The 230,686-nt window shown below is 43.5% G+C and carries 215 protein-coding genes, 1 tRNA gene, 2 pseudogenes and 3 other annotated features (2 of these 221 only partly in view); of the genes and pseudogenes, 161 read left to right on the top strand and 57 right to left on the bottom strand.

All coding sequences use genetic code 11. The annotated features are described in order from the left end of the window. The 23 genes from IGI69_RS14930 to IGI69_RS14820 all read left to right on the top strand — a co-directional run. A protein-coding gene (locus IGI69_RS14930; RefSeq protein WP_010749041.1) for an ABC transporter ATP-binding protein crosses the window boundary here: on the top strand, nt 1–432 show its 3' portion. Its footprint begins 243 nt before the window's first position; the window shows 432 of its 675 coding nt (coding positions 244–675); its start codon lies beyond the left edge, outside the window; its stop codon occupies nt 430–432. Next, nucleotides 425–1,975, top strand: a complete 1,551-nt coding sequence (locus IGI69_RS14925; RefSeq protein WP_270266760.1) for a PASTA domain-containing protein — start codon at nt 425–427, stop codon at nt 1,973–1,975. Before IGI69_RS14930 ends, IGI69_RS14925 begins: the two co-directional genes overlap by 8 nt. Before the next feature lie 190 nt (nt 1,976–2,165). Next, complete coding sequence (locus IGI69_RS14920; RefSeq protein ID WP_008382065.1) at nt 2,166–3,905, top strand: ABC transporter ATP-binding protein; 1,740 nt, start codon at nt 2,166–2,168, stop codon at nt 3,903–3,905. Further along, entirely contained in the window at nt 3,844–5,766 is a 1,923-nt protein-coding gene (locus tag IGI69_RS14915; protein ID WP_228085046.1) for an ABC transporter ATP-binding protein, read from the top strand. Before IGI69_RS14920 ends, IGI69_RS14915 begins: the two co-directional genes overlap by 62 nt. A 201-nt stretch (nt 5,767–5,967) precedes the next feature. Then, the gene (locus IGI69_RS14910; protein ID WP_005233483.1) at nt 5,968–6,462 is read left to right on the top strand and encodes a methylated-DNA--[protein]-cysteine S-methyltransferase; all 495 of its coding nucleotides are present in this window, start codon (nt 5,968–5,970) and stop codon (nt 6,460–6,462) included. A 103-nt stretch (nt 6,463–6,565) separates the two neighbouring features. Next, nucleotides 6,566–8,071, top strand: a complete 1,506-nt coding sequence (locus tag IGI69_RS14905; protein ID WP_005233485.1) for a phosphoglucomutase — start codon at nt 6,566–6,568, stop codon at nt 8,069–8,071. A 19-nt stretch (nt 8,072–8,090) separates the two neighbouring features. Further along, nucleotides 8,091–8,294, top strand: coding sequence for a hypothetical protein (locus IGI69_RS14900; protein ID WP_005227790.1), 204 nt, complete (start codon nt 8,091–8,093; stop codon nt 8,292–8,294). Between the two features lie 159 nt (nt 8,295–8,453). After that, nucleotides 8,454–9,128 carry a two-component system response regulator SapR gene (sapR, locus tag IGI69_RS14895; RefSeq protein ID WP_005227794.1) on the top strand — a complete coding sequence of 225 codons (675 nt, stop codon included), beginning with the start codon at nt 8,454–8,456 and terminating at the stop codon, nt 9,126–9,128. Continuing rightward, on the top strand, nt 9,125–10,162 hold the full coding sequence (gene sapS / locus IGI69_RS14890) for a two-component system sensor histidine kinase SapS (RefSeq protein ID WP_016621950.1): 1,038 nt from the start codon (nt 9,125–9,127) through the stop codon (nt 10,160–10,162). Before sapR ends, sapS begins: the two co-directional genes overlap by 4 nt. 115 nt (nt 10,163–10,277) lie before the next feature. Continuing rightward, entirely contained in the window at nt 10,278–11,144 is an 867-nt protein-coding gene (locus IGI69_RS14885) for a GRP family sugar transporter (protein WP_008379298.1), read from the top strand. A gap of 23 nt (nt 11,145–11,167) precedes the next feature. Next, nucleotides 11,168–12,553, top strand: a complete 1,386-nt coding sequence (locus tag IGI69_RS14880; protein WP_438741327.1) for an APC family permease — start codon at nt 11,168–11,170, stop codon at nt 12,551–12,553. Nucleotides 12,554–12,826: 273 nt separating this feature from the next. Beyond that, nucleotides 12,827–14,278, top strand: coding sequence for an ABC transporter permease (locus IGI69_RS14875; RefSeq protein ID WP_142967565.1), 1,452 nt, complete (start codon nt 12,827–12,829; stop codon nt 14,276–14,278). A gap of 12 nt (nt 14,279–14,290) precedes the next feature. Then, nucleotides 14,291–14,965: an ABC transporter ATP-binding protein gene (locus IGI69_RS14870; RefSeq protein ID WP_016609985.1), complete on the top strand. Its 675-nt coding sequence runs from the start codon at nt 14,291–14,293 to the stop codon at nt 14,963–14,965. Next, on the top strand, nt 14,958–16,271 hold the full coding sequence (locus IGI69_RS14865) for a PASTA domain-containing protein (protein ID WP_194193493.1): 1,314 nt from the start codon (nt 14,958–14,960) through the stop codon (nt 16,269–16,271). The genes IGI69_RS14870 and IGI69_RS14865 overlap by 8 nt, the downstream gene beginning before the upstream one ends. 41 nt (nt 16,272–16,312) lie before the next feature. Then, nucleotides 16,313–16,471, top strand: a complete 159-nt coding sequence (locus IGI69_RS14860) for a hypothetical protein (protein ID WP_005233508.1) — start codon at nt 16,313–16,315, stop codon at nt 16,469–16,471. Between the two features lie 74 nt (nt 16,472–16,545). Further along, entirely contained in the window at nt 16,546–17,232 is a 687-nt protein-coding gene (locus IGI69_RS14855; protein ID WP_074934044.1) for a response regulator transcription factor, read from the top strand. After that, nucleotides 17,226–18,557 (top strand): sensor histidine kinase, encoded by a 1,332-nt coding sequence (locus tag IGI69_RS14850; protein ID WP_167827319.1) that lies wholly within the window; start codon nt 17,226–17,228, stop codon nt 18,555–18,557. The genes IGI69_RS14855 and IGI69_RS14850 overlap by 7 nt, the downstream gene beginning before the upstream one ends. Before the next feature lie 227 nt (nt 18,558–18,784). Beyond that, nucleotides 18,785–19,771, top strand: a complete 987-nt coding sequence (locus IGI69_RS14845; protein ID WP_167827318.1) for a LacI family DNA-binding transcriptional regulator — start codon at nt 18,785–18,787, stop codon at nt 19,769–19,771. Beyond that, on the top strand, nt 19,764–20,669 hold the full coding sequence (gene rbsK, locus IGI69_RS14840) for a ribokinase (protein ID WP_270266762.1): 906 nt from the start codon (nt 19,764–19,766) through the stop codon (nt 20,667–20,669). Before IGI69_RS14845 ends, rbsK begins: the two co-directional genes overlap by 8 nt. Further along, nucleotides 20,644–21,039 carry a D-ribose pyranase gene (rbsD, locus tag IGI69_RS14835; protein ID WP_167827316.1) on the top strand — a complete coding sequence of 132 codons (396 nt, stop codon included), beginning with the start codon at nt 20,644–20,646 and terminating at the stop codon, nt 21,037–21,039. The genes rbsK and rbsD overlap by 26 nt, the downstream gene beginning before the upstream one ends. Nucleotides 21,040–21,058: 19 nt before the next feature. Further along, on the top strand, nt 21,059–22,543 hold the full coding sequence (locus tag IGI69_RS14830; protein ID WP_060792555.1) for a sugar ABC transporter ATP-binding protein: 1,485 nt from the start codon (nt 21,059–21,061) through the stop codon (nt 22,541–22,543). A 1-nt stretch (nt 22,544) separates the two neighbouring features. Then, nucleotides 22,545–23,498 carry an ABC transporter permease gene (locus IGI69_RS14825; RefSeq protein ID WP_086337773.1) on the top strand — a complete coding sequence of 318 codons (954 nt, stop codon included), beginning with the start codon at nt 22,545–22,547 and terminating at the stop codon, nt 23,496–23,498. Between the two features lie 18 nt (nt 23,499–23,516). After that, nucleotides 23,517–24,434 carry a D-ribose ABC transporter substrate-binding protein gene (locus tag IGI69_RS14820; RefSeq protein ID WP_016609995.1) on the top strand — a complete coding sequence of 306 codons (918 nt, stop codon included), beginning with the start codon at nt 23,517–23,519 and terminating at the stop codon, nt 24,432–24,434. A 102-nt stretch (nt 24,435–24,536) separates the two neighbouring features. Here the strand turns inward: IGI69_RS14820 and IGI69_RS14815 are convergent, their stop codons facing one another. Further along, a complete protein-coding gene (locus tag IGI69_RS14815) occupies nt 24,537–25,730 on the bottom strand; it encodes a toxic anion resistance protein (protein WP_060792554.1) in 1,194 nt (397 codons plus the stop codon). A gap of 97 nt (nt 25,731–25,827) precedes the next feature. Beyond that, nucleotides 25,828–26,469, bottom strand: a complete 642-nt coding sequence (locus IGI69_RS14810; protein WP_010749055.1) for a 5-bromo-4-chloroindolyl phosphate hydrolysis family protein — start codon at nt 26,467–26,469, stop codon at nt 25,828–25,830. Nucleotides 26,470–26,687: 218 nt separating this feature from the next. On the opposite strand from IGI69_RS14810, the gene IGI69_RS14805 reads away from it, so the two are divergent. Continuing rightward, on the top strand, nt 26,688–27,266 hold the full coding sequence (locus tag IGI69_RS14805; protein ID WP_005227818.1) for an NUDIX hydrolase: 579 nt from the start codon (nt 26,688–26,690) through the stop codon (nt 27,264–27,266). Further along, nucleotides 27,259–27,555: a cell wall synthase accessory phosphoprotein MacP gene (gene macP, locus IGI69_RS14800; RefSeq protein ID WP_005227820.1), complete on the top strand. Its 297-nt coding sequence runs from the start codon at nt 27,259–27,261 to the stop codon at nt 27,553–27,555. Before IGI69_RS14805 ends, macP begins: the two co-directional genes overlap by 8 nt. Nucleotides 27,556–27,613: 58 nt before the next feature. Here the strand turns inward: macP and IGI69_RS14795 are convergent, their stop codons facing one another. Continuing rightward, nucleotides 27,614–28,216, bottom strand: coding sequence for a class I SAM-dependent methyltransferase (locus tag IGI69_RS14795; protein WP_123834447.1), 603 nt, complete (start codon nt 28,214–28,216; stop codon nt 27,614–27,616). 151 nt (nt 28,217–28,367) lie between these two features. On the opposite strand from IGI69_RS14795, the gene IGI69_RS14790 reads away from it, so the two are divergent. From IGI69_RS14790 to IGI69_RS14780, 3 genes are read left to right on the top strand one after another with little or no spacing between them, the layout of a single operon-like run. Continuing rightward, nucleotides 28,368–29,063, top strand: a complete 696-nt coding sequence (locus IGI69_RS14790; RefSeq protein WP_081117805.1) for a 5'-methylthioadenosine/adenosylhomocysteine nucleosidase — start codon at nt 28,368–28,370, stop codon at nt 29,061–29,063. Nucleotides 29,064–29,106: 43 nt separating this feature from the next. Beyond that, a complete protein-coding gene (locus IGI69_RS14785; protein ID WP_123834449.1) occupies nt 29,107–29,670 on the top strand; it encodes a cysteine hydrolase family protein in 564 nt (187 codons plus the stop codon). Continuing rightward, complete coding sequence (locus tag IGI69_RS14780) at nt 29,671–29,970, top strand: hypothetical protein (protein ID WP_005227832.1); 300 nt, start codon at nt 29,671–29,673, stop codon at nt 29,968–29,970. It begins immediately after the preceding gene. Between the two features lie 100 nt (nt 29,971–30,070). On the opposite strand, the gene IGI69_RS14775 is transcribed toward IGI69_RS14780, so the two are convergent. Beyond that, nucleotides 30,071–31,102, bottom strand: a complete 1,032-nt coding sequence (locus IGI69_RS14775) for a hypothetical protein (RefSeq protein ID WP_240934943.1) — start codon at nt 31,100–31,102, stop codon at nt 30,071–30,073. Between the two features lie 870 nt (nt 31,103–31,972). Between IGI69_RS14775 and IGI69_RS14770 the strand changes: the two genes are divergently transcribed. The 5 genes from IGI69_RS14770 to IGI69_RS14750 all read left to right on the top strand — a co-directional run bounded on the left by IGI69_RS14770 (nt 31,973) and on the right by IGI69_RS14750 (nt 35,648). Further along, nucleotides 31,973–32,527 (top strand): hypothetical protein, encoded by a 555-nt coding sequence (locus IGI69_RS14770; protein ID WP_228077330.1) that lies wholly within the window; start codon nt 31,973–31,975, stop codon nt 32,525–32,527. A 137-nt stretch (nt 32,528–32,664) separates the two neighbouring features. Further along, nucleotides 32,665–33,273, top strand: coding sequence for a hypothetical protein (locus tag IGI69_RS14765; RefSeq protein ID WP_270266768.1), 609 nt, complete (start codon nt 32,665–32,667; stop codon nt 33,271–33,273). A gap of 109 nt (nt 33,274–33,382) precedes the next feature. Then, nucleotides 33,383–33,970, top strand: coding sequence for a hypothetical protein (locus IGI69_RS14760; RefSeq protein ID WP_167827314.1), 588 nt, complete (start codon nt 33,383–33,385; stop codon nt 33,968–33,970). 92 nt (nt 33,971–34,062) lie between these two features. Further along, nucleotides 34,063–34,755 carry a transposase gene (locus tag IGI69_RS14755; RefSeq protein WP_438739694.1) on the top strand — a complete coding sequence of 231 codons (693 nt, stop codon included), beginning with the start codon at nt 34,063–34,065 and terminating at the stop codon, nt 34,753–34,755. Nucleotides 34,756–34,781: 26 nt separating this feature from the next. Next, nucleotides 34,782–35,648, top strand: coding sequence for an IS3 family transposase (locus IGI69_RS14750; protein ID WP_311776546.1), 867 nt, complete (start codon nt 34,782–34,784; stop codon nt 35,646–35,648). Nucleotides 35,649–35,861: 213 nt separating this feature from the next. Here IGI69_RS14750 and IGI69_RS14745 read toward each other — a convergent pair whose 3' ends face one another. Beyond that, complete coding sequence (locus IGI69_RS14745; RefSeq protein WP_438741317.1) at nt 35,862–37,754, bottom strand: M13 family metallopeptidase; 1,893 nt, start codon at nt 37,752–37,754, stop codon at nt 35,862–35,864. 140 nt (nt 37,755–37,894) lie between these two features. On the opposite strand from IGI69_RS14745, the gene IGI69_RS14740 reads away from it, so the two are divergent. Together IGI69_RS14740 and IGI69_RS14735 are read left to right on the top strand one after the other, a co-directional pair. Then, entirely contained in the window at nt 37,895–38,434 is a 540-nt protein-coding gene (locus IGI69_RS14740) for a C39 family peptidase (RefSeq protein WP_005233534.1), read from the top strand. Nucleotides 38,435–38,505: 71 nt separating this feature from the next. Further along, nucleotides 38,506–39,471: a ribose-phosphate diphosphokinase gene (locus tag IGI69_RS14735; RefSeq protein WP_153883724.1), complete on the top strand. Its 966-nt coding sequence runs from the start codon at nt 38,506–38,508 to the stop codon at nt 39,469–39,471. Nucleotides 39,472–39,549: 78 nt separating this feature from the next. Here the strand turns inward: IGI69_RS14735 and IGI69_RS14730 are convergent, their stop codons facing one another. Both IGI69_RS14730 and IGI69_RS14725 read right to left on the bottom strand, forming a co-directional pair. Further along, a complete protein-coding gene (locus IGI69_RS14730) occupies nt 39,550–40,569 on the bottom strand; it encodes a LacI family DNA-binding transcriptional regulator (RefSeq protein ID WP_005227844.1) in 1,020 nt (339 codons plus the stop codon). A 107-nt stretch (nt 40,570–40,676) separates the two neighbouring features. Then, complete coding sequence (locus IGI69_RS14725; protein ID WP_194193488.1) at nt 40,677–42,941, bottom strand: glycoside hydrolase family 65 protein; 2,265 nt, start codon at nt 42,939–42,941, stop codon at nt 40,677–40,679. 250 nt (nt 42,942–43,191) lie between these two features. Here IGI69_RS14725 and IGI69_RS14720 point away from each other — a divergent pair, with 250 nt between their 5' ends. Together IGI69_RS14720 and IGI69_RS14715 are read left to right on the top strand one after the other, a co-directional pair. Further along, entirely contained in the window at nt 43,192–45,366 is a 2,175-nt protein-coding gene (locus tag IGI69_RS14720; protein WP_010749062.1) for a PTS transporter subunit IIBC, read from the top strand. 93 nt (nt 45,367–45,459) lie between these two features. Continuing rightward, nucleotides 45,460–46,290: an endonuclease/exonuclease/phosphatase family protein gene (locus tag IGI69_RS14715; protein WP_201690354.1), complete on the top strand. Its 831-nt coding sequence runs from the start codon at nt 45,460–45,462 to the stop codon at nt 46,288–46,290. A 56-nt stretch (nt 46,291–46,346) separates the two neighbouring features. On the opposite strand, the gene IGI69_RS14710 is transcribed toward IGI69_RS14715, so the two are convergent. The 7 genes from IGI69_RS14710 to IGI69_RS14680 form a co-directional block, all read right to left on the bottom strand. Further along, entirely contained in the window at nt 46,347–46,787 is a 441-nt protein-coding gene (locus IGI69_RS14710; protein WP_005227852.1) for a hypothetical protein, read from the bottom strand. After that, complete coding sequence (locus IGI69_RS14705; RefSeq protein ID WP_270266773.1) at nt 46,780–47,553, bottom strand: MurR/RpiR family transcriptional regulator; 774 nt, start codon at nt 47,551–47,553, stop codon at nt 46,780–46,782. The genes IGI69_RS14710 and IGI69_RS14705 overlap by 8 nt, the downstream gene beginning before the upstream one ends. Before the next feature lie 63 nt (nt 47,554–47,616). Further along, nucleotides 47,617–48,948, bottom strand: a complete 1,332-nt coding sequence (locus tag IGI69_RS14700; RefSeq protein ID WP_270266775.1) for a 6-phospho-alpha-glucosidase — start codon at nt 48,946–48,948, stop codon at nt 47,617–47,619. Nucleotides 48,949–48,961: 13 nt separating this feature from the next. Beyond that, nucleotides 48,962–50,554 (bottom strand): alpha-glucoside-specific PTS transporter subunit IIBC, encoded by a 1,593-nt coding sequence (locus tag IGI69_RS14695; protein ID WP_115232852.1) that lies wholly within the window; start codon nt 50,552–50,554, stop codon nt 48,962–48,964. A 187-nt stretch (nt 50,555–50,741) separates the two neighbouring features. After that, nucleotides 50,742–51,413: a type 1 glutamine amidotransferase gene (locus IGI69_RS14690; RefSeq protein ID WP_005233555.1), complete on the bottom strand. Its 672-nt coding sequence runs from the start codon at nt 51,411–51,413 to the stop codon at nt 50,742–50,744. Beyond that, complete coding sequence (locus IGI69_RS14685) at nt 51,406–52,755, bottom strand: Mur ligase family protein (RefSeq protein ID WP_005227862.1); 1,350 nt, start codon at nt 52,753–52,755, stop codon at nt 51,406–51,408. Before IGI69_RS14685 ends, IGI69_RS14690 begins: the two co-directional genes overlap by 8 nt. Before the next feature lie 198 nt (nt 52,756–52,953). After that, nucleotides 52,954–54,411 carry a TrkH family potassium uptake protein gene (locus IGI69_RS14680; protein WP_223597487.1) on the bottom strand — a complete coding sequence of 486 codons (1,458 nt, stop codon included), beginning with the start codon at nt 54,409–54,411 and terminating at the stop codon, nt 52,954–52,956. Nucleotides 54,412–54,723: 312 nt separating this feature from the next. Between IGI69_RS14680 and IGI69_RS14675 the strand changes: the two genes are divergently transcribed. Beyond that, a complete protein-coding gene (locus tag IGI69_RS14675; protein ID WP_333493954.1) occupies nt 54,724–55,518 on the top strand; it encodes an HAD family hydrolase in 795 nt (264 codons plus the stop codon). Between the two features lie 150 nt (nt 55,519–55,668). Here the strand turns inward: IGI69_RS14675 and IGI69_RS14670 are convergent, their stop codons facing one another. Next, on the bottom strand, nt 55,669–56,733 hold the full coding sequence (locus tag IGI69_RS14670) for an iron-containing alcohol dehydrogenase family protein (protein ID WP_438741309.1): 1,065 nt from the start codon (nt 56,731–56,733) through the stop codon (nt 55,669–55,671). Nucleotides 56,734–56,895: 162 nt separating this feature from the next. Then, nucleotides 56,896–57,414 carry a peptide-methionine (S)-S-oxide reductase MsrA gene (msrA, locus tag IGI69_RS14665; RefSeq protein ID WP_413129417.1) on the bottom strand — a complete coding sequence of 173 codons (519 nt, stop codon included), beginning with the start codon at nt 57,412–57,414 and terminating at the stop codon, nt 56,896–56,898. 92 nt (nt 57,415–57,506) lie between these two features. Here msrA and IGI69_RS14660 point away from each other — a divergent pair, with 92 nt between their 5' ends. The 9 genes from IGI69_RS14660 (at nt 57,507) to upp (ending at nt 65,159) form a co-directional block, all read left to right on the top strand. Further along, nucleotides 57,507–58,028, top strand: coding sequence for an AAA family ATPase (locus IGI69_RS14660; protein WP_284590727.1), 522 nt, complete (start codon nt 57,507–57,509; stop codon nt 58,026–58,028). Nucleotides 58,029–58,030: 2 nt separating this feature from the next. Beyond that, on the top strand, nt 58,031–58,420 hold the full coding sequence (locus tag IGI69_RS14655; RefSeq protein WP_438741306.1) for a GNAT family N-acetyltransferase: 390 nt from the start codon (nt 58,031–58,033) through the stop codon (nt 58,418–58,420). A gap of 100 nt (nt 58,421–58,520) precedes the next feature. After that, on the top strand, nt 58,521–59,102 hold the full coding sequence (locus IGI69_RS14650) for a GNAT family N-acetyltransferase (protein WP_438741304.1): 582 nt from the start codon (nt 58,521–58,523) through the stop codon (nt 59,100–59,102). Nucleotides 59,103–59,238: 136 nt separating this feature from the next. Continuing rightward, a complete protein-coding gene (locus IGI69_RS14645; protein WP_005227882.1) occupies nt 59,239–59,823 on the top strand; it encodes a thymidine kinase in 585 nt (194 codons plus the stop codon). Nucleotides 59,824–59,826: 3 nt separating this feature from the next. After that, nucleotides 59,827–60,900: a peptide chain release factor 1 gene (gene prfA, locus IGI69_RS14640; RefSeq protein ID WP_005227884.1), complete on the top strand. Its 1,074-nt coding sequence runs from the start codon at nt 59,827–59,829 to the stop codon at nt 60,898–60,900. Continuing rightward, complete coding sequence (gene prmC / locus IGI69_RS14635; RefSeq protein ID WP_270266779.1) at nt 60,893–61,750, top strand: peptide chain release factor N(5)-glutamine methyltransferase; 858 nt, start codon at nt 60,893–60,895, stop codon at nt 61,748–61,750. Before prfA ends, prmC begins: the two co-directional genes overlap by 8 nt. 176 nt (nt 61,751–61,926) lie before the next feature. Continuing rightward, entirely contained in the window at nt 61,927–62,955 is a 1,029-nt protein-coding gene (locus tag IGI69_RS14630) for an L-threonylcarbamoyladenylate synthase (RefSeq protein WP_438741301.1), read from the top strand. 81 nt (nt 62,956–63,036) lie between these two features. After that, nucleotides 63,037–64,281: a serine hydroxymethyltransferase gene (glyA, locus tag IGI69_RS14625; RefSeq protein ID WP_005227890.1), complete on the top strand. Its 1,245-nt coding sequence runs from the start codon at nt 63,037–63,039 to the stop codon at nt 64,279–64,281. Nucleotides 64,282–64,529: 248 nt separating this feature from the next. Then, a complete protein-coding gene (gene upp, locus IGI69_RS14620) occupies nt 64,530–65,159 on the top strand; it encodes a uracil phosphoribosyltransferase (RefSeq protein WP_005227894.1) in 630 nt (209 codons plus the stop codon). 174 nt (nt 65,160–65,333) lie between these two features. On the opposite strand, the gene IGI69_RS14615 is transcribed toward upp, so the two are convergent. Then, nucleotides 65,334–65,570, bottom strand: coding sequence for a hypothetical protein (locus IGI69_RS14615; protein ID WP_005227896.1), 237 nt, complete (start codon nt 65,568–65,570; stop codon nt 65,334–65,336). A 126-nt stretch (nt 65,571–65,696) separates the two neighbouring features. Between IGI69_RS14615 and IGI69_RS14610 the strand changes: the two genes are divergently transcribed. The 7 genes from IGI69_RS14610 (at nt 65,697) to IGI69_RS14580 (ending at nt 70,997) form a co-directional block, all read left to right on the top strand. Continuing rightward, a tRNA-Thr gene (locus tag IGI69_RS14610) sits at nt 65,697–65,769 on the top strand. 325 nt (nt 65,770–66,094) lie between these two features. After that, nucleotides 66,095–67,279 carry an FtsW/RodA/SpoVE family cell cycle protein gene (locus IGI69_RS14605; RefSeq protein ID WP_010749084.1) on the top strand — a complete coding sequence of 395 codons (1,185 nt, stop codon included), beginning with the start codon at nt 66,095–66,097 and terminating at the stop codon, nt 67,277–67,279. A 9-nt stretch (nt 67,280–67,288) separates the two neighbouring features. Beyond that, the gene (locus tag IGI69_RS14600; RefSeq protein ID WP_010749085.1) at nt 67,289–67,666 is read left to right on the top strand and encodes an arsenate reductase family protein; all 378 of its coding nucleotides are present in this window, start codon (nt 67,289–67,291) and stop codon (nt 67,664–67,666) included. Next, on the top strand, nt 67,648–67,986 hold the full coding sequence (locus tag IGI69_RS14595) for a glycine cleavage system protein H (protein WP_010749086.1): 339 nt from the start codon (nt 67,648–67,650) through the stop codon (nt 67,984–67,986). The genes IGI69_RS14600 and IGI69_RS14595 overlap by 19 nt, the downstream gene beginning before the upstream one ends. Before the next feature lie 77 nt (nt 67,987–68,063). After that, nucleotides 68,064–68,313, top strand: a binding site (T-box leader). A 71-nt stretch (nt 68,314–68,384) separates the two neighbouring features. Next, a complete protein-coding gene (locus IGI69_RS14590; RefSeq protein WP_005227918.1) occupies nt 68,385–69,419 on the top strand; it encodes a methionine ABC transporter ATP-binding protein in 1,035 nt (344 codons plus the stop codon). Next, nucleotides 69,412–70,098, top strand: a complete 687-nt coding sequence (locus IGI69_RS14585; RefSeq protein WP_005227919.1) for a methionine ABC transporter permease — start codon at nt 69,412–69,414, stop codon at nt 70,096–70,098. Before IGI69_RS14590 ends, IGI69_RS14585 begins: the two co-directional genes overlap by 8 nt. 44 nt (nt 70,099–70,142) lie before the next feature. Continuing rightward, nucleotides 70,143–70,997: a MetQ/NlpA family ABC transporter substrate-binding protein gene (locus IGI69_RS14580; RefSeq protein ID WP_010749087.1), complete on the top strand. Its 855-nt coding sequence runs from the start codon at nt 70,143–70,145 to the stop codon at nt 70,995–70,997. A gap of 38 nt (nt 70,998–71,035) precedes the next feature. On the opposite strand, the gene IGI69_RS14575 is transcribed toward IGI69_RS14580, so the two are convergent. The 3 genes from IGI69_RS14575 to IGI69_RS14565 all read right to left on the bottom strand — a co-directional run bounded on the left by IGI69_RS14575 (nt 71,036) and on the right by IGI69_RS14565 (nt 73,579). After that, nucleotides 71,036–72,082 carry a helix-turn-helix domain-containing protein gene (locus tag IGI69_RS14575; protein ID WP_438741298.1) on the bottom strand — a complete coding sequence of 349 codons (1,047 nt, stop codon included), beginning with the start codon at nt 72,080–72,082 and terminating at the stop codon, nt 71,036–71,038. 248 nt (nt 72,083–72,330) lie between these two features. Beyond that, nucleotides 72,331–72,648 (bottom strand): DUF960 domain-containing protein, encoded by a 318-nt coding sequence (locus tag IGI69_RS14570; RefSeq protein ID WP_005227922.1) that lies wholly within the window; start codon nt 72,646–72,648, stop codon nt 72,331–72,333. Between the two features lie 316 nt (nt 72,649–72,964). Further along, nucleotides 72,965–73,579, bottom strand: coding sequence for a 50S ribosomal protein L25/general stress protein Ctc (locus tag IGI69_RS14565; protein WP_005227923.1), 615 nt, complete (start codon nt 73,577–73,579; stop codon nt 72,965–72,967). Nucleotides 73,580–73,879: 300 nt separating this feature from the next. On the opposite strand from IGI69_RS14565, the gene IGI69_RS14560 reads away from it, so the two are divergent. The 3 genes from IGI69_RS14560 (at nt 73,880) to udk (ending at nt 76,001) form a co-directional block, all read left to right on the top strand. Beyond that, nucleotides 73,880–74,596, top strand: a complete 717-nt coding sequence (locus IGI69_RS14560) for a 16S rRNA pseudouridine(516) synthase (RefSeq protein ID WP_438741296.1) — start codon at nt 73,880–73,882, stop codon at nt 74,594–74,596. 14 nt (nt 74,597–74,610) lie between these two features. Further along, nucleotides 74,611–75,294 carry a YjjG family noncanonical pyrimidine nucleotidase gene (locus IGI69_RS14555; protein WP_128431719.1) on the top strand — a complete coding sequence of 228 codons (684 nt, stop codon included), beginning with the start codon at nt 74,611–74,613 and terminating at the stop codon, nt 75,292–75,294. A gap of 83 nt (nt 75,295–75,377) precedes the next feature. Next, a complete protein-coding gene (udk, locus tag IGI69_RS14550; protein ID WP_005227927.1) occupies nt 75,378–76,001 on the top strand; it encodes a uridine kinase in 624 nt (207 codons plus the stop codon). Between the two features lie 347 nt (nt 76,002–76,348). Here udk and IGI69_RS14545 read toward each other — a convergent pair whose 3' ends face one another. From IGI69_RS14545 to IGI69_RS14535, 3 genes are read right to left on the bottom strand one after another with little or no spacing between them, the layout of a single operon-like run. Further along, nucleotides 76,349–76,822: a GNAT family N-acetyltransferase gene (locus IGI69_RS14545; protein WP_005227930.1), complete on the bottom strand. Its 474-nt coding sequence runs from the start codon at nt 76,820–76,822 to the stop codon at nt 76,349–76,351. A 13-nt stretch (nt 76,823–76,835) separates the two neighbouring features. Then, nucleotides 76,836–78,152 (bottom strand): sensor histidine kinase, encoded by a 1,317-nt coding sequence (locus IGI69_RS14540; protein ID WP_438741294.1) that lies wholly within the window; start codon nt 78,150–78,152, stop codon nt 76,836–76,838. A gap of 3 nt (nt 78,153–78,155) precedes the next feature. Further along, nucleotides 78,156–78,830 carry a response regulator transcription factor gene (locus IGI69_RS14535; RefSeq protein ID WP_005227933.1) on the bottom strand — a complete coding sequence of 225 codons (675 nt, stop codon included), beginning with the start codon at nt 78,828–78,830 and terminating at the stop codon, nt 78,156–78,158. 132 nt (nt 78,831–78,962) lie between these two features. Here IGI69_RS14535 and IGI69_RS14530 point away from each other — a divergent pair, with 132 nt between their 5' ends. The 6 genes from IGI69_RS14530 to IGI69_RS14505 all read left to right on the top strand — a co-directional run bounded on the left by IGI69_RS14530 (nt 78,963) and on the right by IGI69_RS14505 (nt 85,175). After that, nucleotides 78,963–79,685 carry a polyphosphate polymerase domain-containing protein gene (locus IGI69_RS14530; RefSeq protein WP_438741292.1) on the top strand — a complete coding sequence of 241 codons (723 nt, stop codon included), beginning with the start codon at nt 78,963–78,965 and terminating at the stop codon, nt 79,683–79,685. Beyond that, complete coding sequence (locus IGI69_RS14525) at nt 79,675–80,352, top strand: DUF4956 domain-containing protein (RefSeq protein ID WP_005227945.1); 678 nt, start codon at nt 79,675–79,677, stop codon at nt 80,350–80,352. Before IGI69_RS14530 ends, IGI69_RS14525 begins: the two co-directional genes overlap by 11 nt. Nucleotides 80,353–80,367: 15 nt before the next feature. After that, on the top strand, nt 80,368–82,224 hold the full coding sequence (locus tag IGI69_RS14520) for a carbohydrate-binding domain-containing protein (protein ID WP_438741290.1): 1,857 nt from the start codon (nt 80,368–80,370) through the stop codon (nt 82,222–82,224). Nucleotides 82,225–82,394: 170 nt separating this feature from the next. Beyond that, the gene (locus IGI69_RS14515; protein ID WP_201691558.1) at nt 82,395–83,879 is read left to right on the top strand and encodes an ABC transporter permease; all 1,485 of its coding nucleotides are present in this window, start codon (nt 82,395–82,397) and stop codon (nt 83,877–83,879) included. 10 nt (nt 83,880–83,889) lie between these two features. Continuing rightward, the gene (locus IGI69_RS14510; protein WP_438741286.1) at nt 83,890–84,555 is read left to right on the top strand and encodes an ABC transporter ATP-binding protein; all 666 of its coding nucleotides are present in this window, start codon (nt 83,890–83,892) and stop codon (nt 84,553–84,555) included. A 167-nt stretch (nt 84,556–84,722) separates the two neighbouring features. Continuing rightward, on the top strand, nt 84,723–85,175 hold the full coding sequence (locus tag IGI69_RS14505) for a YaiI/YqxD family protein (RefSeq protein ID WP_015510428.1): 453 nt from the start codon (nt 84,723–84,725) through the stop codon (nt 85,173–85,175). A gap of 52 nt (nt 85,176–85,227) precedes the next feature. Here IGI69_RS14505 and IGI69_RS14500 read toward each other — a convergent pair whose 3' ends face one another. Beyond that, nucleotides 85,228–86,970, bottom strand: a complete 1,743-nt coding sequence (locus tag IGI69_RS14500) for an ABC1 kinase family protein (protein WP_016609896.1) — start codon at nt 86,968–86,970, stop codon at nt 85,228–85,230. 182 nt (nt 86,971–87,152) lie between these two features. Between IGI69_RS14500 and IGI69_RS14495 the strand changes: the two genes are divergently transcribed. From IGI69_RS14495 to IGI69_RS14440, 12 genes are all read left to right on the top strand, one after another. Further along, nucleotides 87,153–88,241 carry a D-alanine--D-alanine ligase gene (locus IGI69_RS14495; RefSeq protein ID WP_015510426.1) on the top strand — a complete coding sequence of 363 codons (1,089 nt, stop codon included), beginning with the start codon at nt 87,153–87,155 and terminating at the stop codon, nt 88,239–88,241. An 86-nt stretch (nt 88,242–88,327) separates the two neighbouring features. Beyond that, nucleotides 88,328–89,677: a UDP-N-acetylmuramoyl-tripeptide--D-alanyl-D-alanine ligase gene (locus IGI69_RS14490; protein ID WP_438741283.1), complete on the top strand. Its 1,350-nt coding sequence runs from the start codon at nt 88,328–88,330 to the stop codon at nt 89,675–89,677. 290 nt (nt 89,678–89,967) lie between these two features. Then, nucleotides 89,968–91,494, top strand: a complete 1,527-nt coding sequence (cshA, locus tag IGI69_RS14485) for a degradosome RNA helicase CshA (RefSeq protein ID WP_121260677.1) — start codon at nt 89,968–89,970, stop codon at nt 91,492–91,494. A gap of 202 nt (nt 91,495–91,696) precedes the next feature. Continuing rightward, a complete protein-coding gene (gene acpS / locus IGI69_RS14480; RefSeq protein WP_015510424.1) occupies nt 91,697–92,062 on the top strand; it encodes a holo-ACP synthase in 366 nt (121 codons plus the stop codon). Nucleotides 92,063–92,184: 122 nt separating this feature from the next. Then, nucleotides 92,185–93,306, top strand: a complete 1,122-nt coding sequence (gene alr / locus IGI69_RS14475; RefSeq protein WP_121260679.1) for an alanine racemase — start codon at nt 92,185–92,187, stop codon at nt 93,304–93,306. Nucleotides 93,307–93,315: 9 nt separating this feature from the next. Further along, on the top strand, nt 93,316–93,687 hold the full coding sequence (locus IGI69_RS14470) for a type II toxin-antitoxin system PemK/MazF family toxin (RefSeq protein WP_005227961.1): 372 nt from the start codon (nt 93,316–93,318) through the stop codon (nt 93,685–93,687). 8 nt (nt 93,688–93,695) lie between these two features. After that, nucleotides 93,696–93,992, top strand: coding sequence for a hypothetical protein (locus IGI69_RS14465; protein WP_121260681.1), 297 nt, complete (start codon nt 93,696–93,698; stop codon nt 93,990–93,992). A 300-nt stretch (nt 93,993–94,292) separates the two neighbouring features. Beyond that, nucleotides 94,293–95,360 (top strand): 23S rRNA (adenine(2503)-C(2))-methyltransferase RlmN, encoded by a 1,068-nt coding sequence (gene rlmN, locus IGI69_RS14460; protein WP_275853967.1) that lies wholly within the window; start codon nt 94,293–94,295, stop codon nt 95,358–95,360. A 195-nt stretch (nt 95,361–95,555) separates the two neighbouring features. Then, the gene (locus IGI69_RS14455) at nt 95,556–96,239 is read left to right on the top strand and encodes a DUF969 domain-containing protein (RefSeq protein ID WP_010749105.1); all 684 of its coding nucleotides are present in this window, start codon (nt 95,556–95,558) and stop codon (nt 96,237–96,239) included. Next, nucleotides 96,240–97,160, top strand: coding sequence for a DUF979 domain-containing protein (locus IGI69_RS14450; RefSeq protein ID WP_005227977.1), 921 nt, complete (start codon nt 96,240–96,242; stop codon nt 97,158–97,160). Between the two features lie 30 nt (nt 97,161–97,190). After that, nucleotides 97,191–97,838, top strand: a complete 648-nt coding sequence (gene pcp / locus IGI69_RS14445; RefSeq protein WP_005227979.1) for a pyroglutamyl-peptidase I — start codon at nt 97,191–97,193, stop codon at nt 97,836–97,838. 441 nt (nt 97,839–98,279) lie between these two features. Then, nucleotides 98,280–99,941, top strand: coding sequence for a peptide ABC transporter substrate-binding protein (locus tag IGI69_RS14440; RefSeq protein WP_005227982.1), 1,662 nt, complete (start codon nt 98,280–98,282; stop codon nt 99,939–99,941). A gap of 100 nt (nt 99,942–100,041) precedes the next feature. Here IGI69_RS14440 and IGI69_RS14435 read toward each other — a convergent pair whose 3' ends face one another. Next, nucleotides 100,042–100,377, bottom strand: a complete 336-nt coding sequence (locus IGI69_RS14435; protein ID WP_005227990.1) for a DUF3899 domain-containing protein — start codon at nt 100,375–100,377, stop codon at nt 100,042–100,044. Between the two features lie 84 nt (nt 100,378–100,461). On the opposite strand from IGI69_RS14435, the gene opp3b reads away from it, so the two are divergent. The 5 genes from opp3b to IGI69_RS14410 are packed head-to-tail and all read left to right on the top strand — an operon-like array spanning nt 100,462 to nt 105,480. Beyond that, the gene (gene opp3b, locus IGI69_RS14430; RefSeq protein WP_005227991.1) at nt 100,462–101,403 is read left to right on the top strand and encodes an oligopeptide ABC transporter permease; all 942 of its coding nucleotides are present in this window, start codon (nt 100,462–100,464) and stop codon (nt 101,401–101,403) included. Further along, nucleotides 101,403–102,446: an ABC transporter permease gene (locus IGI69_RS14425; protein WP_005227994.1), complete on the top strand. Its 1,044-nt coding sequence runs from the start codon at nt 101,403–101,405 to the stop codon at nt 102,444–102,446. The genes opp3b and IGI69_RS14425 overlap by 1 nt, the downstream gene beginning before the upstream one ends. Next, nucleotides 102,446–103,498 (top strand): ABC transporter ATP-binding protein, encoded by a 1,053-nt coding sequence (locus tag IGI69_RS14420; RefSeq protein WP_216593164.1) that lies wholly within the window; start codon nt 102,446–102,448, stop codon nt 103,496–103,498. The genes IGI69_RS14425 and IGI69_RS14420 overlap by 1 nt, the downstream gene beginning before the upstream one ends. Before the next feature lie 14 nt (nt 103,499–103,512). Then, nucleotides 103,513–104,451, top strand: coding sequence for an ABC transporter ATP-binding protein (locus tag IGI69_RS14415; protein WP_005227998.1), 939 nt, complete (start codon nt 103,513–103,515; stop codon nt 104,449–104,451). Between the two features lie 30 nt (nt 104,452–104,481). Continuing rightward, nucleotides 104,482–105,480, top strand: coding sequence for an RNA-guided endonuclease TnpB family protein (locus IGI69_RS14410; RefSeq protein WP_194193473.1), 999 nt, complete (start codon nt 104,482–104,484; stop codon nt 105,478–105,480). A 145-nt stretch (nt 105,481–105,625) separates the two neighbouring features. Here IGI69_RS14410 and IGI69_RS14405 read toward each other — a convergent pair whose 3' ends face one another. After that, nucleotides 105,626–106,456: an NUDIX domain-containing protein gene (locus IGI69_RS14405; protein WP_005228002.1), complete on the bottom strand. Its 831-nt coding sequence runs from the start codon at nt 106,454–106,456 to the stop codon at nt 105,626–105,628. A 50-nt stretch (nt 106,457–106,506) separates the two neighbouring features. Then, on the bottom strand, nt 106,507–106,782 hold the full coding sequence (locus IGI69_RS14400; protein ID WP_194193472.1) for a hypothetical protein: 276 nt from the start codon (nt 106,780–106,782) through the stop codon (nt 106,507–106,509). Nucleotides 106,783–107,138: 356 nt separating this feature from the next. Here IGI69_RS14400 and metG point away from each other — a divergent pair, with 356 nt between their 5' ends. From metG to IGI69_RS14350, 10 genes are all read left to right on the top strand, one after another. Next, the gene (gene metG, locus IGI69_RS14395; protein ID WP_086295761.1) at nt 107,139–109,145 is read left to right on the top strand and encodes a methionine--tRNA ligase; all 2,007 of its coding nucleotides are present in this window, start codon (nt 107,139–107,141) and stop codon (nt 109,143–109,145) included. A gap of 262 nt (nt 109,146–109,407) precedes the next feature. Next, nucleotides 109,408–112,086 carry a cation-translocating P-type ATPase gene (locus tag IGI69_RS14390; protein WP_438741277.1) on the top strand — a complete coding sequence of 893 codons (2,679 nt, stop codon included), beginning with the start codon at nt 109,408–109,410 and terminating at the stop codon, nt 112,084–112,086. Nucleotides 112,087–112,257: 171 nt separating this feature from the next. Further along, nucleotides 112,258–112,686: a hypothetical protein gene (locus tag IGI69_RS14385; protein WP_005228008.1), complete on the top strand. Its 429-nt coding sequence runs from the start codon at nt 112,258–112,260 to the stop codon at nt 112,684–112,686. 494 nt (nt 112,687–113,180) lie between these two features. Beyond that, entirely contained in the window at nt 113,181–114,683 is a 1,503-nt protein-coding gene (gene abc-f / locus IGI69_RS14380) for a ribosomal protection-like ABC-F family protein (protein WP_438741275.1), read from the top strand. Between the two features lie 470 nt (nt 114,684–115,153). After that, nucleotides 115,154–116,227, top strand: coding sequence for an ABC transporter ATP-binding protein (locus IGI69_RS14375; RefSeq protein WP_060791542.1), 1,074 nt, complete (start codon nt 115,154–115,156; stop codon nt 116,225–116,227). Continuing rightward, the gene (locus IGI69_RS14370) at nt 116,227–117,108 is read left to right on the top strand and encodes a carbohydrate ABC transporter permease (protein ID WP_438741273.1); all 882 of its coding nucleotides are present in this window, start codon (nt 116,227–116,229) and stop codon (nt 117,106–117,108) included. The genes IGI69_RS14375 and IGI69_RS14370 overlap by 1 nt, the downstream gene beginning before the upstream one ends. A 4-nt stretch (nt 117,109–117,112) precedes the next feature. After that, the gene (locus IGI69_RS14365; protein ID WP_005228015.1) at nt 117,113–117,931 is read left to right on the top strand and encodes a carbohydrate ABC transporter permease; all 819 of its coding nucleotides are present in this window, start codon (nt 117,113–117,115) and stop codon (nt 117,929–117,931) included. Continuing rightward, nucleotides 117,915–119,207, top strand: a complete 1,293-nt coding sequence (locus IGI69_RS14360; RefSeq protein ID WP_438741271.1) for an MBL fold metallo-hydrolase — start codon at nt 117,915–117,917, stop codon at nt 119,205–119,207. The genes IGI69_RS14365 and IGI69_RS14360 overlap by 17 nt, the downstream gene beginning before the upstream one ends. A 16-nt stretch (nt 119,208–119,223) precedes the next feature. Beyond that, nucleotides 119,224–120,507 carry an ABC transporter substrate-binding protein gene (locus IGI69_RS14355; RefSeq protein ID WP_438741269.1) on the top strand — a complete coding sequence of 428 codons (1,284 nt, stop codon included), beginning with the start codon at nt 119,224–119,226 and terminating at the stop codon, nt 120,505–120,507. 176 nt (nt 120,508–120,683) lie between these two features. Beyond that, nucleotides 120,684–122,231, top strand: coding sequence for a bifunctional metallophosphatase/5'-nucleotidase (locus IGI69_RS14350; RefSeq protein ID WP_074934084.1), 1,548 nt, complete (start codon nt 120,684–120,686; stop codon nt 122,229–122,231). 43 nt (nt 122,232–122,274) lie between these two features. Here IGI69_RS14350 and IGI69_RS14345 read toward each other — a convergent pair whose 3' ends face one another. From IGI69_RS14345 to IGI69_RS14335, 3 genes are read right to left on the bottom strand one after another with little or no spacing between them, the layout of a single operon-like run. Further along, the gene (locus IGI69_RS14345; protein ID WP_005228019.1) at nt 122,275–122,436 is read right to left on the bottom strand and encodes a hypothetical protein; all 162 of its coding nucleotides are present in this window, start codon (nt 122,434–122,436) and stop codon (nt 122,275–122,277) included. A 33-nt stretch (nt 122,437–122,469) separates the two neighbouring features. Beyond that, a complete protein-coding gene (locus IGI69_RS14340; RefSeq protein ID WP_005233740.1) occupies nt 122,470–122,820 on the bottom strand; it encodes a hypothetical protein in 351 nt (116 codons plus the stop codon). A 19-nt stretch (nt 122,821–122,839) separates the two neighbouring features. Continuing rightward, the gene (locus IGI69_RS14335; RefSeq protein ID WP_438741264.1) at nt 122,840–123,862 is read right to left on the bottom strand and encodes a lactonase family protein; all 1,023 of its coding nucleotides are present in this window, start codon (nt 123,860–123,862) and stop codon (nt 122,840–122,842) included. Nucleotides 123,863–123,980: 118 nt separating this feature from the next. Here IGI69_RS14335 and IGI69_RS14330 point away from each other — a divergent pair, with 118 nt between their 5' ends. From IGI69_RS14330 to IGI69_RS14295, 8 genes are all read left to right on the top strand, one after another. After that, nucleotides 123,981–124,334 carry a PTS glucitol/sorbitol transporter subunit IIA gene (locus IGI69_RS14330; protein WP_005228025.1) on the top strand — a complete coding sequence of 118 codons (354 nt, stop codon included), beginning with the start codon at nt 123,981–123,983 and terminating at the stop codon, nt 124,332–124,334. Between the two features lie 15 nt (nt 124,335–124,349). Next, nucleotides 124,350–125,531 (top strand): AI-2E family transporter, encoded by a 1,182-nt coding sequence (locus IGI69_RS14325; protein ID WP_005228027.1) that lies wholly within the window; start codon nt 124,350–124,352, stop codon nt 125,529–125,531. Nucleotides 125,532–125,812: 281 nt separating this feature from the next. Beyond that, nucleotides 125,813–126,382 carry a TetR/AcrR family transcriptional regulator gene (locus IGI69_RS14320; protein ID WP_015510412.1) on the top strand — a complete coding sequence of 190 codons (570 nt, stop codon included), beginning with the start codon at nt 125,813–125,815 and terminating at the stop codon, nt 126,380–126,382. Nucleotides 126,383–126,415: 33 nt separating this feature from the next. After that, nucleotides 126,416–126,952: a flavodoxin domain-containing protein gene (locus IGI69_RS14315; protein ID WP_438741262.1), complete on the top strand. Its 537-nt coding sequence runs from the start codon at nt 126,416–126,418 to the stop codon at nt 126,950–126,952. Between the two features lie 522 nt (nt 126,953–127,474). Then, the gene (locus IGI69_RS14310; RefSeq protein WP_395997527.1) at nt 127,475–128,401 is read left to right on the top strand and encodes an ROK family protein; all 927 of its coding nucleotides are present in this window, start codon (nt 127,475–127,477) and stop codon (nt 128,399–128,401) included. A 129-nt stretch (nt 128,402–128,530) separates the two neighbouring features. Beyond that, nucleotides 128,531–130,798, top strand: a complete 2,268-nt coding sequence (locus IGI69_RS14305) for a helix-turn-helix domain-containing protein (RefSeq protein WP_438741259.1) — start codon at nt 128,531–128,533, stop codon at nt 130,796–130,798. Nucleotides 130,799–130,817: 19 nt separating this feature from the next. After that, complete coding sequence (locus IGI69_RS14300) at nt 130,818–132,119, top strand: family 20 glycosylhydrolase (RefSeq protein ID WP_438741257.1); 1,302 nt, start codon at nt 130,818–130,820, stop codon at nt 132,117–132,119. A 151-nt stretch (nt 132,120–132,270) separates the two neighbouring features. After that, entirely contained in the window at nt 132,271–132,771 is a 501-nt protein-coding gene (locus IGI69_RS14295; RefSeq protein WP_438741254.1) for a GNAT family N-acetyltransferase, read from the top strand. Nucleotides 132,772–133,010: 239 nt separating this feature from the next. Here the strand turns inward: IGI69_RS14295 and IGI69_RS14290 are convergent, their stop codons facing one another. The 4 genes from IGI69_RS14290 to IGI69_RS14275 are packed head-to-tail and all read right to left on the bottom strand — an operon-like array spanning nt 133,011 to nt 137,360. Then, entirely contained in the window at nt 133,011–134,315 is a 1,305-nt protein-coding gene (locus IGI69_RS14290) for an alpha-L-fucosidase (protein ID WP_086295751.1), read from the bottom strand. 25 nt (nt 134,316–134,340) lie between these two features. Continuing rightward, nucleotides 134,341–134,838 (bottom strand): hypothetical protein, encoded by a 498-nt coding sequence (locus IGI69_RS14285; protein ID WP_005228047.1) that lies wholly within the window; start codon nt 134,836–134,838, stop codon nt 134,341–134,343. Between the two features lie 18 nt (nt 134,839–134,856). Next, the gene (locus IGI69_RS14280) at nt 134,857–136,728 is read right to left on the bottom strand and encodes a beta-N-acetylhexosaminidase (RefSeq protein WP_438741250.1); all 1,872 of its coding nucleotides are present in this window, start codon (nt 136,726–136,728) and stop codon (nt 134,857–134,859) included. After that, nucleotides 136,728–137,360: a DUF624 domain-containing protein gene (locus IGI69_RS14275; RefSeq protein WP_015510403.1), complete on the bottom strand. Its 633-nt coding sequence runs from the start codon at nt 137,358–137,360 to the stop codon at nt 136,728–136,730. The genes IGI69_RS14280 and IGI69_RS14275 overlap by 1 nt, the downstream gene beginning before the upstream one ends. 300 nt (nt 137,361–137,660) lie before the next feature. On the opposite strand from IGI69_RS14275, the gene IGI69_RS14270 reads away from it, so the two are divergent. The 7 genes from IGI69_RS14270 (at nt 137,661) to IGI69_RS14240 (ending at nt 149,408) form a co-directional block, all read left to right on the top strand. Further along, entirely contained in the window at nt 137,661–139,019 is a 1,359-nt protein-coding gene (locus tag IGI69_RS14270) for an alpha-L-fucosidase (protein ID WP_074536704.1), read from the top strand. A gap of 55 nt (nt 139,020–139,074) precedes the next feature. After that, nucleotides 139,075–140,028, top strand: a complete 954-nt coding sequence (locus IGI69_RS14265; protein WP_005228058.1) for an ABC transporter permease — start codon at nt 139,075–139,077, stop codon at nt 140,026–140,028. 15 nt (nt 140,029–140,043) lie between these two features. Next, a complete protein-coding gene (locus tag IGI69_RS14260; RefSeq protein WP_438741247.1) occupies nt 140,044–140,958 on the top strand; it encodes a carbohydrate ABC transporter permease in 915 nt (304 codons plus the stop codon). Between the two features lie 21 nt (nt 140,959–140,979). Beyond that, the gene (locus IGI69_RS14255) at nt 140,980–142,632 is read left to right on the top strand and encodes an extracellular solute-binding protein (RefSeq protein ID WP_015510400.1); all 1,653 of its coding nucleotides are present in this window, start codon (nt 140,980–140,982) and stop codon (nt 142,630–142,632) included. Nucleotides 142,633–142,716: 84 nt separating this feature from the next. After that, nucleotides 142,717–145,764, top strand: a complete 3,048-nt coding sequence (locus IGI69_RS14250; RefSeq protein ID WP_438741245.1) for an alpha-mannosidase — start codon at nt 142,717–142,719, stop codon at nt 145,762–145,764. An 18-nt stretch (nt 145,765–145,782) separates the two neighbouring features. Next, complete coding sequence (locus IGI69_RS14245; protein ID WP_438741244.1) at nt 145,783–148,026, top strand: glycoside hydrolase family 3 N-terminal domain-containing protein; 2,244 nt, start codon at nt 145,783–145,785, stop codon at nt 148,024–148,026. Continuing rightward, nucleotides 148,023–149,408 (top strand): glycoside hydrolase family 1 protein, encoded by a 1,386-nt coding sequence (locus IGI69_RS14240; protein WP_438741242.1) that lies wholly within the window; start codon nt 148,023–148,025, stop codon nt 149,406–149,408. Before IGI69_RS14245 ends, IGI69_RS14240 begins: the two co-directional genes overlap by 4 nt. 72 nt (nt 149,409–149,480) lie before the next feature. Here IGI69_RS14240 and IGI69_RS14235 read toward each other — a convergent pair whose 3' ends face one another. Beyond that, the gene (locus IGI69_RS14235; RefSeq protein ID WP_005228070.1) at nt 149,481–150,341 is read right to left on the bottom strand and encodes a MurR/RpiR family transcriptional regulator; all 861 of its coding nucleotides are present in this window, start codon (nt 150,339–150,341) and stop codon (nt 149,481–149,483) included. Nucleotides 150,342–150,557: 216 nt separating this feature from the next. On the opposite strand from IGI69_RS14235, the gene rpsO reads away from it, so the two are divergent. The 4 genes from rpsO to celB all read left to right on the top strand — a co-directional run bounded on the left by rpsO (nt 150,558) and on the right by celB (nt 156,281). Continuing rightward, the gene (gene rpsO, locus IGI69_RS14230) at nt 150,558–150,827 is read left to right on the top strand and encodes a 30S ribosomal protein S15 (protein WP_005228072.1); all 270 of its coding nucleotides are present in this window, start codon (nt 150,558–150,560) and stop codon (nt 150,825–150,827) included. A gap of 382 nt (nt 150,828–151,209) precedes the next feature. Then, nucleotides 151,210–153,327 (top strand): polyribonucleotide nucleotidyltransferase, encoded by a 2,118-nt coding sequence (gene pnp / locus IGI69_RS14225; RefSeq protein ID WP_438741240.1) that lies wholly within the window; start codon nt 151,210–151,212, stop codon nt 153,325–153,327. A gap of 210 nt (nt 153,328–153,537) precedes the next feature. Further along, nucleotides 153,538–154,938: a glycoside hydrolase family 1 protein gene (locus IGI69_RS14220; protein ID WP_438741238.1), complete on the top strand. Its 1,401-nt coding sequence runs from the start codon at nt 153,538–153,540 to the stop codon at nt 154,936–154,938. Nucleotides 154,939–154,940: 2 nt separating this feature from the next. Next, nucleotides 154,941–156,281, top strand: a complete 1,341-nt coding sequence (celB, locus tag IGI69_RS14215) for a PTS cellobiose transporter subunit IIC (protein ID WP_223597508.1) — start codon at nt 154,941–154,943, stop codon at nt 156,279–156,281. 82 nt (nt 156,282–156,363) lie between these two features. Here celB and IGI69_RS14210 read toward each other — a convergent pair whose 3' ends face one another. The 5 genes from IGI69_RS14210 to mvk all read right to left on the bottom strand — a co-directional run bounded on the left by IGI69_RS14210 (nt 156,364) and on the right by mvk (nt 162,660). Beyond that, nucleotides 156,364–158,286, bottom strand: coding sequence for a heavy metal translocating P-type ATPase (locus IGI69_RS14210; protein WP_270266808.1), 1,923 nt, complete (start codon nt 158,284–158,286; stop codon nt 156,364–156,366). Between the two features lie 294 nt (nt 158,287–158,580). Then, nucleotides 158,581–159,621, bottom strand: a complete 1,041-nt coding sequence (gene fni / locus IGI69_RS14205) for a type 2 isopentenyl-diphosphate Delta-isomerase (protein WP_270266809.1) — start codon at nt 159,619–159,621, stop codon at nt 158,581–158,583. Next, on the bottom strand, nt 159,618–160,700 hold the full coding sequence (locus IGI69_RS14200; protein WP_438741234.1) for a phosphomevalonate kinase: 1,083 nt from the start codon (nt 160,698–160,700) through the stop codon (nt 159,618–159,620). Before IGI69_RS14200 ends, fni begins: the two co-directional genes overlap by 4 nt. Before the next feature lie 36 nt (nt 160,701–160,736). Next, on the bottom strand, nt 160,737–161,735 hold the full coding sequence (mvaD, locus tag IGI69_RS14195) for a diphosphomevalonate decarboxylase (protein ID WP_270266810.1): 999 nt from the start codon (nt 161,733–161,735) through the stop codon (nt 160,737–160,739). Then, nucleotides 161,728–162,660, bottom strand: a complete 933-nt coding sequence (gene mvk / locus IGI69_RS14190) for a mevalonate kinase (protein WP_015510390.1) — start codon at nt 162,658–162,660, stop codon at nt 161,728–161,730. Before mvk ends, mvaD begins: the two co-directional genes overlap by 8 nt. Before the next feature lie 305 nt (nt 162,661–162,965). On the opposite strand from mvk, the gene IGI69_RS14185 reads away from it, so the two are divergent. Beyond that, on the top strand, nt 162,966–163,610 hold the full coding sequence (locus IGI69_RS14185) for a deoxynucleoside kinase (protein ID WP_010749130.1): 645 nt from the start codon (nt 162,966–162,968) through the stop codon (nt 163,608–163,610). Nucleotides 163,611–163,699: 89 nt separating this feature from the next. After that, nucleotides 163,700–164,605, top strand: a complete 906-nt coding sequence (locus tag IGI69_RS14180; protein ID WP_060791518.1) for a magnesium transporter CorA family protein — start codon at nt 163,700–163,702, stop codon at nt 164,603–164,605. On the opposite strand, the gene IGI69_RS14175 is transcribed toward IGI69_RS14180, so the two are convergent. Continuing rightward, nucleotides 164,602–165,237 carry a pentapeptide repeat-containing protein gene (locus tag IGI69_RS14175; protein WP_270266812.1) on the bottom strand — a complete coding sequence of 212 codons (636 nt, stop codon included), beginning with the start codon at nt 165,235–165,237 and terminating at the stop codon, nt 164,602–164,604. The two genes, IGI69_RS14180 and IGI69_RS14175, sit on opposite strands and share 4 nt — an antisense overlap. A gap of 333 nt (nt 165,238–165,570) precedes the next feature. Here IGI69_RS14175 and nox point away from each other — a divergent pair, with 333 nt between their 5' ends. From nox to IGI69_RS14150, 5 genes and pseudogenes are all read left to right on the top strand, one after another. Continuing rightward, nucleotides 165,571–166,905 carry a H2O-forming NADH oxidase gene (nox, locus tag IGI69_RS14170; protein ID WP_005228102.1) on the top strand — a complete coding sequence of 445 codons (1,335 nt, stop codon included), beginning with the start codon at nt 165,571–165,573 and terminating at the stop codon, nt 166,903–166,905. A gap of 99 nt (nt 166,906–167,004) precedes the next feature. After that, nucleotides 167,005–167,128, top strand: a sequence feature (ribosomal protein L20 leader region). A gap of 47 nt (nt 167,129–167,175) precedes the next feature. Further along, the gene (gene infC / locus IGI69_RS14165; protein ID WP_005228103.1) at nt 167,176–167,697 is read left to right on the top strand and encodes a translation initiation factor IF-3; all 522 of its coding nucleotides are present in this window, start codon (nt 167,176–167,178) and stop codon (nt 167,695–167,697) included. Nucleotides 167,698–167,757: 60 nt separating this feature from the next. Next, nucleotides 167,758–167,958, top strand: coding sequence for a 50S ribosomal protein L35 (rpmI, locus tag IGI69_RS14160; RefSeq protein ID WP_003128650.1), 201 nt, complete (start codon nt 167,758–167,760; stop codon nt 167,956–167,958). 63 nt (nt 167,959–168,021) lie between these two features. Continuing rightward, nucleotides 168,022–168,381: a 50S ribosomal protein L20 gene (gene rplT, locus IGI69_RS14155; protein ID WP_003128653.1), complete on the top strand. Its 360-nt coding sequence runs from the start codon at nt 168,022–168,024 to the stop codon at nt 168,379–168,381. A 194-nt stretch (nt 168,382–168,575) separates the two neighbouring features. Next, nucleotides 168,576–170,195, top strand: a pseudogene (locus IGI69_RS14150) (ABC transporter ATP-binding protein). Nucleotides 170,196–170,219: 24 nt separating this feature from the next. On the opposite strand, the gene IGI69_RS14145 reads toward IGI69_RS14150, so the two are convergent. The 4 genes from IGI69_RS14145 to IGI69_RS14130 all read right to left on the bottom strand — a co-directional run bounded on the left by IGI69_RS14145 (nt 170,220) and on the right by IGI69_RS14130 (nt 173,185). Beyond that, nucleotides 170,220–170,795, bottom strand: coding sequence for a helix-turn-helix transcriptional regulator (locus tag IGI69_RS14145; RefSeq protein WP_005228105.1), 576 nt, complete (start codon nt 170,793–170,795; stop codon nt 170,220–170,222). Nucleotides 170,796–171,238: 443 nt separating this feature from the next. Beyond that, complete coding sequence (srlE, locus tag IGI69_RS14140) at nt 171,239–172,243, bottom strand: PTS glucitol/sorbitol transporter subunit IIB (protein ID WP_270266819.1); 1,005 nt, start codon at nt 172,241–172,243, stop codon at nt 171,239–171,241. A 27-nt stretch (nt 172,244–172,270) separates the two neighbouring features. Further along, nucleotides 172,271–172,792, bottom strand: a complete 522-nt coding sequence (gene srlA, locus IGI69_RS14135; protein ID WP_270266820.1) for a PTS glucitol/sorbitol transporter subunit IIC — start codon at nt 172,790–172,792, stop codon at nt 172,271–172,273. Then, nucleotides 172,793–173,185, bottom strand: coding sequence for a transcriptional regulator GutM (locus IGI69_RS14130; protein WP_005228112.1), 393 nt, complete (start codon nt 173,183–173,185; stop codon nt 172,793–172,795). It abuts the gene before it with no gap. Nucleotides 173,186–173,448: 263 nt separating this feature from the next. Here IGI69_RS14130 and IGI69_RS14125 point away from each other — a divergent pair, with 263 nt between their 5' ends. From IGI69_RS14125 to IGI69_RS14065, 13 genes and pseudogenes are all read left to right on the top strand, one after another. Continuing rightward, entirely contained in the window at nt 173,449–174,693 is a 1,245-nt protein-coding gene (locus tag IGI69_RS14125) for an NAD(P)H-dependent oxidoreductase (RefSeq protein WP_270266821.1), read from the top strand. Between the two features lie 79 nt (nt 174,694–174,772). After that, entirely contained in the window at nt 174,773–175,720 is a 948-nt protein-coding gene (locus IGI69_RS14120) for a sugar-binding transcriptional regulator (protein WP_096741715.1), read from the top strand. A gap of 56 nt (nt 175,721–175,776) precedes the next feature. Then, the gene (locus IGI69_RS14115) at nt 175,777–176,778 is read left to right on the top strand and encodes a thiamine pyrophosphate-dependent dehydrogenase E1 component subunit alpha (RefSeq protein ID WP_438741227.1); all 1,002 of its coding nucleotides are present in this window, start codon (nt 175,777–175,779) and stop codon (nt 176,776–176,778) included. A gap of 9 nt (nt 176,779–176,787) precedes the next feature. Next, nucleotides 176,788–177,771 carry an alpha-ketoacid dehydrogenase subunit beta gene (locus tag IGI69_RS14110; protein ID WP_015510372.1) on the top strand — a complete coding sequence of 328 codons (984 nt, stop codon included), beginning with the start codon at nt 176,788–176,790 and terminating at the stop codon, nt 177,769–177,771. 10 nt (nt 177,772–177,781) lie between these two features. Continuing rightward, nucleotides 177,782–178,999 (top strand): dihydrolipoamide acetyltransferase family protein, encoded by a 1,218-nt coding sequence (locus IGI69_RS14105; protein WP_270266822.1) that lies wholly within the window; start codon nt 177,782–177,784, stop codon nt 178,997–178,999. Between the two features lie 15 nt (nt 179,000–179,014). Beyond that, nucleotides 179,015–180,403, top strand: a pseudogene (gene lpdA / locus IGI69_RS14100) (dihydrolipoyl dehydrogenase). Between the two features lie 36 nt (nt 180,404–180,439). Then, nucleotides 180,440–180,796: a PTS glucitol/sorbitol transporter subunit IIA gene (locus IGI69_RS14095; RefSeq protein WP_422704753.1), complete on the top strand. Its 357-nt coding sequence runs from the start codon at nt 180,440–180,442 to the stop codon at nt 180,794–180,796. Nucleotides 180,797–181,014: 218 nt separating this feature from the next. Further along, nucleotides 181,015–181,614, top strand: coding sequence for an MptD family putative ECF transporter S component (locus IGI69_RS14090; protein WP_010750012.1), 600 nt, complete (start codon nt 181,015–181,017; stop codon nt 181,612–181,614). After that, complete coding sequence (locus IGI69_RS14085) at nt 181,611–182,312, top strand: energy-coupling factor transporter transmembrane component T (RefSeq protein ID WP_016609842.1); 702 nt, start codon at nt 181,611–181,613, stop codon at nt 182,310–182,312. Before IGI69_RS14090 ends, IGI69_RS14085 begins: the two co-directional genes overlap by 4 nt. Beyond that, nucleotides 182,309–183,745, top strand: coding sequence for an ABC transporter ATP-binding protein (locus IGI69_RS14080; protein ID WP_270266826.1), 1,437 nt, complete (start codon nt 182,309–182,311; stop codon nt 183,743–183,745). Before IGI69_RS14085 ends, IGI69_RS14080 begins: the two co-directional genes overlap by 4 nt. Before the next feature lie 141 nt (nt 183,746–183,886). Beyond that, nucleotides 183,887–184,594 carry a response regulator transcription factor gene (locus IGI69_RS14075; RefSeq protein WP_270266827.1) on the top strand — a complete coding sequence of 236 codons (708 nt, stop codon included), beginning with the start codon at nt 183,887–183,889 and terminating at the stop codon, nt 184,592–184,594. Beyond that, nucleotides 184,584–185,942: a sensor histidine kinase gene (locus IGI69_RS14070; protein WP_087628018.1), complete on the top strand. Its 1,359-nt coding sequence runs from the start codon at nt 184,584–184,586 to the stop codon at nt 185,940–185,942. The genes IGI69_RS14075 and IGI69_RS14070 overlap by 11 nt, the downstream gene beginning before the upstream one ends. Nucleotides 185,943–186,049: 107 nt before the next feature. Then, nucleotides 186,050–186,688 (top strand): PepSY domain-containing protein, encoded by a 639-nt coding sequence (locus tag IGI69_RS14065; RefSeq protein WP_270266828.1) that lies wholly within the window; start codon nt 186,050–186,052, stop codon nt 186,686–186,688. A gap of 68 nt (nt 186,689–186,756) precedes the next feature. Here IGI69_RS14065 and IGI69_RS14060 read toward each other — a convergent pair whose 3' ends face one another. Continuing rightward, the gene (locus IGI69_RS14060) at nt 186,757–186,927 is read right to left on the bottom strand and encodes a hypothetical protein (RefSeq protein ID WP_008379536.1); all 171 of its coding nucleotides are present in this window, start codon (nt 186,925–186,927) and stop codon (nt 186,757–186,759) included. Nucleotides 186,928–187,017: 90 nt separating this feature from the next. After that, a complete protein-coding gene (locus tag IGI69_RS14055; RefSeq protein ID WP_008379539.1) occupies nt 187,018–187,452 on the bottom strand; it encodes an acyl-CoA thioesterase in 435 nt (144 codons plus the stop codon). Nucleotides 187,453–187,641: 189 nt separating this feature from the next. Continuing rightward, nucleotides 187,642–187,846, top strand: a binding site (T-box leader). Nucleotides 187,847–188,335: 489 nt separating this feature from the next. Here IGI69_RS14055 and hisS point away from each other — a divergent pair. From hisS to IGI69_RS14035, 4 genes are all read left to right on the top strand, one after another. Beyond that, entirely contained in the window at nt 188,336–189,634 is a 1,299-nt protein-coding gene (hisS, locus tag IGI69_RS14050) for a histidine--tRNA ligase (protein WP_008379541.1), read from the top strand. A gap of 11 nt (nt 189,635–189,645) precedes the next feature. Further along, complete coding sequence (aspS, locus tag IGI69_RS14045; RefSeq protein ID WP_015510364.1) at nt 189,646–191,421, top strand: aspartate--tRNA ligase; 1,776 nt, start codon at nt 189,646–189,648, stop codon at nt 191,419–191,421. 155 nt (nt 191,422–191,576) lie between these two features. Beyond that, nucleotides 191,577–192,452 carry a YitT family protein gene (locus IGI69_RS14040; protein ID WP_010750004.1) on the top strand — a complete coding sequence of 292 codons (876 nt, stop codon included), beginning with the start codon at nt 191,577–191,579 and terminating at the stop codon, nt 192,450–192,452. Between the two features lie 198 nt (nt 192,453–192,650). Further along, complete coding sequence (locus tag IGI69_RS14035; RefSeq protein WP_061053302.1) at nt 192,651–194,519, top strand: acyltransferase family protein; 1,869 nt, start codon at nt 192,651–192,653, stop codon at nt 194,517–194,519. 204 nt (nt 194,520–194,723) lie between these two features. Here IGI69_RS14035 and IGI69_RS14030 read toward each other — a convergent pair whose 3' ends face one another. The 6 genes from IGI69_RS14030 to IGI69_RS14005 all read right to left on the bottom strand — a co-directional run bounded on the left by IGI69_RS14030 (nt 194,724) and on the right by IGI69_RS14005 (nt 200,959). Further along, nucleotides 194,724–195,581, bottom strand: coding sequence for an IS3 family transposase (locus tag IGI69_RS14030; protein WP_240457400.1), 858 nt, complete (start codon nt 195,579–195,581; stop codon nt 194,724–194,726). Nucleotides 195,582–195,616: 35 nt separating this feature from the next. Further along, nucleotides 195,617–196,309, bottom strand: coding sequence for a transposase (locus IGI69_RS14025; protein WP_438739694.1), 693 nt, complete (start codon nt 196,307–196,309; stop codon nt 195,617–195,619). A gap of 116 nt (nt 196,310–196,425) precedes the next feature. Further along, the gene (gene dhaL, locus IGI69_RS14020) at nt 196,426–197,031 is read right to left on the bottom strand and encodes a dihydroxyacetone kinase subunit DhaL (protein WP_005233893.1); all 606 of its coding nucleotides are present in this window, start codon (nt 197,029–197,031) and stop codon (nt 196,426–196,428) included. A 14-nt stretch (nt 197,032–197,045) separates the two neighbouring features. Continuing rightward, nucleotides 197,046–198,029, bottom strand: a complete 984-nt coding sequence (dhaK, locus tag IGI69_RS14015) for a dihydroxyacetone kinase subunit DhaK (protein ID WP_061053301.1) — start codon at nt 198,027–198,029, stop codon at nt 197,046–197,048. Next, entirely contained in the window at nt 198,026–198,430 is a 405-nt protein-coding gene (gene dhaM, locus IGI69_RS14010; RefSeq protein ID WP_005228160.1) for a dihydroxyacetone kinase phosphoryl donor subunit DhaM, read from the bottom strand. Before dhaM ends, dhaK begins: the two co-directional genes overlap by 4 nt. A 204-nt stretch (nt 198,431–198,634) precedes the next feature. After that, nucleotides 198,635–200,959, bottom strand: a complete 2,325-nt coding sequence (locus IGI69_RS14005; protein WP_034872141.1) for an HAD-IC family P-type ATPase — start codon at nt 200,957–200,959, stop codon at nt 198,635–198,637. 259 nt (nt 200,960–201,218) lie between these two features. On the opposite strand from IGI69_RS14005, the gene queG reads away from it, so the two are divergent. Further along, a complete protein-coding gene (gene queG / locus IGI69_RS14000; RefSeq protein WP_270266840.1) occupies nt 201,219–202,394 on the top strand; it encodes a tRNA epoxyqueuosine(34) reductase QueG in 1,176 nt (391 codons plus the stop codon). A 38-nt stretch (nt 202,395–202,432) separates the two neighbouring features. Here queG and IGI69_RS13995 read toward each other — a convergent pair whose 3' ends face one another. Then, nucleotides 202,433–202,789, bottom strand: a complete 357-nt coding sequence (locus tag IGI69_RS13995; protein WP_087664602.1) for a hypothetical protein — start codon at nt 202,787–202,789, stop codon at nt 202,433–202,435. Nucleotides 202,790–202,953: 164 nt separating this feature from the next. Here IGI69_RS13995 and IGI69_RS13990 point away from each other — a divergent pair, with 164 nt between their 5' ends. From IGI69_RS13990 to IGI69_RS13965, 6 genes are all read left to right on the top strand, one after another. After that, nucleotides 202,954–203,829, top strand: a complete 876-nt coding sequence (locus tag IGI69_RS13990) for an SPFH domain-containing protein (protein ID WP_008379560.1) — start codon at nt 202,954–202,956, stop codon at nt 203,827–203,829. 3 nt (nt 203,830–203,832) lie between these two features. Then, complete coding sequence (locus IGI69_RS13985; protein ID WP_005233908.1) at nt 203,833–204,330, top strand: LURP-one-related/scramblase family protein; 498 nt, start codon at nt 203,833–203,835, stop codon at nt 204,328–204,330. 19 nt (nt 204,331–204,349) lie between these two features. Next, nucleotides 204,350–205,222, top strand: coding sequence for a fructokinase ScrK (gene scrK, locus IGI69_RS13980; protein WP_196043767.1), 873 nt, complete (start codon nt 204,350–204,352; stop codon nt 205,220–205,222). Nucleotides 205,223–205,322: 100 nt separating this feature from the next. Next, on the top strand, nt 205,323–206,072 hold the full coding sequence (locus IGI69_RS13975) for an alpha/beta fold hydrolase (protein WP_176257009.1): 750 nt from the start codon (nt 205,323–205,325) through the stop codon (nt 206,070–206,072). Between the two features lie 107 nt (nt 206,073–206,179). After that, nucleotides 206,180–207,142: an oxygen-dependent tRNA uridine(34) hydroxylase TrhO gene (gene trhO / locus IGI69_RS13970; RefSeq protein WP_087664604.1), complete on the top strand. Its 963-nt coding sequence runs from the start codon at nt 206,180–206,182 to the stop codon at nt 207,140–207,142. 265 nt (nt 207,143–207,407) lie between these two features. Then, on the top strand, nt 207,408–208,346 hold the full coding sequence (locus tag IGI69_RS13965) for a 2-dehydropantoate 2-reductase (RefSeq protein ID WP_086316570.1): 939 nt from the start codon (nt 207,408–207,410) through the stop codon (nt 208,344–208,346). Between the two features lie 159 nt (nt 208,347–208,505). Here IGI69_RS13965 and IGI69_RS13960 read toward each other — a convergent pair whose 3' ends face one another. After that, the gene (locus tag IGI69_RS13960) at nt 208,506–209,255 is read right to left on the bottom strand and encodes a MurR/RpiR family transcriptional regulator (RefSeq protein ID WP_008380325.1); all 750 of its coding nucleotides are present in this window, start codon (nt 209,253–209,255) and stop codon (nt 208,506–208,508) included. Between the two features lie 154 nt (nt 209,256–209,409). On the opposite strand from IGI69_RS13960, the gene pfkB reads away from it, so the two are divergent. The 12 genes from pfkB (at nt 209,410) to IGI69_RS13900 (ending at nt 220,212) form a co-directional block, all read left to right on the top strand. Next, nucleotides 209,410–210,348, top strand: coding sequence for a 1-phosphofructokinase (pfkB, locus tag IGI69_RS13955; protein WP_270266842.1), 939 nt, complete (start codon nt 209,410–209,412; stop codon nt 210,346–210,348). Next, nucleotides 210,345–211,751 (top strand): PTS fructose transporter subunit IIC, encoded by a 1,407-nt coding sequence (locus IGI69_RS13950; protein ID WP_016621854.1) that lies wholly within the window; start codon nt 210,345–210,347, stop codon nt 211,749–211,751. Before pfkB ends, IGI69_RS13950 begins: the two co-directional genes overlap by 4 nt. Then, nucleotides 211,748–212,197 (top strand): PTS sugar transporter subunit IIA, encoded by a 450-nt coding sequence (locus tag IGI69_RS13945; protein ID WP_008380329.1) that lies wholly within the window; start codon nt 211,748–211,750, stop codon nt 212,195–212,197. Before IGI69_RS13950 ends, IGI69_RS13945 begins: the two co-directional genes overlap by 4 nt. A gap of 4 nt (nt 212,198–212,201) precedes the next feature. Beyond that, nucleotides 212,202–213,179 (top strand): tagatose-bisphosphate aldolase, encoded by a 978-nt coding sequence (gene lacD / locus IGI69_RS13940; protein WP_008380331.1) that lies wholly within the window; start codon nt 212,202–212,204, stop codon nt 213,177–213,179. Nucleotides 213,180–213,737: 558 nt separating this feature from the next. Further along, a complete protein-coding gene (locus tag IGI69_RS13935; protein ID WP_008380333.1) occupies nt 213,738–214,538 on the top strand; it encodes an SDR family oxidoreductase in 801 nt (266 codons plus the stop codon). Nucleotides 214,539–214,553: 15 nt separating this feature from the next. Continuing rightward, entirely contained in the window at nt 214,554–216,416 is a 1,863-nt protein-coding gene (locus IGI69_RS13930; RefSeq protein ID WP_008380335.1) for a BglG family transcription antiterminator, read from the top strand. Further along, nucleotides 216,413–216,898, top strand: coding sequence for a transcriptional regulator GutM (locus IGI69_RS13925; protein WP_008380338.1), 486 nt, complete (start codon nt 216,413–216,415; stop codon nt 216,896–216,898). Before IGI69_RS13930 ends, IGI69_RS13925 begins: the two co-directional genes overlap by 4 nt. Then, nucleotides 216,898–217,452, top strand: coding sequence for a PTS glucitol/sorbitol transporter subunit IIC (srlA, locus tag IGI69_RS13920; protein ID WP_008380340.1), 555 nt, complete (start codon nt 216,898–216,900; stop codon nt 217,450–217,452). Before IGI69_RS13925 ends, srlA (IGI69_RS13920) begins: the two co-directional genes overlap by 1 nt. 12 nt (nt 217,453–217,464) lie before the next feature. Beyond that, nucleotides 217,465–218,463: a PTS glucitol/sorbitol transporter subunit IIB gene (gene srlE, locus IGI69_RS13915; protein WP_016621851.1), complete on the top strand. Its 999-nt coding sequence runs from the start codon at nt 217,465–217,467 to the stop codon at nt 218,461–218,463. Nucleotides 218,464–218,485: 22 nt separating this feature from the next. Beyond that, nucleotides 218,486–218,842 (top strand): PTS glucitol/sorbitol transporter subunit IIA, encoded by a 357-nt coding sequence (locus IGI69_RS13910; protein WP_016621850.1) that lies wholly within the window; start codon nt 218,486–218,488, stop codon nt 218,840–218,842. Nucleotides 218,843–218,884: 42 nt separating this feature from the next. Next, complete coding sequence (locus IGI69_RS13905) at nt 218,885–219,565, top strand: fructose-6-phosphate aldolase (RefSeq protein ID WP_008380347.1); 681 nt, start codon at nt 218,885–218,887, stop codon at nt 219,563–219,565. Further along, nucleotides 219,562–220,212 (top strand): HAD family hydrolase, encoded by a 651-nt coding sequence (locus tag IGI69_RS13900; protein ID WP_144330891.1) that lies wholly within the window; start codon nt 219,562–219,564, stop codon nt 220,210–220,212. Before IGI69_RS13905 ends, IGI69_RS13900 begins: the two co-directional genes overlap by 4 nt. A gap of 111 nt (nt 220,213–220,323) precedes the next feature. On the opposite strand, the gene IGI69_RS13895 is transcribed toward IGI69_RS13900, so the two are convergent. Further along, nucleotides 220,324–221,112 carry a PHP domain-containing protein gene (locus IGI69_RS13895; protein ID WP_086332691.1) on the bottom strand — a complete coding sequence of 263 codons (789 nt, stop codon included), beginning with the start codon at nt 221,110–221,112 and terminating at the stop codon, nt 220,324–220,326. A 132-nt stretch (nt 221,113–221,244) separates the two neighbouring features. Here IGI69_RS13895 and IGI69_RS13890 point away from each other — a divergent pair, with 132 nt between their 5' ends. The 6 genes from IGI69_RS13890 to IGI69_RS13865 all read left to right on the top strand — a co-directional run bounded on the left by IGI69_RS13890 (nt 221,245) and on the right by IGI69_RS13865 (nt 226,936). Continuing rightward, the gene (locus IGI69_RS13890; protein WP_005233920.1) at nt 221,245–222,111 is read left to right on the top strand and encodes an AraC family transcriptional regulator; all 867 of its coding nucleotides are present in this window, start codon (nt 221,245–221,247) and stop codon (nt 222,109–222,111) included. 234 nt (nt 222,112–222,345) lie between these two features. After that, nucleotides 222,346–223,419 (top strand): Gfo/Idh/MocA family protein, encoded by a 1,074-nt coding sequence (locus IGI69_RS13885; RefSeq protein ID WP_005228203.1) that lies wholly within the window; start codon nt 222,346–222,348, stop codon nt 223,417–223,419. A 30-nt stretch (nt 223,420–223,449) separates the two neighbouring features. Further along, nucleotides 223,450–224,202 carry a sugar phosphate isomerase/epimerase family protein gene (locus IGI69_RS13880; RefSeq protein ID WP_196043764.1) on the top strand — a complete coding sequence of 251 codons (753 nt, stop codon included), beginning with the start codon at nt 223,450–223,452 and terminating at the stop codon, nt 224,200–224,202. Beyond that, entirely contained in the window at nt 224,199–224,918 is a 720-nt protein-coding gene (locus IGI69_RS13875; RefSeq protein WP_196043763.1) for a ThuA domain-containing protein, read from the top strand. Before IGI69_RS13880 ends, IGI69_RS13875 begins: the two co-directional genes overlap by 4 nt. Next, nucleotides 224,915–225,883 (top strand): sugar phosphate isomerase/epimerase family protein, encoded by a 969-nt coding sequence (locus tag IGI69_RS13870; RefSeq protein WP_005228209.1) that lies wholly within the window; start codon nt 224,915–224,917, stop codon nt 225,881–225,883. Before IGI69_RS13875 ends, IGI69_RS13870 begins: the two co-directional genes overlap by 4 nt. Nucleotides 225,884–225,907: 24 nt before the next feature. After that, entirely contained in the window at nt 225,908–226,936 is a 1,029-nt protein-coding gene (locus tag IGI69_RS13865) for a Gfo/Idh/MocA family protein (RefSeq protein WP_270266847.1), read from the top strand. A 78-nt stretch (nt 226,937–227,014) separates the two neighbouring features. Here IGI69_RS13865 and IGI69_RS13860 read toward each other — a convergent pair whose 3' ends face one another. Then, nucleotides 227,015–227,923, bottom strand: coding sequence for an ArsR/SmtB family transcription factor (locus IGI69_RS13860; protein ID WP_008380365.1), 909 nt, complete (start codon nt 227,921–227,923; stop codon nt 227,015–227,017). Between the two features lie 246 nt (nt 227,924–228,169). On the opposite strand from IGI69_RS13860, the gene IGI69_RS13855 reads away from it, so the two are divergent. From IGI69_RS13855 to IGI69_RS13845, 3 genes are all read left to right on the top strand, one after another. Continuing rightward, the gene (locus IGI69_RS13855) at nt 228,170–229,411 is read left to right on the top strand and encodes an extracellular solute-binding protein (RefSeq protein WP_270266848.1); all 1,242 of its coding nucleotides are present in this window, start codon (nt 228,170–228,172) and stop codon (nt 229,409–229,411) included. Between the two features lie 158 nt (nt 229,412–229,569). Continuing rightward, nucleotides 229,570–230,445 carry a carbohydrate ABC transporter permease gene (locus IGI69_RS13850; RefSeq protein WP_016609464.1) on the top strand — a complete coding sequence of 292 codons (876 nt, stop codon included), beginning with the start codon at nt 229,570–229,572 and terminating at the stop codon, nt 230,443–230,445. 11 nt (nt 230,446–230,456) lie between these two features. Further along, a protein-coding gene (locus IGI69_RS13845; RefSeq protein WP_142965549.1) for a carbohydrate ABC transporter permease crosses the window boundary here: on the top strand, nt 230,457–230,686 show its 5' end (the start). The gene runs 604 nt beyond the window's last position; the window shows 230 of its 834 coding nt (coding positions 1–230); it begins with the start codon at nt 230,457–230,459; its stop codon lies off the right edge, out of view.

Raw genomic sequence — 230,686 nt, 5'->3', positions numbered from 1 at the left:
GACGACATCAGTATCATTTTCCAAAGCTATAATCTGATTCCCTATTTGAGTGCAGTCGAAAATGTCTTAGTGCCGATGGCGATCACGAAAAATCAGCTGCCAGACAATCAACGAGAAGTGGCGTACAATTTGCTGGATTATATAGGCATCACTAAAGAAAAAGCCGATCGTCTCGTCAATCAATTATCTGGTGGGGAACAACAACGGGTAGCGATCGCCCGGGCGTTAGCCACCAATGTCGATATCATTTTAGCGGACGAACCAACCGGGAATTTGGATGAAGAAATGGAACAAGAAATCATCGATATCTTTAAAGAGCTGGCTCACGTCCACAATAAGTGTGTGATCGTCGTGACCCACGCCAATGAGATCGCTCAACAAGCAGATGAAGTCTTGTATTTACGTAAAGGTGTGTTGAGTAAGCATGAGTGATTTTTTATCAAATTTCAGCCCGGACAACTATGATGGCAAAAAGAAGCCTGCTGGCAATAGCGAGAAAAAAACCAGCGAACCTGTCGCAGATCAAAACGCAAGTGGCGCGGAGCAAGCGGGCAAACCAGTGGAGCCGACGACGGTTCACCAATCAGAAGAGTCGACCGCTAGTGAGCCACTAAGTCGTTCGGCAGTCCGTCAACAAACACAGACGACTGAAGCAAAAGCAGTGAGTTCTGCGACTGAGAAGGTAGCATCAAAGGAACCAGTCAGCCGGTTTGGGAAAGAAGAAACGGAATTTGATCCGACTTACAAAAAGCGTCAGCAGAAAAAAATCTTGCTGATTGCCCTACTGACCGCCTTGGCGGTTGCCGTGATCGGGATCGTCTACTATCAAATGACCCATGTGAAGGTGCCAGATTTCACTGCCCAAGATCTGTCAGAAGCGCGGACGTGGGGCATGGAAGAAGGCGTCGCTATCAAAGTAGAGCAAGAATATGACTTTGACAAAGACGTCAACCAAGTAATCGACCAAAGTGTTGATCCTGACAAAAAGATCAAGAAAGGTGCCACATTGACACTGACGGCGAGTCTCGGGCCTGATCCTGAAGAACGCTTAGAGCTGCCAGATTTTTCAGCGATGCAAGTGACCGAAGCAAAAGAATGGATCGCCAGCAATAAAGCCGAGAACCTCTCTTTGATCGAACAATTTGACGACAACGTAGCAGCAGAAGCCTTTATTAAACAAGAGGCGGCCAACAAAGAGCTTGATTTGGCGGAATACAAACGCAAAGACCGTTTGAGTGTCTATTATTCAAAAGGGAAAGAGGTCTTTGAAAAGAATATTGAAGTACCTGATTTTACGGGCAAAGCCAAGAGTGAAGCTTCTGAATGGGCGAAAAAGAATGACTTGAAATACAAAGAAGAAACCGTCTTTTCTGACAGTGTCGCCCTGGATCTGGTGGTTTCACAAGAACCAGTCAAAGGCAGCAAACTCGCGAAAAAAGATGAATTTGTGGTGAAGGTCTCAAAAGGCCAAGCATTGACCGTTCCAGATTTTTCACAATACACGATCGAAGAAGCCCAAGGACTAGAATCGAAAATCCCGCTGCAAGTCAGCACAGTCTATTCCGATCAAGTGGCGTATGGTAGTTTCTTGAGCCAGTCGGAAGAATCAGGCAAAGAATACAGCGAAAGCGATACTTTGCCAACCGTCAAAGTCGTCTACTCATTAGGCCGACCATATTTAAAAGACATCCGTTTCCAAGCAACGGAAGGCGACTTGCCAAAACTATTCTTTGATGAATACAAATCAAAAGGCGCCAACGTCTATTACGAAATCTACTATGTCGATTCGGCGGAACCAAAAGGAACCGTTGTTGAAATGAGCCGCTACGGCGAGTTTATTCCCCTAGAAACGTGGATCACCATCGGGATCAGCCGCGGCAATCTGCAAGGCAGTACCCAAACACCGCCGGCAGATGATGGCGGTGATGATACCGATGAACCGGTCAGTACCGCTGGTTCAAACGCTACCGAATAATCCTTACTAAGTGCTTTTTCAAACCGCATCAAAAAAGCAAGCACCCTTCTTTTTGGAAGGGTGCTTTTTACTTACTAATTGTAAAAAAAACACAAGCGAGCCGCTTGAAATCGCTGGGTCGATAAAGTAAACTTGATGGTAACGATAAAAAATGGCTCCGCAGTGCCATCTAATAGAAGGGACGAAACAAATGATAAAAAAATTACTCGCGAATGTTGGCAGCTATAAGAAGGACAGCTTGCTGACCCCTGTGTATGTAGCAGGAGAGGTTGCCTTAGATGTCATTATGCCCCTGATCATGGCCATGATGATCGACCAAGGGATCGAAAAAGGAGACGCCGGTGTGATTCTAAGAGATGGCGGCTTGCTTTTTTTATGTTCCTTGATCGCATTACTTTTAGGAACGCTTGGCGGACGAACGGCAGCGATCGCTTCGGCTGGTTTTGCCCGCAACCTGCGGCACAATCTGTTTCGCCGAATCCAAGATTTTTCCTTTTCAAACATTGACCGCTTTTCTTCCTCCAGTTTGATCACCCGCTTGACCACTGACGTGACCAACGTCCAAAATGCGTATCAAATGATTATTCGTATTCTGGTCCGCAGTCCGTTAGTTCTGATTTTCTCACTTGCAATGGTTAGCACCATCAGCCCAGAACTTATGACGATCTACTTAGTTGTTTTACCGATCTTAGCGATTGGCCTTGCCTTAGTGATTCGTTTTGCCCACCCGCTATTTCTAAAAGTATTCCGCATTTATGACCGCTTGAATAATGTGGTGCAAGAGAATCTACAAGGGGTTCGCGTCGTGAAATCGTATGTCCGGGAAGAACAACAAGAAGAACTGTTTGGCGAAGTGTCCACCGATGTTTATCGGAATTTCACTCTTGCGCAACGAATCGTCTCTTTTAACATGCCATTGATGCAATTTGCAGTCTATACATGTATGTTGCTCTTGTCATGGTTTGGTGCCCAGTTGATCGTGGAACAAAGTAGCCTGACGACTGGTGAATTAGTCAGCATGTTCAACTACACGATGCAGATTTTGATGAGCTTGATGATGATGTCGATGGCTTTCGTGCAGATTTTGATCGCACGAACGTCGGCAGAACGGGTCGTGGAAGTATTAGATGAAGAAAGTGACTTGAAAAATCCCGACGAGCCAGTCAAAGAAATCAAAGACGGCTCCATCATTTTTGAAAATGTCGGCTTTAGTTACGCCAATGACAAAAACAAGTTGGCGCTGACCGATGCGAATCTACGCATCGAATCCGGTGAAGTCATTGGGATCATTGGTGGAACCGGGAGCGGGAAATCCACCCTCGTCCAGCTGATCCCGCGCTTATATGATGTGATTGAAGGGCGTGTCATCGTCGGCGGTCATGATGTTCGCGACTATGATTTAGAAGCATTGCGGGACCAAGTAAGTATGGTCTTGCAAAACAATGTACTCTTTAGCGGCACCATCAACGACAATTTACGTTGGGGCAATGAAGAGGCGTCGGATGAAGAGATCCAGCGCGTGGCGACGATCGCACAAGCCGATCCCTTCATTCAAGAGTTTCCTGATAAATATGAAACGCAGATCTCACAAGGAGGGAACAATGTTTCCGGTGGGCAAAAACAACGGTTGACGATTGCCCGTGCCTTATTAAAGAAACCGAAAATCTTGATTCTCGATGATTCTACTAGTGCCGTCGACACCAAAACCGATCGCAGTATCCGCGAAGGCTTGAAACGAGAAATTCCGGGAACGACGACGATCATTATTTCCCAACGGATCAATTCGATCGAAGACGCCGACCGGATCATCGTAATGGATGATGGCAAAATCAATGGCATCGGTACCCACGAAGAATTGTTGGCAAACAATGCCATCTATCAAGAAGTGTACCATTCGCAGCAGAAAGGATTTGGTGAAGGTGAAGAATAGACAAGCAGCAAATCCCAAGCGTACATTAAAACGTTTATTGCGAACGATGTTTGGCGACTACAAAGGACAACTCCTATTCGTCGTTGTTATGATCTTGTTAAGTGCTTTTGCCAACGTTCGTGGTTCGTTGTTTTTACAAGTCGTGATCGACGATCATATCACACCGCTTTTAGGGCAAGCCAATCCTGATTTTGGCGGCTTGTTTCGGGCGATCGTCCAAATGGCGATCATCTACCTGATTGGGATCTTGGCCGCACTGATCTATAACTTTATGATGGTCAAGATCAGTGAGGGCACGCAGAAAAAAATCCGTGACCAAATGTTTACACATATGCAGTCTCTACCAGTCGGCTACTTTGATGCCCGCTCAGATGGCGACATCATGAGTCACTTTACCAACGATACGGACACGTTGCGTCAAATGATCTCCCAAAGTATTCCAAACTTGATGATGGCGGCGGTAACCTTTTGTTCTGTCTTTATCGCCATGTTCTCCATCAGTGTTCCATTGACTCTGTTCGTGATGCTGTCGGTTATTTTGATGCTGAATGTGATCCGCATCATTTCTCGCCGCAGCGGCCGCTTCTTTGGCGCACAGCAACGAGATTTAGGCGCTGTCAACGGGTATATCGAAGAAATGATGCACGGACAAAAAGTCGTCAAAATCTTCAATCATGAAAAAATCGTCATGGAAGAATTTGATGCCTTAAATGATCAACTGCAAGAAAGTGCCACTAAAGCCAATGTCAATGCCAATACCTTGATGCCGATCATGATGAACTTACTAAATGTCCAATATGTCTTGATCGCCATCATTGGTGGCCTGTTTGCCATCAATGGTGTTTCTGGACTGACGGTCGGGATGATCGCTTCTTTCTTGCAACTGAGCCGTTCATTGAATGGCCCTATCAGCCAAGTATCACAACAAATCAACTTTGTAATCATGGCATTAGCCGGTGCTGAGCGAATTTTCAACCTATTAGATGAAACGCCAGAAATCGATCATGGCTACGTCACACTGGTCAATGCCAAATGGTCGCAAGGTCAACTAGTTGAAACCAAAGAACGAACAGGCACGTGGGCGTGGAAACATCCCCACGAGGATGGAACCATTACCTATACGGAAGTGACGGGAGACGTGCGGTTTGAAGATGTTGATTTCGGCTATGTCGACAATCAACTGGTCTTACATGAGATCAATCTGTATGCAGAGCCTGGGCAAAAAGTTGCCTTTGTTGGTGCAACAGGTGCTGGTAAGACAACGATTACCAATCTGATCAATCGGTTCTACAACATCCAAGACGGGAAGATTCGCTATGATGGTATCAATATTGAAAAAATCCATCTGGAATCCCTCCGTCGCTCATTAGGAATCGTTTTGCAAGACACCCATTTGTTTACAGGAACGATTCGCGAGAATATTCGCTTCGGAAAACTGGATGCCAGTGATGAAGAAGTGCTTGCAGCAGCGAAACTAGCCAATGCCGACATGTTTATCAACCATTTGCCAGAAAAATACGACACCGTGATCACGGGCGATGGCGAAGGGCTTTCCCAAGGTCAACGGCAGCTGTTGGCAATTGCTCGCGCAGCGATCGCTGATCCGCCAGTGATGATCTTAGACGAAGCCACCTCAAGCATCGATACCCGTACAGAGCGGATCGTCCAATCAGGGATGGATCGTTTGATGTCTGGACGGACCGTGTTTGTGATCGCCCATCGATTGTCTACAATCCAAAACTCCGATGCCATCATGGTGATGGATCATGGCCGTATCATTGAGCGGGGGACCCATGAAACGCTGTTGGCAGAAAAAGGCACCTATTATCAGCTATATACTGGGAAAATCGAATTGGATTGATTCTGCCATTGCTACGGCTTGAAGCTGCAGCGACTGGCGATCTGCCTATTTTCCCCTTGTTTGCAACGACCGATTGGCAGTAAGCCAGTCGGTTTTTTTGCGCAGCTCGAAAAAATGGTATACTGTCACTGAGACAGCCGTAGAACGGCGGCAGCACGTAAGCAGTTGTGCTGCGGAAAATGGATTCCATGAGGTGAAAATATGAAACTAGCATTGGCAAAGATCGTTTTAGACGAAGAATGGTATGAGGTGGTCCAATCGGAAAAAGGGCTAGTGTATTTTGGTCGGCAGCAGGATCATCATGAATTACTCAAATTCTTTCCATTGGCTGAAATCAGTAGTATAGCTGACCTTGATCCAGTAATTGAAACGCAGCTGCAAGCTTATTTTGCAGGGGAACCAGTGACGTTTACTTTTGCGTTTGATTTTGTAGGGACACCGTTTCAACAAACCGTTTGGCAAGCACTGACCCAAATTCCTTATGGTGAAACCACTACGTACAGTGACTTGGCGCTGCGCATTCAACGTCCGACCGCTGTCCGAGCTGTCGCCAACGCAGTGGGGCGTAACCCAATGATGATCGTGGTTCCTTGTCATCGGGTGTTAGGAAAAAACGGCCGCTTGACGGGGTATCGGGGCGGGTTAGCAACCAAACGCCGACTACTGCAACTGGAAGGGATTCCGTTTAAAGAATAAGGAAAGTAAACTATTTATAGTAAAAAATACTAAAAAGCAATTTCATTTCCTTTTTTCTCTGGTATAATAAAATTGATTCCGGTTACAAGAAGGGGTGGAGGAAATGAACATCGTTGATTTGCAAAATGGTTCTGATATTCGAGGGATTGCGATCGCAACAGAAAAAGAACAGGTGACGCTGACGGAGCAAGCGGTTCGGCAAGTTGCTTCGGGCTTGCGCAACTGGTTGGAAACAAAGGGCAGCGGACCTTTTCGCGTGGCAGTCGGTCGTGACAGTCGCTTGAGTGGCGAAGCACTGCAAGAAGTGTTGATGGCACAGCTGCAGCAAGAAGGCGTGGCAGTGATCGATTGTGGCTTGGCAACGACACCAGCCATGTTTATGAGCACACAGTTTGCGGATTTCGACTGTGATGCTGGTGTGATGCTGACAGCGAGTCATTTGCCTTATTACTTTAATGGAATAAAAATTTTCAGCCGCCAAGGCGGTGCCGAAAAAATGGATATCCACTATATTTTGACCCACACTACCGTTCATGAGGCAGCGGAAAAAGGAAGCTATCAGCAAAAAGACCTGCTGACGCCTTATGCCCAAGATTTACTGCAAAAAATTCGCCAAGGGATGGGAACCAATGAGGAAAAACCTTTGGCTGGATTAAAGATCATTGTTGATGCAGGCAATGGTGCCGGCGGCTTTTTTGCTGAAAAAGTGTTGCTGCCGCTAGGGGCAGATACGAATGGCTCGCAATTTTTAGAACCGGATGGGCATTTTCCCAATCATATCCCGAATCCAGACAATAAAGAGGCGATGGCAAGTATTCGTGAAGCCGTCTTACGAGAACAAGCCGATCTAGGCATTATTTTCGATACCGATGTCGACCGCTCGGCTGTCGTGACCAAAAGCGGTGAGCCCTTGAACCGCAACAATATGATTGCTGTATTAAGCAAGATCATCTTAGCGGAACACCCTGGCACGCGTATCGTCACTAATTCACCAACCTCTAATCATTTAAAAACCTTTATCGAAGCACTGGGAGGGCAGCAAGTACGCTATATTTCTGGCTACCGCAATGTGATCAACAAAGCGATTGAATTGAATGAAGCAGGACTGGACACACAGTTAGCCATCGAAACCAGCGGGCATGCCGCGTTTAAAGAAAATTTCTTTTTAGATGACGGGGCGTACGTGATCGCCAAGCTCTTGATGATGCTGCCACAATTGCAACAGCAAGGCACGACACTGGATGAGCTGATCGCGGCGTTGCAACAACCCGCCGAGACCCAAGAATTGCGCTTTGCGATCCAAAAAGCCGACTATCAAGACTATGGTCGCCAAGTGATCGCGGATTTAGCCGATCATTTGCTGCCAGGCTGGCAGATCGATCCAGAAAATGAGGAAGGCATTCGCATCAACTTGACAGCGCCCTATGGCCAAGGCTGGTTCTTGCTGCGAATGAGCTTGCACGAACCACTGCTGGTGCTGCAGATCGAAAATGATGAAGCGGGTCATCTACCGGCAGTCGTTCAAGCAATCGGTCGCTTCCTATCGCAGTATGAAGCCATCGATCAAAGTAAACTGACACAGTTTTTAGCACAGCAACCAAAAATTTGAAGAAAAGCAGGGAACTAAAATGGTGATCTTGATGCTGCTGATCATGGCAGTGACGTATGGTGTGAATTTTTTCTTGTTTCGTTATTTGAACAAACGACCAAAAATCGATGTCGTTGAACGGTTATCAATGCTATTAGGTGTCAACATGAGTGTGCTTTTTTTCGATGGGATTTTATTGTTTATCGGAAAACTACTAATTGAGACTGTTGAGATCATCGAGTAACCTAGTCGTCCGTTTTTTGTTTGCCTCTTCACTGATTCCTCAGGACAGTGAAGAGGTTTTTTAGGGTTTGCTAAAAACGGCGATTAATGTTCGCATTCGTTTTTGATATTTGATAAAGTAAAGAGGAGAAAATTACGCAAAGTGAGGGAATTCACGGATATGGCAAAAATAATGGTAGTAGAAGATGAAGCGGTGATTCGCCAACTGATTATCGAAGAACTAGAAAAATGGCAGTTTGAGACCTTTGGCACGACGGATTTCCATCAAGTGTTGACTGACTTTGAAGAACAAGAGCCCCAACTGATTTTACTGGATATTAATTTGCCGGTTTTTGATGGCTACTATTGGTGTCAAAAAATCCGCGAAGCTTCCAAAGTACCAATCATTTTTATTTCCAGTCGCAATACCAATATGGATATGATCATGGCCATGAATATGGGGGCGGACGATTTTGTGACAAAACCTTTTGAGATCGACGTTCTGATTGCAAAAATCAATGCCTTATTGCGCCGTTCCTACAACTATGTAGAAAGCAGCAGCGAGACGTTAGTGCATAACGGTTTGACCCTCAATATCGACAACAGCAGCATGTATATCAATGGCGAAAGCATCGATCTTAGCAAAAACGAATACCGCCTGCTGTATATTTTGATGAAAAATCACGGCAAGATTTTAAGTCGTGAAAAACTCTTGCGGGCCTTATGGGATGACGAGCGTTTTGTAGATGACAATACCTTGACGGTCAATATCAATCGTTTGCGACGAAAAATCGAACAAGCGGGGATGAATGGCTACATTGAAACCAAGGTTGGTCAAGGGTATATCGTACCATGACAAAGTGGCGGGTTTTGCGCAGTTTTTTGAAAGATCGTTGGCTGCTGTTTATTGGCTGGCTGGTCTTTTTCGTGTTGACGGTCTTAGTTTTTTGGCTGACTCCTCATTCCCCGATGGATTGGGGTACAGTCGGCTATCTCTTTTTGATGCAAAGTGTCTTGATGGTGTTCTTTTTGGCAATCAGCTACTTATCTAAGCGGCGTTTTTGGCAAAAAATCACCCCCAAGCCCGGAGACAGCTTGCTGCAAAACTACTTGCAAGGAGCACGCTCGGCGGAAGAAGAACGGATCGAATCTTACATCAATCAGTTGATCCGAGAGCACCAAGAATTGATGCAGCAAGTCGTCAGCAATCAAGAAGAACAAAAGGAATACATCGATTCGTGGGTCCATGAAATCAAAGTACCTTTAGCCGCATCACGATTGCTTTTGCATTCGATCGAATTTGATATTCCAGATGAAAAATTCATCTTACTAGAAAATGAATTGAACCGCATGAACGAATACGTCGAGCAAGTCTTGTACGTCGCCCGTTTGGACAGCTTTTCAAAAGATTATCTGGTCCAAGAAATTTCATTGAAAGCCGTCATCCAGCCGGTTTTACGCAGTCAGGCCAATTATTTTATCCAAAAGAACCTGCACTATGCCGTTGAAGGTGAGGATCAGCAAGTGTTGACCGATGAAAAATGGCTCGGCTTTATCTTTCGACAATTGGTCAGCAATGCCGTTAAGTACACACCACAAAATGGGCAGCTGACAATTCGGATCGAAAAAGATGCCCAAGGAACCTATCTCCACTTGCAAGATAGTGGGATCGGCATTCCTAAAGAAGACATGCGTCGCATCTTTGATAAAGGCTTTACGGGCGAAAATGGGCGCCAAACGGACACCCACTCGACGGGATTAGGGCTCTTTTTAGCGAAAAGTTTAGCGAAGGAATTAGGCATCGAGCTAACGGCTTCGTCGACAGTTGGAAAAGGAACCACCATGACGCTGTTCTTTCCCTTGTTGAGTTATTATGAGGAAAAACGCTAATCTGCTTTTTTTCGAGTATCTTTTTGTGTTTTTTGACAAAAATCACTTGTCCCTAGAACGTTTTCACTGATACACTAAAGCCTGTGTTTAAAATTGAATGGTAAGGATGAATGAAATGGAGATACTCGTTGCATTAGTACCAATGTTTGCGTGGGGCAGCATTGGTTTAGTAAGTGCCAAACTTGGCGGGGATGCGAACCAGCAAACGCTAGGAATGACGATTGGTGCCTTTTTCTTTTCTCTGGTCGTATATTTTGTGACGATGCCAGTGATTGATGGAAAGGTGATTTTGATCGGTCTTTTGTCTGGTCTCTTTTGGTCCGTCGGTCAAAACGGTCAATTCCATGGCATGAAATATTTAGGTGTGTCTGTTGGACTGCCGCTTTCAACCGGCATGCAGCTGATTTTAAATACGGTCGCCGGTGCATTGTTTTTTGCGGAATGGACCCAGACCCGCGATTATGCATTAGGTGTTAGCGCATTGATCTTATTGGTGATCGGGGCTTATCTGACCGCTCGCCAAGATGGTGAAAGTCCGGTAGAAGCCGGCAGCAAGATGCTTGATTTTCCTAAAGGATTTCGGGCATTGATCTCATCCACGATTGGGTACGGCGCCTATACGATTTTGATTACTTGGGCAGGATTGGACCCATTGGCGATCATTTTGCCACAAAGTGTCGGGATGCTGATCGGTGCCAGCCTATTTGCTTTAAGAAAGACGAAGGTCGACCGTTTTGTAGGGAAAAATACCTTGTCAGGATTGTTATGGGGCATCGGCAATGTCTGCATGCTGATCACGGTTCAGCAAGTCGGACTAGCGGTGGGCTTCTCATTGTCGCAGATGGGAATCATCATTTCAACGCTAGGCGGGATTTTTATTCTCGGCGAAAAGAAAACCAAAAAAGAACTGCGGTATGTGGTGATTGGTTGTCTGCTGGTGATTATCGGCGGTGTTTTGCTGGGGTATATGAAAGCAACATAAACTTATGTTTTTGAGGAGGAGTTATGGATTTATTTCGAAAAAAAGTCATACAACGGGAAAGTGTGACGAATTTAAAAAAAGAGTTGAAGTTAAAAGATTTGATTATGTTGGGGATCGGCGCCATTATCGGCACAGGTATCTTTGTTGTTACAGGGACTGCTTCTGCTGAGTATGCCGGACCGGCATTGATTCTTTCCTTTGTTGTAGCTGGTATCGTTGTTGTGTTATCAGGGCTTTCTTTTGCGGAATTTGCTTCTCGGATCCCCGTTTTGGGGGGCGCCTATTCGTATCTGTATGTCGTTTTTGGTGAATTTACCGCGTGGCTGGCAGGCTGGTTTTTGATTTGCGAGTTCTTATTGGCCGTTTCTTCGGTGGCATCTGGCTGGTCAGGCTATGTGCAAGGCTTTTTGGCCAGTGCGGATATCCATTTACCAACCGCGTTGACGGGCGGTTATGACCCAAGCAAGGGGACCTACATTGATTTGATCGCTGGTTTAGTCATTATTTTTGTAACCTTGTGGGTCAGCCAAGAAGCGAAAAAAGCGTTACGTTTGAACAATGCCATGGTATGGGTCAAATTCGGTGTGATCCTCTTGTTTATCGTCTTTGGTGCCTTTTTCGTGGAACCAGACAACTGGCAGCCCTTTATGCCCTTTGGTTTTTCAGGCGTTTTTAATGGTGCAGCGTTAGTTTTCTTTGCTTTTCTTGGCTTTGATGCCGTCGCAATGGCAGCGGAAGAAGTCGAAGATGCCAAGAAAAATGTCCCTCGAGGAATCATTGGTTCCATTGCGATCGCAACAGTCCTCTATATCATTGTCACACTGATCATGACGGGAATCGTGCCGTTTACTGAATTAGGAGTCAATGATCCGGTGGCTTTTGCGATGCGTTATGTCGGTCATGGAGTGGTCGGATCAATCATTTCTGTGGGTGCGATCTTGACCTTATTAACAGTGACGATCGCTATGATGTACTCCTTGGCGCGTCTGTTATATGCCATCAGTAAAGATGGGTTATTGCCAAAAGCGATGCAAGCCATTGATCCAAAGCATCAAACACCAAAGAAAGCGACCTACATCGCGGGTGTTTTTGCTTTCTTCTTTGCGGCAGCTTTCCCATTGAATATCTTGGCAGAATTGACCAACATTGCGGCATTGTCGTATATGATCTTAATGTCCTTAGGAATCATCAAGCTGCGGAAGATGATGGGCCCACCTGCTAAAGGCGAATTCAAAGTACCACTGGTACCGTTATTGCCTTTGTTGTCCGTTGCCAGCTGTCTCTTCTTGATGACCCGTCTACAAACGGCGACCTGGATCGTTTTTGGGATCTCCTTAGTGATCGGAATCGCGATCTATTTTGTATATGGCTATCGTAACAGCGAATTAAATGAGAAAATTGACGAATAGGATTGTGAAAAGGCAAAGACCCAGATGTGGTCTTTGTCTTTTTTTGTTAACTATAGCAAAGCCTCCCAAAGAAATCTTTTGGGAGGTATGTTCTTTTGTCATTCACATTCTGATGATTGCTGGAGTCGATCATTGAAACAACAGTCTTTTTTATCAAACGTTCCCTAGGATTCTGCTTTTTTTGAAAAAATTTGCAAATGACAGACTCACTAAAGGTTCATCCAGTATGCTTTTGTTAGAGAAAAAAAGAGAGGATGTTGGCAAGTGAATTATATGAAACGAGCATGGCTGAGTGTGACGAGAAAGCGAGGGAAATCTGCGATATTGTTTGCTGTTATTCTGATATTAGGAAATGTGATCGCTGGCGCAATTGCGGTCAATCAATCGACTCAAAATGTCGAAAAGCAGATCAAAAATCAATTAGGCTCACTGGCCACGATTGAGATCGATTATGAAAAGTTGGCAAATAGTGATGGTGGTGCGAGTATGGAGGAGATTCAGCCGCTGTCAGAGGACCTGATCAAGCAGATCGGTCAACGGTCCGAAGTCAAACAGTATGACTATTTACGAGAAACAGCGATTGCTGTTGAAAACTTCAAACCTTATCGTTTCAGTCCTGAAGAGGACGACGACAATGTCATGATTGTCGGAGGAATATCTCCTTGGGTTTATTTAACAGGAACAAATCTCTTAAAGCCGTTGGATTTTGAAGAAGATACGGTGGATTTAACACAGGGACGCTTTTTTACTGAAGAGGAACAGCGTACCGGAAAACGTGTGGGCTTGATATCGGAAGAGATGGCTCAGGAAAACGGCTTGACCGTGGGAGACACTATGGTCTTAGATGGTCAGTTTGTCGATTATTCGTCAGGGATGGACCCTGAAAAGCAAAAAGGCAATGATTACTCCATCGAAATCGTCGGGATCTTTAAAAATACCAGCTTAGAAAAAGCAAATAATCAAGGACAAGATGGCATGGCCAGCTCGTTTGCATTTGATGATCGGCCCTTCAATCGTATCTATATGCCGAATGATGCCGTGAAAACGATTGTTGAAGAGGAACGTGCGGGACAGCAAGCGGCGTTTCCAGCGACAGATTTCGGTTCTGATGAGGAGTTCTTCACTCCACAATTCATTTTGAACCAACCAGAAGATGCAGAGCAATTCAAACAAGAGGTGACACCGCTCTTGCCAAATGGCTATAAGGTCAATGCCTCTACGGATGAGTATGACCGTGTGGGGACCAGCATGAATCGCTTATCACAGATTTCCTCATATGTCGTAGTGATTGCGGTGATTGCTTCCTTGATTATTATCTCCTTGATCATTGTGCTGTTTACCCGCGATCGTAAATATGAGTTAGGTATCTACCTTTCGTTAGGAGAACGACGGAAATACGTGTTTGCACAGATCGTGCTCGAACTCCTGTTGATTGGTGTCAGTGCAATGTTGATCTCCTTGGTCACAGGGAATATGCTGGGCAAGATGGTTTCTGAATCTTTGTTATCCAGTAGTATGCTAGAGGCAAATCAAGCAGGGGTGGAGCAATTCTTTGTGGGTGTACCGAAAATCGATCAAGCAACGATCAACGAAGCGTTTCGCGTTCAATACACCCTGTCTTATATCATTGCCTTTTTAGCGACCGGGATCTTGACGATCTTGCTTTCGGCAGTGGTGCCGCTGTTGTATATTTTACGTTTGAATCCGAAAAAAATCATGCTGTAAGGAGCGAAGAACATGGCAATTTTAGAAACCAAAGAGATGACGTATTACTACCAAGATGGTGAGAATCGTCGGAAGATTTTAGATAAAACCAATATCTCCTTTGAAAAAGGTAAATTTTACACGATTTTAGGGAAATCAGGCTCTGGAAAGACCACCTTTCTTTCCTTGATCAGTGCATTGGATCAACCAACCGATGGGGAAGTATTTTTTGAAGGAAAAAATATCAAAACGATCGGCTATGAAGAGTATCGCCGCAACAAGATCAGTTTGATTTTTCAAAGTTACAACTTGATCCCTTATTTGACGGCATTAGAAAATGTCCTTGTTTCGATGGCGATCTCAGACAACAAGCTCCCCGATCAACACGATCAAATTGCGTATCGCTTGCTGGATTATATCGGAATCACCTCCACGAAAGCCGATCGTTTCGTCAATCAGCTCTCCGGTGGGGAACAACAGCGGGTCGCCATCGCTCGTGCCTTGGCGACCAATGTTGATATCATTTTAGCTGATGAGCCGACGGGAAATTTGGATGAAGGCATGGAGCAAGAAATCGTGGATATTTTTAAAGATTTAGCTACTTTACACAACAAGTGCATCATCGTAGTGACCCATTCGACTGAAATTGCCAAGCAGTCGGATCAGACATTTTATTTGAAAAAAGGTGAGTTGACGGCCTATGAGTGATTTTTTATCGAAGTTTGAAGAAGAACCGAAAGAGCCAGACAAGGAATCAGCTACAGCTAAAGCACCTTCTTCCCGGGCTTCCCGCAAAGAAAAAGGTTCAGCTTCTTTAGAAGAGGGGATCGAATACGATCCCTCCTTCAAAAAGAAACGGCGGAAAAAACGACTGCTGGGGATGGGTGCGTTACTCGGGTTACTTATACTCAGCGGCTTTTTATTTTTCCAATTGGCGTACGTCCGACTGGATAACTTTGTGGACAAAGAGATCTCAGAAGTCAGGGAATGGGCGGCGGAACATGATCTTGCGATCGATGTGACGCCTGCCTATGATGAAGCCCCAGCCAATCAAGTGATCGCCCAAGAAGAAGCCGCCAGAAGTCGAGTCAGAAAAAGAAGCACCCTGCATCTAACGGTGAGCCAAGGCCCAGATCCAGAAGAGAAATTGGCATTGCCAGACTTTATGGAAATGACGAGGGACGAGGCAGCAGAGTGGATCGAAAAAAATCAAGCCAGCAATTTGACGATCGTCGATGAATACCACGATGAGATCGAGGAAAAAGCACCGATTCGAGTAGAATTTACTAATAAAGAAGTCTCGCAAGAAAACTATCATCGTCGAGATGTCGGACGAGTCTTTTATTCCAAAGGCGAAGAAACCTTTGAAAAAGATATTGAAGTACCAGACTTTCGTGATAAAACCCGTGCAGAGGTAGAAACATGGGGGAAAGCCCATGAGCTGGAGCTTGAAATCAAAGAACAGGCTTCGGATACTGTGGAAGAAGGCAAAGTCATTGAACAAAGCGTGGCACCAAAAGAAAAAATCGCGAAACGGGATGCGTTTCAAGTAACGATTTCTCTAGGGAAAGGGGTCACCGTACCAGACTTTTCAACGATTTTACCAGATGATGCCCAGGCCGCTGTTGAGGGGGTCACTGTGCGGATGCGGATGCAGTTTACTCAGAGTCTGCCTTACGGACAATTGATCTCGCAAAGTGAGACCGCCGGGACCGTTTTAACCAGCAAAGATGACCAAGGCATTGAAGTCGTCTATTCAGCAGGTCAACCGTATATCAAAGATTACCGTCGAAGCGAGCTCCTTGAAGGGGATCTGCAAAAACTCTTCTTTGATGAATTCCGTTCAAAAGGGGCGAACATCAGCTATCAAGTCCGTTATGTCAATTCAGCAGAACCCTACGGGACAATCGTGGGGATGAGCAAGTTCAATCAGTTTTTACCGTTAGAAGATACGATCACTTTCGATATCAGCTTAGGCAATCAGACAGCCCCAGCGGCTACTGATCCAGAATAGCCGAGCGGATTTATCGATGACCTGCAAAAAGGAGGAAACCCATGCGTCATCAAGAGAATTTTCAAGACCTTAGGAAAAAGCTGTTTGTCTTTTTGTTAAGCGGTATGGTAGCATTGTTGCTACACATGTGGATTCATCAATCCAGCGAACACGTGCGGATCGTTTCAACAGAACGGTTTATTGGAGAACAATTGGAATGATCCTACAGGAATGATTGTGCTGACCGAAAAGTGATTGAAAAAAGAAATGATGAGTGTAAAAGGGGGACTGACCGATGCGGATCTTATTCGTAGAAGATGAGCCATCGATCGCAGAAGCGGTTGCCAGCTTATTGAAAAAACAGCATTATTCCGTTGATTTGGCGTATGATGGCGAGACTGGGTTGGACTACGCAGCAAGTGGGGTGTATGACCTTCTCGTTTTGGATATCATGCTGCCAAAAATCGATGGGATCACATTACTAAAGACGTTACGCAAGCAAAATATTCGCACGCCGATCATTATGTTGACGGCCAAAAGCGAAGTTGATGACAAAGTGCTCGGCTTGGATGCAGGGGCAGATGATTACTTGACGAAACCCTTTCAAATGAAAGAGCTGCTGGCACGGATTCGTTCGCTAGGCAGAAGAAAAGACTTGGATTATCAAGAAGACCAGTTAGCATTTGGCAATGTGGTCTTGGCGCGTAATGAGCTGCAGTTGGCTACGACGACCAATCAAGTGGTGCTGTCACCCAAAGAAATGAAACTGATGGAGCTATTTTTATCCAGACCTAAAGTGATTTTATCAAAAGAAACCATCATCAATAAGATTTGGGGCTTTGATCCCGATGTGGAAGAAAACCGCGTTGAGATCTATGTGTCTTTGCTGCGGAAAAAACTGACGCTGCTTGAAGCGGATATCGGCATTCGCACGATCCGCAATGCGGGGTATATTTTGCAGAGCAAGGAGCCGCCATGTTAAAAAAATTACGGAATAAAATGCTGTGGTTCAATATGGCGTTGATTTCAATCATTGTCTTAGGTGCCTTTACCTTTATCTATATTTTGAATGCCACGCAAATTGAAAACGAGATCCAATCATTGATCTCGCAAGAAGCCAACACCTTAGCTGCGGTACCTATGGATGAGGAGGAAGTACGGCAATCACTGACAGAACCTGAGTATCCAATGATGTTGACCATCACGAATAGTACCAGTGAGTTCAGAGAAATCGCTCTAGTCGACGTGGATCAAATGGATGTCGTGATTCAAAGTATTGATGAGAGCGTCGATCAAAACGAGCTTTATGAAGCATTGGTCGATGCAGCGGCGAAACAAGGGGAGATCCCTAACGAAGTGAAGGTGAATGGCCGAAATTGGCGGTATGCGCTCTTTTTGGTGACTTCCTTTAGTCATTATTCGATCAATCATGATTCGACGGGGGAATATTCCACTAGTATCAATAATTACGAGCCATTTTATCAAGTGCTGTTCTTTGACGTCACCGACTACAAAACTAGTCTAAGCAACTTAAGAACCACGCTTTTGCTCATCGGGGTCTTAGCCTTAGTCAGTATTTATATCGCTAGCTTTTATGTCGCCAATCGAGCCTTACGACCAGTTGAGCTGGCTTGGCGCAAACAAAAAGAGTTTGTTTCTAACGCTTCCCATGAGTTGAAAACACCATTGGCGATCATTCAAGTCAATGCTGAGGTATTAGCTGGCAGTCCAGAAGAAACCTTGGAAAGCCAAATGAAATGGCTGGAAAACATCCAGTTAGGTTCCGAACGGATGGATGAGCTAGTGAATAGCTTATTGATGTTGACCAAATTCGAAAGTGCCGAGCAAGAAGTCGTGCGTTCGGTAATCGATGCCAGCCAAGTCGTGCAAAGTGTTTATCAAAGCATGGAGGCCATTGCGCTGGAAAAAGGGATCCACTATCAGGAACAGATCGCTAAACAGGTGCGCCTTGAAAGCAATGAGCAAGCCTTACGGCAATTGACCATGATTTTGGTAGACAATGCCTTGAAATATACACCTACTGGAGAAACCGTCACAGTGGCTCTCGTTGAACGCCAACGAAAAACGGTGCTGCAAGTGTCCAACCGTGGTTGCCCGATCCCAGAAGAAAAAATTCCCTATGTCTTTGATCGCTTCTACCGCGGGGATCCTTCTCGCAACCATCAAGACGGTGGCTATGGGTTAGGTTTAGCCATCGCCAAAGCCATCACAGAAATGCTGCAGGCACAAATCAGTTTGACGGTGGATCAAGACGGCGTCAATCACTTTGAAGTTTCATTTCATTGAAAAATGAGCTTTACCGTTAGGAAATAAAAGATATGTCGCTGCGCTCATCAAATCTTTTGCCGCATTTCGAGAAAGTCTCGCTTTCTCGAAATGCGGCTATTTATGCAGCAAAACGCATTTTTAGGAGAAGGGGACACCAAGGGAAAAAGTTTTTTTATTTCTCCTTGCAATTTTCGCAAAGTTCGGCTATGATAGGTGTGTAATCGGTTACACAGGAGGGGAGCAACATGACAACAATTAAAGATGTCGCCAATTTAGCTGGACTTTCCGTGGCGACAGTTTCAAGAGCCATGAATGGGACTGGCTATGTGAGCGAAAAAGCCCGTGAGAAAATCCATCAGGCGATCAATGAATTGAATTATTCCCCCAATGAAGTCGCACGTTCACTGTATCAGAAAAAGTCAAAATTGATTGGTTTGCTACTTCCTGATATATCCAACCCGTTTTTTCCGCTAGTAGCCAAAGGCGTCGAAGACTTTCTACAAAAAAAAGGCTATCAAGTCATCCTTGGCAACATTCAAGAAGACAATGAGAAAGCCAATGAATATTTACGTGCGTTTGAGCAAAACAATGTGGCGGGGATTCTTTCCGCTGTCGAAAATAAAAATCGTACCCAAAGCAATATTCCGACGGTCGTCTTGGATCGGATCGATCAAGATGTCGAATATGGGGTTTATTCGGATGACCTTCAAGGCGGCGAACTTGCTGCTGAAGCGATCTTAAAAGGTGACCCCAAAAAGGTAGTCGTGATTGCTGGGCCTGAATCTGTCACCCGTGCTCGGGATCGTTTATTGAGTGTTGAATACACATTGAAAAAAGCACAAGTTCCTTATGCACTAGTGAAATCCACATCCTTTCTCTTAGAGGATGCGACCTTGACAGCGAAACAAGTTTTTTTAGAACATCCCACTGTCGATAGTGTGATTGCCCCAAGCGATACCCATGCGATTGCCATCATGCAAGAGGCTTATCATCATGGCGTAAAGATCCCAGAACAACTTCAAGTGATCGGCTATGACGATATTCCCATCAGTAAATTGGTGGTGCCACGCTTGACGACGATCCATCAGCCTGCTTATCAAGTAGGTTACAAAGGAGCAGAAATGCTCTTTGCATTGATCAACGATCAATTTATTGAACAGAAAAAAATCATCCTTCCTGTTCATTTAGAAGAAAGAGAGACAGTAAGAAATGGAGGAACGCCAATTGAATAAGATCATCGTCATTGGTAGTATGGCAACAGATTTTGTAGTCACTACGAAGGTGAAACCCAATCAAGGAGAAACGGTTTTTGGGGAAAAATTTGACACGAATTTTGGCGGCAAAGGAGCAAACCAAGCCATCGCCGCTAGCCGTTTAGGCGCAGAAGTAGCAATGCTAGGCCATGTAGGAACCGATCGTTTCGGAAATGAAATCGTCGAAAACTTAAACGTGAATGGCGTTTCTACGGAGAATGTGGAACCCGTTACACATTTTCCATCTGGTGCCGCGCATATCATTTTGCATGAAAATGACAATAGCATCATTGTCATACCCGGTGCCAATAATGCGCTTGATTTAGCTCGCTTTTCCGAAATAAAAGGAAACATCACAGAGGCTGATTTAGTGATTTTGCAAAACGAGATTCCCCAAGAAGCCAATGAAGCCATCATCGACTGGTGTTGGGAAGCAAAAATCCCTGTTTTATATAATCCAGCACCTGCGAGAAAGCTCAATCCGCGTATGTTATCTAAGGTGGGGTATCTGACCCCTAATGAACATGAGTTTAAGTTGCTTTTCCCCAACCAAAAGCTTACTGACGTTTTAGCAGTCTACCCTAATCGATTGATCGTTACCCTAGGTGCCAAAGGAGCGATTTTCCATAATGGGAAGTCGGAGGTCTTAGTTCCTGCCTTTCCAGTTGCTGCGGTCGATACTACGGGAGCTGGTGATACCTTCAATGGTGCATTAGCAGTAGGGATTTTAGCAAGTGTTCCCTTAGAAAACGCCATTGCCTTTGCCAACTTAGCAGCAGCAATCTCCGTCAAAGGATATGGTGCTCAAGGCGGAATGCCTACATTAAAGGAAATGAAGGAGAGTCCATTGTATGAAGAAGCATGGGGCATTAAATAGTGAGATCGACAAAGTATTGGCGGATTTAGGCCACACCGATCAGCTTACGATCGGGGACTTGGGGTTGCCAGTACCCACAGGGGTGAAAAAAATCGATCTGGCATTAAAACTAGGTAGTCCGAGTTTTGAAGAGGTGTTATTAGTAATGCAACAAGAGATGGCAGTCGAGGCGATCGTTTTAGCAGAGGAAATAAAAACGGAGAATGCGGAGCAGTGGCAATTGATTCAAAAAACGTTCCCGAATGTTCCGATTCGTTTTGTTCCACATGAGGCATTCAAAGAAGAAACAAAGGAAAGCAAAGCCATTATTCGAACAGGGGAAGCGACACCCTATTCAAACATTATTTTACAAGCAGCCGTTATCTTCTAAAGAGACAGGAGGAAATCATGTGCAAGTCGAGATGAGCAATATTGAGAAATCCTTTGGGAAGAATCAAGTGTTAAGAGATGTCTCACTAACATTGTACCCTGGAGAAATCCATGCCCTAATGGGAGAAAATGGGGCAGGCAAGTCAACGTTGATGAACATTTTAACTGGGTTACATGCCAAAGATGCAGGGACGATTTTGATCGATGGCAAAGAAACGAACTACGCCGATCCGAAGGAAGCCGAACAAGCCGGTGTGAGCTTTATCCATCAAGAAATGAATAACTGGGAACAGATGACTGTATTGGATAACTTATTCTTGAATCGGGAATTGAAAACCACCTTTGGGCTACTAGATACGAAGAAAATGGCAAGCAAAGCGCAGGCAGTCTTTGAACAATTAGGGATTCAGATCCCCCTTCAAAAAGAAGTGGATGAACTTTCAGTCGGGCAACAGCAAATGATCGAGATCACGAAAGCGCTGATGACTGATGCCAAGGTGTTGATCATGGATGAACCGACTGCTGCCTTGTCGGATAAGGAAATTAATAATTTGTTTCAAATCATTCGTCGCTTGAAAGAAAACGGCGTAGCGATCGTTTATATCTCTCACCGAATGGAGGAGATTTTCAAAATAAGTGACAAGATCACTGTGATGCGGGATGGTCTATCGATCGATACGAAAAAGACGCAGGATACAACGATGGATGAGGTCGTGAAGAAAATGGTCGGTAGAGAGTTAGCTGATTATTATCCAGAAAAACAAGCGCAGATCGGTGAAGTCGTTTTTGAAGTAAAAAATTTAACAGCAGCTTCTAAAGTTTACCAAGGCATCAATTTTCAAGTCAGAGCAGGTGAGATCCTTGGGTTCTCAGGTTTAATGGGTGCTGGACGCACAGAAGTCATGCGAGGAATATTTGGTTTAGATGAAATTGAAAGCGGTACCTTAATCGTCGAAGGGCAAGAAGTGAAAAACTCTTCGCCTTCAAAGGCAATCGCCAATGGCTTTGGCTTTCTAACAGAAAATCGGAAAACGGAAGGCTTGGTCTTAGACTTTTCCCTGACCGATAATATCAGTTTGCCCAGCATTGATAATTTTGTCAAAACAGGCATGGTCGATAGCAAGACTGAAGCCAGTTTCGTTGCGTTAATGATCGAGCGCTTACGCATCAAAACGATGAGTGCCCAGAATTTAGCCAGCGAGCTTTCTGGTGGAAATCAGCAAAAAGTGGTTTTGGCGAAGTGGATCGGTGTCGGACCAAAAGTATTGATTTTAGATGAACCGACACGCGGAGTAGACGTAGGTGCCAAACGAGAGATTTATCAGCTGATGAATGAGTTAGCGGAACGTGGTATTGCGATTTTGATGGTTTCTAGTGATCTACCAGAAGTGCTAGGTGTCAGCGATCGCATCATTGTTTTACACGAAGGAAAAATATCAGGGGAACTCTCTCGGCAAGAAGCCACACAAGAGAAGATCATGACGTATGCGACAGGAGGAAACTAATATGGAAAAAAGTGGTATGAAAACAAAACAACTCTCGGAATCAATTAGTAAATTGGGACCTTTACTCGCTTTGATTGCTCTAGTGGCTGCTGTCACTGCCTTAAATCCAAGCTTTTTATCACCCAGTAATTTGTTGAATCTTTTGCGGCAAGTCGCAGCGAATGGCTTTATTGCATTCGGAATGACCTTTGTCATTTTGACTGGGGGCATTGATTTGTCTGTAGGGTCCACCTTGGCACTTTCCAGTGCCTTGACAGCAGGAATGATGGCCAACGGGGTGTCACCTTTAGTCGCTATTTTGATTGGGTTACTAAGTGGAGCGATCCTTGGTGCGTTGAATGGACTACTGATTTCAAAAGGAAAAATGGCACCGTTTATCGCAACCTTAGCAACGATGACGATCTATCGGGGCGCTACCTTAGTGTACACCAATGGAAATCCAATCACTGGACTAGGTGACAGCTTTCTATTCAGCTTTATTGGTCGTGGGTATCTTTTCGGGATTCCTTTTCCAGTCGTATTGATGTTTCTCGTGTTCTTTCTTTTGTTCTTGTTGCTTCATCGCACCGCCTTCGGACGAAAAACCTATGCCATCGGTGGCAATGAAAAGGCCGCTTTTATTGCTGGGGTGAAAATCGATAAGATAAAACTGATCATTTATTCGATCTCTGGATTGATGGCTTCAATCAGTGGCATGATCATCACTTCTAGGCTGAATTCTGCGCAACCAACAGCAGGGCAAGCCTATGAGATGGATGCGATTGCAGCAGTCGTTTTAGGTGGTACGAGCTTATCTGGTGGAAGAGGCAGAATTTTTGGCACGTTGATCGGGGCATTGATCATTGGTACGTTGAACAATGGTCTAAATCTATTGGGTGTCTCAAGTTTTTATCAACAAATCGTTAAAGGGATCGTGATCGTAATTGCAGTGTTACTGGATCGGAAAAGGAAATAAAAAATAGGAGGATCTATTATGAAAAAAATGTTTTTATTGGCAGCAGGCTTATTGGTACTTTCTGGATGTGGAGCGGCAACATTGGACAACGGCGGCAGTAGTGAGACACAAAGTGAGGAAAAAGCAGCTTCAGAATTGACAGTTGGTGTATCGATCTCCACCCTCAATAACCCGTTTTTTGTTTCCATGCAAGAGGGGATCAATCAACTGGCTGAGGAAAATGACACCGATGTACGCTTTGTTGATGCCCAAGATGATACTGCCAAGCAAAGCAATGATATTGATGATTTGATCCAACAAGGCGTGGATGTGCTTTTGATCAATCCCGTTGATTCTGCTGCTATCGTCCCAGCTGTTGAAGCCGCTAATAATGCCAACATCCCAGTTATTGCCATCGACCGTAGTAGCGATGGAGGAACGCTTTTGACGACGGTTGCCTCCAATAACGAAGAAGGTGGAAAAATGGCAGCAGAATTTATTCTCGAACAATTAGGGGAAAACGCAAAAGTGGTAGAACTTGAAGGCGTCCCTGGCGCTTCTGCAACCAGAGAGCGAGGAAAAGGCTTTGATGATTATGCTAAAGACAAACTGGATGTTGTTGAAAAGCAATCCGCAAACTTCAATCGAGCAGAAGGATTAACGGTTATGGAAAATATCCTCCAAGCCAACAATGACATTCAAGGCGTCTTTGCTCAAAACGATGAAATGGCTTTAGGGGCAGCCGAAGCGATGGGAAACCGAGAAGGCGTAGTGATTGTCGGGTTTGACGGTACTGAAGACGGACTCAAAGCCATCGAAGAAGGTAGAATGACGGCAACGATCGCTCAAAAACCAGAAGAAATGGGCCGCCTTGCATTGCAGGCAGCGTTTGACCATTTCCAAGGAAAAACAGTCGCTGAACAAATCGATTCACCATTAGAGTTGGTGAAAAAATAGGTAGACGCTCAATGCATTTCCTACTTTCAACATAGAAAGCCCCTCTTTGGCTGACCATTTAGGTCACCAAAGAGGGGCTTTCTTTAATACGTGGCGTTTCGTTTACTTGTTGCTGGTTAAATCCAATAAGCGGTCTTTCAAGTCTTCTTCTAGATGACCCAATTCCACTTCGGCAGCACGACGTTTTTCTTTTCCTTCTTTTTGGATCCGTAATGTTTCTTGGATCGTTTCCACAAGGTCGTTTTGTGTTTTTTGCAATGTTTCGATATCGACGATGCCGCGCTCGTTTTCTTTCGCTGTTTCAATAGCAGAAACTTTCAACATTTCTGAGTTTTTCTTCAATAGATCATTGGTGGTCTCAGAAACTTGGCGTTGTGCCGTAACTGCATCTTTTTGACGCAATAAAGTCAAGGCAATGACCACTTGGTTTTTCCATAGTGGGATCGCTGTATTGACAGAAGCTTGGATTTTTTCTGCTAACGCTTGGTTCGTGTTTTGGATCAGGCGAATTTGCGGTGCCTGTTGGATCGTGATTTGACGTGCCAAGCGCAAGTCATGAGTTCGTTTGTCTAAACGATCAAGAAATTGCGTGTAATCGTTGGCGATCTGTACGTCCATTTGATCATTCGTTTCTTCTGCTTTTTTCATGGCTTCAGGAATAATTTTGGTTTGCAATTCTTGCATCTTCAACTCGCCAGCGGCAATGTAGATGTTCAATGCATCGAAGTAATCTTTGTTCTTTTGATACAACTGTTCCAACATCATGTTGTCTTTTAGCAAACCGTCTTTTTCTTTATCCAATTTGACGGCGATCTTGTCGATTTGGGCACCGATTTTTTGGTATTTAGCGGTGATTTCAAAAATGGATTGTTTTACTTTACCAAACATCCGCTTGAATAAGTTGCCTTCCCCTGCACGCAGTTCGTCTGGATTGGCTTCTTGCAAGCGATACATCAACTCCGTCAATGAGTCGCCCACAGGGCCGATATCAGCTGCTTGGACATGGTTCAACATGGATTGGGAAAACTCTCCAAGTTTGGTTTGGGCAGCTGCACCATAGGTGATGACCGCTTGCTGGTCGGTCGCATCGATTTTGCTGGCTAATTCTTGGGCCTGTGCTTGACGCTCTGGCGGTAATTTATCAATCAAACGCGGTGCCGTTTGCTGTTCTTTCAGCTGACTGATTTCCGCTTGTTGAGTGGTGGTCAAAGTGTCGACAGGGGTTGAAAATGGGTTGTTCAATAAATCGTCAAGCGTATCCGTTACGGGTTTTGCTTGATTTGGTGTTTCACTCATAATAACTCCTCCTAATAATTGTCTGCTTTCGAAAAAAATCTAGCCTGGGCTAGATTTTTTTTTAGATTCTTTTCTTGTTGCCAATCAGAATCTATCCCTATTCATTATCTCGTTTTATGCTTTGTTTGGCAATGGATAACTCAACATCCATGTCATCAAGATCGTCTGCTACAAATTGGGAGTAGTCTTTGGCGATCAAGGAAGCCATTTGCTCGATGATTTGGGTGCTTTCCTCGATTTTATCATAGGTCTCACGACTTTTGATCTCATGGCTATTGATTTCAATGAACTTATCGGTCAAATCGACCATGTTGGGCAAGTGTGTATAAAGGAAATGACTTGCCAAAGGCAGTTTGGTCGGTTCTTTCACGAGTTCTTTGAAAAGAGCTTTTGAGGCACGCAAGGCATCGTGACGCAAGTCAATGGCTTTTAACTTGTTATTGCTAGTGATATTTTTTTGGTATTTATCGATTTGGTGTTTCGTCTGATTCATCGTTTCACGGAACAATTCGATCTCACGAGCAGTCATTCCGCTTTTCAAGTAATGGGCTTCTCGTTCTCTCGTTAAAGAAGGCAAAACTTGTGGATCGGCTGCTGGAACTTTACGCCCTCTAATACCGACGTAGACTAAAATTGCACCGACGATTAATAATAGGCTCGCAAATGAATCGCCTACTACGTTAAAAATAATACTGATGAGGACGATCGCACCAACGATCAGCCAGATGTTTTTTTTCATTTTTCCTCCTCCTAAAAATCTCTTGGACAAGTAGATTGGGTTATTCGACATCTTTATTTTAGCATGTTCACTAAAAGAAAAATATCAGACTTGGGGTGGATTTTCCGATTTTTAGTAAATTCATAAGCTTTCTTGCTATTTCTTAAGAAGATATTTTTTCTAAATTATGCTAAAGTGTTTGATAGATAAGACGTATGAGGAAAGTTAGGTGTCGATAGATGTTAGAATTTAAAGATTTTGAAGAAAAAACGATCCAACGGAATGAAATTTTTCATGGCAAGATCATTGATGTGGTCGTTGATGATGTCTCCTTGCCAAATGGCGGGACCAGTAAACGCGAACTAGTCTTTCACCCTGGTGGTGTTGCCGTGATCGCCTTGACAAGTGAGAACAAAATGCTGTTTGTTCGCCAATTCAGAAAACCGTTAGAGCGAGTGATTTTAGAAATACCAGCAGGAAAAATCGATCCAGGAGAAGGCGCTCGTCCAGATTTGACTGGCGCCCGGGAATTAGAAGAAGAGACTGGCTATCGTGCAAAAACGCTGGAGCACGTTTCTTCTATGTACCTTTCACCAGGCTTTGCTAATGAGCTCTTGCATGTCTATTATGCCAAAGAGCTGGAAAAAGTGACAAATCCCTTACCGCAAGACGAAGATGAAGTGCTGGAAGTCTATGAATTGACCTTAGAGCAAGCACAAGCCGCTATCGCTGATGGAACGATCTGTGATGCGAAGACCGTGTTTGCGATCCAATTTTGGGAGTTGCTGGAATTGAAACGGAGGAACGGACTTGCCTAAAGAACCATTGATCACCCGCAGTGAGCTTCGACGCAGACGCGAAGAAGAACAAGCGGCAGCTGAACGCAATCAGCAAATCGTAGAAAAGCAAAGCAAGAAAGAATGGAAACAAAAAGAAAAACAAATTGATAACCACTACCGAAAAGTGCGCAAGAAAAACAAAGAAATCACGAAGACCCGTGCCGGTGAGAACCAGAAATCTCGGGATCTGAACCGTTTTTTAATGAAAGCCATTGTGATCGTCACTTTATTGTTAGTCGTCGTTGGTTTGGCGATCTTTTTGTTGTGATTCTTCTAGTACTAAGAAAAAGCCGCCCCTGCATCTTCTGCAAGTGCGGCTTTTTTTGTTATTCGGTCGGCTTTTTCAAAATAGCTAAAAACATGGCCGCTGGCTGATTCATGAACAAATGATCCGCTTCATGAAAAACGGTAAAGGAAGTGGCAGTAAACCCAGTCGTCTCTGCCAGTTGAGTCAATGCGGAAGGATCAAACCCATTATGAACCAGCGGGTGAGATACGGCGGGATTTTTGAGGAAATCCACTAGATAAAGGGTTCCTCCTGGCTGCAGCAAGGCGTATAGTTTTTCTATCATAGCGGCTGTGTCAGGAATATGCAGCAAGACGAGGGATAGCAGCACAGCGTCTGCTTTTGCTTGTAAGGATTCTTGCAGCAGATCGTGGACAGTTGCAGAAGCATTGGCCAGCTGCAGTTGGTTGATTTTTTTTTCAGAAACCTCGATCATGTTAGGGGCAGTATCCCAGATGGCTAAGTGCTGGATATAAGCTGCTAAGGGCAGACTTACTAGGCCGGTACCGCCGCCGATATCGATCAGAGTGTGGTGCTGGTTGTCTTTAAAATAAGGTTCAAGGGTTTGGGTGACTAATTGTGCTAACGCGATCCGTTCAGGGGTATCGTATTTTGCTGCCATGGCGTTGAAAATTTCAGACATAAGTGCCTCCTTTTATAATGACAAAAAACTGTTCGTTTCGTCAAAACTAGTTTATCATGAAAGGAGAAAAACACGTCAGTAGATACGTGGGAATTTCTGTTGTTTTTCATTTTAAAGGGTGAAAAATAAACGAGAAGCAGGAGGCAAACACATGAAAATTGGTATTATTGGTGCAATGGAGGAAGAAATCAAGGCGTTGCGGGAACAGTTGATTTCACCGCTTTCTTGGGAACGCGGCGGCGCACTATTTATTTCAGGAAGTATCGGCAATCATGAAGTGATCGTCGTTCGTTCAGGTATCGGCAAAGTTCTGGCATCGATCACCACTAGTTTATTGATCCAACAATACGGGGTCAATATGGTGATCAATACTGGATCAGCTGGTGGGATCGGTGCCGGCTTACAAGTAGGGGATTTAGTGATTTCAGATAAAGTGGCCTATTTTGATGTCGATGTGACGGGCTTTGGTTATGAATATGGCCAGCTGCCTGGTGGGATGCCTTTGTATTATGAAGCCAGCCGCTATTTGATCAGTGAGATGACGAAAGCCGCAGAAGCGACCCATCATACCGTGAAAAAGGGACTTATCGTTACCGGCGATAGTTTTATCAATGACCCGCAAAAAGTACAGGAGATTTTAGGACATTTTCCAGATGCCTTGGCTTGTGAGATGGAAGGAGCCGCGATCGCACAGACCGCGCAGCAATTCAATATTCCTTTCTTGATCGTGCGCGCGATCAGCGACACCGCCGACCACGCAGCAACCGTCTCTTTTGATGAGTTTATCTTAGAAGCTGGCAAGCGTTCCGCTGAAATGGTCTTGGCATTCGTTGAAACATTAAAGTAACTTAAAAAACAAGAGAGCCGATTCGTAAGAGGAGGAAGGAAGCATGAGAGCATTACTATCCATTGATTATACGTTTGATTTTGTTGCAGATGAGGGACGATTGACCACGGGTGCTGCTGGGCAAGCGATTGAAGCTGCCTTAGTGGCTCGGACGCAAGCCTTTATCGAAGCCGGTGAATTTGTCGTTTTTGCCATCGATCGTCATGAGGAAACAGACAACTATCATCCTGAAAACCGCTTGTTCCCACCTCACAATCTTGCGGGCAGTGCGGGGCGACATCTTTATGGTCGTTTAGCCCCGCTTTATGAAAACTATCAGGAAGCGCCAAATGTCTATTGGATCGACAAGCGCCATTACTCAGCCTTTAGCGGTACCGACTTGGACATCCGACTGCGGGAAAGAGGGATCACGGAATTGTACCTGACCGGTGTTTGTACCGACATCTGTGTCTTGCATACAGCAGTGGATGCCTATAATTTAGGCTACAAACTGGTGATCGATGCAAATACCGTTGCCAGCTTTGACGCGGTCGGACATGAATGGGCACTACGCCATTTTGAAAATACCCTTGGTGCGAAAATCATTTCTGCGAAGGAGGAAGCATAAATGGGATGGATGGATCAATTAAAAGCAAATTTCAGTTTCAGTGAACTGACTAGCCTTTATCAAGCGTATCAAAAAGGGGATCTTGATGTGAAGGCGTTGTTGAACAATGACTTCTTACAAAAGTATACGGATTTTCAGAACTTGGATGAGTTTATGGCTAAATTAGGCATCCAGAATGAAAACCAAATCTTCGACTTTCTAAAAGACCGCCCCAATCGGCAAAAAGCCGATCAAGTCGTCAATGAGCATTCCCAATTCGATTCTGTGATCAGTATGATGAAAAAAGCTTTACAGAAATAAACAACGATAGAAGAAGGAGCCTTCGAAAATCAATTGATTTCCGAAGGCTCCTTCTTTATATATTAATGGGTGGGTTATGTAACAAATTGATTTTTATTTGCTACCACATACCCCAATTATTAAGCTGTCTAAAGTTTAGCCGGCTGTTTCGTGTACCCGCTAAAGTATTGATGGCAGCAAGATCAATAATAGATACGTACATTGTCGCCATAGCGGTAACATACATGGTAGCAATTCCCGCTATCCCAATTGGATTTGCACCCAGGAGTAAAAGAAAGACAGAGTCTAAAACGGTGTCATACATCCCTTTTAAAGCCTTTTTCGAAGCTTGATCAATGGTTTCTTGTGTATCGATCATCTTGGAAATTTCTTCCATGAATTTTTCTGGGGAGTTTATGGATTCTAATGAAGATTTTTCTTCAGTGAAATATTCAAAGAGGTCCTCGGCAATAGACTTCAATTCATCAGCGTTCTTATATCCCGCAATGGATTTTTTTACGTTAGAGACATGATTTTTAAAGTTGTAGATATCTAGATTTGAAAAATAATCTTTAAGACTAGTTACCGCATTATAAGATGATAACGCAAAATTCAAGTACTTGGTTCCCATAGTGGTTCTAAGAAAGGCATTGTAAGCATTGGTGTCATTGAAGGTGTAATATTCAGGGTAGTAACGAAGGGGAAGTCTGTCACCCACCAGCCCAGCATTGCGCTCATAATCATGCACATCAAAATAATAAAGCATAAATGTGTGCATAAGTTGATCATTGGTGGGATTGTTCCCGTAAATTCTAGTGGCAAATTGTTTGACTTTAGGAAACTCAAAAGGAACGACCGGCGTAACAGCTGGTAAATTTCTTTCTGAACGCTCCTCTGTTGGCATTAGTGACTGGTACTGTAAATTTTCAAAATCGATACTCGTATTAGCAAGGATTTCCAAAGATAAACCGATTTCTACTAGCTCTTCTTCAAGGGCGACCAATAGATTCGCTTTTTCGTAATGGTCATCAGGAACATCTGCAAAATTGCCACTCTCACTGACAGCATATGCCGTGATTGGTGAGAAAAAACCACTCAGTAAAACGACAAGTAACAATATAACTGAATATTTTTGCTTCAATTTTTGCTTCATTTCAATTCCTCCTCATAATTAAAGTTTGACAACACGTGTTATACAAGTTAAATTTATCATATAAGCACAGAAAAATGAATTATTTTATTTAAAATTGATTAATTTGTTTAAAAAATGTAGGATTAGTTATTTCGCCTTAATTTTTGAAGGTATCCCTAAGCAGATAACCTTGCTTACTAAAAGAGGAGGGAAGTGGAAAAATTCAAGATATTCGACGATGATACACATAAAGGAAAATTGTATGCTTTGATTGATTATCTAGTGATCACCTCAGCCCTTTGTTTTAGTGCATATCATTCTTTTCCGCTTACGATTCCTAAGTATTTACATATTCCGGGGACGAACGAGTATATGGTGGGTGGCTTATTTAGCGTATTAATGTCCTATTCTCTTTATAAGACCTATTTGTTGAATGCGCATAAAAACATTCCTAAAGAAAAAAAACATAGTATAGAAATCAGTTTTTTTCTCGGCTTACTCGTCTCTTTTATTTTGCTTTTATTCAGATCAGAAAGCTTAATTAATCATTTGCTTTTTCGAAACCAATTACCTTTGGAACAGATTATGTATCACTTCGATCGATTGTATTTTCTCAATCTACGTATGTTACTGTTCGCTTTGATACGGTGTTTATTCGCTTTTGACTACTATCAAGCCTTTTATTACAAAAAAAGAAAATGCTACATGGGCTATATTTATGTATACAGCTTTTTATTTCTAGTAGGAGGTGCACTCTTCTATATGTGGATCATGTCCATAAACTTTTTATTTCGCAAATAGTGTCTTCGGAGTTTACGTCCATACCTCAGTACCATAGGAAAAGTTTCTTCAAAAATATACTCAGTTATGAATAGCATAGGGGGCTTTGTATTGGGGAAAACGGATCAAGTGACGTTATACAAGCGAAAAGGAAAAATCTATTCCATCATTGATCATATAATTATGGGGGCTGCAATATTATTTGAAACATATCATAGCTCCCCAATTAGACCTATAATTCGTGGGAGATCAGATATTCGTGGGATTGGGTTGTCGGCTGTGAGCGCAATGGTGTTTTTGCTAGCTTGGGAGACAACTTTAAGTTTAAACCGTCATGAGCTTGTTCCTGAATACAAAAAGCATATCGCTGGAATTGAGCACTTTTTCTTCTTCTTGGTTGGTTTTTTTATCTTGATTTTCACTGCCGATCCCTTGATTGGTTTACTATCTCGAACGATACCGGTAGAGAAAATCACCTATCATCTTGAACGGCTCTACTTTCTTCATTTTTTTATGATGTTCTATGTTTTGTTGCGGTGTGTATTGGCATTCGATTATTATCAAGCCTTTTATTATGAAGATAAAAAATGCAGGATGTATTATGTCTTGCTTTGTTTTTTCGTGGGCGTAGGTGTCATTCGTATTCTTCGTGCCGCTCTTACTTAATCTGTCTCATTTATTCACCCCTTCTAAAAGAATCCATTAGCAAAAGACAAGCCTCAGCTGATTAAAAGATTGTCTTTCAATTGAATAAGTTTGTTACAGGATTGCTTCATTTAAATTGTGAGGAGGTTTTTAATGTTTTGAAAAAAAGATATCAACCCCTTGATAGTGATCAGCGAAAAGGAAAAATCTATTCCATCATTGATCATATAATTATGGGGGCTGCAATATTACTTGAAGCATATCATAGCTCCCAAATTTGGCCTCGTAGATTCTCGATTAGACCTATAAGAACTCTTGGAAATTCAGATATTCGCGCGATTGGGTTGACAGCTGTAACCGCAATGATACTTTTGCTAGCCTGGAATACAACTTCAAGTTTAAACCGTCATGAGATTGTTCCTGAATACAAAAAGCATCTCGCTGGAATTGAGCACGTTTTCTTCTTCTTGGTTGGTTTTTTCATCTTGATTTTCACTGCCGATCCCTTGATTGGTTTACTATCGCGAACGATACCGGTAGAGAAAATCACCTATCATCTGGAACGGCTCTACTTTCTTCATTTTTTTATGATGTTCTATGTTTTACTGCGGTGTGTATTGGCATTCGATTATTATCAAGCCTTTTATTATGAAGATAGAAAATGCAGGATGTACTATGTCTTGCTTTGTTTTTTCGTAGGCATAATTATCACTCGTGTTCTTCTAGGGGTTCTTTCGTTAGTTGTCTCGTTCATCTATCACTTCTAAAAAATCCATTAGCAAAAGATAAGCTTTAGGTGATTAAAAGATTGTCTTTCAATTGAATAAGTTTGTTACTGGATTGCTTCATTTAAATTGTGAGGAGGTTTTTAATGTTTTGAAAAAAAGATATCAACTCCTTGATAGTTATCAGCGAAAAGGGAAGATCTATTCCCTTATTGATTATGTTATTCTGGGTGCCGCAATGATTTTTGAAAAATATCATAGCTCCCCAATTTGGCCTTTGACAATTCATGGAAAAACGGAATTCGTTGCTGTCGGTTTATCGACTGTGAGCTTTTGTGTGCTTCTTCTAGCTTTTGAGAGAACCTCCAGTTCAAATTGTCATAAGTTGGTTCCGAAACACAAAAAACATATCGCCGGCATTGAATTCTTTTTTTTCTTCTTGCCTGGTTTTTTAATCTTAATTTTCACTGCTGATCCTTTGACTAGGAGCATCTCTCGAAAATTACCATTAGAGCAAATTGCGTATCATTTGGAGCGACTCTACTTTCTTCATTTTTTTATGATGTTCTATGTTTTGTTGCGGTGTGTATTGGCTTTCAACTATTATCAAGCCTTTTATTACGAAGATAAAAAATGCAAGATGTTCTATGTCTTGGTTTGTTTTTTTGTAGGCATAGGTATCATTCGTGTTCTTCTGGGGGTTCTTTCGTTAGTTGTCTCGTTCATCTATCACTTCTAAAAAATCCATAGCAAAAAGACAAACCCTAGCTTGATATGCTCCCCCTATATAGGACACTGAAATATAAAGTGGCTTATATAGGGGGAGTTTGTATGTCTAGAGGAAAAATGAAATTAAGTTCAGAAGAACGGCTAGCTTTTGTAGAAAGAGCTTTAAAAAATGAAGCTAGCATAAACAGCCTGGCCAAAGAAGCACAAGTAAGTTTCAGTACGATAGAAAGGTGGATCACTCTTTATGAGAATGAAGGACCCACAGGTTTACTCCCTACAAAAAGGAATCAATCATACTCAACAGAGTTGAAACTGAATGCGATCCATGATTATTTAGCTGGAACATATGGTAGCTTAAGAGCTGTCGCCAAGAAATACGGGCTTCGTAACAAAAAACAATTAGAAGACTGGTTAAAGATATATAATACTCATAGAAACTTCAAATCAGAAAGTGGTGGAAGTAGAATGAGTAAATCCAGAAAAACAACATTGAATGAACGAATTAAAATTGTGCATGACTGTATTATCAACGGTCGAGACTATGGGAAAACCGCAATTCAGTACCAAGTCTCTTACCAACAAGTTCGGAACTGGGTGTTGAAATACGACGAGATGGGAGAAAAAGGCTTAGAAGACCGTCGAGGGCAACGAGCGGGAAGTAAACCTGCCAGAACACCCGAAGAAGAAATGCGCGATAAACTGGCTCAACAAGAACGACGGATCAAGTTGCTTGAAATGGAAAATGACCTGTTAAAAAAAGTCAGCGAGTTAGAAAGGAGGCGGGATTTGAATTAGTTCGTCATACGTTTGAATACCAATCGATCAAAGAGCTGCACGAGACAAAAAGCTATCCAATTAACACCATGTGTACCCTGCTCCATGTCACAAGATCGGCCTATTATCGTTGGTTAAAAAATCCCAAACTGCCTGAAGTGGTATTGAATGAACAGTTGGCAGACCTTGTTCGTTATATTTATGAAGCAGACAACGATAAAGGATATCGCAGAATCTGTGAAGATCTCGTGAATGATTATGGCTTTCAAGTGAATGACAAGCGTATTCTTCGAATCTGTCGCAAACTTCAAATCCAATCAACCATCAAGCATTCAGGCAATAGTATCACTAAGGCATCCAAGACTCCGTATCATATTGCGAAAAATTATTTGAATCGAAAGTTCTATGCGGATCAACCGAATCAAAAATGGCTAACAGATGTGAGTGAATTCAAGTATTATGAAGGGGCCGAAGTGAAGAAAATCTATTTGAGCGCTATTCTCGATCTCGCCGATCGTCGCATTGTTTCATTTGTCATCAGCGACAAAAATGACAATAAATTAGTCTTTGATACCTTCGATCAAGCAGTCGCCGCCGAACCAACCGCTCATCCGCTATTTCATAGCGATCGCGGATTTCAATATACAAGTAAAGTTTTTTGCACAAAGCTAAAGAAAGCGAAAATGAAGCAGAGTATGTCTCGTGTCGCCCGTTGTACCGATAATGGTCCAATGGAAGGCTTCTGGGGAATGCTTAAGCGAGAAAAATATTATCGGCGAAAGTTTATCAGTAGAGAAAGTCTCGTTGAAATGATCGAGAAATACATGAACTATTACAACAATGGTCGCTATCAACGATGTTTGAAGAGCAAAACACCGATCCAAGTTCATCAAGAATTATTAATGGCAGCTTAATCACTCCCCCTCTTGGACAAGCGAATAGAATAAATCCGCTTAACCAAGAAGGAGGCCAGTCGAGCAAAGTTGAGGTTAAACAAAGTAAAAAACATAAAAACTGCCTACCGAATTTCGGTAGACAGTCGTCAAAATAATTTTATTCTATTTCATTGTCCACTTGACGGGGAGCCCAGCAGCTTGATATGGTTTGTCTTTTTCTTACGCTATTGTTTACCAGATCTGCACACGATCTTCTGGTGCACGATACATAGGGTCACCAGGTTTGATATCAAAGGTTGTATAGAATTCATCGATGTTTTGGACTTGGATATTGGCCCGTAGTTTCGCTGGTCCGTGGACATCGATCGACAGTAAGAGCTGTTGGTATTGTTCTTTGGCTTTTGTACGCCAGATCTTCGCCCAATTGGTGAAGAAGTCTGCTAAAGAAACATCGCTTTCTTTTTGCGCTGCTTCTAGCGCACAGCTTAGTCCGCCTGCATCGGCGATGTTTTCAGAAACAGTCAACGTTCCATTTACGGTACCGCCGGCAAAGGGCAGGCCATCAAACTCGTCGATCATCGCTTGAGCTAAGCGTTCAAAGTGGGCCAAATCTTCTTCTGTCCACCAGTTGTTTAAATTACCATATTCATCAAATTTTGCCCCGTTGTTGTCAAAGGCGTGGGAGATCTCATGAGCAATGACCGCGCCGATCCCCCCATAATTTGCGCTGGTGGATTGCTCCAAACTATAAAAGGGCGCTTGTAAGATTGCTGCTGGGAAAACGATCACGTTTTTAAATGGGTGATAGTAGGCATTCACGGTAGCGGCGGACATTTCCCATTCCTCGCGATCCACGGGCTGCTGCCATTTTTTGAAGGCATCTTCTCGGAACAAACGATTGAAATGCAGGGCATTTGCCAGCAGACTTTTCTCTTCATCGGTATGCAATTGGTCATAAATAGCAGGAACTTGATCAGGGTACCCGACATGGATGCCTAAACGATTCAATTTGATGATCGCTTTTTGGCGAGTTTCTTCACTTAACCACGTGTTGTTGCGCAAACGATCTTGGTAGACAGCAATCATTGTTTCCACCATGTGTTTGACGTCTTTTTTCGCCGTTTCCCCAAAGTACTTGCGTCCATAATAATCACCGATCACTTGACTAAAATGACCCATCGTTAAGTAATAAGCCGCTTTTTGTTGGGGAGCCGCTTCATCGATCCCTGATAAGTAGCGACTGTAGGTTCCGCCTAACTGACGCAATTCTTCACTCAGATAGCTAGTATAGCGCAAGCTTTGGTTGACGATCATCCAGCCTTTCAAGAGTTCAAAATGGCTATCAGAAACAATAATGTCAAAGGCTTCAAAGTAAGCGGGTTCCGTTACGATCAGCTCTTCTGGTGTACCTGGTAAAAGGGCTGTCAAGAGTTGTCTAAAATCGATCTTGCTGGCTTGCTTTGCAAATTCTTCCAAGGAGCGAGGATTATAATTTTTGCTATAATCCGCACTTTCTTCCGCACTGCGCACATGAGGGGCGATCAATTTATCAAAAGCGATCGCTTGCTCTACCAACGATTCCGCTTCTGCTTGGTCTTTTCCATAAGCAACTAAAACGTTGACGGCCATCTCAAAGTAGACTTGCAGCATTTCGCTTACTTGGGGATTTTCTGTGTAATAGGTTTTATCCGGCAAAATAGTAGCAGGCGGATAGACAGACAAAGTATTCATTTGCGCATTTTTCATGTCTGCATCGACATCTAGTTGGAAAGGCAAGGCAATGCCATCTAAAACGAAACTTGCCAGTTGCTGATTCAATTCCTCATAAGAACGCAACGCTTCGATTTTTGCTAATAGTGCATTTGCTTCAGTAGCTCCAGCTGCCTCTCGTTGGGCAAAATCGCTGGCTAAGCGGTAAAAAGCCACAGCATCCTTCATGCGGCCTTTTGGCGTAGCATGGGGATCGTGTGCCATATTTTCAAATTCTGCGATCATTAAGGAATCGATTCCGTCAACGAGATCTTGGAATCCACCCGTAGCGGGTTTATCTGCTGGAATAACAGCGGTCTCCAGCCACTCGCCATTTACATAGTCATAAAAATCATCTTTTAACAAGGTTGTCATGTCTTTCGCTCCTCTCGCTTTCTACTATTATGAAACAAAATCTGTAAGGACGCAAAGAAAAGTTTTCTAGACGAAAAAGGGTTTTGATCCAAGTAGGAGGAGAATCTAAGGTATAATAAGAAAAAAGGCAGGTGAACGAGATGGAACAAGTAGAGTGGAAAGGGATCGCCGAAGAGCGGTTTCGTCCGTATAAGCAGTGGGTCACTCCTTCAGGGTATTTATGCGGCACCTATGCGGCAGCCGTCTTTTTGGCCTACTATCAAGATTACATCGATGAAACGATCATCCCGAAAGCGTTTCGTAGAAAAAAACAGCGAGATCTGACAGTAGTGACGGAAATGCTGCGGGTGCTGATTCAGCCTCATGGGTTGCCGACGATCGCTTGGCAAGTCAGTCATGGATTGACTCGGTTTTTCGATCAATTCCAATTGCCTTACCGCGGACGTGCGACTGTTGTTGGCGGCTGGCATCGAGCGTGCAAACGAATCGATGAAGGCAAACCGGTGATCATCGGTATTTTGAAGCCTTTAGGCAGCACGTATGGCAATCATTGGGTCGTGGCTTACGCCTACGCTGAAACCGCCAGCGGAGAACGCTATTTTAAAGTTCATGACAACTGGGGCAACTACAAAAAAGTGATTCCCGCCAGTTGGGTAAACGGTACCGTCACACTTCCTTGAACGAGACGGTTAAAAAAACAGTCACTTTGTGCTAGAATAGAAGAAAACAACCACATTCATTGGAGGCAATCATGGGCGAAAGTTATAAAGATAGTTCGTTGAAAATTTTTAGTTTAAATGGAAATTTACCATTAGCAGAAAACATTGCGAAAGTTTTCGGTACAGAACTAGGGAAGTCAAAAGTGACACAGTTTAGTGATGGAGAGATTGCCATCAATATCGAAGAAAGTGTGCGGGGCGACCATATTTATATCATTCAATCGACGAATGAACCCGTCAATGATCACTATTTAGAGCTATTGATCATGATCGATGCGATGAAACGGGCTAGTGCGAAGACCATCAATGTCGTTTTGCCTTATTACGCATATGCACGGCAAGACCGAACCGCCAACCCGCATGAGCCGATCACTGCAAAATTGATTGCCAATATGCTGGTGGAAGCAGGGGCTTCTCGAATCTTGACGCTTGATCTGCATGCCGTCCAAGTTCAAGGATTTTTCGACATCCCAGTGGATAATCTCTTTACGATCCCATTGTTTGCCCATTACTATCGCGAACAAAAAATGACGGGTGACGACTATGTCGTGGTTTCACCAAAAAACAGCGGTGTCCAACGGACCCGTAGTTTGGCAGAATACTTAGATACAGCGATCGCGATCGTCGATCAAGATGAAGCCGATGGCGGCTATGTGATCGGTGATGTCGTTGGGAAAAAATGTATTTTGGTTGATGACATTTTAAATACCGGCCATACATTGGCAAAAGCGGCAGACTTGTTGAAGGAAGCTGGTGCCAGCGAAGTGTATGCTTGTGTCTCTCACGCCTTGCTTTCACCGCCTGCTAAAGAAATTTTGGATCAATCAGCGATTGAAAGTATTTGTGTCACCGATTCTTGCTGGACTAGCGAAGAACGCCATCCGCAAAAACTGCACTACATTTCTTGTGCTGAATTGATGGGGGAAGCCGTTCGCCGTATCCACGAAAATACACCAATGAGTCCATTGTTCCGCCTGGAAAGCAAAGAGTATAAATAAAAATATGAAAAGCACCCGCTATCCTTAGGGACAGCGGGTGCTTTTGCATGTAAGGGGAAGTGGATCAGACCCAGCGGATCAGTTCAACTGGTTGCGGTTTAAGACCGTTTCTCGTTTGATCAGCTTATGTGGTACGACCAGCTGTACGCCGTTTGAATCTTCATGATTCAATTGCGCCATCAGCCGTTCGGTAGCGATTTTTCCTAAGGACAGCACGTTGATATCGATACTAGTCAAATACGGATGGGTCAAAGTAGCAAAGATCGAATTGTTGAAACTGATGATGGATAAATCGTCGGGGACTTTGTAGCCATACATCGTTGCTAATTGAATGATCCGCACAGCGAACAGATCATCGATCACGACGATGGCCGTTGCTTGGGATTCTTTGATCGTTTCTTCAAACGTGACGTAATCTTCCGCTTTTTCAAAGGTCAATGCTGGATAAAAGGGGAGATTTGCCAGCATCATGGCTTTTTGGTAGCCGAAGAAACGCTCGAAATACAGGTTTTCATGGGTCGTATTGGTAGCAAATAATATCTTCGTATGCCCTTGGGCGATCAGATGCTCGGTTGCTTGCTTGCCTAACAACTGGTTGTCATTATCGACAAAAACGATTTTGTCTTCATTGCTGTATGGTTGACCAATCAAAGTAAAAGGGACTTCTTTTTCGACCAGATAGTCGATGATGGGGTCTTTTTCATCGGAATAGACCAAGATAAAGCCATCTACTTGTTTTTGCAGGTGCATCCGTTCCACGTTTTTTAGTAATGTAGCAAAGTCACGGGCGGAGGCAACGGCAACCGTCATTTGATGATGGCGGGCCTCTTCATTGATGGCTTCGATCGTTTCTAAATAAAAGGGGTTTCCTAGTCGTTCTTTCGAATCAAGAGGCGGCAAGATCACGCCGATGGCACTGGATATCTGTTTGCCGAGATTTCGAGCCGCAAGATTGGGGACATAGCCCATTTCTGCCATTACTTTGCGCACTTTCTTCTTGGTATCTTCAGAAATGCTGGGATGATCGTTTACGACACGAGAAACCGTGGATGTAGCGACGCCAGCCTTTTTGGCGACATCTTTGACCGTAATGCTCACTGATTTCCCTCCTTTTTTAGCTTATAGTATCACAAAGTGTTGGCACAAGGGTAGAGCCAATCAAAAGAAAGAAGAAATGCAGACATTTCTTCTTTCAGAAGGCTTGTTTAGTTGATCGCTGTACTGATTTCGTCTTCTAAAACATAGTCTTTGCCATACAACTTGATTGGCAATGCCTCACCGCTGATTTTCTTCAATGTCACCGTCGAGTCATTGACGGAAACAAAGAGCAGACGTCCACGATAGTTGATGTGGAAGGCATAGCGGCTCCAAGTTTTAGGTAAGAATGGCGCAAACCCTAAGTGGTCGTGATCGGTTTTCATTTGAGCAAAACCTTGAACGATCGCTAACCAGCTGCCGGTCATAGAAGTGATGTGCAAGCCATCATCGGTATCATTGTTGTAATTGTCCAAATCAAGACGAGCAGTCCGCTCATACATTTCCAACGCTTTTTCTTCCATGCCTAATTCCGCTGCTAAAATCGCATGGATACTTGGAGAAAGGGAAGATTCATGCACTGTCATCGGCTCATAGAAATCAAAGTTCCGTTGTTTTTCTTCTTTGCTGAATTGATCGCCTAAGAAGTAGATACCTTGCAAAACATCGGCTTGCTTGATAAAGCAAGAGCGCAAGATATGATCCCACGACCAATTTTGGTTCAACGGCAAATGTTTTGGATCAAGATCGGAAACGGGCATCAAGTCTTTGTCTAAGAAGGTATCATGCTGGACGAACACACCAAGATCTTGGTCTTCTGGGAAGTACATATTGTCGATGATGTCTTGCCATTTGGCTTGTTCTTCGTCAGAGATCGTGACAGTCGCTTCGTCTTTGAAGGCTTCATAGCTGGCTAAGGTATAAGCTAAGACCCAAGTAGCCATTTTATTGGTGTACCAGTTGTTATTGATATTGTTTTCGTATTCGTTTGGTCCTGTAACGCCATGGATCATGTATTTTTGCTGGCGTTTCGAATAGTGGACACGATCTGCCCAGAAACGTGAGATCGCACTTAACACTTCTAATCCTTCTTTTTTCAGGTAACTTGTATCGCCAGTATAATTCGTATAGTTGTAGATGGCATAAGCGATGGCACCATTTCGGTGGATTTCTTCGAAAGTGATCTCCCACTCATTGTGGCATTCGATCCCAGTGAAGGTCACCATTGGGTAAAGGGCACCTGCTAAGCCTTGTTTTTGCGCATTGATATGGGCTTGCGGCAATTGGTTGTGACGGTATTTCAACAAGTTACGGGTCACTTCTGGTTTTGCTAATGCCAAATACAATGGAACTGCATAGGCTTCGGTATCCCAGTAAGTCGCACCGCCATATTTTTCACCAGTAAAGCCTTTCGGTCCAATGTTCAGGCGCTCGTCTTCGCCATAATAGGTTGAAAACAATTGGAACAGGTTGAAACGAATTCCTTGTTGCGCCGCAGCATCGCCTTCAATGATCACATCAGCTAAATCCCAGCGGGCTTTCCAAGCAGCAACTTGTTCTGCACGCAACGCATCATAATCTGCTTTGTATAAAGTGCCTAATTCGGTGACTTTTGCTGGATGATCATGAGCGGGAACATCACGACTCGTAACGATCAAGACTTCTTTGATCAATGAGAAGGTGTCACCGGCTGTTCCAGAAAAGGCAAAGGTATCAGCAACGCAAAGCTCGCTTTTCACGGAATCGATCGGTGTTTGGCTATGACGCATAGCAGAAGTGACAGTAAAGCGTTCAATGTCAAAATTATTTTCTACAGTCCGAGTGGTCAAGTAATGGAAGGTTTCGGTTTGGCCATGAGCCAATTCTTCCCAGAAACGTTCGTCGTAGTTGCTGTCTTCGTTATGGACATTGTTATCTAGTTTAGAAACGACTTTGATCTCAGCGTCGCCTTCAATGATCTCAGCGTCCATCTTAATGAGGGCAAGTTCACGTTTTACGATGCTCAAGAAGCGTTCAAAAGAGAATTTTACGGTGGCGCCTGCCAAAGTGACAGTAAAGTTGCGGCGTAAAATCCCGGTTTCCATGTCTAGTTCTAAACGGAAGTCACTTGGGCTGATTTTTGCTAAGTCGACTAATTGGTCATTGACAAATAGGTCCATTGCAATAAAGTTGACCGCGTTGATCACTTTGCCAAAATAGTCAGGGTAGCCGTTTTTCCACCAGCCGACACGGGTTTTGTCTGGGTACCAGACACCAGCGATATAAGTACCTAAGTGATGATCGCCGCTGTATTGTTCTTCAAAGTTGCCGCGCATTCCCATGTAGCCATTCCCGATACTTGTTAGCGACTCTTGCAGTCGACGATTTTCTTTATCTAAGGTAGATGTCGCGATTTTCCATGGATCGATCTCGAACAATCGTTGGATTTTTTTCATGAAAGTCCCTCCAGAATCTTTTTGATATCTCTATCATAAGCGCAAACGATTGCATCGTCAAGTGAAAGTTGTTGCGTTTAAAGAATTTCCTATTAGGAAACATCGAGAAAGAGAGATTCAGTTATATAAAGGTGAAAAGCGAATAGAATCCCTTTTGATATTTCTGGGTTTACAAAATCTTTTTTCTCCGTTAGAATGAAATCATTAAGAAACCGATTGCGTAAATCGATTCAGGGAAGGAAGAAGGAAGATGAAAAAATTATTGAGCTTCGAATTTTGGCAAAAATTCGGAAAAGCGCTAATGGTGGTTGTCGCTGTTATGCCAGCTGCTGGTTTGATGATCAGTATTGGGAAAACGATCCCAATGATCAATGCCGACTGGGCATTTTTGATCACTACAGGAGGCGTCATTGAAAACATTGGTTGGGCAATTATTGGTAACTTGCATTTATTATTTGCATTAGCTATTGGTGGTAGTTGGGCAAAAGAGCGAGCTGGTGGGGCATTTGCTGCTGGGATCGCCTTTATTTTGATCAACCGAATCACTGGTTCGATCTTTGGCGTGACGAGCGCGATGTTAACCGAAGAAGGCGCCTTTACCCATACGTTATTTGGGACGAAGATCATGATCGACGGCTTCTTTACTAGTGTATTAGAAGCACCTGCTTTGAACATGGGTGTCTTTGTTGGGATCATCGCCGGTTTTGTGGGAGCAACAGCTTACAACAAATACTATAATTTCCGCAAATTACCGGATGCGCTTTCCTTCTTTAACGGCAAACGCTTCGTACCTTTCGTAGTGATCGCCCGTTCAGTAGTCGTCGCATTAGTGTTATCGATCGTTTGGCCCTACATTCAGGCAGGCATCAACAACTTCGGTTTATGGATCGCGCAATCACAAGAAAGTGCGCCCGTTTTAGCACCGTTCTTGTTTGGAACCTTGGAGCGGCTGCTCTTACCATTCGGGCTGCATCACATGTTGACGATCCCGATCAATTACACCGAATTAGGTGGAACTTACACGATTCTTTCTGGCGCACAAGCCGGCACCCAAGTCTTTGGACAAGACCCATTATGGCTTGCTTGGGCAACGGATCTAGTGAACATGCGCAATGCTGGCGATACGTCACAATATCAATTTTTATTGGAAAACTTTGTTCCTGCCCGCTTTAAAGTTGGACAAATGATTGGTTCATCTGGGATCTTGATGGGCTTGTCTTATGCCATGTATCGCAATGTCGATGCGGACAAACGGCACAAATATACCTCTATGTATTTATCAGCTGCTATCGCTGTCTTCTTGACAGGGGTAACGGAACCGTTGGAGTTCATGTTTATGTTTGCTGCCGTACCGCTTTACATCGTTTATGCAGTCGTACAAGGGGCGGCGTTTGCGATGGCGGATATCGTCAACTTACGGGTCCACTCTTTTGGGAATATCGAGTTGTTGACCCGTACCCCAATGGCGATCAATGCCGGCTTAGGACAAGATTTGATCAACTTTGTGTTAGTGACCATCGTCTTTGGTGTTGGGATGTATTTCTTGGCCAACTTCTTGATCAAAAAATTCAACTTTGCAACACCAGGTAGAAACGGCAACTACGAAACAGAAGGAGCCAGCGATGCGCCAGCAACAGCTTCGGCGGATGGAAATTTGAACCCAGATTCGCAAGTCGTGAAAATCATTCATTTATTAGGCGGACGTGAAAATATCGCCGACGTTGATGCATGTATGACCCGTTTACGGGTCTCTGTGAAAAATCGAGAAGCGGTCGGCGATGAAAAAGCATGGAAAGCCGCAGGGGCTTTAGGCTTGATCGTAAAAGACAACGGTGTGCAAGCAGTGTATGGACCGAAAGCAGATGTCTTAAAATCAGACATTCAAGATATCTTAGATTCTGGTGTCACGATTCCCGAACCGACGGCTAGTCAAGCACCAGTAGAAACCACTACCCACCAAAGCCAAGGCGTGACAGCTGAACTAGCTGCCGTTGCCACTGGAGAAGTGATGCCGATCACCTCTGTCAAAGACCAAGTGTTTGCGGAAAAAATGATGGGTGACGGTTATGGCGTGCGTCCAGAGCAGACGACAGTTGTCGCACCAATCAGCGGGAAAGTCACCAACATCTTCCCAACGAAACATGCTATTGGCTTGCTTTCTGATGAAGGCATCGAAGTATTGGTTCACATGGGCTTAGATACCGTTGACTTAAACGGTGCCCCCTTTACGGTAGCTGTCACTGAAGGACAACAAGTGGCGGCGGGTGACAAGTTAGCGGAGATGGATCTCGCTGCAGTAAGTGCTGCTGGCAAAGACACCACCATCGTTGTAGTGTTGACCAACAGCAATCAAATCGATTCCTTTGAATTGACCCAAATCGGCAAGCAACAAGCAGCCGCAGTTGTTGGAATCGTAAAACTATAATAAAATGACAAGCGGGTCGACTCTTTTGTTGACCCGCTCTCTTTTATTTTTAAAAGGAATCGTACAAGCAAACCGAGAGAAGGAGCCTTATTCATGAAGGTATTAACATTGAACACCCATAGCTGGTTAGAAGAAAATCAGCTAGAAAAATGCAAAATGATCGCACAAGAGATTGCAACAGGCGACTATGACATCATCGCCTTGCAAGAAGTCAACCAAACGATCGCTGCTCAAGCCATCGTTCCTGATGGGCTATATTGCCCCACAGATACGCTGGTGGAAATCAAGGAGGACAATTTTGCTTTACGCCTAGTGGAAGAACTGCAACTGTTAGACTGTGATTACTACTGGTCATGGACCTACAGTCACGTAGGCTATGACATTTACCACGAAGGCAATGCCTTATTGTCCAAACAGCCCATCATTGCCAAAGAATATCTTGCTTCACAAGCCACGGATGTCTGGGATCATACCACGCGCAAAAACCTGAGCGGCGTGACTGAAGCCGATGGACAGATCGTACAAGTCGTTAGCTGTCACTTTTCTTGGTGGCAAGACGGTAAATTTGCCTACGAGTGGCAACAGACAGAAGCATTTTTAGCAGAACGGGCAGATACCTTATTGATTCTAGGAGATTTCAACAACGATGCGGCCAGTTCTGGTCATCAACTCGTCCTTGACAGCTCCTTACAGCTGCAAGACAGCTTTTTAACGGCTGCCGAAACGATCGGTGAAGCCTCTGTCGTTAAAGCCATTGATGGTTGGCAAGACAATCGAGAAGCATTGCGGATCGATTATGTTTTTGCATCCAATGACCTGCAAGCAACGGAATATGAAGTCGTTTTTGACGGAACGCGTACTCCGATCGTCAGCGATCACTTTGGAATCAAAGTGGTTTTTGCTTCAAAAACAGAGCCAAACTAGCAGAAGCGACAGCAAAAAAGCAGTGCCAACCGGCACTGCTTTTCTTTTTGGGGAAGTTAAATCGCTGATCGAACAAGGAGGAAAAAGAATAAACTCAATAAAAGAATGAATGCTAATGCCCCATAGGTAAAACTCTTTTCGCCCCAGGTTGCGTTTTCCTCCTGACTTGAAAGACTTCTTCTTGTAAAAAAGACGAGTCCTGCGCCGATGACATTCGCTGTCAGCAACTGCTGGAAGAAGATCAGGAATAAATACTGACCCAAAAGGCCTTTTTTACTCATGGAAAACCGTTGAATAAAGTACAGGCAAGCCCCTTGCAGCAAAAGGAGACTACTTAACAAGACCCCTAAAGCGGCTAACGGTTGCGAGCTGAGGTACTGGGCAAAGGTCATCCCATGGTTGAAGGCAGTCAAGGAAAGATAAAGATAGTAAGCACCGGCGATCAAAAGCCAATAACTCAGTAAAATCAATGGAAACGCCCATTTTCGTTTAGTCATGGTTGCCCTCCTGTAAAGTGAATAGTCCGTAGGAACGGATCAAATAATCAATCAAGCAGCTTAGTCCGATCAAAGACTGGCTAGGGATTTTCTTGCGACCGATTTGAAAAAAATCGCAATAATAGGTCAGGTGAAACGTTGAATGGCGAGCAAAATAATTATCTCCTGGCGCACTCAATGTCAAAACGGGAATCTGACGAATCGCAAAAGTCGTCAGATTCTCTTTGACGTTTTCTGTTTCGCCGCTCAGTGAGGCGATGATCACACAATCTTCGGCAGTGATCATCGGCATGACCATATCAAATTCCGTTTTGTTCGGCAATACGATCACTCGTTTTTCCATAGAAAGCATCATTTTGGAAAACTCCTCCAGTGCTTTCTTTTGGGAAAAACCAGTTGGGTAGCAGTAGATGGTTTTGCTGCGGTCAAACAAGCAGTTGAGGGCAGCTAAGTCTACCGTTTTTAAATAGTTGAGGGTGGCGAAAATATCCTCTTGTTGCTTTTCAAAAATCGTTTTTTGTTGCGAAATCGTTGTTGCCTGTTCTTGCTGATGCCGTAGAAAATATTTGAACTCGGAATAGCCAGAAAAACCAAGTTTTTTCGTCAACCGTAAAATAGAAGACTTGGAGACGTGAACCTGCTCGGATAGCTCGACGATCCCCATAGATAGAACGGTGTCGCCGTTGGAAAGAATGTAGTTTAGAATGCCACGATCAAGTTCACTTAACTCTGATTGGTGCTGTTGAATCAAATACTGTAATTTCACAAAAACCCCTCCTTATTGATTAAGTATAGCTGAAAAGCCAGGAGGGGAGGCGAAGAACGCTGGCTAGTGTAATTCTGGCCAAAAGGCTTGATTTGCTTCAATCAATTCATCGAGTAATTCTTTGGCTACACGGGCATTTGGAACCACTTTTGAAAGAATCAGTGCTTGCCATAATTTCTGGTAAGAACCCTCTGCCCAAGCTTCCACGACTAATTTTTCTACGGCGACTTGTTGTTCCATCAATCCTTTTTGGAAGCGAGGGATCTTGCCTTGTGTGATTGGTTCTGCCCCGTTACTGCCGACGATACAAGGCACTTCCACCATTGCCTGTTCATCAAAGTTGACGATCGCTCCTTCGTTAGGCACGATCAACAGCATCCGTTCTTGCGTGTTATAAGCAATCGCTCGTGCAAGGTCCACGATGTAGCTGGCGTGTTCATCCACTTCAAGCGTGGTGTCAGTCGCTGTTTGGTTTTCTACGATGCGTTGGCATTCACCAAAGACGTGTTTTTCGCGGCCAGCCATGACTTCATTTGCCCGTGTAAAAGATGGGTTGGTGTGCGCCACTTCATCTTGAGGGAAAAAGTAATATTTCAAGTAGGTATTTGGCAAAGTGGGTGGATCAACTTCGTAGACTTCTTTTGCTTTGGCAAAGGTGTGCATCCAGCTGGCATCAGCATGTTGGCTCGCTTCGATTTCTTCTGGCAATGAATAGCCGTATTTTGCCACATGCGCCTGGATCTGCGGCAGCAAATCATTGCCAGCTTTGTCTCGTATATCTGTCCACCAGCCAAAGTGATTCAATCCATAATAGCGAACCACCAACTCTTTGCGAGAAGCTAAACCGATCGCTTGCGCCATCCGTTCTTCGATTCCCACTGGCATATCACAAATATTAATGATCTTGGCATCAGGGCGCAATTTACGAGTCGCTTCTGCGACGATCGCTGCAGGATTGGAATAATTCAACATCCATGCATCAGGGGAATATTTTTCCATGTAATCGACTAACTCCAATACACCGCCGATAGAACGCATCCCATAAGCGATCCCGCCAGGACCACAAGTTTCTTGGCCGACCACACCATATTTCAAAGGGATTTTTTCATCCTTTTCGCGCATCGCATACAAGCCAACTCGGATATGCGCCATCACAAAATCGACATCCTGAAATGCGGTTTCGGGATCAGTGGTTGCTAAAAAGCTGATTTCTGGTGCGCGTTCTTTCAATAAAATCTCGCAAGCTTGTGCAACTTTTTCTTGTCGTTCTTCCAAATTGTCGTAAAACTTGATTTGGCGAATCGGGAAACGATCCAAGTGTTCCAAAAGCATCAAGACGATTCCTGGGGTAAAGGTACTGCCGCCTCCGGCGATCACGATTGAAAATTTTTTCATTTTTGTTTCCTCCTTAGTCTGATACAGCTAATAATTTTTCGAATTGTTCTCTCACTTGTGGCACATCCAGACCAACGATCACTTGGAAGGCGTTGCCGTTGCGAACAACACCATGGGCACCAGCGCCTTTAAAGATGTCATCTGGCAGCACTTGGTCTTGATCTTTGACGGTGATTCTTAGGCGAGTGGCACAATTAGTGACTTTATCAATGTTGTCGCGACCGCCAAACCCTTCTAAGTAGACTGCGGCTTGTTCGGTGTAGCGATTGGCACCAGCCATCACTGGCGTTCCAGTGTTGGCTTGTTTTTCTTTATAATCTTTTTTGGTGTACAGTTTGACTTCGCTATTGTTTTCTTCCCGTCCTGGTGTGGCTAACTTAAATTTGAGGATCAAGAAGCGGAAAACAAGGAAATAAAGGGCAGTAAAGGCTAACCCGATCACCAGCTGCGTGAAGATCATACTGCGATGATTTTGAAATAGCGGAATCCAGACCTTCGCCAACAGATCGATCAAGCCGCCTCCCATATCTCCAACGACCCCGAAGGCAAACATCGTTGCCGCCATGGTCGCTGCTAAAACAGCGTGCACCGCAAAGAGGGGTGGTGAGATAAAGAGGAAGGTGAATTCCAATGGCTCAGTGATACCAGCTAAAACGGCAGTTAAAGTGGCAGGGATCAAAATCGCTAAGACCTTCTTTTTGTTCTCAGGCTTGGCTGTGAAATAAAAAGCAGCAGCGATCCCTGGTGCAGCAAAGATCTTAGAATTGCCATGTAAAGCAAAGCCCCCTTCAGGGAAAAGCTCTTTCAATGGTCTGGTGGATTGGGCAAATTCTTGTAAATGTGCCATCCAGTATTTGGAGATTCCTTCTTCGACGACAGCGGGACCAAAAACAAAGGGGGTATACACGAAATGATGGAGACCTGTGGGAATCAATATTCGCTCTAAGAAAGTATAGAGCCAGACCCCAAAGACCCCAGCACTTGCTAGAAACCCTTGCATGGACCCAATGCCAGCTTGGACTTTCGGCCAAATCAATGCGATCAAGAAAGCAACTGGCAGCATTAAAAAGAAACCGAGGATCACGACAAAGGAAGAGCCTTGGAAGATTCCGAGAAAATCAGGCAGCTTCGTATCGAAAAACTTGTTGTGAAGATAGACGACGATCGCCGAAATAAAAATTGCTCCGATAATACCAGTATCTAATGTTTTGATGCCAGCGATCATTTTCAAACCACTCTCACCGCCGGGATCAGCTGCAAAGTTGACACCGAAGAAGTTACCAAAGTATTCGATCATGCCAGAAATAAAATAATTACAAGTAATATAGACGACAAAGGCTTCCATTGCCGCTCGCGCATTGGCTTTTTTTGCGAGACCGATCGGTAATCCAATGACAAATAATAATTCCATTTGGTTGAAGACCGTCCACGCACCGTTTTCAATGATCGTCCAAATGTTGTACCAAGTAGAGCCTTCAGTGGCGATGCTCCCCACAAGCATCGGATTTTTAAAGATAATACACAGCGCGACCATGATCCCTGAAAAGGAAAACAAGAGGACCGGGGTAAACATCGCACCGCCAAACCGCTGAACTTTTTCCATCATAATTTCTTAACATCTCCTTTCAATTTTTACTACAACCTCAGTATAGAAAAGAAAGATAGCGGTTACAATAAAGCGAGGAAGCATAGGAACGTAGAAGCAAACAAAGAGAAAAAGTGGCAACTGCGGGGAAATTTCCCATAAAAAAACAAACCTGCGAAACACAGGTTTGTTTGCTACGTACGTGTATTTAAATTTCGACGTTGCCATAACGATTGGCAAGGGCGGTGCGGATCAAGCGCTCTGCCAAATGCTCATTTCTTGCAAGGAGCGGTCCGTGGAAGTAAGAGCCGAACACATTGCGGTAAACCACGCCTTCGGTTTGGTCTTCGCCATTGTTTCCTTGTCCTTGGATGACTTTCCCCAATGGTTTTTCCCCTTTACCTAAGAAAGTACGGCCATTATGGTTTTCAAAGCCATAATAGGTCTCATCGAATTCTTCATTGTGGATCACGATGTCACCGATGAACCGATTGTTTTCCTGGCTTAAGGTGTAATGATCCAAGGCACCGATCCCCTTGATTTTCTCGCCGTTGGCACCGATGTAGTAATGACCCAGCAATTGATAGCCGCCGCAGATCGCCAGCATGACGCCATCATTTTCGATATAGCTGGTCAGGGCTTCTTTTTTTGATTGGATATCTTGTGAAACGATCACTTGTTCAAAATCTTGCCCGCCACCGAAGAAGACGAGATCATATTTTTCAGGATCGAAGGGCTCGTGAATGCTGACGACTTCTGCGTTGAAGGTCACGCCTAGTTTTTCGGCCACGTAGCGCAGCATCAAGAGATTGCCGTTGTCGCCATAAGTATTCAAAAGATTTCCATACAAGTGGGCAACATTCAGTTGATACTTAGTCACGACTCATTCCTCCTTTGATATAGCCTTTTTCCGCAAGCTTTTTGCGTAGCTGCAAGACTGCAGTGTAAGTCGCTAAAATATAGACTTTTTCTGTTGGTAAGTCTGCGATTTGCTTGATGACGTCATCAAGTTCAGGGGTTTCAATGATTTTTTCTTCAGGGATCCCCGCAACTTTTAGCCGCAACGCCATATCTTTGTGACGATCACCACCAGCGATCACTTGAGGAATCCCCATATCGGCAAACGCTTCATGGTCGCCATCCCAAATCCAGCTGACGTCGATCCCATCTGCGTAGTTGGCATTCAACAAGCTGACTAGCGAGAAAGGATAGGGCGACAGGCCGATCATATCGATGACTTGGTTCAAACCAACAGGGTTTTTAACTAAGACTAACGTACATTCTTTGTCCCCGATGCGGATCACTTCTTGGCGACCAAAGACTTTTTCGTCATAGGCCAAACCAGATTTGATTTTTGCAGGTGCTACGCCATAATATTCCGCAACCGCAGTTGCCGCCAGCGCATTGTAGACATTGTACATCCCGCCGACTTCGATGCGATAGTCATTGCCATCGATCACAAAATCAGCAGAGGTGTTGTCCATTGCGGTCATTTCCGTCAGTTTATAATCCAATTCTGGTCGATGGAAGCCGCAATTTGGGCAGTAGTATTTTCCAAGATTGGCATAGGTGATCATTTTATAATGTAAAATGTGATGACACTCAGGACACAACACGCCATCCGTATTGTAATGGGCCATCTGCTCTTCATCTGGCAAATGATCAAATCCATAGTATTTCCGCGGATTGACAGTTGCTACCGAATTGAACAGTGGCGAATCCCCATTGCAGAGGATCGTAGCTTCTGGTGAGTTTGCGGCACCTTCAACGATCATTTTATAGGTCGTATAGATCTCGCCATAACGGTCCATTTGATCGCGAAAAATATTGGTGAAAACGAACAATTCCGGTTTGATGTACTTCGTTACTTTGCTGAGACTGGCTTCATCGATTTCTAAAACCGCAAATTTTTTGCCTTTTTTAGGGCGTGCCGATAGAAAGGTTGAAACGATTCCTTGGACCATATTGGCGCCGGTGGGGTTCGTCAATACTTCATCAAATTCTTGGCGCAAAATATTGACAGTCAAGGCAGTCGTCAATGTTTTGCCGTTGGTGCCTGTGATCACGACGACTTGGTAATCTTTCGCCAAATGATCTAATATATGTGGATCAACTTTTAATGCTAATTTACCAGGCAGGCTTGAGCCGCCTTTGAAAAAGTTCTTTAATACCCATTGAGAGGTCTTACCGACTGAAACAGCCAGATGACTTCGTATTCCCATAATGTAACCCTCCATTAGAGCGAATGCTTTCATTGTGCAAATTCAATTTATCATACCATATACCAAGAAAAAGGTTAAATTGCTTTTGCGATTCTTTAAATTTCTGCAAAGACCATTCTGATAAATGGCTCTTTTACTTGCGATGATCAAAGGCTTGAAAAGCAAAACAGCAAACCTTCTGCCAGGTTTGCTGCTGCTTTAACCGATAATGATTTTTTCCGTTGGGTACTCGTAGCCTAAGTCACGTGTTTCTTTTGGTACGAATAACATCAAGGTGTACAGCATACCGACACGGCCGATAAACATCAAAAGAGCAATCACGAGTTTGCCGATAGTTGATAAATCACCCGTGATTCCTAAAGAAAGCCCTGTGGTTCCAAATGCCGAGGAAACTTCAACAATGATGGCGATCAAAGGGATATCCTCGATGGCGGTCAAGAATAAGACACAAAAGAAGCACATGCCCATCGAAAGCATAAAGACCACCACTGATTTGCGGACGTCATCTTGATCGATCCGGCGACCGAAGATATTGATATTGTCCTCACTTTTCAAGAAGGCATAGAGGTACAGCCCAATGATGGCAATGGTCGTCGTCCGAATCCCCCCACCAACAGAGCTGGGACTACAACCAATAAACATCAGCAAGGAGAAAACGATCAACGTCGTGGTTTGAAAGTTGCCTAAGTCATGGATCTGCAGGCCAGCATTCCGCGTTGTCATGGAATAAAACATGCTGTTCATCCACATACCGCTAAAGCTGTAATCTTTGAACAAATAATCTTTCTCAAGGAAAAAGATCGCTAATGTACCGCCGACAAAGAGGATCACGAAAGCCAAAACAGCAATTTTTGTGAATAAAGAAAAGCGAAACGGCAAGCGGCGGCGTTGTTTTTTCATTTTAAAAAGGACCCATTCCCGAAAGTCCATGATCACTGGAAATCCGATTCCCCCGATAAAAATCAAAATCATGATACACGTCAGGAAGAAATAATCATGGGAAAACGGCAAGATGGAATTGCCCGTCACATCAAACCCTGAGTTGGTCACAGCAGAGATCGCTTGATAAAATCCATAAAAGATCGCATCTCGCCAATTGTCATAATAGCCGTAAAGATGAAAATAAACAGCGAAGATCGTGCCTGCTACCACCTGACAAAGCAAGATAATGGTAAACGTCGTTCGAATCATCCGAACGATCCCACTAAGCTTTGGCTGATTCATATCCGTCATGATCAACTGGCGCTGCTTTAAACTGATTTTGCGCCGTGAGACGATCGCAAAAAAAGTCGAGATCATCATGATCCCTAAACCGCCGACTTGAAAGAGGACTTCCAATAAGATGACCCCGTGGTCGTTAAACACGTCATTGATCGGAAAAGTAGTCAGCCCAGTGACACTGACCGTGCTGACCGCCATAAAGAACAGATCGATAAACGCGACATGAGAGCCGGGTTCTCGAAAGAAGGGGAGTGAAAAAAGCCCCAAAGAGACCACCGTCATCACGATATAATAAAAAACAATCACTTGGATTGAAGACACGTTCTGGGAAATAAACGTCTTGCTCCTGCGCTGCGTCAAGCGGGCAAAGCGGGTAAAGTTCATTACAAAAAACCCCTCACTAAATAAACTATCCCCAGTATACCAAAGAACCAAGTAGATTTGAAAGAAAGCAGGATAGAATTCATGAGCAGCAGAAATTGTGCAAGGAAAAGCTTTTGGAAAGTGTCGTTGGGTTAGAGGACACGATCAGGCTGTGGTTCTTGCGGCAGCTTGATTGCTTAAGAAACTTAAAAACTCGAAGCAAATCAGTAAGGATTTCACGATTTCAGAAGAAAACGCTGGCAATTTATGAGAAGATAAAAGAAGTAAAAAATAGCAGCGACGATCCGCACGGAACAATAGCGAGAAAGCGGACAAAAAAGCGCATCAAATTTTTTGAAAATCGAGACGGAAATGGGGAGTATCATGAAAGACGTAAAAATTATTTTTTTCGATGTTGATGGCACACTGATCGATATGAGCAAAAAGCAAATCTCTGAAAGAATGTTAGCCACATTAAAAGCCTTGAAGAAGCAAGGGATCCTGTTGTGCATTGCAACTGGCAGAAGTCCCATCGCGTTGCCGCAATTTGAAGGCGTGACCTTCGATGCGTTTTTGACCTTTAACGGGTCGTATTGTTTTAATCAAGCCGAGGGGATCCACCAAAACCCCATTCCTAAAAAAGATGTTCAGCAAATCATTGAAAATGCCACGGCGCTCAAGCGTCCAGTAGCGATCGCTACGAAGGACCGAACGGTTGCCAATGGCAAAGATGATGATTTAGTTGAGTATTTTTCCTTTGCCCACCAAGAAGTGATCGTGGCAGAAGATTTTGATGAGGTGATCCAACAGCAAGACATTTTCCAAGTGATGCTTGGCTCAGGGAAAGAAGACTACGCCAAAGTGATGGCAAATACCACGGAGGCGAAAATCACCGCCTGGTGGGATCGCGCAGTCGATATTATTCCAGCCAGCAGTGGGAAAGGAAGCGGCATTGCCAAAATGCTGGCTTACTATGGCTTGGATAAGTCTGAAGCCATTGCCTTTGGCGATGGCAACAATGACATTGAGATGCTGGAGGCAGTCGGCTGGGGTCTCGCAATGGCCAATGCTTCGGATGAGTTAAAAGCAATCGCCGATGAAGTGATCGGTCACGTAGCCGAGGAAGGCATTTATCATTACTGCTTAGAAAACGGGCTGCTGGGTGAAGTCGTGCAGTGATGGCCAATGCTTCAGTTGCTGTTGCCCGTTAAGAACATGCGCAGCCAGGATCGCTACTGCGTGTCTGTTTGATCAAATAAAAAAACTGTTTCCGAAATGTATTAGGGAAACAGTTTTTTTGATATAAAGTTGTTTAGCAATGAGTACGGTTTACAGCGCCTCCACCGCTTCGATCGCCTGATAGACTTTTTCGGGTGTGATCGCAGGATCGATCAAAATAAAGGTTTCTTCTTCTTTGACAGCATAGGTCAGAACCGAGGCGAAGTAATCCCGATCAAGGCGTGTCACGTGGAGATCCTTCAGCTTCATTGGCAAGTGCAAAGCTTCGTAAAATGGCCGTAATTCTTCAATCACATCAAAATCATTGGTATAGGCAAGCTGGACCCAAATGCAGTAGGCGACTTTGTTGCCGTGCAAGACACTATGGGTCTCACTTAAATAAGACAAGCCGTCATGCAGCGCATGCGCACCAGATGTGCGGCCAAATTCGACTGCAAAACCACCAACTTCGCCTGCCAAAGCAATGATCGCATCGGTGATGCGGGCAAAGGCGGGGGTCAGCTGCCCGACTTCTAGGTCTTTGACAGCTTGGATCGCATCGGCAATCAACAAGTTTTTGATCAAAAGAGCGCTTTGGAAACCTAGCCGTACTAAGGCAGTCTTGTCGTCTTCTGCCATGTTGCGGACAATGGCTTCCATTTCATAATATTTGGCTAAGGTATCAGCGATCCCTGCGATAAAGTAATCAACAGGTGTGGCTAGTAAAAAACGGGTGTCGACGATCGTCATGTAGGCACCTTTTTTGGCATAGTCGATTTTACAAATCGTATGATCGGGGTAATAGGCGACGATCACCGGGGTAAAGGGCGCACAGTTGGAAACCAATGTAGGGATCACGATCAGCTCTGCGCCAAGGGTTTGGGCGGTGATTTTTGCTGTATCAGCGACCTTGCCGCCGCCGATTGCCACCACGGCATCTGCTTGCTGGATCGCTTCAGCTAAGGTTTGCGCATTTTCATAACTCGATGATCCATCGTAGCGGTAGATCGGGTAGTCAAATGAATGAGGGTAATAGGCTGAAAACACATCGAATGACTGCTCCCCAGTGATCACAGCAACTTCTTGGAACTCACTTAAATACTCTGGCAAATCAGCTAAGACCCCATCGCCAGTAATATACCGATTAGGACCTGGACGGACTTCATTGGCTAACATCAAACAAACACTCCTTTATAATCGTCAGAATTTTCTAATCAGTGTAGCGCGAAAATGCCCTGACTGTCAATTTCCTTTTGGCAAAAGAAACAGAAAACAGCCGATCTGCCTTGAGAGCAAATCGGCTGTTAATGATGAATCGGGAGGCATGCTCCAAAAATGTTAGGCCCAGTTTTGGCGAATAAAGCCAGCTCGTCCTGAGCCTTCGCTATAAGCATTGTAATGGGCTGCATTTTTCTTGTAAAAATCTTGATGGTAGTCTTCTGCAGGATAAAAAGGTTCTGCTGGTTCGATCTTCGTTACGATCGGACGGTCAAAGCGGCCGCTAGCTTGCAACTGCGCCTTTGATTTTTCCGCAATCGCTTTTTGTTCTTCACTATTGTAAAAAATTACTGGACGATAGGAATCACCACGGTCGGCAAACTGACCAAACGCATCCGTGGGGTCTGTCTGCTGCCAATAGATGGCAACCAATTCTTCATAAGAGATGACCTCAGGATCAAAGGTGATCTCAACTGCTTCGGTGTGACCGGTGGTTCCTGTCGTTACTTGTTGGTAGGTTGGGTTAGGCACATGGCCGCCAGTAAAGCCAGAAATCACTTTGAGGATGCCTGGCTGCGAGTCAAAAGGTTTCACCATGCACCAAAAACAACCGCCAGCAAAAATTGCCGTATCTTTCATAGGTATTCCTCCTTTGCTTCTATGGTATGCTTCTAGTAGAGAAAAACAAGAGATATGCTTAGAAAACAGGGCAATGAAGAAAGGAAGTTTGCATGGAAAGTATTTTGATTTTACTTCGAGGTAATTCTGGCAGCGGCAAAACCACTATTGCCAGAGCTGTTCAACACATTTTCGGTGAGAAAGCAGTGTTGATTTCACAAGATGTTTTTCGCAGAGAAATTTTTTGTGTCAAAGATAGCCCCAATAATTTAGCAATCGGTTTGATGAAAGAAGCCGTCTTGTATGCGAAGGGGAAAGTGCCATTGGTACTTGTTGAAGGAATTTATTCTCGTGAAAAATACCAAGACTTTCTCGACTTTCTGATTCAACTCTTTCCCGAAAGTAATCTCGTTTATTATTTTGATCTTTCTTTTGAGGAAACGGTCAAAAGACATCAGACCCGAATGCAGCGAGACCATTTTTCCGAGGAGAACATGCGTGAATGGTGGCTTGAGCGTGACTTGCTTTTCCCGCAGGAGTCTTTAAAGGAAAGGCTGATTAAAGAAGGGCAAACGATAGCAGAAACGGTCAATCAGATCATGGCTGACTATGAAGAAATAAGAAGGCGGGATTGACTGTGGCGCTAGTCATTGAACAAGGAAACGAGCAAGAATTGGCTGCTTTAGAATCAGCGTTAACAGCGTATACAAAGTACCAAAAACCATTTACGCAAACAGAAACCTATCAGAGATTCAGTTGTGTAATCAAAAAAGAGGGGATGGTGATTGCTGGTGGCATTGCCTATGCCTCGATGTATCACATCGGTTATCTTGACACCCTGTGGGTCAAAGCATCCGAGCGGGGGAAAGGGTATGGTAAGCAGATTCTTACTGCTCTTGAACAGCAGTTGAAAGCATTAGCTGTGAAAATTGTCAGACGGCAACCTTTGATTTTCAAGCGCCAGATTTTTATCAGCGATTGGGCTATGATGAAATTGGGAGAATCGCCCATACGCAAAATCAGCTAACAGAAATTTTTCTAGTAAAGAAATTACATGATTGACTCCAAATTGATTCTCAAATAAACCTTTGAACAAGGAAAAAAACAATGAAAGAGAGGCACAACCAATGTTAGATAAATCAATTCCATATGCAGAAATCTGGATGAAGCGAGCGCACAAAAGCACACCGATCCAGCCCGTTCAATCCGATAACTATTCATTACGCAGCTACCAAGCAGGAGACGAAAGGCACTGGGCACGGATTGAAACATCCGTCGGAGAGTTTGACAATGAGGCCGAGGCATTGGCGTATTTTGAAAAAGAATTTATGCCTGAGCAAGCACAGCTAGGACAGCGAATGTTTTTTGCCCTTGATCAATCAGGTACACCGGTCGGTACGGCTACCGCTTGGAAAAAAGCCAAGCAAGACGGCACACCGGTTCCACTAGTCCATTGGGTAGCAGTAAAGCCGCAAGCTCAACGTCAAGGGATCGCTCGCGGCTTGGTCACGCAAGTCGTTTCTGTCTTGGAGGCAGCCAACGAGCCGATGTATCTTCATACGCAAACCTGGAGCCATGCAGCAATCACGCTCTATCAGCAGCTCGGATTTGTGATCATTGCAACGGATATCAATGGGAATGAAAATCCAGAATATTCGCTGGCTTGTCAAGTATTGGCAGAAGTTGCTCAAAAAGCCAGAAACGAGTAAGAGATGGCGGCGGCAAAAAATCCGTTAATTTTTCGTAAAACTCTTGCGTAAAAGGCGGCAGGTGTCGAATTTAAGTCTGTAAAAATTCTCCTTTTTCAAGTATAATACCAAAGGAGTATGAGGAAGGATGGGCGAGATGGCACAGCTTTTTTTTAAATATGGCGCAATGAATAGTGGGAAAACGATCGAGATACTGAAAGTTGCTCACAACTATGAAGAACAAGACAAACCAGTCGTGATCATGACAAGTGGATTGGACACGAGAAGCGGTGTGGGAAATGTTTCAAGCCGCATCGGCTTAGAACGAGACGCGATCCCGATTTTTGATGAAACGGATCTGTTCCATTTGATCAAAGACCTCGGTTACAAACCTTATTGTATTTTGATCGACGAAGCACAGTTCCTAAAGAAGCATCACGTGCTGGCTTTCACCAAAATCGTGGACGAGTTAGGTATCCCTGTGATGGCCTTTGGTTTGAAAAATGATTTCCGCAATGAATTATTTGAAGGCTCAAAATACTTGTTGCTTTACGCAGATAAAATCGAAGAGATGAAAACCATCTGCTGGTTCTGTCATAAAAAAGCAACCATGAACTTGCACTATATCGACGGAAAACCCGTTTACGAGGGCGACCAAGTACAAATCGGCGGTAACGAAGCGTATTATCCTGTTTGCCGCAAACATTACTTTCACCCGGGAATGAAAAAAGAAGGAGAATAATCAATGTACGATCAGTTACAAGCAATCGAAGACCGTTACGAAGAATTAGGCGAATTACTTAGTGATCCAGCCGTGATCTCTGACACCAAACGCTTCATGCAGCTTTCAAAAGAAGAAGCCAATACACGGGAAACGGTGGAAGTCTACCGTCGTTACAAAGAAGTCGTTGAGGGAATCAAGGATACCGAAGAAATGCTTGGGGAAAACCTAGATGCAGAAATGGCTGAGATGGCCAAAGAAGAACTCTCTGACTTGAAAAAAGAAAAAGACGTTTTGGAAGAACGCATCAAAATCTTGTTATTGCCAAAAGATCCGAATGATGACAAAAACATCATCATGGAGATCCGTGGTGCAGCGGGCGGCGATGAAGCAGCCTTATTTGCTGGCGATCTTTTCAATATGTATCAAAAATATGCGGAAAACCAAGGCTGGAAAGTCGAAGTCATGGATGCCAACGTCACTGGGATCGGCGGCTACAAAGAAGTCATCATGATGATCACTGGCGACAACGTCTTTTCAAAATTGAAATACGAGAGCGGCGCCCACCGAGTGCAGCGGGTACCGTCTACCGAATCACAAGGCCGAATCCATACGTCTACGGCAACGGTCGTGGTTATGCCCGAAGCTGAAGAAGTCGAAATCGATATCGCAGACAAAGATATTCGGACCGATATTTACCATGCCTCTGGTGCTGGTGGTCAGCACGTCAACAAAACAGCTTCTGCTGTTCGTCTGACGCACTTGCCAACAGGGATCGCTGTTGCGATGCAAGATGAGCGTTCACAGCTGAAAAACCGTGAGAAAGCGATGAAAGTCTTGCGGGCACGGGTCTATGACCAAATGCAGCAAGAAGCACAAAGCGAATACGACGCAAACCGTAAATCAGCAGTGGGTACCGGCGATCGTTCTGAACGGATTCGCACCTATAACTTCCCGCAAAACCGCGTAACAGATCACCGTATCGGGTTGACTATTCAAAAATTGGATCAAATTTTAGCTGGAAAACTCGATGAAATTGTTGATGCACTGATCGTTTACGATCAAACATCAAAATTAGATGAGATGCAAAATGGCTAAAACCTATCGAGAAGTCCTTTCACGGGCTTCTTCTTTTTTAGAAACGAAAGGGCTGGACGGGTATGCGATCCAATACCTGTTTTTACAGCGAAAAAACTGGCAGCAACTCGATTGGCTGCTGCAGATGGACCAACCCATCTTAAGGGAAGATGAGGCACAGATCGCAGCAGATCTTGAACAGCTGTTGCAACATGAACCACCGCAATATTTATTAGGGTATGAAGAATTTTATGGGCATCGCTTAAAAGTAACTCCTGCAACCTTGATCCCGCGTCCAGAAACCGAAGAGCTGGTGGAAAACTGTCTGACAAAATTACCAGCAGATCAGCCGCTGCGAGTCGTAGACATCGGCACAGGTACTGGAGCGATCGCCATTGCCTTGAAATTGGCACGTCCGCAGTGGGCCGTAAGTGCCGTGGATCTTTCAGCAGAGGCATTAGCCGTTGCTAAAGAAAATGCGGCAACCTTAGACGCAGAGATCCGCTTTTTCCAAGGAGATACCTTAGAACCCGTGGCAGATCAGCAATGGGATCTGATCGTTTCCAACCCGCCGTATATCAGCGCTGAAGAGTGGCCGCTGATGGATATCAGCGTAAGAGAAAAAGAGCCTAAAATGGCGCTTTTTGCTCAAGAACAAGGATTGGCGATCTATAAGCAATTGGCACAGCAAGCACCGAATTGTTTGGCGCCTAACGGGCAAATGGCGCTAGAAATCGGCTTTCAGCAAGGATTAGCTGTTCAACAGCTTTTTGCAGCCGCTTTTCCCAACAAAGAAGTCACCGTAGTAAAAGATCTTGCGGGTCAAGACCGGATGGTGTTCGTCAGTCATCCACAAGATGTGGATAAATAAATTTTTTTTGCTACAGAAAAATTGCAAAAACCTTATGGAATGAACGACTTCTAAATAAACCGAGTTATAAACAGGGTTATCCACACTTGACAAACGACTTATCCACAAAATGTGGAAAAGAAACGAGAAAATGTTGATAAGTGTGGAAACTTCTCAAAAAAGGATGTGGATAAATTGTGGAAACAAAAATTTTTGATCAAACACAGTTGAACGAAGCCGCAGCTATTTTAGCTGAGGGGGGATTGGTGGCGTTCCCGACGGAAACCGTCTATGGACTTGGGGCTAGCGCGCTTTTGCCCACGGCTGTTGCGCAAGTATATCAAGTCAAAGGGCGACCTAGTGACAACCCTTTGATCGTTCATATTGCCGAGCCAGAGCAGTTGGAACCGTTTGTGGATAACAAGCATCCTTTTGCTGATAAATTGATGGAAACTTTCTGGCCTGGGCCCTTAACCTTGATCTTTTCGATCAAAAAAGACAGTTTACCTAGCATTGTTACTGGCGGCTTATCCACAGCGGCGTTTCGGATGCCAAACAACACCAAGACGTTAGCGTTGATCAAACAAGTCCAACAGCCATTGGTTGGCCCTAGCGCGAATACATCTGGTAAACCAAGCCCAACATCAGCTGCGCATGTTCAGCATGACCTGGCAGGCAAAATTGCTGGCATCTTGGATGATGGGGTGACGCAGATCGGTGTCGAATCAACGGTCTTAGATTTGAGTGACCCAACGGCGCCGCCGATCATCTTACGTCCTGGTGCGATCTCTAAAGAACAGCTTGAAGCAGTTTTACAAACAAAAGTCCTCGTCGATCAGCACTTAGTAACAGAAAGTGAAGCCCCCAAAGCGCCGGGCATGAAATACAAGCACTATGCACCGAATACCAACGTCCTGATGGTCAATGACCAAGATTGGCCGGCAGCCATGGCTTGGGCAAAAGAACAGCAGTTTAAGGTAGGGGTTTTAGCTGGACCAACGATCGCCGAGCAAGTCCGCTTCGAAGCTGCAGCCATCTATTTATTTTTTGATGACAGTGTGGAAGCTGCGACAAAAGGGCTGTTTGCGGGTTTGCGGGCGTTAGATGAATCGATTGCTGAGCTAGATGTCTTATTTGCACCCACGTTTCCAGAAAGCGGCTTAGGGGCTGCTTATATGAATCGATTGAAAAAAGCTGCAAATCAAAGTTTCTTTCAAGAAAATTAGCAAAAAACCAGAATTCATTATAGGTAGCTTATGAAGAAATGTGATACAATGCTACCATTAAGGTAAAGGGGTGTTGTAAGCATGGATTATCAAACGTTTGATCCCGAATTGTGGCAAGCGATCGAAAAAGAAACGAATCGTCAACAAAACAATTTGGAATTGATTGCGTCTGAAAATATCGTTTCAGAAGGTGTAATGGCTGCGCAAGGTAGTATTTTGACAAATAAATACGCTGAGGGTTATCCAGGTCGTCGTTACTATGGCGGTTGTGAATTTGTTGATGTGGTAGAAAACTTAGCAATTGAACGGGCGAAAAGTATTTTCGGTGCGGCATATGCCAATGTTCAACCGCATTCTGGTTCTCAAGCCAACACAGCAGCTTATTTAGCGTTGATCGAAACAGGCGATACAGTATTAGGGATGGATCTTTCCGCAGGCGGTCATTTGACCCATGGCTCACCAGTGAATTTCAGCGGCAAGACCTATAATTTTGTTAGTTATGGTGTTGATCCTGCAACAGAAGTCATCGACTACAATGTCGTTCGTATTTTGGCGCGTAAGCATCAACCGAAACTGATCGTTGCTGGTGCCAGTGCTTACTCACGTACGATCGATTTTGCGAAGTTCCGTGAAATCGCTGATGAAGTTGGCGCAAAATTGATGGTGGATATGGCGCATATCGCTGGTTTAGTGGCGGCTGGTCTTCATCCAAACCCAGTTCCTTATGCGGACATCACGACTTCTACGACCCATAAAACATTACGCGGCCCTCGAGGCGGCTTGATTTTAACAAATGATGAAGACTTAGCGAAAAAAATCAATAGTGCCGTTTTCCCTGGTATCCAAGGCGGCCCATTAGAGCACGTGATCGCAGCGAAAGCTGTTGCTTTTAAAGAAGCACAAGATGAGTCGTTCAAAGAGTACTCTGAGCAAGTCATCCGCAATGCACAAGCAATGGCGAAAGTCTTCAACCAAGCACCACAAGCCCGCTTGGTCTCTGGTGCAACAGACAATCACCTATTATTGATCGATGTGCGCGGCTTTGATTTGAACGGCAAAGAAGCAGAAGCTTTGCTGGATCAAGTCAATATCACCGTCAATAAAAACTCGATTCCTTTCGAATCATTAAGTCCTTTCAAAACGAGTGGGATTCGCGTGGGGACACCAGCGATCACTAGTCGCGGCTTTAAAGAAGAAGATTGTGTCGAAGTGGCGAAATTGATCGTCAAAGTTTTAGAAAAACCAAATGATGAAGCCGTCTTGGCAGAAGTCACGGCGCAAGTCAAAGAATTGACGGACAACTATCCACTTTATAAAAATAAATAAAAGGGGACTGTGACAGAAGTTAAGGTCAGACAAGACGTCTCACGCGTTTTTCCTGCGCTACAGCTCTTTGATCACCGAAAGTGAAAAAGGGGCTAGAATGAACGCAGAGGCGTGTTTCATGCCGTCTTGTCTCCTTCCTTCTAACACAATCCTTTTTTTGAGGAAAAGCAGTATTGCCTGTGGCAGATGGTTGTAACAAGAGCCGATTTGCTTTAAAATAAGAGAAAAACCAAAGGAGATTTTTTTAAATGGGTAAATTTCAAGTAATCGATCACCCGCTGATCCAACACAAATTAACAATGATCCGCGACAAGAACTGTGGAACAAAGGTTTTCCGTGAAGTTGTTAATGAAATCGCAATGTTGATGGCGTATGAAGTGTCTCGCGACATGCCGCTTGAAGATCTAGTGATTGAAACACCAATTGAAGAATCAACACAAAAAACACTATCTGGTAAAAAGGTAGCGATCATTCCGATCCTGCGTGCAGGTCTAGGCATGGTTGATGGTATCCTTGAATTGATCCCAGCCGCAAAAGTTGGCCATATCGGGATGTACCGTGATGAAGAAACGCTAGAACCACACGAATACTTCGTAAAATTACCTGAAGATATCGATGAACGTCAATTATTTATCGTTGACCCAATGTTAGCTACGGGCGGTTCAGCGATCATGGCGATCGACGCACTGAAAAAACGCGGCGCTTCAAACATGAAATTCGTCTGCTTAGTTGCTGCACCAGAAGGCGTGAAAGCATTGCAAGATGCCCATCCAGATGTTGACATCTATACTGCAAATCTTGATGAACGCCTAAATGAACACGGCTATATCGTTCCTGGTTTGGGCGATGCCGGTGACCGTCTATTCGGTACAAAATAAATCAATACAAATAAGACAAAGGCAACTGAAGTTTTGCCTCGTCAATGATGCCATGGAAGAAGATCGACAGCCAAAACGGTTCGATCGGTTATCCATGGCTTTTTTTAGCTTTTCATAAAATCAGACAATGAAAAAAGGAGAAAATCAACTGATTTTCTCCTTGCATTAAACGGGTTATAGTTTGGTTAATTGTTTGTAATTGATGATCAATACACCATTACTTTGCGAAACTAATTTCTGGTTTTCTGGGGTTTCGTTCAGCTCGACCACCGCAGAGTTTTTCAACTGCTTTGTGATGGTACCAGTTTGTTTCTTCCCATGGAACGTGAACATGACAGGAGTAGCGACCTCAAACGTTGAACCTTCTTGTGACGGGACAATTGTTGTTTCGAATTTACCAAATGTTGCCATGTAAAAACCTCCTTGATACTTCTATTATATCACAATTTTCGGAAAATTTCAGTAAGTAGATTTTTTTCAGCAGACCTCTTTACAAAACAACCGTTTTTGCATATAATTTTCTTTGTGCCATACAACGCCAGCTTAGCTCAGTTGGTAGAGCAACGCACTCGTAACGCGTAGGTCACAGGTTCGAATCCTGCAGCTGGCATAACCAAAACCATCACCTCATAGACAACCTATGACGTGGTGGTTTTTTGTTTTATTTGAAAACAGAGAGTGTGTTTTTAGGAGAAAAATCAATCAGAAAGTATATGGTTCTAAAAGATAGCCAGATATTATTATGACATAATGTTCTATGGCATTTATTTCATAATTTTAAGAAGCAGAAAAACGAATTGCACTTCATTTTTAACCCTCTTTTCCCGAAAATCATTAAAGTTTCTAAATTTTTTGTGAATGCTCATGGACAATCCTTTCTTTTCTCCTCAATTATCACTATAATGGATAAAGATTCTACAGAAGAGAGTGTGGACATGGAAAATTCACGAATAAAAACGAACGATAATCGAATTGACTACGGTGTGATTCTACCCGTATTTTTATTATGTCTGATTGGTTTGGCGTCCCTGTATGTGGCGCTGACACACGATCCGAATAATCCGAACATGCTGCGAATGTTAGGGTTTCAAGCTTTATGGTATGTGTTAGGCGTTGTTGCCGTGATCATTATCATGCAGATCAAATCAAAATGGCTCTGGAAATTGACGCCCTATATTTATGGGGCTGGGCTAGCCGTTATGCTGGCGCTGCTGAAATTTTACAACCGGACGATGGCTGCCTCGACAGGGTCGAAAAACTGGTTTAGTTTTGGTCCCTTTACCTTGCAACCTTCAGAATTGATGAAGATCGCCTATATCATGATGTTGGCGTTAGTCGTCACGCAGCACAATGTCAAGCATCGGGAACGGGATCTGAAAACAGATGGGTTACTGATTGCAAAAATGTTGGCCGTCACGATCCCAGTCCTGATCCTGATCACCTTACAAAATGACTTTGGTACGATGTTGGTCTTTCTAGCGATTTTCGGTGGGGTCTTCTTGATGTCAGGAATCTCATGGCGAATCATCGTTCCAGTGATTGCGGCATTTGTGATTCTCGGCGGTGGAACGATTTTCTTAGTGACTACCGATGTTGGTCGCGAGTTTCTGTACAATACAGGAATCTTTAAAGAATACCAATTCGCCCGTATCGATTCGTGGCTGGATCCTTTTCATGATACCCAAGGGCAATCCTTCCAATTGGCGTATGCTCTGATGGCGATCGCCTCTGGCGGGATGTTCGGGAAAGGATTCAATGTCAGCGATGTGTATGTACCAGTCCGAGAATCCGATATGATTTTTTCGGTGATCGGTGAGAATTTTGGGTTTATTGGCAGCGCGTTTGTCATTTTATTGTATTTTATTTTGATCTATCGAATGATCCGCGTATGTTTCGATACTAACAATGAATTTTATGCCTACTTGGCAACTGGGATCATTATGATGATTCTCTTCCATGTGTTTGAAAACATTGGCGCAAACATCGGTCTCTTACCGTTGACGGGGATTCCACTGCCGTTTATCAGCCAAGGAGGATCTGCCCTATTAAGCAATATGATTGGGATCGGTTTGATTTTATCGATGCGCTATCAAGCTGAGACCGCACCAAAAACACTTTAAGGAGTTCACATGATTACATTTTATTGGTACCCAAAATGCAGTACATGCCGAAATGCGAAGCGTTGGTTAGAAGAGCACGAGATTCCCTTTGAAGCGATCGATATGGTAGCTACACCGCCGCAACCGGAACAATTGCTGGCTTGGATCCAATCAAGCGAAGCACCGTTAACCCGTTTCTTTAACACAAGCGGCATGAAATACCGTGAATTGCAATTAAAAGAAAAAGTGCCGACCATGACTGCCCAAGACGCAGCCGATGTGCTGGCAACCGATGGTATGTTGATCAAGCGCCCACTGCTGGTTAGCGGCGACCGCTTTTTGATTAATGGATTTAAAGAAAATGAATATGAAGGAGTCTTACTAGAATCATGGAAAAGAAATGCTTAAGAAAAAAAGATAATTTGTGGGTTTTGTTTAACGGGAAAGAATATTGTGTCGGTTTAACAAAAGAAGCGCAAGAAGAACTTGGTGCGGTCACGTTTGCTTCGATTCAAAAAGCAGGAACTGCTTTAAAACAAGGAGAGACCCTTGTTGAGCTTGAAGCGGAAAAAGCAGTCAGTGAATTTCCAAGTCCATTGACGGGCGTGATTTCTTCCGTAAATGAAAAAATCGATCAATCGATTGATACCTTAAATGATGAAGACGAAATGAACGCTTGGCTGGTCAGCTTCAAAGAGGTTGACCCAAGTCAATTTGAAGCCTTGTAAGTCAAATCTGTAAAAACGACTATTTTTTCAAAAAGAATTGACAGTCGGATAAGACGTTGCTATAATTTGCTCAATAAATGAATGCTTTGAAAAGAAGAGTACATGTTCTTAACGTACACAGAGAGCCCTGTTTGGTGCAAATGGGCAACGGAGAGAGGATGGAAGATGGTCTTTGAGCATGATAGGTGAGTGGAAACAAGCCTATCACGGGAGGCACCCGTTACAGTGCAGCAGTATGCGAAGCAATTCAAGTACTGAGCGAGGCTGTTGATGCGAATCGACAGTAAATCAAGGTGGTAACGCGGAAGTTGTGCTTTCGTCCTTTGTAACAGTATAATGTACAGAGGATGAAAGCTTTTTTTGTGTTTAACCAACCAAAGAGGAAAGATGGGAATAACATGGCATTAATCGAATTGTCGCATGTAAAAAAGTCATTCGGCAAAAAGCAAACGGCTGTCCACGCCGTCAATGATGTTTCACTGCAAGTGGAAAAAGGCGATATCTACGGAATCGTCGGTTACTCTGGTGCTGGGAAAAGTACATTAGTACGTTTGTTGAACGGCTTAGAATTGCCGACAGCAGGAGATGTAGTCATTAACGGTCAAAACATTTTGGCATTGAAAAACAAAGAATTGAGAAACTTCCGCAAAAAAATCGGTATGATTTTTCAGCACTTTAATCTTTTATGGTCTCGAACGGTGGCGGAAAACATTGAATTGCCATTGGAGTTGGCTGGCGTTGAAAAAGCAAAACGACGTCAACGAGCGCAAGAGCTGATTAAATTAGTTGGGTTGGAAGGACGGGAGAATGCCTATCCGGCACAATTGTCTGGCGGACAAAAGCAAAGAGTCGGGATTGCTCGTGCATTAGCGAATGAACCAGAAATTTTGCTGTGTGATGAAGCAACGAGTGCGTTAGATCCACAAACAACAGAAGAAGTGTTGGATCTCTTGCTTTCCATCAATAAAAAATTGCATTTGACAATCGTCCTGATTACCCATGAAATGAACGTCATTCGCAAAATCTGTAATAAGGTCGCGGTGATGGAGCATGGGCAGATCGTGGAAGAAGGGTCAGTACAATCGGTTTTCCGTAACCCACAGCAGGAAGTGACCAAACGTTTTGTTCAGCAAGATTTGGAGCCAGAAGAAGATGCTGAAGAATTACGGCAAGCCTTCCTACGAGAAAATCCGCAAGGGCATTTAGTGACCTTGACTTTTACACAAGACAACGCCAATGAACCAGTGATTTCACAAGCAATCCGTCGCTTCCAGATCGATGTCAATGTCGTTTACGGAAAGATCCAACAAACCAATGAGGGATCCTTTGGCGGCTTGACGGTTTTATTGACAGGTGAAGCAAGTGAGATCGAAAAAGCGATCGCCTTTTTCAAAGAGCAGCAAGTAGGCGTGGAGGTGATTGAACGTGGATAAGTCATTTGTAGAAACCTATTTTAATTTTGAAAAGGTCGACTGGGCCAATATGCAGCAAGCAACCTTAGACACCTTGTTTATGACTTTCTTCTCCATGGTTTTAGTGGTCGTGATCGGTTTGCTTCTAGGATTGGCGCTTTATTCACTAGGGCGTAAACAAACAGCGGGAGCCAACATTTTCTATAACGTGGTTTCCATCATCAGTAACGCCTTTCGTTCAACGCCATTTATGATTTTGATGGTCTTGATCATTCCGTTTACAACGTTATTAGTCGGTTCGTTCCTAGGGGCAAAAGCAGCGATCCCAGCATTAGTTTTATCGGCGGCACCGTTTTATGCTCGGATGGTGGAAATTGCTTTTCGTGAAGTCAATCCTGGTGTGATTGAAGCAGCGGAAGCGATGGGCGCCAGCTACTGGGAGATCATTTATAAGATCGTGATTCCAGAAAGTGTTCCGGCATTGATTTCAGGACTGACGGTCACAACGATCTCAATGATTGGTTATACTGCCATGGCAGGCGCGATCGGTGCCGGCGGGCTAGGCGCTTTGGCTTGGCAAGAAGGATTTCAACGTGGAAATTACACTGTTACGCTTGTTGCAACAGTGATTATTTTAATTATCGTTTTCATTATCCAAGGAATCGGCGATTTCCTTGCGAAAGCCACCGATAAACGGTAAATGAAACGAAGAACAAAAAGTGGAAAATATGGGAGGAAATGGATATGAAAAAGATTTTTGGTATTGCAACAACCTTATTGTTAACTGCCGCTTTAGCTGCTTGTGGCACAGGCTCAAATTCAGGAAGCTCTGACTCATCTGCGGCTGAGGGAGAATCAACAAAATTAGTGATCGGTGCATCAGTTACGCCTCATGCGGAAATTTTAGAACAAGCCAAACCTTTACTAGCAGAAGAAGGCATTGATCTTGAAATCAAAACCTTCGATGATTATGTGTTGCCAAACAAAGCATTGGAAAATGGCGATATCGATGCCAATTACTTCCAACACATTCCTTACTTGAACAAACAAATCGCAGACAATGGCTATGACTTTGTCAATGCCGGTGCGATCCATATCGAGCCAATGGGTCTTTACTCAAAACGAATCTCTGATATTTCAGAACTAGAAGATGGTGCAACGGTTCTTACTTCCACTTCTGAATCTGACTGGGGTCGTATCCTAACGATTTTACAAGATGCTGACTTGATCACTTTAAAAGACGGCGTTGATACAGAAACGGCAACCTTTGATGATATTGCTGAAAATCCGAAAAACTTAGAATTTAAACATGACGTCGATCCATCTCTTTTGGCGACTGCTTATCAAAACGACGAAGCAGACCTAATCGCCATCAATGCGAACTTCGCATTCGGGATCGATTTGAACCCAGCGGATGATTCTGTTTTATTAGAAGCGGATAATTCGCCTTATGTCAACGTGATCGCTGTCCGCAGTGGTGACGAAGATAGCGACAAAATCAAGAAATTGATCGAAGTGCTGCATTCAGACGAAATCAAAGACTTTGTGGAAGAACAATGGCAAGGTTCAGTGAAAATCGTTGATGCTGACGCTAAATAATTCACTGCCAACTAAATGAACCTCAAAAGAGCGTGTCGCTACTTAAGCGGACGCTCTTTTTTTTTCGGAAAGGCAATGATCGGTTGGAAAAAAGAGACCTCTTGCCAAATGCATTCATAGAGTAAGGGCAATTCGGGATGCTTATTTAAAAGTTTTTCGTAATGGGGAAGCTGAGTCAAAAAAGCCTGGACCAAGCGTTGGGAACGTTCAGATAAACGAGGATTTACTGGCGGATAGACAAATAAATTGCCTTCCAGTAAGGCGCACAAAAGATGGGCTTGAAAAATTTTCGACAAAAGTACTTCTAATGGCTGCTGGAGCGGATGCTCCGACAAAATCGGCGTGATGATTCGTCGCAAAAGGAAGGCTTCTTCTGTTGGCACATAAAAAGGCTCCAGCGTTAGCAGCTGTTGCCACAAAAATAAATAGCTGCGTTCACCAACTAAATAAAAACGCGGCACAAAACATGTTGGATAAACTTGCTGAGTAAACGTGGCGGGGGTGATGGGATAAAAAGCGTTTGCGCGCAACTGATGAATCTGCTTCAGTTCTTGAAACGCTTGATTGGGGGAAAGCGTCGGGCTTGCTAAGAGGGTGAGTCGAAAAATCACATAGCGCAGTTGCCGTTCATTGCCAGTAATCAAAGGAAAACTGCGACGGTCGATCCTTAGATGATAAGGTGCCAAAAAAGAGGAAAAGGACAAAAAGCGCCGATGCAAACTGGAGGGGCTAAGGTAATACCGCTTGTGGAGGTCTGCAAAGGAAATGGTCGGCATTTTTAACAGTAACAAGAGCAACTGATAGTTTGTACTTTTATTAAACAATGCAGCAAGCATTTCTGTATGGGAGAAGTTTTTGCTGGCTAGGGGCTGCTGCAAATCATGAAAGGCACGAATGTGTCCTTGCTGCACATCATAATGGAAGGAAGGGTCCTCGTTTAAACAACTGGACAGTAGCCGACGGATCGTTTTGACGGAAAGATTTTGGTCGGCAGCAGCTTTATTCAAAGGAAGGGGATTTTCGCTCAAGAGCATCGTGGACAGACGCAGCATTTGCATAATATCTTTTTCAAGGATATTTTTCAAAACTAGGCACCTCTTTCAGCTGAATTTTGCAACTGTCCTTATTATAAGGGAACTTCACACGTTATTTTAACATACAAAAAATAGTCAATAAAACGTAATAAAAAACGGGGGATTCATTGGTTACTTCCTCGAACCCTTTATAATATGAAATTAAATGAGAGGAAGGAATCAAAAAAAACCACCTTTTAAAATAAAAAGGGTGGTTTTTTATGTAAGTAACGTTATAAAAAGAGAAACACGAAGCGCTGTTAACGAGTCTCGCTAGGCAATAAAATCGTTTGCCGCTGCCCATCGTCATACACATAGACTTTTTGGGGATAGAGGTCGGAATAACGGTAAGGCAGATCAACGCCGAGTTCGATTTGACTTTGTGCTTGAGAAAAAAGCAGTGTGACACGACCGTGATTGTTTTGGACTTCAAAGGTGAGCAGATTTGTCAACGGAATAAACCCTTTTAAATCGAGATCGATGATTAACCAAATACTATCGATCAGTTCGCCAGGCAGTGTTTGAACAATCCCGCCAGAAGCGTAGCGGCTGCGGTGATCATCAAATGTTTCAAACATAAAAACCCCTCCTTCAAGTAGGCTTGCCAATAACATCAAATTTGTCTATTTATCATAATGAAGAACCGTCAAAAATGCAACTACTTCTGCTTTTCTTTTTGGTCAGCGACGCATTTTAACTATTTTCTTAAAAATTTGTTGGGTTGGCTGGACCAAGCTTTCCCATGGCGTCTTTCAGTGGAAAATAGTCAGTTGCAGCTCACCAGCTCTTCGTAAGAATGAAAAAGACTCTTAAAGGAAAAGCCCTTCAAGAGTCTTGCATTTCTTAGAAGTGTCTGTTGATTGAAGACGCGATCTTAAGAACGATGTTCTATGATTATTCTTCGTCTTCACCGATAACTGCTGGTTCAGCAGCTTCGCCAGCTTCTTCATCTTCAGAGATTTCTTGTGGTTCAGTAACCGCAACGATTTGTTCTTCTGGATCGGTCACGATCGTGTACTCGTCGTTCTTAGGCAGATCAGCCACTGTTAATGAATCGCCGATCTCTAATGACGTTACATCGATCTCAACACGTTCAGGCAATTTGTCTGGTGTTGCTGATACAACGACTGTATACAAGTTTTGTGCTAGAACACCACCAGCTTTGACACCAGCAGATTCGCCAATTAAGGTTACTTCTGCTTCTACTTCTGTTTCTTCATTCATATCGACAGATAGGAATTCAACGTGGGTTAAATTGCGTGTGAAGGTATCTGATTGATACTCTTTGATCAGTGTATTGACTTTTTTGCCTTCTAAACTGATCGTGATTACGGTATTCAATCCATTTTCACGCAAGATTTTTTCTAATTCTGCTGCATTGACAGCAATCGGTGTGCTTTCTACTTTGTACCCATTGACAATTGCAGGTACTTTTCCTTCGTGGCGCAACTTGTTCCGTAAAGAACGTGGGCGAACTTCTCTTTTCGTAACTTCTAATGATACTGACATAACTCAATTCCTCCTAAAATTTTCTCGTTAATAACGAGATTTTTTAAGCAAATTTTGTTAACTCTGCACATTAAGTGGTACGTGAGTGAAAACACGCAAAAGGGCAGTTGTGTACACAACTGCCCCAGAAAGTTTTGGTTCAACTTTTCTCCACCAGGTCATAACGCTGTGTATGAGAAACTATATTTACTTTACTCTTTAACCTTACGCAAAAAGACAAAGAAAGTCAAATCATTTGAAATCCTGGCAGTTTCCTTTCGCTAGATCCTGAGCTATAATAGCCACTATGGAGAAAAATTTATGCGTTTAGATAAAGTGATCGAGCAACAATTGAATACTTCTCGTAAAGAGATGAAACGGTTGTTTCAGCAAGGAAAAGTCCTCGTGGACCAAAGGATTGAAGGGCGACCTGAGCGCAATGTCGATAGCGCCATCCATCAAATCATCGTTGCGGGTCGTCAGTTGGAGACGCAGGAACGCTATTATATCGTCAACAAGCCCAATGGTGTTGTTACAGCGAATGTTGATCAACAGCATCAGACAGTGATCGATTTGATTGCACCAAAGGACCAGCACCCAGATCTTTATGCCGTCGGTCGATTGGATCGGGACACGGAAGGGTTGGTATTAGTTACGACGAATGGTCAGTTAGGCTATGACTTGCTGCATCCCACGAAAAAGGTGACCAAGCGATATGAAGTGGTGGTCAATGACTTGGTGACTCCTGAAGATGTGGCGGCATTTGCCACAGGGATCACCTTTCATGGTGGTGTCACTTGCAAACCAGCTGCCCTAATGATCATCGATGCCCGAGCGGCTCGTTCCTTTGTTTCGTTAGAAATTGCTGAAGGCAAGTTCCATCAAGTGAAAAAGATGTTTTTAGCCCGAGGGAAAAAAGTCATTCAGCTGAAACGAACAGCGATGGGTTCGCTGGTTCTACCAGATGATTTAGCAGTGGGCAGTTATCGCTCGCTGACGCAAGAAGAATTAAGAGGACTGGCGGCGCATTTCCGCTGAGAAAGAGGGAGAAAATGAAGTATAAAACATTATTATTTGATGTCGATGACACGATCCTCGACTTTCAAGATACCGAAGATCAAGCCTTAAAAGCACTATTTGAAGCTCATGGCTTGGAAATGACCCCAGAGCGCAAACAAAGCTATCAAACGATCAATCATGATTTGTGGCAGCAGTTTGAGCAAGGGAAAATTACGAGAGACCAAGTCATCAATGAGCGTTTCGGTTTGTTTTTTGAAACGCAAGGCATTCAGGTCGATAGTCCAGCAGTTGAATTGGCCTATCGGGAATTTCTAAATGAAGGACATAAACTGTTAGACAACAGTGATGAGATCTTAGCGGAGTTGGCGCAGCATTTTGACCTATACGTGGTGACGAACGGGGTTTCTGAAACCCAATATCGCCGCTTGGAAGATGCCAAATTAAAGCCGTATTTCCTTGATATTTTTGTTTCAGAAGATACAGGGTATCAAAAACCAATGAAAGAATATTTTGACTATGTGTTTGCTCGCATACCAAACGTTAAAAAACAAGAAACAGTCATCATTGGCGATTCACTGACTTCAGATATCTTAGGCGGACAACTGGCAGGGATCGATACGATTTGGTTCAATCCAAAGAAAAAAAACAGTGGTGAGATTCAGCCTACTTATGAGATCGAACGTTTGCAGCAATTACTTCCTTTATTGCAGCACTGATTCTACAGAAACAGTAGTAATTTGCCGAATTTTCGCTATAATAGAACCAGTGTGAATTTTTTAAGATGAAAGAGGTTAATTGAATGACGAATGGCAAGCCCATTATTATTGGTGTGACAGGTGGATCAGGTAGTGGAAAAACAAGCGTGAGTCGGGCGATCTTTAATCATTTCCCCAATCATTCTATTATGATGCTTGAACAAGACTCCTACTATAAAGACCAAAGTGATCTGAGCTTTGAAGAACGGTTGAACACCAACTATGACCATCCTTTTGCATTTGATACTGATTTGTTGATCGATCACTTGCAACAGCTGCTTGCATATCAAACGATCGAAAAACCCGTCTATGATTATGTTGCGCATACCCGCAGCGAAGCAACGATCATTCAAGAACCCAAAGAAGTCATTATCTTGGAAGGGATCTTGATTCTAGAAGATGAGCGATTGCGTAATTTAATGGATATTAAACTTTATGTTGATACAGACGATGATATTCGGATCATTCGCCGAATCAAACGTGACATGGAAGAACGTGGCCGGACATTGGATTCTGTGATCGAACAATACTTGACGGTGGTAAAACCGATGTATCATCAATTCATCGAACCGACAAAACGGTATGCCGATGTCATCGTACCAGAAGGCGGCGAAAACCACGTAGCCATCGATTTGATTACGACCAAAGTAGCGACCTTCTTGTCCTAAGTTTTTTTATCCATCAATTGGAATGTTTCTATTTGAAAAGTAACAATTGAATCATGAAAAACTGCTGATAGGCACTCTTTCTTGAGAAATGCTTATCAGCAGTTTTAATTTTATAAAAAACAGTAGTATTCCGACTAAATTTATGGTAAAGTAATCCTCATGCGACGAGTCGAGAAGGTCTAGCATTAGCTGACCAGATTGATAGCAGAGGCACACCGCGTAAGCAACCTACCGGATTTGTAGGGTGTCGGAATATTCCTTTTGTGGAGATAGGGTATTCTACTAGCAATAGTACTGTGAGTGAAGAAAGCTGTGAACATTTTTGTTCACAGCTTTTTTTTGTTCATTTAGGTGAGAGAACAGCGATAGATGGTGGAAGACTCTCCCCAAGGATGGTAGCCCGTCCCGATCGGTTCAAAAGCAAACTTCTCATAAAAAGTAGAAAGATCCGTACATAGATACAGAGAATCAAAACCAGCTCCAGCAGCACGTTGCTTGGCTGTTTCGATCAAAAGGCGGGCACCGCCTTGGCCACGCCACAAAGGGTCCACATACAAGGCGCAAAGCCAAGGGGTCAAATCCATCCGACTGATGAAGTCGTTGGGGATCAAGCCGCCGCAGCCGATGATTTGATAACGTCCGTCTGCTGCGATTTCTTCGTTGACCAGCAGCAGCCATTGCGGCAAAGGATTTGCTGAAAAACTATGGGTCAGGCTATCCTCATAAACCATGAGGGAGTCGGGACCAGCCCACTGTTTTTGGAAGTAACGAATGGCTTCTGCTAAGTAGTCAGGGTGTTCTTTAAGGGTGATGACCTGCATTTGTTTTTCTCCTTTATCCTTCTTTAGGTAAACGAATCTGAAAAATAACCCCTCGTGGCTGCAAATCTTTGACCTGGATTTGTCCCTTGTGCTCTTCAACGATTTGCTTGGCGATCGCTAAGCCTAAACCATAGCCGCCGGTCTCTTTGGAGCGGGAACGATCCTCGCGGTAGAAGCGGTCAAAGATACGGGCTTTTTCTTCATCGGAAATGGCTGGTCCTGTGTTTTTGACCTCGATCAGCCATTGCTTGTTAGAAATCTCCGATAAGAGGGTGATTTTATCACCACTGCTGGTATATTTTAAGGCATTATCTAGGAGGATCACGAGGACTTGATGGATTTTCTTTTGGTCAAAGCAAGCGGTCGTTTTGGCAAAGTTTTCGACAACAAAGTGTTTTTGATCCAATTCGGCAATTTCTTTGAAAGGTTTGACTAAGTCATCGATAAAAGGAGCTAGCTCGATGGTTTCTTTTGTCAAAAGCAATTGATTGGAATCACTGCGGGCGATCGTCAGCAAATCCGACGTTAATCCAGTCAGCCGCCGAGTTTCCGCTAACGCTTGCGCGATGCTTTCAGATTCTTCAATGATCGTATGATTGGGCTTGGTAAACAGGCGTTCCAGACTGTTTTGAATGATCGTCAATGGTGTGCGCAGCTCGTGAGAAGCATTTTCGACAAATTCTTGTTGTTTCTTCCACGAGGCTAAAATGGGGCGCATGTTCAAGCTGGAAAGCAAATAGCTGATCCCGATCGAAAGAATCCAGAAAAAGATCATCGATAAAATCAAAATCGTTTGGAAATTGTTCATCGCATTTTTGATTTGGTTAGTGTTCGCCAAGACTTGGATATAGCCGACACCAGCATCATTTGTTGGTGCTTTGGTGGTGATCGAACGAAACAAAAGGGTCTCTTCTTCCTCTGACAAGGACTGATCCACAACTGAAAAAGATGTGATACTGTCTAAGTGGCTTGTATCTAAAGATAAACTTGCCAGTTGTGAAAAGCGGCCGCCCAAGGTCTGCTTGTTTAATATCTCACCGTCTTCAGACCAGAGAATCAACTGGGTATTGAAGCGATTGGTCCCAGGGATCTTTGGCATGGCACTATCTGGTGGCAATACCTCTAGATTGGATTGCGAAGCGCTGATCTCTGCTTGGATCAAGCGGGTATCTTTGACTGCTTGTTCCAAAGAAATGTCGGTTTGCCGATAAGCCGATTGGTTGAACAATTGGAGGACGATGGTTCCTAAAAGTAAGAAAACCAACGCAAAGGCACTGACATTTAGGAGAAAGGAGTGCAGCCGTTGTCTCTTAGAGCGTTCTTTATTCATAGACTAGGCTCCTTGCATAATATAGCCGACATTTCGCAACGTACGGATCTCTTTGTCGATCCCTGTCTGGCGCAAGTGTTTCCGCAGATTGCTCATATAGACTTCGACGACAGTCAAGGTCGTTTCTGAATCAAATCCCCAGATGCGATCAAAAATCTGTTCCTTAGTCAAAATAATGTTTCTATTTTGTAGAAAATAAAGCAGCAGCTCAAATTCTTTCCCTTGGATCGGCAAAAGCTGCCCTTGGTAACTGACCTCATTGGTGCCAAGGTTGCACAGCAATCCGTTATATTCCAGGGTATTTTCATTGAACAAACCTAAGGAGCGTTTTAGCAACGCTTTGATCCGCATCAATAATTCTTCCCGATAAAAAGGCTTGGTCAAATAATCATCTGCCCCTTTTTGAAAACCAGTCACTTTGTCTTCTAAGCCGTCTTTGGCTGTTAAAATCAGGACGGGTGTTTGGAGTCCTTTTTTTCTTAGGGCAGAAAGCACCTCATAACCGTTCATCTCTGGCATCATCAAGTCGAGAATAATCAAATCATAGATCCCCGTTTCTGCCTCGTATAAGCCTTCGCTGCCATCATAGGCTTGTGTGACGTCACCGATCTCGCTGACGATTTCTTTCATATTATCAGATAATGTTTTGTCATCTTCGATCACTAATAGTTTAATCATGTTCCCACCTCTTTAAGGATAAGAATAGCACGAATAGCATAAAAAATGCTTAAAAAAACTGTTTTGCCTTAAGCTGCATTTAAGATAGCTGCCGTAAATTCAGTGCATGGATTTCAAGGGAGGAACATTTTTATGAAATTGAAAAAAGTCTTTCAAAGAAAAGAGACAAAATATTTAATAGCCAAGGAGCAATTTCCTGCATTTCTTGCTGAGCTTCAGCAAAGAATGGCGATCGATGAATATGGGCAGCACACGATTATGTCCTTGTATTACGATACCCACGATTACCGCTTTATTCGTCATTCGATGGACAAACCGAAATACAAAGAAAAATTTCGGGTCCGCAGCTATGGCATACCGACAGAGCAGCAGTTGATTTTTTTAGAGATCAAAAAGAAAGTCAATGGCGTGGTCTACAAACGCCGAATCCCGATGCCCTATGCTGACTATTGCGGCTGGTTGCAAACAGGGGTCTTGCCGTCAATGGCAGAAGCACCGCAAATCGCTGCAGAGATTCACTGGCTATTTAAGCAAAACCCAGACTTGCTGCCGAAAGTGTTGATTGCCTATGATCGCTTGTCGCTGTTTATTGATGATGATAGTGAATTTCGCGTGACATTCGACCAAAACATTCGCTTTCGCACCTATGATCTTATGTTCGGTTCTGGCAGTGAGGGGGCGCTGGTAGCACCTGAAATCGGGGTGTTGATGGAAGTGAAAGCCCTCGGCGCTTATCCATTATGGTTTGTGGAGCTGTTGAACAAATACAGCGTGCGCAAAGGTAGCTTTTCAAAATATGCCCAAACGTATCAACGGCATTTGTTCAAGAAGGAGGAATGGTTACATGTTATCTAGTCTGTTTTCTGGCGATACGAGCACCTTGGAATGGCGTAGCTTATTGATCTGTATCGCCGCCTCATTGCTTTTAGGAATATTGGTAGCTGCGATCCATATGATCCGCAATGTCTACACAAAAAACTTCGTTATTACCTTGGCGGTCTTACCGATCCTCGTTCAATCCGTGATCATGCTAGTCAACGGCAATCTTGGCACAGGTGTGGCGATCTTAGGCGCCTTCAGTTTGATTCGTTTCCGCTCGGTTCCAGGAGGGTCTAGAGAGATCACCAGCGTCTTTTGGTCGATGGGGATCGGTCTGGCAACTGGGATGGGCTACGTCGGCTATGTCGTGATTTTTTCCATCATCGTGGCGCTTTTCTTGACCCTTTTATACACGGTACCCTTTGGCGATCGACAAGCCACGAGTGAACGAGAACTGAAAGTCACGATTCCAGAAGATTTGGATTATCCGCAACTATTCGATGATCTCTTTGAAAAATATACGCATTCTGCCAAACTGACATCGGTTCGAACGACCACGATGGGGAGCTTATATGAGTTGCGTTATCAGTTGCTGTTAAAAGACCAAGCGCAAGAAAAACAAATCATTGATGAAGTTCGGGTTCGTAATGGCAATTTACCCGTTGTTTTAGGCAAGCTCACCGCTAACCGCGATGAGCTGTAGAAGGAGGAACCTCTTATGAAAAAACTCATTTATCCGCTCTTACTCTCATCGCTGCTCCTAGGCGCTTGTGGGCAAACCGATAGTAGTAGCACGAGCAGCAGCTCCAGTTCTGCAGCGGCTGTTTCAGGTTCTGCCGCAGTGACCAACGTTGCAACGACTCTTGATGATTCTACGGACTATTATGGCAGTTACGAAGAAGAAGACGTGGATGCCTCCTACGATGAGGCGACCGCCACGCAACTTGAATTGAATGACGGCGATACGACGGCTGTTGATGGCGTTGCAGTGGAAGACCAAACGGTGACGATCACGCAAGCTGGTACCTATGTCGTCAGCGGTTCCTTAAGTAATGGTCAACTGGTTGTCAACGTCAATAAAGAAGAAAAAGTCCATCTGATCTTTGCGGGTGTCACGATCACCAATGAAGACGGGGCGGCAGTCGTCATCGAACAAGCAGAAAAAGTCATCACGACCTTAGCCAGTGATACGACAAATACTCTGATAGATGGCAGCAGCTACACCTTGGCGGAAGGTGAGACGGAACCAGATGCCGCTTTTTATAGTAAAGAAGATTTGTCCATCAACGGTGATGGAACGTTGGTGATCACAGGAAATTACAGCAACGGGCTGCGCAGCAAAGATGATTTGGTTTTAGCTGGTGGCACGATTGAGATCACAGCGAAAAACAATGCCATCAAAGGAAAAGATTCCGTGTCGATCTTGGCAGGGAACTACACACTGAACACCACTGAAGGAGATGGCATCCAAGCGAATAATTCGGAAGATGCGGAAAAAGGCTACGTTGCGATCGATGGCGGTACCTTTACGATCCAAAGTGGGCGTGATGGCATCCAAGCAGAAACAAATTTAAGCATCCAATCAGCCGATCTCACGATCAAAACGGCTGACGGGACACAAAGTCAGTCGCTAGTGACGGATGAAAGCTACAAAGGATTGAAAGCTGGCGGTGTGATGACCATCAGCAGCGGTACCTTTGCGATCGATAGTGCAGATGATAGCCTGCATGCCAACGATACCATCAACATCACAGGTGGTACGATCACTGCCAACAGTGGTGACGACGGCATACATGCGGACAATGAATTGACGATCTCCGATGGGACGATTGCTATCGAAGAATCCTATGAAGGACTAGAAGCAAGTGTGATCACGATTGCTGGTGGTACGACACACGTCGTGGCTAGCGATGACGGGATCAATGCCGGTGGCGGCAGTGATACAGAGGAAACCACTGGCCAATTTGGGCAAGACAGCTTTGGTGGCGGTCCTGGCGGTGGCGATACCGCAGATGACAGCAAACAAATCACAATCACTGGTGGGACGTTGGTGGTCGATGCCGAAGGGGATGGATTAGACAGTAACGGCAATGTTACCATGAGTGATGGGGTCGTCATCGTAAATGGTCCAACGACCGGTGGCAATGGCGCTTTGGATTATAACGGGACGTTTGAAATCACTGGCGGTGTCTTGTTAGCTGCTGGTACGACCGATATGGCCATGAATGTCAGTGGGGGAAGTCAACAGTCGATCGGGATCAGTTTCGATCAAACCCAAGCAGCAGAGACCCTTGTGACCTTAAAGGATAGTCAAGGACAGACAATCTTGTCCTATGCACCAAGCAAAAGCTACCAACATGTGGTTCTTTCTAGCCCAGATTTGACGGATAGCAGCTATACATTGGTCAGTGGGGGAACGAATGATGCGCAAGCTGTTTCTGGTTATTATGCTGGTGGGACCCTTAGTGATGGGACGGAATTAGGAACGTTGCCCGTCACGGAAACGATCGCCAACTTGACCCAATCAGGAGCGACAGCGACAACCAATCAAATGGGCGGCGGCTTTGGCCGTTAGTTGAAGGTTCCTCGATCATTCCCTTGGGGTCATCAATAAAACGTGCAGATCGCAGAAGACAGCTGCGGTCTGTTCCAACGTTTTGAAAAATCAGGGGAAGATTTAAGTTCAATTTAAGCTAAGGTTCTTATAGTCGAAATACAATAATTTGCCATTCAGGAGGAACAAAGATGAATTTTTTGAAACGAGGTCTCCAAAGTTTATGGGCGAAAAAAGGCCGGAGCCTGTTGCTGATCGCCGTGTTTTCTGCAATCTTGATTTTTGTATTGGCGGGTCTGACGATTCGCAGTGCGGCACTAGTAGCGACTGAAAATGCCCAGAAAAGTGTTGGCGCAACTGTGACGTTGCAAGCAAACCGCGAGCAGGCTTTTCAGCAAAGGAGCTCTTCTTCTGACAGCGATGACCAAAGCACCCGACCAGATCCAGGGAGTTTTCAATCGACACCAGTAGCGATTACTGATGCCCAAGCGATCGCCGATTTGGACGGGGTTGCCTCATATAGTTTTGAAGTCAGCACCTCTGCTGATGCCGTCAGCGGGATCGAACCGATCTCCAGCAGTGACTCATCGACAGAGTCAGAAGCAACCGATAGCAGCGAGACGGGGCAAATGGACGGTATGCCAGGAGGAATGCCTGGCGGGAATATGAGTACGGGTGATTTCCAAATCACTGGTGTATCAAGCAGTGCGGCGTATACGACTTTTTCGGAAGGAACAGCGACAATCACGGATGGAGAAGGCATTACTTCTGAGGATGAAGGTACGAACCAAGTCCTGATCGAATCCTCACTAGCCGAAGCAAATGATTTGGCAGTCGGAGATACGTTTTCGATTACTGATGCAGAGGACAATGAAGTCGAAGTGACGATCAAGGGAATCTATGAAACGAGTGAAGTAGGCAACAGCATGAGCCAAATGTTCAACTTTCTCAATCCAGCCAACACGATCTTTGCTTCTTATACCCTTGCCAATACGTTGAGCGGCAATGAGGACACCATTGACTCGGCAACCTATACCTTGAGTGATCCGTCTGAGATGACAGCATTCGTGGAAGAAGCGGAAGGGTTGATCGATACAGAAACCTACAGCATTCAAACCAACGATCAAATGTATCAGTCGATGCTGACACCATTAAATAATGTCGCTAGCTTTGCAAAAAATATTATTGTGTTAGTTGCTGCTGCCGGTATCATTATTTTGACGTTGATCGTGATGATGTCGATTCGGGAACGTCGTTATGAGATTGGTGTATTGCTCTCTTTAGGCGAGTCACGGGCTAAAGTGATCCTACAGTTTTTCACAGAGATTTTTGTCTGTATGGTATTTGCTTTAGGGATCGCGGCCGCTAGCGGCAATCTTGTCGGGAATGCCGTCGGAGAGCAATTATTGGCACAACAAACAGAGACAACGACTGATCAAGCAGCCACTGAAAACGCTGGTCCTGGAGGCGGGGAGATGCCGCAAATGGGCGGAAATCGTGGTGGTTCTTTCCCATCCTTCACCCAATCAGCAGAAGTGGAGTCCTTAGAAATCACCGTTTCCCCTCAACAAATTGGTTTATTGGCATTACTCGGTCTAGGGATCAGTTTTGGCTCGATCTTACTCTCTTCCGCGGGCATTTTGCGGTTGAATCCGAAAAAAATCTTGGTTTCTTAGGAGGAACGACATGACATTACGAACAGAACAATTAGGCTATTGGTATCAAAGCGAAGCAGAAGCGCTGTTTCGTGACGTTGATTTGACCTTTGAACCTGGCAAGATGTATGCGATCTTAGGTTCTAGCGGATCGGGGAAAACAACTTTCCTGTCACTGATCACGGGCCTAGATACACCGAAAGAAGGAAAGATTTTCTACAATGAAGAAACGTTAGCAAAAATCGGATTGCGAGAATACCGCCGCAAAGATGTTTCCATCGTGTTCCAAGCGTATAATCTATTGCCTTATCTGTCGGCACTGGACAATGTGATCACAGCGATGGCGATCGCGAAGTCGCAGCAAGCCGATAAAAAGGCCTATGCTTTAGCCAACTTAGCCAAAGTTGGCATCACGGAAGAGCTGGCACTGAAAAAAGTGACCCAATTATCGGGTGGGCAACAGCAGCGGGTCGCTATCGTTCGCGCGTTGTGCTGTGAACATGAGCTGATCGTAGCCGATGAACCGACTGGAAACTTGGATGAAACGACATCTAAAGAAATCGTCAAACTATTTCAAGAAATTGCTCATGAGCAAAAAAAATGTATTATCTTAGTGACCCATGAACAAGAAGTAGCCAAGGCTTGCGATGTCGTTTATGAGCTAAAAGAGCGAGCATTTGCTAAAGTTGAGGGATAAGCCTTGCTTAGGGTAGCTGCTAGTTATTAGGGCGGAGGCAGTTGCTCTTCCTGAAGCTTTAAATACATCCTCAAGGAAACGGTTGTAAAGTCTGCTTGCATCTTCGCCTTGCTCCTCTTACAATAGAAGTAATTGTAAACGAAGAAACTTGTGAGGGGAGTGTGGAGATGCGACTTTTTATTGACGGCGATGGATCGCCAGTGAAAAACGAAGTGATTGAGCTGGCCCAGCAATATCAGCTGCCGGTGGTGATCGTCACCAGTGTCGATCATTACACGACCAAAGATTATCCTGCCCATGTTCACTTTGTCTATGTCGACAAAGGCTCGGATCGTGCGGATTATGAAATCGTGAAGGAAATAGAGCCGGGTGATTTTCTCGTTACCCAAGATTATGGGTTAGCCTCTTTGGTCTTGCCGAAAAAAGCGCGGGTTTTTCACCATAACGGCACAGAGTATTTGCCAGAAACGATCGATTTTTTACTTGGACAACGCTACTTAGGTGCGCAGATGCGTAAAGCAGGCAAGCGTACAAAAGGACCGAAGCCCTTTACGAAAGAGGATCGGGAAGCCTTCAAACGAATCTTTGAAAACGAATTGCGACAGACCCTTGCAAAATAAGCACCCTCAAGACCCAGCTTCTGCATGAACCACGGGAATTGAAGGTGCTTATTTATTTCTTGCGAAAACGATCATAGAAGTATTTGCCGACTAAAGCCACGATCGCGAAAAATGCTAAGGTATATCCGAAGATCCCCATCTGATGGACGAAGGCTCCTTGTTGCGGGCTGGCGACCACCAATAAGGAAGAGCCAAGGATGACCGCAGCTAGAATAATACCGATCACCAGTCGATTGACCATCTGATCAAAGCGGTCCAATAGCTGTTTTTGTTCGCGGATCTCTAGATTCAATCGGTGTTTACCAGTCGCAAAAGTGTCTAAGACAGCCAAGGTCCGATCGGGAAGATGGCTAAGTGCCCGCAAGCTTTTTGCGGTTGCCAAGGCGCTTTTTTTCACCTCGTCTTCAATACTCAGCTGCTGCAGGAAATATTTTTGTGCAAAAGGCTGAGTGACTTCCATCATTGATAATTCGGGATCTAAGGCTTTGATCACACCTTCCAAGGTACCAAAAGCCTTGATCAGCAAGGTGATGTCTCGATGCATCTGCAGTTGGTTATCATGGCAGATCGTGATGACTTCAGCCATCACTTTTTGCAAGTCGATATCCTTTAGCGGCATATTATAGTAGTTTTCAACAAATTTTTGAAGATCCTGATAGAAGGCGACTTCGTCAAAGGAACTGCCGCTGCTGTTGCACAACCGCAAGACGGCTTTACCGACTTCTTGGGTGTCTTGGGTATAAAGAGCAATCAACGCATCGGCTAAACGGCTGCGTAAAGACTGATCCAAATGACCCATCATCCCAAAGTCCAAGAAAATCACTTGGTAAGGCGGCATGACAGCTTCTTCTTGCCATTTCAACGAATAATCGACCCCGCCGAGGACACCGACGCGCTGCTTGACTTGAAATGGTTGTGGGCGGTTGGCTTGATCCGTGAAGACATGCAAGAAAAGATTGCCAGGATGTGGATCAGCGTGAAAGAAGCCATCTTCAAAGACTTGTTTCATAAAGTTTTCGACTAATAGCGTCCCCACTTGTTTTTTCACTGCTTTAACGGACTGATTGTCATAAACGATGTCTTGATTTTTGCGGGTCAGTAAGCAATTCAAGCTTTCACCTGCCATGTAATCCATGACTAATACTTTTTGGGTACACCATTCGGGATAAACTTTTGGCAATGCCAACTGCGGGTCTTGGTGATTGTTGCGGTAGAATTCCTGTGCATTTTTCATCTCTTGTAAAAAATTTGTTTCATTGGCAAGGGATCGTCGGACTTCGCTTAGCACGCTTTTTAAATCCACCACATTGGCTTCTGGAATTGCGCGAACCAACGGCAGGGCTTTTTCAAAAAGATCGAGATCCACTTGAATTGCCGCAATGATCCCTGGATGCTGCACTTTGACGATCACTTCTTTGCCGCTGATCAAGTTTGCTCGATGGGCTTGTCCGATGGAAGCTGAGGCGACTGGAATTTCATCAAAAGCGGAAAAAACTTCCGTTAGCGGTTGCTGCAGTTCTGTTTCCAGCAGTGCTTTGACCTTGGGAAATGGATCGCTTTTGACATTGTCCTGCAGCTGCTTGAATTCATCGACAAAGGTGCTGGAAAGCAGATCATTGCGGACCGAAAGCATCTGCCCGATTTTGATAAATGTTGGTCCTAATTCTTCAAACGCTTGACGCACCATTTCGGGGTGCTGCTGTTTGCTGATATTTTGAACGACTTTGTATTTCAAAAAGACTTGAACGATTTGTTTTAATCGTCCTTTTCTAGAAGGAGCGGTTTGTTCTGTCATAGGTCCCACCTCTTTAAACGTGCCGTGATATATTCATAGTACTGACAAAATGAAAAACATTCAACTAACGACTGTGTAAGCTTAAAGAAATTTCTGCAAGATTTAATGCCGGTTGGTCGATTTTGTGCTAAAATGTGGAAGACTTAGTTTGGTAGAATCAATGAATACAGGAGGAAATTCTTTTGAAAATCATTTTATTATACGGGGGACGCAGTGCAGAACATGAGGTATCACTGTTATCCGCTTTTTCAGTTGTTAATGCTGTATATTATAATTACTACCAAGTTCAATTAGTAATGATCACCAAAGAAGGACGCTGGTTAAAAGGCCCATTATTGACTGAGGCGCCAACGTCTCCAGATACTTTAGCATTGACCAATGAAGAAACCAAAGGGGAAGAAATTTCACCTGGGGCAATCTACGAAGAAGACGCGATCGTCTTTCCTTTACTTCACGGACCAAACGGCGAAGACGGCACGATCCAAGGGTTTTTAGAAACCATCGGAATGCCTTATGTCGGAGCCGGTGTCTTGACTAGTGCCTGTGGGATGGACAAAATCATGACCAAGTATATCTTGCAAGCTGCGGGGATTCCGCAAGTTCCCTATGTACCAGTCTTGAAAAATGCGTGGAAAGAAAATCCGAAAAAGATTTTCGATCAATGTGAAGGCAGTCTGCTTTATCCAATGTTTGTCAAACCTGCCAACATGGGCTCAAGTGTCGGTATCTCGAAAGCCGAGAACCGTGAAGAACTGCAAAATGCGCTACAAGAAGCGTATCGCTACGATACCCGAGCGATCGTTGAACAAGGAATCGAAGCCCGTGAGATCGAAGTAGCCGTTCTTGGAAACGAAGACGTTCGGACCACAATGCCGGGAGAAATCGTAAAAGATGTTGCCTTTTATGATTACAATTCCAAATACATTGACAACCGAATCGAGATGCAGATTCCTGCACAAATTCCAGAAGAAACACAAGCCAAAGCCCAAGAGTTTGCGAAAAAAGCCTATACGATGTTAGGCGGCAGCGGATTGAGCCGTTGTGATTTCTTTTTGACCAATAAAAATGAGCTCTTTTTAAATGAGCTGAACACGATGCCAGGGTTCACTGAATTCAGCATGTACCCACTGCTATGGGAGAAGACCGGTTTGCCTTATGGGGATTTGATCGAAGAATTGATCCAATTAGGGATGAATCGTTTCAATCAAAGACGTTCGTTCTTGACCAATGTAGAAGCAACAGAAAAAGAAGCAGAAAACGAAGCAGAATAAATAGCAGGAAGAAAGCCAGCTCAACTCAAGGAAAATACTTGAAGCGATCTTGTGCTTTCTTTTTTTAGGAAAAAGGAGCGAACCTGATGAATTTTACTGTAAAAGAAGCCGCTGCCGTATTTGGTCAGCAAATTAAAAATGAAACACCACTTGCCTCTGTGGAATTCGACAGCCGTCTGATCAAAGAAAACAGTCTTTTTGTTCCCTTAGCGGGTACCCGTGACGGACATGAATTTGCCCAACAAGCCAAAGACAATGGGGCGATCGCCACACTGTGGAGCCACCCTACGATCGAACCGCCGCAAGACATCCTTGTGATTCCTGTCACGGATACCGTCAAAGCGTTCCAACAATTGGCACGAGCGTATAAAGAAAAGCTTGCACCGAAAATCATCGGTATTACTGGAAGTAACGGGAAAACGACCACCAAAGATATGGTGGAAGCGGTCATGGCCCAAAAGTACCAGACCTATAAAACCCAAGGCAACCACAACAATGAACTAGGCGTGCCTTTGACTATCTTGCATGCGCCAGAAGATACCCAAGTATTGATTTTAGAAATGGGAATGGATCATGCAGGTGAAATCGAAGTCCTTTCACGCTTAGCAGAACCTGACGCTGCCGCTATCACGTTGATTGGCGAAGCCCACATTGAAAACTTAGGGTCCAGAGAAGGGATCGCCAAAGCCAAAATGGAGATCACCGCAGGATTGAAAAAAGACGGCTTCTTTATGCTGCCAGCTGATGAACCATTGTTAGAGCCCTTTGTTCCCAATTTAATGCAGACCATTGAAACTTTTGGCTTAACTGAGGGAGATCTACAAGGAGATATCGTGGAGGAATCGCAAGATCAGACGATTTTTACGGTTGCAGGTACCACCTTTACCTTACCGGTCTTAGGCGGCTATAATGTCAAAAATGCCTTGATCGCGATTGGGATAGGACGTCATTTTGGTGTAGCAGATGAAGCGATCAAGGAAGGCTTGGCGCATTTTCAATTGACGAAAAATCGGACCCAATGGGTGACTGCTGGTAATGGGGCAGCGATTTTGAGCGATATTTACAATGCCAATCCGACGGCCATGGGTCTTGTATTGGATAGCTTCCGCAAATTGCCTTTAGCAGGACGACGGATCGCCGTATTGGCAGATATGCTTGAATTAGGACCAGATTCTGCACAAATGCATGAGCAGATGGCCGCACACTTGGATGACTCGTTCCAGCTAGTTTTCCTTTATGGCAAAGAAATGCAGGCATTGCAAAAACGACTAGCGAACACTGCCCTTGCTGACAAGGTGCGCTATTTTGCGATTGATGAAAAACCACAGCTGATCGCCTCCTTAATAGAAACTTTAGAACCTTCCGATAGCCTAGTGATCAAAGGCAGCAATGGCATGGGCCTGAGTGAAGTCGTTGATGCACTAAAAGGAATGTAAAGCGGAGTTGAAATCTTGCTGAAACTTTCAAAACGTGTTATACTTATCTAACGCCGAAAGATGAAGCACAGAATGATTACTGTAAAAAACATTGACGTTTTGAGATAAAATGATGGCTGAGACAAACAACACTTGTTTTAGCCTTTTATAATGCCTTCGTGAAGCGGTTTTTCGGTACCGAGAGAAAGATAAGAGTAAATGGGACTACTCTTGTGTTTCTGAAGAACTAACCTACGCTTCGATGATAGAAAAACAGGCATCGAAAAGATGACCAGCCTAGGAGGATCCATTTGAAATTTAAAGATCTAGAATTATCCAACGAATTATTGACTTCTGTTGAGCGTGCCGGCTTTGAAGAAGCAACACCCATCCAAGAAGCAACGATTCCATTAGCCTTAGCAGGCAAAGACGTGATCGGTCAAGCACAGACCGGTACTGGTAAAACCGCCGCATTTGGTTTGCCAATGTTAGAAAAAATCGACCCAGCGAACCATCAACTACAAGGATTAGTGATTGCCCCAACCCGTGAATTAGCGATCCAAACCCAAGAAGAATTGTATCGTCTTGGTAAAGACAAAAAAATTCGCGTTCAAGCAGTTTACGGTGGAGCCGATATCGGCCGTCAAATCCGTCAATTAAAAGATCGTCCCCATATCGTAGTTGGTACGCCAGGACGTATGTTAGACCATATCAACCGCCACACCTTAAAATTAGGTACGGTTGAAACGCTTGTATTAGATGAAGCAGACGAAATGTTGAACATGGGCTTCTTGGAAGATATTGAAAAAATCATCAGCCAAGTGCCAGATGTTCGTCAAACGTTGCTATTTTCAGCAACAATGCCGCCAGCAATCAAAAATATCGGCGTGAAATTCATGAAAGAGCCTGAACATGTTCAAATCAAAGCCAAAGAAATGACCGCTGATTTGATTGATCAATACTATGTTCGCTCAAAAGATTACGAAAAATTCGATGTCATGACTCGTTTGTTGGATGTGCAATCACCTGAATTGACGATCGTTTTCGGTCGTACGAAACGTCGCGTTGATGAATTGGCACGTGGTTTAGAAGCCCGTGGCTACAAAGCTGAAGGCATTCACGGGGACCTTTCTCAACAAAAACGGATGAGCGTTTTGCGTTCATTTAAGAGTGGTCAATTAGATATCTTAGTTGCCACAGACGTAGCAGCTCGCGGATTAGATATTTCTGGTGTTACACACGTTTACAACTACGATATCCCTCAAGATCCTGAAAGCTATGTTCACCGGATCGGACGTACAGGTCGTGCCGGAAAAGGCGGAATGTCAGTGACTTTCGTTACACCAAACGAAATGAGCTACTTGCATGTCATTGAAAACTTAACGAAAAAACGGATGACACCAATGCGCCCACCAACCGAAAAAGAAGCATTTAAAGGTCAATTAGGTGCCGCAATCGAAGCCGTTGAAACAAAATTGGATGAAAATGGTTTGGATAAATACTTGCAAGCAGCCGACGATCTTTTGGAACGTTATTCTGCACAAGATTTAGCAGCACTGCTTCTAAAAACAATGGCGAAAGATCCAGCTGATTTAGAACCAGTCAAAATCACACCAGAACGCCCATTACCTCAAGGAAAAAAATCATTCAATAAAAACGGACGTCGCAGCAATAACAGCAATGGCGGCAATCGTAACCGTAAAGAAAACGGTGGGAACCGTGGCGGCGGCAACGGCAATAAAGCCCGTGGTAACTATTCAAAAGATGGTGCCCGTAAAAACAATCGCCGTAGCAACGACAAAAAACGCGGTTTCGTAATCAGAAATAACCAAGACTAATTAAGTTTGTGGACCTTGTAAGGAAACTTGCAAGGTCTTTTTTATATAAAAAACAAATACGAACGATTGAAAATCTTAATCTCCGTATAAACTCGTCAGATTTGAATGGTAATTCGCCATTTTTTTGGTAGAATGGTAACTAGCTGAACAAGGGGTATTTCCAATTTGGAAAACCCTATCTTAGGTGAAGGTAGAGAAAAGAATGATCAAAGGAATCGGGATCGATGCAGTCGAGCTGCCTCGAATGAAAGAATTAATTGAAAAAAAACCTCAGTTTATAACGCGTATTTTAACAGAGAAGGAAGCAAAATTATTTGCACGTTTGCCTCTGAAACGTCAGGTAGAGTTCCTTGGTGGGCGCTATGCCTGCAAAGAAGCGTTCTCGAAAGCTTGGGGGACAGGGATCGGCAAAGTTTCTTTTCATGATATTGAAGTCTTGACCAATGAATTCGGTGCACCGATCGTTACTAAAGCACCGCATCCTTTAGAAAAAACGTTTGTCAGTATCACCCATACAAATGATACTGCTTTTGCACAAATTATTTTAGAAGTACTAGATAGTGAATAAACCAAGTTGAAGTAGTCTGTCAGTCAAGAAGACTTTGATACTTCATGGACGAACAGCCGACTACATAAAACCAACTTAATTTGTTCATCTGATCAAGCACTAGTAGAAAGAAGGAACTGGAAATGGTGGTTGCTTACCATAGACCAACGAAAGCGATAATTGATACAACTGCGATTACCGAAAACATCAAACATGAGATTGCTCACTTACCAAGCGAGACATTTCTTTTTGCGGTGGTCAAAGCGAATGGTTACGGACACGGAGCGGTTCAAACCGCTCTTGCAGCCAAAGAAGGCGGCGCAGATGGTTTTTGCGTTGCGACGATCGATGAAGCGATCGAATTGAGAGAAGCAGGGATCACTGACCCGATTTTGATCTTAGGTGTCGTGAACGTGTGTGATATTTCCTTGCTGACGACCTATGATTTGTCATTTCCAGTCGCTTCGATGGACTGGTTGATAGAAGCAGGCGCTTATTTAGAGGAGAACCCTCTAAATAAGCCGCTTAAAGTGCATATCAAGGTGGATACTGGTATGGGGAGAATCGGCTTTTTGACTGCCGAAGAAGTGCGCCAAGCCGTTCTTTGGTTAGAAGATCACCCCTCTTTTGATTGGGAAGGAATCTTTACCCATTTCTCCACAGCCGATCAAGCTGATACAACTTATTGGGAAACACAGCACCAGCGGTTTAAAGAAGTCTTAACTGTTTTGCCTTATTTGCCGACATATATACATACAGGCAATAGCGCGACCTCCTTGTGGCACAAAGAGGCCGTTGGGAATATGGTCCGTTTTGGGATCGCGATGTATGGATTGAATCCGTCAGGTCATGCATTGAAGGAACCATTTTCCTTAAAACCAGCCCTTTCACTTGTTTCTGAACTGATCCAAGTGAAATTACTTGAAAAAGGAGCGGGGATTGGCTATGGTGAGACATATATCACGCCCCGTCAGGAATGGATCGGCACTGTGCCTATCGGTTATGCGGATGGCTGGTTACGAAAAATGCAAGGCTTCTCACTCTTAGTAGAAGGCGAACCTTGTGAAATCGTCGGTCGGGTGTGTATGGATCAACTGATGATTCGTTTGCCGCGAGCATTTGCTGTCGGTACAACGGTCACGTTGATTGGTGAGAATCATGGGAAACGAATTACGATGCAGGATGTTGCAGACCAGTTAGAAACGATTCACTATGAAGTAGCGTGCACCCTCTCAGCAAGGGTTCCGCGAGAATATAAAAGTTAGGGTGGTCCTATGGTAAAAAGGGGAGATATTTATTTTGCCGATCTTTCACCAGTCGTTGGATCGGAGCAAGGCGGAATACGACCGGTCTTGATCATTCAAAATGACTTGGGCAATCACTTCAGTCCCACCGTGATCATTGCGGCGATCACGGCAAAAATGGCGAAGCCGAAATTACCAACCCACATTGGAATTTCCGCTTCTTGCACAGGGATTGGCAAAGACTCCGTCATTTTGATGGAACAGATCCGCACGATCGACAAAAGTCGGTTGAAAGAAAAAGTTTGTCATTTAGACGATAAAGTGATGTGTGAAGTCGATGCTGCTTTGATGATCAGTATTGGTGTGGAGCCGACCTTTGCTACATCAACGATCGAGGTGTAAAACAAGCAATGGGGTATGTAGTATTAATAGTAGTTGTCATTTTATTGATTCTCTTTACTTATAAACATATTCGCCGTTTTCTTTCAGAAACCAAAAAGCGCAACGAAACCATGGAACAAGGGTATTACCTTGTCAGTCATACATATGAAGAAAAGCGGGAACAGACACATTATTACGGCGTTTTTCAGCAGGGAGACAAAGAGCTGATACTAGAAATGTCGTTACAACTTTATTTGCAACTGCAGCCGCCGCAACGGGGCATGTTGACTGCCAAAGAAGGCAAAGTACTTTCTTTTGAAATGTGATCATGTAATGAAAGTAACGCGCACCAGGAAACAGCCCCCTCATGAAAACAAGCAGGAAAGAGCCGCTCCGTTTCGTACATCGGAGCAGGTTCTGCCACTGCTTGTTTTTTTCATGCAGGTCTTTGTGAGAGGTTTCCTATGGATTCAGATTCAATGAATGGAAGAAAGAGCATCTTCAAAAAAGAGGAATACCACAAAAGCGTGCGGCTAGAATGCTTTGAAGATCAGGTAATGTACGGTTGCTTTTCACAAAGAATTCAGTTATAGTATGTAGCGACTAGTTTGAAAAGAGGGAAAAAAGTGAACCCATCGATTTATGGACTTACCAAATCAGATCTATCTTTGTGGATAACTGAACAAAATGAAAAGAAATTCCGTGCCAACCAAGTGTGGGAGTGGCTCTATGAAAAACGAGTAACCAGCTTTGAAGAAATGACCAACCTACCGAAACCTTTGATTGAGAAACTGTCGGCAGCCTTTGTGATCAATCCTCTGAAACAGATGGTGGTACAAGAAGCCAGTGACGGAACCGTCAAGTATTTATTCCAATTGCCAGACAATCACATGATTGAAACGGTCTTGATGCGTCAAGAATATGGCATGTCCGTTTGTGTGACGACCCAAGTCGGCTGCAACATCGGCTGTACGTTTTGTGCCAGTGGGTTATTAAAGAAGCAACGAGACTTAACGGCAGGCGAGATCGTGGCTCAAATCATGTTAGTACAACACTATTTTGATGAACGCAATGAGGGGGAACGAGTCTCTCACGTGGTGGTCATGGGGATCGGCGAACCCTTTGATAACTATGACAATGTGATGCATTTCTTACAGATCATCAATGACCCGAAAGGCTTAGCGATCGGCGCGCGGCATATTACTGTGTCAACCAGCGGCTTAGCGCATAAAATTAGAGAGTTTGCGGAGAACGGCTTGCAAGTGAACCTAGCGATTTCGCTGCATGCCCCAAATAACGAAGTCAGAACCTCCATGATGCGGATCAATCGGAGTTTCCCGATTGAAAAGCTGATGGCAGCAGTCGATTATTATTTAGAAAAAACCAATCGTCGGATCACGTTTGAGTACATCATGCTGGATCATGTCAATGACCGGCCAGAACATGCCCGTCAGTTGGCAGCTTTATTGAAGGATAAAAAGAAATTGTCCTACGTCAACTTGATCCCATATAACCCAGTGAATGAACATGACCAATACGCTCGAAGTAAAAAAGCGGATGTGTTAGCCTTTTATGACATTTTAAAGAAAAACGGCATCAATTGCGTGATTCGTAAAGAACATGGGACAGATATCGACGCAGCTTGCGGACAGCTGCGAAGCAAACAAATGAAAAAAGAAGCCTCCGCTTCTTAAACGTAAAAAGCAAAAGAAGGACTGCACAAGCGCAGTTCTTCTTTTTGTTATTTACTATCTAAGTAATTAAAAAACGTATTAAAGAAAGCGTATTCCTCGAAAGAAAATTCAAAAAACATTGTTTTACAAGAAAAAAATAGATTATACTAAAAGCTGGTATCCATTAAAAATAACTTATCGTGAAAGGATGATTTGATGGAATGGATTAAATTAATTGGTATTCTAGTTATTTTAGTCGGCTTTTTGCTGAAGCTAGATACTATTGCTGTCGTAATCGTTGCTGGTTTTGTCACCGCGCTTGTGTCGGGGATTTCTGTTGTTGATTTTTTAACAATGTTAGGAGAAGCGTTTGTCAATAATCGACTCGTTACACTGTTCTTACTGACACTACCGATGGTCGGCTTGTCAGAACGTTTTGGCTTGAAGCAGCAGGCAGTCATATTGATTGAAAAGATCAAAGGCTTAACACCAGGGAAGTTCTTGAGCTTGTACTTGTTTATTCGAGAACTTGCTGGCTTTTTCTCTATTCGGATCCAAGGACATACACAATTTATCCGCCCGATCGTTAACCCGATGGCGCAAGCTGCTGGGGAAAACAAATTTGGGGAACTGGATGAAAAAGATCAGGAAAAAATCAAAGCTCGGGCTGCCGCTAACGAAAACTTCGGGAATTTCTTTGCCCAAAATACCTTTGTGGCTGCTTCTGGTGTGCTATTGATCGTAGGAACATTGCAATCTCTTGGCTACGATGTGGCAGCTAGTTCGATCGCGCAAGCCTCATTGCCGATCGCATTGATCGTCTTAGTCATTGCTACATTGTCGAACCTGCTCTTTGATCGTAAATTAGCAAAAAAATATGGCAAGAAGGAGGACAAATAGATGGAAGGAATCGTTAACGGATTACTGGAATTCTTTTATATCTTGATCGGATTGTTGTCGATCATGACGGCTGTACGGGTTTTTCGCGAAGCGGATCATCCCACCCGATTAGGCACCTCTGCTTTTTGGTTACTGCTAGGGATCGTCTTTGCTTTCGGGAATTTCTTGCCGTATCTTGTGGACGGAATTTTGATCGTTTTGATGGGCTGTTTGACCTTCTTCAAACAAGTGCAGATTGGTAAAATCGTGGACGTGGATGATGAAAAAGCAGAAGCATCGGCTAAACGGATCGGTAGTACGATCTTCGTGCCATGTATCAGCTTAGCATTGATCGCTGTGGTGATTTCTTATACACCATTAGGAGGCCAAGTTGGAATCGGGATCGCATCGATCTTAGCGCTCTTGTTGGCAGTCGTGTTGACTTCCGCTAAACCGAAAACAGTGCTGGACGATTCCGACCGGATGCTTCGTCAAGTCGGAACTGCCGGTATCTTGCCGCAGTTATTAGCAGCACTAGGTGTCATTTTTAACGCTGCTGGTGTCGGTGATGTGATTTCTCAAGGAATCTCTGGTGTCGTGCCAGAAGGCAATCGTTTTATCGGTGTCGTGGCTTACTGTTTAGGAATGATGATCTTTACTATGATTATGGGAAATGGTTTTGCGGCATTTACCGTTATTACTGCAGGCATCGGTGTACCTTTTGTGATGGCGCAAGGCGGCGACCCAGTCGTTGCTGGTGCGTTGGCAATGACCGCTGGTTTTTGTGGCACATTGCTGACTCCGATGGCAGCCAATTTCAATGCACTGCCAGTGGCCTTGTTAGAGATGAAAGACCCCAATGGTGTCATTAAAGCACAAGCCCCAATTGCTTTATTATTGTTAGTGATCCACATCGCTTTAATGTACTTTTGGGCATTTTAGTGGTAAAACAAAGAGGGAAGGATGATGGAAATGAAACTACTAATTACCGGATTTGATCCATTTGGCGGAGAAGCAATCAATCCTGCCTTAGAAGCAGTGAAATTACTGCCAGATACAATTCATGGTGCACAGATCGTTAAAGCAGAGATCCCCACTGTATTTGGGAAATCAGCAGCGATCGTCGCAGAGAAAATTGAAGAGATCCACCCAGATGTCGTTTTAAACATTGGCCAAGCGGGTGGACGGTTTGCCATCTCACCAGAACGAGTGGCGATCAATGTGGATGATGCCCGGATTCCTGATAACGAAGGCAATCAACCCGTCGATGAAGCGATCCAAACAGAAGGGAAGCCTGCTTACTTCACACAACTGCCGATCAAAGCAATGGTAGAAAACATGAAAAAAGCAGGAATACCTGCAGCCGTTTCTAATACTGCTGGAACCTTCGTCTGCAACCACATCATGTATCAAGTACAATACATGATCGATACAAAATACCCTGAAATGAAGGGCGGTTTTATCCACGTGCCGTTTATTCCTCAGCAAGTCGTCGATAAAGCAGGACAGCCTGCAATGAGCATCGAAGACATTGCCAAAGGATTGACTGCAGCGGTGGAAGCCATCGTTGATTATGCCGACAAAGAAGATCTAAAAGCAATTGGCGGCGCGATCCATTAATCATTGAAGGACATCCTTTCGGGGGTGCAACAATCGTCTTTAAGGCGAGAAGACCTGATCAGCAAGCATGCGATCAGGTCTTTTTTTGGCCTGTTTTGATAAAAATCATTGGCGATTTCTGTATGTTTACCCTTCTATCAGACATTTCTCATTTTGACGGGTAAAATGAAAAAGAAAGACAGAAAACGAATGTAATTTACATTTAACCATGTTTTTTTATTATTTTTTTTGCTTTGTTTCTTATAAATAAAGAAAGGAAAAATAGCATTTAACGAATGTTTGATGAGAGTAAGGTAAGTAAATACCAAGAAAACTTTCTGCCAGAGGTGTTTTTTATCGAAAAAAGGATTGCTTTTTTAATAATTATTAATTAAAATCTTATCTAACTTCAGAAATCGCATGATTATTCTGAAAATTAATTCAATTAAGGGGTAGGACAGGATGAAAAATAAATGGGCCTATGGTTTAGTGGCTGTGTGTGGCGTGGCGTTAGCCGGTTGTACAACGGGCGGAACAAATAGTTCAAGCAATGACACAGCAGCAAGCGGCGACAGCAGTGCAGAACAAGTGTTTAACGTAGTGGTTTCACAAGAAATGCCAAGTGCGGATCTCTCATTAGCAACCGATACGATCAGCTTCAGTGCATTGAACAATGTATATGAAGGACTTTATCGTTTGGATGCTGACAGTACACCACAACCTGCTGGTGCAGCTGAAGCAGCTGAAGTCAGCGAGGATGGACTGACTTACAAGATCAAATTACGTGAAGATGCGAAATGGTCAAATGGTGACCCTGTTACAGCAGCGGATTATGTCTATGGTTGGCAACGGACAGTCAAACCTGAAACAGCATCAGAATACGCGTATCTATTTTCACCAGTTAAGAACGCAGATGCCATCACAGCAGGCGATACGGATCCATCAGAGCTAGGCATCAAAGCAGTGGGGGATTATGAATTAGAAATCACCCTAGCAAAAGCAACACCTTACTTTGACTACTTATTAGCATTCCCATCCTTCTTCCCACAAAATCAAAAAGTGGTAGAAGAAAATGGCGATCAATATGCGTCAACTAGCGACAATGCTGTTTATAATGGACCGTTTGTCTTGACTGGGTTTGATGGACCAGGAACGGATACGGAATGGGCTTATGAAAAGAACGACCAATATTGGGACAAAGATACTGTTAAATTACAAACGATCAACGTAAGCGTCGTGAAAGAATCCTCAACTGCCTTGAACCTTTTCCAAGATGGACAAGCAGATGATGTCATCCTAACAGGTGAATTGGCGCAACAAATGGCTAACGATGAAGCCTTCGTTTCTCAACCAGAAGCAACGACTTCTTACCTAGAATTGAACCAACGTGATGAAGATTCACCTTTCCGTAACGAAAACTTACGTAAAGCGATCTCTTATGCGATTGATCGTGATGCCTTAGTGACATCGATCTTAGGGGATGGTTCGATTGCTTCAACTGGGTTGGTACCAGAAGGTATGACCTTCAGCCCTGGCGATCATACGGACTTCACGGAAGCAGCTGGCAGCGTCATTGAATACAATGAAGAGCAAGCCAAAGAACATTGGGAAAAAGCCAAAGAAGAATTAGGGATCGATTCATTAGAATTTGATATCTTAGCTTCTGATACAGACTCAACGAAGAAAATCATTGAGTACTTGCAAGATACGATCGAAAAAACATTGGACGGTGTGAAAGTCACGTTAAGTCCAGTACCATTCTCTGTTCGTTTGGATCGTTCAAACGCTGGTGATTTTGATACAGTAATGGGCGGTTGGGGTGCTGACTATGCCGATGCAAGTAGCTTTACTGACTTGTTTACGACAGGCAACTCATACAACCGTGGACAATGGAGCAACGAAGAATACGATGCAGCCGTTGAAGCAGCGGGTACAACCAATGCCAATGACCCTGACAAACGTTGGGAAGATCTAGTCAATGCAGAAAAAATCATTATGAATGAACAAGGTGTCATTCCAGTTTATCAAAAAGCGGAAGCACACTTACGTGCAACAAAAGTCAAAGGTGTTGTTGCTCACGCAGCGGGCGCACAATACGACTACAAGTGGACATCAATCGAATAATCACGAGTAGTTGACTTGAAATGCCGAAGAAAAGGCTGGGACAATTTCTTGTCTCAGCCTTTTGCTTCTCATTTCAATGAGTAAAACTATAAGAATGAAATTAACTAGTAGCAATCATTAAAAAGAGCAATGAAAGGAATAACAAGAAGACACCAGGCCATAACCAAAAGGCGTAGCTCTGTTTGCCGACTTGGGATAATTTCAGATAATCTGTTTTATTTTTGGAAAAAGCTTTCTTCATGGAGTATTGAAAATGGTCAAAGAAACCAGAAGCAAATACCCATAAAAAACCGCCAATGATCAAAAAGAACAGCGCCCACAAGAAAAGGGCATCTGAAAGAGCTGCTATGGAAAATTCATTTTTTATGGCTAACCATCCGCCAGAAATTGCGAGGCATAGGAGGGGTATGAGCCCACTACTTTTTTTTATTTTCATGATCTGACTCCTTTTTAATGATTCGTACTATGTTAATTTACATAATTATTGAATAGAAGTCAAAATACTTAAGGGGGAAACTGCGTGAACAGCTTTTTGAAATATTTATTGAAACGAGTGTTCTACATGGTCTTAACATTATGGCTGATTGCCACGATCACCTTTTTCTTGATGCAATTTTTGCCAGGAACACCATATACGAATGCTGAAAAATTAAGTCCAGAACAAATTGCCTTGCTAAATGAGCAAGCAGGATTGGACAAACCGATCATTACCCAATATTGGCTTTATTTGACCAATTTACTAAAAGGTGACTTTGGGATCTCTTTCCAATTTAAAAACCAGCCAGTAGCGAATTTATTATCAGGAAGAATCGGACCTTCACTGCAACTAGGGCTACAAGCGATCATCTTTGGTACGTTCTTTGGGATCATTTTAGGAACGATCTCTGCGATGAAACAAAATACTTGGATCGATACAACGTCTACCTTAGTGGCGATCTTAGGACGTTCGATCCCTAACTTTGTCTTTGCCGTGTTGCTGCAATACATTTTTGCCATCAAACTAGGGATCTTACCGATTGCTAAGTGGGAGACTTTTGCCAGCACGATCCTACCGACCGTCGCCTTGGCGATGTCGCCGTTAGCGGATTCCGCCAGGTTTATTCGAACCGAGATGGTGGAAGTGCTGCATAGTGATTATGTCGAGTTGGCACGAGCAAAAGGGTTGAGCCGCTGGGAAATTGCCTTCAAGCATGGTTTGCGGAATAGTTTGATTCCGTTATTGACGCTGTTAGGACCGCTAGCTGTCGGTTTGATGACGGGTTCTCTTGTCGTAGAAAATATTTTTGCGATCCCAGGTATCGGTGAACAGTTCGTAAAATCAATCATGACCAATGACTATCCAACGATCATGGCGGTAACAATTCTTTATTCCGCGATGTTGGTCTTTGTTATTCTTGTTGTTGATATTTTATATGGAATCGTTGATCCGCGGATCCGAGTTTCAGAAGGGAGTCGTGGCTAATGGCAGAGAAACCTTACACAGCAAATGATGTTGCTGCCATCGATGCAGCCAAATTTCAACCGTTACAAAAAAATACCAATGAAGAGCGTGAAGCGATCGCAACCCCTTCATTAACGTTTTTCCAAGATTCATGGCGTCGTCTGAAAAAGAACAAAGCCGCTGTTTTCTCAATCATTTTGTTGCTGATCATTATCGCGATCTCAATCATTACGATTTTTGTCTCGCCACATGATCCAACTGCGCAAAATGTGACCTTTACAAATCTGCCGCCGAAAATTCCTGGTATCAACATCAATGGCTTAAACGGCTATGCGATGGTGGGAGGCGAGTTAGTAGATAAGTATGCAGCTGCCAATGTTCCTGACGGGACGTATTTCCTTTTAGGAACGGATGGATTAGGTCGTGACTTATTGAGTCGTCTATTCGTAGGGACACGTATCTCCTTATTGATTGCGTTTATCGCAGCGATGCTAGATATCATCTTTGGTGTAACCTATGGCTTGATCTCTGGTCTTTTAGGTGGACGGATCGATAATGTGATGCAGCGTTTCCTAGAAATCTTATCTGGTATTCCCAACTTAGTGGTAATGATCTTGATGCTGGTGGTTTTTGAACCTGGGATCTTCTCGATCGTGGCAGCAATGGCGATCACTAACTGGATTCCAATGGCGCGGATCGTACGGGCCCAAACGATGAAACTAAAAGATCAAGAATTCGTTTTAGCCGCAACGACGCTGGGTGAAAGTCGCCTCAAGATTGCGATGAAACACGTATTACCGAATATTTCCAGCGTGATCATCGTACAAATGATGTTCAGTATTCCCTCGGCGATTTTCTTCGAGGCCTTCCTAAGCTTTATTGGGCTAGGATTAAAACCACCTTCAGCATCTTTAGGGATGTTACTAAGCGATGGCTACAAAACCTTCTTGTTCCTGCCTTACCAAATGTGGGTACCTGCTGTGACCTTGTCTGTGATTATGATTGGGTTCAACTTGCTGGCAGACGGTTTGCGTGATGCCTTTGATCCGAAAATGAAAGAGTGATTGCTATGAAAAAAGTCTTAGAAGTGAAAAACTTAGAAATTTCTTTTGACACCTTTGCTGGGAAAGTCCAAGCGATCCGCGATGTCAGTTTCGATCTATACAAAGGAGAAACCTTGGCGATCGTGGGCGAATCTGGGAGCGGCAAGTCCGTGACGACCCGCAGTATCATGGGGTTGTTAGCCAGCAATGCCAATGTCGATAATGGCCAGATCCTCTTCAATGGGACGGACATTTTGAAAAAATCCGAAAAAGAACTGCAAAAAATCCGTGGCAAGGAAATCGCCATGATTTTCCAAGATCCAATGACTTCATTGGACCCAACGATGCCGATTGGCAAGCAAGTGGCAGAATCATTGATGAAGCACAACAAAATCAGTAAAAAAGAAGGCTTGCGACAAGCGTTGGAACTATTGAACCTTGTCGGCATCCCGAATGCTGAGAAACGCTTGAAAAATTATCCGCATCAATTTTCTGGTGGTCAGCGGCAGCGGATCGTCATTGCGATCGCGTTGATTTGTTACCCGCAGATCTTGATTGCAGATGAACCAACGACTGCATTGGATGTAACGATCCAAGCACAAATCTTAGAGTTATTAAAAGATATCCAGAAGAAAATCAATTCATCTATCGTCTTCATTACCCATGACTTAGGGGTCGTTGCCAATGTGGCGGATCGGGTGGCCGTGATGTACGGTGGGAAAATCGTCGAAGTGGGGACCGCAGAAGAGATCTTCTATAACCCACAACATCCATACACTTGGGGCTTGTTAGGTTCGATGCCGACGTTAGAAGGAACAGGCGATCGCTTGTACGCGATTCCTGGTTCACCTCCAGATTTGTTAGATCCGCCAACAGGTGATGCTTTTTATCCACGGAACGAGTTTGCCTTGCAGATCGATGCTGAACAGCAACCGCCATTCTTTGACGTCTCACCGACGCACAAAGCGGCCACTTGGCTGTTAGCGCCACAAGCACCGAAAGTGACTCCGCCGGATGAGATCTTGATTCGCTGGAAAAAATTCCAAGAAAAAAATACTCAGGCATCTGTCTAAAGGAGGAGAAACGGTTGGAAAAAGTTTTACTTGAAGTAAAGAATCTCAAACAATATTTTAACGTTGGCCGCAAAGACGAAGTCAAAGCCGTCGATGATATCTCCTTCCAAATCTATGAAGGAGAAACCTTTGGTCTAGTCGGTGAATCTGGAAGCGGAAAATCGACGACTGGACGGACGGTGATTCGTTTGAATAACCCTACCGGAGGCGAAGTTCTTTTTGATGGACAAGATGTTATGAAAATCAAAGGCAAGAAACCACTGGCTGATTTTCGTCGAGAAGTTCAAATGGTCTTCCAAGATCCTTATGCTTCCTTGAATCCACGGATGAAAGTTCGGGACATTATTGCCGAAGGGATCGATATCAACGGACTAGCCAAAAATGAAAAAGAACGCAATGATCGGGTGGATGAACTTTTGCGAACCGTCGGACTAAACCCAAGTCACGGGACCCGTTATCCCCATGAATTTTCAGGTGGACAACGTCAGCGGATCGGGATCGCCCGCGCGTTAGCTGTCGATCCAAAATTCATCATCTGTGATGAACCGATCTCGGCATTGGATGTTTCGATCCAAGCCCAAGTCGTCAACTTGCTGCAAGATCTGCAAGAAGAACATAAATTGACGTACTTGTTTATCGCCCATGATTTATCGATGGTCAAACACATCAGCGATCGGATCGGCGTGATGCACAACGGCAAACTGCTAGAAGTAGGCACCAGCGATGAAATCTATCATTACGGGGTCCATCCGTATACTGAAAGTCTTTTATCAGCGATTCCGCTGCCAGATCCTGACCATGAGCGTCAACGCAAACGGATCAAATACGTCAGCGAACCAAACGATAACCAAGAACGAGCAATGGAAGAGATCGCACCAGGACATTTCGTTTATGCCACGAAAAAAGAAGCCAAGATCTATCAAGAAAAGTTAGCACAAAAAAAGGGGAACTAGCGTCAAAGGTATAGGGAGTGTTAGGAGGAGATGAAACTGGGTGTTTTAAAAGCATACAAATTTCGGATCTATCCTAATGGACAGCAAAAACAGTTTTTCATCGAAACCTTCGGCTGTGTACGTTTTACGTACAATCAACTGCTGGAGGCAAAGATGGAGGAGCTGGCCAACAATGAAGCAAAGCAAGGGTTGACGCCAGCCAAACTAAAAAAGGAGTATCCTTTTTTGAAGGAGACCGATAGTTTGGCATTGGCGAATGCACAGCGAAATCTGGACCGAGCGTTTCGAAATTACTTTCAAAAGCGGGCTGGCTTTCCAAAAATGAAAACCAAAAAAAGTATCTGGCAATCGTATACCACCAATAATCAGCAGCACACCATTTATTTTGAAGACGATCAAATCAAGCTGCCAAAGCTTAAAACATTGGTTCCCGTAAAAAAGCATCGGGAAATCAAAGGGAAGATCAAATCGGCAACGATCTCAGCAAAAAACAACGAAGAGTTTTACATCTCGATCCTTTGTTTGGAAGAGATTCCGCCATTGCCGAAGCAGCAAGCCTCTGTCGCTGTTGTTTATGATCCGCAGCAGTTGGTCAAAGCCAACCAGCCGGTACCCATCACCTGTGAACATGCCATTCAAACGAAGCAAAAGCTGACGCGAGCAGAACGCAAACTTCAGGTAAAAGCTACAGCGGTCAAACGGAAAAAAATCCTTTTGACTCAGGCGCGAAATTATCAGAAGCTAAAAGGAAAGGTCGCTCGCCTTTATCGTTTTCACTGCTGTCAAAAGCGGGAATTTATCGATCAAGTCAGCTACCATCTCGTAAAACAGTACGATACGATCTATTTGGAACAAATCGCAGAAGATACGGTTTTAAAAGCTGGTCATTACAGCATCAGTGATTGGCATCAATTCGTTCGCAAAATCCAGTACAAAGCGCAGTGGTACGGCAAAGAACTGCGTTTTGTCACGTTGGATACGCAGGACCAACAGAAGCTAGAACGGCTCTCAGGCGAAATGAGCAGCTGAGTCGCTTGAACTGGAAGGAACGCCAGGGATCGCCTAGGGTATAGAAAAAATCTTTCTGATTTTTGTTTCTAGGAACCACGTTCACTAATTATGATTAACCAGCAACCCCCTGCCAAACTACGGTCTGACAGGGGGTTGTATTTTTTTACATTTTGTCACCTAAAAATGCGTCATTTAAGCGATAGATCTTTGAGGGACGCCCGATGCCGACGGGCTTTTCGCCAACTTCCGTAAAATATTGGAGCATGGATTTTTTGAAGTTGGAATGATCGATCATTTTAAAATCGATCCCTAAAAACTTGGCGAATACTTTACGGGCTTCCGTGATCGTAAAGTCTTTGCCTAACACGAGCAGCACTTGTGGCTCGTGTTCCATCTTGTTGGCAACCCGTTTGAAAGCTTTGAGGATGATCGCGCTGTGGTCAAAAGCCAACGTATCTTTTCCAACAGAGGCGCCAGTCACTAGGTCAAGAATGATCTCGATCTCGCCGCTGGTCAAATAAATTTGATTGGCTTTTCTTTCTAAAGAGAACCAGCGTACTTGGTTCGCATCGTCACCGGCACTTAAGGGTTCTTCACCGATAAAAGCCAAATAGCTGACGGTGATCACCCAACCGCGAGGATCGCGATCTGGGGTGCTGAAGGTATGCAGCTGTTCGATGTTTTGCTTGGAGATGGTGACCCCGATCTCTTCTTGCGTCTCACGGATCACACTTTGCCCCGTCGATTCATTGGGATTGACGAAGCCTCCCGGCAATGCCCAAGAATTACGGAAAGGGTGGCCTTTTCTTTGGATCAGCGCAATTTTTAATTGTTCTTCTTCTTTGTTGTAACACATCAAAACCATATCGACGGTTACGGAAGGTTTCTCGTATTTCGGCTGATCTTGCGCCTGATACCATGTAAGAAACTCTGCTTCTGACGCTTCTTTTTCATAGTAGTGTTTTTCAGCTGATTTTGAGGTAAATTCTTTCATTGGTTTCTCCTGCCTTAGATAAAGTAAGTAGCTGAACGCGACGGTTTTCCTTAACGGAAAAAATAAGGAACGATCAAATTAAGGAAAAATAATGCGAGATAAAGCCAAGAAGACGGCGGGTGTTCTTTGAGTGCTAAATAGCCCCAAAGAGCGATCCAGAGCAAAAAAAGCACACGGAGGACTGCCATCGCTGTTGCAAAGAGCACAGCATAATCATGGCTATTGAAGTACGCAAACAAAAAGGGGTAACTTGTGGTTGAAAAAAGCAAGTGTCCCACAGAAAGCACAGTTAAAAGCAAAAAATGCTGTTTGTTTTTTCGAGTCATAGCGTTCCTTTCTATAAGTGAAGTCTTCCTCATTATAGCAAAAGAAGCACCTGTTAATCAAAGAGAGATAAAACACCTTTATTTCCTAAGAGATTCGTTGTCAGGATCAGATTCTTCCCCTAGAACATTGAAGTGAACGGCTATCTGCGCTATGATAACTAGTAGAAAAGAAATGCTCAAATCTGCTGGTTTATTTGCTGCGTGTTAAGGACCAAAACGATTCCTTTGTTCCTTGTAGACCATGGAAAAAGGTCTTAGGTTATCCGCTTTTTTGATTAAAATTATAGCATTTTTGGGTTGCGAACTGTATACTACCTAAGTATACACTTTACTAGTGAAAAGGAGGACTTGCGTCCATGGCTGAAAAAGAAACATTCTATATTACGACGCCAATTTATTATCCAAGCGGCAAGCTGCATATCGGGAATTCTTACACGACGATCGCTTGTGATGCGGTAGCACGATACAAACGATTGATGGGCTTTGATGTCTTTTATTTGACGGGTGTCGATGAGCACGGTCAAAAAATTGAGAAAAAAGCAGAAGAACTTGGCGTAGATCCGCAAGAATACGTCGACAAAATGGCAGCTGACGTCAAGAAACTATGGAACACACTAGACATCAGTTACGATAAATTTATCCGCACAACGGATGATTACCATAAAAAAGCCGTTCAAAAAATCTTCCAGCAATTGCTTGATCAAGGAGATATTTATCTTGGTGAATATGAAGGGTGGTATTCCGTTTCTGATGAAGAATACTTTACTGAGACGCAATTAGCAGAAGTTTACCGAGATGAAGAAGGCAAAGTCATCGGCGGTAAAGCGCCAAGCGGTCATGAGGTAGAATTGGTGAAGGAATCTTCTTATTTCTTCCGCATGAGCAAATATGCCGATCGTTTGGTTGAATACTATGATGAGCACCCAGAGTTCATTCAACCAGAATCACGTAAAAATGAAATGCTGAATAATTTCATCAAACCAGGGTTAGAAGACCTGGCTGTTTCCAGAACGACCTTTAAATGGGGCATCCCAGTCACTGCTAGTCCTGAACACGTGGTGTATGTTTGGATCGATGCGTTATCCAACTATATTACGGCATTAGGCTATGGCTCAGACGACGATTCCTTATTCCAAAAATACTGGCCAGCTGACGTGCATATGGTTGGGAAAGAAATCGTGCGTTTCCATACGATCTATTGGCCAATCATGCTGATGGCATTAGACTTGCCATTGCCGAAAAAAATCTTTGGCCATGGCTGGTTGATGATGAAAGACGGCAAGATGTCGAAATCTAAAGGCAATGTCGTTTATCCAGAAATGTTAGTGGAGCGCTACAGCTTAGATGCGTTGCGTTATTACCTCTTACGGGCGGTTCCTTTTGGCAGCGATGGTGTGTTTACACCAGAAGATTTCGTTTCTCGTTTGAACTACGATCTAGCCAATGATTTAGGAAATCTGTTGAATCGGACGATCGCTATGATCAATAAATATTGTGATGGCTTAGTGCCCGATTATGCCTCAAAAGTGACGCCTTTTGATAGCGAGCTGTCAACGACTGCTGCCAATGTTGTCGGTCGTTACCATGAAGCCATGGATAAAATGGAATTCAGTACGGCATTGTCAGAAGTATGGACGTTGATCTCCCGTGCCAACAAATACATTGACGAAACTCAACCATGGGTGTTAGCCAAAGAAGAAGAAAAGCGCGCGGAATTAAACAGTGTAATGGTTCATTTAGCGGAAAGCTTACGCATCGTTGCGATCTTATTGCAACCGGTGATGACAGAAACACCAGCCAATATTTTCCAACAATTAGGATTGGCTTCTGTTGCCATGGATCTGAAAGATTTACGCTTTGGTGAATTTCCAAGCGGTACGAAAGTCGTTGCCAAAGGCACACCGATTTTCCCTCGTTTGGAACTTGAAACAGAAGTAGCCTACATCCAAAAGAAAATGGCTGAAGGGACACAAAGTCCAGAAGAAACAGTCAAATGGAATCCAGAAGAAACCACATTGCAATCCGAAAAAGCTGAGATCAAATACGAAGACTTCGACAAGATCGAATTAAAAGTGGCAGAAGTCGTTGACTGTCAAAAAGTCAAAGGCGCCGACAAGCTGTTGCAATTTCGCTTAGCTGCGGGAGATGATCAAGATCGTCAAATTTTATCGGGGATCGCTGAGTTTTATCCAGAACCGCAAGATTTGATCGGTAAAAAAGTCGTGATCGTTGCTAACTTGAAACCGCGGAAAATGCGAGGACAAATCAGTCAAGGAATGATCCTTTCAGCAGAAGACAATGACGGTCGTCTGCAAATCGTGGAAGCACCAAAAGGCATGCCAAACGGCTCGATCATCGCCTGATTCTTAGGAGAAATCCTTCTGCTAGTTTCAACAAAAATAAAATTGCCAGACCTGGAAAGTTTTTGTATAATGTAGGTTATTGACATGAACATGAGGGAGTAATTGGCGGATTTTATCTGCGGCAGTATCACCATCCTGAAAGAAATTTCTGGTGCTGTCTTAAACAGTGAGACTTATGTATGCTTAGACAGTGCATACATAAGTCTATTTTTTTTCATATCATGTACAATAAAGGAAGAGTAAATATAAAAGGAGGAGAAACATGTCAGAAGAAAACAAAAAGGAACAGCTATCGCAGGCGTTTTATGCGCAAGAAGCGCAGTATGTTCTGGAAGAAATGCAAACAGATGCCAATGGATTAACGAACGATGAAGCACAAAAACGCTTATCTGAGTACGGTCCCAACGAATTAGAAGAAGGCAAAAAGAAATCGATGGTACAAAAATTCTTTGAACAATTCAAAGATTTGATGATCATTGTTTTGCTAGCGGCGGCGATTATCTCAGCAGTCGTTTCCCATGAAGTCGTGGACTCAATTATTATTTTAGCAGTTGTCATTATCAACGCGATCATGGGTGTCGTTCAAGAGGCGAAGGCGGAGCAGGCGATCGAAGCACTAAGAGAAATGTCTACACCAAATGCCAATGTGTTGCGTAATGGTCATACCGTCACCATCAAGAGCGATGAATTGGTGCCGGGGGATATTGTCCTATTAGAAGCTGGCGATGTCGTACCGGCAGATTTACGCCTTTTAGAAGCAAGTTCTTTAAAAATTGAAGAAGCTGCTTTGACCGGTGAGTCCGTACCAGTCGAAAAAGAATTGACCGTCATCGAAGGGACGGATGTCGGGATCGGCGATCGCGTCAATATGGCCTATTCAAACAGTAATGTGACCTATGGTCGCGGCAAAGGGGTCGTAGTCAATACAGGGATGGGAACTGAAGTTGGGAAAATCGCTGGTATGCTGGCTAGCGCCCAAGAAACCGAAACACCGTTGAAGCGTAACTTAAATGAACTAGGAAAATTCCTGACGATCGCCATCATTATCATTGCAGTGGTCATGTTCTTTGTTGGAACGATCTTTAACAATACGTCATGGGTCGACATGCTATTGACGTCGATCTCATTAGCAGTAGCGGCGATCCCAGAAGGGCTACCAGCGATCGTAACGATCATCTTAGCCTTAGGTACGCAAGTAATGGCGAAACGAAATGCAGTGATCCGTAAATTGCCAGCGGTTGAAACCCTTGGGGCAACCGATATTATCGCTTCTGATAAAACTGGTACGTTGACCTTGAATCAAATGACCGTGGAAAAATTGTATGTCAATGACAAGCAACATGCTGCTTCAGAAGATATTCCGTTAGACAACATGGCATTAAAAGTCATGAACTTTGCCAATGATACAAAATTTGGTGAAGAAGGCAACTTGATCGGTGATCCGACCGAGACCGCATTGGTGCAATTCGGGATGGATCAAGGATTCCATGTGCGGGATCTTGTCAATCAAGAGCCACGGGTAGCAGATCTGCCATTTGATTCTGACCGAAAACTTATGAGTACGATCCACCAACAAGAAGACGGTCGCTATTTAGTTGCTGTCAAAGGCGCACCAGATGTCTTGCTAGGCAGAACCTCAAAAGTACTATTGGACGGCCAAGAGCTGCCGATGACCAATGAAGAAAAAGAAAAAATCTTATTCAACAATACCGATATGGCAAAACAAGCACTGCGGGTATTGGGGATGGCCTACAAATATGTAGACCAAGTGCCAGAAAACTTAGAATCAGAAATCGTCGAAAATGATTTGGTCTTTGCTGGCTTAGTCGGAATGATCGACCCAGAACGGGCAGAAGCAGCCGATGCGGTACGTTTAGCCAAAGAAGCTGGGATTCGTCCAATCATGATCACCGGAGACCACCGTGATACAGCTGAAGCCATTGCGGGACGTTTAGGGATCATCAAACCGGGCGATGATGATGCCGTCTTGACTGGCGCTGAACTCAATAAAATGAGCGAAGAAGAGTTTGCCCAAAAGGTAGCGAACTACTCAGTCTATGCACGGGTATCACCGGAACATAAAGTTCGCATCGTCAAAGCTTGGCAACAAGAAGGCAAAGTCGTTGCCATGACTGGTGACGGGGTCAACGATGCACCATCACTGAAGCAAGCCGATATTGGTGTCGGCATGGGGATCACAGGTACCGAAGTTTCTAAAGGTGCTTCCGATATGGTCCTAGCAGATGATAACTTCGCTACGATCGTCGTAGCAGTGGAAGAAGGACGAAAAGTCTTCTCCAATATTCAAAAAGCGATTCAATACTTGCTAGCCGCTAACCTAGGGGAAGTTTTGACCTTGTTCCTAGCAACCTTGTGGGGTTGGGACTCGCTATTGCCGATCCACTTGCTTTGGATCAACCTAGTAACGGATACCTTCCCAGCAATTGCTTTAGGAATGGAGCCTGCTGAAAAAGATCTAATGAAACATGCACCGCGGGGACGCAGTTCCAACTTCTTCTCTGGTGGTGTAATGAGCAGTATCATCTACCAAGGGATCTTAGAAGCGGCAACCGTGCTGTTCGTTTATTGGTCAGCGATCCAATGGCCCGTTCACAATACGTACGATGCGATCCATGCCGATGCCTTAACGATGGCCTTTGCCACGTTAGGATTGATGCAGTTGTTCCATGCCTTCAACGTCAAATCGATCCATCAGTCGCTCTTTAAAGTAGGGGCATTTAGAAACAAAGCCTTCAACTGGGCGATCCTGTTGTCCTTTGCGTTGATGCTGGTGATCTTCATCGTGCCAGGATTAAATGATATCTTCCGTGTTGCACACCTTGACTTGTATCAATGGGGCATCGTTTTAGGCGCCTCCTTTGCGATCATTCCAGTCGTTGAGATCGTCAAAGCGATCCAACGAGCAATGGGACGCAAATAAGCCAAAAATAAACGGAAAAACAATCAATGGTCTGCTGTCCTTCTCTCTGGGCAGCAGGCCTTTTTTTGCTGGTTTATTTTCGATAAACCCTGCGGCTGTTACTTGACCTTTTCATTTGCAGTAAGAAACGGTAAAATAGGAGATAATAACAAAGAAAGTAGGGGACCCACTGTGCGACCAAACTTAGGTTTTTATGTACAAACAATCAACGATCTTGTCAAAGAAACAGAAGCGATCGGGGAGAAAATGAATCCCAATTATGAAGAGATCCGCAAAGCGATCGACGAGAAGAAAGAAGCCGAGGTAACACCTGAGCGGCTAGCTGAGATTACCAGAATTTTTAAAGAAGGCACGGACAAATACCGCTTGATGCTGGAAAAAATCAGCAAATTGCGTCCCCCAGCGAATGTGATGGGGATCCATAAAAAATTCGAACGGGCGTATATGAAATATGTTGCTGGCTGTGATGAGATGATTTTGAGTCTCGATAACAAAATCGACCAAGAAGCCTTTGATGCGGCAGAAGCCAAGCAAGATGAAGCAACCGACGAAATTTCTTTTGCCATTCAACGGATGACGGCTTTATTGTTAAAAAAATGATAAACATTCAAGTTAAACAAGAGTTATTTAATTTAACTGTTATGTTTTTCACATGTAAAATTTTTTTATCGGAGGTATAATGAATTCACAACCAACAACCTTTTTATTTTTCATTTTACTCCTTTTGCCATCAGGACTAACCAACCTGATGGTTTTTTTGTGTTTCAAGTGTTTTTTAATGAAACGTTTCCAGCGATAACGGGTTTAGTTTGTGAATAAAATATAAAGAAAAAGCAGCAGGGGTACTGAACTTGCGCTTTTTTGCCGATCAATGCTATACTTAGGGCACTATTAAACGAAATGAGGGATCCTCCATTGAAAAAATAACCAATTTGTTGAAAGCTGCATGAAACTGTTCCTCCAAGGGGATAGTCTGCAGATTTTCAGGATTGGTTGACTTTTTCGATGGGGGATCTTTTTGTGTGCCTCTAAAAACTGATTCTGAAAATAGCTTTAGGTCTACTCTATTCCGTGAATAGAGACGAGGTATATTTATGTCGAATATCAGTATTAATCATTTAACTTTTGGCTTTGACAGCCAAGAACGGTTGCTTTTTGAGGATGCCAACTTGAACCTTGATACACAATGGAAATTAGGGTTGATTGGCAGAAATGGTCGCGGCAAAACGACCTTGCTACGTTTGCTGCTCAATGAATTGCCTTATAGCGGCTCGATCACCCATGAGCAGCAATTCGTTTATTTTCCCTTAACCGTCGCTGACGATCAGCAACTGACGCTTTTTGTTTTACAAGAATCCGGTGAATTTGAGCAGTGGCGTTTGGAACGGGAATTGAACCTGCTGCAGCTTGATCCAGAAGTGCTTTGGCGGCCCTTTGCCACTTTATCTGGCGGCGAGCAAACGAAAGTCCTATTGGCGCGGTTGTTCGTTGATGAAGAGAATTTTCCTTTGATCGATGAACCGACCAACCATTTGGATGTGACCGCTCGCGAACATGTTGCCCGCTATTTGCAGCAAAAAACCGGGTTTATCGTTGTGAGCCATGATCGACAGTTTGTCGATGAAGTCGTCGATCATGTATTGGCGATCGAAAAAAGCCGCTTGGTGCTGTACAAAGGGAATTATTCAGTCTATGAGCTGCAAAAGCAGCAAAAAGATGCGTATGAACAAGAACAAAACAGCAAGTTGAAAAAAGAAATCGGTCGTTTGAAGCAGACGGCAGCCGAGAAAGCGGAGTGGTCCCGAGGACGCGAACGGGACAAATTAGGGTCGCCGACCAAAAAAGGCAGTGGGGCAATCTATGATACGGGGGCGATCGGTGCCCGAGCGGCACGGACCATGAAGCGCTCGAAAGCGATCGTTAAACGGATGGAAGATCAAATTCAAGATAAGTCTGCGTTGTTAAAAGACATTGAGTGGATCGATCCGCTGAAAATGACCCCGCTTGTTAGCCATCATGACGTGTTGCTGGAAGCAGAGCATTTTCAGCTCGGCTATGAGAAGCCATTGTTTAAACCGCTGACGTTTGCGATCCGTCAAAAAGAGCGCTTGGGGATTCAAGGGGCCAACGGATCTGGCAAGTCCAGTTTGATTGCGAGTATTTTAGGCACCTTCGATGGACAGCAGACAGGGACGATCAAAACAGCCCATGGGATCACTATTAGTTACGTTCGGCAAAATTATGAGGACAACCGTGGGATGCTGACAGAATTTGCCCAAGAGCATAGCTTGAATTATCAAGATCTGCTAAATAACTTAAAAAAGCTTGGCTTGGAAAGAGCTGTCTTTCAAACGCCGATCCAGCAAATGAGCATGGGGCAGCGTAAACGCGTGGAACTAGCCAAATCATTAGCGACACCAGCAGAATTGTTTATCTGGGATGAACCGCTAAATTATTTGGACGTCTTCAATCAGAAGCAATTAGAGGAAGTGATCCATTTGGTGGAGCCTTCTATGCTGATCATTGAACACGACCGTTATTTTCTTGAGCAAGTTTCAACGAAATTGCTGACGCTGACGATCGATGAAGTCGAATAACTGAAGGAAAAAAAGGACGATTGTTTTCTTTGGGAAAAACGTCCTTTTTTTGTTATTTTAATCAGAGAAATACTGGCTTTTTTAATAAACAATTAATAAGGTGTTTTTTGATAAAAAAGAAGTGTAAAAATAGTGTTATTATACACAGCTACGTATATTTGATAAAATTCATTCATTTTTTCATGAAAATTTTCGAAAATTGACGAAATGTTCGGGATTAGCGGGTAGATTCCCCTTTGAGTCACTCATTGTTTTCTCATTATTAGGTAAATTAATTAAAAATTCTTTCATAATTCCCATTGATTTTTACAAAACATTTACAATAATGGTATCGAATAAAAACATTCGTTTGTTATGATTAAAATCGAATTTCTTTGAGCGTTTGACCGAAACATCAAGAGTTCGTTTTTTTTGTGACTTGAAATGCCAGTCAACTATTCGGAGGAAAAAGAGAAAATGGAGGGGCAGTTTTGATAGAAGTAGTCGGGTTGAAGAAGGTTTTCGATAATAAGTTTGAAGCCTTGAAAGCAGTAGATTTTACAATAGAAAAAGGCGATTTGGTTTGTTTGTTGGGACCAAGTGGTTGTGGGAAATCGACGATATTGAATTTGATCGCGGGGTTGTTGAGTCCCACCGATGGCGATATCCGCTTTAATGGTTCTTCCGTTGTTAAGACCGAGCCAAAAGACCGCAATATCGGGTTTGTTTTTCAGAATTATGCCCTTTATCCCCATATGACTGTGTTAGAAAATGTCATGTTTCCACTGACAGTCGGAGAGAAAAAGATCAAGAAAAACGAAGCACAGAAAATTGCTGAAAAGTTCATGAAACTGACCAATATTGAAGAATTAAGTCAGAAAAAACCAGGAACCCTTTCTGGCGGACAGCAGCAACGGGTCGCCATTACTCGTGCTTTGGTGCAAAGTCCAGAAGTCTTACTGCTGGATGAACCATTGAGTAACTTAGATGCCCGTTTGCGCTTGAAGATTCGTGAAGAGATCCGTCGGTTAGTCAAAGAAGTGGGAATCACTACGATCTTCGTGACCCATGACCAAGAAGAAGCTCTTTCTATCAGTGATAAGATCATCTTGATGAACGAAGGGATCATTCAACAAAATGATGATCCGCAAAACCTTTACTTAGAACCAAACAATCTTTTCGTAGCGAAATTTATTGGTAATCCAATCATCAACATCTTGCCAGTAGAAGTCAAAGAGGGCCAAATGATCCATCCAGCGTTTACGATCCCGGTTGACCGCTTTACTGACATTCGCTTCAAAAAACCATTGACAGACGGCCAATATACGTTAGGTATTCGTCCAGAAGATGTGCTGACCACCTTGCAAGCAGGTTTGTTCCAAACAGAAATCAAGAGTGTAGAGCTGATCGGACGAGAACGAATCTTGAACTTTGATCTGGCTGCAAAACATATGAAATCGATCGTTAGTATTGAAGAGATCATTGAAGAAGGCGCGCAAGTGTCATTTGATTTTCATTACAAAAAAGCCTTTATCTTTGATGAAAAAGGAGAGCGGGTCTACTAATGTTCAAAAAAAATTATAACCCTGAGAACCAACCGAAAGCATGGCTGTTTTTACTGCCTTCATTGGTCATTATTTTCTTATTCAGTGTATATCCGCTGTTTCGTTCCTTCATCATGAGTTTCCAAAAAGGAACCTTGATTAACCAACAGTATGCTGGGCTTGAGAACTATCAAAGGGTTTTAACGGACCCCGTATTCTTTCGAGCACTGCAAAATACGGCGCTCTTTGCTTTTGCGGTCGTACCGATCGCGTTGATCCTTTCTTTAGCGATTGCGTGGATCATTTTTGAAAAAGTCAAATACAAAAGTTTTTTTGAAACGATCTTTTTTATGCCTTATGTCACGAGTACGATTGCCATCGGGATCGTGTTTCGCTACTTTTTCAATGGCTCTTACGGGATCATCAACTATTTGTTGAGTCTTGTCGGCATTGCGCCAGTCAACTGGCTAGATAACGTCAATATGAGTATGACGACCTTGATCATCTTCGGCGTTTGGACGAGCCTCGCTTTCAACATTATTATCTTGTTGGCAGGAATGCGCAACATCGACAAAGAACACTATAAAATCGCAAAAATGTTTGGCGCTACCGATGGCGAGATTTTTCGGAAAATCACCTTTCCGCAATTGATCCCAACTTTTGCTTTCTTGTTGACGGTCAATCTGATCAGTGCCTTTAAAGTCTATACCCAAGTATATGCCTTGTTTGGCGGCCAGCCAGGGATCGCCCGCAGTGCAACCACGGCAGTCTTTTATATTTATGACAAATTCCATATCGCCGGACGTCCGGGGATTGCAATGGCGGCAACCGTGATCTTGTTCATCATTATTTTGCTCGTCACCTTTATCCAAAATAAACTTTTGAAGAAAGTGGGCGAATAAACGAATGAAAAAAATTGTCACGATTGTTTCGATGCTGTTTTTAGCAATTTTAGCAGTGATCACGCTGTTTCCCTTTGTCTATATGATTTTAGCTGGTCTAATGACCTACAGTGAAGCAACCAGTATTCCACCGACGATCATGCCGGAGTCTTTCCAGTGGAGCAACTACGGGGAAGTCTTTACCCGAGCACCGTTTTTACGCTACTTCTTTAATACGGTCTTCGTTTCTGCGGTGACGACTATCGCGACGCTGATCACAGCGATTCTAGCTGCCTTTGCATTGACTAGTCTTGAATTCAAATACAAACGGTTAGTTATTGGATTGATGATCTCATTATTGATGGTTCCTTATGAATCGATCATTTTCACCAATTACAATACGATTGCGCGAATGGGCTTATTGAATACGTATAGTGCCTTGATCATTCCCTTTCTGACTAGTATTTTTTACATCTATTATTTAAATGGCTATTTACAAAGTATTTCCAATACCTTTTATAAGGCAGCCAAAATTGACGGTGCCAGCGACCTAGCTTATATCCGCCGGATTTTGATCCCTATGTCAAAACCAGCCTTAGTGACAGTCGGGATCTTGACGTTCATCTCTAGCTGGAATTCTTTCTTATGGCCGTTGTTAGTGACCAATGAGAAAAAATACCGCCTCTTAAATAATGGGTTGGCTGCCTTTACCACAGAAAGCGGCAGCGATGTTCATTTGCAGATGGCGGCAGCGACCTTGACCGTCATTCCAATTCTGATCATTTACTTGATCTTTAGAAAAGAAATTATCAAAGGAGTGGCTAAAGATGGCATCAAAGGATAAAACGACGATTACCTTTCATAGCGGGATCTTAACGATTGGAGGGACCGTCATCGAAGTTGCGTACAAAGATGCCCATATCTTTTTTGACTTCGGTTCGGAGTATCATCCAGAAACACCCTTACCAGATGAAGAAATACAAACGCTAGTCTCCCACCGTTGGATACCAGAACTGAAAAATGTCTACGATCCACGCTTAGACTATACCTACCAAGGAAGCGAAACGAAAGAATATCAAGAAACAGCAGTTTTTCTTTCCCACGCCCATCTGGATCATTCCAAGATGATCAATTTTTTAGACCCAAATATTCCTATGTACACCTTGAAGGAAACCAAAGCGATCCTCGAAGTGTTGAATCAAAAAGGGGACTTCTTGCTGCCCGTTCCTCATGAGGAAAAAAGCTTTGTCCGTGAATTGATCGGCTTAGAACCTCACGATGTGATTCGAGTCGGGGAAATTGAAGTCGAGATCATTCCAGTCGATCATGATGCTTATGGAGCGGCAGCTTTGTTGATTCGCACGCCGGATCATTTTATCGCTTATACCGGTGATTTGCGTTTGCATGGCTATCATCCAGAGCGTACCAAAGAATTCTGCCAGTTAGCCAAACACACGGATCTATTGATGATGGAAGGGGTCAGCATCAGCTTCCCAGAAAGAGAACCGGACCCCAAAGCGATCACAGTGGAAAGTGAAACAGAATTGATCGAGACCTTCGTACGTTTGGTCAAAGAAAATCCCCAACGACAAATTACCTTCAATGGCTATCCAGCCAATGTCGAGCGCTTTATGGCGCTTGTTGAAGCCGCGCCGCGGACGGTTGTTTTAGAGGCGACGCAAGCTGCTTTGTTGAAAGAAATTTTCAATAAAGATGTACCGTTCTATACGATCGATGATCAAGTACCAGCGACTCTCGATCCAGCCTTCGCCATTTCTTATCAGGCATTATGTGCCGACACGAGCCAGTACCTTTGGCAAGCAGTCGCGCATTTTGAAAACTTGCAGACGGGTGGTTTGTATATTCACAGTGATGCGCAGCCGTTAGGCGATTTTGATCCAGCTTATCAAGTCTTTTTGGATCAATTGGCAGCACTGGAGATCGAATTTGTCCGTTTGCCAAACTCGGGACATGCGAAACCAGCTGATTTAGATCAGATCATTGCATGGATCGAGCCCCAACGATTGGTTCCAATCCATACGCTGAAACCAGAAAATCTGGTGAATCCGTACGGTGAAAGAATATTGCCGCAACGCGGTGAAAAAATTATTTTAGAGTGATAGAGGAGAGGAAAAAATGAAAACAAAGAAACTTGCATTTGCAGCCGCTGCAGCCGCGACATTGGTATTAGGGGCTTGTGGAAACAACAACGATTCATCTGGTTCTACGGAAAGTGATGAAATCGTTACAGAACTAAGCGAAGATACGACTGTCACCTTTTGGCATGCAATGAATGGTGCGCAAGAAGAATCATTGACGAAATTGACCGAGCAATTCATGGACGAAAATCCAAACATCAAGATCGAATTGCAGAACCAATCAAGCTACTCTGATTTGCAAGCAAAGGTGAATTCAACCTTGCCTTCACCAAAAGATCTGCCAACTATCACCCAAGCATATCCTGGTTGGTTATGGAATGCTGCCCAAGATGACATGCTAGTTGACCTTGGCGAATACATCAACGATGATACTATCGGTTGGGGTGACCAAGAAGAGATCCGCAGTGCCCTTTTAGAAGGTGCACAAATCGACGGCGTGCAATACGGGATTCCTTTCAACAAATCAACAGAAATGCTGTTCTACAATGCAGAAATGTTAGACGAGTATGGTATTGACGTACCAACAAACCTTGAAGAATTAAAAGAAGCTTCTCAAGAAATCTATGAAAAATCAAACGGTGAAGTCGTAGGTGCTGGTTTTGACTCATTAAACAACTACTACGCCATTGCAATGAAAAACCAAGGTGTTGATTTTGACAAAGACTTGCAATTAGACAGCGATGAATCAAAAGAAGTCATCAACTACTACCTAGATGGTGTCAAAGACGGCTACTTCCGAATCGCTGGTTCTGATCAATACTTGTCTGGACCATTTGCCAATGAGCAAGTCGCAATGTATGTCGGCTCAATCGCAGGGGAAGGCTTTGTTAAAAAAGATACCGAAGGCAAATTTGAATATGACGTAGCAGCTCGTCCAGAACCAATCAACTTGCAACAAGGAACTGACTTGTATATGTTCAACAGCGCAACACCAGAGCAACGCACCGCTGCTTTTGAATACATGAAATACTTAACTTCGCCAGAAGCGCAAAAAACATGGGCGATCGATACCGGCTACATGCCAGTTGTTGAATCTGTTTTGGAAAGCGATGAATACAAAAACAATCCTGAAACAAAAGTCGCTGCCAAATTAGAAGATGCAACCAAAGAATTGTTCTCGATCCCAGTGATTGAAAATGCTGATCCTGCTTACAATGAAATGCGTTCAATCATGGAAAACATTTTGTCTAATACAGATCAAGATGTCGATCAATTGATTGAAAACGCAAAACCACAATTAGAAGATGCTTGGAACCAATAATTCTGAATTTCTTCGTCAAAATAGGGTATAATCAGGGAAACACCTGAGAATGAAAGACAAAAGGGTTTGTGCCATAAGGTTTGAAGACACAAGGAAGCAGAAAATGCTAGCTTTCGAGGGTTTTCGACTTATGCGCATGCCCTTTTGGTCTATTGAGGGGAAAAGGAGTCTTTTGAATGAAAATCACGTTTTTAGAAACGAGCGATATGCATGGCTATGTCTATCCAACCAATTTTGCCGATGACACGGAACAAGGATTCGGCGTGGCAAAAATTGCTACCAAAATGAAAGAGCTACGTCAAGCAGCCACCGGACCGGTCGTAACGATCGAAAATGGCGACTTTATCCAAGGCTCGCCCTTAAGCTATTACATCGCCAAAAGCCAGCACTCCGTTGCCGCATTGACCGCTGTCGTCAACCACCTGGACGTTGATGTCCATGTCTTAGGCAATCATGAGTTCAACTACGGTCTGCCTTATTTGCAAGAAGCGATCGCCAGCTACCAAACACCAGTACTCGCAGCGAATATTTTAAATGAAGCGGGAGAACCATTCTTTGGCCAAGCTTACACCATCATTGAAAAAGAAGGGGTAAAGATCGCGATCTTAGGAATGGTGACGCCATATATTCCTCATTGGGAACAGCCTGCGACGATTCGCGGGATGCAGTTTGTCAGCATCGTTGAGACAGCGAAAAACTATGTGCCTTACTTAAGAGAAAAAGCCGATATCGTTGTCGTCAGCTACCATGGCGGCTTCGAGCGTGATTTAGTCACTGGAGAACCGACCGAATTATTGACTGGTGAAAATGAGGGCTATCAATTATTGCAAGAAGTCTCAGGAATCGATGCGTTCTTCACAGGACACCAGCACCGTGAGATCGCCACAAAAATCAATGGTGTCCCCGTTGTACAGCCCGGTTATCGTGGAAGCTTTATCGGCGCCATCGAATTGACGGTTGAAAAAAATCAGACAGGGGTTCATGTCACAAACAGTACGGCTGCGTTGATCCCTGTTGCAGATGCTGTCCCAGATCAAGAGACGTTGGCTTTGTTAGCACCCATCGAAGAAGAATTACAAACCTGGCTAGATCAGCCGTTAGGCAAAGTCAGTGGGGATATGCGAATCACCGATCCGATGGGGGCACGCTTGAAAGAGCACCCTTATATTGAATTTATCAATCGTGTTCAGATGGCTGCCAGCGGTGCCAAAATTTCTGGTACTGCTCTTTTCAACAATGAGGGCAAAGGCTTTGGCGCAACCATCACGATGCGAGATGTGATCACTAATTATATTTACCCAAATACGTTAGCTGTAGTCAAAATAACAGGTGCCGAATTAAAAGCCGCTTTAGAACAAACGGCGGATTATTTAGCCGTTGTTGACGGTCAGATCGTCTTCAATCCTGCTTTTATTGAGCCAAAACCGCAATATTATAACTACGATATGTATGAAGGCATCGAGTATACGATCGATCTTAGTCAACCCGTCGGTCAGCGAATCACCCGCTTGGACTTTGAAGAAAAAGCCATTGCGATGGATCAAGAATTAGAGATCGTCATTAACCAATACCGTGCAGTAGGTGGCGGCAACTACGCCATGTTTTCTGCCGAAAAAATCGTTCGTGAGATTCAAGTCGATATGACGGAACTGATTGCTGACTATTTAAAACAGCATCCTCAAATCGAAGCTACGACGAATCAAAACTTTCTAGTGACGTTATAACAGTAAAACAGCCTGCGATGAAGGAATCATCGCAGGCTGTTTCTTAATTTTCTACATTGCGTACATAGTCATCAAAGTATTTTACCAAATCCGCTTTGACTTGTTGATAGTCTTCTTCGGAATACTCTTTGTCTTCTAGTTTTGCTTCGAAAAACGGCATTGCCAATTCTTCTCGTAAACGATCCAACACTTGTTCTTGGTTCATAACGTCACCTTTTTCACATTTGATTTGATTTCATCATAACAAATGAAATGAGGCTGTCAATGCTTCGTAAGTGTCTTTCATTTTTTCTAAACGATTTTTTAAAGAAACAAAATCATCGTCATCATGAAAAAGGACTTGTTTTAATTCAAAATAATAGATCTCAAAAGCATCAAAGAAAGCAATGACTTCCGCTGTTTGCAGCTCTTTGGCAGTATCGCAGCGAATATAGGCTTTTTCAGCGATCGCATACGTTTCTGCAGTCGTTAATAGGACCAATGATTCATTGTATTTGCGGCTCGTCACTAGTTCAAAGGTTGATTGACATTTATTGTAGATATTAGAAAAATCTTTGAGCACAAGTTCCTTTGGTGTTTTATCAAACATGGGGGAATCCTCCAAAACTTTATTTTTTGAATAAGACGCAGACACATTCTGGTGCGTAGATGTCTTTTTCTAAGACAGTCAATTTGCCAGTGGCTTCATCGCGTTTGTATAACGTTAGGTTATCAGAATTTTGGTTGGCACAAACGAGATAATCGTTTGTCGGGTCCAAATCGAAATCGCGAGGGAAGTCGCCTTCAGTCGAGATTGATTGAACAAAAGTCAGGCCAGCGCCTTCATCGGTTACTTCAAAAACAGCGATTGAATTATGGCCGCGATTTGAGCTGTAAACAAAACGGCCATCGTTCGAGATACGTACCGCAGCGCCACTGTTGAAATCCGTAAAGTCCGCAGGGATCGTTGGCACCTTTTGGATTTTCTCAAAACTGCCATCTGCTTCATTGTAGCGTAAAACAGTCAATGAGCTGTCTAATTCGCCCACTAAGTAAGCGTATTGGTTAGTTGGATGGAAGACCAAGTGACGTGGACCAGTTCCGTCTTTTGCCACGTAAACGGCAACTTCTGTCAGTTTGCCATCTTCTGAAATATCATAAGTATATACCCGGTCTGTTCCAAGGTCACAAACTGCTAAACGTTGGTCTGGTGTTAAGTCAGTATAGTGGACATGAGGTTTGTCTTGGTTTTCATGAGAGCCGACGGGTTCATCATGGTAGATGCTGTCCGTTGCTTCGATGCTGCCATCCTCTAGAATTTTATAAACATTCACTTCACCTTTATGGTAGTTGGCACCATATAAAAGCTGACGGGTTTCATCAACTGCTACATAGCAAAGTGGTGCGCCTTCTTCCGTTGCGGTATTCAGCAAGGTAAAGTCTGGGGTATAAGCAGCTGCGCCGCCGTTGCCATCTACTTCTGTGACGCTGTAAACTGCTTCTTTTTTACTGCGGGCAAGATAAGTCGGACTTTTTTCTTCCGCGCATAAGGTCAAATCGGTCAGTGTTCCTTTTTCCGTATCTAAAGCGATCGAATAGATCCCTTTACTTTCGCGACGAGTGTACGTACCTAAATAAATCGTTTGCAACATAAAAAAACCTCCTAATAGTTTCATTCCTATTTAATTCTACCATAGAATGCGGTTTTGGGCGGGTAGAAAAACTCTTTATGTTATAATAAACAAGAAGATAGAAAGGGGAGTTTGTCATATGAAAAAAGGGACGATCAAAGAAATCGGTCCACAAGCGATCGATTCGCAAGAAAGAATGATCATCTTTTTTGGGGAAGAAGCGACCGACACACTGCGAGAATATTCAGTCATTCAAACGATTCCTGATTCGCAAGCGTTAGTAGTCACAAAAGGGGACCAGATCACTTTTGGTGATCAGACCTATCAAGTCCAATATGTAGGGACGGTCGTAAACCAAATCCTGCAAACGATCCAGCATGTGACCTTTGTCTTTGACGAAGTGCCGGCTGAAGATCAGCTTTCAAGTGCGATTTATTTAACGCCAACTGTTCTGCCGAAACTAGAAGTCGGCATGCAGGTGACGTACGACTAGGAGGCAAAGAATGTCATGAAAGAAACGCAGAAAAAGCCGCATTCCTGGTTTTGGAAATGGTTTTTAAACAATCAAGCAGTGACCAGCTTGCTGGTCATTTTATTGATTCTCTTGATTTTGCTGCTCTTTACGAAAGTGTCGTATTTGTTTGAACCCGTCTGGCAATTTTTAGCCATCGTCGGATTGCCAATCATTTTGGCGGGGATCTTGTATTACTTGATGAACCCCACCGTCGACTACTTAGAACGCAAGGGAATCAAACGAATCTACAGTATCTTTGGTCTCTTTATTTTAGTGGTTGGTCTGATCGTCTGGGGTGTGGTGGTGATCATCCCTAAGATCCAAGAGCAATCCATGAGCTTTGCGGATAATTTGCCAGGCTACTTGACGATCATCGAGAATAAGGTGAATGAGATTCTCTCTGATCCAATCTTCTCGCAAGTCCAAGAGCAGATCGAAGCCTCCAATGAGAAGCTGATTTCTTCTTTGACGGATATCGTCCAAAACCTTTCCCGCAGCACGATTCAAAATCTAGGCAGTTTCTTCGGCGCCGTTGCAACGATCGTTTTAGCGGTCATTACCATGCCATTTATTTTGTTCTACCTACTGAAAGATGGCCGTAAACTAGCCCCTTATTTTGTTAAATTTCTGCCAACCAAAATGCGCCAGCCATCACTGGTCGTCTTAAAAGAGATGAACGATCAAGTATCCTCCTATATTCGAGGACAACTGACGGTGGCGTTTGCGGTCGCAGTGATGTTTATGATCGGGTTTAGTATCATTGGCTTAGATTATGCCATCACACTGGGGATTGCAGCGGGATTTCTAAATTTGATCCCTTATTTAGGATCTTTTTTGGCCATGATCCCTGCGGTCTTTTTAGGAATCGTCGGTGGACCCGTGTTACTGATCCAAGTGCTGATCGTCTTTGTCATTGAGCAGACCATTGAAGGCCGCTTGATTTCGCCATTAGTTCTAGGAAACGAGTTGTCGATTCATCCTGTCACGATCCTGTTAGTCCTCTTGACTTCAGGAAAACTGTTTGGCCTTGTTGGGGTCATTTTAGGGATTCCTGTGTATGCGGCAGCTAAAGTGGTCATTACCCATGTGTTTGAATGGTATACGCGGGTTTCCTCCTTGTATGAAGAGGAAGAACCGATCCCCGAAGCGCCACCAGAGGACACCCCAGAAGTGTAGCAGCTTCGAGTGTAAAAGAGTCCATACGTATTATCTACGGTACAGCCTTTTTCTGTGGGCTGTACCTTTTTTGTGCGGATAAAAGAGCCAGCAATCATTGGAAAGTAACGGAACATTTACAACCTATGAACGATGATTTTTGAGAAATCGACAGCTCTTTATTCAATAGAAAGAGCGAGGGATAGCATCTTGGATCCAATTGACTTCGAAGGAACAAAAGAATATAATCGATTTATATAAAAAGTTTATATAACGCAACTTGTGCTCAAGGAGGGCAATGAATGCCGAAACAACGAATAACAAAGGAAATGGTGGTTGATGCCGCCTTTGAGATTGCACGAAAAGGCGGTATGGAGCACGTGATCGTCAAGAACATTGCCGAGAAGTTAGGCTGTTCAGTCCAGCCCATTTATAGTTACTGCACCAATATGGAGGGCCTGCGAACAGAAGTAGAGCAGAAAGCACGGCAATTTTTACAAGCGTATCTAGAAGCCCATAGCGACCCCCAGGATCTGTTTCGCAGTACCGGACACGCGTATTTGCAATTGGCGAAAGAAGAACCCCATATTTTGAGTATTTTTGTCTTACAAAAAAGAGCGAATGTTTCGTCATTAGAAGATCTGTATCAGTTGGAGACGAATCCTGAAGTAGCCCAAAGGATTGCCGCCGATTTGACTATCAGTATAGAAACCGCCAAACAGCTACACATGCATATGCTCATTTACACGATCGGAATCGGTACGATTTTCTCAGTAACGACACCTGGTATTCCACTAGATGAAATCTATGCACAACAGGAAAAAGCGTACGAAACGTTTTTAGAACAAGCCATAGCTGGCACAAAACCATAAGGTGCAGTCCTAACTGCAGAGAGGAGTTCCCCCATGAAAAACGGCATGATTGTTTATCAATCGAAATACGGCGCTGTCAAAAAGTATGTCCACTGGCTTCAAGATGCAACAGGTTTTTCCAGCCTAGAAACCCCAAAAGCGAAAATAGCTGAAGTAATGGATTATGACACAATTATCTTCTGTGGGGGAATCTATGCTTCGGGTATTGCTGGACTGTCCTTTTTAAAAAAGAATACCAACCAGCTAAAAGACAAAGAGATACTTATCTTTTGTGTGGGAGCCTCTGCTCCTGAAGAAGATGTTGTGAAAAAACTCAGAGAACAGAATCTCACGGGTCCACTAAAGGACATCCCCCTTTTTTACGGCAGAGGACAATGGCAGGAAAGCAAAATGAATTTCTTTGATCGAAACTTAGTGAAAATGTTAAGAAAAGCTGCGGCTAAGAAAGCGCCGCACACCTATGATCCGCAGATGAAGGCGCTCATGGAAGCCAACGGCCAAGATTGTGATTGGACAGATAAAAAGTATTTGGTTCCGTTGGTGGATTATTTGGCGCAGGGACTGTATTGAACGAGCACAAGCGTTTTTATGACTCAAATGAGCAATGAGTGACCAGAGTGTAAGAACAGAACAAAGTTAGTTTATTGCTAATAGATTTTCTGTTGTGACACCCAGAGTCAGCAACTAAGTTCTAAAAAATCGTTCGATCTATTTCTAAAAAGCAATGACTAAGTAGAATGCCGATCACGCATGAGAGGATGTCTTATGCGTGACGGTTTTTTGTTTTATAAACTAGATAGCTTATCTCAAAAAATGGGTAGCTGTTTCCTTTGCTGACAAAATTCTCAGGCACCGTATCTAATGGATTTCTTTTTTGCTTTGCAGGATGAACAGTTTTGTGAAGCTGAGCGTTAAACCTGATCTTTTTAGTGTTTTAAAAATAAGCAGATAAGCTATCACTTTTTGTACAACGTATATTCTTTCTAAATGCAAGATATCTTTCGTTGCGGGGTTTTTTATGGCTTGGGCGGATTTGACACACTGTTGCAAGAAATACATATGGTCGCCGAAAACATTGGTTGCGTATACTAAATGCAAGATAAAAGAAAGCCTTGTGAGGTCAAGAAAATGTGGATTTTAGCAATTGATATTGGCGGTACTGCTATTAAATGTGGGTTAGTGAATAGTCAAGGGGAACGCAGACAATTGACTCAATTTCCTATGAACAAGGAATATGCCACAGTCACGCAGCGCATATGTCGACACATCGATGCATTCTATGCCGCAACATTTGATGGTATTGCTATTAGCTCAACGGGACTGGTTGATCCACGAAGCCAAGAAATCGGGATGGCATCACCTTTGTATGAAGGATTTGGTAAAAGACTGGTTAAGCATTTGCGAAGCACATACCAATGTCCAGTGGCTGCCGAAAATGATGGCAACTGTGCGTTATTGGCAGAAAAGTGGTTGGGTCACGCTCAAAATTGTGCGTCCTTTGCGACAATTGTCCTAGGTACATCCGTTGGCGGTGGCTTAATGATTAACCATCAATTGGTTCGCGGCAAACACTTACTAGCAGGAGAGTTTGGCTATATGCTTTTTCCGACCGAAACAAAGGATTGGGAACTTTGGAGCATCGCAGGGTCAACCAGAACTCTTGTGGAAGAAACAGCAGAGCGTATCGGAGATCCAACAATCAATGGGCAGCGCATTGATACACTGGTTCAAGAACAAGATCCGCGATGTCTGCCAATGGTCGCTGATTTTGTCGATAAGCTGGCGGCAGCTTGCTATAGCCTGCAGTACATGATTGATCCGGAAATTATCTTGATTGGTGGTGGAATCAGTGCTAGCCGTTTCTTGATCCCTCAAGTAAACGCACGATTGGCTGTGATTGCTGAACAGATTCCAAGTACTGTTATCGTGCCAAACATTTGTGCCTGTCGTTTTGGCAATGAATCAAATTTATTAGGCGCTTGTTATAACTGGTTAAGAAAATACAAGCCTGATAGCTAACTTGTAAAAAAGCATTGTTTTTTATTAAAATAAAGCGTATTTTATTAGAGTATCATACATTCTTTTCTCCTAAATAAGTACCGATAAATGAAAGCGTTTTTTAGCTTTTGAAATAACAGAGAATAGGTGATGCAAGTGAGAAAGTACACGGAACAGAATCGTCAAAAACTATTTAGGGGAATCATTCGTGCCATCAGCTCTTATTTAATCGTGTTTTTAGTGCCTTTTTTAGCCGTGTCATGGATTTGGTATGATACCTCTGTCAAAAGTATCAATGAACAAGTACTGCTGACGGCCAGAAATCAATTGATCCAATTGAAATATTCATTAGAAAATACATTTATTCAATTGAATTATCTGACCCAAAAAATGACCAATGATCATGTTGTTTCATTGAAATACCTACAGCATCCTTACTTGACTAAAGAAGCAAAAGAAGCGATGCAGACATATAAAATCACTAACGATCTAGTCGAAGAAGTCTATTTATATTATAAAGAAGCCCCGGCGACCCTTTATTCAACCGTTGGCTCACTGTCAGTCGACACATTCTTGAATAAGGTACTGCCAAAAAACGATATGGACCAAGTTCAATTGGTCGCACAATTGGACTCTCCAGCGCCGACGTTACTGACATTGGAAGGTGCTGGTGGAGAACAGCGATATTCGCGTTTCTTTTATATCGTTCCAATTCAAAGTGAAGAAATGACCGTTTACGGCGCAGCAATCTATGAAATCAAAGAAAACAATTTGAAGAGAATCCTTGATTTAAGCAATAGTGATGGGCTCAGCAATACCTATATCATCAATGATGAGTATCAGTTATTAGCCAGTACCACCAATGATGAGTTAGCACGCTTTTTAAATCATCCTGAGCGAATGAAAAAAGGCATTCAAACAGGACGAATGCGGTTTGAACAATCGACGTATTTTGTTCAAGCAATTGACAACAAAGAATTGAATATTTCGGTCGTAGCTGTCGCCAATCCGAATCAAGCATTGGCTTCAGTCAACCGTGTGCAAGAACAGTTCGTCCTAGTATTTATCGCCATATTGTTTACGGGTATCACCGCAGTCGTGATGCTTGGTTTACGCAGTTATCGGCCGATTCGCAAAATAGAAAATCTGGTTCAGGAGTTTCATCGTGATCCAAAAATGACTCTTCATTCGATGGATGATGTCCATAATACGCTAGCGGCATTTTTGGTAGAGCACCAAGAACTGCATCAGGAAGTACGTTTACAAACACCCCATGCGAGAGAACAAGTATTGCGCAAATTAATGAGTGGACGTTTCCGTTCAGAACAAGAATTGGCTCTGCTTTTGGAAGCTGTCCATGTTTGTTTTCCTAAGTCGAATTACTTTGTGATCGCCATTGATACGAAAACTGTTGATACCAAAGCCAAGCAAGGGGATAAGAAATTTTTAATTGATTATATCGAAGAAATCAAAGAGGCTGATTATACGGCATATGCCACTGAAATTTTGTCCACAGAAATGCTGGCATTGACCGTTGGCTTTGTTGATGGCAAAGAACAAAAAGAAATTGTAGATGCTATCGCGGAAAAAATTACCCAAGCGATCTCCCTAACACCCGCAATGGGTGTCGGGATGACGGTGGATCAACTAACGGCTATTAATGAATCGTATATTGAAGGATTGGCGGCACTGGAAAATCAAGGAAGTCAAGGGAAGCAAATCAGCTACTATGCGGAACTTTCCCAAGAGACCAAACATTTACCGATCAATTATCCAGACAATCAAAAATTAAAATTGATCCAAGCCTTGAATCAAGGAAATATTGAAATTGCCAGTGAAACGATCCAACGTTTGATTGAAGAAGGCGAGAGCAAGCAGACTTCGCCTCGTGTCCAAAAAATGTACGGCTACTACTTGTTGAATACGATCGCGCAAGTCGGCGGTGAATTGGTGGGGGCAGAGGTACTGCATACTGCTTCTGAAAGTGCCGATTTCAACAGCTTGAACCAATTGCAGACGGCCTTGTTAACGATTGCCCAGCAGATTTGTACAAAGGTGCAGAAACAGCCGCTGGATGACGAGTCGGAAATGAATGAGAAAATCTTCAGTTTTATTCAAGAAAATTATCATTCCTCTCAGCTATCGCTAGAATCGGTGGCAGAGGAAGTAGGTGTATCTGTCTCCTATGTCAGCCGTTTTGTAAAAAAAGAAAGTGGCAAAACCTTTTCCAAATATATTCAAGAATTACGGTTGAAAAAAATCAAAGAAGAACTGATTGAAACAGATTTGCCGATCAAAGAAATTATTCGTAACAATGGGTATTATGATGTTTCCAACTATACGAGAAAGTTCCGAAAAATAGTGGGTGTGACCCCAGGGCAATACCGTGAAATGAACCAAAAAATGAGAAATTATTGAAAGTAAGAGGAAGAATGAGATGAATAAACCAGTTGATTTGAAAGAAGCTCAGCAACGAGCTGCCGTCTTTTTTGAGGAGATAGGTTGGCAGCCGGCGAAGGATCCGCTCCCGCAAATAGTGGTCGATCCGCAGCTGGATGCTGATTTTCGATTTGAAAACCAAACAATCAGTGTGTCCTCGCCAGAACACGTCTTTTACGCGTTAACCAAATATGGCCGAGATCAAGCGACAGGTCAATTAGCACAGAAAAGCTATCTAGCAGCGCTTAAAGAACGCTGTCTGATGATCGATATCGGGCGTAAATTTTATTCTCTAACTGATTTGAAAGCAATCGTCCGCAGTATGGCTTGCTTCCAATTTACGCATCTGCAACTTCATTTTTCGGAAAACGAAGGCTTTCGGATTGAATCCCAGCAATTTCCAGAAATCGTTTCGGAAGAATATTTGACCAAGCAGGAAATTCGTGAATTGATTGCGTATGCTCAAAACCATTCAATTGCCATTATCCCTGATTTTGATTCTCCTGGTCATTTGCGGCAAGTATTGGCTCAAAAACCCGAGTGGCAATTACCGACAGCCGATGGCACGCGTGATGATCGAGCACTGAACATTTTGGATTCAGAAGCGGTAGCTTTTATTCAGGAAGTTTATCGGGAATATGCGCAACTATTTGAAGACAGCACCTATTTTCATATTGGTGCCGATGAGTTTATTGATTTTGATCATTTAGAAAACTTTCCGCAAATGATCGAAGCAGCCCGCGAGCGCTATGGGGAAAAAGCTAGCGGAATCGAAGTTTTTATTGATTATGTCAATGAACTGGCGGCCTTTGTTGAAAGTCTCGGCTTTGTTGTGCGGGTCTGGAATGATGGGTTTTACCGCTTGAATCGCCAAGAGCAGACAACGTTGACGGAGAATTGCCAAATCTCCTATTGGACCCGTTGGAACCAGAATATGGCGCCGGCAGATGTCTTTTTTGAAAAAGGCTATACCATGATCAATCACAATGATAATTTTTTCTATTATGTCTTAGGAGAAGCGGCAGGCTATACTTATCCAACCTACGAAAAAATCAGCAATGAATTCCAGTTGACGACGTTTGCCAATGGACAACAAGTTGCACAGGAACAGCTTGCCCAAACACAGGCGATCGCTTTATCCGTCTGGGCGGATGTGCCTGAGGCTCAGACTAGTCGTGAAGTGATCCAAGCGATTTTTTGGCTCCAAGCGGCCATTAGCCAAAAAGTTTATAATGAACCCAATCGGCCAAAAGAGACAGTACAAAAGCTCTATGATGGGTGGGAAGCGGCATTCAGCTGATTGCTAGAGGAATTGGGTGAAGCAGCAATCGCTGATAATCCCTATTATTTTTTTATGATGAATAAGTTTAACGATAAGGCAAATCAATGCCAGCGACACACTGTATAGAATGAACATAGCCCCGAGTGAGGGGGAGAAAGGGAGAAAATAAGTGATCATAGATATTCAACCGTTGAAGAGAAAAGATATCCTTGAAATGGATCAAATGTTTTTAAAGCAAGGGTGGCCTTCTCGCCAGCAGCTCTTGATGGAGTATTTAAATGAGCAAGAAGCGGGGGAGAGATACGTTTTGCTTGCCAAAATAAACAACAAAACTGCCGGGTATTTGACTTTGGTCCCTCTAGCAAAGCACGGGCCATTTAAAGGCTTGTATCCAGAAATTGCGGATTTTAATGTTTTTGAATCCTATCAAAAACAAGGGGTAGGCAGTCAGCTTTTAAAAGCAGCCGAAGAAAAGGCACGAGAAATAGCGGCCGTGGTGACATTGGGGGTAGGCCTGCATAATGGTTATGGATCGGCCCAGAGACTGTATGTAAAACAAGGCTATATTCCAGATGGATCTGGTGTTTGGTTCAATAATCAGAATTGTGCGATGAATGCGCCTTGCTGCAACAATGACGATCTTGTTCTTTATTTGTCTAAGGAACTTTGAACCTCCTGTGGTAAGTACCGTTAAGAATGGATTAAGCACGCAACTCGTTTGGATGTTCTCATCACCTGTTCAACAAGCTGGTTGGCTACTTTCGTATAGGCAAATTTGTAGGAGTTCTTGAACAAATAGCCATAAAAAATGACTAAAAGCGATCCGCTTCTAGTCATTTTTTTGTAAAGAAAGTAAGGGCAACGTCTTTATATAAATAAATTCTTCATTTAGGACAGTGCAACGGGTGCTTACATTTCTCTTAAAGTGATCTCGACCACTGGTACCAACACATCTGGTGGGCAGACGGGTAAGCTGAGAACAAGGTCCTCTTTGTTGATGATGGCTTCCGTTGAAGTGAGAACTTCTTCGGGATCAAATCCTCGATAAAACAATTCGGAGCCATCATGTAAGAAACGGATATGCTTTACGCGTCCTGCAAGCCCTGGAAGATGCAAGGATTTGTATGGATAAGAAAAGAGGTGCAAGTAAAGTTTATTCCCGTTTTGGGTGTAGCGGCTGTCAATAGGCGGTTGAAAAGAGCTGGTACCACAGCCGATAATCGCTTGTTGATGATAATGCATCCATGAACCGATGGCTTCTAAATGGCTGCGAGTTGGTAAGCTGATTTCTCCACGAGCATTTGGGCCGATATTTAAAAGAAAGTTCCCATCTTTTGCCACTGTGTCAATCAGCATTTTGGTCATCATTTCACTGGATTTCCAGTGCTGAGCATCACGATCATAGCCCCACGTTTCGTACATCGTTTGGCACGCTTCCCATATCAAAGGCAATCCATCCGCTTCTAATGGTTTGTCTGGTTGGAATTGCTCAGGGGTGGTAATCCCTCGGCCCAAATCCAGACGGTCATTCAGCAGCATGTTCGGCTGCAGGTTTCGACAAATTTCTTCGATCCGCTTACTATCCCAATCGGCGGCACCTTTGCCTTTAGACCATCCCCAATCTCGATGACTATATGGAAAATCAAACCACATATAATCGATGGTTCCATAGTTAGTCAATAGTTCAGTGACTTGACCAGCTAAAAAATCTTGATAGCGGCGCATGTCACGCTGGTTATTCGTCTGACGGGCTTGAATAGTCTCTCGTTGCGGATGCAGCCCATCGAGCGTGAAATCTGGATGATACCAATCGATCAGCGAATGATACAGCCCAATCTTAATGCCGACCTTACGAAATGCCGGCAGCAGTTCTGCTAAGAGGTCACGCTTGAAGGGGGTATTGGTCACTTTGTATTCGCTGAGAGCGGTATCCCAAAGGGCAAAGCCTTCATGATGTTTCGTCGTGAAGACCATGTATTGAAAACCGGCCTTCTTTGCGGTTTGAGCCCATTCCTCTGCATTGAAAAGATCAGGATCAAACTGAGAAAAATAGTTCTCGCGATAGGTGGTGGGTTCAATTTTTTCTGTCGTCATAAACCATTCGTGTCGAGCGCCAATACTGAAAAGGCCGAAATGGATGAATAAGCCAAACCGATCATGGAGGAACCAGTTTGGGTCAGGGTAGTCGGCAGGCCAATTTTTATACGTTCTCATTAAAAATAACTCCTTTTTCAATCACTTAAAGAAATTCTGTATTCGTCATGACTGTTTCTTGAATTTTCCAGCCATCTGCTTCCTTGACAAAGGTATGGTAAGCCTCTGTGATGTGGTCACGGTAAGAAGAGTCTTTTGGGCTGATCGTTTTCTGTTGAGCCGCGACCAGCATGGATCCTGTCTCTTGTTTAACAACTTCAAAAGAAAGCAGCGTGTGCTGCAGCTGTTCTTCTGCAAAAAAATCAGCTAATTCTTGGGTCGTCTCTGCTCGTGCCGCTGCCACTAGCGTTGCGGCATAGGCTGTCGCGTCTTGGTCAGAGGCTGCTTGTAAATTTTCTTTCAGCACTGCCAAACAAGCCTCCGCCGCTGCTTGATTTGTAATATTGCCTGTCATCTCCAGTTTTTCTGAAGGTTGGGCATGAACTGGAGCAGAAGAACCGGTTGTTAGAAAATAGAGAAAGAATAGGCTAACAATAGTCAGCAGACTCACGATGACGGTTCGGCGCAGCAAGGATGTTTTCATAAGTTCTCACTCCTTCTTTTAAACATCAGAAATTTTCCCCGCACTATAGATTCCATGAAATAAATTGCGACCCACAGAAGTACTGCCGCTGAAAGGGGTCACCATTGGTAAGGACGGTTGAGTCAATTCTTCCAACGTATCGAGCTCCCCGTCCAAGAAGGCAGTAAGCCGCCAGAGTGTCGTATCGCAGCGCATCAGCAAGGCGCCGTATCGCAGATCGATAATTTCAAAACCGAAAGGTCGATTCCAGTCAAACCAGACTTGACGATGGGCTTCATAAAGGGATTGCAAGGCGGATTTATAGACACTGAGCGCATCTACTGCTTGGTGCAGTCCGGTGCGATCCTTGCTTTTATAGGCACTGGTGATCTGGTTGGTAATACAGGCTTTTTGTGCCAAAACATCAGCCAGCTGCTGATAAAAGGCAAACATCGTTTGTGTGTCCCGTGTTGCTTTCACAGCAGCCAACTCTTGAGCCAATGTTTGATAGTAGGATGCTAAAGAAAGATCAGTTAAATTTTCTTGATACAAGCCATACAGCAAGTCTTGGTAGAGCAACAGCTTGCTGGGGTTTTCTCCGTGAGGATTGTTTTTTTGCACACCTGCAGTTTGATCAAAGCGATCAAGCAGTAAAAAGTCGTTGGCTATTGACTGGTGAAAAAGCTGAAATTTTTTAGTTAAATTCTCTAACGAAAGGTCGTTTCCAAACTGCGCTTCACTGAAATATTGCAAACCTAGTAGCGCAGCAATCACTGGTGTTTCAGCTCCGTCGTCGCCCCAAAGTGTGGCATAGACTTCTTGGACATCGTTTTCTTTGGCGGCTTGCAAGGCGTGACGCATAGTGGCGAAACTTTTGCCGTAGTTCGGCGCTAAACCGTTCCACGTCCAGATACCTCCAGCAAAGACGATCGGCTGTTTTAATTCCCGGTGTTTCGCAAACATTCGCTGATAAGAGGCATGATCATGATGATAATAATCCCAGTAAACCATTTTGACCGCAGGAAGGTCAGCAAATAATTCTGTCGGAAAACACACGTCTGAATCGTAGTAATCACCCGTAGGCGCACCGATTCTAAAAAACATATCGCTCCACATCATCGGCTCAAAACCTATGTTTTGACAAAGCGCAGCTACCTGCTTTAGGTGTGCGGCCATAATCGTGAACCGGTCTTGTAACCCGTGTATTTCTAAATACTTTCCTTTCCCCAATTGGTGTGCTTCATCCATACCGATGTGCAGTTGATCAGTTGCAAAACACGAACGGATCGAACGGATCGCTGCTTCCAAAAAAGTATACGTTTCTTCTTCTCCCACCAGTAGAATATCTTCTGTGTCCCGAATATTTCCAGCGAACTGCCACTTTAAAGGATTCGTCAAATGTGCCAATGTTTGAATCGCTGGAATCAAAGTTACTCCTACGGCTTGGGCATAGGTATCTAGAGCCTTTAATTCTACTTGGGTATAACGACCGCGCAAATGTCCGAAATAAGGGTACTCAGGAATTTCATAAGTATCTTCCATATAGAGCATGAGGTGATTGAGGCCCATCTTACTTGTTAATAAAATGAACCGTTCCAGCTTTTTGACGGTCATCACCGCATTGCGGGACAGATCGATCATTGGTCCAATTGCTTCAAAATGCGGCTGTTCTTCTAAGACATAGACTGGGCGATCTTCATGCACCCATAAAGTTAATGCCCGAAACAAATGCGCTTTTTCTTGATAGTAAATGATCGTTTCTAGTGGGCCGTGGCAAATTTTCAGGGAACCGGGTCGATGAATCAAGCGCAAGGGATGGCCATTCGGCGTTTCCCTCAATTCTAGTTCTTGCAGTGCGTGACTAAAAAAATCATCGAGGTTTTCATTACTTTGGATAAAAATGTCCTTCATCACGAGCGTCCTTCTTTCATCAGTGATTCCGAGCGCTGAATCGCTTGAAAAGAGAACCAGCTACTGGGGAATAGGAAAAAGGGAACAAAGCCGATGACTAATAAGATTGGCAAAAAAGTCAAAATGATAGTAGTCACTAAGATTCCCAAAATCATCGCAATTGTTTGGGGAACACTGATAACCATTAGTAATATTGCTTGTTTAAAATAGTGAAGAAGCGTCAAATCATAACGCAAATAGACCGGCAGAAGGTACAAGCTGATCAAAAGGGCACTGATAAATAGCAGCAGCAAAAAAAAGTGAATCAAGCTATTTTGGATAAAAGTACTAGAGATACGTAATTCCAACCATAAGAACAACAACAAACCCGCTTGCATGGCGCCTAATTGATTGGCACGACGGAAATTTTTTTTCACGATAGTTTTGAACCAAGTCTTCAAAGACGCTGGTCGTTCCTTTTTTTGGAAGCTATCGAAAAAAGCTTGGATAATCGTAGCGGTGGCAGGAAAAATACCTAAAAATATCCCGTATCGAAATACCCAATAAAACCAGAGTAACTGCAACTTCAGGCAATGAAGTAACCAATCGCCGACTTGATAGGAAACATGATAAATACCATTCGTTTGTTTCATAAGCCCCTCACTTTCTTACGGATACAAGTTTTGTTGTATCCGCTTTATTTGTTGTTCTAATCGTATCATTGATATATAGCCAGTGGGAGTAAATGGAAAAATCACACATCGAAAACAAGAAAAACACAGCAAATGTATTTGAAACGCTACATTTCTCCAAAAACGTTCATCGAAATCAAGCTTTATTCCTTGCACCTTTTATAGACGAAGTTGTTCGTTTTAACATAGCGAAAAAACTTACATATTGTTATAGGACATTTTTTTCGCTTACATTTAGAACAAAGAAAGGAGTGCAAATGAATGACAAATATTCGCGGTGATATTGAAGAAGCCAAAGGGAACATTCAAGAAGAACTAGTCCCAGAAACAGAAATGCTCAAGCAACGTCTGGAATGGTTTCAAGACTTGAAATTCGGAGTAATCTTCCATTATGGGCTGTATGCCGAAGCGGGGATCGTTGAGTCTTGGCAATTATCTGAAAAAGATGAATGGGCTAGAGAAAACCACCCTTATCGAGAAACCATCGAAGCACTGCGTTTGGATTATTGGCAGTTGATCAATCAGTTTGAACCGAAGAAGCTGGATACCCGCAAATGGGCAAAAATCTGTAAGGATGCAGGGTTTAAGTACTGTTTATTCACAACAAAGCATCATGATGGGTTTTCGATGTTCAATACAATGGAATCAGAGTTTAAAATCGGCGGGAAATTAAGTCCCTTTAAACGCGACATATTGCAAGAAGTGTTTACGGCATTTCGAGAAGCAGGGATCGCCACAGGAGCCTATTATTCTAAAGCTGACTGGTATTCTCCTTTTTACTGGTTGGATGATGATACCGTCAAAGGCCGTCATGCCAGTTACGATACCCATCTTCATCCAGAAATTTGGGCACGCTATGTGTCGTTTGTGCATCGCCAGATTGCGGAGATTACCTCCAATTACGGAAAAGTCGATTTTCTTTGGTTAGATGCCGGTTGGTGCGGACAAGGCAAAGAAGACCTACAAATGGATCGTTTAGCTGAGATTGCGCGTGAGAAACAGCCGGAATTGATCATCGTTGATCGGATGATGGGGGGCCGTCATGAAAATTATGTGACACCAGAACGCAAAATTCCTGCATTAGCAGAAATTCCTAAAAAAGTTTGGGAAAGCAATATCCCGATTGGAAATGATTGGGGCTATGTGCCGAATGATACTTTTAAGAGCAGCCAAGAACTGCTGGAAACCTTGATTGATGTAGTCAGTAAAGGGGGGAATTTGATTTTAGGCGTCGGACCAACACCTGATGGCGAATTTACATTCGAAGAGACCCAACGCTTAGAAGAAATCGGCCATTGGTTGGCGCTATATGGTGAAGGCATCTATGAAACGCGGGCAAGACCAACAGCTTGGAAAAATGAATGGTATTTGACCTATCAAAAAGACGGCAAGGCTCATTTTGCATTTCGCAGTATCGCTGCAGTCGCTTGCGAACAGATTCCTTTAACAGAGATCGGAGCAACTGAAGAAGACGAGCTAATTGATCTAGCCACTAAAAAACCGTTACCAGTCTATAAAAATGCGGATGAACCGTATCTCTTATGGTCGGATATCAGTCACCCGAACGTTGGGGCAGTTGGGATTCGCGTTTCGACACATAGGGAAAAAAATACACATTGATTTGAAAGCGAATACAATTCATGATAAGGCTAACACCAAGCAAGGAGGAGGAAGAATGGAAACAGCGCCAATCAGACAAACCGTTTCAGTACCTAAAACAAAGAAACAAGATATAAAAATGAAGATCAAGAAAAATCGGCAATTGTACTTGTTTGTGTTGCCAGCGTTTTTGATTATTTTGATTTTCTCGTATGGACCGATGTATGGAATCATTATTGCATTCAAGGATTATATGCCTTCATTAGGGATTATGGGCAGTCCTTGGGTTGGGTTTAAACATTTTCAACGTTTCTTCGATTCCTATTATTTTTGGGAACTCATCAAAAATACTTTAGGAATCAGTATCTATTCATTGGTTGTCGGTTTTCCGCTGCCGATCATCCTGGCATTGGCTTTGAATGAGATCAAAGACGGCCCGTTTAAAAAAATTACCCAAACAGTCACGTATGCTCCAAACTTTATTGCTGTGGTGGTCATGGTTGGTATGGTCATTGCTTTTTTATCTCCCTCAACAGGGATCATCAATCACCTATTAGAATTTTTGGGTTTCGAGCGGATCAGCTTTATGACCAATCCCCGCTGGTTTAAAACGATTTATGTACTGTCGGGCGTTTGGCAAGGAACGGGATGGGGGTCTGTGATTTATCTGGCAGCCCTATCTGGAGTTGATACGCAACTGCACGAAGCGGCAACGATCGATGGCGCTTCTCGTCTGCAACGCGTTTGGTATATCAATATTCCAACGATCATGCCCACGATGGTGATCTTATTGATCATGAGCTTCGGCAGCTTGATGTCAGTTGGGTTTGAAAAAATCATCTTGATGCAGAATCCTTTGAATATGCAATCCTCGAATGTGATTGCGACCTTTGTTTACCAGCAAGGGCTGTTAGATGCGCAGTACAGTTTTGCTGCGGCAGTCGGCTTATTTAACTCATTGATCAATTCAGTCTTGTTGATCGTAGTCAATCATATCGCCAAACGTTTAAGCAACTCTAGTTTATTGTAGAAGGGAGGACCAAAAGTGAAAACAACGTCTTTAATAAAAGATACCCGTGCTGATAAAATCTTTTTGATCTTTGTTTATGTGTTTTTAGCAATTTCTTTGCTGATCGTTTTGTATCCACTGATTTATATCATCAGTGCTTCAATCTCAAATCCGCATCTGGTAAACTCTGGTGAAATGTGGCTTTTGCCAAAAGGGATCACCTTTGAAGGCTATCGAACACTACTAGGCAATAGCAGTATCTGGCGTGGCTATTTGAACACGATTTATTATACGGTTTTAGGGACATCGATCAATCTCTTAGTGACCTTACCTTGCGCCTACGCCTTATCACGAGAGGATTTTTATGGGCGACGCGGCTTCACTAATTTTATGCTGGTCACCATGTTCTTGTCCGGTGGCTTGATTCCCAGCTACTTGTTGATTCGCAGCTTAGGCATGCTGAATACTGTCTGGGCACTAGTGATTCCAGGAGCCGTCTCGGTTTACAATGTTGTTGTCACGCGAACATTTTTTCAATCCACGATTCCACGGGAGATGGAAGAAGCAGCAATTGTGGATGGTTGTTCTGATTTTCGGCTATTCATGCAGATCGTTTTACCACTATCAACGCCGATCATTGCGGTAATGGCTTTGTTCTATGGCGTCGGACATTGGAACAGCTTTTTTAACGCATTGATCTATCTTTCTGATCGATCAATGTATCCGTTACAAATGATTTTAAGAGAAATATTGATTCTTCAAGATATGTCATCAAATACCGTCAATAATGTGACTTCAGAAATGGCGAATATGCTATATAGCAAACAACAACTTGCTCAAGTCATCAAGTACGGCGTCATGATCGTTTCTTCATTACCGGTAATTATCGTCTATCCGTTCTTACAAAAGTATTTTGTCAAGGGCATGATGGTTGGTTCAATTAAAGGATAAAAAACTTAAAGGAGGAAGAAAATGAGAGTAAAAAAGAAACTTTTAGGAATAGCAGGTGTTGCTTTGTGCAGTATGCTCGTCTTAGGTGCGTGCGGTAATTCTTCAGATGAAGGTACTGGGGAAAAGAAAGAAGTGGCCATCAATCATGACAGTCAGTTTCCGATCATCAAAGAAGGGGAAGAACTGACACTGAATATCATGGCACCTGGTGTAGGGTTGGCGGAATGGGAAGACATGCCGACATTACAGGATTATCAGGAAAAAACTGGCATCAAACTGACCTATACGACACCGCCATCCGCTGACTTTAGTACGAAACTGAACTTAGCCTTTGCTTCTGGAGATTTACCGGATATCGTTTACGGTGCTGGTTCGCAAGCATTGACTGCTTCGATGGAGATCGATTACGGTTCACAAGGGATCTTGCTTCCCTTAGAGGAGTATATCACGCCGGAAATCATGCCAAACCTGTATGCACTGACGCAAGAAGATCCCTCAATCTTGAAGTCGATCACAACGCCGGATGGGCACATCTACTCTCTGCCGATGATCTCACGGAATGCGACATCGATTTGGTGGCAAGGTCCGATGTGGTACAACGGCACGTGGCTCGATAATTTAGGTGTATCTGAACTGCCAAAAACCACAGACGAATTGCAAGAGCTTCTGACACGTTTTAAAAACGAAGACCCTAACGGCAATGGTCAAGCAGACGAGATCCCATTGACGGATGTTGATATGAACTCGACAAGAGTTTGGTTGATGGCTGCCTTTGGCTTACGGACCCGCGGCATCCAAGTGGATGATGATGTGGTCTCCTACACACCGACTTCAGAAAACTACAAAGCATTCTTGGAATATATGAATACATTGTACGATGAAGGCTTGCTGGATAAAGAAGTTTATGGACAGTCAGATGAACAGAAAAAAGCGAAGGGTGAAAACAATCAACTTGGGCTTTTTGCCGACTATTTCAGCTTCTTTACTACTGGTCGCAGTGAGGAAGAGGCTATGAATGATCCAATGTTCCAACCAGTGACTTCTGAATGGGCTCCAGAAGCTAAGATTCCCGGTAGTCCAAGAATTTCACGAGGGACCTTTGCTTTGACCAATGTCAATCCTTCTCCAGAAGCTTCTATGCGCTGGGTGGATTACTTCTATTCAGAAGAAGGCTCAAAATATATCGAACAAGGACCAGAAGGGTTTTTATGGGAGTACCAAGAAAATGCGGACGGTGAAAAAGTTCGTGTCTATGCAGACGGTATCGATACTAACAATACCGAAGACGAACGTGGCAAGATCACACCAGCATACGGATTGACAACGCCAAACCTTGTTATCGATACAACCGGCGAATACCATATCCGTAAAACGGCGAATGAAGAACCGGATACTCGTTTCAACGATTGGGTTGCCAAAGAAACAGCTGAGAAGATGGAAGACATCGCTGAAGTACCATTTCCGCTACTGTATTTAACGATTGAAGAAAACGATAAGGTAGCAGCAACTGCCACTGATTTGACAACTTATGTAGAACAAATGGAAGCCAAGTTTATCACAGGTGTCGAACCGTTAGATAATTGGGACGACTATGTGAAAACGATCGAAGCAATGGGCATTGACGAATACGTCGAAGTCTACCAAGCGGCTTATGACCGTTGGAAAGCAAACTAAATAAAGTGATAAGTGGAAAACGGGCCGAGACGATCAATCTCAACCCGTTTTTTTCAAAAATCTGCTAGAGGAGTCCAAAGAAAAATGAGAGTTATGCAGCCTTATGAGTTTGAACGCATTCGAAAAATTTTATACAAATTAAAACAATACCGCGTACGCCATCAGCAACCGGTAGCCCCACTTTTTTTAAAACGAGAGACTTGGGTACCGTATGAGCAAGGGACCTATTTTGGAGAAAAAAATGCCTATTACCAATTGCAAGGTAGCCTTCAAGTTCCCGCTGACTGGGTGGAAAATCTTTGTGTCCTGCAAGTGTACTCAAGCCTTTCAGAGTGGGACAATACCACCAATCCCCAAATAAAAATCTATTTGGACGATACCTATGTCCAAGCCATCGATGTCAATCATCGAGAAATTACATTGACAAAACAATTTCTACAAAAAGAAGTCAAACTGAAGATCGATTTGTTCTCCGGCCGATCCGAAAAACCATTCCCGCTGCAGGTCAATTTATTGGCGTTGGATCCTGCAGTTAATGATGTCTGGTATGATTTTTATACGCTGTTTGATAGTTGGCGTGCCATTCGTGCGTTTGGCGGTGACGAAGCATTTTATCAACAAGTCCTTGGTCAAGTCGCCAATGTCTTGGATTTTCGTACCCCCTACTCAACGGCATTCTATGAAAGTCTCACAAAAGCAAAGCAGCTGCTTTCATCGTGTTACCTACCAGCGCATACACCAAAACAAAAGGTGACGGCTGTCGGCCATACCCACATCGATCTGGCGTGGCTTTGGACGGCGCAGCAAGCAATTGAAAAAGGCGAGCGCAGTTTCCAGACGGTCTTGAAATTGATGGAGGAGTATCCAGATTACACGTTTTTTCAAAGCCAACCACAACTGTATCTCTCCATGAAAACCCATTATCCTGAACTTTACGCTGCAATCAAAGAAAAAGTTCGAGAAGGAAGATGGGAAGTTGACGGGGCGATGTGGGTGGAAGCCGATTGCAATTTGACTTCAGGAGAATCACTGGTTCGTCAGATCCTTTATGGCAAACGGTTTATGAAAGAGGAATTTCAAGTCGATAGCCGCATCTTATGGCTACCGGATGTCTTCGGTTATTCAGCCGCCTTGCCGCAAATTTTACGCAAAACAAATACGCCATACTTTATGACGACGAAGCTGTCATGGAACCAGTTTAATCAAATTCCATATGATTCCTTCTATTGGCAAGGAATTGATGGAAGCCGCGTTTTGACGCATTTTATTACAACCATCAGTGAAGGATACAGTCCAAGAGATTATTATACGACGTATAATGGATTGCTAGATCCTTATACGATCAAGGGGAGTTTTGAACGTTATCAGCAAAAAGATCAGCACGACGAAATTTTGATTGCCTATGGGTATGGTGACGGTGGCGGAGGTCCGACGAAAGAGATGTTGGAAGTTCAAAAACGGCTGCAAAAGACATTGCCAGATATGCCGACGATCACTGGCAATCATGTGGGGGGCTTTTTTGATCGACTGGCAAATTCTTTTGCTGAAAAACCAGGACCGGTCTGGTACGGCGAATTGTACTTTGAATACCATCGCGGGACCCTGACTTCCATCGGAAAAAACAAAAAGGCCAATCGTCAAGGAGAATTCTTCTTACAGACGATCGAAAAACTTTATAGTATCTGTGGGATGAATCGCTATCCACAAGCTGAATTAGAACAACTTTGGAAACAGCTGCTGTTCAATCAATTCCACGATATTCTGCCGGGAAGCTCGATCAAAGAAGTCTATGATCAGACGGATCAAGAGTATCGGCAGCTCTTTGATAAAGGCTGCGAGCTGATCCACGCTTTGCTTCCAGAAACACAACCACCCAAAGCTACTTCATGGCATGTCTTTAACCCGCTGGGACAAGCGCGGACGGGTCTGGTCTATTTAGACGATCAAACAGGGGTCAAAGAAGCTTACTCGACTCAGCGGACCCATGATGACCGGCTCTTAGTCAAAATTCCCGCCATGGCTGGCTTGAGCTGCAAAACATTGACCCCTGTCTCAGCTGTGCCTCAATCAAAGCAAGTGGTAATGCGGCTGGAGGAATCATTTGAAACGGCGGATTTTAAAGTGATTTTTGACGAACACTTTGACATCATCTCTTTAATTGACAAACGGCATCAACGAGAGATCGTACCAAAAGGCGAGCGGTTGAATCAGTTAGTAGCTTATGAAGATCTGCCGATGGATTATGATGCGTGGGACATTGATATTTATTACCAGAAGAAGCCTTATCCTGTGAAGCAAGTTCTCTCAGCTGAGGTCGTTGAGCAAGGTGAGATTCGTGATACCTTGAAAATCAAACGTCAGTTTGAAGATTCTTTTATTACCCAATGGCTACATTTTTATCATGGCACCGGAAGAATCGATTTTGAAACAGCGGTTGATTGGCAGCAGCATCAATTGCTGCTGAAGGCATTGCTGCCGATTGATGTCAACACATTGGAAGCGACATTTGATATTCAGTTTGGGCAGGTAAAACGACCTGTGCATAAAAACACGACATGGGACCAAGCGCGTTTTGAGAGCTGTGGTCAAAAATGGGTTGATCTCTCAGAAGGAAATTATGGGGTTAGTATTTTGACAGATTCGAAATATGGGTTCAATACGGATTATCAAAAGATCGGGCTTTCTTTGATCAAATCGCCGATCGATCCGTATCCAGAAGCGGATCAAGGCTTTCATGAGTTTACCTACTCCTTGTACGCCCACGAAGGAACTTGGCAAGACGCGCAAACGATGGAAGAAGCTTTGGCATTGAATGTTCCCGTTCTAACCGTTCCAGGTGTGCCACAACTATCAGCAGAAGCTTTTCTAGCAGTCGATCAAAAGAATGTCTTGCTGGATACGGTGAAAAAAGCCGAAGATGAAGAGGCACTGATCGTGCGGTTGTATGAATATCACAATCAAACCACCGCCTGTCAATTGCGTTGCCAAAAAAGAATCAAAAAAGCGGTTTTAACGAATCTTTTGGAAGAAACCGTCGCTGAACTGCCGATCGATCCGCTGGATGCCCAAAGCATCACAATCCATTTCCAGCCATTTGAAATCCAGACCATCATGCTTTATTTAGAAAATTAAATAGAAATGGAGAAGCATATGATTGAGACACTTTTACGGCAAATGACGTTGCAAGAAAAAATTGGCCAGCTGAATCAGCGTCTGTATGGTTGGGAAGTTTATGAAAAAACTAACGGAAAAATTATGTTGACTGAAACCTTTAAAAAAGAAGTAGCTCGTTTTGGCAGTCTTGGCTGGATCTACGGCGTGTTTCGGGCTGATCCTTGGTCAGGTAGAAATCAGCAAACAGGCCTGACGACCGCGGAGTCCTATGAGCTATCCCTTATGATTCAAACTTATTTGCAGGAGCACACTCGGCTGGGGATTCCAGCCTTTCTCAGTGAGGAGTGTCCCCATGGGCACCAAGGTTTGGAAGCCACGACGTTTCCGGTCAATTTTAGTGTCGGTTCTAGTTGGAATCCCGACCTGTATCAAACGGCCCAAACTATCACTGCTCAAGAGATTCGAGCAAAAGGGGCCCATGTCGGCTTAGTTTCCGCATTGGACATTGCTAGAGATCCGCGTTGGGGACGAACTGAAGAATGTTTCAGTGAAGATCCGTTTTTAACCAGCAGCTTTACCAAAGCGGCCGTCAGAGGATTGCAAGGATCAAAAACAACGATAGAAAAGCAGAACGTTTTAGCGGTGTTGAAGCACTTTGCTGCCCAAGGTGCAGGAATGGGGGGACACAATGCAGGGCCAGTGGCGATCGGTGATCGGGAATTCCGTGAAATTCATCTGCCACCAATGAAAGCTGGTATTGCTGCTGGGGCTTTGGGGTGTATGGCTGCATACAATGATCTAGATGGTGTTCCTTGCCATGCCAATGCGTATTTGCTGCAAGATGTTTTAAGAGAAGAAAGTGGCTTTGCGGGAATCGTTATGGCTGATGGGTGTGGGTTGGATCGGATTGCTGACTGGCTGGGAAGTCGCCCGCAAGCGGCCGCCAAATCCTTGACCAGCGGTGTAGATGTTAGTTTATGGGACGAAGTTTTCCCTGTATTGGAAGAAGCTGTCCTTGACGGACTGATTGCGGAAACGGTTATCGACGAGGCGGTCCGGCGTGTGCTTCTTTTGAAAGAAAAACTTGGCTTGTTTAAAGAAGCAACGCCCCACGTTTCATTGCCAGACAAAGAAAAGGCCCGACAAGCTTCCTTAAAATTAGCAGAAGAATCCGTCGTCTTACTAGAAAACAATGGCATTTTGCCTTTGAAGAAAAAGCGACAAAAAATTGCTGTCATTGGTCCTCACGTTAAACAGCTGTATCATCAGCTGGGGGATTATACCCCATTTAAGGAGGAAGCAATGTGTATGACTCTTTGGGAAGGGTTGACCAAATTAAATACGCATCAAGTGGATTTCGCCTACGAAAAAGGCTGCGAAATCGCCAATGGAACAACGGCGCAACGACGGCGGGCTTGTCAGATCGCAGAAGACGCTGATGTCATCTTAGTGACGATTGGTGGCTCCAGTGCCCGTGATTTCACAACGGATTTTGACAAGAACGGCGCCGCCTTAAGGGGATCTCAGGAAATGACCAGCGGAGAAAACATCGACTTAGCTACCCTCGATTTGCCGCAATGCCAGTTGGATTTACTGTTTGCGTTGAAGAAGAGGAAAAAGCCGCTGATTGGGATCGTGATTTCTGGTCGACCGCATTGCTTAGCCCCTTTGAAAGAAGTATTCGATGGACTGCTTTACGCTGGCTATCCCGGCCAATATGGAGGGGAAGCGATTGCTCGGATTCTTTTTGGCGAAACGGTTCCTAGTGGGAAATTAGCAGTTTCTATTCCTGATACGGTTGGACAGCTGCCAGTCTGTTATAATTATCGCAACACAGCGTTTCAAAAAGACTACCTCGAACAAAACGGCACACCAGTATATTCTTTTGGTTATGGTCTTAGTTATGCCTCTTTTACTTGCAGCGCGGTTTCGGCTGAATATGCAGGTGAAGGCATTATCGTTAGCGGCACACTCGAAAATCATTCTGCAGTTTCTGGCAAAGAAGTCATTCAATGTTATCTAAAAGAGTACACAAAAGCATATGTGCCGAGGAAAAAAGTCCTGTGTGGCTTTCAAAAAGTATGGGTGCCTAATCAAGGGCAAGTAGCTTTTCAACTCGTGATCGATGAAGCATCATTGCAGCAGCTGGCAATTTCTTTGAAAGATACTGCATCGTTTTGTCTGGAAGTCGAAACAGCAGGTCAGCAGTATCGATTTTTATTTCAACGATCCAACCCTGACCGTACGTGGCAGGTAACTCAGAAAGGAGCAAAAGAATGATTCACTTTCCAAAAAACTTTTTATGGGGAGCGGCCGCGTCAGCACCGCAAACCGAGGGGGCTGCGGCTGTTGACGGCAAAAGTCCCTCTACATGGGACAAATGGTTTGAGTTAGAGCCGTCACGCTTTTACGATGGTGTCGGACCAAGCGACACTTCAAATACCTACTATCAATACCGTGAAGACGTGGCAAACATGAAGGCCATGAACTTAAATTCCTATCGGACATCGATTGCATGGACCCGCTTATTACCAGACGGAAAAACATTGAATCAGACGGCAGTAAAGTTTTATCGGGCATATTTTCAGGAAATGCTGGATCAAGGCATCGAACCGATCATTAATTTGTTTCATTTTGACATGCCTTGGTGGCTGATGGAGAAAGGAGGCTGGGAAGCCAGGGAATCCGTTGACCATTTTGCATTTTATGCAAAAACTGCTTTTGAACAATTCGGCGATTTAGTGAAAAAATGGGCGACCTTTAATGAACCATTGGTGCATATTGAATGTGGGTATTACGGAGATGCTCATTGGCCGCAAGTGCGTGATTTCAAGCGGGCGATCCAAGTGGGTTATCATACTTTGCTAGCTCATGCGAAGGCGGTTGCTGAGTTTCGTAAACTCGCACTTCCTGATGGAGAAATCTGTATCATCTTGAATTTGTCACCTGTTTATCCAAAAAGCCAAGAAGCGGCTGATCGAGAAGCCGCTGAATGGGCGGACCTCTTGTATATTCGCAGTTTTTTGGACTGTGTCGTTTATGGACAATTTCCTGAAAAACTAACGAGCTTGTTCAAGGAGCATCAATTGACCCCTGAATATGAGGTAGCAGATGCGGAAATTTTTCGTGAAAATACCGTAGATTTTATCGGTTGCAATTATTATCAACCGTTGCGGATCCAAGCGCCTCTTCCGCAGAATGGAGCATCCAATCCCTTTGAGCTGCGTCAGTTGTTTCGTGGGTACGATTGGCCAGAGAAAAAAATCAATCCTCATCGTGGCTGGGAAATCTATCCAGAAGGGATCTACGATATTGCGATGCGTCTGAAGAATGACTATCAAAACATGCCATGGTTTATTTCCGAAAATGGCATGGGGGTGTCAGAGGAAGAACGGTTCATGGATGCCACGGGGCAAGTCAATGATACGTATCGGATTACCTTTGTTGAAGACCATTTGTGTCAGCTGCATCGCGCGATCGAAGATGGGTCACCTTGTTTCGGCTACCATATGTGGACCTTTATGGATTGCTGGAGCTGGTTGAACGCTTATAAAAACCGCTATGGTTTTTATCGAGTAGATTTGAAGAATAACTTCGAGCGTTATCCTAAAGCGTCCAGTTTTTGGTTGGCAGAAGTAGCTGCTAGAAATGCCATTGATTGATCAAAGTGTCCGATTAGAAGCAAAAATACCGCAGGAACATGTTCCTGCGGATTTCTTTTGGGTATGAACATTTTACAAATACTTCTCACGAAAATCAGCGATGGCTTGGCGTGACGCGTAGATATTGCGTGCCAGCTTTTCATTTTTACTTAAAAAGACATAGAAAAGGACATCGACCGCTAATAGGTGGGCGATGATTGAATTGGTAGCGGCACTCCGCTGGTTGGCTTCTTTGGAACGGGACACTTGCAGGGGAACATCCGCCAACTTCGTCAACGGATTGCTGCCAAAGCGGGTGAGTGACAGGATCGGAACGCCAAGATTTTTAGCGATTTCGGCTAAGTGAACCATCTCTGGCGTGTGTCCACTGTTGGAAATGACCCAGACCAGACTTTTTTTCTCGTTTTTGACAAGTTGTGGCAACAAGAGATTGTAGTCATTTTCAAACACGACGATCTTGCCTAAGCGAGTCCATTTTTGTTGGATATCTTGTGCGATCAATGAGGAAGCACCGATCCCGCAGACAAAGATGCGTTCACGAGTCGCGATCAGTTCAGCGGCAGCCAACATCAGCTGTTCTTCTAATAATTGAGCTGTCTCATTCATGGTCACCTGGGCATTGTGGCTCAATTTTGAGGTGATGGCATGAAAGGGCTCGTTTAATTCAACATCGGCATAGCCTAAATGCTCATTGGCATTGTGGCGCAAGCCAGATTCGGCAGATAATTGTATTTTTAAATCTGTCAAACTAGCAAAGCCGGTTTTTTTCGCAAAACGGACAACGGTTGGTGCACTGATCCCAGTGGCTTCTGCTAATTGACTCGCAGTCATCGATGGCACTTTTTCAGGATTGGCCTCCATGAATGCGAAGAGTTTCTTCTCAGAAAGCGATAATTCATTTTTCATGCTCTCGATTCGGGAAAGAACGCTCATCCTTACACTTCCTTTAGATAGAGTAGTATCCTAAGTATAACATAAGTTTTGGAGGAGCTTTCAAAAGAAACGAAAAGAATAGGTAGATAAACTTGCTTTTTTACTTAGAATCAAGTAAAGTAATTACGTGTGAAAAGCACAGTACCTGTTACTTGGTTTAACGAATCACCAACGTTTTACTCAGTCGCAGGGGAAAAAGAAAAAGAGGTGAAAAACATGGCAATTTCAAAAGAACGCAAAAACGAAATCATCAACAAATTTGCACGTCATGAAGGAGATACTGGTTCTCCAGAAGTTCAAATCGCTGTTTTAACAGAAGAAATCAACCATTTGAACGAACATGCACGGATGCACAAAAAAGACCACCATTCATACCGTGGGTTGATGAAAAAAGTTGGACATCGTCGTAACTTATTAGCTTACCTACGTCAAAAAGACGTACAACGTTACCGCGAATTAATCCAAGCTTTAGGATTACGTCGTTAATCAAACAAAGAAAAGTGAGGTTCAACCCGAATCTCACTTTTTTGCTATGAATCACTGCGACTGGGCGGCGCAAGCCGCACAGAGCAGATGATGAATAGTACTAGGCGAGAGCAACGAGCGTAGTAACCAGGCAGCGGAATCACTGCGACTGCATTGTCGGCTAAAACAGCTGATGCAGTCTGACAGGTAAGCTTGAGCCATCTAAAAAGTGAAACACCGAAATAGCGGCCTTTTGACTGGTGAATCAAAAAGCGCAGCCAAAAAGAATTTTGGGTCCTTGTAAGCAGCATCCTACTAACCAAATGAAAGCAGCGGAACGACATTCCGATTTTTTCATTTGTTTAGTAGTGACTTGCTGGGATCCGATGAAAAGGAGCAGAACATGACAGAAAAACAAGTATTCAAAACAACTTGGGGCGGCCGCCCATTAGAAGTAGAAGTTGGCCAATTAGCCAAGCAAGCAAACGGAGCTGTATTGGTTCGTTATGGCGATACGGTTGTCCTAAGTGCAGCTGTTGCATCTAAGGAAGCAAAAGATACCGACTTTTTCCCATTAACGATCAATTACGAAGAAAAAATGTATGCCGTAGGGAAAGTACCTGGTGGCTTTATCAAACGTGAAGGACGTCCAAGTACGGAAGCAACCTTGACTGCCCGCTTGATCGACCGTCCGATCCGTCCAATGTTTGCGGAAGGCTTCCGTAACGAAGTACAAGTTACAAACATCGTAATGAGTGTTGAACAAGATTGTACGCCAGCAATGGCAGCAATGTTAGGTTCTTCTTTAGCGTTATCTATTTCAGATATCCCGTTTGACGGACCGATCGCTGGTGTCGATGTCGGTCGGGTCAATGGCGAATATGTCTTGAATCCAACAGTAGAACAAGCAGAACAAACCGATATCGAATTGACAGTAGCTGGAACGAAAAAAGCCATCAACATGGTTGAATCAGGAGCGAAAGAAGTTTCTGAAGAAGACATGTTAGGTGCGTTATTATTCGGTTTTGATGCTATCAAAGAATTGGTTGCCTTCCAAGAAGAAGTTGTCGCAGCTGTGGGCAAACCAAAAATGGAAGTCAAATTGTTACAAGTAGATGCTGACTTGAAAAAAGAAATTTTCGACGGCTACTACCAAACAATGAAAACTGCTGTTATGACGGAAGAAAAATTGGCTCGTGAAGACGAGATCGATAAAGTCAAAGACACAGTGAAAGAAGTATATGCAGAAAAATTTGCTGGACATGAAGAGGAAGCACAATTCTTGAAAGAAGTGAAACAAATCGCAGAAGATCTTGAAAAAGATGTGGTACGCGAATTGATCACCATCGACAAGATTCGTCCGGATGGCCGTCAATTAGACGAAATCCGTCCATTGGCATCAGAAGTTGGCTTATTGCCACGTGTTCATGGTTCTGGTCTATTTACTCGGGGACAAACTCAAGCCGTGTCTGCTTGTACGTTGGCACCTTTAGGTGAACACCAAATCATTGATGGATTAGGGGTTGAAGAATCAAAACGATTCATCCACCATTACAACTTCCCTCAATTTTCTGTTGGTTCGACTGGTCGTGCTGGCTCACCAGGGCGTCGTGAAATCGGTCATGGTGCATTAGGCGAACGTGCCTTAGCACAAGTGATTCCTGATGAAACAGACTTCCCTTACACAATCCGTCTTGTTGCAGAAGTATTAGAATCAAATGGTTCTTCTTCTCAAGCAAGTATTTGTGCAGGAACCTTAGCATTGATGGATGCAGGGGTGCCAATCAAAGCACCAGTTGCAGGTATCGCAATGGGACTTGTATCTGATGGTGAAAACTACACGATCTTAACGGATATCCAAGGCTTAGAAGATCACCTTGGCGATATGGACTTTAAAGTTGCTGGAACCAAAGATGGGATCACTGCGTTACAAATGGATATCAAGATCCAAGGAATCACTGAACAAATCTTGACAGAAGCATTAGATCAAGCGAAAAAAGCACGGATGGAAATCTTAAATGAATTGACATCAACATTGGCTGCTCCTCGTGAAGAGTTAAGCCAATACGCACCGAAGATCGAAATGATCCAAATCGATCCTGCGAAGATCAAAGATGTAATCGGTAAAGGCGGCGACACCATCAATGGCATCATTGATGAAACTGGCGTGAAAATCGATATCGATCAAGACGGAAAAGTTTCGATTGCTTCTGCTGATGCAGAAATGATCCAAAAAGCCATCAAGATCATTGAAGAATTGACGAAAGAAGTAAAAGTTGGCGAAGTGTACCTTGGGAAAGTTGTCCGTATTGAAAAATTCGGTGCGTTTGTCAACTTGATCAAAGGCAAAGACGGCTTAGTTCATATTTCACAACTTGCGAACGAACGGGTCAACAAAGTGGAAGACGTTGTCAAAGAAGGCGACGAAATCTTAGTGAAGGTTACAGAAATCGACAAACAAGGTCGTGTGAACCTTTCAAGAAAAGCACTATTGAACGAAGACAAAGCAGAGAAAAAATAAGCTGCTACTTCTAAATCATAAGCAAAGTCTAGGAAACTGGACTTTGCTTTTTTTGTGTCTAAGTAGCAGCTCTTCAAGAGGGTCTTACTTGACAGGAGTTATTTTTTGCGTTACCGCGAAAAATAAGAGATAATTCAGAATATTGTCTTTGCCATGCAAGCAATAATTCTAAGATGTCAAACGCATCTTATTTAGGATAAGGAGTACGATATGAAACAGACATTTCCAACCGATTTTTTATGGGGAGCATCGATTTCCGCGCACCAAACCGAAGGGGCATATCAAACCGACGGCAAGGGGCTGAGTGTCCAAGATACTCGTCCAAGAGACAACCATGAGATCGCTGATTTTACAGTGGCTGTCGACCATTACCACCAGTACAAAGCGGATATCGCCTTGTTAGCAGAAATGGGGATCAAAATTTTCCGCTTTTCGATCGCTTGGTCGCGAATTTTTCCAGAAGGGCGCGGTACCGTCAATCAAAAAGGATTGGATCATTACAGCGATGTCATTGATGAATTGCTGAAACACGGGATTCAGCCCTTTGTGACGTTGAACCATTTTGACTTGCCGCAAGCATTGGAAGACGAAGGCGGCTGGACAAAACGCAGCACCGTTGAGGCATTTGCCGCATATGCCAAAACGCTGTTTACGGCCTATGGGGATCGAGTGACGCACTGGCTGACGATCAATGAACCAAATATCATGCTGCTGGTGGATCAAAAAATATTAGGGAAAAAGATTCCATTATCAGAAAAATACCAGCAATTTCATCACCTGATGATCGCTGAAAAATATGCCTTCGAAGCGTGTCATGAAATCGTTCCAAATGGCAAAATCGGACCGGTGCCGAATATTTCGTTGGTCTATGCGGCGACTAGTCGACCAGAAGACAACCAAGCAGCGTTGTACTTCAACAGTGTCCGGAACTGGGCTTACCTTGATTTTGCCTGCTTCGGTCGTTACAACACGGTCTTTCAAGATTATTTGAACCAAAACGGGCTCACGATTGACTTTGGGCCTGAGGATGAGGCGTTGATGAAACGGGCTCTGCCTGACTTTGTCGCGATGAACTTCTACACCACAGTGACAGTGGAGCAGCCAACGGAAGCTGGGGATATGAAAAACGGTATCAGCGATCAGCAAAGTGAAGACATTATGGAGCGTGGTTTTTACAAAGGGTTCACCAATACGTTCTTGAAGAAAAATGCCTTCAATTGGACCATCGATCCCTTGGGGCTGAAAACGACGTTGCAGACTCTTTATGATCGTTATCACTTGCCGATCATCATTACCGAAAACGGCTTAGGGGCAGAAGATCATCTAGAAGCAGATGGCACGGTTCATGATCCGTACCGTATCGATTATTTATCGCAGCATATCAGCCAATGCTTAGCCGCGATCAATGCTGGGGTGGATCTGATCGGATACAGTCCGTGGTCTGCCATTGATTTGATCAGTGTACATGAGGGGATTCGAAAACGGTATGGCTTCATTTACGTGGATCGCAATGATGCACAGGAAAAAGAACAAAAACGAGTGAGAAAAGACAGCTTTTATTGGTATCAAAAGCTGATTGAAGAAGGGGTGATCCCTTCGTTGGAGGAGTAACGATGACAAGTGTTTTTACCTTTTTAGAAACGCGTTTGATGCCGCCTTTGAATAAGTTGGCGAATTTACGCTTTATTCGCGCAATCATGCAAGCAGGGATCATTACGGTCCCTTTTACGATCGTCGGATCGATCTTTTTGATCATCAATAATTTACCGCAGATCATTCCACCACTGGCTGGCTTTTTCGAACAAACGATTTTACGATTTTCACCGCTCTATAGTGTCGTGACCACGATGTCTGTCGGCTCGATTGCTGTTTTTTATTGTTTAGCAACAGGGTATTATTTAACTGAGATTTATCATAAAGAAGATCATTTGACTATGAGCAGTTTTGTAGCGGCGTTATTAAGTTTGTTTGCCTTTTTAATGACGATCATTCAAGTCGACATTACCGATGGGGCAGCTCAATTGCTGCAGTCAGAAAGCGAAACTGCCATTGTTTACAATGGGATCGCCATAGGCGGTTGGATCACACGCTTTAGCGGGGTAGGCATCTTTATTGGGATCATCACCGCAGTGCTTGCTACGTCGGTCTATCGTTTTTGTGTAAGAAGAAAGATTACCATCCAGATGCCTGAAGGAGTTCCTGATGGAGTCAGCAAAGCATTTGCGTCATTGATCCCAGCGATTTTGATCGCCTTTTTGATGGTGGCGATCAACGGGGTACTGGCGGTTTTCCACACGGATCTTCACGGATTGCTGTCCAAACCATTTGAATTCGTGAAAGAGTTGACGGGTTCTTGGTTAGGAATCATCGTGATTATGCTCCTTATCCATCTCTTATGGGCAGTGGGGGTTCATGGGACGGCTGTTATTAAAAATAGTTTCATCAATCCCATCCTTTTGGTGGCTCTAACGGAAAATATCGATGGTGCCAATAATATTTTTGCTGGGGATTTCGTGAACATGTATATTTTTATGGGCGGCGCAGGAAGTACGCTTGGATTGGTTTTATTGATGCTGTTTGTGGCAAAATCACAACAGCTCAAAGTCTTAGGAAAAGCAGCGATCTTACCAGGACTTTTTAATATCAATGAACCAGTGATCTTCGGGGCACCGATCGTCTACAATCCGTATTTGATCATCCCCTTTATCATAACCCCTTTGATCAACGTCACGATTGCTTACTTTGCTAGCTCATTTGGCTTTGTCGATAAAGTCATTACTGGCATTCCCTGGATCTCGCCAGTCGGAATTGGGGCGTTTTTAGGAACCGGCGGTGATTTCCGAGCCATCCTGATCGCTTTGATCAACTTAGGGGTTTCCATTCTCTGCTATTATCCATTCTTTAAGATGTACGATGGCAAACTCTACACGGAACAACTTGCCAATCACGCATAAATAGGAAAAAACAGCAAAACGCCCGTTGATGGACTTCTAGTGAAGTGCCAACAACGGGCGTTTTTTCTAATGCAAGTAGTGATCACGTATGCAAAGACTGTTGATACAAAACGCAATCATCACAATCTTTGCGAGTTGGTTTGGCTTGCTGGGGTGTTTCTTTGTGTAATGGCAAAAGCATACGCAACCCGTTTAAGATGACTAAGATCGTGCTTCCTTCATGACCCACGACCCCTAGAGGCAGCGTGAGAAATTCAAGGAAGTTTGAAGCAATCAGCAACAAGATGACACTGATAGAAAAGACGATGTTTTGTTTGATGATCCGCTGTAATTTTTTAGCCAAACGGTGACTGTCGACCAAGCGCAGCAAATCATTTTTCATCAAGACGATGTCCGCCACATCCATTGCGACGTCAGTTCCTTCGCCCATCGCGATTCCTACACTTGCGGTCGCTAAGGCGGGGGCATCATTGATCCCATCACCGACCATCGCATTGATTTTGTAGGTTTCTTTCATTTCTTTGATCCGAGTGGTTTTCTCATCAGGCAGGCAATCACTTTCGTAGTCAGACAAGCCGATTTCTGCTGCGATCACTTTAGCAGTACCTAAATGATCACCCGTCAGCATCGTCGTGTGAATCCCCTGCTCATTGAAGTAGGCAAGACTCTCACGAGCTTCAGGACGGGGCTGATCCAATAGCGCTAAATACCCTGCTAACACACGGTCACGATTGATATAAATCAAGGTTTTTCCAGCTGCTTTCAATTCGTGGATGCGAGTTTGCTCATTGGCAGCAACAGATGTTAGATCGACTTCTTTTCCAATCGTCCAATGGGCAGCTTGGTAAGTGGCGGCTAGACCGACCCCCGCTTGTTCTTCCACGGCTAATTCCAATGGCTTTTCATCGTGAAAATACGCCAAGATCGCTTCAGCCAATGGGTGATTTGATTGTTTTTCCATCCCGACGATCAGTTGGGGAATAAAGGGTTCATCCAGCAACAGATGGACATCAGTGACAGCAGGTTTGCCACGAGTCAGCGTTCCGGTTTTGTCAAAAGCGATCGCTTTGACATTGGCAAAGGCATCCAAGGCTTGTCCGCCTTTGCATAAAACGCCCAAACGAGCAGCGTGAGAAATGGCTGCTAAGGTCGCAGGAGTAGCAGAGGCGACTAAGGCACAAGGAGATGCCACCACCAGTAAGACCATGCCGCGATAAAAGCTTTCTTGGAACCCCCAATTCGTGAAAAACGTACACAAAACGATCATTAGCGGGACGGCGATCAAGACGATCGGCACATAGATCCGTTCGATTTTTTCAATCAGGGTCGCCGTTTGACTTGGCATTTGCTGTGCTTCTTCCACCAATTGAATGATTTTTGCAAAGCGGGTGTTTTCACTCGTTTGGGTAACTTCAATGTACAATGGCTGACCGAGGTTGATGGTTCCGCCAAATACTTCACTGCCCAAACGTTTATCGACAGGAATGGATTCGCCACTGATGGCCGCCTCATCAACGCTGCTGTTTCCTTGGATCACGATACCGTCGATCGGGATCGCACTGCCTTTTGCCACCATAATCGTATCTTTTAACTGAAGGGCTTCCACTGGTACTTCGACGAGCTCTCCACTTTCAATCATTTTTAAGGCAGTCGTTGGTTGCAGTGCCATTAATGAACTAATTTCTCGCGTACTTTTGTTGGTCGTATATTCCTCAAGGGCACCGCTCAAACAAAAGATAAAGGTCAACATCGCCCCTTCAAACCAATGACCAATGATACAGGCACCAATGGCGGCTAATGCCATCAATAGATCGACGTTTAACCGTTTGTCGTGCACCAATTCTTGCGTGCCTTCCCAGGTTTGTTTCCAACCACCAGCAAGAATCGCTAACAGATAAGGGACAAAGCTATAAGGAATGGAAAAAGATGCCATAAGAAAGCCAGTTGCCATCAATAGCAAACAAGCGATCGTTGAAAAAACAGCCGACGATTCTGATTTACTCATAAGAAACGCCTCCTTTTGAATGTAGTCTAGGAATGAAAAACCGATCCTTTTCTCAAGAAATAATCGATTGTTCCTCCCTCAACTTGAGCATAGCACATTTGAAAACAAGATGGTAAAAAAACAACGTACCTGATAATGAAAGTGATTATCAAGTAGCGATTAAATAACATTACTATCCAAATGATAAATGGAAATTTACTATTATAGAAAAAAGAACACAAAAAAAAGCAGTACAATAAAAAACGAATTGTACTGCTTTTACTTATTTGATGTGGTAGTCAGCGATTGGATCGCTTAACGCAAACTATACGTTGCTAAGGGAATCTGACGTGCTTCACACCACTCTTTGACAGCACCAGAAAAAATCAGCTGAACCTTGGTAAGGTCTTTGGTGCTTGTCTGTCCTGCCATTGTGTAGAGCAGCTGCAGCTGTTCCTTCCATGATTGTAAGGTGGCGATGGTTTCTTCTTTGCCTTTTGACAAAAGCAGCACGAGGATCGTGGCGGATAGTCCTACGCTATCGGCACCAAGGCAAAGTGCTTTGAAGATATCGTAAGCATCCCGAACTCCGCCTGAAGCGATGCGGGTAAAGGGCTGTTGGATCTCATTTGCTTCCAGCAAGGAAATCACGGTGGATTGACCAAAGGTGTCTAAATACGCCAATTCACGTTTTTTTCGACGAGCATTTTCGATTTGAGTAAAACTTGTGCCGCCGCTGCCAGCAACATCAATCGTTTGTACGCCGATCGCCAGTAACTGCTGGATCGTTTCACGGGACATCCCAAAGCCGACCTCTTTTACGACAACCGGAACGGCAACAGAAGCCATCGTTTTTTCCAATAAGGACAGCCATTGGCTGAATTGACGATCGCCTTCTGGCATCACTAATTCTTGCGGTGCATTCAGATGGATCTGCAAGGCATCGGCACCAAAGAGCTCCACTGCCCGTTGTGCATTTTCAACGGGACTGCCCGCACCAATATTGGCTAGTAAGAAGCCGTTAGGATTGGCTTTGCGGACGATACGGAAAGAATCGGCGACACTTGGGTCTTTTAAGGCAGCCGAAACGGAGCCGGTTGCCATCATCAACTCACAGGCTTGTGCGATCTCTGCTAACTCTTGATTGATTTTTAAGGTTTTTTCACTGCCGCCGGTCATGGCATTGATGAAAAAAGGGCTGGAAAATGAGCGGTCAAAGACAGTCGTCGCAATTGACACATCAGCCACGTCAATTTGCGGAAAGGACTGGTGGACCAAGCGAACTGCATCAAAATCGTTGCTGTGTTCTTTATGGAACGCTTTTGCTAAGGAAACATGTTCATCTTTTCGATTCATGATAGGTCCTCCCGGTAATGGTAAACATGCAGCGGCAAGGGGGTGATCTCGGCTTTTTCCCACGCACTCATCAATGGTAAAATACCGGTTTTTTGGTCAACGATCACGATACCGCAATCGCCGCCGCCGGCACCGGAAGATTTGGCTGCACCACAATAATTTTCTGCTAGATCACAAAGTTTTTTAAGTGCTGGAGTTTCAATCGGCACACCAGTCAGTGCGGACAACTCCCGCAGGAGCTTTCGATTTTCCGTGATCATTTTTTTGATCGTGCGACTGTCTTCATTTAAGAAGCCGTCGATCAATCGATTGACGCAGTCTTTGCTGGCTGCTAAAAAGGCCGCATAGGCGTTTTCTTTTTCTTCTTTGGATTGATAGACTTGATCCACTAAGTCAGAGGTGGAGGCTGGAGAGCCTGTCCAGCCAATCAGCAGTCGAAGAGATTTCGGAACCGTCAAGGGACGGATCGATAATCCTGGCCAATCGAAAGCGATCAATTCTGTTAAGGTATGGTCTTTTTGTTTGGCTAAGACCCAGTCGTGATCGAAGGTTGAAAAAGCGATCCAGCCGCCATAACAAGAGGCCGCAATATCACCGCACGACCCATTGCCTTGAACAGCGAGATGGGCAAGAGCCGCAATTTTGAATTGGGTCAACCGATCCATGTCCATTTGATAGTACAGATTCAATGCTTTGACCGTGGCAACAGTCACGGCACCGCTGGAACCGAGGCCATATTTGCGACCATTCGAGTTATCCAGTTCACTGGTCACTTTTAAATCGTAAAAGGAAAGGGGGATGCCTTTTTCTTGGGCATATTTTTCCGTCAGACGAATGGCTGCCAAAATATAGTGGAACGGGTTATCCCGGTGGTCTAAGACTAATTCGCCTTTGCGACGGGTCCAGCGAATCGGCAGGTCGCTGTATTGGGTAGACTGGATGCTGCCGTTTTTACGGGCCTCTTCAACAGTGACCGTGATAAATTGGTCAACGGCAACGATGATTGCAGGATGACCAGGTTCGACAACGGCGTATTCACCAGCAATAAATAGTTTTCCAGGAACGGATAGTTCAATCATTTCGACACTCCTAATCGATGGCTTCTTAATGGCTTCTTAGTTGATGGGGGAAGATTCTTCCACCGGTAAAAAGGCTAATCCTTTGCCCGCATGAGCAGTTACTAATTGTTCTGAGGCAAAGTGAGCACTTAATTCACGTAAAATCGTTTGTTCTTCTTGTTTTTGGCATAAAACTTTGACATTGGGACCAGCATCCATCGTGAAATAGCAAGCCAATCCTTTTTTCCGCAGCATTCGGACACATTCCATAGCTCGCAAAGATTCAGAAGACCAATAAGTAAAAGGTGGTTCGGCGGCTAAGGTCGTTCCATGCATTTTCAAGGCGTTGGCCTCGGTCGTTTCACCTAAAGCAGTAAAGTCTTTTTCGGCAATCGCTTGTTTCATTTTCACGAGATCGCTCGCAGTGGCAGAAAGCCAGCCTGGATAAAAGCTAGAGGTTTCAACGGTTCGGCGCATCCCCTCACGACTGGAGACTTCTTTGGCTTGTGCGTTGATCAAAATAAAGATCATACTCAATTCTTCTTCCCAGCCATTCGACGGCACTTGGGTGGCAAAAGAAGTCTCATCGGTGCCTTGATGCCATTCAGCAAAACCGCCGTAGATACTCCGACAAGCCGAACCAGAACCGCGACGGGCCAAACGGGATAACGCTTGCTCCGACAAGTTTAAGTCCAGTGCTTCACTACAGGCACCCGCCAATGCCGCTAATCCGCTGGCAGAAGAGGCAAGTCCAGCAGCGGTTGGGACGAAGTTTTGACTTTCCACCGTGGCATACCACGGGCAGTCCGCTTTTTTTCGTACCAGATCCAAAAAGTCCGCAACTTTTTTTGTGGCAGCGTCTGTTTGCACCAAACCATCCAATGTAAAGCGATCTTGCGTAAAATCGGGTGAAAAAGCCACCGTTGTTTCTGTGTAAAAAGCATCGAGGGTCAGGGACAAACTATTGTTCATCGGTAAAATGAAGGTTTCGTCTTGTTTTCCCCAATACTTGATCAATGCGATATTCGTGTAGGCACGAGCCTTTCCCTTATACATGTTCATAAACTCCTAATCCTTGTATCCATGCCGCACGAGCGCCATCGGACAATAAAATACGGCTGATATTTTCAGCCTGTTCCTTCGTTTTGGTTAGTGCGATCATACAGCCGCCTCGGCCCCCGCCGGTCAGCTTCGCCCCATAAGCCCCGTGTGCCAATGCTGAGGAAACCAACTGATCCAGTTGCTGATTGCTGACCCCTAACTGCTGCAGTGCCTGATGGGCATTGTTCATGCTTTCGCCTAATATTTCTAATTGATTGGCTATAATTGCCTCTTTGGCTCTTTTGGTTTCGATCCCTAAACGCTGGATCGCTTGACTGGCCAGCTGCTTGCTGGTTTCAAAAAGATGGGCGACACTTTTGACAGCTTCTCTCGTTTGCCCTTTGATACCAGTATCAGCGACGAGCAAATAACCGTCGATCGTGAGGGGAAACGAAGTGATGGGATGCCCTTTGATAAAGTAAATGGCATCCGTCCCACTGGCTGCCGCAGCATCGATCCCGCTAGGATTGCCGTGAGCGATTTTTTCAGAAAAGTTGACATAGGTCATCAATTCTTCTTTTGTAAAGTCTTTTTTGATCCAATCAAAAAAAGCGCGAGTCAGTGCAACAGCGACCGCCGCGCTAGAACCCATTCCCCGTTCAGAAGGGATAGTGCTGACGATGGAGGTTGCAAAAGGACCCGTGTGGAAGTCTTGTTGCAGACGATGCAGCAAGTCTTTGACATTTTTTAAGTGGCTGGGGACTTCTTCAAGCAGACCGTGATAGTAACTTGAAATCAAGGTGTTTGTTTCATTTGCTGTGATCTCGACTTGTACTTTTGCTCCCGCAAAAGGGAAAGCAATTGCTGGTTCACCGTAAACAACTGAATGTTCACCCATTAAGATGATTTTTCCTGTAGCTATGCCAGTACCAATTGACATTATTTTCCTCATTTCTCTAGGGAGCTTACCCCACATGATTCATTTATCGTTTGTCAGTCAATTGTAACTATCTCCTGACAAAAACACAATTTAATTAAAGATCCTTTCCTATTTTACTAGAAGAAGGCTCTTTCGTTAAGCATTCCGTATGAGATTTCAAAAAAAAGCAAAAATCTTTAAACTTTTATTGAAAAACTTCTTGATCTGTGCTTCAAAAGTTTCAGTTGACGGCACAAGATATAGTATTGTATAGTTGATATCGCAAATGCAACATACAATATTTAGTGATGAGTGAGTTGGGGGATATGAGCGTGATCGTATTAGCAGGAACGATTGGTGCCGGTAAATCAAGTTTGACCGCATTGATCGCCAATCATTTTGGCAGTCAAGCCTTTTATGAATCGATCGATGACAATGAAGTGTTACCATTATTTTATGCAGATCCAAATAAATATGCGTTTTTACTGCAAATCTATTTCTTAAATAAACGATTTGAAAGTATCAAGCAAGCTATGAAAGACGACAATAACGTCTTGGACCGTTCCATTTATGAGGATTCACTGTTGTTCCATTTAAATGCGGACCTTGGGCGAGCAACCGATACCGAAGTCAAAGTCTATGATGAATTGTTAGCCAATATGTTGGAAGAGCTGCCGTATGCAGCCCACAAAAAGCATCCAGATCTTTTGGTGCATATTCGCGTTTCTTTTGAAACGATGCTGGAGCGTATTGAAAAACGTGGGCGGGAATATGAGCAGTTGACCTTTGATCCTTCGTTATACGACTACTACAAAGAGTTGAACAAACGCTACGATCAATGGTACGAAGAATACAATGAGAGTCCAAAGATCCAGATCGATGGCGATCAATTCAATTTTGTCGAAGACCCGCAAGCGGCACAGGCCGTTTTAACAATGGTGGAAGATGCTTTGAAAGACGCCCGTAAATAGCAATAGCCGATACAGCCAGAAAAGTCCTTTGATTGGGCTTCTGGCTGTTTTCTTTTATAATAGAAGAAAGCAAGAGTGGAGGATGGACTGTGGAAAACAAACATGTCTTTTATGATGGAAACTATGAATGGATTCAAGTCGACCAGCAAGACGCAAAAAGCGTGATGGCACTACAAAAACAATATCATCTTTCGGATGAGATGCTTACGTATTCTCTAGATAAAAACGAGCGCGCACGGGTCGAATACGATGCCGAAGAAGAAGCATTGCTGCTGGTTTTCAACGTACCTCAGCAAGAAAAGCGAGACAATCATTTTGAGACCAGCCCAATGACGTTTATTTTAAAAAAGAAGCAGATCTTTACTTTTGCCTCCCATGATACCCGTTATGTGATTCCGATGATGGAGCGCTTGATCCTGCAAAAGCCGCAGCAAACACCGCTGCACTTTTTGTTTCAAAGCTTATTCTTGATTTCAGGCACGTTTTTTCCGCTAGTCGAAGAAGTCAATAGTGAACGGATTCGCTTGAATCAGCGACTACGGGAAAAAACCACCAATAAAAACCTGCTGCAAATGTCCGATTTGGAAGTCGGTTTAGTCTTTTTAGTGTCTGCCACGAAACAAAATGCGGTCCTCTTGGAGCAGATCAAAGCGTTATCCATTTATCGCTTGATGGATGATGACGAGCGGGAACAGCTGGATGATGCCCTGATCGAAGCCAAACAGGCAGTGGAAATGACGTTGCTGGCTTTTCAAATTTTAGAGCAACTATCTGGAACCTATAATAATCTGTTAAACAATAACTTGAATGATACCATGAAGTTTTTGACCGTTTGGTCTCTCTTATTGACTGTGCCTTCCATCGTCACCAGTTTCTTTGGCATGAATGTTCCACTGCCTTTTACCAATAGTATTTTCGGTTGGGGGATTGCCTTATTGATCAGTTTAGTGTTATCCATCTGGATGTTGATTGCTTTATGGCGCAGAATTCGTTAATCGATCACCAAGCCTAGACCGGCGGCGATGACCAAGGCTTGTTCTTGATCGACCGTTAGCCCCCGCAGCTGTTCAAAGGACAACGCGATCTTTTGAAATTGATTGGTCCGAAAATCTAAAGTTGCTAATTTTGTGTGAAACCAGTTGCTATTGTTCAACTGGTTTTCTTGTAACGTCAAGTGTTTCCAATCCATTTCATAAAACTCACTGTCGTTTAGTTGGCACTGACGAAACAGCATTGTCCGTAAATTGGTGTTGCTAAAAGAAGCAAAGTTCGCCACGCAATCTTCAAAGGTGCAGTCACGGAAATAGCTTTCCGCAAAATTGGTGCCAGTCAATTTGCATTGTTTAAAGTGAACCCGATGAAAGCTGGCGCCAAAACATTCCAGATTAGAAAAATCGCAATTCTCAAAAAGAACGTTTTGGCATTCCCATTGACTCAAGCGTGTTTTTTGCATCGTCACTTTCTTGAAATGACATTGCTTCAAGATGAGGTTTTTGCAAGCATCATAGCTATAGTCACCGCCTTCGAAGTAAGCACCTTCGAAAAGCAGTTCTTCTTCTAAATAAAAATCCTGTGGCTCTAATGCCGACAATAAGGGCAGTAGTGGCAATACGATTTTTTTCTTCATCAAGATCCCATCCTATCTGTTTTTCTCTTCAGTATAACACGGCGAATCGCTGCCGCGACAGGTACGAAAAAGCAGTAGAATATTGTGAAATTTATTCAATCGGTTTGCAGAATGCTTTTATAACAAGGGAAATCCTTAGGTTTAAATACATTTTTTTTCACAATCTTTTTGCTTGCAAGACGAAAATAATTTTGATATAGAAACTTGATCCGCTGAAAGTGACGTATATCAACGAAAAACTGTCATAAATTTTTAAAATCGCGAAAAAGTTGATAGTTTTCAAATTCACAAGCAAGCTATAATGACAATGTAAACAAAAGGAGGAAATTTTCCATGACAAAAACAGTTATTATCGGTGCAAACCACGCGGGGATTGCTGCTGCCAATACACTATTAGATAACTACAAAGACCAAGAGGTCGTAATGATCGACCGTAATACAAACTTAAGCTACCTAGGTTGTGGGACTGCTTTATGGGTTGGACGTCAAATCGATTCATACGAAGGCTTGTTCTATACAAAACGTGAAGATTTTGAAGCAAAAGGTGCAAAAATCCATATGGAAACAGTGGTTGACCATATCGATTTTGAGAAAAAAGAAGTACACGCTGTAACCAATGACGGTGAAACGATCGTTGAATCTTATGATAAAGTTGTCATCGCAACTGGTTCGGTACCGATTTCACCAAAAGTACCTGGACGTGACTTGAAAAACATCCATTTCTTGAAAAAATTCCAAGACGGACAAACGGTTGATAAAGAGTTAGCATCAGAAGACGTGAAAAACGTTGCCGTTATCGGTGCTGGTTACATCGGTGTTGAAATTGCTGAAGCAGCAAAACGCCGTGGCAAAAATGTGTTGCTTTTTGATGCAGCGACACGGGCATTGCCAAACTACTATGACAAATGGTTTACAGAAGATATGGACAAAAACTTAGCTGACAATGGCATTGAATTGCATTTCGGTGAATTAGCACGTGAATACAAAGGAACAGAGAAAGTAGAAGCAGTTGTAACAGACAACGGCGAATACCCAGTTGATCTAGTGATCAACGCGATCGGTTTCTTACCAAACAACGAGCTAGGCAAAGATCATTTGGAATTGTTTGCTAACGGCGCGTACTTAGTGGACCGCCATCAACGGACAAGCGATGCAGATGTTTACGCAGTCGGTGACTGTGCAACGGTGTACTCAAATGCTTTGCAACAAACAACGTATATCGCATTAGCAACGAATGCCGTACGTTCAGGGATCGTCGCTGCTCATAATATCGGCGGAACGTCTCTAGAATCAACAGGTGTTCAAGGATCAAACGGGATTTCGATCTTCGGCTACAACATGGTTTCAACTGGCTTGTCAGTCGAAGCTGCCGAACGTAATGGCATGAAAGTGAAATACTCAGATTACGAAGATACCCAAAAACCAGGCTTCATGAAAGAAAATGCGACAGTTAAGATCCGCATCGTCTATGAAGAAGAAACACGCCGCATCGTTGGTGCACAAATGGCGTCACGTACATCTGAAATCGCAATGGGCATCCACATGTTCTCACTAGCGATCGAAGAAGGCGTAACGATCGACAAGATGAAGCTATTAGATATCTTCTTCTTGCCTCACTTCAACCAACCATATAACTACATCACGATGGCTGCATTGAAAGCAGAATAAGAAACACGAAAGTCGGAGCGTATGCTCCGGCTTTTTTTTGAAACAATCATGAAAACTGTTGACAATAAGAGAAAAAAGTAGTATACTATAAAAGTTGAGAAATAAAAGCAGAAGCACCCGCTTCTCGCCTGAGTGAAGATATCGCTGGGCAGAATAGGATTCCTACCATTTATTTGTGTGGAGTACGTGCGGGTTCGTGAAGAACTCGTTTTTTTATTGTCTGATTTCGAATCGACAAGCTTTTCTTTCTCTCAAAAAACTCGGAGGTGAATGACCATAGCAAAGGATATGATGGTAAACGACGGCATTCGTGCACGTGAATTGCGTTTGATTGATCAAAACGGCGAACAACTTGGTGTAAAGAGTAAAGCTGAAGCATTGCAAATTGCAGAACGAGCAAACCTTGATGTGGTATTGGTGGCACCAAATGCTAAGCCGCCAGTAGCAAGAATTATGGATTACGGGAAATTCCGCTTTGAGCAACAGAAAAAAGACCGTGAAGCTCGTAAGAAACAAAAAGTAATCAACATTAAAGAGGTTCGTTTAAGTCCAACGATCGACGTCAATGATTTCAACACAAAATTGCGTAATGCACGTAAATTCCTTGAAAAAGGGGACAAAGTGAAAGCTTCGATCCGTTTCAAAGGCCGTGCCATTACCCATAAAGAAATTGGTCAGAAAGTGTTAGATCGTTTGGCGGAAGAAACTGCTGATTTGGCAACTGTTGAGCAAAAGCCAAAAATGGATGGCCGCAGTATGTTCTTAGTATTAGCACCAAAAAACGATAAATAATGACTCACTGAGTTTCAGTTTAAAGTCAGATAACGAAAGATTTTGAGGAGGAAATTAGTTATGCCAAAACAAAAAACACACCGCGGATTAGCAAAACGCGTAAAACGCACTGGCGGCGGCGGATTGAAACGCTTCCGTGCCTTTACCAGTCACCGTTTCCACGGCAAAACAAAAAAACAACGTCGTCAATTGCGTAAAGCTTCAATGGTTTCAGCTGGCGATTACAAACGTATCCGTCAACAACTAGCACGCATGAAATAATTGCGTAACCCAAGCTTCACGTATACAAACAATTATCGATTTTCATATTAGGAGGAATTATACATGGCACGTGTTAAAGGTGGAACAGTAACTCGTAAACGTCGTAAAAAAGTGCTTAAATTAGCAAAAGGTTACTACGGTTCTAAACACACTCTATTTAAAACAGCAAAAGAACAAGTAATGAATTCATACAACTACGCATACCGCGATCGTCGTCAAAAGAAACGCGACTTCCGCAAATTGTGGATCGCTCGTATCAACGCAGCGGCTCGTATGAATGGCTTAAGCTACTCAAAATTGATGCACGGCTTGAAATTAGCTGAAATCGACATCAACCGCAAAATGTTAGCTGACTTGGCTGTAAACGATGCAACAGCATTTACTGCATTAGCTGACCAAGCAAAAGACGCTTTAAACAAATAATCAATCGTTGGGAACAACGTTAGCCCCGCTCTTTGAGCGGGGTTTTTTGTTTTTTCTCGATGACCGAAGAAGGGTTTCTCACTATCTTTCATATGTTTCTTTCCATTAAGCGAAAAATAGATTATACTTTTGAAAGCGTTTGTTTTATTTGTCTCACGATTTTTTCACGAACACTGCAGCAAAAGGAGCGTACGATGGCAATTGATTTATGGCGGCATTTTAAAAAAGGATTGACGGTATATGTTGGGATTGGAATTGCAGTCTCATTTTTGAGTGCCGCGAATGTCTTTTATTTTCAAAAACTACTCGATTCATTTGGCAAGACACTTGATTGGCCAGTTGTTTTTATCTATGGGTTAACGCTAGTACTGGTACCACTTTTGTCCTATCTCGAGCAGAAACCAAAAACAACATTGCACAACAGCATGTATTTCTATCTCAAAGAACAAGCTTTAGTAAAAATCAGCAAGATTGTCTATTCCGAATACTTGCAAATCGGCTCTGGAGCACTCTTACAGAAAACCGAAGCGGGAGCAGCGGCGGGCAGAAATATCCATTTGAATTTTTATGGACGCTTGTTTAAAGAATTGCTTCCCGAAACACTGTTTAACTTAGCTTTTATTGCTATGATCGATAAAAGGTTGATTCCAGCGATCCTTGTGGGCTATCTAGTGGTGTTTATCGTGACCAATCTGCTTTTGAAAGTTTTACGCTCTCTCAAAGAACGTGCGCTAGTTTCAGAAGAAGCCATGAACAGCACCTTTATTCGCGGACTAACGGAAATGGTCACGTTTCGGATCAATAAACGGTTTGAAAAAGCGATCGCACAATATAAAAACATGTCTGCTGACACAACAGAACGTTTGACAAAAATGACGATGATCCATGAGTTTTTCTTTGGTTTTTTTGCAGTTTTAGTCGCATTGATCAAAGTCGCAATTGTGGTACTGGCATTTACAAATCAGATTACGGTCAGTTTGGGCGGTTTAGCAGCACTGATTATTTATGTGGATCGAATCTACACGCCTGTTGCAATATTTAACGTGATTTTTGTTCAATACAACTTAGATAAAGTTGCCTTTGCACGGTTAAACGAATTTTTCTATCTGCCAGAGGACAAAGCATTAACACAAGGCGATGCATTGTCTGAGACCATCAACAGCATCACAGTTAAGGATCTATCCGTCACACTTCAATAAAAGCAAATCTTAACCAATAGCACACTGGAGCTGAAGCGGGGAGCGATTTATGGGTTAGTAGGAGAAAGCGGCGCAGGAAAATCAACGCTGGTCAAAACGATTTTAGGCTTGTATCAGCCGACGACCGGTGCGATCCTGATCAATCACAAAAATTTAGCTGCTTACAACTTAAATGATTTCTATGAGCATATCTTTTATCTATCGCAAGATGCGCCAATCTTCCAAGGAACGCTGAAAGAGAATATTATTTTTGATAAGGAAATCGCAGACGAGGAAATCATAGCGGTATTAGAAAAATGTCAGTTAGGCGCATTCTATCAGACACTCAAGGGAGGACTGTCTGCTGAAATTGGAGAAAAAGGAGCCAACCTTTCTGGTGGGGAAAAACAGCGAATCGCTTTTGCCCGATTGTTTTTCTCAGACGCAGAAGTCATTGTTCTTGATGAAGCCACATCTGCTTTAGACGAAACAACAGAAGAAAAGCTTTTTGCAGCGATCAAAGACCAATTGAAAAATAAACTAGTCATTATGATCACCCATCGCCCGAAAAATTTGATTTATGCGGATGAGATCATTGAATTGAAAAAAACACAGGTTGAAGCGGCTTCATCATAAAAGCAGCTTCAACCTGTGTTTTGATCAGCGCATCAGTAAATGCGGCAGTGTACTAAGCCATGCAAGCATGCCGACAATCAAGGCAAAGACCAAGACGATGACTGTTTTTGAGAGGAAATCTTTTTTGATGTCCCGCTTTTTCCTAATGGCATCGAGGTCTTGATTTTCCATGAAGGCAACGATCTCTTTATACGTTTTGATATTTTGGGTTTTCTTGATTTTTTCGATCTTCAATGCGGCATACATGGAGACGAGCCAAAAACATAGAGGCGGGGCAATCCACCAGTGTCCTGGTAAAAAGAGAGCAGGCCCAACAGATATTGCGGCCAACAATGTAAAGACCAACATTATTTTCGTGTAGTGATCCATTGCTGTTTTCTCAATCGTTTCTTTCATTTGTTCAACATCCCCTTTGACTAATTCATCTAAAGAAACATCAAATAGAACACTGAGCAATAATAAATTGTGAACATCAGGATAGCTTTTTTCATTCTCCCAATTGGAGATCGTTTGTCGGGAGACATAGAGTTTTTCTGCCAGCCCTTCCTGAGAGAGGCTTAATCGTTCCCGATGTTTTTTTATTTGTTTGCTTAAGTTCATTTTATCCGCTCCTTCTACCATTAGTTTAGGCCAATGTCTGCGTTCTAACGAGCAAATGTCTTTGATAATGCCTTGAAATCAAGTGTCAAAATGTTTTTACAGTTGGGTTTGGGGTGTTTACAACAGTATTATTTTTACATTTAAGATAGTAAGCAAAGTTTTTTTTTTCTTCAATTTGTTTTTTATCTGTATCGATCGTTCTCTAGTAAAAAGAGAATATGAACTATCTAGTATCATCTTATATACTCGATCTTTCTCTATTATTCATCAAATGAAGGGGGAAAGAAAGGGAAAGAGAATATTTAATTGCCCATCTTCTGTACTATGATTTTTAGCTTAAAGGAAGAAAAATACTTTTTAACAAGAAAAGACCAATCTAATATCCACACTAGATTGGTCTTTTTGTAAGTTTAGCAAGATACTCGAATGAATAGGCGACTTCCTCAATACAACCCAAAACTAGCTAACCAAGCCAGAATCACTGCTAAGGGACCAGTGAGTAAGCGAGAGAACAAAACGGCAGGGACACCGACTTCTACGGTGTAAGGCTCAGCTTCGGCTAATGTGAGACCGACAGGGGTAAAATCTGCACCGGCTTGAGAATTGATTGCAAAAAGAGCGGGCAGTGCCATGGCGGGAGCGATCGTGCCTTTGCCAATCTCTACTCCTAACAATACGCCGACGACTTGAGCAATGACGGCACCTGGGCCTAGAACGGGTGAAAGAACTGGAATTGAACAAATAAGAGATAAGATCACGAGACCAACGATACTACCAGATAAGGGAGTGACACCGCTAGCGATGATGTCGCCAATGCCTGTATAATTGATGATCCCTACTAACATACTGACAAATGCCATGAAGGGAAGAATATTTTTGATTACGATTTCGATCGTATCACGACCCGCTTGGTAAAAGATTCCCACAATGTTGCCGACGGAACGACCAAGGCGGTTGATGAAACCTAGAAGCCCTCCTTGTGATCCAGCGAATTTTTCTTTAGCAGCAGTGACTTGTTCTTTTTTAGTAGGTGTTGGTTCTTTCACTTTTTCGCTTGTTACCGAAGATTCTGTCATTGCTTCATCAGAGCTGTAAACGTCATCTATGGTGACGCCCGAGACAAAATTCTTTTCATTGATAAATTTCATCAATGGACCTGAAGGAGTAGTAGGATGGAGATTGACGGTCAAGACATTTAATTTGGGATAGACACCGCAACGGGCAGTCCCTCCACAGTCAACAACCGCACAGATCATTTGACTTGGTTCTACTTTTTCTTTAAATCCGTCGATTGCTTCCACACCTAATTGTTCAGCAATTTTTTTCGCCACTGGATGGATACCCCCGCCTGTGATGGAAGCAACGACGGTTTTTTCAGTCGTGGGTTCTAGCGTTAGTGGACCACCCCAACCCTTCGTTCCATGTTTGACAATAACCGTTTTTGACATTGTTTTTCCTCCTCTTTCCAATGAACATCATTCAGTGGTTTCTTTCCACATCAGTTTCGTTAATAATTCTGTGACAACGCCTCGAATGGTGATAACAACAAGACCGACTAGAAAATAGCGGACAGCTAACGGCATGGTGGATAAGCCTAAAGTGGTTAAGCCAGAAGCAATACCAGTCCAAACAAATAATTCACCGGAATTTGCATGGGGGAATAAGCCAGTGATGGGATGGACCAAAGAAACGGCTGAATCGTAGAAAGCCGGTTTTTGCTTTTCTTTCAAAAAACGACCAAAGGAGTAACACATTGGGTTCGTAAGAAAAAAAACAGCGAGAAGCGGAAAAACACTATAGCGTAAAATGATATTTCGGGTACAGATTTGAGCGAACTTAGAAACGCGTTCCTCCCCAATCAGTGCAATCAATGCATTGACGAATGTGAGTAAAACAATCAAAGTTGGTAAGATACCAGTGATCAAACCCACTAGATTTTCCCCACCAGCATCAAAAATACCAATAAAATTTTCAGCAACCATTACTAAGAAATCCATTTACACTACCTCCAGTCGATTTTTTTCAGATTGAATCAATTGAATTGCTTGTTCAAAAGCAGCTTTCCTTCTTTTATTAGCAAGTAATGGCATTGCTTCCGTTGGTTTCTTTCCGATAAATTCTTGATGTTCTTTAAAACGGGCAAAGATCGTGATGCCAGCCATTTCTTTATAGGTCACGATACAATCCTGTTCATCTGTAACGACTAGCAGGACGATGCCACGGCCTAAGTTAAATTTTGCCTTTGAGATTCCTACACCCAAAAAACCAGTATTTCGTTTTTTTAGTTCGTTTATTTCCTTCCCATAGTTTTTGTGCTGCAAGTAGGACAAGAAAATCTGAATGAACCAACAACCGGCTAACAATAAAACAAGCTCCTTGTATTCCTCCATCAAGTAATCCCTCATTTCTCAATTTTTCTGAAAGCGCTTTATAAGAAAATCTTAAATTGTGAATTTGTGAAAGTCAATATGAAATTCACATATTCTTCATGTTGGAACATATGTTAAGTTTGTGAAGAAAAGGGAACGTTAGGTAAAGATGCATCGTTCGCAGCTGAATTTTATTGGAAGCGTTGACAAGAGAATCTTGGCCAACTAGTATAAGGGTGTATCATATGTTACGTGAAATATATTTTGTTAAAGGAGAGCTGAGAATGACTATTTATCAACAATTATTGGAGAGAGAAGATCACGGAATGCCAATCAAAATTGGCGTGATTGGTGCAGGTCAAATGGGCTTTGGAATGATTGCACAGATCGCGACGATCCCGGGAATGGCTGTGACAGGGATCAGTGATATTCGGTTAGATTTTGCACAAAGTGCGGCGGAAGCTTACCGTGCTTCCTCCACAAGCCAACATGAAATTCTAACAGTTACTGATTTCAAAGAGGTGATCTACTCAGAAGATGTTGAAGTGATCGTCGATGCGACTGGGGTACCTGAAGTAGGTGCAAAAATTGCGATGGAGACACTTTTGGCTAAAAAACACCTTGTTCTACTAAATGTTGAAATTGATATTACGATCGGTCCTTTGATGCATCGGCTTTATCGGACTGCCGGTCTAGTGTATACCGGATCAGATGGAGACGAGCCGGCAGCGACAACCGAACTTTTTGAATTTGCCAAGTCTATGGGGATGGAAGTTTTAGTAGCAGGGAAAGGGAAAAATAATAAACTTAACATTGCCGCTAATCCAGATACTTGTCAGGAAGAAGCAAAGACGAAAAAAATGGCTTCTCATATGCTTGCTGCTTTTAAAGATGGTACGAAGACGATGGCTGAAATGAATTTACTGTCAAATGCGATTGGCTTTGTCCCAGATAAAGTAGGGATGCACGGTGTTGCTGGTGATCAAGAGTCCGTTTTGAAGGATTTGAACCTGCAAGAAAAGGGTGGCGTACTGAATAAATTTGGGGTTGTAGAATATGTCGATGGCTTGGCTCCAGGTGTTTTTGTAATCGTCAAAGGTCAAAATGAAGGAGTCAAACATGAACTGAATTATTTGATGCAAAAAGAAGGAGATCATCATCTCTTGTATAGACCCTTCCACTTAGCAAGCTTAGAAACACCGATCACCATTGCAAAAGCTGTCTTGCAAAAAGATCATGCGATCGTTCCATTAGGGGCACCAATTTCTGAAACAGTAGCTGTTGCGAAAAAGACTATCAAACCAAGAGAGCGTTTAGATGGTATCGGCGGATATTGTGTGCGTGGAGTTTTAGAAACCCATGCCGACATGACAACAGAAGGACATATCCCGATTGGTTTGATTTCAGGAGAAGTAGTAGCAAAACGCACCATCGAAGCAGGCACATTTTTGACAGAAGACGATGTGGAGTTAGACCAATCAACAACCGTCTGGAAGCTTAGAAAATTACAAGATAGCACATTTGCGTAATTCTTTTTTGAAAATCGCCGTTTTAAAACGTGTTAAAATCAATAGTAATAAAGTATTTATACTATTGGAGGAAAAATAAATGGGCTACTCGGATGATAAACGATTACTTGTAGAATTGGCATCAATGTATTACAACGAAGGAGCAAAACAAGAAGAAATCGCCAAAAAGTTTAGTATCAGCCGCTCACTGGTCTCTAAGTATTTAGCGAAAGCACGTAGTTTAGGATTAGTAGAAATCATCATTCATGATGAATTGCTGCACCCATTTCAACAACTTGAACAAAACATTCAGCGACAATATGGACTAAAAGAGGTCATTTGTGTTCCATCGACCGGAGAAGAATCTTTAAACAAACGATTAGGCATTGCGGCAGCAAAATACCTAACGCGCATCACTAAAGCAGATGCGACGATTGCGATTTCTGCTGGAACTACGATCCATGAAGCAGCCGTCAATTTTTCTGCAAAAAACCATTTACCAAATGTGCGCTTTATCCCCTTAGTAGGTGGACTAGGCAGAGAACACGCAACTTTACAAGCCAATGTTCTTTGTGAACTTTTCGCAAGTAAGTGTGGTGCAGTTGCAGTGGAATTACATGCGCCGATCACGGTGGATTCAGCAGAGGCTCGAGAGGTCTTCTTGAATCAATCCTTTATAAAAAATGTGTTTGAAAAAGCAAGAAATGCCGATATTTCTTTGGTGGGAATCGGCGGGACGCCCGTCTATTCGACCATGACGAAAGCTTATCTTGCGAAAGAAGAGGGCATGAAGCTTGAGTTTACCAATGGGACGATCGTCGGCGATATTTGTTATAACTTTATCGACGAAGCGGGCGCACTAGTAGATTGTGAATGGAACAAACGAGTATTGTCGCTGGAGGTGGCGGATCTAAAAAGGATTCCTTTAAAGATTGCTGCAGCGGGTGGAAAGGATAAAGTGAAGGGCATTAAAGCAGCCTTAACTGGTGACTGGGTTGATGTGCTGATTACGGATGAAGACACCGCAAAGGCTCTGTTGAATGGATAGAGTGAATCCTCGTGCTGCTTAGATGAACTTTTAGGCAAAACAAAAGGAGAAAACAAATGGAAAAAACGAAGCATCTTTCGATTGAGAATAGTGCAAATCTCTCAAATGAAACATTTAAAGAGATTTTTTACAAAATGTGGGAAATTCGCTTTTTTGATGAAAAAGTAGATGAACTGTTTGCTCGAGGCTTGATCCATGGAACGACCCATTTGGCTGTAGGGCAAGAAGCGACTGCTGCAGGAAGCAGTGCCGTCTTAAAAAAGACCGATTGGATCACCTCGACCCATCGTGGGCATGGGCATACACTTGCCAAAGGAACCAATGTCAATGAAATGATGGCGGAATTGTTTGGGAGAACCACAGGGACGAATAAAGGCAAAGGCGGCTCAATGCATATCGCTGATTTGGATACTGGAAATTTGGGCGCAAACGGTATTGTTGGCGGTGGGTTTCCGATTGCTGTCGGCGCAGCTCTGACCTCGAAAATGAAAAAGACGAAACAAGTCGCTTTGTCATACGGGGGCGATGGGTCTACCAACGAAGGAAGTTTTCACGAAGCAGTCAATTTGGCTTCGATCTGGGATCTACCGGTAGTCTTTTTTATTGAAAATAATAAATATGGTATGAGCGGTTCCGTTGAAAAAATGACGAACATCCAACAGTTATCAGAGCGAGCAAAGGCCTACGGAATTGAAGGGATCACAATTGATGGAAACAATCTGATAGAAGTGATCGAGACCACCTATCAAGCAGTTGAAAAAGCTCGGCGCGGCGAAGGACCGACATTGATCGAAGCTATGACCTATCGTTGGAAGGGACATTCGAAATCAGACGCGAAAAAATACCGGACGAAGCAAGAAGAAGAGCAGTGGCGCAAAGAAAAAGATCCCATCCAACAAGCCAAAACAACCTTGATCGCAGCGGGGATTTTTACTGAAGAAGAGGCAGAGGAAATTCGAAAAAAAGCCAAGCAAGCCATCAATGATGCAGTGACATTTGGTGAAAACAGTCCCGTCGTTGCCGCGGAAACGATGTTTGAAGATGTATATGCAGAGTAGGAGGACATCATGAGAGAAATTACTTATGCGGAAGCCGTGAGAGAAGCTCTTTCGGAAGCAATGCGAGAAGACGAAGCTGTGTTCATGTTAGGGGAAGATATCGGTGTTTATGGAGGCGCTTTCGGCGTTAGCCGAGGGATGGTGGAAGAATTTGGCGAGGAGCGTATTCGATCCACCCCAATTTCTGAATCAGCAATTGCAGGTGCAGCAGTTGGCTCGGCTATGACGGGCATGAGACCGATTTTTGAAATTCAATTTTCTGATTTCATTACGATCGCCCTCGATCAAATTGTAAACCAAGCAGCAAAAATTCGTTATATGTATGGTGGAAAAGCACGAATTCCTCTTGTAATGAGAACCCCCGGTGGTTCAGGAACTGGGGCAGCAGCGCAGCATTCCCAAAGCTTAGAAAACTGGACGGCTCATATCCCTGGCTTAAAGGTGATCCAGCCAGCAACGGCTTATGACGCCAAAGGCTTACTGCATGCAGCGATTGAGGATGATAATCCAGTAATGTTCTATGAACACAAACTATGTTATCGAACCTCGTCGGATGTGCCGCAGGAAAAATATACGATCCCTATTGGGGTTGCGGATATTAAAAAAGTAGGAACAGATATTACCGTCGTTGCTACAGGAATTATGGTGCATAAAGCATTAGCTGCAGCGGATATTTTACACGAGAAAAATATCAGTATTGAAATTGTCGATCCTCGTACATTGGTGCCTTTAGATAAACAAACCATCATTGATTCAGTGATGAAGACTGGGCGTGCGGTGGTCGTGACCGAAGCAGTAAAACGCAGTGGTTTCAGTGCTGAATTAGCAAGTGTGATCTCAGAAAGCGAGTCTTTTGACTTTTTAGATGCGCCGATCGTTCGCTTAGCAGGTGCAGAGATTCCGATGCCGTATCATCCTGACTTAGAGAAAAAAGCAGTACCACAAGTTGAGGATATTGTTGAAGCATGTTGCAAACTGATGGCGGATAAATAGGAGGGAAAGTATGGCACATGAGGTTTTGATGCCTAAATTAAGCTCAACGATGACTGAGGGAACCATTACGACTTGGCTAAAAAATGAAGGCGATACGATTGCGATCGGTGATCCAATCTTTGAAGTAATGACAGATAAAATCGCCATTGAAGTAGAAGCCTATGAAGAGGGGACTCTCTTAAAGAAATACTTAGCTGATGGGGAGAGTGCGCCCGTTAATTCAATTATTGCTTATATAGGAGCAGCAAATGAAACGGTCCCACCTCAGATGCCTTCAAGTGAAGCAACTCAACCAGACCAAACTAAGCAGAACCAAACAAATACAGAAACTGAAAAGAAAGCACCTCGTACCAATGATCAAATGATGCGTACCATACGGGCAACTCCTTCGGCTAGACGTTTGGCAAGAGAGCGTGGGATCGATTTGACTACGGTTCAAGGAACTGGACCGAGAGGCAGGATCCAAGCTTTGGATATTAAGGCCATCAATAAACAACCAACTGTCGAACCACAGGTTGAGGAAGTGGTATCTGAGAGTGAGCTCATTCCATGGAGTCCGTTACGAAAAGCAATTGCAGAGAAAATGGTAGCGAGCAAAACGACCATCCCCCATGTCACCATGACAGCGGAAGTCAACTTGACGAAAGTTATTGACCTACGAAATCAGCTGTTACCGATGATCGAACAAAGAACAGGTGAACGTCTTTCTTATCTGGAAATTTTTGCCAAAGCAACCATGATTGCCTTGAAGGATTTTCCGATATTCAATGCCCACGCCACGGATGAGGGGATCAAACGGTTTTCAGCGATTCATCTTGGAATTGCCGTTGCTCTTTCAGAGGGATTAGTCGTTCCGGTCATTTCGTCAGCTGATCAGCTCGGTCTAGCTGATTTGACCACGGCAATCAAAGAGAAAACGAGAAAAGCTCGTGAAGGAACATTGACGAATGCCGAAATGTCTGGTGGTACGTTTACGATCAGTTCATTAGGAAAAACAAAGGTCAAGCAGTTTACGCCGATTATCAACAAACCAGAAGTAGCAATCTTGGGCATCGGTGGGATTTATGAAAAAGCTATCTTCAATCAGACTGCTGTCGAAGTGAAAAACCAATCCTTTGTTGAACTGAATCTTTCATTTGATCATCGTGTCGTAGATGGGGCACCAGCAGCTGCATTTTTAACAAAAATCGTGACGTTACTAGAAGATCCACTAGGCTTCTTATTGTAGAAAGTGGGGGAACTTATGGAATATAACACAGATACCTTGGTCATCGGATCAGGTCCTGGCGGGTATGTGGCAGCGATTCGGGCGGCGCAATTAGGTCAACAAGTCACGATCGTAGAAAGCAATGCTATCGGTGGGGTCTGTTTAAATGTGGGATGCATTCCTTCTAAGGCACTGATCCATGCCGGACACGTCTATCAAGAATCAAAACATAGCCATTATCTTGGAATAACCAATCAGCAGACAACATTAGATTTTCAGACACTCCAGAAATGGAAGGATGAAACCGTCGTCCAAAAGCTCACTTCGGGCATTCGTGGACTGCTACTCAAAAATAAAGTTCAAATCGTTAAAGGTTATGCCCGGTTTCTTTCACCAAATCAAGTAGAAATCAAAGGTAAGGGAGAAAAAACCATTCAGTTCAAGCAGGCGATCATCGCCACAGGAAGTCGTCCAATCGAGATTCCCGGCTTTGCATTCGGCGGCAGAATTTTGGACTCTACCGGGGCATTGTCTTTAAAAGAAGTGCCCAAAAAGTTGGTGATTATTGGTGGCGGTGTGATTGGCACTGAACTTGGAAGTGCCTATGCAGATTTAGGCGCAGATGTCACGATACTGGAAGGATCGGAGCAACTGCTTCCTTCTTACGAAAAAGACTTAGTGGCGGTGGTCGAAGCGTCCTTTGCTAAAAAAGGAATCAAAATAGTAACAGGTGCAATGGCAAAATCAGTAAAAAGCCATGATACAGGTGTGGAAGTAACGGTTCGTGCCGATCAAAATGAAACAATACTAACAGCTGATTACGTACTGGTCACAGTGGGACGCAAACCAAATACAGAAGATCTTGGTTTAGCCCAGGCGAAGATCGAGACAGGAACGAACGGCTGGATACGTGTCAATCAAAAATACCAAACGTCATAAGCCCACATTTATGCCATCGGTGATGTTATTGAAGGACCAGCACTTGCTCATAAAGCGAGTTATGATGCGAAGATAGCTGCAGAAGTCATCAGCGGGAAAAACGTAGCAAAAGATTACCGAGCCATTCCTGCAATTTGTTTTACAGATCCAGAAATCGCTACTGTAGGCAAAACTTTAGCAGAAGCGAAGACTCAAGGACTGGCAGCTGATACTGCGAGCTTTCCATTTCAAGCAAATGGTCGTGCTTTGTCACTGAACACCTACGAAGGCTTTGTTCGCTTAGTCTTTGATAAAGACTCAGAAGTAGTCATTGGTGGACAAATCGTGGGACCAGGAGCTAGTGATTTGATCGCTGAAATCACGTTGGCGATCGAATCAGGACTCACGTTAGAAGATATTGCGCTGACGATCCATGGACATCCAACACTTTCGGAAGTTATAATGGATACAACAGAATTGGCATTAGGTCTACCTATTCATCTATAACGAATAAGTGAAAAAAAGCATGAAGGAGGCATTCGATTGTATAAAAGTACGGTGAAAGAAATTGGCGAGTTGGTTGAAGCTTTTGAAGAGGAGATGTTGTTGATCCTGTTTGGTCCAGCAGCAACGGAAGAGTTGAAATCAATCTGTGTGCTTCATGAAACAATTGAACAACAAGAAAATGTTCTTCAACCTGGAGTGAAGCTTCAATTAGGCGAGGCGACCTATACGATAAATAAGGTTGGCAGTGCAGCCAACCAAAACTTTAATGAGCTAGGACATATTTCTATTTATTTTCGTGATGGAGAAAATGAAATTTTACCAGGAGCAATTCTAGTAGAACCGGGAGCTTACCCTAAGTTGACGGTGGGGGACATCATTAGAATTGGCAATTGATAAAAAATATTTACCAGAATCGTCTGCAAGTAAAGTCGCTTTTATCAGGGCATTACCTGCAGGCGATTTTTTGATGAACAATATTTGTTTACCAGTAAGCATATCACCCCATAAAAACGTCTGCTTTGTGCTATACTGAGGCTTTGTAAAAATAAGTTTGTACAAGCAAGCAGCAACGGTTTTTTCATTGATTGCTTGCAAGAAGGAGCGTATACGCAGTGAAAAAACTAAAGGTTCAAGATTTAATTGCAGTAGGGATCTATACAGCGATCTATTTTCTTTTAATGAGCGTCTGTCTATTGATTTTGCGTTTTGTGATCCCAGGTTTTCATAATTTATTTATTCCAGCAGTCACCGCTTTGTTTTCTGGCATTATCTATCTGATTTTATTGAATAAAGTACCGAAATTTGGCGCAATCACCATTATGGGTACCGTGGTAGGGCTCTTTTTTTTGATTTCAGGACATTTTCCATTGGCCTTTTTGCCCAATATGATTTGTGCCTTAGCAGCTGATTTGATCCAATACAAAACAAAGCTCAAAGGAAACGTTCGCGTACTGGCGAGTTATATCGTCTTTAGTTTTGGCTTGATGGGTCCGATCTTACCCCTATGGTTTATGAAAAATGCCTACATCGATTCATTAGTGGCTCGCGGAAAAGATGAAACCTACATTGCCGGCGTGTTTGCTCATACCTCCAATTTGATGTTAGGGCTTTGTGCACTGGCGGTTTTGATTGGTGCGGTGGCTGGTTTAGGTATCGGCAGTCGCTTGATGGAAAAACATTTTCAACCAACGATCCAATCGCATAAAGGGTGAGGAATGTGTCGAAAACAAGGTTTGATCCCCGCAGCAAATTAGCGGTGATTCTCTTTGCTAGTTTTACTATGATGGTGACCATCAGCTGGATCGATGAGTTTGCCTTTGTCACTTTCTTACTGCTGCTATTTATAGTCAGCGGCTTTTGGAAAAAAGGCTTGCTGCTCTATGGCGTGTTTGTCTTGCTGACACTGGCAGATAGTTTTTTGTTTCGCCAAGGCAACCACGTACTAATCGTGTTGCTGGATTTCTTTTCTGTCGGTTATCGCCGCTTATTGCCAACGATCATGGCGGCGGCTTTTGCCATTAGCGGGACGAAGAACAGTGAGTGGATGGCTGCGCTGCAAAAAATGCACGTGCCCAACGTATTGTTAGTTCCTTTGGCAGTCTTATTTCGTTTTTTCCCCACACTGGTACAAGATTTCAAAAGTATTCGCCAAGCGATGCGCTTTCGCGGCATCTCGCTGTCGGCAGGATCGATCTTGCTTCATCCGCTGCAAAGTGCGGAGTATTTTTTGATCCCATTACTGATGTCGGCTGAAAAGACCGCAACCGAACTGTCGGCTACGGCGCTGGTTCGCGGGTTAGCATCAGAAACTCCCCATACCACCGTCCACGAACTGAAGCTGCGCTGGTGGGATGGCTTGGTCTTTTTAGCATTAGGCGGCTTTATCGTGAAAAGGATGTGGCTTGGATGATCACATTAGAACAAGTGTCAGTGAAACGAGAAAATCAAACCGTATTATCTGAGCTTTCTTTGACAGTCGCAGCTGGGGAAGTCATCGTTTTGTGCGGCGCTAGCGGCAGCGGCAAATCGACCCTGCTCAATGTTTTGAATGGCTTGATCCCTGAGCTGTATCCCGCCGAAGTGCAAGGAAAGATCCGTGTCGGAGAAACAGACTTGCCAGTTGCCGATTTCTCCCATTATGCCCAGACGATTGGCGTCGTCTTTCAAAACCCCAAGACTCAATTTTTCACCACGGATGTCTATTCGGAGTTGGCTTTTTCGATGGAAAATGCGGGCGTTGCACCAGAAAACATTCGGCAGCGAATCACCGAAGTAGCCCAGCAGTTTTCCCTGACCCCATTGCTTGATGCTAGTGTCTTTGACCTATCTGGTGGGGAGAAGCAGCTGATTGCTCTCGCTGCAGCCACGATGTTGCCCCATGATGTGTTCTTATTGGATGAACCTTCCAGCAATTTGGATCAAGAAGCGATCCAAAAGTTGACTCAAGGGTTGGCTTCTTTAAAACAACAAGGGAAAACCATTGTGATCGCCGAACACCGCTTGGCGTATTTGGCGCCACTGGCAGATCGCTTTTGTCTATTAGAAGCAGGACGATTGCGGGCGTCTTATCCAGCAGCTCAGCTTTTGTCACTATCAGAGGAGGCAATTCACGAGTTGGGATTGCGAAAAGTAGGCGAGGCGGCAATGGAAACTCAGCACTGCCGAGAATCTTTGCCAGAAAAGACTGGATTAAGGGCAACGCATCTGCAGATTAAGCAATCGAAACGCTCAGCAAACAGCAGAAATTGGGCGCTCAACTTGCCTGAACTACAATTGCCGACGAAGCAAGCTGTGGGGATCGTTGGACCAAATGGTGCTGGCAAAAGTACGTTGGTGCAAGTCCTGTCAGGATTGAAAAAATGCCCAGAAGCAGTATTTACCATCAATGGACAAAAGCGGACCCAAAAGCAGCTGCTGCAGGAAAGCTTTCTTGTGATGCAGGATGTTAACTTGCAGCTGTTTTTTGAAACGGTGGAAAAAGAGCTGCTGATCAAAGCCCAAAACCCAGCGCGTTTTGAAGAAATTGTCTCATTGTTGCACTTAACACCACTCCTTGCCCGACATCCGCAAAGCTTGTCGGGTGGGGAAAAACAACGAGTTGCCATCGGCAGTGCCCTGCTTTCTGGTAAACGCTTGTTGTTTTTCGATGAACCAACGAGTGGGTTAGATTTGCAGCAAATGGAAGAAGTCGCAAAACTGTTGCGAACAGTCGCTAAAGAAGTTGATCTGCTAGCGGTGATCAGTCATGATCGCGAGTTTTTGGCTGAAACATGTCCTTACGTGCTTCAACTCCAACAAGGGGAACTTGTTGGCACGTATCAGCTAGCAAAAAATATGGAATAAATGAAAGACGGAGTGGACCTTGGTTCATGCCGTCTTTTTTGGTTGAACATGAAAAAATCTTCATGATTTTTTTCTTTCAATCAGTTAGGAAGTTTCGAAAAAATCCGTTATGATAGAAGCAAAACAGGAGGAGGAGCGCATATGGCCTTGAAGATCTTGCTAGTAGAAGACGAAGAAAGTTTAGCCAGTTTTATTCAGACCGAATTGACTTTTGAGGGATATGACACGGTCTGGGCCAAAGATGGGCAAGAGGCATTGACCTTGTTCAATCAGCAAGCAAATTCCTTTGATCTGATTTTATTGGATTGGATGCTGCCAATCTATGACGGCATCACAGTGGCGCGGCGGATACGCAAAGAAAGCGACATCCCGATTTTGATGATGACCGCCAGAAATCAAACCGCCGATGTGGTGACGGGGCTTGATGTCGGATTAGATGATTATTTAACGAAACCTTTTGAAATCGAAGAACTGTTTGCCAGAATTCGGGTGATCGAGCGGCGTTTGCAACGAGAAGCCAAACAACAAAAGAACCAGCAAAACCAATTAGTGGCGGGGGAGCTGATGATGGACATCGCCAAGCACTTGGTTCAGGTTGCCGGTGAAACCATTGAGTTGACGCCCAAAGAGTTTGGGATTTTATATGAATTGATGAAAGAACCCGAGGTCGTCAAAACGAGAGATGACCTGTTGAATGAGATTTGGGGCTATGAATACGACGGCCAAACAAATGTTGTAGATGTCTATATCCGCACACTGAGGAACAAGCTGGATGTTTGCGGCAAAGGCAAAATGATCGCAACCGTTCGTGGATTAGGCTATGTCTTGAGGACCGATCATGAAGAATAAGTCAGCCAACCAACGTAGAAAAACAGCCCAGTTTCAATTGACGAGCCGCTTTTCCTTGATTCTCTTTGGTCTGCTGATTCTCTTCAATCTGCTGTTTATTTTATTATCCGTAGGTTATTTGTTTGAACATATCGAAAATCGTGCCAGCAACATTCTCGAAGCCATCGAAAAAGGTGAGGCATCAGGGGATGCCTGGGACTTTCTCGTCAATGCCTATGTCTCGGCAGATGAAGAAGACGCCCTGCAAGTGATTTTAGCCGATGGCAGTGTCGTTTCATCAGAAGATGCGGAAGAGATTTTTGCCGATATCAATCAAGGGCGAGTGATTCCTTTTCTCGAAGACATCGTTTTTACAGAGGAGGGCATCTATTACACGAAAACCCAAGAAGTCGATGGGGATCAGGTGACGATCGCTATCAATGGGGAGGATAGTGTGGAATTAGCCTATGGCCTCTTTATGATCAGCAGTTTCTTGAATCTGATCGCTGTTGTCGTGGGCAGTCTGCTGATTTATTGGAGTGTCGGGAAATGGAGTCAGAAGCTTACTGGTATGGCGCAAGAAATTGCTGCCATTGAACAAAGTCGAACAGGAGAACTGACGGTTTCTGAAGAGCCCATCGAGATTCGTTCGGTGGCATTGGCCTTTAATAAATTATTGAAAGAACAGCGAGAGACGATCGAACGGGAAAAACGGTTCGTTGCCGATGCTTCCCATGAGCTGCGAACACCTTTAGCCGCGATTCGCGGACATGTCCAATTGATCCAGCGACGTGGAACCAAACATCCGGAAGTCATTCCTTCCTCAATGGCGTTTATCGACAAAGAGTCGAAGCGTTTGGAAACATTGAGCAATCAATTGCTGGACCTAGAGAAAAATCAATCCCAAGATGAAATGACCCTTGTTGATGTTTCCCAGATCGTCCGAGAAGAGTGTGAAAAACAAGCGACGATCGTTCCGCAATCGATTGAATATTTTGTGGAGAACCAATGTATGAAACGTGGGCATAAACGTGACTTCCAGCAAATCATCCAAAACCTGTTAGAAAATGCCGCGAAGTATTCACCTGCCGATCAGCCGATTCATGTGACCTTGACGCAAGAGCAGAGACAGATGTCTTTGACCGTCGCCGATTTTGGCATTGGGATTCCCGATGATAAGAAAGCCTTGATTTTCGAACGGTTCTATCGAGTAGAAGATTCTCGTTCCAGCCAGATTGCTGGTTCAGGCATCGGGCTTTCACTGGTAAAACAGCTGGCAGACAAGTATCATGCCAAAATTACCGTGACAGACAATCAACCGCAAGGCAGTATCTTTAAACTTGCCTTTCCAAATGAAAGAGAAAGATGAAGATTTTTTTAGATTTTCTTCAAGCATTTTTGATTCTTTTTCATGAGGAACTTGTTATTCTAAATATATAGAAAAAAGGAATACACAAACAATTGGAGGAATGAAACATGAAAAAAACAACTATTTTATTCGGAATTGCCGCATTAGGATTATTGGCAGGATGTACACAAAACAACACTGGAAATTCAGAACATGCGCAAAACAGCAGCTCAAGCACAGCAGTTGCCTCATCAAGTGAAACAACGTCGTCACAAGCAACAGACAGCTCTTCAAGCAGTGCAGCGATCGCCAACGGCGGCTTACCTACAGTGACCGTAGAAGAAGCGATCCAAATATTCCAAGATAAATACCCAGATGCAGCGATCACTTCGATTGATTTGGATACTTCTTTTGGCAATTACTTCTACCAAGTAGAAGGCGTGGATGACACGAATGAGTTTGAATTAAAGATTGATGCAGAAACCAAAGAAACTTCTGAAGAAAGAACGGAAAAATTGGATGCCGATGAACAAAACGGTGTCAAAAAAGATGCCGATCAATTGGACCTAACCAACTTGCTTTCATTGGAAGAAATTTCTGATATCGCCGTGAAAGAAGCTGGCGGTGGTCAAGCAACAGATTGGTCATTAGACAAAGAAATGAATGTAACCTATTGGGAAGTCAAGGTAGAAGATGGCAACAAACAAACAGATGTGAAAATCAATGCCCAAACAGGTGAAGTACTAGAAACCGAATTGGATGATTAATCCTGCTTCGCAGTAAAAAAGATAAGCCGCTATCGTCTATGCGCCAAAGACGATAACGGCTTATTTTTTTACGTATGCTGTTTGACTTCAGTTAACGGTTTGACGCGACCACCAATTTTATCTGCAAATGCTTCGGACTGCTTCCGATCTTCAAAGACCCATAACTTGTCTGGAATTTTTTCACGAGTGCGACGACCATCTTTGCCAATGTAACCATGCAAAACTTTAATCACGTACATCGCCATCATCCTTCCCTGAAATTACTTTTGATTATACGAAAGCCGTTTCAAAAAGCAAGGATTTTGACTTAAATGAGTGATCAGAATTGATTATTCCCCTGACAGGGCAGCATAATCAGCAAATCGTTGATGGATTTCAGGAAAACTACGCTTCAGCTGCACGATGCGATTGGTCTCTTTTGCTAAAAAACAATGCTTTGAAGTCCCCGTCGTTGCCAACTGACCGTCGCTAGTTTTGTAGATCTCATAGCGAAAATCCAAACGCGTGCCAGTATATTTGTCGACCAAAACATCGATTCGCACCTCATCTTCGTAGCGAATCATCGTTTTGTATTGCGCACTGACTTCCAGCACGGGAACGATCAAGCCAGCTTCTTCGATCGTATGATACGGTAAATCCAAAAACGCCAGTAATTCCACGCGGGCTTCTTCAAACCAGCGGATATAATTGGCGTGATGGATGATCGCCATTTGATCGGTCTCATAGTAGTGTGGTTGACGGATATAGCCTGAATATAAAGACATAAAAACAGCTCCTTTCATAGAAACAAAACCTTCGTTATTCAGCATAACGCAAAAAGGAAGAAAAGCAAACAGAAGGAGAGCTTCTTTGTGTTGACCACTAGAGAAAATGCTACTAGAGAGCAGCGGAGTGAAAAAGACAGTGAAACACCTTGACTTTTTCATAGCTTTCTTGTAGTTTATAGATAATATCAAAAATCAGTGAAGGATCGAGTACTTTATTCTATTCCTTAAAAGAGAAAACTGCCCCGGCTGAAAGCAGTTTAGGACGTGTAAAGGAAAGACAATCTGGAGATGAACAGAAGAAAAGCTGTTCCGTGACCGAGCGTTAATCGAGAGGAGAAGAACATTTCTCGAATTTAGGTGGTACCGCGTGTAATCAAAACTCGCCCTTGTATAAAAAAACAAGGGCGAGTTTTTTGCTGTGAATCACTATGATTGGCTTGCGGAGCAAGACAGAATAGATGATGAACAGTACTAGGCGACCACAGGGAGCGTAGTAACCATACTAGGAATCACTGGGGTTGGCTTGCGGAGCAAGACAGAGCAGATGATGAACAGTACTAGGCGACCCTAGGGAGCGTAGTAACCATACTAGGAATCACTGGGGTTGGCTTGCGGAGCAAGACAGAATAGATGATGAACAGTACTAGGCGACCACAGGGAGCGTAGTAACCATACTAGGAATCACTGGGATTGTCTTTTGGAGCAAGACAGAATAGATGATGACCAGCAGCAACCAACCACTAAAAGCGCAATAACCCAAAAGCCAAACACGAGAACAACCCACCCACATCAATGAGTAACAAGCAATAGGTGAATAAGCAAACAAGCAATGAAAGCAAAGAACATGGGCAACCATGAAACAAATAGGAGGATGCATACGATGAGTTACCAACGTCCAAAAGGAACCAACGATATTTTGCCAGGAGAATCCGAAAAATGGCAATTTGTGGAAGAAACAGCACGTTTAGTGTTTCGCGATTACCAATTCAACGAGATTCGGACACCGATTTTTGAGCACTTTGAAGTGATTGCCCGCAGTGTCGGTGACACAACGGATATCGTTTCAAAAGAAATGTATGATTTTTACGATAAAGGAGAGCGGCATGTGACGTTGCGTCCAGAAGGCACCGCACCGATCGCTCGTTCTTATGTCGAAAACAAACTATTCGGACCAGAACATACGAAGCCTTATAAAGTGTTTTACATGGGACCAATGTTCCGTTATGAACGTCCGCAAAAAGGCCGTTTGCGTCAATTCCACCAAATCGGTGTCGAAGTTTTCGGTTCAGCAAATCCAGCGACCGATGTTGAGACAATGGCGATGGCAATGGATTTTTATCGTCAATTAGGACTTAGTCAATTGCGCTTGGTCATCAATTCATTAGGTGACAAAGAGACACGCCAAAACTATCGTCAAGCGTTGATCGATTATCTAGCGCCCCATGAAGCGGAGCTTAGTGAGGATTCAAAACGCCGCTTGCATGAGAATCCTTTGCGGGTTCTTGACAGCAAAGACAAGCGTGACCAAAAATTCGTGGCGGATGCGCCATCGATCCTAGACTACTTAACACCAGATGCCAAGGCACATTTTGAAACCGTAACGAGTATGCTGGATGCGTTGGAGATCCCTTATGAGGTCGATTCGAATATGGTGCGTGGTCTGGATTATTATACTCACACGATTTTTGAGATCATGAGTGAGGCACCAAAAATGGGGGCGCAAGCCACCATCTGTGCCGGTGGTCGTTACAATCATTTAGTGGAAGAGCTAGGCGGACCAGAAACACCTGGTTTTGGTTTTGCTTTAGGGATCGAACGTTTATTGATCACTATGGAAGCCGAAGAAGTTGTGATTCCTGCTTTGAATGAGTTAGATGCGTATGTGGTTGGTTTGGGACAAGAAACCAATTTAGAAGCGCTGAAAGTCGTGCAAGCGATTCGTAATTTCGGTTTTTCTGCTGATCGTGATTTCATGGATCGTAAAGCCAAAGCCCAGTTTAAATCTGCTGATAAACAAGGAGCACGGTTGGTTCTGACTCTAGGCGAAACAGAATTAGCAGAACAAGTGATCAATATCAAATCCATGGCAAGCCGTGAAGAAAAACAATTTCCGTTAGCGGATCTTTATGCCCGCTTCGATGAGATCTACGATGAAATGACAACCAAAATGTTTGAGTGAGGAGAAAAAGAATGACAAAACGTACAGTATATTGCGGGTTAGTAAATGAGACCCATTTAAACCAGACAGTAACTCTAAAAGGCTGGGTGCAAAAGCGCCGTGACTTAGGGGGCGTGATCTTTATTGACTTGCGCGACCGAGAAGGGATCGTGCAAATCGTCTTCAATCCTGAGGTTTCGAAAGAAGCCTGGGAAATCGCGGACAAATGCCGCAGTGAATATGTGTTAGAAGTAACAGGTCAAGTCATCAATCGTGCACCAGAAGCCATCAATCCGAAAATGGTGACAGGTGCCTATGAAGTGATGATCAGCGAAATCACGATTTTAAACACTGCAAAAACACCAGCCTTTTTGATTGAAGATGATCAAACCGTTGGCGATGAGATTCGCATGAAATACCGTTATTTAGACTTGCGTCGTCCAAAAATGACGAACAACATCGTGATGCGGGCGAAAACGACGCAAGCGATCCGCAATTTCTTAGATACGAACGACTTCTTGGATATCGAAACACCTTATTTAGGAAAATCAACACCAGAGGGTGCGCGGGATTATTTGGTTCCTTCACGGATCTATCCAGGTCATTTCTATGCGTTGCCGCAATCACCACAAATTTTTAAACAGTTATTGATGGGTGCTGGCTTCGATCGCTACTATCAAATCGTACGTTGCTTCCGTGACGAAGATTTGCGGGGCGACCGTCAACCAGAATTTACCCAAGTCGATATCGAAACCTCTTTCTTGACGGCAGAAGAAATCCAAACCTATACGGAAGAGCTATTGGCAAAAGTGATGCGAGAAGTCAAAGGCATCGAAGTTACCTTGCCATTCCCACGGATGACCTATGATGAGGCAATGGGACGCTACGGCAGTGACAAACCAGATACACGGTTTGACATGGAGCTTATCGACTTATCAGAAGTTGTGAAAGACGTTGATTTTAAAGTCTTCCAAATGGCTCTTGAAAAAGGCGGCGTTGTGAAAGTCTTAAACGCCAAAGGGGCTGCAGACAAATACTCCAGAAAAGACATGGACAATCTAGGTCATTACGCTGGCCAATTTGGTGCCAAAGGATTGGCATGGGTCAAAGTTGAAGAAGATGGATTGAAAGGACCGATCGCTAAATTCTTGACGGAAGCGACCGACGCGATCATTGCAGCAGCCAATGCGGAAGTTGGCGATATTCTGATGTTTGGTGCCGATTCCTTTGCGATCGTTTCAGCAACATTGGGGGCGATCCGTAATAAATTAGGAAAAGAATTAGGCTTGATCGACGAGAGCAAATTCAACTTCCTATGGGTTACTGATTGGCCGCAATTTGAATACGATGAAGAAGCAGGCCGCTACGTTTCTGCTCACCATCCATTCACATTGCCAAAAGAAAGCGATCTGCCGTTGTTAACGACAGACCCTTCAAAAGTCTATGCGCAAGCCTACGATATCGTGCTAAACGGTTACGAGCTAGGTGGCGGATCATTGCGTATCCATACACGGGAAGTGCAAGAGCAAATGTTTGAAGCGCTAGGCTTCTCACGTCGCGAGATGCAAAATCAATTTGGCTTCTTATTGGATGCTTTGGATTATGGGTTCCCACCACATGGCGGCATCGCCCTTGGGTTAGACCGGTTAGTGATGCTCTTGGCTGGTGAAGAAAACATTCGCGAAGTCATTGCTTTCCCTAAAAATGGGAAAGCAGCTGATCCAATGTCTCAAGCGCCAAGTACCGTTTCGCCAATGCAATTGTTTGACTTGAACATCGATGTAACAACGGTTGAAGAAAACGAATAAGCGTTAAACCATGATGAAATGAGTGATGAAATAGAAATTGGTGAATGAATGAAAAAAGTTCATGAGAATTCACCCATTTCTTTCATTGCTCGTTTCTTTTTTTATGAGCTGAAGTATAATAAAGGCAAATCAAAAAAGTGAGGCTATGAAATGCAATGACTCCTCTGTTTAAATGGCTCCCTCATCCAGAATACGCCAACAAACTTTCGTTTTCGATCGTCTATGCGCTGCTGGCATCGATTGCGGTCAATTTCTTCTATCAACCAGGTAATATTTATTCCAGCGGCATTACGGGTGTCGCTCAGATCATCACCACGATCTCAAGAGAAGGGCTCGGGTTTTATATCCCCTTATCCCTTGCGCTATTATTGTTGAATGTGCCATTATTTTTTCTAGGTTGGTTTAAGATCGGCCACAAGTTTACGATTTTTACTGGAATTACTGTTTTACTCACCTCCTTATTCGTGCAAATTTTACCCGAAGAAACCGTTACGACGGACCCGATGATCTGTGCGATTTTCGGTGGTGCCATCAACGGGGTGGGGATCGGTTATGCTTTGAAGAATGGTCTTTCTTCAGGAGGGCTGGATTTTGTCAGCATTGCCATCCGCAAACGGACAGGGAAGACGATCGGCTCGATATCGATTTTCTTTAACATTGTTATTTTGTTCGCCGCAGGGATCTTGTTTGGCTGGCAATATGCGTTGTATAGTGCGATCGCGATTTTTGTCAGTGGAAAAGTGACGGATGCGGTCTTTACGAAGCAAAAGAAAATGCAGGTGACGATCATCACCCGCAACCCAGAAGAAGTCATTCAAACGATCCAAAAACATATGCGGCGAGGGATTACCATCATCAATGAAGCCGAAGGGGCGTACAAGCATGACAAACAAACGGTTTTGCTGACGGTAGTGACACGCTTTGAACTGCCGATGCTGCGCAGTGCCATGAAAGAAGCCGATCCAAAAGCCTTTGTCAGTATTGCAGAAAATGTCCAGATTTTGGGTCGCTTTTATGAAGAAGAACTGTGAAAAAGGAGTTGAAAAAAGTATTTCTTTATAGAAGTACTTTTTTTTCGCCAAAAATTAATTTTTTTGAAATATAGCAGATGTTGCTAGCTTTATATGGGGGATTTCTGGTAAATTATGAGAGTATGGAATCAATAGCGTTCATGCTGAAATTGTTTTTTTATGAAACAATTGGATCAATTAGAGAAAAGTGGTTGAAAAATGAATAAACGTTTAAGCACAAGCCGCTATATTACCGGGTTTGACGGCATTCGAACCTTGGCAGTCATCGGCGTTATTTTATATCATTTACTACCTACTCATATGCGAGGCGGGTATTTAGGAGTTCCAGTATTCTTTGTCGTATCAGGTTATTTAATCACTGACTTGCTGAGGCAAGAGTGGGATCAAAACGGCAAAATCAAAGTCAAAGATTTTTATGTTCGGCGAATGAAACGGCTCTATCCAGGAATGGTGGTGATGCTGCTTATCTCAGCAGCGTATATCACGTTGTTCCAGCGAAACCTGTTGAATAATTTGCGCGGGGTTTTTGTTAGCTCGTTGCTTTATTACAACAACTGGTGGCAGATCAATCATGGGTTATCCTATTTTGATCGGTTCGGTAATGAATCCCCCTTTACCCATCTGTGGTCGCTGGCTGTGGAGGGACAGAACTATCTGATTTGGCCTTTAGTATTTATTTTGCTGATGAAAATCGGCAAGCAGAGGCATCGCGCCTTTAAATTTACTGCCGCAGTCACGATTTTGTCGGCAATTCTGTTAGCAGTCCTTTACACACCAGGCGCTGATCCGACACGGGTCTATTATGGAACGGATACGCGGCTCTTTTCGATCTGGATGGGGAGTGCCTTAGCATTCATTTGGCCAAGTACCCATTTGAAGAAAGAGATACCGCAAAAAGCCAAACGGGTCTTGAATATCTCTGGCTTTGCTTCCTTGGCTGGTCTGATCGCAGCGTTCTTTTTCTTAGATGATCATTTGACTTTTGTCTATTATGGCGGCATGTTCTTGATCAGTATCCTATGTACGATTCTTGTGGCAGTCACCGCTCATCCCGGAGCCAGCTTGAATCGGGTATTGAGTAATCCGATTTTCAGTTATATCGGCAAGCGCAGTTATGGGATCTATTTGTATCAATTTCCAGTGATGATTTTTTACGAAGCAAAAGTGGGGAATATCGGGGAGAACGTGCTGATGCACACGTTAGTGGAACTATTCTTGATCTTGTTTATCAGTGAATTGTCCTATCGGTTTATCGAAAACCCAATGCGTAAATTCCAGTACAAAGATACATTCAGAACGGTCCGCGGTTGGTTCAGTAAACCAATTTTTAGTTGGAAAAAACCGTGGTTAGTGCCCAGCTTACTGATTACCCTCGTTGCTTTGTTTGGCGTCGTGACCGCACCGACGAATTATGTCGATGCCCAGCAGCAGCAGTTGAAAGACAACATTGCGGCCAATAAAAAAGCGGCAGAGCAATCGCAAAAGAACGCGAATGCTGAAGGAAATGAAGCGGATGATGAGGCGAACACGAGTGAAGATGAAAAAAATATCATGGAAAAGTATGATTTAACAGCAGCCCAAGTGAAAAAAGCGGAATCTCTTGAAATCACGGCTTTTGGTGATTCTGTGATGCTGGATGCAACGGCTGACTTGAAAGAAGTCTTTACCCAAGCGGTAGTTGATGGGGATGTTGGGCGCCAGCTGTATGCGAGCCCTGAATTGATCAAAGACTTGAAAGAAAAAAATCTTTTGCGGGATACCGTCCTTGTGGGGCTAGGGACGAATGGTTCCTTTACAGAAGCCCAATTTGACAGCTTTATGAACGAGATCGGTGATCGCAAAGTCTACTGGATCAATGTACGGGTACCGACACAGCGTTGGCAAAATGAAGTCAATCGGATGTTGGAGCGCATGGCGGAAAAATACGACAATATGACCTTGATCGATTGGTATGATTTGAGTAATGACCAAGAGTCCTGGTTCTATGAAGATCGGGTCCATCCAAATCCAGATGGCATGGATCAATACGTGAAGCTAGTTGCCCAAACGATTTTACAAGATGAATAAACAAGAAAAAGACAAACCTTATGCAATGCTGGGCTCCCCGTCAAGTGGACAATGAAATAGAATAAAATTATTTTGACGACTGTCTACCGAAATTCGGTAGGCAGTTTTTATGTTTTTTACTTTGTTTAACCTCAACTTTGCTCGACTGGCCTCCTTCTTGGTTAAGCGGATTTATTCTATTCGCTTGTCCAAGAGGGGGAGTGATTAAGCTGCCATTAATAATTCTTGATGAACTTGGATCGGTGTTTTGCTCTTCAAACATCGTTGATAGCGACCATTGTTGTAATAGTTCATGTATTTCTCGATCATTTCAACGAGACTTTCTCTACTGATAAACTTTCGCCGATAATATTTTTCTCGCTTAAGCATTCCCCAGAAGCCTTCCATTGGACCATTATCGGTACAACGGGCGACACGAGACATACTCTGCTTCATTTTCGCTTTCTTTAGCTTTGTGCAAAAAACTTTACTTGTATATTGAAATCCGCGATCGCTATGAAATAGCGGATGAGCGGTTGGTTCGGCGGCGACTGCTTGATCGAAGGTATCAAAGACTAATTTATTGTCATTTTTGTCGCTGATGACAAATGAAACAATGCGACGATCGGCGAGATCGAGAATAGCGCTCAAATAGATTTTCTTCACTTCGGCCCCTTCATAATACTTGAATTCACTCACATCTGTTAGCCATTTTTGATTCGGTTGATCCGCATAGAACTTTCGATTCAAATAATTTTTCGCAATATGATACGGAGTCTTGGATGCCTTAGTGATACTATTGCCTGAATGCTTGATGGTTGATTGGATTTGAAGTTTGCGACAGATTCGAAGAATACGCTTGTCATTCACTTGAAAGCCATAATCATTCACGAGATCTTCACAGATTCTGCGATATCCTTTATCGTTGTCTGCTTCATAAATATAACGAACAAGGTCTGCCAACTGTTCATTCAATACCACTTCAGGCAGTTTGGGATTTTTTAACCAACGATAATAGGCCGATCTTGTGACATGGAGCAGGGTACACATGGTGTTAATTGGATAGCTTTTTGTCTCGTGCAGCTCTTTGATCGATTGGTATTCAAACGTATGACGAACTAATTCAAATCCCGCCTCCTTTCTAACTCGCTGACTTTTTTTAACAGGTCATTTTCCATTTCAAGCAACTTGATCCGTCGTTCTTGTTGAGCCAGTTTATCGCGCATTTCTTCTTCGGGTGTTCTGGCAGGTTTACTTCCCGCTCGTTGCCCTCGACGGTCTTCTAAGCCTTTTTCTCCCATCTCGTCGTATTTCAACACCCAGTTCCGAACTTGTTGGTAAGAGACTTGGTACTGAATTGCGGTTTTCCCATAGTCTCGACCGTTGATAATACAGTCATGCACAATTTTAATTCGTTCATTCAATGTTGTTTTTCTGGATTTACTCATTCTACTTCCACCACTTTCTGATTTGAAGTTTCTATGAGTATTATATATCTTTAACCAGTCTTCTAATTGTTTTTTGTTACGAAGCCCGTATTTCTTGGCGACAGCTCTTAAGCTACCATATGTTCCAGCTAAATAATCATGGATCGCATTCAGTTTCAACTCTGTTGAGTATGATTGATTCCTTTTTGTAGGGAGTAAACCTGTGGGTCCTTCATTCTCATAAAGAGTGATCCACCTTTCTATCGTACTGAAACTTACTTGTGCTTCTTTGGCCAGGCTGTTTATGCTAGCTTCATTTTTTAAAGCTCTTTCTACAAAAGCTAGCCGTTCTTCTGAACTTAATTTCATTTTTCCTCTAGACATACAAACTCCCCCTATATAAGCCACTTTATATTTCAGTGTCCTATATAGGGGGAGCATATCACAATCATAAGGTTTGTCTTTTGTCTTAAACGGTATTTTGTAAGAGCATCGTTTTTTTAATCCTTTTCTATCACCGTTAACAAAGACTCAAATAAAATCGCACTAGAAGCCGATCCGGGATCGATATGACCGATGGCACGTTCACCAACATAAGAGGCACGGCCTTTTTTAGCCACTAGTTCTTTGGTATGCTCTTTCGCTGCTTCGATCGTGTCTTTGGTCAATTCACCTTTTTTCAAGGCTTCTGCGACAGGTTGCCACACATCGACCATCGTTTTGTCTTCAAACTCAGCTTTTCCCCGCATTTTGATGCCGGTCAAGCCTTCTTCAACGATCGTACCTAATTGTTCAAAGGAGTCGATTGTTTCTAGTTCCTTCGTTGCTTTGGTCATATTCATAAACGCCGAACCATAAAGGGGACCCGAAGCTCCGCCGACTTTTGAGATCATTGCCATCGAGAAGACTTTAAAGGTATCACTGATCGTCGTTGGCTGTTGTTTGGCATAAGCTTCTTGATAAGCGGCTACGCCGCGTGCCATATTGTTGCCATGGTCACCGTCGCCGATCGGTGTATCTAAATCGCTTAAATAGGCCTTGTTTGCTTCGATTTCTTTCGTGAAGGTATCTAACCATGCTTGCACCGTTTCTGTTGTCAATTGCATCTCTATTCGCTCCTTTACCAGGCTATTGTTGTGACGGCTTCATTTAACGCATCGGTGTGATCCGTTTCGCTGAAGTCGATCAAGGTCAGTGAAAGTCCCTGCATATCGATGGAAGTCATGAAATTGCCGACTTTATGGAAGGAGACAGGGATGTCTTTTTCTGCGAGTAATTTCGCGACATCATTGGCAAAAACGAATAACTCCATTTGCGGCGTACCACCCATACCGTTGATCAAGACACCGACTTTTTCTGGGGTCTTTTCATAATCCGCCAAGATTTTTTCCACCAACTCTTTTGCTAGTTCACGTGAGGGTTTCAGTTTTTCTCGACGGTAACCAGGTTCGCCGTGGATACCCACGCCATACTCGATCTCATCATCGGCTAAGTCAAAACCTGGTTTCCCAACTTCAGGAACTGTTGCCGCTTTTAATGCGACCCCAATGGTTTTGATCGATGCAACCAAGGCATCGCCCAGTGTTTTTAATTCACTTAAGCTGGCACCACTACGTGCAGCTGCGCCTAAAATCTTGTGGACTAAGACCGTACCGGCAACTCCTCGTTTCCCAGCAGTATAGGTGCTATTTTCAACAGCGATATCATCATCAACGACCACGATCTCCGTTGTGATCTCTTCCATTTCTGCCATATCTTTGGCCATCTCAAAGTTCAAGATATCGCCAGTATAGTTTTTGACGATCAACAAGACGCCTTGTCCTTGATCAGAATCTTGGATAGCCGTCAAAATCTGGTCGGGGGTCGGGGAGGTGAAGACATCGCCTAAAACGGCGGCGCTAAGCATCCCATCACCGACAAAGCCAGCATGGGCCGGCTCATGTCCGCTCCCACCGCCAGAAACAAGACCGACTTGTTCTTTTTGATTATTCTTAGCGATCACCCGTGAGTCGGCGACTTGATGGACCAGTTCAGGATAACTGCCTACGATACCAGCCAACATTTCTTCTACGATCATTGAGGGATCATTAATGATTTTTTTCATGCTTCATGCCATCCTTTCTCGGCTGCTTTTTTTGCTTCTGCAACGATTTGCGCCAAATCATCACTAAAACCAGCGGTGATTGCTGCAGCAAAGGCACCTTCCACCAGCGGCGCGTCGATCAGGTGATAGCGTTCTTGTTGCTGAGGTTCCAGCATGTCGTAAGCAAGTTCGGCATTCAAAACGGCACTGCCTAGATCGGCAAAGACTAAGATCAGTTCAGCATCTGCGGATTCGTTGACGGCATCCACGATTTTCGTGGCGTCAGAACCCAGCTCTCCTTCTGCTGTCCCGCCTAAAGAATAGATCGTGACTGACTCGCCATCAGCCATTTCTTCGATCATCTGTTTTAATCCTTCGGTGAGTTGCTGACTGTGAGAAACGAGTAAAATACTTTTTTTCATCCAATTTCACCAACACTTTCTGATTAAATTTGGCTGTTTGACAAGGGGGTTGCCTTTTCCAAAGAAACACCGTCCTTGTTGAAACCGCCTACAGGTTCAGTATACCAAATTTCTTTCTTCTTGTATGGTTGCACCTATGGAGAGGACAAAAAAACAGCATCGTCTTTCTGGACAAAGCAAGAAAGAGCGATGCTGCAAAATCAATTAGGATTGTTTAACGAGCACTTTGGCTGAAAAGCGCTTCGTTAGGAAAGAAAGCCCCACGTACAGGCAGATGTTCAATGCCATCATGCCAAGGAAGTAAGGCAATGTTACGGCGGTCAAGAAACCGACTTCCAGCAATCCGTGGAAAAGCATTGCTGCGACATAGATCCCCACGGTAGTGGTAATCGCTAAGAACAATCGCAATGGATTTAATGGCAAGCAAGCGCGAATCACAGCGATACAGCTGATCCCGATCAACAAATAGTACAACAAGGTCGTCGTATCAAATTGCGACCAACCGTAATCGGTTTGTAAAAAGCGGATCGCAAAGTAATTGACTAACACCAACAAGGCATTTGGCAACGCATTGAGCAAGACTGTCGGCAAGTAACGACCTTTGATCGGTGCTTTGTTTTCTTCAAAGGAAAGGAAGAAAGATGGATAACCTTCAATTGCTAAGTCGATCAATGTGATTTGGATCGGCAAGAACGGAAAGGCGCTGGATGTCAGGATACAAACCAATGAGAGCAAGAAGCTGTAAATCGTCTTGATAAAGAAGATTCCCGACGCTTTGGTCACGTTATTGACGACGCGGCGTCCTTCAAATAAAACATCTGGCAACGTAGTAAAGTCAGAATCCAATAAGACAAAGTTAGCGATTTGACGAGCCGCACTGTCGCCAGCAGCCATTGCAATGCTGACGTCGGCTTCCCGTAGTGCCAACACATCGTTGACGCCATCACCCGTCATGGCAACGGTCCGTTGATTGGCTTTTAATTCTTGAACGAGTAGTTTCTTTTGTTCAGGAGTCACACGACCAAAGACCGTATAGCGTGTCGCAGCTTCTCGGACTTCTGCTTCGGTCGTTAAGGTAGAAAGATCGATGGCTTGATCGGCATTCGCTAGGCCTGCACGATGGGCGATCGCTGCGACAGCTATTGGATTATCGCCAGAGATCACTTTTAGATCGATGCCTTGATCCGCTAAGTAAGCCAAGGTTTCTTCTGCGTTTTGGCGGATGATATCGGATAAAATCAAGACAGCCACCGCTTGTGCGTTGGTTGGGTCAAAGGATGTCGGCGTTTTTGGATCAGTTTCTACGGCTAAAATCAACACCCGTAGACCAGCTTCTTGCGCTTCTATGACTTGCGGCAAGGCAGCAGAGCCGGCGACTTTTTCAGGTGCACCAAGATAGACATTTCCTAGATGTTCAAAAGCCACAGCACCCCATTTGCGCTGTGAAGAAAAGGCAGCGACGTCGATCGGCTGATGATCCGTTAGCTCAGGACAGCCTTGACGCAATGCTTGCATCGTCAAATTGTTATCCGTACTGGCTGCCAAATAATTCCCTAAGAGCATGTTAGGGTCGCTGTCGGCTTGGAGAGGAACGATCGATTCGAGAACCATATGGCCTTCCGTCAACGTCCCCGTCTTATCCAGACAAAGGGTATCGACATGCGCTAAGGTTTCAACGGCATACATGTCTTGGACCAAAATCCGTTTTTTGGCCAATTTAATGACACCTGTCGTCAAGGCGATACTGATCAGCAGGACAAGTCCTTTTGGTAACATTCCTAATAAGGCAGCGGCAGAAACGACGACGGATTCCTTGATCCCAGCATCTCGCATCATAAAGGCTTGGAAGAACAAAATCACCCCTAAAGGAACGATTACATAGCTGGTGAATTTGGATACACTACGGATCGAAGCAAGCAGCTCAGAGCGGATCGGTTTGTGGACCTTTGCCTCATTGCTTAGTTTTGCTGCGTAGTTTTCTGCACCGACATGAAGGACTGTTCCTGTCACTTCACCGCTGACGATGAAACTCCCTGAGAGTAAGGAAGCACCTGCTTCTTTGACAACCAGATCGGCTTCACCAGTCAGCATCGCTTCATTGACTTCGACTAGTCCAGAAAGCACAGTCATATCAGCGGGGATTTGGTCCCCAGCACCAAGAATAACTACGTCCTCTAAGACCAATTCTTTGGCTGAAATCTCATGGATTTGGGCATCTCGAATCACTCGTACCGTTTGCGGTGAAACAAGTGAGAGTTTTTTTACTAAATTACGCGCGTGCAATTCTTGGCTGATCCCAATGGTGATATTCACAAAAATAATCGCTAAGTAGAACATGTTGGAATAGGCGCCTACGGCAAATAAAAAAACGCCAATCAATAGATTGAGAAAATTGAATAATGTCAGTAAATTGTCTTTGATGATCGCAGCAGTTGATTTACTGGTTTTTGTTTCATAATCATTGTGCAACCCCTCTTGGGTTTTCTTGGCGACTTCTGCTGCAGTCAAGCCGGTGGGTAATTGAGTCATAAGCATCTCCATTTCATTTGTTCATTTCTTTCTAATTCCTTTATCTAGTCTAGCATTCGAAAAAGGCAATGCAATCGTTGCGAGGAAAATAACGATAAAATTAATTAAAATCTTAAACAATCAACACGTGTTCTTTTAAAGAAAGAAAAAAACTGGGGGAACAAACCGCACCATCGACTTTTTTCAGGTGCTTACGTATAATAGGGGAAGAGAAAAAGCCGAGAAGCAGATGCTTAGCGGACAAAAGAGGGTAGCGAGCATGTCTTTAAAAGAAAAAATTATTGCAGAAAGCAAGCGGCTTGGCATTGACAAAATCGGGTTTGCTTCAGCGGAGCCGTTTTTGGCATTGGAGCCTTCCTTGCGGGAACAAAAAGCCAAAGGTCATACGTCTGGTTTTGAGCATCCCGTGATCGAAGAGCGTATCTATCCTGAACGGACATTTGAAAATCCGCAAACGATCATTGCGATCGCTTTAGCTTATCCGACAAAAATCAAAGAGAAAGTCCCGCGGGATGAAAAACGCGGCATGTTTGCCCGTGCCTCGTGGGGCATCGATTACCATGATATTTTGCGAGAACGATTGGATCGCTTGATCGCCTTTATCAAAGAACAAGCGCAAACGATGGAAGAACAAGTCGAATGGCGTTTCGCACCGCAAGTCGATACAGGGGAATTGGTGGATGTGGTGGCAGCGCAGCGGGCGGGTCTTGGCTTTATCGGTCGTAATGGCTTGCTGATTACGGAAGAATTTGGTTCGTTTGTTTATCTAGGGGAGATCGTCACTAATATCTCTCTTGAACCAGATGAAGAAGTCCCGTTTGGTTGTGGTGATTGCATGCGTTGTGTGACGGCTTGCCCCACCAAAGCGTTATTGGGCGATGGTCGAATGAATGCCCAGCGCTGTTTGTCCTATCAAACCCAGACGAAGGGTATGATGCCAGAAGAGTACCGCAAAAAGATGCATAACGTGATTTACGGCTGCGATATTTGTCAGCTGGTCTGCCCTTATAATCGGGGGAAAGACTTCCATTTTCATCAAGAGATGGAGCCTGAAGTCGATACCGTTTATCCAAAACTGCAACCGATGCTGTCTTTATCAAATAAAGCCTTCAAGGCACAATTTGGCCATCTATCTGGCTCTTGGCGGGGGAAAAAACCGTTGCAGCGTAATGCCATCATCGCCTTAGCCAATGTAGGGGATCGCAGTGCCTTGCCAGCGATTTGGCGCTGTGCGACAGAAGACGTGCGCCCAGTGATTCGAGGAACGGCTTATTGGGCCATTGGCCAGTTGGGCGTCAAAGAACCAGAAATGTGGTTAGAGCGACTGCAACGGTGTGCAGAGTTAGAACCCGAAGAAGAGGCGCTACAAGAATTGCAGCCTGCCATCGAACGATTGCAAGCAGTCATTACCAAAAGGCAAGAAAAAAAGATATAAAAAAGCAAAACGAGCCCGGGGCCGTTTTGCTTTTTTGTTTAATCTAGTACGTCATCACTTTCGACGATTTCTTCTGAATCCAGTTCAAAATCAGGTGCTGGATGCACACGCTCAGGCAGTTCCATTTCTAACTCGCCGTCTTCTGTATACTGATTGTCGGTATCGGCAACGTCAATTAAAATTTCTTCAGGAAGCTCTTGTTCTAACCGATAGCCTTCTGCATGACGCGCATCGAGTAATTCCAAAAGATGTTGCCACTCGTCTTTCGAGATCACTACAACGTCAATGCCGTCTTTGTTTTGTATCTCCACAACAGAGGAAAGATCGGTGCCGACCGTTTTAATGATCGATTCCAACGACCATTTACTCGTTTCTAAGTCAATTTTTTGTGCCATAAGAATTACTCCTTTTTGTGAAAAATTTTGTCCTACCTTAATTGTAACGGGAAAGTTGCAGAAAACAAAATAGCTTGATTGGGAATCGTCGCTGATATGCGCAAGAACATTTGCACAGCGGCTTTAACCAAGGTAAGATAAGAGCAAGAAGGGAAGGAATAAAAATGACAGAAAAACAGACATTTCATGTGAATGGGTATTTAGCACTGGTTGTGCTAATCGGGTTATTAGTTGGCGGCGGTTATTTGTTTTATCATGGGTTCGTAAATGAGAGCGTTCTCGAAATCGTTCTCAGTATTCTTTTATGGATCGTTTCGTTTCTTTTCCTTAGTTCGTTAACGATCGTACAACCCAACCAAGCCAAAGCGATCCTCTTTTTTGGGCAATATTTAGGAACCATTAAAGACAACGGCTTGTTTGTGACAACCCCATTAACCCAAAAAATCAATGTTTCATTGAAAGTTCGCAACTTTAACAGTTCGCTGTTGAAGGTCAATGATTCAGACGGAAACCCGATCGAGATCTCGGCAGTGGTGGTATTTAAAGTTGTAGATACCGCTAAAGCATTGTTTGATGTCGATTATTACCAAGACTTCATTGAGATCCAAAGTGAAACAGCGATTCGTCATATTGCGACGCAATACCCTTATGACACGTTCAATGACGATGATCTGACGTTGCGAGGCAATACAAGTGAAGTCTCGGAGGAGCTGGCAAAAGAATTGCAGGAACGATTAGCTGTTGCTGGGGTCGAAGTCATAGAGACCCGCTTAAATCACCTCGCGTATGCGACTGAGATCGCTAGTGCGATGCTGCAGCGCCAACAAGCTAAAGCAATTTTATCAGCACGGCAAATCATTGTTGAAGGAGCCGTCTCCATGACACAAATGGCGTTAGAACAAATCGAAGACGGACAGGACATCAATTTCACAGATGACCGCAAAGTCCAACTGATCAATAATTTATTGGTGTCGATCATTACCGATAAAGGCACGCAGCCGGTGATCAATACGGGCGATGTCAAAGAGAAAGGAGTGTAGTATTTGAAGAAACTTTACATCAAACAGAAGGTTTTCAGCATCGGCGAAAAATTTACCGTGACCGATGACTTACAAAACCCTCGCTATTATGTCGAAGGCAGTTTTTTTAAGATCCCGAAAAGTTTTACGATCTTCAATGAGCAGCAGCGACCGATCGCGGAGATCACCAAAAAAGTGTTCAGTTTATTACCAAAATTTTTTGTGGAAGTCCACGGCCAAGAAGCGATCGTTTTAGAAAAACATTTCACATTTTTTAAAGCCCGCTATTCCATCAGTGCAGAAGGCATCGATGTGGACGGCAATTGGTGGGATATGGATTTTGTGGTCAACCGCAACGGCAAGCGGATCGCAGAGATCCACAAAAAATGGATCTCTTGGGGCGATACCTATGAAGTCGTGATCTATGAAGAAGATCTAGATGACCTGATCATTGCATTAGTGGTAGCCATCGATCGCGTCAAAGCAGATGATGCCGCAGCATCAAGTTCAGCAAGTAGTTAGAAAAAAAGGAGCGATGTGCATGTTATACGGTTCGATTGAAGCAGGCGGCACAAAATTTGTGTGTGCCATTGGCGATGAAGAAATGACGATCAAGGAAAGAATGAGCTTTCCGACAACGACACCTGAGGAAACAATGCCTTTAGTCATTGATTTCTTCAAACAATACCAAGCAGATTTAGCAGGGATTGGGATTGGCTCATTTGGGCCCATCGATATCCATCGCGATTCTGCCACTTATGGGTACATTACCTCAACCCCGAAATTGGCATGGCAAAATTTTGATTTCATCGGTACCATGAAAAAAGAATTTCCGATCCCGATTTCTTGGACAACAGATGTCAATGCGGCTGCCTATGGTGAGTATGTCTTCGGCAGTGGCAAAGGATTGAGCAGTGTCGTTTACTATACGATCGGTACAGGTGTTGGCGGCGGTGCCTTACAAGAAGGGCGCTTTATCGAAGGGTTTAGTCATCCAGAAATGGGGCATATGCTGGTCGTCCCTCATCCAGAAGATGACTTTGCTGGCAGCTGTCCATTTCATGGCAACTGTCTAGAAGGGATGGCCGCTGGACCCGCCATCGAAAAACGCTTAGGGAAAAAAGGACAAGAGGTTGCAGAAGATGATCCTTATTGGGAAATCGAAGCCTCCTATATTGCTCAATGTGCCTACAATACAACTTTGATGTTTTCTCCAGATGTGATCATTTTTGGTGGTGGTGTGATGAAGCAACGCCATATGCTGCAAAACGTCCACGACGCATTTGCAAAATTGGTCAATGGGTATGTTGAAACACCTGAGTTAAGCAAATATATCGTGACCCCAGCATTGGAAGACAACGCTGGAACCCTCGGTTGTTTGGCATTGGCTCGAGAAGCGGTCTTACATTCATAAACGAAAAAACGGATCATACTCTTCGGGTATGATCTTTTTTTACAGCGTATCAGTGGCGCTTTTGGCGACTTTTTGTATACTTAAGCTGAGGTGAAAAAGAATGAAATTAGCTGTTCGAAAAAGAAAAATCGGAAATATTCCGGTCTTAGAAGTCGTACCTGAAGAAATGATTTATGAGCCGCTGCCATTGATTATTTACTATCATGGCTGGCAGACGAGTAAAGAATTAGTGTTGACACAAGGCAGAAAGTTGGCTAGAGAAGGTTTTCGGGTGGTCTTGCCCGATGCAGCCAATCATGGGGAGCGCAAGACCCAGCTATCGGAGATTCCTTCTTTAACTTTTTGGCAAAGTATCCAAACCAATCTATTTGAGTTTTCTTACTTAGTCGATTTTTTTGAAAACCTTGGTTTGGTCAACGGGCAGATCGCAGTTGGCGGAGTCTCTATGGGAGGGATGACCACGTGCGGTTTATTGTGCCAGCATCCAGAAATCACAGCGGCAGCTTGTATCATGGGTTCTCCTTCCATGTTGAAATACCGTGACCGCATCCAAATGCACGCTGGCGCTGCTGGGTTCTTTGTACCCGAGGATTATGGTCAGCTTTTAAGCTGGATGGATGCTTACGATCTGTCTTCTCAACCAGAGAAATTAGGACAGCGTCCTCTTTTGTTTTGGCATGGTACCCAAGACGAGAAAATTCCTTATGCTGATGTGGAAGCCTTTGTGGCAGAAAATCCAGAAGCAAATCTGCAGTTTATCTCGCGAGAAGAACGCCATCTGGTGCGTGGAGAAACGATGGATCAAGTCACAGCTTTTTTCGTGGCAGAGCTCAATCAAACCAATCCATGACACTGTTTGCTCAAAGAAAAAGATTGTGTGAAAAGGTACAAGCATAAAACTCGTTTTTTGTCACGCGATAACCTATACTGTAGGGTGCAAAAAAAGGAGGAATTGGTTTGACATACCGCGTTTTATTATTTTATAAATATACAACAATTGAAGATCCGGAAAGCTTCGCCAAGGAGCATTTAGCATTTGGAAAAGAAATTGGCATCAAGGGCCGTATTTTAGTAGCCAATGAAGGGATCAATGGCACGCTTTCTGGAACGGTTGAAGCAACAAATCGCTATATGGAAAAAATGGAAGCTGATCCCCGTTTTAAAGGGATTTTTTATAAAATCGATGAAGTAGAAGAACATGCGTTTAAAAAGCTATTCGTTCGTCCGCGCAAAGAATTGGTTTCATTGAACCTGGAAGATGACATCGATCCATTAGAAATGACTGGAAAATATTTAGATCCTAAAGCGTTCAAAGAAGCTTTGTTAGATGAAGATACCGTGGTGATCGATGCCCGTAACGATTATGAATATGACTTAGGCCATTTCCGAGGAGCCGTTCGTCCCGATATCCGCAGCTTCCGTGAGTTGCCGCAATGGATCATCGATAATAAAGAAAAATTTATGGATAAAAAAGTCGTTACTTATTGTACTGGTGGTATCCGTTGTGAAAAATTCTCAGGCTGGTTGCTGCGAGAAGGCTTTGATGATGTGGCCCAACTTCATGGTGGTATCTTTGCTTATGGGAATGACCCAGAAGTTCAAGGCGAGCTTTGGGATGGCAAAATGTACGTCTTTGATGAACGCATTAGTGTGGAAATCAATCATGTGGATAAAAAAGTTATTGGTCGCGACTGGTTTGATGGCACACCTTGCGAGCGCTATGTAAACTGTGCCAACCCAGAATGCAATCGCCAATTTTTGACTTCTGAAGAAAATCAAGCTGCCCATTTAGGTGCCTGTAGCTATGATTGTGCCATCCACGAACACAACCGTTACGTGGAACAACATGGGATCACAGAAGCGGAAAAAGCTGAACGGCTAAAAAACTTTGCAACAAACAATGAAACAGTCACTGCCTAAAACGACAACTGTTTCACAGGAAATAATTGAATAGAAGGGTCGCACGTGAGTCCGAAAACTGGTTTCGCTCAGTCAAGTTTTCAATCTTCCGTGCGACTTTTTGAATGGACAAAATTGGAAACGACCGTTTTTTAATTATCTGAAAAATCTAACTATTCCAATTGTTCTTTTTTCTTTCCTATCGAGAAAAAACGCAAGGCTCTCGCATATTTCACGATTTTAGAGTAAACTATACCTAATTGTGGAAGAGGAAAGAGGAATTCAGATGAAAATTGTTATTGCTGGTGCAGGTGCTATGGGCAGCCGTTTTGCTATTATGCTAAAAAGAGGCGGAAATGACGTCACGTTGATCGACGGCTGGCCGGCGCATATCGAAGCGATCCGTGAACACGGATTACGAGCGAACTTAAACGGTGAAGAGATCGCAGTCCCTTTTTCGATCTATTCGCAAAATGAGATCCCAACGACTGTACAAGCAGACTTGATCCTGGTCTTTACTAAAGCGATGCAACTGGATCAAATGATGCAAACGATCAAACCGATGATCGGAGAGCAAACGAAAGTCTTATGCTTATTAAACGGGATCGGTCATGAGGACACGATTGAAAAATATGTCAGCACGGATAAAATCTTTTTAGGAAATACCATTTGGACGGCGGACTTGATTGGTCCTGGTAATGTTCGCTTGTTTGGGGATGGTTCTGTAGAACTGCAAAATATCGAACCGGGCAAAGAAGAAGATGCCCGTCAATTAGCGGCAGTCTTGGCTGATGCTGGGTTAAATGCGTCTTATTCTGAGAACATTCGCTACTCCATCTATCGCAAAGCCTGTGTCAACGGCACACTAAATGGTTTGTGTTCGATTTTAAATGTGAATATTGCCCAATTCGGACAAACCTCAACGGCGCGTGCGATGGTCCAAACGATTGTGGAAGAATTTGCGGCAGTTGCTACCCATGAATCTGTTCAACTGGATGTATCCGAAGTAGTCCACCATATTGAGGAAACCTATGATCCAGAAGGCATCGGAATGCACTATCCATCCATGTATCAAGATTTGATCAATAATCATCGCAAAACCGAGATCGATTATATCAATGGCGCAATCTCACGAAAAGGCCGCAAGTACCAAGTGCCAACGCCTTATTGTGACTTTTTGACTCAAATGATCCATGCCAAGGAAGATATTTTAGCAGCAGAGTAAACACTTCTGCGAAGGTAATAACTCTTAAAATCGCTAGCAGTCAGTAGCGATTTTAAGAGACTGCATCCAAATCATTCAGCAAAAAGTCTTTTCGCTCGCTCATAGCAGAAACACTATGAGGGCGAAAAGACTTTTTTTATTGATTTCGAGTGAGTCTGCTTATTTTTTCTTGATGCGAATCGCATAAGAATCCAACAATATTCGAGCAATGACCGATAAGGGCAGTCGTGAGCGGACTTCATAATCAGGGAAAAAGGAAATTTCTGATTTGAAGCCAATCAAAGAAAGCTCGACTAATTCCAGCAAGCGGCTTTCTTTTGAGGCGGTGATCAAAAGCGATCCGATTTCTTTGTCGTAACAATTTTGAGCCGCGATGACTAATTCTTCGGTTTCCCCATTTAATGAAACAAAAATCACGGTATCTTCTTTGCGTAAACGCTTACTGATCGTAGTGATAATATTGGGATCAGTGTACAACTCACAATATTTATCCACCAGTTGAAATTTTGTCTTCATTTCTTCCCCAATCAATTCTGAAAAGCCCCGTGCAAAAATAACGATTCGTTTCGCGTTGTATATTTTTTGGATCGCATCTTCAATAGTGCCCGTATCCAGCATATTTAAGGTACGAATGACTTCTTGTTCATTTTTAATAATGGAGCGACGGATCTCTTCATCCACCATCTCCACGTTTGAAAAATTCAAGGTCATATTCGATTGCTCTTTTAAATGATGTTTAAAAGAGGTGTAGCCCTCATAGCCCTTTTTCTTCATGGTTCGGACGATCGTTGTCGTTGAAACATTTGCCAGTTCACTTAGTTTGATAATCGAAAGGCTCGGAATTTCTGAAAGGTTTTGCGTAATGTAATTCCATAAAAATAGTTCTGCTTCACTTAATTTGTTGTCCATCTTGCCACCTCTTATCGCTATTTTAGTGTGATTGTATCTGAAAATCAAATGGAATCAAACAAGATTGAAAATGTTTTCAACAGAATGGATCGTTTTAGAAAACATGTACATTCAGAAACAGTGCATACTTAAGGTACAGCAAGGAGGAACAATTATGGGAACGATTTACACATGCACGATGAATTTAGCGATTGACTTATTTATTGAAACAGAACAGCTTTTGCCTCAAGTTGTCAATCGTACACTAGATGATGATATCCAAGCCAATGGCAAAGGGGTGAACGTTTCTCTTATTTTGAAAATGCTAGGTATTCCCAGCACTGCTTTAGGATTTAGTGGTGGCTTTACAGGAAAATATATTGAAGATTTTTTAAGCGAAAAGCACATCAAGAACGATTTTGTAGCGGTTAATGGAATGACAAGGATCAATGTCTTTACACAAGTCAACGAAGAAAACAAAGAATATAAATTGGTCAATCAAGGACCAGCGATCAGTCCAGAAAATGTGGAACGATTGTTAGCAAAAATCAAGACTCTTGTTCCAGGTGATTTTCTCTGTGTTTCTGGGAGTTTGCCAAAAGGTGTTCAGCCGACGGTTTTGATTGAGATCAGTAAAATCTGTCAGGAACGAGAAGTCAAGCTGATTATTGATAGTAGTTATAAGGAAGTTCGGGAATGTTTGCAGTATCGTCCTTACTTAATCAAACCAAATGAAGAAGAGTTAGCGACACTATTTGATGTCACCACGATCGCACCCGAAGATTATCAGAAATACGGTCAAATGTTAATTGCAGAAGGAGCGCAAAATGTGTTGCTGTCTTTAGGAAGTGAGGGGGGGATTTTTTTAAATGAAGCAACTTGTCTGATCGCTAATGCTCCAAAAGGCAAAGTGGTAAATACAGCCTGTGCGGGAGACAGCTTATTAGGGACCTTTATTGCTGGGATGGTTCGCAAGGAGAAGGTTTCTCATACATTGAAAAGAAGTATTGCAGCGGGAAGTTCAACTGCTTTTAAAAAGGGATTGACTGACTTTTTAGATATCCCTGAATTGGAAGCGCAAATACATGTTCATAGAAAGGAAGTCCATAAATGACAAAATTTCAGATAGTAGCTGCGACGGGATGTCCGACGGGGATCGCGCATACGTATATGGCACAAGAAGCATTAGAGCAAGCCGCTAAGAAGCGAGGCATTTCGATCAAAGTAGAGACTCATGGACAGATTGGGATCGAAAATGCATTGACTGCTAAAGAGATCGAAGCTGCCGACGCAGTCATTATCGCGGCTGATAAAGATGTTCAAGCCGAACGTTTTGCAGGCAAAAAAATCATTGATGTCCCGGTAGCTTCGGGCATTCGCAATGCGGATCAATTGATCGCTGATGCCTTAGAGGGTGCAGGGAAAATCAAACAGTCGAAGCAATCTGTTCCGACCGATAAAGAAGAAGTAGCCGTCAGTGGGATTGGACATACGATCTACAAAAACTTAATGAATGGTGTCTCTCATATGTTGCCGTTTGTGGTCAGTGGGGGAGTCTTGATTGCTATTTCATTTCTTTGGGGGATTTATTCGGCTGATCCAACTAACGCTCAGTACAACGAATTTGCTGCCCGACTCAATGGAATCGGTGGTTTTGCTATGAGTATGATGGTCCCGATCCTATCAGCATTTATTGCGGAGAGCATCGCGAAACGACCAGGACTAGTGGTTGGGTTTGTTGGGGGCTTGATCGCGGCAGACGGCGGCACTGGTTTCTTAGGTGGGATCGTTTCAGGTTTCTTAGCCGGTTATGTCGTGCTAGGTCTGATGAAGGCATTGATTCTTTTACCTAAATCATTAGATGGTTTGAAAGCAATTTTTCTTTATCCTGTTTTAGGAGTCTTGATTACAGGACTGATTATGGACTTTGTGTCAGGACCGATGGCAACAATCAACGAAGCAATGATGTCCTTCTTAGCTGGTTTCGAAAACTCTAGTCCCTTTGTATTAGGAATTATTGTTGGCTGTATGTGTGCATTCGATATGGGAGGACCAATCAATAAAGCAGCTTATGTAACAGGTACTGCTTTATTGGCACAAGGAAATACTAGTTTCATGGCAGGAGTTTCGGCAGCATGCATTGCCCCACCATTGATTACAGGTTTTGCCGTTTTATTCTTTGGGAAGTATTTTGATGCAAATGAAAAAAATGCTGGATTAGTCAATTTTATCTTAGGCTCAACACATATTACAGAAGGAGCGATTCCTTTTGCGGCAAAAGACCCGCTGAGAGTGTTACCGATCATGATGTTTGGTTCTTCGATTGCTGCTGTACTGACCTATCTCTTCAAAGTGCAAGTGCCTGCACCTCATGGTGGCTTCCTGGTATTACCCGTTGTTACTCATGGTCTTTTATGGGTAAGTGCGATTTTGGCAGGATCGATCGCAGGTGGTTTGTTGCTAGGATTGGTTCAAAAAAGAAAAGTTGCCAAACAGAGAATGGACGTGAAAGCATGATTACGGAAGAATATATTTTTATCGATTCCCTCTTAAAGAATAAAGCAGAAGCTTTATCATTTCTAGCAAAAGAAAGTCGGAGACAAGGCGATGCTACGAATGCTTCAGAAGTGGAAGCAGCATTTATCCTTCGAGAAGAACAAGGCTCTACAGGCATGATGGATGGTTTTGCCATTCCTCATGCGAAGAGCAGTGTTATTAGACGACCATTTATTAGTGTAATCAAACTTAGAGAAGCAATCGATTGGGACAGTTTAGACGGACAAAAAATCCATACGATCATCGCTATGTTTATACCAGAGAATGAAGCTGGGAGTACCCACCTTACGATTTTATCTCAAGTGGCAAGGATGCTGATGAAAGAAGATTTTAAAAAAGCGATCCAAACAACTACTTCTAAAACAGCTTTACTACAAGTAATGAATCAGTATCTAGAAGGGAATTAAAAAAATGACTACGACAATGAAGCAACCGATAGCAGTAACAAAACTTTGTAATTCAAAAGGAATCATCAGTGCCTTAGCGATCGATCAAAGAGGCGCATTAAAGAGGATGCTAAGTCAATATAAAAAAGAAGTGTCGGATGCAGCGATCGAGCAGTTTAAAACCATCGTCTCTGAAGAACTAACACCCTATGCATCGGCTATTTTATTAGATCCAGAATACGGACTTCCGGCAGCAAAAGAACGCGCTCAGCAAACTGGTCTATTGATGGCTTATGAAAAAACGGGGTATGACGCAACGACGCCTGGGAGACTCCCAGACTCGTTAAATTATTGGTCAGTCAAGAAGCTCAAAGAGGCAGGAGCAGATGCCTGTAAGTTTTTACTCTACTATGATGTAGACGAAAGCGATGCGATCAACGATCAAAAGAAAGCTTATATAGAACGAATCGGTTCTGAATGTCTGGCGGAAGGGCTGCCCTTTTTCTTAGAGCTAGTCTCCTATGATGCGACCATTTCGGATAACACATCGAAAGAATACGCAACGATCAAACCACATAAAGTCAATCAAATGATGAAGGTTTTTGCGGAGTCGCGCTATAACGTGGCTGTTTTGAAAGTAGAAGTTCCTGTCAATATGAAGTTTGTTGAAGGGTTCGGAAATGAAGTTGTCTATACACAAAAAGAGGCTGCAGCATTCTTTAAAGAACAAAGCCAAATGACTGCTTGTCCATTTATTTTTCTTAGCGGGGGCGTCAGTGCGGAGCTTTTTCAAGAAACCCTCCGTTTTGCCAAAGCAGCTGGTTCAACCTTCAATGGTGTATTATGCGGGCGAGCAACTTGGGCAGATGGTGTTAAGGTATTTGCCACTAAAGGAGAAGCTGCTGCAAGACAATGGATGCAAACAGACGGTAGAAAAAACATCGAAACATTGAATGAAGTGCTAATGGAAACAGCTTCTTCTTGTCAGGCAACAACTGAATGATTTCTTTCAATGGGAATATCTGAACTTGGGGAAATAAGGTGTCAACATATGCTGGCTTCCAGACGGTTAAACGGATATCTGAGATTGACTTTCGCCGAAGTCTTCATTTGAAAAAGTCAACGAGTTGGGTCATTCTTAAGGAGCGTACTAACCAATCTCCGCCTTTTTAATACACTCTAATTTCAATCGTTTCAATTAGCTTAGGGAATTTTCCTAAGCTTTTTTTGTGGAAGAAAAAGGTAGGAGTTTTTCTTTCTTTGACTGCTTGTTATTGGAGTGGCTTTGTTGTGGAAAAATCGAGAGCAATTAGTACACAAACCATCCTTTAAAAAAGAGTGGATGGCTCCATCTAAGGAGAAGATAGGATAGAATAGAAGTCGCTTCAACATGAATTCTTTCAGTTGCAAAATAAAATTGCATTGTTTTATAAGGCAAACGGTCTGAAGATTATTCAGTGAATTCGTACACTTTTTTTCCAGATCTTTGAAAAAATCCTGTCTTAATTATTATTGGTCAACGCTTATACTGAAAGCGTAATCAAATTGTAGGAGGGAACGTATGAAAGACTGGTTAAATATAGCTGGAAAAACCGTGATCGTAACAGGAGGTTCTTCAGGAATCGGAAAGAGGATTGTCGAAAGTTTATTAGAGCAAGGGGTGAATGTGGCAAATTTTGACCTTACAGAAGCTACCCAACAACATGACAATTTGTTGTTTGTTGAAACGGATATTTCAGTAAGGGAAGAGGTGGAGTCAGGTGTAGAAAAAGTCGTTGAGCGGTTTGGAACTGTCGATGGTTTAGTGAACAATGCAGGGATCAATATTCCACGTCTTTTAGTAGATAAGAAAGATCCTCATGGGAAATATGAATTATCAGATCCTATTTTTGACAAGATGAGTGCAATCAATCAAAAGGGCGTTTTCCTAATGACGCAAACAGTAGCCCGAGAATTGGTCAATAAAAAATCTGGAGTCATCATCAATATGTCATCAGAATCAGGGCTTGAAGGATCTGAAGGGCAAAGTGCATATGCTGCTACCAAAGCGGCACTCAATAGCTATACAAGATCATGGGCAAAAGAATTAGGAAAATCAAATGTTCGAGTGGTGGGTATTGCACCCGGCATCATGGAAGAAACAGGTTTGAGAACGCCTGCCTATGAGGAGGCATTGGCTTACACAAGAGGGACGACAGTTGAAAAACTGCGAGAAGGATACACAAAAACGAGTACAATTCCTCTAGGTCGGAGTGGCAAATTGACAGAAGTAGCTGACTTGGTCTGCTATTACCTGTCTGATCGATCCAGTTATATTACAGGAGTGACAACAAATGTAGCGGGAGGAAAAACTAGGGGATAGATATAGGGGGATAAAATGGCATTCGTAAATCGATGGTATCAAATCTTAGACTTGTTAATAACCCATAAGGATATTTCAATCATTGATTTACAGAAAAAGTTGAGCAGTAGTTCAAAAACAGTAAAGAGTAGTATTGATCTGCTTAATGAAGAACTAATTGGTATTGCGAAAATCGTGCAAAGGAAAAAGAGCTATTCGATTGAGGTAGAAGACGCTGAAGAATTTGAACTCATTTTGGCTGGAAAGTTAAAAAAAGAAACCGATTTTAACTCAGCAAGTAAACGGGTGGCATTTATCCTAAAACAATTGATCGAGGAAAAGTCATTTATTTTAATTGACGATCTGTCTGAAGCGCTAGGGATCAGTAGGAGTACTGTCTATAATGATTTTCGGATGCTAAAAAAGCTACTCAAACCTTTTGATACAGAAGTAATCGGAACGCCAAACAGAGGAATTCAGATTAAAGGAAGTGAATTTAATCTGCGTTTGCTTTACATCTATTATGTACAAGATTATTTTTATGAAAATTATTTAGAAAACGATACACAAGCAATGATCCAAAAAATCATTTCTCTCTCAGGGATTCCGCAGTATTATGGTCGTTTACTGTATAAAGTGATTTCTATTTCCATGAAAAGGATCATTGAAGGGAATTATTTAGAGACGATACCGAATTGTTATACAAATTTCATCAAAGAAGAAGAACAAATCGAGCAGTTGATCTATCATCTAGAGACCAAATACCGAGTGACTTTAAGTCAAACAGAACAGGACTTTCTCTGGTTCCCGTTAAATTTATCTGCAAATTCCTTAATTGAGCGTACGGTTGTCCCGACAGCAGTCGAACAGTACTTTAAAGCGATGCTAAAGCGAATCCATCGCACGCTCGTTTTGGATATCAATGAGAAAGTTTTGTTTTTAGAAATGAAAGAACACTTAAAGTATATGATCAACCGAATCGTGGTCCAAGCAAAATTAAGCGATTTGTTTTACGGCGAAATCGAGCGACAATATCCCTTTGCCTATGAATTAGCCAAAGTCGGTCTACAAGAGATTGAAGAAGTGGTTGGTCGAACCATACCCACAGTCGAAATCAGTTATCTAGCACTTTATTTTGAACTTGCTTTGAAAAGCCAACAAAACGAACCAGCCAAAAAGCAAATTGCTGTAGTTTGTCACAGTGGCAGAGGTACGGCGATGATCATTCGTCGTCAATTGGAACGAGTCTTAGGCAATGATATTCGCATCACCCATTTATCAGAGGAAGCCTATCAGCAGGAAAATCTGACCGATTACTTCGCCATTTTTACCACGATTCCATTAAAACATTTAGAGCAAGTGAAAAGTCCAATCATTAAATTGACCAACTTATTTGACGATCATTGGTTGCGCAATGAGTGGGAAAAAGCCGAACGCTTGCAGTCAGTAGGGAAGCAGTCGATCCTCTTACATTTTAACCACTTAGATCCTGACTTGACCTATCAAGAGAATGTCCAGTCAATGATCGCCGAATTAACAAAGGAGCATATAGTAGATGAGTGCTTTTTGGAACGAATCAGACAAAGAGAGGAAAAACATGCCACGATTTTTGATTCTGAGATTGGCTTTCCCCATGCGATCAATGATCAAACAGATAAAATCGTTCTGTCGATAGGTGTATTCAAAAGGAAATTGGTTACTCCTGAGGGCAATATCAAACTGATTTTTTTGTTAGGTATTCCAAGTGAATTGACAGGGAAAAACGAACAAGACTTGTTACGCATTTATGATGAATTATTTGCGATTGCTGGCAACGCGGATTTCAGAGAAGAAATCAGTGCCCGAGAAAATCTATTGGCATTGAAAGAATGGCTTTATCAGAAGGAGTTGATTATATGAGTTTTGTTTATCTATTTGGTATTTTTGCCTTAGGCGCCTATTTGTTACAAATTCTTTTTGGGTTAAAACAGATCAAACACTTTAATCAAAACTATCAGCAACTGCGCAAAAAAGGCAAGGTAGCGATTGGACGCAGAGCTGGGAAAATAAAAGCAGGAACGATCGTTTTATTTGCGGTCGATCCAGCAGGAATCATTCTTGATGCCAGAAAGATGCAAGGGGTAACCGTGTTGGCGAAGTTTAAAGAGCTGCCGGTCTATCTAGGAGAAGATATTCATTATATCGATAAGTACCATCCCAATGTGCAAAAAGAAAACAAGTTGACGATTCAAGCGATGGAAAATGCCAGAGAAATCTATTTGCGCACAGAAGCCGGGAACTATACCGAAAGTCAAGGAGTGTCGCCTGTAACACTGTTGAAAATACAAATACAAACATGGAAAGAGAAAATATACATGAAAGAAAAAAGGAGTGCAAAATAATGGAGTATATTACAAAATTTGCTGAAGGTTTTATGAGCCTTTTTCAAACCGGAGCAGAAACCTTTATCTCATGGATGACAGGTATCGTTCCAGTGGTGCTAATGCTGATGGTCGCCATGAATACGCTGATTGCTTTCTTAGGAGAAGAACGCGTGACCAAAGTGGCACGTTTATCTTCAAAAAATCCTTTTACTCGCTATTTGCTTTTACCTTTCCTATCTGCCTTTATGTTAGGAAATCCAATGTCGTTTACTATGGCTCGCTTTTTACCTGAATACTATAAACCTAGCTATTATGCTTCACAAGCGCAATTTTGTCACACCAGTAATGGGGTATTTCCTCATATCAATCCGGGAGAACTCTTTGTATGGTTGGGTATTGCCCAAGGAATCACAACATTAGGCTTAAACTCGATGGAGCTGGCGATTCGTTATCTGTTGGTCGGTATGATCATGAACTTTATTGGTGGTTGGGTCACCGACTTTACGACTGCTTACGTGTGTAAGCAGCAAGGCATCACTTTGAGTAAAACCGTCAAACTAGTGGCAGAATAAGGAGGAATCAAGATGACGTATAAAAGTATACGAGTAGTCAAAGGCAGCGGTGGTTATGGCGGTCCCTTAGTGATCACGCCGACAGAAGAAAGACATAAATTTATTTACATTACTGGTGGTGGTGAGCGACCTGCAATCGTTGATAAAATTGTTGAATTAACGGGAATGGAAGCAGTCAATGGCTTTAAAACATCGATTCCCGATGATGAAATTGCATTGGCAATCATTGACTGTGGTGGCACACTACGTTGCGGTATTTATCCCAAAAAAGGGATTCCGACGATCAATGTCGTCGCAACGGGGAAAAGCGGGCCATTAGCACAATATATCAATGAACAGATCTATGTTTCGGCGGTTGGGGTCGACCAAATTTCATTAAGCGAAGAGCAAGAAGCAATCACTGTCACCAATGAAGCAACAGCTCCTAAGCGGGAATTTACCTACGATACTTCGAAAAAAATCACGGAGCAAAAAGCCGAGCAACAAAATTTTATTGCCAAGATCGGGATGGGCGCCGGGAAAGTCGTTGCGACCTTTAACCAATCTGCACGAGATGGGGTTCAGACGATGATCAATACCGTCATTCCCTTCATGGCATTTGTTTCCCTGTTGATTGGGATCATTCAAGGGTCAGGCGTTGGAAATTTCTTTGCGAATGTAATGGCGCCATTGGCTGGCAATATTTGGGGATTGATGATCATTGGCTTTATTTGTTCCTTGCCATTTCTCTCCCCGTTACTTGGACCAGGGGCAGTGATCAGTCAAGTGATTGGAACTCTGATTGGGGTCGAGATCGGTAAAGGAACGATTCCACCTCAACTTGCTCTACCTGCATTATTTGCGATCAATACTCAAAATGCCTGTGATTTCATTCCAGTTGGGTTAGGATTAGAAGAGGCAGAAGCGGAAACGGTTGAGGTTGGGGTACCTTCTGTTCTTTATTCTCGTTTCTTAAATGGTGTACCACGGGTCTTCGTAGCATGGCTTGCAAGTTTTGGACTTTATAGTTAAATCAGTATAGGAGGAAGCAGAAATGGCAGTTTTTACTACGACAGTTCTTTCAATCGGTGTGGAGGCAGAATTATTTCGCGAAGAAAATATGATCATTCTTTTTGGCAAAGATGCACCGGCAGCATTAGCTGACTATTGTTACAATATTGAAGTACAGCCAATGAATGGCACGATTACATCTGAACAAAAATTATGGATCGATGATCAAAGCTATCAAATTACCTCGGTAGGTGATGTGGTATCAAGGAATTTGCAAGAGTTAGGACACATCACGATTAAATTTGATGGCAGTTCGACCTCTGAATTACCAGGCACACTTTATGTAGAAGAAAAAACGATCCCTGTGATTGAAAAAGGAACAAAAATCAGTATTAAGTAAGGAAACTGTCTAGTAAAACGTAAGATTGAAGGAGTGTAAACAATGGAATTCTTTTTGGATACAGTAAATCTTGAGGAAATCACCCACTATCAAAAGGTACTCCCGCTGGCAGGAGTAACCTCGAACCCCACGATTTTGAAAGCTGCGGGGAACATCGACTTTTTTACTCATTTGCAAGCAGTGAAAGAACGAATCGGAGAAGCGTCCTTACACGTTCAAGTGGTTGGGGAAACTGTCGATGAGATGATCCTAGATGCAGAAACGATTATCAATAAGCTGGGAAACGACGTCTATATCAAAATCCCTGTCAATGAAAATGGGTTAGAAGCCATCAAACGATTAAAAGAGCGTGAATTCAATTTAACAGCTACAGCCATTTATACCGAATTACAGGGGTTCTTAGCGATTGGTGCTGGAGTCGATTATTTGGCGCCATACTATAACCGTATGGAAAATATCAATGTTGATGCACCAACAGTCATTGAATCATTGGCACAAGCGATTCATACCACTCAAGCACAAAGTAAGATCCTTGCTGCAAGCTTTAAGAACACTGCGCAAATGAATCGCGCGATTCGTGCAGGGGCACATGCGCTCACTGCTGATCCAGACATCTATCGACAGGGATTAGCCATGCCTTCCATTCAAAAAGCAATAACGGACTTTCACAATGACTGGGTCGAGACATTTGAGTCGCCATCGATTCAGGGGTTATGCCAATGATGCCAACGGTAATTTTTGATATGGATGGGGTTATCGTAGATTCTGAGTATACGTTTTTAGAATCAAAAACAGCGATGCTTCATAGTGAAGGACACCTTGTAGATGAGTCGTATCACTATCAGTTCATGGGGACCACTGCAGAATTTATGTGGGAAAAAATGAAGGAAGAATTACAGTTACAAAAATCTGTTTCAGCGTACATTGAAGAAATGAATCTCAGAAGAAAAGCGTTGATCACGCGTGATGGCGTCAAAGCGATTCCTCATGTGCAAACATTGATTCGGCAGTTAGCAGAAGCGAACTTTCAGCTTGGTGTTGCTTCCTCTTCTCCCAAAAAAGAGATTGAGGAGAACCTGGATCAATTGCAGTTGCGAAACTATTTTACTGAGATCGTCAGTAGTGAAGAGGTAGCACGCTCGAAACCTTTTCCCGACGTATTCTTGAAAGTAGCGTCTTTGTTGGGCACGAACCCTCAGCAATGTATCGTCATTGAAGATACGATCAATGGCTGTAAAGCTGCCAAAGATGCGGGTATGTACTGTATTGGTTTTGCAAATCCAGCATTCCCTGCGCAAGATCTGCCAGCGGATCAAACGATCATTGATTTTCGTGACCTGAATGTGCAAGGATTGAAAACCATTAAATAATACGCACGTCTAAAATGACCAGCCTATAAAGGATGATTGCTAATGAAGCTGGAATCATCCTTTATAGGCTGGTCATTTTTAATTTTTTTGCATGATAGTCAAAGAATAAGCTTATTCTGTCGGCAGATCCGCCATAAACCGTTCACTACCTTGAAAGACCGCTAATTGATTGACACCAAAGGAACGCAGCAGATCGCTCATCGCTGCAAAATCTAATCGATAATCACTGGCTTTATGGGCATCAGAGCCGAGGGTGAACAATTTACCCCCGACACTTTGATACAGCGGGATAGCATATTGGTAAAGGTGGGCATTTTGATAGGGGCCAAAGCTCTTAGCGTTGATTTCCATCGCTAAGTCACGGGCAACGATTTTTTTGAAGATCGTCGTTAACTCTGTTTCAAAATGGGCGGCCAACTCCTCAGCCGTAAATTGGAAACGACGCAAGCCATAATCAAAGTGGGTCACGATATGCCCGTCTGGAAACGAGTCCAACACGTGGGCCATTTGGTCAAAGTATTGTTTGGCGACTGCAAATTTGTCCTTCTTCAACACGGCATCGTCCATATAATCAAAGGTACCGTTTTGATGGATACTGATCAATTTCAAGTCATAAGGATGGCTTTCAAGATAGCGCAAGATTTCTTGTTCTTGACCAGGCACGACACCAATCTCGATGCCTTTTAAGAGTTTCGTCGCTGTGGTCTCTTGCAGCTTCTGGTGGGTTTTTACTAGTAATTCATAGTCAGGAATATCATCACGGAATCCCGAATAGGGGTTCTTCAAATCGAAATGATCTGTCGCAACGAAGTAGGCAGGCTGGTAAGCTAGATAATTCTCAAACTGTTCATCTGAATCAAAAGACAAAAATGTATGCAGATGTTGATCATAATAATTCATAAACAAGACTCCTTTTCTTGAATACGATACCACAAAAAAGCAGAAGAAACTATGATTGGCTGAGAAAAGGTTTTCTCTTAGGCAATTTTTCGCTTATAATAAATAAGAATAGAGCGAAGGAGTCGGTCAGCCATGAGTATGTATCTTGAAATTCCTGAATTTGAAAGTGAATTTCGTTTTCGAACGTTTCTAAATGATGGTTTGACCATCGTTTATCCCCATGTCCATAAAGAAATCGAGATCATTTACGCTAAGCGTGGCACGGTGAATATTGGTGTTGACGATACGATCATTGAGTTGGAGGAAGGGGATCTGTATCTTTTTTCCAGCGGGCAACCCCACTATTTTCTAGCATCGCCTGAGAGTGAACGCTATGTCTATCAATTTGATATGCAGCTTTTTGAAGAGCCGTTGCTGCGAGAAAATGAAGTATCCTTGATGACACTCTTTGAAGAAGGGGAGCCCCACAGCAAAAATTGGCCAGCGAGTTTTACGGAAAAAATAACAGGTCTCTTGATCGAGTTGTATCAGTTGGAAGAGGAAAATGTTGTTGGGAAGCGTTATTTGACTCTCGGGCTGCTTTACCAGTTGATCGGGGAGTGCTATCAAAGCTTGCCAAAGCGAAAACGAGCCGTCAATCCACTAAAACGAACGGCCGCACAATACAAAGAAACCTTGCAGCGTCTGAATGATGTCTTTGAGTACATCGAATCCCATTACCAAGAAGTCTTGACGATGGAGGACACCGCAAGACATGTAGGGTTTAGTCCCCATTATTTCACGCGTTTCTTTAAAACCAATACTGGCAAGACCTTCATGCAGTTTTTGACGGAATACCGCATCAATCAAGCCAAATTTATCTTGGCAAATGAAAAGATCCCGATGGCAGAAGTCGCTGAAAAAGCAGGCTTTGCCAGTGTCAAAACATTTCATCATGTCTTTAAGGAAGCTGTTGGTCAATCACCGTTGCAGTACCAGAAACAATTGAATCAAAATTGATAGAAACAGCCGATGAGCCTTTGCTTGTCGACTATTTTTTTGTTGATCTGGCACTATTTTTTTCTCGATAGTGTTTTTTTAAGCGCTTTGCATAAATTGTGGAGTGGTTCTTTTTGTTAAAGTTTCATAAGATAATTTTCGGGAATTTTTTCAATGGAAACTGGGAAGAACTGCTTTCGATGTTTCGCTATAATGAGGGGGTAGAAAATAATAAGCGTTTTCAGGAGGAAAGATATGACAGTTAAAGTTGGAATCATTGGGTGCGGTGGGATCGCAAACGGCAAGCACATGCCTGCCTTGTCTCAAGTAGAGGAAGTAGAAATGGTTGCCTTTTGTGATCTGCTGGTTGAACGTGCAGTTGAAGCGAAATCAGCATTTGGGACCGAAGATGCTCAAGTATTCAGCGATTATCAAGAAATGTTGGCACAAGCTGATCTAGATGTGATCCATGTGTGTACACCAAACGCCTCACATGCTGAGTTGACGATTGCTGCACTAGAAGCGGATTGTCATGTCATGTGTGAAAAACCAATGGCAAAAACAGCGGCAGAAGCCAAAGCAATGATCGAAGCAGCCAACCGAACAGGAAAAAAACTCACGATCGGCTACCAAAACCGTTTTAGAAAAGATTCTCGTTATCTTCATGAAGTGTGCGCCGAAGGACAATTAGGAAACATTTATTTTGGGAAAGCTCATGCGATCCGTCGTCGGGCTGTGCCAACTTGGGGTGTTTTCCTTGATGAAGAGGCGCAAGGCGGCGGTCCTTTGATCGATATCGGTACCCACGCATTGGATCTGACCTTATGGATGATGAACAATTACAAACCAAAATTTGTTGTCGGAAAAGCGTATCATGAGTTGTCGCAAACCAAAAATGCCGCAAATGCTTGGGGCCCTTGGGACCCAGAGAAATTCTCAGTAGAAGATTCGGCCTTTGGTTTTGTGGTCATGGAAGATGGCGCAACGATTTTCTTAGAAGCCAGCTGGGCGCTCAACAGCTTGGATGTGAAAGAAGCCAAAACGACACTGATGGGTAGCAAAGCCGGTGCGGATATGAACAACGGTTTGACCATCAATGGGGAAGACCACAGCTTGCTGTATGAAAAAAATATCGAACTTGAAACAGGCGGCGTTGATTTTTATGAAGGAAACGGGGAGACGCCAGAAATTTTAGAAGCACAATCGTGGATCCATGCGATCATCAACGATACCGAACCAGTGGTCAAACCTGAAGAAGCAATGGTCGTGACGGAGATTCTAGAAGCGATCTACAAATCATCGCAAACCGGTGAGCCAGTCTACCTATAAGAACTGCTGGAAGAAAAGGAGCGAGCACAAATGACAAAACCGAAAATCGCTTTACAGCTTTGGAGTATTCAAGAGGACTGCAAGACAAATCTTTTTGATGCGTTGAAAACAGTAAAACAAAACGGCTATGACGGTGTTGAATTTGCCGGTTATCATGGACACAGCGCTGTTCAGATCAAAGAAATGCTGGAGCAGTTGGATTTGGCGGTCGCGGCTTCCCATATCCCGTTTGAAGCATTGCAAGATCGTTTTGAAGAAACCGTCGCTTTTGAAAAAACGATTGGCAATCAACGAATCGTGATTCCGTATGCCAGCTTTGATTCTTTGGAAAAATGGCAAGCCTTTGCTGCGGAGCTGACCCAGATCACCCAAAAATTGCAGGCAGAAGGGCTGACTTGCTACTACCACAACCATGCCCATGAATTTACTGAAGTTGCTGGAAAATCCATGATCGATGAACTGATCAAAGACAATCCGCAACTGCGTTTGGAAGCCGACCTTTACTGGTTAGCCTTTGCAAATGTGGCTATTTTACCTTGGCTAAAGGAACGCGAAACGAAGGTCGGCTTGGTTCATATCAAAGATATGCAAGAGCAGCCGCAGGAAAGCACCGAGATCGGCAATGGGATTTTACCAATTAAGTCGTATGTAGAAGCAGCTAAAGCATTAGAACTACCATGGCTGATCGTCGAGCAGGAAGCGTTTCAAAAATTCGCTCCTTTAGAAGCCAGCGGGATTGATTATCTGCAATTAAAAGACATCGTAGAGGAGGTCTACCAATGATCCATGTTACGGTATGGAACGAGTTTCGTCATGAAAAAACGAATGAGACCGTCAAAAAAATGTATCCAGAAGGAATCCATGGTCAAATTGCCAATTTTTTAGCAGAGGATGATTTTCAAGTACGAACGGCGACCCTTGATGAACCAGAACACGGGTTGACGGAGCAAGTATTGGCTGACACGGATGTGTTGGTTTGGTGGGGCCATATGGCGCATGAAGAAGTCGATGATGCTATCGTTGCTCGTGTGCAGCAGCGTGTATGGGAAGGAATGGGACTGATCGTCTTGCATTCTGGCCACTTTTCGAAAATCTTTAAAACGTTGATGGGAACGTCGTGCGATTTGAAATGGCGGGTAGACGATCAGCATGCGCGGATCTGGAATGTTAATCCAAGCCACCCAATCGCTGAAGGAGTCGGCGAATGGATCGAACTAGAGCAAGAGGAAATGTATGGCGAGCACTTTGATATTCCAGCGCCGGATGAATTGATCTTTGTCAGCTGGTTCCCTGGTGGTGAAGTTTTCCGTAGCGGCTGTACATTCCGCCGTGGGAATGGCAAAATCTTCTATTTCCAGCCTGGTCATGAGACATTCCCCAGCTATTACAATCCCAAAGTGCAAAAAGTGATCCAAAATGCGGCTCGCTGGTGTGCACCAACAGAAAATCGTTACCCAACATATGGGCATTTTCAAGCAATTGAGGAGGAAAGAAAATGAAATTAGGTGTTTTTACCCCGTTATTCAATCAACTTAGCTTTGAAGAAATGATCGATGAAGTAGCGAAAAAAGGGCTCCAAACCGTCGAGATCGGTACCGGTGGTTCTCCCGGCAATGCCCACTTAGACATTGACCGTTTACTAGCAAGTGAAGCAGAGCGAAAAGAATACTTAGCGAAATTAGCTGATAAAGGATTGGAAATCTCAGCTTTGAGCTGTCACAACAACCCAATTTCTCCATTAAAAGCAGAAGCGCAAGAAGCCGATGAACTTTTGCGCAAAACCATCAAATTAGCCAGCTTAATGAATGTACCTGTTGTGAACGGATTTTCAGGCGTTTCAGGCGGAAATGCAACAGATACACAAGTCAACTGGCCAGTATTGCCATGGCCGACGGAATACGATGACAATTATAATTATCAATGGGAACAAAAACTGATTCCTTATTGGAAAGGCATCAACACGGAAGCGGAAGCGGCTGGTGTTAAAATTGGGATCGAACTTCATGGCGGCTTTTTGGCACATACCCCTTATACGATGTTGAAACTGCGGGATGCTGCGGGTAAAGCCATCGGCTGTAACTTGGATCCAAGTCATTTATGGTGGCAAGGGATCGACCCAGTGGCAGCGGTCAAAATCTTAGGGGAAGCCGATGCGATCCATCACTTCCATGCCAAAGATACGTATTTGGACCAAGACAATATCAACATGCATGGCTTGACGGACATGCAGCCATATAGCAATGTCAAAACCCGAGCTTGGACCTTCCGTTCAGTCGGTTGCGGCCACAGCTTACAAGTCTGGTCAGATATTATTTCTGCACTTAGAATTTATGGGTATGATTATGTCTTGAGTATTGAGCATGAAGATCCAATCATGTCCATTGATGAAGGACTGACTCGTGCCATCAGCAACTTGAAGACGATTATGATCCGTGAAGAAGCTTCATCCATGTGGTGGGCATAAGAAGAAAACCGAGGAGTGTCAGACATGAGTGCAATCAATTTTGCAGTAATCGGATATGGCGGCATGGGTGCGTACCATGTCCACAATATCTTACCAAATGAAAACGAACGAATCCACATCGTAGGAACTTACGATATCAATGAAGAACGTCAAGCGATCTCACAAGAAAAAGGCCATAAGATCTTTAAAAGCTATGATGAAGTCTTAGCCGATGAGACGATCGAAGCAGTATTGATCGCCACACCTAATGACTTGCATAAAGAGTTATCGATCGCTGCATTGAGAGCAGGCAAACATGTTGTTTGCGAGAAGCCTGTTGCGCTGAATACTGCGGAACTAGATGAGATCGTGGCGGTTGCCCAAGAAACCGGCAATACCTTTATGGTTCACCAAAACCGCCGTTGGGATCCTGATTTTTTACTTGTACGCGAACTGTACCGTAATGGACAGATCGGCGATTTGTTCCAATTAGAATCACGGGTCCAAGGGGCAAACGGCATCCCAGGAGACTGGCGTCATGTGAAAAAAAAAGGCGGGGGAATGCTCTTAGACTGGGGCGTTCACTTGCTGGATCAAATGCTATGGCTGATCGACAGCCCAGTGAAAGACGTCAAAGCGGATCTTAGCTTTGTGTTGGGGGAAGAAGTCGATGATGGGTTCTTCGCTTTGATTACCTTTGAAAATGGGGTCAAAGCAATCGTGGAAGTTGGAACCTCCAATTACACGCAATTGCCTCGCTGGTACATCAAAGGAACGGAAGGAACAGCCACCATCACCGATTGGGATCTAAATGGTGAAATGGTTCAGGCAACAGGTCGCGAAGACGTGGCCGCACCAAAACCAGTTCAAGCAGGCGTTGGCTTGACGAAAACGATGGCACCGCCATCGGAATTGGCAGCCAAAGAGATTCCTTTCCCGAAAACCGAAGCGGATTTTGAACCTTTCTACAAGAATTTTTACAACGTTGTACGCAACGGTGCCGAACCTATCGTTAAAAACGAAGAAGTCCGAGCAGTGATGCAGTTGATTGAACGCATTTTTGCCACAGCGTAAGAGAATAGAAAAAAGCACTAGCTGAGGGAGTGATCTCTCTTCGCTACGTGCTTTTTTTGTGTAATGAAACGACAACAGTCATTCCGATACGTAAAAATTGAACAATAAATCTTGAGGATAATTTCCCCATCGATCGCCGAAAATGGTCAAACCACCAGCGTTTTCGGCAGTTGCAGGTGCAGCAATTTTAAAGGTGAAAAAGTCACTGTGGTCTAAGTCGATTTCATTCAGGTTGTGATCTGTTAATTTTTCTCCATCGAGGGAAGTATCATAGCGATTGATGCGTAAATGCTTAAGTAATCCATATTGACTGAACTCATCGATCCACCATTGCGGAGTCAGAGAACCTCTGACATCCGAAAAGTTTCCTGGTACGGTGTAGCTACCGATGCAGTGATTGTTTAAGTAAAAGGAAAGATCACTGGGCCAATAGTTATTCGAAATTGGGAACTCTGAAGCGATCTCCATACTGATTTCGAGTAATTCGATTTTTTCACCATTTTTCAAAGGATTTGGGATTTTGTATTCTAAAAAACCGTTATTTAGCCAGATGATACTTGCATCAACACGTTCTTGATCCAGAAAAGATTTTGGATCATCTAAGGCGCCAATCAAGCGGTCTTTGGTCGCCATTCCACAAGAAGGCTCAGCTTTAAAATCGGTGAAGTGGCCAATTTTCACGGATTGGGAGGTTAGATTCATTTCTGGAAACACTTTTGCTGGGAAATTGATATTGATGAAATCAGTTTTTAGAGATAAATATTTTTTCTTCCAGTCTTGCCCCGATCCTTTTTCTGTTTTGATCAACTGAGCTTCTTCGAGTTTACGGATATGTTTGGTCATCAAAGCATTGCTGATTGCTAATTTTTGTCCAATTTCACTGATGCTTTTCTTCTTATCGCCTAATTCTCTTAAAATCGCTAAGCGAGTTTCATTTGCTAGTGCTTCGTAGATCGGTAAAGATGCGTTTGTTAGATCCAATTCCATAGCGATCACCTCGTTATACTAAAATGTTTAATGAAAAGATGGTTTAATTATAACACAACCTTGTGGATTTACAAAATAGTAAAATGATATAATTTTTGGTTATACCTTGTTAAAATAATGTTGACAGCGCTTTATATTTATAGTAACTTTACGGTGTAAACATTATTTGACGATAGTCTAACGATTATGTTTATTGATAATTGGATGTCATTTTACTTTTTAGTTAAATTAAAAGGAGTGTAAAAAATGAAAGTAAGTAAATCTATTGTTTTAGTAGGGACAAGCTTATTATGTACAGTGTTGTTAGCTGCTTGTGGCGGGAGTGGTAGCTCAAGTAATAATTCAGAAATTTTGCTTTGGTCTTCGACAACAGGACCGGACGGTGAAAAAATCAAAAAAACGATTGATCAATACAACGAAACAGACCCAGACTTTAAAGTGAAGCTAGTAAGCATGCAAGGTGACACCTTTACTTCAAAGTTGACGACTGCGGGGAAATCGGGGAAAGGTGTCCCTGATTTGGCTTTGATCGCCTCAGAAGCTTTGCCTACGTACAAACACCAAGACATGCTTGAAACTTGGGATGACATGATCGATGGGACAGAATTGGCACGGGAAAACTACGTAGAAGCTGCTTGGGACACTGGTGTAGTGGATGATAGTCAATATGGGATTCCGGCAACCATGGGTTCGTGGGTGATGTATTACAACCAAGATTTGGTGGATAAATATGTTCCAGGAGCGTTGGATGATGGCGTAGTGACGTATGAAGAAATCAGACAAGCTGGGGAAAAAGCAAAAGCAGATGGTATCTATAGTTTTGGTTATACATGGGGCATGCAGAATTATTCGAATCTCTACCAACAAATGGGTGGGGAATGGCAAGATGCACAAGGAAACATCAATATCGATAATGAGTTTTCTTACAATGCCGTTCAAGAGTTTAAGGATCTATACGATGCCGGCTACATGGTCCCAGATGGTGAAGATGCAAATAAACTTTTTGCAAACCAGCAGCTGATTTTTCTTCCAGAAGGAACATGGATGCTAAGTAATATGGAAGAAATCAGTGACTTCACTTGGGGTCAAACATTTACTCCTCAATGGGATGCGGAACATATCATTCAGGGTTCAGGCGTCGATCAGTTTGCGATGTTCAAAACGAACGAGGAACGTTCCGATGAAAAGAAAAGTGGCATGGTCGACTTTCTGACTTGGTTACAAGCAAACCAATTAGAGTGGGTCAAATCAGGTGCAAATCCTACTTCCTTAGCAATGCTAAACAATGAAGAATATGTTGAGATGCCACAATCCTTCTTATTGAAGACAGAAAAAGGACAAGCGGCAATTTCTGTTAACGCAGTTGATGGCTTATCGTATATTTTTGGAGAATATGATAATCGTTCATGGGACATGATCACAGGAAAAGCAGATATTCAAACGACTTTTGGTGAGATCCAAAAAGTTGTAGAAGAAAAGATGAAATAATCTTCTCACGTGGAGGCTGTGGCAGAAGGAAAAGCGACCATAAAAGAATTCAGTCCATTTTTTGATAGGGTAGGAATTCTGATGGGGAGGCTTAAAGGGCTGTCACAGTCGTTTCTTGTTGAGAGCTGCACTAGAAATACAAGGAAGGATGGGTATTGATGAAAAAAAGGTTAAATGGCTGGCCAATCGTTTTTATTGGTCCGCATATGCTCCTTTTTCTTTTATTCTTTTTAGTTCCTGCAGTGATTGGGATCTATGTTTCTTTTACTGAATGGGATCTGTTCAGTACACCGATTTTTGTCGGGTTTGATAATTTTAAAACGATTTTGTTTGATCAAGACTCGTTGTATCATACGCAATTTTTTAATGGAATGAAAAATACGCTGTTTTTTGCGGCAATCTCCGTTCCGTTATGTATTGTAATTCCCTTGTTGCTAGCGGTTGCATTATCTGCTAAACCAAAAATGATGCGTTTTTTTCAATCGATTCTCTACCTGCCAACATTATTTGCAATCTCTGCCGTCATGATTATTTGGGGGTTCCTTTTGAGCAAATCTTTTGGACCGATCAAAGAAGTATTCGGTATCGACATCAATTTTGTAGGCACGCAACCATGGGCATGGATCGCTATTTTGATCGTGACGATTTGGTGGACATTAGGTGGGAATCTAATTATTTATGTTGCTGCATTAAATGGCGTCTCCAAAGAGCAGTTAGAAGCAGCAGAATTAGATGGTGCGAATAGTATCACGAAATTTTTCCGTATTTCTTTGCCGAGTATTCGCAACCAGCTTGTTTTTACCACGGTCATGACGACCATCGCTCAGTTTAATATTTATGGTCAGCCACTAATGCTGACGGGAGGCGGACCCAACAATTCTACTCGCGTGTTGATGATGTACATCCAAGAAAATGCCTTTGGTAGTAGTACCTCGGTTGCAGGAATTTCTTCAGCGATGGCCATTCTACTAGGTTTTGTAATCATGGCAGTTTCGATTGTGCAATTTATGGTCATCAAAAAAATGGAAAGATAGGAGGGATGAAGATGCGAGAAAACAAACTAGGGAAAAGAATTGCCTTTATTTTGCTAGCGATCGTCTGTGTGATTTGGATCTTTCCTTTAATATGGGCAATTTTTACCTCGTTTAAATCGGAGGCAGAGATTCAAAAGGTTGGGTTCAGTTTGATTCCGCAAGATTGGACGCTGGCTAACTTTTTGGGCTTGTTACATGGCAATGATTCTTCTCCTGTGTTCCGCTGGTTTGTGAATTCAAT

Origin of the sequence: Enterococcus sp. DIV1083b (assembly GCF_051713705.1) — a bacterium.
In the GTDB taxonomy this organism is placed as follows: Bacteria; Bacillota; Bacilli; order Lactobacillales; family Enterococcaceae; genus Enterococcus_D; species Enterococcus_D casseliflavus.
Note: the sequence above shows the minus strand (reverse complement) of the source record. Positions and strands in the feature narration are given on the sequence as shown.

Coding starts and splice junctions, on each gene's coding strand:
- IGI69_RS14925 (WP_270266760.1), top strand. CDS start 425: ATGAGTGATTTTTTATCAAATTTCAGCCCGGACAACTATGATGGCAAA.
- IGI69_RS14920 (WP_008382065.1), top strand. CDS start 2,166: ATGATAAAAAAATTACTCGCGAATGTTGGCAGCTATAAGAAGGACAGC.
- IGI69_RS14915 (WP_228085046.1), top strand. CDS start 3,844: ATGCCATCTATCAAGAAGTGTACCATTCGCAGCAGAAAGGATTTGGTG.
- IGI69_RS14910 (WP_005233483.1), top strand. CDS start 5,968: ATGAAACTAGCATTGGCAAAGATCGTTTTAGACGAAGAATGGTATGAG.
- IGI69_RS14905 (WP_005233485.1), top strand. CDS start 6,566: ATGAACATCGTTGATTTGCAAAATGGTTCTGATATTCGAGGGATTGCG.
- IGI69_RS14900 (WP_005227790.1), top strand. CDS start 8,091: ATGGTGATCTTGATGCTGCTGATCATGGCAGTGACGTATGGTGTGAAT.
- sapR (WP_005227794.1), top strand. CDS start 8,454: ATGGCAAAAATAATGGTAGTAGAAGATGAAGCGGTGATTCGCCAACTG.
- sapS (WP_016621950.1), top strand. CDS start 9,125: ATGACAAAGTGGCGGGTTTTGCGCAGTTTTTTGAAAGATCGTTGGCTG.
- IGI69_RS14885 (WP_008379298.1), top strand. CDS start 10,278: ATGGAGATACTCGTTGCATTAGTACCAATGTTTGCGTGGGGCAGCATT.
- IGI69_RS14880 (WP_438741327.1), top strand. CDS start 11,168: ATGGATTTATTTCGAAAAAAAGTCATACAACGGGAAAGTGTGACGAAT.
- IGI69_RS14875 (WP_142967565.1), top strand. CDS start 12,827: ATGAAACGAGCATGGCTGAGTGTGACGAGAAAGCGAGGGAAATCTGCG.
- IGI69_RS14870 (WP_016609985.1), top strand. CDS start 14,291: ATGGCAATTTTAGAAACCAAAGAGATGACGTATTACTACCAAGATGGT.
- IGI69_RS14865 (WP_194193493.1), top strand. CDS start 14,958: ATGAGTGATTTTTTATCGAAGTTTGAAGAAGAACCGAAAGAGCCAGAC.
- IGI69_RS14860 (WP_005233508.1), top strand. CDS start 16,313: ATGCGTCATCAAGAGAATTTTCAAGACCTTAGGAAAAAGCTGTTTGTC.
- IGI69_RS14855 (WP_074934044.1), top strand. CDS start 16,546: ATGCGGATCTTATTCGTAGAAGATGAGCCATCGATCGCAGAAGCGGTT.
- IGI69_RS14850 (WP_167827319.1), top strand. CDS start 17,226: ATGTTAAAAAAATTACGGAATAAAATGCTGTGGTTCAATATGGCGTTG.
- IGI69_RS14845 (WP_167827318.1), top strand. CDS start 18,785: ATGACAACAATTAAAGATGTCGCCAATTTAGCTGGACTTTCCGTGGCG.
- rbsD (WP_167827316.1), top strand. CDS start 20,644: ATGAAGAAGCATGGGGCATTAAATAGTGAGATCGACAAAGTATTGGCG.
- IGI69_RS14825 (WP_086337773.1), top strand. CDS start 22,545: ATGGAAAAAAGTGGTATGAAAACAAAACAACTCTCGGAATCAATTAGT.
- IGI69_RS14820 (WP_016609995.1), top strand. CDS start 23,517: ATGAAAAAAATGTTTTTATTGGCAGCAGGCTTATTGGTACTTTCTGGA.
- IGI69_RS14815 (WP_060792554.1), bottom strand. CDS start 25,730: ATGAGTGAAACACCAAATCAAGCAAAACCCGTAACGGATACGCTTGAC.
- IGI69_RS14810 (WP_010749055.1), bottom strand. CDS start 26,469: ATGAAAAAAAACATCTGGCTGATCGTTGGTGCGATCGTCCTCATCAGT.
- IGI69_RS14805 (WP_005227818.1), top strand. CDS start 26,688: ATGTTAGAATTTAAAGATTTTGAAGAAAAAACGATCCAACGGAATGAA.
- IGI69_RS14795 (WP_123834447.1), bottom strand. CDS start 28,216: ATGTCTGAAATTTTCAACGCCATGGCAGCAAAATACGATACCCCTGAA.
- IGI69_RS14790 (WP_081117805.1), top strand. CDS start 28,368: ATGAAAATTGGTATTATTGGTGCAATGGAGGAAGAAATCAAGGCGTTG.
- IGI69_RS14785 (WP_123834449.1), top strand. CDS start 29,107: ATGAGAGCATTACTATCCATTGATTATACGTTTGATTTTGTTGCAGAT.
- IGI69_RS14780 (WP_005227832.1), top strand. CDS start 29,671: ATGGGATGGATGGATCAATTAAAAGCAAATTTCAGTTTCAGTGAACTG.
- IGI69_RS14775 (WP_240934943.1), bottom strand. CDS start 31,102: ATGAAGCAAAAATTGAAGCAAAAATATTCAGTTATATTGTTACTTGTC.
- IGI69_RS14755 (WP_438739694.1), top strand. CDS start 34,063: ATGTCTAGAGGAAAAATGAAATTAAGTTCAGAAGAACGGCTAGCTTTT.
- IGI69_RS14745 (WP_438741317.1), bottom strand. CDS start 37,754: ATGACAACCTTGTTAAAAGATGATTTTTATGACTATGTAAATGGCGAG.
- IGI69_RS14740 (WP_005233534.1), top strand. CDS start 37,895: ATGGAACAAGTAGAGTGGAAAGGGATCGCCGAAGAGCGGTTTCGTCCG.
- IGI69_RS14735 (WP_153883724.1), top strand. CDS start 38,506: ATGGGCGAAAGTTATAAAGATAGTTCGTTGAAAATTTTTAGTTTAAAT.
- IGI69_RS14725 (WP_194193488.1), bottom strand. CDS start 42,941: ATGAAAAAAATCCAACGATTGTTCGAGATCGATCCATGGAAAATCGCG.
- IGI69_RS14720 (WP_010749062.1), top strand. CDS start 43,192: ATGAAAAAATTATTGAGCTTCGAATTTTGGCAAAAATTCGGAAAAGCG.
- IGI69_RS14715 (WP_201690354.1), top strand. CDS start 45,460: ATGAAGGTATTAACATTGAACACCCATAGCTGGTTAGAAGAAAATCAG.
- IGI69_RS14710 (WP_005227852.1), bottom strand. CDS start 46,787: ATGACTAAACGAAAATGGGCGTTTCCATTGATTTTACTGAGTTATTGG.
- IGI69_RS14700 (WP_270266775.1), bottom strand. CDS start 48,948: ATGAAAAAATTTTCAATCGTGATCGCCGGAGGCGGCAGTACCTTTACC.
- IGI69_RS14695 (WP_115232852.1), bottom strand. CDS start 50,554: ATGATGGAAAAAGTTCAGCGGTTTGGCGGTGCGATGTTTACCCCGGTC.
- IGI69_RS14685 (WP_005227862.1), bottom strand. CDS start 52,755: ATGGGAATACGAAGTCATCTGGCTGTTTCAGTCGGTAAGACCTCTCAA.
- IGI69_RS14675 (WP_333493954.1), top strand. CDS start 54,724: ATGAAAGACGTAAAAATTATTTTTTTCGATGTTGATGGCACACTGATC.
- IGI69_RS14670 (WP_438741309.1), bottom strand. CDS start 56,733: ATGTTAGCCAATGAAGTCCGTCCAGGTCCTAATCGGTATATTACTGGC.
- msrA (WP_413129417.1), bottom strand. CDS start 57,414: ATGAAAGATACGGCAATTTTTGCTGGCGGTTGTTTTTGGTGCATGGTG.
- IGI69_RS14660 (WP_284590727.1), top strand. CDS start 57,507: ATGGAAAGTATTTTGATTTTACTTCGAGGTAATTCTGGCAGCGGCAAA.
- IGI69_RS14650 (WP_438741304.1), top strand. CDS start 58,521: ATGTTAGATAAATCAATTCCATATGCAGAAATCTGGATGAAGCGAGCG.
- IGI69_RS14645 (WP_005227882.1), top strand. CDS start 59,239: ATGGCACAGCTTTTTTTTAAATATGGCGCAATGAATAGTGGGAAAACG.
- prfA (WP_005227884.1), top strand. CDS start 59,827: ATGTACGATCAGTTACAAGCAATCGAAGACCGTTACGAAGAATTAGGC.
- prmC (WP_270266779.1), top strand. CDS start 60,893: ATGGCTAAAACCTATCGAGAAGTCCTTTCACGGGCTTCTTCTTTTTTA.
- glyA (WP_005227890.1), top strand. CDS start 63,037: ATGGATTATCAAACGTTTGATCCCGAATTGTGGCAAGCGATCGAAAAA.
- upp (WP_005227894.1), top strand. CDS start 64,530: ATGGGTAAATTTCAAGTAATCGATCACCCGCTGATCCAACACAAATTA.
- IGI69_RS14615 (WP_005227896.1), bottom strand. CDS start 65,570: ATGGCAACATTTGGTAAATTCGAAACAACAATTGTCCCGTCACAAGAA.
- IGI69_RS14605 (WP_010749084.1), top strand. CDS start 66,095: ATGGAAAATTCACGAATAAAAACGAACGATAATCGAATTGACTACGGT.
- IGI69_RS14600 (WP_010749085.1), top strand. CDS start 67,289: ATGATTACATTTTATTGGTACCCAAAATGCAGTACATGCCGAAATGCG.
- IGI69_RS14595 (WP_010749086.1), top strand. CDS start 67,648: ATGGAAAAGAAATGCTTAAGAAAAAAAGATAATTTGTGGGTTTTGTTT.
- IGI69_RS14590 (WP_005227918.1), top strand. CDS start 68,385: ATGGCATTAATCGAATTGTCGCATGTAAAAAAGTCATTCGGCAAAAAG.
- IGI69_RS14580 (WP_010749087.1), top strand. CDS start 70,143: ATGAAAAAGATTTTTGGTATTGCAACAACCTTATTGTTAACTGCCGCT.
- IGI69_RS14570 (WP_005227922.1), bottom strand. CDS start 72,648: ATGTTTGAAACATTTGATGATCACCGCAGCCGCTACGCTTCTGGCGGG.
- IGI69_RS14565 (WP_005227923.1), bottom strand. CDS start 73,579: ATGTCAGTATCATTAGAAGTTACGAAAAGAGAAGTTCGCCCACGTTCT.
- IGI69_RS14560 (WP_438741296.1), top strand. CDS start 73,880: ATGCGTTTAGATAAAGTGATCGAGCAACAATTGAATACTTCTCGTAAA.
- IGI69_RS14555 (WP_128431719.1), top strand. CDS start 74,611: ATGAAGTATAAAACATTATTATTTGATGTCGATGACACGATCCTCGAC.
- udk (WP_005227927.1), top strand. CDS start 75,378: ATGACGAATGGCAAGCCCATTATTATTGGTGTGACAGGTGGATCAGGT.
- IGI69_RS14545 (WP_005227930.1), bottom strand. CDS start 76,822: ATGCAGGTCATCACCCTTAAAGAACACCCTGACTACTTAGCAGAAGCC.
- IGI69_RS14540 (WP_438741294.1), bottom strand. CDS start 78,152: ATGAATAAAGAACGCTCTAAGAGACAACGGCTGCACTCCTTTCTCCTA.
- IGI69_RS14535 (WP_005227933.1), bottom strand. CDS start 78,830: ATGATTAAACTATTAGTGATCGAAGATGACAAAACATTATCTGATAAT.
- IGI69_RS14530 (WP_438741292.1), top strand. CDS start 78,963: ATGAAATTGAAAAAAGTCTTTCAAAGAAAAGAGACAAAATATTTAATA.
- IGI69_RS14525 (WP_005227945.1), top strand. CDS start 79,675: ATGTTATCTAGTCTGTTTTCTGGCGATACGAGCACCTTGGAATGGCGT.
- IGI69_RS14520 (WP_438741290.1), top strand. CDS start 80,368: ATGAAAAAACTCATTTATCCGCTCTTACTCTCATCGCTGCTCCTAGGC.
- IGI69_RS14515 (WP_201691558.1), top strand. CDS start 82,395: ATGAATTTTTTGAAACGAGGTCTCCAAAGTTTATGGGCGAAAAAAGGC.
- IGI69_RS14510 (WP_438741286.1), top strand. CDS start 83,890: ATGACATTACGAACAGAACAATTAGGCTATTGGTATCAAAGCGAAGCA.
- IGI69_RS14505 (WP_015510428.1), top strand. CDS start 84,723: ATGCGACTTTTTATTGACGGCGATGGATCGCCAGTGAAAAACGAAGTG.
- IGI69_RS14500 (WP_016609896.1), bottom strand. CDS start 86,970: ATGACAGAACAAACCGCTCCTTCTAGAAAAGGACGATTAAAACAAATC.
- IGI69_RS14490 (WP_438741283.1), top strand. CDS start 88,328: ATGAATTTTACTGTAAAAGAAGCCGCTGCCGTATTTGGTCAGCAAATT.
- acpS (WP_015510424.1), top strand. CDS start 91,697: ATGATCAAAGGAATCGGGATCGATGCAGTCGAGCTGCCTCGAATGAAA.
- alr (WP_121260679.1), top strand. CDS start 92,185: ATGGTGGTTGCTTACCATAGACCAACGAAAGCGATAATTGATACAACT.
- IGI69_RS14470 (WP_005227961.1), top strand. CDS start 93,316: ATGGTAAAAAGGGGAGATATTTATTTTGCCGATCTTTCACCAGTCGTT.
- IGI69_RS14465 (WP_121260681.1), top strand. CDS start 93,696: ATGGGGTATGTAGTATTAATAGTAGTTGTCATTTTATTGATTCTCTTT.
- IGI69_RS14455 (WP_010749105.1), top strand. CDS start 95,556: ATGGAATGGATTAAATTAATTGGTATTCTAGTTATTTTAGTCGGCTTT.
- IGI69_RS14450 (WP_005227977.1), top strand. CDS start 96,240: ATGGAAGGAATCGTTAACGGATTACTGGAATTCTTTTATATCTTGATC.
- pcp (WP_005227979.1), top strand. CDS start 97,191: ATGAAACTACTAATTACCGGATTTGATCCATTTGGCGGAGAAGCAATC.
- IGI69_RS14440 (WP_005227982.1), top strand. CDS start 98,280: ATGAAAAATAAATGGGCCTATGGTTTAGTGGCTGTGTGTGGCGTGGCG.
- IGI69_RS14435 (WP_005227990.1), bottom strand. CDS start 100,377: ATGAAAATAAAAAAAAGTAGTGGGCTCATACCCCTCCTATGCCTCGCA.
- IGI69_RS14425 (WP_005227994.1), top strand. CDS start 101,403: ATGGCAGAGAAACCTTACACAGCAAATGATGTTGCTGCCATCGATGCA.
- IGI69_RS14410 (WP_194193473.1), top strand. CDS start 104,482: ATGAAACTGGGTGTTTTAAAAGCATACAAATTTCGGATCTATCCTAAT.
- IGI69_RS14405 (WP_005228002.1), bottom strand. CDS start 106,456: ATGAAAGAATTTACCTCAAAATCAGCTGAAAAACACTACTATGAAAAA.
- IGI69_RS14400 (WP_194193472.1), bottom strand. CDS start 106,782: ATGACTCGAAAAAACAAACAGCATTTTTTGCTTTTAACTGTGCTTTCT.
- metG (WP_086295761.1), top strand. CDS start 107,139: ATGGCTGAAAAAGAAACATTCTATATTACGACGCCAATTTATTATCCA.
- IGI69_RS14390 (WP_438741277.1), top strand. CDS start 109,408: ATGTCAGAAGAAAACAAAAAGGAACAGCTATCGCAGGCGTTTTATGCG.
- abc-f (WP_438741275.1), top strand. CDS start 113,181: ATGTCGAATATCAGTATTAATCATTTAACTTTTGGCTTTGACAGCCAA.
- IGI69_RS14370 (WP_438741273.1), top strand. CDS start 116,227: ATGTTCAAAAAAAATTATAACCCTGAGAACCAACCGAAAGCATGGCTG.
- IGI69_RS14365 (WP_005228015.1), top strand. CDS start 117,113: ATGAAAAAAATTGTCACGATTGTTTCGATGCTGTTTTTAGCAATTTTA.
- IGI69_RS14360 (WP_438741271.1), top strand. CDS start 117,915: ATGGCATCAAAGGATAAAACGACGATTACCTTTCATAGCGGGATCTTA.
- IGI69_RS14355 (WP_438741269.1), top strand. CDS start 119,224: ATGAAAACAAAGAAACTTGCATTTGCAGCCGCTGCAGCCGCGACATTG.
- IGI69_RS14350 (WP_074934084.1), top strand. CDS start 120,684: ATGAAAATCACGTTTTTAGAAACGAGCGATATGCATGGCTATGTCTAT.
- IGI69_RS14345 (WP_005228019.1), bottom strand. CDS start 122,436: ATGAACCAAGAACAAGTGTTGGATCGTTTACGAGAAGAATTGGCAATG.
- IGI69_RS14340 (WP_005233740.1), bottom strand. CDS start 122,820: ATGTTTGATAAAACACCAAAGGAACTTGTGCTCAAAGATTTTTCTAAT.
- IGI69_RS14335 (WP_438741264.1), bottom strand. CDS start 123,862: ATGTTGCAAACGATTTATTTAGGTACGTACACTCGTCGCGAAAGTAAA.
- IGI69_RS14330 (WP_005228025.1), top strand. CDS start 123,981: ATGAAAAAAGGGACGATCAAAGAAATCGGTCCACAAGCGATCGATTCG.
- IGI69_RS14325 (WP_005228027.1), top strand. CDS start 124,350: ATGAAAGAAACGCAGAAAAAGCCGCATTCCTGGTTTTGGAAATGGTTT.
- IGI69_RS14320 (WP_015510412.1), top strand. CDS start 125,813: ATGCCGAAACAACGAATAACAAAGGAAATGGTGGTTGATGCCGCCTTT.
- IGI69_RS14315 (WP_438741262.1), top strand. CDS start 126,416: ATGAAAAACGGCATGATTGTTTATCAATCGAAATACGGCGCTGTCAAA.
- IGI69_RS14310 (WP_395997527.1), top strand. CDS start 127,475: ATGCAAGATAAAAGAAAGCCTTGTGAGGTCAAGAAAATGTGGATTTTA.
- IGI69_RS14305 (WP_438741259.1), top strand. CDS start 128,531: ATGCAAGTGAGAAAGTACACGGAACAGAATCGTCAAAAACTATTTAGG.
- IGI69_RS14300 (WP_438741257.1), top strand. CDS start 130,818: ATGAATAAACCAGTTGATTTGAAAGAAGCTCAGCAACGAGCTGCCGTC.
- IGI69_RS14290 (WP_086295751.1), bottom strand. CDS start 134,315: ATGAGAACGTATAAAAATTGGCCTGCCGACTACCCTGACCCAAACTGG.
- IGI69_RS14285 (WP_005228047.1), bottom strand. CDS start 134,838: ATGAAAACATCCTTGCTGCGCCGAACCGTCATCGTGAGTCTGCTGACT.
- IGI69_RS14280 (WP_438741250.1), bottom strand. CDS start 136,728: ATGAAGGACATTTTTATCCAAAGTAATGAAAACCTCGATGATTTTTTT.
- IGI69_RS14275 (WP_015510403.1), bottom strand. CDS start 137,360: ATGAAACAAACGAATGGTATTTATCATGTTTCCTATCAAGTCGGCGAT.
- IGI69_RS14270 (WP_074536704.1), top strand. CDS start 137,661: ATGACAAATATTCGCGGTGATATTGAAGAAGCCAAAGGGAACATTCAA.
- IGI69_RS14265 (WP_005228058.1), top strand. CDS start 139,075: ATGGAAACAGCGCCAATCAGACAAACCGTTTCAGTACCTAAAACAAAG.
- IGI69_RS14255 (WP_015510400.1), top strand. CDS start 140,980: ATGAGAGTAAAAAAGAAACTTTTAGGAATAGCAGGTGTTGCTTTGTGC.
- IGI69_RS14250 (WP_438741245.1), top strand. CDS start 142,717: ATGAGAGTTATGCAGCCTTATGAGTTTGAACGCATTCGAAAAATTTTA.
- IGI69_RS14245 (WP_438741244.1), top strand. CDS start 145,783: ATGATTGAGACACTTTTACGGCAAATGACGTTGCAAGAAAAAATTGGC.
- IGI69_RS14240 (WP_438741242.1), top strand. CDS start 148,023: ATGATTCACTTTCCAAAAAACTTTTTATGGGGAGCGGCCGCGTCAGCA.
- IGI69_RS14235 (WP_005228070.1), bottom strand. CDS start 150,341: ATGAGCGTTCTTTCCCGAATCGAGAGCATGAAAAATGAATTATCGCTT.
- rpsO (WP_005228072.1), top strand. CDS start 150,558: ATGGCAATTTCAAAAGAACGCAAAAACGAAATCATCAACAAATTTGCA.
- pnp (WP_438741240.1), top strand. CDS start 151,210: ATGACAGAAAAACAAGTATTCAAAACAACTTGGGGCGGCCGCCCATTA.
- IGI69_RS14220 (WP_438741238.1), top strand. CDS start 153,538: ATGAAACAGACATTTCCAACCGATTTTTTATGGGGAGCATCGATTTCC.
- celB (WP_223597508.1), top strand. CDS start 154,941: ATGACAAGTGTTTTTACCTTTTTAGAAACGCGTTTGATGCCGCCTTTG.
- IGI69_RS14210 (WP_270266808.1), bottom strand. CDS start 158,286: ATGAGTAAATCAGAATCGTCGGCTGTTTTTTCAACGATCGCTTGTTTG.
- fni (WP_270266809.1), bottom strand. CDS start 159,621: ATGAATCGAAAAGATGAACATGTTTCCTTAGCAAAAGCGTTCCATAAA.
- IGI69_RS14200 (WP_438741234.1), bottom strand. CDS start 160,700: ATGATTGAACTATCCGTTCCTGGAAAACTATTTATTGCTGGTGAATAC.
- mvaD (WP_270266810.1), bottom strand. CDS start 161,735: ATGTATAAGGGAAAGGCTCGTGCCTACACGAATATCGCATTGATCAAG.
- mvk (WP_015510390.1), bottom strand. CDS start 162,660: ATGTCAATTGGTACTGGCATAGCTACAGGAAAAATCATCTTAATGGGT.
- IGI69_RS14185 (WP_010749130.1), top strand. CDS start 162,966: ATGAGCGTGATCGTATTAGCAGGAACGATTGGTGCCGGTAAATCAAGT.
- IGI69_RS14175 (WP_270266812.1), bottom strand. CDS start 165,237: ATGAAGAAAAAAATCGTATTGCCACTACTGCCCTTATTGTCGGCATTA.
- nox (WP_005228102.1), top strand. CDS start 165,571: ATGACAAAAACAGTTATTATCGGTGCAAACCACGCGGGGATTGCTGCT.
- infC (WP_005228103.1), top strand. CDS start 167,176: ATGACCATAGCAAAGGATATGATGGTAAACGACGGCATTCGTGCACGT.
- rpmI (WP_003128650.1), top strand. CDS start 167,758: ATGCCAAAACAAAAAACACACCGCGGATTAGCAAAACGCGTAAAACGC.
- rplT (WP_003128653.1), top strand. CDS start 168,022: ATGGCACGTGTTAAAGGTGGAACAGTAACTCGTAAACGTCGTAAAAAA.
- IGI69_RS14145 (WP_005228105.1), bottom strand. CDS start 170,795: ATGAACTTAAGCAAACAAATAAAAAAACATCGGGAACGATTAAGCCTC.
- srlE (WP_270266819.1), bottom strand. CDS start 172,243: ATGTCAAAAACGGTTATTGTCAAACATGGAACGAAGGGTTGGGGTGGT.
- srlA (WP_270266820.1), bottom strand. CDS start 172,792: ATGGATTTCTTAGTAATGGTTGCTGAAAATTTTATTGGTATTTTTGAT.
- IGI69_RS14130 (WP_005228112.1), bottom strand. CDS start 173,185: ATGGAGGAATACAAGGAGCTTGTTTTATTGTTAGCCGGTTGTTGGTTC.
- IGI69_RS14125 (WP_270266821.1), top strand. CDS start 173,449: ATGACTATTTATCAACAATTATTGGAGAGAGAAGATCACGGAATGCCA.
- IGI69_RS14120 (WP_096741715.1), top strand. CDS start 174,773: ATGGGCTACTCGGATGATAAACGATTACTTGTAGAATTGGCATCAATG.
- IGI69_RS14115 (WP_438741227.1), top strand. CDS start 175,777: ATGGAAAAAACGAAGCATCTTTCGATTGAGAATAGTGCAAATCTCTCA.
- IGI69_RS14110 (WP_015510372.1), top strand. CDS start 176,788: ATGAGAGAAATTACTTATGCGGAAGCCGTGAGAGAAGCTCTTTCGGAA.
- IGI69_RS14105 (WP_270266822.1), top strand. CDS start 177,782: ATGGCACATGAGGTTTTGATGCCTAAATTAAGCTCAACGATGACTGAG.
- IGI69_RS14080 (WP_270266826.1), top strand. CDS start 182,309: ATGATCACATTAGAACAAGTGTCAGTGAAACGAGAAAATCAAACCGTA.
- IGI69_RS14075 (WP_270266827.1), top strand. CDS start 183,887: ATGGCCTTGAAGATCTTGCTAGTAGAAGACGAAGAAAGTTTAGCCAGT.
- IGI69_RS14070 (WP_087628018.1), top strand. CDS start 184,584: ATGAAGAATAAGTCAGCCAACCAACGTAGAAAAACAGCCCAGTTTCAA.
- IGI69_RS14065 (WP_270266828.1), top strand. CDS start 186,050: ATGAAAAAAACAACTATTTTATTCGGAATTGCCGCATTAGGATTATTG.
- IGI69_RS14060 (WP_008379536.1), bottom strand. CDS start 186,927: ATGTACGTGATTAAAGTTTTGCATGGTTACATTGGCAAAGATGGTCGT.
- IGI69_RS14055 (WP_008379539.1), bottom strand. CDS start 187,452: ATGTCTTTATATTCAGGCTATATCCGTCAACCACACTACTATGAGACC.
- hisS (WP_008379541.1), top strand. CDS start 188,336: ATGAGTTACCAACGTCCAAAAGGAACCAACGATATTTTGCCAGGAGAA.
- aspS (WP_015510364.1), top strand. CDS start 189,646: ATGACAAAACGTACAGTATATTGCGGGTTAGTAAATGAGACCCATTTA.
- IGI69_RS14040 (WP_010750004.1), top strand. CDS start 191,577: ATGACTCCTCTGTTTAAATGGCTCCCTCATCCAGAATACGCCAACAAA.
- IGI69_RS14035 (WP_061053302.1), top strand. CDS start 192,651: ATGAATAAACGTTTAAGCACAAGCCGCTATATTACCGGGTTTGACGGC.
- IGI69_RS14025 (WP_438739694.1), bottom strand. CDS start 196,309: ATGTCTAGAGGAAAAATGAAATTAAGTTCAGAAGAACGGCTAGCTTTT.
- dhaL (WP_005233893.1), bottom strand. CDS start 197,031: ATGCAATTGACAACAGAAACGGTGCAAGCATGGTTAGATACCTTCACG.
- dhaK (WP_061053301.1), bottom strand. CDS start 198,029: ATGAAAAAAATCATTAATGATCCCTCAATGATCGTAGAAGAAATGTTG.
- dhaM (WP_005228160.1), bottom strand. CDS start 198,430: ATGAAAAAAAGTATTTTACTCGTTTCTCACAGTCAGCAACTCACCGAA.
- IGI69_RS14005 (WP_034872141.1), bottom strand. CDS start 200,959: ATGACTCAATTACCCACCGGCTTGACTGCAGCAGAAGTCGCCAAGAAA.
- queG (WP_270266840.1), top strand. CDS start 201,219: ATGTCTTTAAAAGAAAAAATTATTGCAGAAAGCAAGCGGCTTGGCATT.
- IGI69_RS13995 (WP_087664602.1), bottom strand. CDS start 202,789: ATGGCACAAAAAATTGACTTAGAAACGAGTAAATGGTCGTTGGAATCG.
- IGI69_RS13990 (WP_008379560.1), top strand. CDS start 202,954: ATGACAGAAAAACAGACATTTCATGTGAATGGGTATTTAGCACTGGTT.
- scrK (WP_196043767.1), top strand. CDS start 204,350: ATGTTATACGGTTCGATTGAAGCAGGCGGCACAAAATTTGTGTGTGCC.
- IGI69_RS13975 (WP_176257009.1), top strand. CDS start 205,323: ATGAAATTAGCTGTTCGAAAAAGAAAAATCGGAAATATTCCGGTCTTA.
- IGI69_RS13965 (WP_086316570.1), top strand. CDS start 207,408: ATGAAAATTGTTATTGCTGGTGCAGGTGCTATGGGCAGCCGTTTTGCT.
- IGI69_RS13960 (WP_008380325.1), bottom strand. CDS start 209,255: ATGGACAACAAATTAAGTGAAGCAGAACTATTTTTATGGAATTACATT.
- pfkB (WP_270266842.1), top strand. CDS start 209,410: ATGGGAACGATTTACACATGCACGATGAATTTAGCGATTGACTTATTT.
- IGI69_RS13950 (WP_016621854.1), top strand. CDS start 210,345: ATGACAAAATTTCAGATAGTAGCTGCGACGGGATGTCCGACGGGGATC.
- IGI69_RS13945 (WP_008380329.1), top strand. CDS start 211,748: ATGATTACGGAAGAATATATTTTTATCGATTCCCTCTTAAAGAATAAA.
- lacD (WP_008380331.1), top strand. CDS start 212,202: ATGACTACGACAATGAAGCAACCGATAGCAGTAACAAAACTTTGTAAT.
- IGI69_RS13935 (WP_008380333.1), top strand. CDS start 213,738: ATGAAAGACTGGTTAAATATAGCTGGAAAAACCGTGATCGTAACAGGA.
- IGI69_RS13930 (WP_008380335.1), top strand. CDS start 214,554: ATGGCATTCGTAAATCGATGGTATCAAATCTTAGACTTGTTAATAACC.
- IGI69_RS13925 (WP_008380338.1), top strand. CDS start 216,413: ATGAGTTTTGTTTATCTATTTGGTATTTTTGCCTTAGGCGCCTATTTG.
- srlA (WP_008380340.1), top strand. CDS start 216,898: ATGGAGTATATTACAAAATTTGCTGAAGGTTTTATGAGCCTTTTTCAA.
- srlE (WP_016621851.1), top strand. CDS start 217,465: ATGACGTATAAAAGTATACGAGTAGTCAAAGGCAGCGGTGGTTATGGC.
- IGI69_RS13910 (WP_016621850.1), top strand. CDS start 218,486: ATGGCAGTTTTTACTACGACAGTTCTTTCAATCGGTGTGGAGGCAGAA.
- IGI69_RS13905 (WP_008380347.1), top strand. CDS start 218,885: ATGGAATTCTTTTTGGATACAGTAAATCTTGAGGAAATCACCCACTAT.
- IGI69_RS13900 (WP_144330891.1), top strand. CDS start 219,562: ATGATGCCAACGGTAATTTTTGATATGGATGGGGTTATCGTAGATTCT.
- IGI69_RS13895 (WP_086332691.1), bottom strand. CDS start 221,112: ATGAATTATTATGATCAACATCTGCATACATTTTTGTCTTTTGATTCA.
- IGI69_RS13890 (WP_005233920.1), top strand. CDS start 221,245: ATGAGTATGTATCTTGAAATTCCTGAATTTGAAAGTGAATTTCGTTTT.
- IGI69_RS13885 (WP_005228203.1), top strand. CDS start 222,346: ATGACAGTTAAAGTTGGAATCATTGGGTGCGGTGGGATCGCAAACGGC.
- IGI69_RS13880 (WP_196043764.1), top strand. CDS start 223,450: ATGACAAAACCGAAAATCGCTTTACAGCTTTGGAGTATTCAAGAGGAC.
- IGI69_RS13875 (WP_196043763.1), top strand. CDS start 224,199: ATGATCCATGTTACGGTATGGAACGAGTTTCGTCATGAAAAAACGAAT.
- IGI69_RS13870 (WP_005228209.1), top strand. CDS start 224,915: ATGAAATTAGGTGTTTTTACCCCGTTATTCAATCAACTTAGCTTTGAA.
- IGI69_RS13865 (WP_270266847.1), top strand. CDS start 225,908: ATGAGTGCAATCAATTTTGCAGTAATCGGATATGGCGGCATGGGTGCG.
- IGI69_RS13860 (WP_008380365.1), bottom strand. CDS start 227,923: ATGGAATTGGATCTAACAAACGCATCTTTACCGATCTACGAAGCACTA.
- IGI69_RS13855 (WP_270266848.1), top strand. CDS start 228,170: ATGAAAGTAAGTAAATCTATTGTTTTAGTAGGGACAAGCTTATTATGT.
- IGI69_RS13850 (WP_016609464.1), top strand. CDS start 229,570: ATGAAAAAAAGGTTAAATGGCTGGCCAATCGTTTTTATTGGTCCGCAT.